The sequence below is a fragment of the Devosia beringensis genome (assembly GCF_014926585.1).
GTDB classification, from domain to species: Bacteria; Pseudomonadota; Alphaproteobacteria; order Rhizobiales; family Devosiaceae; genus Devosia; species Devosia beringensis.
Map to the genome: position 1 here is coordinate 3393625 of NZ_CP045422.1, position 230686 is coordinate 3624310.

Sequence of the window (230686 nt, forward strand, 5' to 3'; positions counted from 1 at the left end):
GCCGAAGCGGGCCAAGTTCTCGCTGGAAATGGTGCCCTGGCTGGTGACCGATACGGCCGAGAACTATCTCAAGCTGCTCAAGGCCATCGATCGCCCGCAGTTTGGCGCCCATATCGATGCGGTCAACATGGTGATCACCCCGCGCCTCTATTTCAATTCCGGGAGCATGATCCGCGAGGCGTTTGCGCTGCTCGGACCCTGGATCGTCTCCTGTCACGCCAAGGATATTGTCATGCAAGGCGGGCCCGGGACGATCTCGTTCCACTTTGACGAAGTGCCGCCCGGCGAGGGCAATCTCGACTATGGCGCCTATCTTGCCGAGATCGAAAAGCTGGGGCGCGACGTGCCCCTGATGCTCGAGCACTTCGGTGCGCCCGAATACCGCCGTGGCCTTGCCCATATCAAGGCAGTAGCCGGCGCGCCAGGCTAGCCGCATCCCATCATTTCCTTCCGATTTCGAGGTTTTTTCAAATGGCTATGACTGTTCTTTTCATCGGCGGCACCGGGCAGATTTCCTATCCCTGCGTCGCCGATGCCGTCGCGCAGGGGCATGATGTAAGCGTCTATAACCGTGGCAAGCGGCTGGACGCGCTGCCCAAGGGCGTGACCTCGATCACCGGCGAACTGGCGGGGCCCGAATATGCCGATCTGGCCAAGGCGAAATACGACGTGGTCTGCCAGTTCATCGCTTTCACGCCCGACCAGGTCGCGCGCGACATCGAGGTGTTTTCCGGCCATTGCGGCCAGTACATCTTCATCTCGTCCGCCTCGGTCTACGAAAAGCCGGCACGCCATTACGTGATCACGGAGGAGACGCCGGCGATCAACCCGTACTGGCGCTATAGCCAGGACAAGATTGCATGCGAAGAGCGGTTGACCGGTTCAGAAGGCCTGGCCTGGACGATCGTGCGGCCCAGCCACACGGTGCGGACCGGCCTGCCCATCATGATCGGCGACAGCGATATCATGGCGCGACGCATGCTCGAGGGTGAGCCCACCATCGTTGCCGGCGACGGCAATACGCCCTGGACCCTGACGCGGTCGGCCGATTTTGCCGTGCCCTTCGTCCGGCTGTTCGGCAAGGCGGCTGCGCTCAATGATACGTTCCACATCACCAATGACCGGGCCCATATCTGGGACGACATCCAGAAGGCCATTGCCCGGCTGCTGGGGGTCGAGGCCAAGATCGTGCATGTGCCCACCGATACCCTGGTGCGCTATAATCCCGAATGGGTCGGCCCGCTGCTTGGCGACAAGGCTTGGACGGCGATCTTTGACAATTCCAAGATCAAGCGGGTGGTCGGCGACTTTACCTGTGCCGAAGACCTCGACACCATCCTGGCCGAGCCCATCGTCCATCTCAAGCAGCGTCTGGCAGCCAACCGCCCGCCCAAGGGCGACGTCGACGCCTTGGTCGACCGCATCTGTGCGGCGCAGGCGGCCCTGGGATAGCACGACGATAATCGAATGGGCCGGTGTCCATTCGATTGCACTTTGTGTCAGCTTCCGGTTTGAGCCCGCATCCTTCGATGCGCTGGCAAGCCTCGACTGGACCCTGGACGAGGCGCAAGTGCTGCATGGCCGCATTCAGGCGGCGATGCGCGCCGAGGTCGAGCTGGTGTCCGGCATGGTTCCGGACAAGCTTGGAGCAGGCGCGGCGGTGCCGGCGCCACGCCGCTGATGCTACAGCGCCCGGGCCGGTCCGTCCGGGCGCAGCATCATGGCCTGGGCAGGGCACTGGCCAGGACATCCTCGGCTGAGGTCCAGTCCGTCTTGCCATAGCGGGCATTGTCGAGCGGCGTCAGCTTGCCGCGACCGCTGAGCATGTCGCGCATATACTGCATGCCCTGCCAGGCGGGGAAGGCATCGTCGCTTTTGGGCGTGAGGGCGCGGACCAGTGCGATGACCACGCCGAACAGGCCCAGGCCGCCCGGACGGAGCGGGGTATAGCGCTGCCCGGTCAACCGGGTCATGATCTCGGCGAGTTGCCGCGTGCTGACCGATGAGCCGGCAATGCGCGAAAACCGCGGCGCCTCGGCATCCAGAGCCACATCGGCGGCATAATCGGCGACGTCGTCCTTGGTAGTCAGGTCGAGTTTTTGATCGACATCACCCCAATGCATCACGCGCCGCTGCTTGTGCATGATGATCGGCGCCTGGCCAGTGATGAGATCGGAAAACATGCCGTTCAGCACCGACTGCGCCTTTATCGGCGCCGCATCAATCCGCGCCTGGAATTCCCGGCGCAGGTCCATGTTGCGGTTGTCGCCCGGGCGCGTCCTGGTGAAATCGAGCGAGAAGTCGGACGGCATGAAGCGCGGCACGCCGGCGGCAATGGCTGCGTCCAGCAGGCGGGTCTGCAGGTCGATCATTATCGGCGCAAGGCCGTTGAGGACGGAGACGACGATACCGGCGCCCTCGCAGGCCCTGGCCAGCGCCGCGGCGTCGTTGAAATCGACCGTGACCGGCGTCGCCCCGGTAGCCCGGACCATAGCCAGCTTGGCTTCGGAACTGCCGGCGCGCAGCAATGCCCGCACGGTCGCGCCGCGCGCGGTCAATGCCGTAGCGATACGGCTGCCCAGGTCGCCGCTTGCGCCTGCCAGGACGACGATTTGTCCGATCCCATTGATCACGATGGTAATTCCTCTGCCATTAACTGAACGACCTCGTTCAGTTGCAATCCGGCAGGCAGTAGCCTAAGCCTTGGGGCCATGCAAGGCGAAAGCAATACCAGGCGAAAGGCGCCCATCCCGGCCAGGGGACGCGGCGGCCGACCCAGCGCGGCGCAGGCCGGCGACGTGGATCGCCGCCTGCTCGACGCCGCCCAGCGTCTGTTCCTGGCGCAGGGATTCGACCTGACCAATTGCGAGCAGGTCGCTGCGGCAGCGGGGGCGGGCAAGGCCAGCCTTTATGCCCGTTATGCCAACAAGCAGGAACTGTTTGCCGCCGTGGTCCGGCGCAATGTCGATACCCTGGTGTCGCATGACGCTGATCCCGCACCGGCGGATATTGGCGTCCGCGAGAGGCTGCGCCTGGCGGGCAATCTCATCCTCGAGCATGCCTTGCGGGAGCAGGTCGTGGCGCTGATGCGGTTGGTGGTCAGCACGGCCACCCGGTTTCCCGACTTGGCCGGACTGACCAATTCCATCGGCCGCGAGCGGGGCGTGCAGATTGCCGCCGCTGCCCTTGCCGGCCGTGAGGCGGGCAGACCCGAAGCCATGGCGCGCGCCATGCCGGCGGCCGCCAAGTTCATCGATATGGCCTTTGTGCCGCTGCAGATGCAGGCCCTGCTGGGCGCTGACCTCGCCACGCTCCTGGTAGAGGCGCCCCAGGCCATCGATGAGGCCGTCGCGCTGCTGTCCGCTGGCGGCTGGCTGGCGGACTGGCACTAGTCTTGCCCGGGCGCTGCGCGCTCCACACATCGCGGTAGTGCCTTGGCGGCAAAGCATTGCGAGATCTCTGCAAGTCGCGCGTGCAGCTGAACTGTGCATCGAGCCCAATATGCGCGGATTCCTGCGGCCTCAGGAAAAATACCGGACTTGATCCAGAACAAGGATTGCCTGCCGCGCCTGGCTAGATTGTCGAGCAGCAGCAGGATCCTGGCGTCGATCATCGCCGGCTGGGCCTGTCCGCACAACAGGTCAGACGGGAGAAGAAAGTGATCAAGGACATCGTGGTTCATCTTACCGGATCGGCGGAAGACGAGGTTCGTCTTGCCTATGCCGAGGCCATCGGGGCGCGCTTCGACGCTCATCTGACCGGGCTTTACGCCCATATCCTGCCCGAGGTGATCGGCGGCGACGGCGTCGCCCTGATCGCCATGGAGCCGCTGATCGAGCAGTCCAATGAGCAGGCCGATGCGACGCTGGACCGCCTGGTGCAGCGGTTTGATCGCCTGACCATGCCCCATGAGGTGCGCCGGATCGATGCGTTTTCCGGTATGGCCGGCGATGCCCTGGCCATGGAGGCGCGGACGGCCGACCTGTTCGTCGCCACGCGTCCCTATGGCGATCCGGCCGATGCCGTGAACATGGAGGTTGCGGTCCTGTTCAGCTCCGGCCGGGCCTGCCTGTTCGTGCCGCCCAAGGCGCAGACACCCTATTCGTTCGGCACGGTTGTGCTGGCCTGGAACGGCAGCCGCGAGTCGGCCCGCGCGGTGGCCGAGGCTATGCCCTTCCTCAAGCTGGCCGGGCAGGTCATCGTCGTCATGGTAGGCGAAGGAGAGGCGACCGCATCTGGCGGCGATATTGCGCGCCACCTGAGCCGGCATGGCATTTCGGCCGTGATCGGCATGGCGGAAGCTGGACCGGACGACGCCGGCGAGGCGCTGCTGGCGGAAGTCCGCCGGGTGGGCGCCGGCCTGCTGGTGATGGGTGGCTATGGTCATTCGCGGCTGCGCGAATGGATCCTGGGCGGCACCACCCGCCATATCCTCGCCAATGCCGACGTGCCGGTGCTGATGGCGCGCTGAGGCGGCCCGAGGGGGCAGCTGCGGGGGTTCTCCGCCATGTTCACCAATAGGGAACGACAGCAGCCAGCAATCCGGCGGCGAGCGCCGCCAGGCTGGCGAGGGCGACCGGCAGGGCGATCCGCGCCCCGCCGGCGGCCAGCGTGAGCACGGCCTTGGACACGGTATTGACGGCCACGCCGACAAGCACGGCCCAGCCTGCGGTCGGCAAAGCCAGCGCGCCGCCGCCCAATCGGGCCATGGAAATGGTGAGGGCATCGGCATCAACGAGGCCGGAGAGGGCGGCAATGGCCACCACCCCGGCCGATCCGACCGCCTGCAGCAGATAGGCCGTGCCCAGCATGACGACGGCGATCAGGCCACCCATGCGCAAGGCCGTGGCAATGGCCAGAGGATTGTCGATGGACAGACTGGCCTGGCCGTCCTGGGTGCTCCGTGTGGTCAGCAGGCCTGCCGCCAGCAGTAGGACAGTCCCGGCGGCGGCGAGAGGGGGCGCGACGAGGCCAAACAGGGGTGGGTTCAGCAAGAGGGTCACGGCGGCGACCCGGGCCAGCATGACCGTACCGGCCAGCAGAATGCCGGCGCTGAGCAGCCGGGTCGGACTGTGCTCGGCTCGAGCCATCCGGGCCAGCGCCAGGGTAGTCGCGGTGGACGAGGCTAGGCCGCCGGCCAGGGCCGCCAGAACAATGCCGAGCCGGTCGCCGAACAGCCGCACGGCGACATAGCCGGCGAAAGATACGGTGGCGATCAGGATGGTCAGCAGCCAGACCTCGTGCGGATTGAGGGCGTTCCAGGGATCGATGGTGCGGTCGGGGAGCACGGGCAGCAGCAGGAAGGTCATTGCCAGCAGGGTGAGGACGGAGCTGATCTCCTTCCAGGTCAGGGCGGCAACCCAGCGATGCAGCTGTTCGCGCAAAGCCAGCAGCACGGTCATGGCCACGGCGCTGGCAATGGCGAGATTGATGTCGCCGAGGATGGCGAGGGCGCCCAGCAGGAAGGTCAGCAGGCCGGCAATCACCGAGGTGACGCTGAGATCCTGGTCGGCGGTGGCCTCCAGCCAGTGGAACGCCGTGAAGGCTGCAGCATAAGCGAGGAAGCTCATGCCCAGGAAAATGCCGCCCGCATCGAGCGATACCAGGCCGGCAACGCCGCCCAGCAGTCCGCTCAGCGCGAAGGTGCGGAAGCCGGCAGCGCGCTGATGATCCTCCTCGGTGCGCTTGCTCCAGCCGCGCTCGAGGCCGACAAGCAGGCCGATCGCCAAGGCGACGCCGAGGCGGCTGAACAGGGCGGTCTGTTCCAAGGGGCGGCCTAGTGCCGGACCGGCGGCGTGCCGGGCGGCCAGGTGGCGGCCGTCGGGCAGGTATCGGCCTGCAGCCGGCGCAATCGCGGCACGGGCAGGCCGCGGGCCTCGGCCTCGCGTCGGATGGCGAGCGGCATTTCCCGGCAATCGCAGTTGGCGGCGTGGTCGAGATGCCAGGCCAGGCGGTCGTCGAGGCTGGCATTGCGGCCCAGCTTGTGTGCGGCGTGCCATTCCCGGTTGATCATGCTGGTCTCCTCTTGCTGGCGCTGTCCGGCATGATGCCAGCAAATGCGGATGCTGCCCTTGATCGACGTCAATTCGGACGACCGCTACGGCCATAAGCTGCAGGGCCGCCAGGTCCAGCAATTCGACCTGGCTGACGCCCGGCAACCGGATCATGCCGGCCTCCTTGAGGATGCTGAGCGTGCACGAGACGGTCTCGATGGTCAGGCATAGATAGTCGGCGATGTCATGACGCTGCTTCGGCGGTCGATGGCGCTGCCCGCGCCGTGTCGATCATGCGGTCCAGCTGGAAGGCGGCCAGCCGTCCGGAGATGCTCACATGAGCGCAAGGGCCTTAACTGGCGAGGTCGACGCGTCCGAGGCTGCCGATTTCGGTCAATGTGCCCAAGAAACGCCCGCCGGGATCAAAGCCGAGGGACTTGACCGGCTGGCCATCCGCAACCCGCATCGGCAGCATGTCGCCGTCTTCGGCGCGACAAAGCTGCACCGATCCATCGCGGTAGCCGAGAGCGAGCATGGGCGCGCTGGGATGCCAGGCCAGGGCGGTGACCTGCATACCCCGTTCTCCCAGACTCATGGCCGATGTGCCCATGGGGCCGTCCCGACCGGCAAACGACCAGACGATGGCGCCATCGGCACCCGACGAGGTCAGCAGCCGTCCATCGGCCGACCAGGACAGCGATCGCGGCTTGGTGGGATAGCCGGACATGGCCATATTGGCGGCGTCCTTGATGCGCCAGCCATGGAGTGCGTTCTCGCTCATCACTGAAACGACGAACCGGCCATTGGGGTTGAAAGTTACCCCGATATGGGAGCCTTTCCAAGCCAGCAGCCGCGGGGCGCGTTTGGGATGGGTCACATCGATGAGGCTGACGCCACCGTAATGGGCGGCGGCAAGGCTGGTGCCCCTTGCATCAAAGGCCAGGCCCGCAGCGGTCGATGGCATCTGCTTGCTGTGGAGATCGTCCTGCTGCCACAGCAAGACCTCCTTGCCCACGCCAGCGGCGATCATTCCCGTGCGGCCCACAGCGACAGCATCGATCCAGCGTCCGGGACGGTGGAGCAATTGTTCGCTGCCTTCGGCTGTCGCGGCCATGACCCGGCCATCGTCACCGCCGGTAATGACCCGGCCAGTGGTCGGATCTGCTGCAAGGGCGAGGATGGCGCCTTGATGCAGCGCCGCGCTCAACAGCTCGCCACTCAAGACATCCGTGAAATGCAGCCGCCCGTCGCCACCTGATGCCACCAGCGTCTGGCCGAGCCAGACCAGCCCGGTGCCCGGTGCGCCAAGTTGCCATTCCGCCACCCGAGCGCGGATCGCGGGCTCGGGAACGGCGACATCAGCCCCGGCCATCATGCCTGGCACTGCCGGAAGCCGTCGCGCAGCAGCTGCTCGGGCAGGTCGCGACCGATGAAGACCAGGCGGCTCTGGCGCGGTTCATCTTGTTTCCAGGGGCGCTGGTAGTCGCCCTCAAGCAGCATGTGCACGCCCTTCACCACAAAGCGCTCCGGGTCATCCTTGAAGGCGATGATGCCCTTCATGCGCAGAATGTCGGTACCGAAGGTCTGCGTCACCTGGCGGATCCAGGTGGAGAAAGCCTTTTCGTTGAGCGGGACCTCGCTCACCAGCGAGACGCTGCCGATTTCCTCGTCATGGTCGTGGGCATGGTCTTCGGTCAGGAAGTTCGGCTCCACCTCGAGCACGTGCTGCAGATTGAAGGCGTCGCGCCCCAGGACAAGGTCGAGCGGCAGGTCGCAGCGCTCGGCATGTTCGATAGCGGCCAGCGGGTTGACCTTGCGGATGCGGGTGACGTTGCCCCCAACTTCTATCCAGCGTGAAGTAGACTCGGGCGGTTAGTTTGGTCGATCTGGCCGGGGTGAGCGACGGGGGCTGGCGCGGAGCTGGTCATTGAGCGGAGCGGCAGATCCCGTCGCGGGTTGAAGGTGTCGGCGTATTCGGCAGGCGTCATCCAACCCAGCCGCGAGTGCGGCCGGTGCAGATTGTAATCGGCGCGCCAAGACGCCACGGTGGCCCGGACGTGAGCAAGCGATGGGAACAGGGTCTCGTTGAGCATTTCGTCCCGCAGCCGGCCGTTAAAGCTCTCGATGAAGGCATTCTGGATCGGCTTGCCAGGGGCAATGTAGTGCCAGTCGATCCCCATCCGGTCAGCGAAGCCCAGGATGGCATTGGACGTGAACTCAGTCCCATTGTCGCTGACGATCATCTTGGGGCGTCCTCGAGTAGCCATCAGCGTCTCCAGCTCTCTGGCAACGCGCAGACCAGACAGCGAGGTGTCGGCAACCAAGGTCAGGCATTCGCGTGTGCAGTCATCGACCACTGTCAGCACCCGGAAGCGCCGACCGTCGGTCATCTGGTCGGAGACGAAGTCCAGGGACCAGCGTTCGTTGGGCGCCATTGGGATCAGCATCGGCGCCCTGGTGCCCATGGCACGCTTGCGGCCGCCTCGACGGCGCACCATCAGCTTCTCCTCGCGATAGATCCGGAACAGGCGCTTGTGATTGACCTGATACCCTTCCCGCCGCAGCAGGACGTGCAGCCGCCGATAGCCAAACCGTCGCCGCTCATGGGCAATGGCCTTCATCCGGTCGCGCAGCACGATGTCATCGGTTCGCAGCGCCTGGTAGCGCATCGTCATCCGGCAACATCCCAATACTCGGCACGCCCGCCGCTCGCTCATCCCATAGGCAGTCTGGAGATGGGCGACAGCATCCCGCTCGGCGGCGGGCGCTACCATTTTTTTCCAAGAAGATCTTTCAGCGCGGCATTATCGAGCATGCTGTCGGCCAGCAGCTTCTTGAGCCGGGCGTTCTCGTCCTCAAGCGCCTTCAGTCGTCGGGCCTCGCTGACGTCCATGCCGCCATACTTGGCCTTCCATTTGTAGATGCTGGCATTGCTGACGCCATGCTTGCGGCACAGGTCGGCAACTGGAACGCCGGCCTCCTGCTCCTTCAAGATCGCAATGATCTGCTCTTCGGTGAACCTGGTTCGCTTCATCTCTGGTCCTTCTGATGGGGCCAGAGCCTACTTCAAACTGGATTAGGCGCAGGGGGCAACGTCACGCCATATCCGACAGAAATGGCCGCTTCCACTTTGGCTCCCTCATTCGCTGCACGGTCGAGAGATACGATCAAAAGTCGACTGAATGGATGGGGACGGGCGGTGGCATGCTCGACAAGTTCACCAAAACGCCCTTCGGCCAGCAGGTGCTATCCAACTGCATAGGGGCGCACTTGACGGAGTTGTCTCCCAGGACAAAGCTCGTGGTCATGCTCGGGATGGGAGCAGGTGGAAACTATGTCGAGGAGTGTCGACGCGCATATGTAGCTTCGAGACCGCAAGCGACATGGCGCCAGATCAATGAGGTTGCCTATTCGGACGGGCGGCTGACAGTGGTTCACACCGAGCACTTCAAGTCTCAAGGGGCACTGCTGCCGAACTGGCTTTCAGGAGATGCTCATCCCAGGGGCAAGCTCGGGTTGATGGCACGCGAGGCCGTTAAGAACGCAGTTGGGACCTTGTTGTGACCCTGCTTTATGCCGCCACCTTCACCAAAGCGCTCGACCGGCTCACGGCCGCCGAACAGAAGCAGGTGAAGATCACCGCGTTCGACCTCGCACAGGATGAGAGCGGCAACGGCATGCAGTTGCATCGGGTGGAATCGGCCGCGGGGTTCTGGACTGCCCGCGTCAGCCAGGACATCCGCATCGTGCTGCACAAGGACCGCGAGCACACCCTGCTGGCCTGGGTGGGGCACCACGATGAAGCCTATCGCTGGGCCAAGCGGCGGAAGCTTGTGCCACACGAGCGCACCGGCGCCATGCAGCTGGTAGAAGTCGTCGAGCGGGTCGAGGAGCGGCCGGCGCCATTCGAAGCAACCGCCCAAGAAGTGCCGACACCGGTGGCCGTGGAACGGCCGTTCGCTGACCTCCCCGATGACGCGCTTCTCGATGTGGGTGTGCCACGCGAGTGGCTCGACGCCGTCCGAGATACAGATGTCGTCCGTGTGGACGATCTCTTTGCGTCCTTGCCCGACGAGGCGGCCGAAGCGCTGCTCAACTTCGCAACCGGGGGGCGCCTCTCCGATCATGTCGCCATAAAGGCTGCTCCGGGTACCGATCCCTTCACGCATCCAGATGCGCAGCGTCGCTTCCGTGCTGTCGAGGGGCTGGAAGAACTCAAGGCAGCGCTCGATGCGCCCTTTGCCCAATGGGCGGTGTTTCTCCATCCCGCGCAGCGGGCACCAGTGACCCGAGAGTGGAATGGGCCGGCCCGTGTCTCGGGCTCGGCTGGTACCGGCAAGACGATCGTGGGGCTGCATCGCGCCGTCCATCTGGCATCACGTCAATATGCCAGAGTGCTTCTCACCACCTTCTCAAAGACTTTGGCCAAGAGCCTTTCGGGGAAGGTCGAATTGATGACCGAGGCTTTGCCGGATGCACGTCAGCGCCTCTCGGTGCGTGCCATCGATCAGGCGGTGCATGAACTCTACACTGGCGCTTTCGGACAGCCGAACCTGGCAACGACTGCGCAGATCCGTGCGGCCATCAAGGCAGCAGCAGACACTGGACTGGGTGCTGGCCATTCGCCCGAATTCCTGTTCGAGGAATGGGAAGAGCTGGTCGACGCCTGGGGGCTGCATGACCTTGAATCCTATGCCCGGGTGCCCCGAATTGGGCGGCGAACACGCCTTGGACCGAAGCAGCGAGAAGGCGCCTGGGAAGTCTTCGCCTTCGTTCGCAAGCGTCTTGCGGAACGGAACGTGATGACGTCGGCAGACATCTATGGACGGCTGTCCGCGTGGGTCAATGCCGGTGGCCAACTGCCGTTCACCCACATCGTTGTTGATGAGGCCCAGGATCTGTCCGTTGCCCAAGCTCGATTTCTAGCAGCTGCGGGCAGGGCAGGTGGGCCGGACTCGCTCTTCTTCACTGGCGACCTGGGCCAACGCATCTTTCATCTGCCATTTTCCTGGGCCCGGCTAGGCCTCGACGTCCGAGGCCGGGCACAAGTGCTCAAGGTCTGCTATCGCACTTCGCACCAGATCCGCAGTACGGCCGATCGCTTGCTCGAGCCGGAGATTGTCGATCTCGATGGCAATCAAGAGAGCAGGCGCGGCACCGTATCAGTATTCGATGGGCCCGCGCCACTTGTGCGCTTGTTTCCCAACGAAGATGCGGAAACGGCCGGCGTGTCAGAGTGGCTACGTGCAAGACTCGATGAGGGGATGAATGATCAGGAGCTTGCGGTGCTCGTGCGCGGTCAGGAGCAGCTTGGCCGCGCCCGTGCTGCCTTGAAGACGGCTGGCGTCGATATCCCGGTCATCACCATGCACGACGCGAAAGGGCTAGAGTTTCGAGCGGTGGTCGTGATGGCACTGGATGACGACGTTCTGCCCGACCCTGAACGCCTTGCCGGAGTCGGAGATGTCGCCGACATTGCCGCCATCCAGGATACCGAACGCCACCTGCTCTATGTGGCGGCGACCCGCGCGCGTGATCGGCTGATGCTTTCAGGTGTAGTGCCGGGTTCCGAATTCCTTGATGACATCCGGTAGGACATTTGGGGCAGATCTGCTGCACAAGGTCAGATGCGGGCTATTGCTTCACGGCAGTCTTACTTCAACAGCTGAAGGGTAGGAACCAACCCGAGCTCCAATCCAAGCGGCCCCGCTGCCCGGTGCCAATCAACCGTGTTGTTGCCTTTATATGGTAGGCGTTCTAGCTGGCTCGTTTGCCCGCACGTTCAATGTTGAGGCTGTCCGTCCGTGGATGGAAGTGCTCCCTCCAATGATGGAAATTCTATGGGCGGCGTCACGACAGGCGCGCCTCCCAATGTACAGCAAGGGAGTGGTGGTGTCATTATACCCGCACTCTGAACACGAACCGGTCGCGGCCCTGTCCCAATCCAACCCAAAATGAGAAAGCCCCGGTTTCCCGGGGCTTTCGCCTTCAATCGAAAGTTGAGGCCAACTGACGTGAACATTGAGTGCGCACAAATCGGACTTTTGACCATCCTTGTGGGGCGCTCACACACACAAGCGCCCCGTCAGAGAGACGCATTGGCAGTCGTCGTCCCTCACCTGTAGCACTCCGAGCACGTCCCGATTTTGCCCAGTGCCCCCTGGTCGTCCCTAAACCTATTGAGGTGAGGCAAACTTTGCCTCACCTTTCGGCGTCTGTTGCCAGGAATCTGGTCAAACCTTGTGGGCAGCGACAACAATGAGCTGCAGCTCCCGCCCATGAGCACCCGGTTGTAGTTCCGCGAATGTCGCACTTTGGACAGGTGCCAATGCACACAATCGCCCTCGGCCGAACCCAAAGCAGCGACATCTACGGCATTTGGTCTGGAAGGTCCGAATTCAACACAGATAACCAAAAGGGACCTAAGCCTCTGAAATTGTGAAGGTGTATGTTGCAGACGGGCATGACTTTGGAAAATCCGTATCGCTCGCAACAGCACCGGCGTCCTAGTCTTCCTCGTCGTCCTCGACGTCGGTGAGATAGACCGAGACCTCGATATCGATGCCGAAGCCGGCAATGGCGGCGACGACATGGGCGGGCAGGCGGGTCGACATGGCTTCGCCATGCTCGGGATAATCAAAGGCCAGGTCGAGCACGGCCTTGCCGATGCGGCGATCGTCCAGCATGGCGGCAATGGCCGGGCCAGACCGTTCGGCCAGCTCGAGCAGCGCGCGCACCGGATTGGCCACTGGCACGTCGACCTGGGCGTAGAAACTGCCCTCGGCGTCTTCGGGTTCGAAGCGGCTGGTCAGCTGCTTGAGGGCGCCATCAAGTTCGAGCTGCAGCTTGTCGCTGTCGGTCAGCGGGCTCAGCACGCCCGCCTGCGGCAGCGGCCGCAGCGTCACGCCCGACAGGCGCAGGGCAATGGCGAAGGGCGCGAACTGGGTCATCAGGAACGTCCGGCAGTGGCCGCAAACAGAGCGATGGCGGCGGCGTTTGAAACATTGAGCGACTTGATCGGGCCGGGCATGTCGAGCTTGACCACTTCGTCGCAGAGCTCGCGAGTGCGCTGGCGCAGGCCCTTGCCCTCGGCGCCCATGACGATGGCCATGGGCTGGCTGTCGGTGCGCGGCTTGAGCTGCAGTTCTGATTCAGAATCAAAGCCGAGCACCAACATGCCGCGGCTCTTGAGCTTTTCGAGCGCGTCGCCCAGGTTGCGCACCTCGATCATCGGCACCAGGTCGAGCGCGCCGGAGGCCGATTTGGCCATCACGCCGGTCTCGCGCGGCGAGTGGCGGGCCGTGGTGATGACGGCATCAGCGCCAAAGGCGCAGGCAGTGCGCAGGATGGCGCCCACATTATGCGGGTCGGTGATGTGATCGAGCACCACCACCAGCTGCAGCGGATGGATGTCATCGAGCCCGAAGCGGGTCACCGGATCGACTTCAAGCGCAGCGCCCTGGTGCACGGCGTCGTCGCCGAGCAGCCGGTCGAGCTCCTTGGGCGTGGTTTCCTTGACCGGAACCTTGCCGATTTCGCCGGATTCCCTGAGGCGGTTCAGCGCATTGGGCGTCGCCAGCAGCACCTTCTTGATGCGGTTGGGATTGTCCAATGCGGCGCGCACGGTGTGCATGCCGTAAAGATAGACCGGACCCTCATCGGGATTGTAGCGCGCCTTGGGCGGAAATTTGTTGAAGCTCATGAGCTTTGCCTAGCGCCTTTGCGCGATGCCAGCAAGCGGCTCGCCCGCGCGGTGGCGGCGGGGGGGCAGCAATTGGCCATTCTGAGGGAAGGGCGGTTGGTGGAGGGGACTGGATTCGGTTTTAGTGATGAAAATGCCCATGATGCCTGCGTTCCTTGACTTTCTGACCCGAATATGGGCCTTTGGCTGTCCAACAAACTGTCCAACATTGAGGTTCCGCGCATGAGGCGCACGACCGAAGCGAAGCCGCATAAAAGAGCGGGGATATGGTACCTCGTCCGCCGCATCCCCGCAGAGTTCGCCCACCTCGATCGACGATCCTCCCCGCTTAAACTGTCCACCAATATTGCGGTAGCTGATGATCCCAAGGCCATCCGCGCCCGCCAGGTGGTGGCCCAGCTCAACCAGAACCTTGAGGCCTATTGGCGCGGCCTGCGCGATGGTCAGTCGGCCGAGGCCCGCATCCGCTTCGAGGCTGCCCAGAAGCGCGCCAAGGCGCTGGGGGTCAATTACCAGACCGTCGAGGAGCTCCACGCCGGCCACGCCATTGCCGACACCCTGGCCCGCGTCGAGCTGCTGCTCAACCGCCAGGCCATCGACAGCGAGAACGACGTCGCGGCCGTGCTGGGCGGCGAGGATAGGCCCAGACTGCGCGTGTCTGACCTGGTCGCCGAGTTTGAAACCATCCACTCGGCCAAGCTCACGGCGTTCTCTGAGGCGCAGCGCAAGCGGTGGCGCAGCCCCAAGCTCAAGGCCGCCACCAACTTCATCGAGGCGATCGACGACAAGTACCTCGAAGAGCTCACCCGCGCCGATGCCGTGACCTTCCGCGAATGGTGGCAGGTCAAGCTGGTCAGGGATCGCCTTGAGATAGGGACGGCCAACAAGGACTTTGGCCACATGAACAAGATGCACCGCGATATCGACATGGCGCACCAGCTGGGCCTGAAACCGGTATTCAGCCGGCTGCGCCTGGAAGGGGAGACGACGGGCAGCCGCGCGGCCTTCACGCCCGAGCAGGCGGTGGCCATCGTACTGTCGCCCGACCTGGACAGACTCAACGCCGAGGCCCGCGATATCCTGCTGATCGTCGCCGAGCTGGGCATGCGGCCGTCCGAGGTGTGCGGGCTGCTGGAGCAGAACATTCAATTGGCGGCGCCGATTCCGCTCGTGCAGATCCGGCCGGAGGGCAGGCAGCTCAAGAACCCGCAATCCGAGCGAGACTTGCCGCTGACAGGCAATGCCCTGGCGGCGCTGCAACGGCACCCGAAAGGCTTCCCCACATACCGAGACAAGGCCGATACGTTGTCCGCCACCTTGGCCAAGGCCCTAAAAAAGGCGAACCTTATTCAGAGCAAGCACCAGTCGCTATACAGCTTCCGGCACTCTTTTGAAGATCGGCTGATCGAGGAAGAAACCCCCGACAAGGTCATCGCCTCGATGATGGGGCATAAGTTCCAGCGCCCGAAATACGGCAAGGGCCCCAGCCTCGAGCTCAAGTTGCGATGGTTGCAAAGGGTGGAGCTGCCGCTCAGACCGAATGCAGACCTCACTCCCACATCTAGTGGGTGAGGATGCGCTGAGCAAAATAATCTCCAACGGCATGCTCGACATCACCGCCGATTCCAGGCGTGCGCCCCATTTCCAACCTGGGCGAGCTGACGACATCAATTGCCCACGAGATCAAGCAGCCGCTCTCGGCCATCCCGACCAATGCCCGGACCAGGCTGCGCTTGCTGGACAAGGCCGAACCCAATCTCGACAAGCTCGTGAAGCTGACCACCTGGATCGTCGAAAGCGCCCAGCGCGCCAGCGACATTATCGGTCCCATCCAGGACATGGCCGGCAAGCGGCCGTCGCAACACAGCCTGATCGGCCTCAATGCCATGATCCACGACGGCCCCGTCTTCCTGCGCCACGAATGCGCCGACAAGGGCGTCCGCGTCCAGCTCGAACCGGGTGCGGACTTGCCTTCCGTGCAGGCGATCGGGTGCAGCTGCAGCAGGTGGTGGTTAATCTGGCCGTCAATGCCATCCAGGCCATGTAAGTGGCTGGCGGAACGCGGCGCACGATCAATGTCAGCACCGCTTCCGGCGCCGAGGGCAGGGTCCAAGCTATCTGATCGGCGTTGAATCCGCCGCAGCGGCCACCTGATTATCCGTCTCCAGCAGCTTTAAGGTTCTGCCTCGCCAGGAAAGAGGTCCTCGCGGGGACGAAGGTGGCGTGAGATCGTAATGGCCGCGGCCCTGCCAGTTGGCAAGGACGCCCAAAAGATTGATTTACCCCGCCTTTCTTACCCCATCATGGGGCGGCCCAGCGCTGACCCATAAGAGGAGCGCGAGCCCCGCGTGGCACGACCTCATGCCAAGCAGCAAAGGCCGACTCTGTACGCACGCCGCTCGACGGCGCCCTTTTTGCGATCGGCAATGCCGCCTCGCTGCGGCAGATGACGCGGCGCGACCCTTGACACCAACCGCGATATAGAAACTGCCGTTCAAATATGCCCGACTAAACGTCGAAAAGGGGTTGGCAAGCCGCCTGGCCGCTTTCAATTGGCCTTCGGGGAAAGCGGACGTTGTTGGTCTGGCAAAGTCGGGCCGGTACGAGACTGGCCGCCTTCGGTGGTTTGCTGTTGACTGCGGCCGTTTAGCCACGGGAAGGACGATTGATTGGCTGGAGGCTGTGAGGTCCGTCGAGACAACGTCGTGGCGAACACTTCTTTAACTTGCTGAAAATTGGAGAGCGTTGAGCGCCGGCCCTTGGGTACGGAAGGAGGCCGCTAGGATCTGCGCGCATGTACCGCTAGAAGAATCCAGCGGTAACCAAGGCGAATGCGCAACTAAAATCAATCATAGCGCAGCTGAGCCAACATATCTGATAGGGTTGGTCCGAGGTACGGCGATGGCCATTTCAACGCGACCAAGATTCTTACCTGACCGGATGCTTCCCGCTTACGCCTATTTGCCGGGCAGCACTCAACCCCATCCGGTCCGAGATCCTAAGGGACATAGCTACGAGCAAGGCGAGTTACAGCCGGCGCAAGGCGTGGACACTGTCGCTCTTTTGTGGGGCATCGATCTTTTCAATCTTGGATATTATTGGGAGGCCCATGAGGCTTGGGAACCACTCTGGATAGCTACCAAGGGTGCCGTTTGGGATCGAACTCTCTACAAGGGCCTTATCATGCTGGCCGCAACGGGTGTAAAGATCCGTGAGCGAAAGTGGGTTCCCGCTATGCGGCATGCGGATAGGGCTGGCAAAGCCCTGCGTCTGTTGTCTTCCGGCAGGGGAGGTCGTTTAATCGACCAAATTGGGATTGCGCCACCCCATCTGGCGACCTTGGTGGAGGCGGCTGCGGCAGAGGCCTCGTTCCATAAGCCGATCAGCGACCGAAGTCGGCCGGAGTGCGTTTTTGCATTTTTCCTTGGCCAGAAATCTGGTGGCTAACCCATATTGTAGGTCAGCGGGCGCCTCCGTTGTGACACCCTGTAGCGAGGGAAAATTAGCAGACATCAGAGTCTGCTGGTTCCAACACGGCCGCACGTGCTCACTGCACCAGGGGCCGTCACTGATGCCAGCGCTCGCGCGCAAATCCCAGCAGTGCCCCCATTTGGTTCGCGCTTTCACTGAAACGGCGCCCCGGCATTCTTATTGTCTTCTTTGCGGAGGCTCAACGACGTTACTTAGCCAAGAATGTACCGGTGGGTCAGCCCAGAGGGAAACCGCCGATGAAATTCGATCCAATCACCCCCCAATCCACAGTCTGCCTTTTGCATGAGGATGGCAGTGCCACACTGCTCGATCCGTTGACTGCCAGTCTTGTGGTGGCCATCAAAGCCTGAACCGCGCCGGGAATTCCGGAGGCTGTTTGGTTTAAGTTATGCGGCCATGGCCGGTTGTTCCAGTGCTGCGTAGAAGTTTGCCTCAGCTTCTGCTGGCGGGATATTGCCAATGGGCTCGAGCAGCCGGCGGTGATTGAACCAGTCGACCCATTCGAGGGTGGCGAACTCGACGACTTCAATGCTTCGCCATGGGCCCCGCCGGTGGATTACCTCAGCCTTGTAGAGGCCGTTGATGCTTTCGGCCAAGGCGTTGTCATAGCTGTCCCCGACGCTGCCGACTGAGGGCTCGATGGCGGCTTCGGCCAGTCGCTCGGAGTAGCGGATACCGCCATCGACCTCGGCCTTCTTGAGCCACTCATTGAGCGTATGGGCCGAGCAGCCAATCTTGCCGGCAACCGACACCACTGCCGCCCAGCGGGATGGATATTCCCCGCCATGCTCCTGCACCATCCGCACCGCTCGGGTCCGGACCTCAACTGAAAACTTGTTCGTCGTCTTGCCGGTCATGCTCCATCCTACTCAGGGGTTGGAGCCTCCGGCAAACCCGGTGCGGTTCAGCCATGGACATTACGGCAACGTGACCATCATGTGTCCGCCGGGTACTGGACCGCCGTATCCGTCGCTTTGCGCGAACTGCTGGTCTTGCCCTACGACCATCAAGGGCTTTCTCCACTCGCAAAAAATCTTGCTACCATGCTCGACAGGCAAGGACCGGCGAACTTGCGTCCGTTTCGCAGATGGTTGCTCGATCAAGTAGAGCACCAGACCACGAACTTCTATCGCCGCAGCCTTGAACGCCGTATCGACGTGATCTTGGATAAACTCCGCAGCGTGGACTTTGAGTTTCGGAAGACCGCGCTACGTATTTTGGCCGAAGCCCGCTAACTTCTGCGGACGCTGTCTGGTGCTTCGGAGCTCGGCTGTCTTTTGGCGCAAACGGGATCCAGCAATGGACTCGCCTTCAGCTTGGCGTCAGGTTGGGCCACTAAAGCTTCGGCGGGCCGACAAATTGTGGATGATTTGTCTAGCATCCCAGAGGTCATGTTCCATGAACGACAAACAGACCGTCGGATATTCCAGGCTTCAGATCACATTGCATTGGCTGATCGCCGCGCTCGTCATCTTCCAGCTGATCTTCGGCGAGGGCATGACCAATGTGCGCGACGCGATCGAGGAAGGTGGAACATCGTCCAACATCGATTTTGTCGTCAGCATCGGCCACTACTGGTTAGGGATAGCGATCCTTGCTCTTGTTGTCGTCCGGCTTGGGCTGCGAATTACCCGAGGCGTCCAGCAACGGCCGGTTGCCACCCACACCTGGATGGACTGGGCCGCCAAGGTAGTGCACTTTGCATTCTGACTGATGCTATTCGCCATGCCCGTGCTAGGCTTGCTGACGATTTACGTCTCTGAATCGTTTGGCGATATTCACACGCTGGGCAAGCCGGTTTTCATCGTCCTTATCACCGTCCATGTGGTGGCAGCCCTGTTTCACCAGTTCGTCAAGCGAGACGGCACGCTGGGCCGGATGCTGGTCCTCGCCCGCACCGCGAACTCGTGATCGCGGAACGCCAAGACAATCTGTGTCGTTAGGCGCTGGCCAACTCAGGATACCTTAAGGATACCTCATGAACGCTCAAATTACCTTACCTGAAGCCCACCTGCTAGGGCTCGGGACTTATGTGCCGCCTTATGAACTTCGCCAAGACATGGTCAAAGTGGTGGCCAAGCGCGTGCTGGGCGAGCGCTATCCCGACTTCGAGCGCTTGACCAAATCCTTCGAAAACGCGGGCATCAACACTCGGTATTCGGCAGTGCCTTTCGAATGGTTCGAAAAACCACAGGATTGGCCAAGTCGCACTGACGCCTTTCTCTGCGGTGCGACCGATATGTTCATCGGGGCGGCGAGTAAGGCGCTGGCGGCCGCTGGTTGGGCGGCCGCGGAAGTTGATTGTATCGTCACGGTTACCTCGACGGGCATTGCCACGCCGACCCTTGATGCGCGCGCCATGATGGCCATGCCGTTCCGAGCTGATGTGCAAAGGGTTCCGGTGTTTGGTCTCGGCTGCGCTGGCGGCGTTTCCGGTTTGTCGATCGCGGCGCGGCTGGCCGCGGCGTCGCCGGGTAGCAAGGTGCTGTTTGTCTGTGTCGAAGCGTGCACGTTGTCGTTTCGCGATGACCGGCTGCAGAAGGCCGACATCATCGCCACCGTGCTATTTGGCGATGGCGCCGCAGCTGCGTGTCTCTGTACCGAGGGTGTCAGCTTGGGTCAGTTCGGCCGGGGTGAGGAACATACCTGGCCCAATACGCTCTCGATCATGGGGTGGGATGTCGACAAGGATGGTTTCGGCGTCGTGTTCGATCGCTCGATACCTGAGTTCGTCAAACAGAACTTCGCCGAAGCCGTAGCCAACGGCCTTAGTCGCATGGGACTGGAACAGGCCGATTTGAGCCGTATGGTCTGCCATCCGGGCGGCGCCAAGGTTGTCGACGCCATTGAGGGTGCACTGCATCTTGAGGAAGGTTTACTCGATCACGAACGTGGGATTTTGCTCGACTACGGCAATATGTCGGCACCGACAGTATTGTTCGTGCTGGAGCGGGTGCTGCGCGATGCGCCGTGTGGGCAAATGATGTTGGCAGCGCTGGGACCGGGGTTCACCGCCTCGCTGCTGCCCATACGTTTCCCCGCCTAATGGGACCGGCCTCAGTTCCAGCACTTATGTTCATCACCTTCGTGGTGCTGCAACGCCTGGGCGAGCTGGTGTTAGCGCGGCGCAATACAGCGGCGCTGTTGGCGCGAGGAGCTCGTGAGATCGGGGCAAACCACTATCCGTTGATGGTGGGTATGCACGCGACATTTTTGGCGGCAGTCGCGTGGTTTGGCTGGCAGGCACCGGTTGCGCTGCCTTGGTTGGCAGCTTATGCAGTGTTGCAGGGTTTGCGCGGCTGGATCCTGGCGAGTCTGGGGTCCCGGTGGACCACCCGTATCATTATCCTCGACGAGCCCCTCGTCGTGAGTGGGCCTTACCGATTTTTTTCACACCCTAATTACGTGCTTGTCGTGGCCGAACTGATTGTCGTCCCCATGGTTCTGGGACTTGTATGGGTGGCGCTCATTTTCACTGTACTCAACGCGGCGATGTTGGCACTGCGCATCTCAGTAGAGCAGCAGGGACTGGATCAAATAGCGGTCGGGCGGATTGATGATATCTCCCGGTTGGGCTGACCTGGGACAAAGATTATTGGGTAGGTCCGCTTTATAGAAAAGTCGTACGGCCGTGAACGGTGGCAATGGGGTCGGCCCATAAGGCTGCTGAACTGTTCGCCCTAGTCAATCCGATCAACCATGCGCGCACGCCCGAAGAGGTCGAACGCTACAAGGTAGAGCCGTATGTGGTTGCCGCCGACGTCTACTCGGTCACGCCGCATGTCGGGCGTGGCGGCTGGACCTGGTACACCGGGTCCGCAGGATGGATGTATCGGGCAGGTGTCGAGGGCATTCTGGGCATCCGCAAGGAGGGTGCCTTTCTCGTCGTCGCCCCCTGCATTCCGCTAGGTTGGCCCGGATTTGAGGCCACGGTGAAGATGGCATCAACCCACTATGCAATCCGCGTGCACACTTCGCTGGACGGACCGGACAGCATCTCGGGAGCTATCCTTGATGGCTCACACATCGAATCCGCTAACAGCAGGGTCCGTCTTCCCCTCGACGGTGGCAATCACCGCCTGTCCCTGAACCTCGCATAGTCATCCGGGAGTGGCGCTCGCACCGGCCTCGACCGGTCACGAACCCGCCCACTTCGTATCGCCGGCAAGCTGATGGACCTCCGGCACTGGGCCTCGACAAGAAGGCCCCGATCTCTTGGCCGGGGCTCTCGTGCATTTTGCGCCAGTTTGCACGACTAGCGCGGGAGCGAGTTCCAACTAGAGATGAAAATGGCGTCAGGAACTGTGTTTTGGCGCCCAATATTGACTCTGACTCAGTTTTGATGAAGTTGGCGAGCTGACTGGCGGCGTTTCCCATCATCCAGGATCCACAACATGCAAAGGCCGCTCCGCCTATCGTCTCTGGTTCCGCCAGGCTGCCGGTGAAGCGGCGCGGCGCGGCGGCCACCGTCACTCAGTCGTCTTGCCGTCGAAGTGCTCCGTGTCGGCCTCCGCCTCGGCCCGGGTGTGGTGGACAATGCCGTCCCGATGATTGGGCGGAGAATAGAGCGTATAGAGCTTGAGCGGAACATCGCCGGTATTGATGATGTTGTGTTTGGCCCCAGCCGGCACGACTACCGCGAAGCCCGCTGTGATCGCGGTCCGAACCCCATCGAGAACCGCCTCACCGCTGCCTTCCTCGACGCGAAAGAACTGGTCGAGTTTGTGGACCTCTGCCCCGATCTCCTCTTTGGGCTTCAACGACATGACGACGAGTTGGCAGTTTCTTGCCGTGTAGAGGACGCGTCGGAAATCGTCATTGTATACCGCGAGACGTTCGATGTTTTGTACAAAGCCTTTCATAGCGACTCCTCTTAGCTCACCGTTATGCCCTGCTCATCGACCTTGATCTCGGGGCTGGGTTTCTGTGTTTCCTGATTAAAGAATTTAGCGAGCGGAGGCCGCCACGACGACCGCCGCAAGCCCAATGACAAGATAGCGTGCGTTTCTGCTCATGCAGGGCGCCTACTTGCCCTTCAGAGTGTCTTTGAGTCCGCCGACCGCGTTTTGCAGCTTGCCCTCGGCCTTGTCGGCAGTGCCTTCAGCTTCAAGCTTGGCGTCGCCGATGACCTTGCCAATTACCTGCTTGACGGTGCCCTTGGCCTCCTTGACTGATCCTACAATCCGGTCCTTGTCTACCACTTGGTCCCTCCTGGGTATGTGTTGCCGATCTTCCTTAAACTGCACGATCAAACGACTGGGCCGCCTCTGCTTCTGCGGCGATTGGCGCAAGTGCACCGTGACCGAAGAAGTCCGCTGTTGCCGCGCCAGCCGAGGTCGCGGGCACTGCTTATTTGGCCAAGCTATGGCTAGCAGGCGCAATCGTCCGACGAATTGATCCAGAACAAATCCCGGCCGAGACATGCGTCGGTGGAGATCAGGGAGACAACGACTACCTGGGGGTTTAAAGACCATTTATCAGGTCGATACGAGAACCAGGGAAGGCAAAGGAATGCTGAGCCTTGTCGTCCAGCCATGGGGAGTTACCTCGCGATCGATTCTTCCGCCGAACTCCGCCTCGATCAAGCGTAACATAAGCGTAGTGCCGAAACCCCTTGGAGCAGAGTCACCGGTCTGCAATTGCAGCGCCTCCTCCCGCCAGCACAGCCCCAACCTTCCGTCAGCCTGACGCCAGTCCACAAAAATCCGGCCATCCATGTGCCGCAGCGCACCATATTTCAGGGCGTTCGTCGTCAGTTCGTGAAAGACCAGGGCAAGCACTTCCGAAGGACGTTGTCCCACCACAAGCTGGGGTCCGGACAGCGAAACCCGATCGTTCTCAGCATCCGTCCACATGAACGGCGCGAGGACGGCATGTAGAATATCCTTGATGGACAAGGCGCCGTGGATGGACCCGGCCTGCGGCGCCTTGAACGCCAAATCGATGACGGAGGACAGAGCGAGAATTCGCCCCCTGAGGCTCTCTTCCATCTCCTTGGGCGATTGGGCGCCACGGGCGCTGAGCGAGATCAGCGCGTTGACAGTCGCCATCAGATTTTTGACGCGGTGGCCCATCTCGTGCGCCACGACCTCCTGATGCGCCAGTTCCAGGCCAAGGGCCTTCTCATGAGCCTCCGACTCCTGGACCCGGAACTGGTCGGAGCGGTCGTACACCACCGCGAGGACGAACTGTGACCCCCCAGTGCGTATCGTGCGAAGACCTACTTCGATCGGGAAGACCGAGCCATCCTTGCGCTGCCCCCTAAGGGAACGCCCTGGTCCCATTGCGCGCATTTGGTCCGACCCCAATGCCTGGGACCGGACTGCGGCGTGACCGTCGCGCAGCCCGGCAGGGACCAGAATATCAACGCTCCTGCCGAGCAGGCCATCCGCCTCGTAGCAGAACTGGCGGCCCACTTCGGCGTTCACAGCCAGCATGACCCCTCGCGTATCGACGACAATGGCGCCGGCCGGGATGGTGTCTAGGACATCCTGAATCGAGAGGGTCATCCCCGCCAAGTCGGCGCTGGCTGCCACCCGGGTGTGAGCCCTACCAGTGATATCGTCCATATTTTAGCCCCACCGCTTGTACGTTGTCTGAAGCAGTCTATCTCCGCGGTCTCACGCAGTCTTGACCAAAATCAAACCTGCTGAATGGGCGCTCCCGGCCTGAATGGCCCCCCTATGGCGAGTGTGCAGCGACGGCCGCAAGCACCTTCACCGCCACTCAGCAGCCCGAGTCCTGCATCGCTCCTAGATCGGGCATGTCCCTCAACGTGTCGAGACCAGTGGCGCAGTTGTGGGCGGTTTGCGCTGTCGGACCCGTTGGTTCCACGTAGCGGCAGGTGCGCCAAGGCGGGGGCACGCAGGACTGTGGCCTCTTTGCTTATCGATGGGTTATTACATCAATATATGTACTTCGTCGGCGCCATATCGCTGCAATGTCTGACGCGCCTCTTTCACACACTACGCACCTTCGATGTCCAGAAAGGACCAAGAGAGACCCTAAGCCTCTGAGATGCATGAGCTTGCTCCAACCATTTCCTTTGAAATCCTCAGCATAGGAATTTGGGCGATCGGCGCGGAAATCGTCTGTCCAAATCCCATCTCAGCTCTATCGGGCGCTGCCCTGGTGTGCCCGGCTATACTCTCGATAACACTTCATTATCGACAGTTATAATCACTTCGTGGTCGCCAGAGCGTAACCGGCGGTGATGAGCTTCGGGTCCTTCTGTCCGGCATGGGGTGGACAGGGGACTGTCTGCTCTTGATACCAAACCGACAAAAGCCTCCGCTTGCGGCGGAGCATCAACTGCATTTGAAGCGCACCGCCATCGACGAAGAGTTCGGCGCCGATTGCATCGACCCGCTCAGATCAGGTGCGTAGAACGGTACGAACAGATCGCAGCTTCGGTGTTGACGTGGATCGCATAAAGGCTGGTGGTGGCGGTGATGAACAGATGGGTGTTCCGGGGCCCGCCAAAGGCCAGGTTGGAGACAACCTCGGGTACCAGAATTCTTCCCAACAACATGCCCTGTGGATTGAAACACTGGACGCTGTCTGCTGAGGACGTCCACAGATTGCCATGGAAATCGACACGGATACCGTCGGGCACGCCAGGTTCAATTGTGGCAAATACCCGTGAATTGGTCAGCGCGACGCCACCGACCACATCAAAGGCGCGGATCGTGGCGGGTGCTGTTCCATCCGTATGGGTGCCCGAATCTGCGACATAGAGAATGGATTCGTCGGGCGAAAAGGCCAGCCCATTAGGCTGCAAAAAATCACCAACAACGCTGGTCAGCGTGCCGGTTTCGACGTCGAGCCGGAAAACGTTGCGTGCTTCCTGCTCAGGGACGGAGCGATAGCCTTCGTAGTTGCCCATGATGCCGTAGGTCGGGTCGGTGAACCAAATGGCGCCATCGCTTTTGACGACAACGTCGTTGGGGGAATTGAGCCGCTTGCCCTCATAGTGGTCGGCCAACGTCTTGATCGATCCGTCTGTCTGGGTGCGAACGACCGTTCGGGTGCCATGCTGGCAACTGACCAGTCGCCCCTGGCGGTCCAGCGTGTTGCCATTGGTGAAATTGGAATTCCGGCGCAGCGCGGTCACAGCGCCGTCGGGTGTCCAGCGCAAGATGGACTGATTGGGAATGTCGGAAAAATATAGGCACTGGTGCGCTGGAACCCAGACCGGACCCTCAGTCCACATATGGCCGGACGACAATTGCTTGAGGCCCACGTTATGCTGGATGAGTGCATGGAACGCGGGGTGCCGTATGTCATACAACGGGGTCATGCCGAATAGATCCTCTTGCTGGCAAATATCACCACAGCGACGATAATGCCCCCGGTCAGAAGCAGCCTGATGCCGGCGCCCAGGCCAAGGCTATTGAGCATGGAGACCAACAGGAACATGAACAAAGCTGCGCCCCAGATGCCCGGGACATTGCTGTTTCCACCGGCAATCGAGCTGCCGCCGATAACGACCACCGCAATCGACATAAGCATGTATTCGGTACCCATGTTCAGATTGGCGCCGCCCGAAAAGCTCGCGAGCAGAAATCCGGCAAAGGCGGCAAGCGTTGCCGAGCCCACATAGACGCAGATGCGCACCAGATTGATCGGCACGGCGCTCAACTGGGCGGCACGCAAATTCTGGCCGACCGCCAGGATCCAGCGTCCGAAAATGGTGCGTTCCAGCACGAACCAAGCCAGCAGCGCAAGCACCACCACGACAATCGCCACATTGGGGATAGCCAGGGTGCTGCCGGTGGTGAAGTCAGCCAGAGGCTGAGGCGGCTTGATGCGCAGGCCTCGATTGGACCAAATGGCGATCGACTGGAAGATGAACGAAGACGACAGCGTGGCGATAATCGGCGGAATGCGCAGCGCCAGGATCAGGCCATAGTTGAAGATGCCGCAGGCCACGCCCACGGCCAGCGCGATCAGCAGGCCCGGCACTATGAGGCCGGTATCGGAATCCATGAATTTGAGCGAAAGCGTTGCGGCCAGTGTCATGCTTGCGGGAACCGACAGATCGACGTTGCCAGGCCCCAGCGTGATGACGAACATCTGTCCAACGCCAACAATGACGGAAAATGCCGCAAAGGTAAGAGCCGCGTTGAGCAGTGAGTACGAGCCCTGACCACCCGAAACGACCATCGTTCCACCGAATGCCAATGCGGCAGCGAGGAAGGACCAAATCCAGGGCGCTTGCCTCAATCGGGCAAACAGGTTTGGGCCAGCGGCCTGCGCGTGCGCTGTCATCACGCGGTCCTCCGATAGGAAATAAGCAAGCGGGCGGCTAGCACCAGGATCAGGATCGCGCCTTGGGCGCCAATTTGCCAATCCGGCGAGAGCCGCAGAAAGGACAGGAAACTTGCCGCCAGCGTCAGCGTGAGTGCGCCAATCACTGCGCCAATGGGGGACACGCGCCCCCCGGTAAATTCGCCTCCGCCCAGGATCACTCCGGCAATTGAGAGCAGTGTGTAGCGCAGGGCGATATTGGCATCGGCAGCCGTGGTCAGGCCCACCAGCGCCATGCCCGCCAGCACGCCGAATAGACCGGCCAAACCATAGGCGAGTGCCTTGAGCCCGATGATGGACCAGCCGGAACGATCCAGCGCCCGTTCATTGCCACCCACGCCCTGGAGCACAACACCGATCGAGGAGCGCTTGATAAAGAGGTGCATGACCAGCCCGATCACGATCGGGGCGAGGACCGCCAGGGGCACAAATATGGGTTTAAGACTCATCAAGTCGCGCACCCAGCCGGGCGCTGCGCCGCCGGGCGACGGCAGGATCAGCACCGCAAGACCGGACCACACGAAGGATGCCCCCAGGGTCACCACGATGGCCGGCAAACCGCGCGCGTGAATGATTGCGCCCATGGCAGCATAAGCCAGCACAGAGGCGGCGAGGACCGCATAGCCGAGCAAGGGCGTGTCATTGACAAGCGTGGCCGTGACGCAGGCGCAGAAGGTGACAAACGTGCCGATGGACAGGTCGATGTCGTTGACCATGATGATCAGCATCTGGGCAATAGTGGCCAGCGCCAACGGAATTGCCAGATTGAACAGCAGGTTGACCCCAAAATAACTCATGGCGCGCGGCTGCAGCCAGAAGACGGCGGCGAGCAAGACGCTGAGGGACACGACCGGCAGCAATGTCCGGATCTGGTCGCGAGTCATTCTGCGGCCTCCTGCATCTCAAAGGACGCGCGCAAGATGTTCTCCTCGCTGATTTGCGGTCCCGTCAACTCGGCCGAAATGGCGCTGTCGCGGAACACGAAAACGCGGTCGCATTCGAGGATTTCGTCGGTTTCTGTCGAATACCAAAGAAAGGTTCGGCCTGCCTCGGCTTCAGCTCGGATCATGCGATAGACTTCTTTTTTGGTGCCGACGTCGACACCGCGCATGGGGTCATCCATGATCACAATTAGCGCACTGGAAGCCAGCGCTTTGGCGAACAGTACTTTTTGCTGGTTTCCACCGGACAGCGACAGGATCGGATTGCCCAGATCGGGTGTTTTGATCTGAATTTTTTGCTTCCAGGTCGCGCCGAGTTCGCCTTCCTTGCGTCGATCAACCAGACCGCGACGGCCAAACTCGGCTAGTGTGGCGAGGCTGAGATTTTTCAGGATCGACCAGATCGGCATGATGCCATCACGGCCCCGGTCCCCGGCCACAAACACAACGTCGGGTTGCTGGCGGGCCCGCCATGTAGAGGTCTTGTCAAAATAGAACCGGGCCAGTGCCTCGGCTTGCCCGTGTCCCGCCAAACCCGCCAGACCAACAATTTCACCTTGACGCGCCGATAGTCCGTTCGGAAGGCGTAGCACGATATCGCCCGGCACACGCTCTGTGTGTGCTTCGGCAAAATTGCCGCCATCTGCTGCAACATGACCCATTGTATCGACCAGTGTCTGGCGCGTGAACGTGCCGGTCGGACGATCCTCGACAATTTGTCCGTCTTTCATGACGACGATGCGGTCTGCGACCTGAAAAATCTCGCCCATCATATGGGTGATAAAGATCACCGCCCCACCGGCAGCACAGAATTTGCGGACATGATCCAACAGCTGATGCGAAATACCAGCGTCAAGTGAGGACGTTGGCTCGTCCAAAATGACCAGACGTGGGGCAATGTCGCGCGCGGAAAAAGCGATAGCAATTTCCACCATTTGCCGCTCTGCAATGCTCAGATCGGCCACGACCGAGTCCGGCCCGATGCCGTGGCCGGGGAATACTTCGTCCAAAGCAGCCATAACGGCGACAAGGGCGGCCTTGCGCCAGCCCCAACGAGGCATGTTGCGAAAGGGAATGCGATAATTCTCGAGCACCGACAGGTTCGGGCACAACGATAATTCCTGGAACACACTGCGAATGCCGTTGGCTGCGGCCAGATCGGCATTGCGCCCTCCACCGTCTGCGGCGTGCGCACCATATTGGACCTGACCGGCTGTCGGCGTCAGTCGTCCATTGATGATATTGACGAAAGTTGATTTTCCGGCGCCGTTATGGCCGACGAGGCCGATACATTCACCGGCCCTGACGACCATTGACGCGCCTGCCAAAGCGCGGACAGGTCCAAAGGACTTGTCCACGCTCTGCAGGGAAACAACCAGCGTTGAGCCAACGCCAGAGGTATCAGTATTTGGGATCATGCCCTGGAGTTACCGAGCAGCTTCGATGACGGCGATGGAGTCGTCGAGCGAATACTCGACATTGGCAACTGAGCCTTCAGGCGTTGTTTCAAGCGCGGCATCCAGACCAGCCTGATCGATGGCAAGGAATGGAACCGTCAGGTCCTTCGGTACTTCCTGGCCATCCAGAATCTGCTGGGCAACCCAGAAGGCAAGGGTGCTGACGCCGGGTGCGATCGACAACGAGGTGGTCTCGTAGCCATTGGCTGCCTTCTGCTCAGCCCACCAGGCGAGCTCGTCCTGACGATTGCCCATGACGATGATCGGCATGGGGCGATCAGTGGCCGCAATAGCCTGTGCTGCGCCGTAGCCGTCGCCGCCCTGGGTCACGACAGCGACCAGTTCAGGCAAGCTCGGCAGGATGCCAGCAACGGCCTTCTGGGCAACGTCCTGGGCCCAATCGCCATTGACCGAACCAACAATGTTGAACTTGGTCTTGGCCACTTCTTCATGGATGCCGGCGCTGATTTCATCGTCAACGAACACGCCAGCAAGGCCGCGGATTTCGAGCAGGTTGCCGCCCTCGGGGAAGCGCGCTGCCAGGTAGCTCACCTGATCACGGCCCATCTGGCGGAAGTCCACGGCAATGCGCCAGGCGCAGGGCTCGGTGACGATGCCGTCAAAAGAAACGACAATGATGCCGGCGTCGCAGGCTTCCTTGATGGCGCCATTGAGCGAGGTGGGCGATGCCGCATTGACGACGATAGCGTCGTAGCCCTGCAGGATCATGTTCTGTATCTGGGCAGCCTGCTCGGTTGCCTGATTTTCGGCGGTAGTGAAAGCGTCTGCTGCTGCCACGACGCCGGTGCCCACGGCTGGCCCGGTGACCTTGTTCCAGCTTTCCAGCATTGCCTGACGCCAGCTATTGCCCGCGTAATTGTTGGACAGCGCAATGCGCTTGCCTGCGGTTTCAGCCAGTACTGGCGTTGCGGCGACAAGCGCCAGAACGGCAGCGGCCGAAAGAAACTTCACACGATAGGTCATTAGATGTCCTCCCTGGGTGCGACTGTGATCGCGTCTTTTTTGTAGATGCGCCTCCACGCGCTGTTCAAAAGTAAACCGTATTGCGCCCCGCTTCTACAGAGTATGAAGTGCAGAACAATTGCGGGAACCCGCAACGGATCAACACCGACCCGCAAGACGGCAGGTCGGTTAGGCGCTAGATTGGGGGGAGGGGACAAGGTGGCCGGTGTGGACAATTACGTCAAGATTTCTAACCATCTGGCGGGTGAGCTCGATATTCGTTCGGCTCTAAGGGCGGTGAGTGGCGAAATCGAGAAGATTATCGCTTACGATCATCTCGACGTTTGCCTGATCGACCAGGATGGGCTGTGGAACACCTCCTATGAGGTTGGTCTGCGCACCAGTTGGAGCAGTTCGCGCTCGCTGGTCGCGGCATCGCCGGTTCGCAGTATCTTGAACGGCGAAACCGACACCATGTTGACCGGGGATGCGCTTATCGACCCGCGCTATGTCTTTCCCGGCTCGGTCTCGGAGCCGATGGTCAAACACGGCCTGCGCAGCCGGATCAATGTGGCGATGAAGGTGTTTGGCCGCACCGCGGGCGCCTTGAATTTCTCGCTACGGCAGCCCGACCATTACAACGAGAGCCATGTTCCTACGGTGCAGAACCTGGCAGATATCCTGGCGCCCTACTTCTTTGCATTGCGCGCCAACGAGAATGCCAAAAAAGAAGCGGTTGAGCGCACCAAGATCGCGGCTCAGCAGGAAGGGCTGCGCTTGGGTGCTCTGCGTCTGACAGATGCGCTTGAACGCGAGCGCCAGCGGATCGGGATGGATTTGCACGATCAAACCCTGGCCGATCTGACGCGCATCTCGCGCGCACTGCGGCCCGGCCTGACCTTAGATGAAACCGCCCAATTGCAGGGCGAATTCCAGGGCTGCATCCAGCAGTTGCGGCGCATCATTGAAACGTCGGTGCCATCAATTCTCGAACTGTTCGGCTTTGAAGAGGCTGTCCGATCCCACTTCGAATCCGTGCGAGGTCCTGATCAGAAGACCACCCTGTCTTTCGTGGACAGCACTCATGGTAGCATGAGCGACCTAGGGGAAACCGAGCGCATAGCTTTGTTTCGCATTTGCCAGGAAGCCATCAATAACAGTCTCAAACATGCCGAGGCGTCCCAGCTCAATGTCACTATCGATGAAAGTGATGATAAACGCGTCCGCGTCCGCATCGCCGACAATGGCCAGTTTGACGATGCGGGCCGCACGCGTCAAAGCGGGCTGCAGCATATGCGCACCCGGGCCAAACTGATTGGCGCCAGCTTCAAGATCGAAAAATCATCGGGCTCTACTATTACCGTTCTCATGTCCCGCTCAAACCAAGAAGAAACAGTGCTTTGAGGATTTTGCTCGTCGAGGATGACAAGTTGCACCTGAGCTATCTCAAGGAGCAGGTCACGAGTACTTTTGACAGTGTGCGACAATTGGTCTGCGCTTCCACAGGCTCGGAGGCGGAGGCGTTGGCACGGTCGGAAAACATTAGCGCCATCGTGATGGATCTGCGGATGAAGGAGCGCAACGGGGTGGACGCAGCCCGCGTCATCTGGCGCGAACGTCCGCATACGCGCATTCTGTTCTGGTCCAACTATGCCGATGAAGCTTACCTCCGCGGCATCTCTCGCATCGTTCCCGATCAGTCGGCATATGGCTATGTGCTCAAGACGGCTTCACCAGAACGTCTGGCACTGGCCATGCGCGCTGTGCTTGGCGAAGGGCAAATCCTGATCGACCGCGAGGTGCATTCGCTCAATTCCTTCGGCCAACGCCGCAAGGATGCGCTGACTGAGGTGGAACTGGCGATTCTGAACGACATCGCACTGGGTCTGCCGGACAAGTTCGTGGCCCTGCGTCATGGGCTATCGCTCAGAACGGTTCAGAACCGGTTGATGGACCTTTACGACAAGCTCTCCCAACAGGACGATCTGTTCGATCGTCTCGGAACAGAACCGAACAAACGCAACCGTGCGGTGGCCACGGCGGTCAAACTGGGCTTCATCACCTCGGAAACTCTCGAGACAACAGAAAAAGACCTGGCAGCCTGGGCCGATCAAAGGACAATAGAGAACTCGTAATTTTTTGATTGCAGTTCGGATCTGACCAGCTTCGCCGATGGCCATGCTAGCGCTGTCGGCGAAGCGCCCCATATCGGCCGTTCAGAGCGTTTGCGACGGCCACCAGAGCGAACGTCAGGATATCTGGCTGCCGCGGCGATGAAGGCGGGATAGGCCCAGGCGCGGTTCGCCAGCACCGCCGCGACCAGCACTAGCTTTATCAGCCCGTGGATGAACAGCTACCAGGCCATGAAGGACTGGGCATCGGTGGTGAAGCCATCGTCCGCCCGGCGCAGAGCATTGGCGACCAGGTCGCGCGAATCCTCCAGCAGTTCGGCTGCAGTCAGTGTAGAGACGACCTGGAGGATAAGGTCATGGCTGAGAAGGCCAGTGCGAGGCCGCCAAGGACCTCAGCCAAGCTGTGCGCGCCTTTTAGCCAGAGGCTGGCCTGAAAGACGCGCCGGAGGTCGCTTTCGGACACATGCATCAGGTCTGCCTGCCCGGATCGTTTGCCGCTGCGAGTGGGCCGCCATTCTCATGCCGGAAGAACCAGGCCTTGGCGATCTCCGTGGCTACGACGTAACCGCCGACAATAGCTACCACTGCGGCCAGTTCCGTGGCCGACAGCGGGACGAAGCCGAAGAGCGCACTGACCCCGCCCAGGAACGGGATCGCGAAGGTGGCAGACGCGACTGCAAGGGTCGACCACAGCAGCAATCGGCTTGGACTGCTGTGGAAGGCCGGCTTGCGGGTGCGCAGGACCAGAACTACCCCGAGCTCGGTCAAGAGCGAGATCATGAACCACGAGGTCTGGAATACCGCCTGGCCCGCGTGGAAGATGTAGAGCAGCACGGCGAAGGTCAGCATGTCGAAGACCGAGCTGATCAGGCCGAAGACGATCATGAATCGCTGGATGTCCTTGACGCTCCAGCGCTGCGGGCTGGACAGTCGCTCGGGGTCCACAGTATCGCTGGCGATAGCCAGCGAGGGCAGGTCCGAGAGGAAGTTGTTGAGCAGGATCTGCTTGGCCACCAGCGGCAGGAAGGGCAAAAGCGGCGTGGCCAGTGCCATGCTGATCATGTTGCCGAAGTTGGCGCTGGTAGTGATCGAGATATATTTCAGCGTGTTGGCAAAGGTTCGCCTGCCGTCCTCGACACCCTGACGCAGCACGTCCAGATCGCGGCTGAGGAGGATGATGTCGGCGCTCTCGCGGGCAACGTCCACGGCTTCGGCGACCGAGATGCCGACATCAGCGGCATGCAGCGCGGGTGCATCGTTGATCCCGTCGCCCAAATAGCCGACCGAATGGCCAGTCTGCTGCAGGGCGCGGACAATGCGTTCCTTCTGCTGCGGGTCGATCTCGACGAAGAGGTCGGTTCGCGGCGCGAGGTTCCATAGCGCCTCGTCCTTCATCCCGGACAGTTCCTCGCCGGTCAGCATCGACGCGGCGTTCAGTCCGACCGCCTCGGCCATGTGTGCGGTGACATGGCGGTTGTCGCCGCTGATGACCTTGATGGCGATGCCGAGCCGGGCGAGATTGCCGATCGTATCCCGCGCTTCGGGCTTCGGCGGATCGAGGAATACGAGGAAGCCGCGGAACACCATGTCCCGCTCGTCGTCGTGGTCATAGTCGGGCTTGACGGCAACCCGGCGTGTGGCCAGCGCGAGGACGCGGAAACCCTCTTGGCCCTTTCCCTTGAACACCGTGTCAAGGTTCTCGCGCGCACCCTGGTCCAGCGGCACTTCAGCGCCCTCGCGCTCGAATGCAGTGCAACTATCCAGAACGGTTGAGAACGCACCCTTGGTGACGATCAGATGATTCCCGGGGTCGGCGCTGTCGGCGACCACGATGGTCAGCCGCCGACGCACGAAATCGTAGGGAATTTCGTCGATCTTGGTCAGCCCCGGGATCGTCAGTCCGGCCGATGCGCCGGCAGCTACGATGGCGGCATCGAGCGGGTTCCCGATCCCTGTCTCGAGCGCGGAATTGACATAGGCGAGCTGCTTAACCTCGTCTGACGGTCGGGCTTCCGCATCCAGCACCTCGCTCAGCACGATGGTGCCCTCGGTCAGCGTGCCGGTCTTGTCGGTGCACAGCACGGTCATGCTGCCGAGGTTCTCGATGGCATCCAGCCGCCGCACGATCACGCCGCGCCTGCTCATGGCCCGTGCGCCGGCGGAGAGTGTCACGCTGATGATCGCAGGAAGGAGTTCGGGCGACAGGCCCACCGCCAATGCCACGGCGAACAGCAACGACTCGATCACAGGGCGCGCCAGCAGCAGGTTCATCGTCAGGACGAACAGGACGATGACTACCATAACGCGGATCAGCAGATAGCCAAACTGACGGACCCCGCGTGCGAAGTCGGTTTCAGGCTGGCGCGCCTGCAGTCTCGCGGCAATGGCGCCGAACTCCGTCCGCCGCCCGGTCCTAACCACCATGACCTTCGCCGTGCCGCTGCGCACCGACGCGCCCAGGAATACGGCGTTAGTCCTTTCGGCAAGCGGGGCATCGGGGGCTACGACGCCCGGCCGCTTCTCGACCGGAAAGGACTCGCCCGTCATGCTGGCCTCGGACACGAGAAAATCCTGCGCCTCGAGGATGATGCCATCGGCGGGGATCAGGTTTCCCGCCGACAGAAGGATCACATCGCCAGGCACGAGCTGCATTACCGGCAGTACCTGTTCCTGACCATCGCGCAGCACGCGGGCCGTCAGCGCGAGGCGCTTCTTCAGTTCCTCGACCGCCGTCGAAGCCCGATATTCCTGATAGAAACTGAGCAGGGAGCTGCCCAGCACGATGGCCAGGATAATCCCGGAATCGACCCATTGCTGCAGCACCAGCGAGATTGCGGCGGCAAAGGCCAGGATCAGGACCAGCGGGCTTTCGAACTGGCGTAGCAGAAGCCGCAGCGCGCTCAGGCGCGGCGCATCCTGGACGCTGTTGGGGCCGACGGCTGCAAACTGCGAAGCCGCCCTTTCCGACGTGAGCCCCCCAAGTCCCGCACCCAGAGATGCCGCCAGGGCGGTAGGGTCCTCGTTCCAGTAGCTCGCGTCACGCGCTGTGTCTGCCATGGGCTGCCCCCAGCATCAGTGATGGGCCGCCGCTATGCGCAGACGCGATCATACCACGGTTCCGAACAGCGCACCGATTCCGGCGGTCAGCGCCATGGCAAGCGCGCCCCAAAAGGTCACGCGCAGCGTCGCCTTCATCACGTTCGCACCGCCCGTCCGGGCGCCGATCGCGCCGAGGAGCGAAAGAAACAGAAGAGAGGCGGCTGAGACTCCGACCACCAGAGCGGCGCGGGGCATCAGCATCAGCAGCACCATCGCCAGCGGCATCGCGGCGCCCACCGCGAAGGTCGCTGCCGAGGTGAGCGCCGCCTGGATGGGGCGTGCCGTCGTTACCTCGGAGATCCCGAGCTCGTCGCGCGCATGCGCCGCCAGCGCGTCCTTCGCCATCAGCTGATCGGCCACCTGATGCGCGAGATCGGGCGACACGCCACGGTCGATGTAGATACGCGCCAGCTCCTCGCGTTCGCAGTCGGGCTGGGTGGAGAGTTCAGCGCGCTTGCGTGCAAGATCGGCCTCTTCGCTGTCGGACTGCGAGCTGACAGAGACATACTGGCCGGCTGCCACGGACGTCGCGCCAGCCACAAGCCCGGCAACGCCGGCCACCAGCACCTCTGAGGTCGCGGCCGACGCCGCCGCAACGCGGACGATCAGACTTGCGGTTGAGACGATGCCATCATTCGCGCCCAGCACGGCTGCCCGCAGCCAGCCGATGCGTGAGACGAGATGGGATTCGGGATGCGAATGAAGGCGCGACATGGCAGATCCCGGGGATTGCTTTTCAATTCTACGTCTCGAGCTTCTACTTTGATAGTTTGAACAGCGGTGTTGGAAATGAGAAGGCGATCGCGGGACCGTATCTATCGGTCGGGGATGAACACTTAAAGCAACTTCTCACATATCCTACGGTTAAGTATTTCAAGCGCCTTGACCTGGATCAATAAGCCGCGGACCAGGGGGGGTGATAATACGTCTAGTCCAGTCAAGTGCCATTGAACACCTAATATCCTCGCGGAATTGATCAGGCACTTCGGCGATAGCCGCTTCTGGAGGAGTGGCGACCGACGCCGATACAAACCCTGGGTTTGGGAGAGAGAAAGCATGGCTATCACGGGTCTCGAAGGGGCGCCGAAGGCCGATAGCAGGTCATCCGGCAAGCTCGGATTGGTCTCGCTTGTCGCCCTCGTCGTAGGTTCAATGATTGGCGGCGGCGTTTTCAGCCTGCCGCAGAACATGGCCAAGGGTGCATCTCCGGGTGCCGTCGTCATCGGCTGGCTGATCACCGGCATCGGCATGCTGGCGCTGGCCTTCGTCTATCAGGGACTGTCGACCCGAAAGCCTGCGCTCGACGCCGGTCCCTATGCCTATGCTCGGGCCGGCTTCGGCGATTTCGTCGGCTTCAACAGTGCCTGGGGCTACTGGCTCAGCGCCTGGCTCGGCAACGTCTCGTATGTCGTGCTGATCTTCGGCGCCCTGAGCTATTTCTATCCGGCCTTCGGCGCCGAGGGGAACACGGTGCAGGCGATCATCGGCGCCTCGGTCGTTCTGTGGATCACCCATGCGCTGGTCCTTATGGGTATCCGGCAGGCCGCCATCATCAATGTCGTTACCACGATCGCGAAACTGCTACCTATCCTGCTGTTCATCCTGCTGGTGGCGTTGGCGTTCAACCCGCCGAAGATCAGCATTGATTTCTGGGGGACGCAGACACCCGACCTTGGCAGCATCATGGACCAGGTCAAAAGCACGATGCTTGTCACGCTCTGGGTCTTCATCGGGATCGAAGGCGCAAGCGTTGTCTCTGGCCGCGCCGCCAGACGGGAGGACATTGGTCGCGCCACGATCATCGGATTCGTCATCGCGCTCGGCGTCTATTTGTGCGTATCGTTGCTATCCTTCGGCGTCATGAACCAGGCTGAACTCGCCGGCCTGCCTTCGTCGGCGTCGATGGCCAACGTGCTGGAACAGGTCGTTGGTCCCTGGGGTTCGGTTCTCGTGCGGATCGGGCTTGTCATCTCGGTGGCTGGCGCGTTCCTGAGCTGGACTTTGTTTGCCGCCGAAATTCCGTATCGTGCAGCGAAGGAGGGCATGCTGCCGAAAATCTTTGCGGCCGAAAACGCGAACGGATCTCCCGCCGGGGCGCTTTGGATCACCAACATTTTCGTGCAGATTTCCCTCATCGTCACGCTTTTCTCGAACTCGACCTATCTTGCTCTGTTCTACATCGCCTCGACGGCGATCCTGGTGCCCTATGTCCTCTCCGGCGCTTATGCGCTCAAGCTTGCGCTGAGCGGCGAAGGCTACGGCGCGGGCGAGCGGCGTGGGCGCGACATGTTCGCCGGCGCGCTGGCCACGGTTTATGGCGCGTGGCTGATCTATGCCGCAGGGCCAAATTACCTGCTGATGTGCGCCATCCTCTATGCCATCGGGGTTCCGGTCTACTGGTTCGCCCGTTCCGCGAGGGGCGAAAAGGCCTTTTCCGGTATTGAGGCGGTGATCGGCATGGGGATCGTGATCGCTGCAGGCATCGCCGCCTACCTGATGTGGACCGGCGCCATCAGCGCGCTTTGACCCCCTTGAATTGAGGAACCCTGTGATGAAGGCGGAAATGAAACTCGGGGTCCATTCGGAGACCGGAAAGCTGCACCAGGTCATCGTCTGCCGCCCGGGCCTTGCCCATCGGCGCCTGACGCCGGCCAATTGTCAGGAATTGCTGTTCGACGATGTGTTCTGGGTCAAGCAGGCACAAAAGGACCATGACGTCTTTGCCGCAACCATGCGCGGCGAAGGCGTCGAGGTGCTGGATGTCAACGTGCTTCTGGCCGAGACATTGGAAACGGAGGAAGGCCGCGCCTACGTGCTGGACCACAGGATCAGCGCCGATCAGGTCGGCGTTGGTATGATCAGCGAATTGCGCGGCTGGATGGATGAGCTGCCGGGCGCCGACCTGGCCGAATACCTTCTGGGCGGACTGGCCGCAGACGATCTGCCATTCAGCCCTACTGGTCTGTTCGGCGGCTACCTCGGCCATCACGGTTTCATCCTGCCGCCTCTGCCGAATGCGCTGTTCACCCGCGACAACTCTGCCTGGATTTATGGTGGCGTTGTCGTGAACCCGATGTACTGGGCCGCACGCCGCCCGGAAACCTTACTGAACACGGCAATCTACCGGTTTCACCCTGCGTTCGCCGGCAAGGCCGAAATCCATTGGGGCGATCCGACCAAGGAGCACGGGCTGGCCACGCTCGAGGGCGGCGACATCATGCCGGTCGGCAACCGCACGGTTCTGGTCGGCATGGGCGAGCGGTCGTCGCCACAAGGCATCGGGCAGCTGGCACAAGCGCTTTTCGCCAAGGGTCTTGTGGACCGCGTTCTGGCCTTTCGCATCCCGAAATCGCGCGCAGCGATGCACCTCGACACCGTGTTCACGCTGTGCGGCGGGGATGTGGTGACGACCTTCAAGGAAGTTGCCGACGAACTGACTTGCTACGACATCCGTCCCGGCGAGGGAACGGCGCCGCTGGCGTTCCGCCTCGACCCGCGCCCGATCTTCGAAATCGTGGCCGAAGTTCTTGGCTACAAGAAACTGCAGATCGTGCCGACCGGCGGCAACACCCAGGAAGAGCGGGCCCGTGAGCAGTGGAATGACGGCAACAACGTGCTGGCACTGCGCCCCGGGGTCGTAGTCGGCTATGACCGTAACGACGATACCAATGCAGCTCTCAAGGCCGTCGGCGTCGAGGTGTTGGCAATTCCTGGTGCGGAGCTTGGGCGTGGCCGCGGTGGCGCACATTGCATGAGCTGCCCGACCATCCGCGACCCAATCTGACCAAAAGGAGCCGAGACAATGGCCTTTAACCTGAAAAACCGCAGCCTTCTGACGCTGCGCGATTATACTCCACGAGAGATCGGTTTCCTGATAAAGCTCGCGGCCGATCTCAAGACCGCAAAATATGCCGGCACCGAAGTTCCCAGGCTTCAGGGCAAGGATATAGCCTTGATCTTCGAAAAGGATTCGACCCGGACCCGCGTCGGCTTCGAGGTCGCCGCCTATGATCAGGGGGCTCGTGTCACCTATCTGGGACCAACTGGCAGCCACATCGGTCACAAGGAATCGGTCAAGGACACCGCCCGGGTTCTGGGGCGCATCTATGATGCGATCGAATATCGCGGATTTGCTCAGGAGATCGTCGAGCAACTGGCCAAGTATTCCGGTGTTCCAGTCTACAACGGATTGACCAAGGAATTCCACCCGACCCAAATCCTGGCCGATTTCCTTACCATGCAGGAGCATGTTGAAAAGCCGCTGCGCCAGGTTTCCTATGCCTTCATCGGAGACGCGGCAAATAACATGGGCGACAGCTTGCTGATCGGCGGCGCCAAGATGGGTATGGACGTGAGGCTTTGCGCGCCCAAGGCATGCTGGCCGTCAGCGGACATCAAGGAAGAGGCCCGGGCCATTGCCACTGAAACAGACGCACGGATCATGATCACCGACGACGTCGATGCCGCTGTGAAGGGTGTCGATTTCGTCTACACCGACGTCTGGGTCTCGATGGGGGAACCCCAAGAGAAATGGGCCGAGCGGATCGAGCTGCTGATGCCCTATCAGGTCAATGCGGCGCTGATGGCGAGAACCGGCAATCCGCGAACCCGCTTCATGCATTGCCTGCCCGCCTTCCACAACACTGAGACATCCGTGGGTGCCGACATCGAGGCTAAATTCGGCATCAGCGCGATGGAAGTGACCGATGACGTGTTCGAGAGCCCGGCCTCGATCGTCTTCGACCAGGCCGAGAACCGGCTGCATACGATCAAGGCGGTGCTTGTCGCCACGTTGGGTGCTTGAGGTGCTGGTGGTCGCCGCCCTTGGTGGAAACGCGTTGTTGAAACGCGGTGAGCCGCTGACGGCTGAGGCGCAGCGCGCCAATGTGAAACAGGCGGCCAAAGCGCTGGCCGCGATCGTACGGGCGGGACACCCTCTGGTCGTCACCCACGGCAACGGGCCGCAGGTCGGTCTTCTGGCACTGCAGGGTGCCTCCTACAAGCCAGACGAGGCCTATCCCCTCGACGTGTTGGGCGCCGAGACAGAGGGCATGATCGGCTACATGATCGAACAGGAACTCGAGAACGCGCTCGGCCATGACCGGCCGGTGGCGACCCTGCTGACGCAGATCATCGTGGATGGTCGCGATCCGGCCTTTGCAAAGCCGACGAAATTCGTGGGCCCTGTCTACGAGAGAGAAGAAGCCGAAACCCGGGCGAAGGCCGCGGGTTGGGCGATTGCCGCAGATGGCCCAAAGTGGCGGCGCGTCGTGGCCTCGCCCAGGCCGTTGGAAATCCCGGATCTGCGCGTTCTCAAGCTGTTGCTGGAACAAGGGGTGATCGTCATCTGCGCCGGCGGTGGCGGTATCCCTGTCGTCCGGCGCGGCGATGGCAGCCTGATCGGCATCGAGGCGGTCATCGACAAGGATGCAGCCAGCGCACTGCTTGCCCGGCAGCTTGGGGCCGATGCGCTCCTGCTTCTGACCGATGTCGATGGCGTCTATCGCGACTTCGGCACGGAACGCGCGGCGCGGATCGCCGAACTGACAGTGGTCGAAGCGCGTGCCTTCGATGCGCCCGCCGGTTCCATGGGGCCAAAGCTGCGCGCCGGATCTGATTTCGCCACGGCCGGCCGCTTCACCGGCATCGGTCGGCTGGAGGACGCCATCGCAATTCTGGACGGCCGCACCGGCACGCGCATCGTCACACCGGACGAGGCTCAGGAAGAACCTGGTGGGGCGCTCGTCTGACACATTCGGCGACTTTCCGGACGGCAAAGGGGGCAAGGTTCGGCATTCTCGTCAAATAGGTCTCCGCCAGTGATTTGCCCAAGGCGAATATGCTCCGGAACGAAGTGCATGGTGTTCACGACGCTGCCCGTCAGGCTCATCACAGGTTTGTTTCCATCCAGGAGAGGTCTGCAGTTTGACATTGTCCATTACGAAACCGCAGGGGTCAGCACCGTCACATCAAGGCCTCACCAAGGCCGAGGCCGAGGCCCGGCTTGCTGCCGAGGGCTACAACGAACTGCCGCGTGCGCGTCGTCGCACACCCTTTCGGATCGTGCTGGAGGTCCTGCGCGAACCGATGCTGGCGCTGCTGATCGTAGGGGGTGTGGTCTATCTGTTGCTTGGCAGCCTGGAAGAGGCGCTGGTTCTGCTGGCCTTCGCCTGCCTGTCGGTGGGTATCACCGTGGTGCAGGAGGCGCGGACCGAACGGGTGCTGGAGGCGCTGCGCGACCTGACCAGTCCGCGCGCACTGGTGATCCGGGGCGGCGATCGGCTGCGGATCGCCGGGCGCGAGGTGGCACGTGGCGACCTGATCGTGCTGTCCGAAGGCGACAGGGTGCCCGCCGACGCTGTGCTTCTGGAGGCAACGGGCCTTTCGGCCGATGAATCCCTCCTGACGGGCGAGGCCGTTCCTGTCCGCAAGCGGGTGGGAACGCCCGATCCCGACACCCGTCCGGGCGGTGAGGATCTGCCCGTGGTCTTCTCGGGCAGCCTTATCGTCGGCGGATCGGCCATCGCCGAGGTGACGGCGACCGGGCCCGCCAGCGAGATCGGCAAAATCGGCGCCTCGCTCGCCACGCTGGAAACCGAGACTCCGCATCTGCAGCGCCAGATGCGCAGGCTGGTCATCTGGTTCGCCGCGCTGGGGGGCGCGGTCAGCGTGGCGGTAGTGGTCCTCTATGGACTGTTGCGCGGCGGCTGGCTGGAGGGGGTTCTTGCGGGCATCGCCGTGGGCATGTCGATGCTGCCCGAGGAATTCCCGATGGTGCTGGCCGTCTTCATGGCGATGGGGGCGTGGCGGATCTCCAAGGTCAGAGTGCTGACGCGGCGTGCCTCGGCGATTGAGACGCTGGGCGCGGCCTCGGTGCTGTGCACCGACAAGACCGGCACCCTGACCGAGAACCGCATGACGATTGCCGAATTGCGCCTGTCCGACGGAACGCCGGCCACAATCGGCGAAACGGCCTTGCCAGAGGCCTTTCGCGAGCTTTCGGCAGCGGGGGTCTTGGCTTCGGCCCCCGAACCGTTTGACCCGATGGAGAAGGCGTTTCATGCGCTGGCCACAGCGGACCTGCGCGCCGGGGAAACCCTGCCCGGGGCGGGCCGGAGGCTGGTGCGCACCTATGGGCTGTCACCCGATCTGCTTGCCATGTCGCAGGTCTGGGCAACTGATGGCGCGGGCTGGCAGATCGCCGCCAAGGGCGCACCCGAGGCGATCGCCGACCTATGCGCGCTGGACACGGCCGCCCGCGCCACGGTTACTGCGCAGGTGAACGACATGGCGCAGGCGGGCCTGCGGGTGCTGGGGGTGGCCGATGCCGCGTTTTCCAGCGCCGGCCTGCCAGACAGCCAGCGCGCGTTCGCCTTTCGCTTTCTGGGCCTCGTCGGTCTCGCCGATCCTCTGCGCACCTCGGTGCCCGAGGCGGTGGCGCTGTGCCGCAGCGCAGGGATCCGGATCATCATGATCACCGGCGACTATCCGGCCACGGCGCAGGCCATCGCGGCGCTGGCAGGATTGCAGGGCGGCCGGGTGATCGCCGGGGCCGACCTTCAGGCGATGCCGGACGCTGATCTGGTTGCCGCTGTGCAGGATGTCAGCATCTTCGCCCGCATCATGCCGGAACAGAAGCTGCGCATCGTCAACGCGCTGAAGGCCTCGGGCGCCGTTGTGGCCATGACAGGCGACGGCGTGAACGACGCGCCGTCGCTCAAGGCGGCAGATATCGGCGTGGCGATGGGCGGGCGCGGGACTGATGTGGCGCGCGAGGCGGCCAGCATCGTGCTGCTGGATGACGATTTCGGCTCCATCGTCACCACCGTGCGATTGGGGCGGCGGATCTACGACAACCTGCGCAAGGCTATGAGTTTCATCCTGGCAGTGCATGTGCCGATCGCAGGGCTGGCACTGATGCCGCTTCTGTTCGGGATGCCGATCCTTTTCGGCCCTATGCACATCGCCTTTCTGGAAATGGTGATCGACCCGGTCTGTTCTCTGGTCTTCGAGGCCGAGACTGAGGAGGAAGGCGTGATGGACCGTCCGCCGCGCTCGCCTGCCGAGCCCCTGTTCTCTGTCCCCACCATCCTCTGGAGCCTGGTCCAGGGTGCGATGGTTCTAGCGGCGACCGCCACGATCTTCGCGCTTGCCCCCGGTTACGGGCTGGAGGCCGATCAGGTTCGCGGGCTGACCTTCGCTTCGCTGGTCTTTGGGATCGTTGCGCTGATCTTGGTGGACCGCTCGCTGTCGTCCTCCGTCATCACTGCAATCCGGCGGCCCAACCGGGCGCTGGCGGTTGTGCTTCCGATCGTCGCCGTCCTTCTGGCAGTCACCCTGTTCTGGCAGGCCGCCCGCGACCTGTTTGGTTTCGCGGCACTGGACCCGGTATTCCTGGCCGTTCCGGCGCTGGCCGGTCTGGCCGTACTGCTGGTGCTCGAGGCGCTCAAGCCGATCTGGCGGCGCACCGTCCGCGTTGGCGCAACATCGCAATAGCGAATCTGTGGATATCTGCGGAATAGATCCGGAGCTGCCATGGACTGCGGAATAGCCTGCTGCGAGCCGAACACCGGCCTTTGCCGAAGGTCTTGGCGGCACGGAAATCAACGTGAATCTCGCCAGGCGGGCAAGCTGCTATCTTGTAGGCTTGCGCACGGGCGTAGCGGCCGAGTACAGGAGCACCCTGACTTTTCGGGTCTTGCCGGACCCCGGGAACGCGATGGGGGCCAGCGTCTTGCGCGGCCGACCATCAACGAAGAGCTGCATTTCCCCATGCCCAAGCCTGTCCGGGTCCTCGATGACCACTTCGATGCTGCCGCTTTCGGTTCGGACCGTCGCAGTAAACCCGCCCCAGTCGCGCGGCAGGCAGGGAGCTATCGCCAGACGCCCCTTCTTGAGCTGCAGACCGAGGATCGCCTCGACGCCAAGCTGCCAGGTCCAGCCAGCGGCGCCCGTATACCAGGACCATCCACCAAGCCCGATATTTTGTCCCGGCCCATAGACATCGCCGGGCAACACGTAGGGCTCGCGCACGTAATGCCGAGCTCCGCTGTTACTTTGGGTGCGCCGGATGGGGTTGATGATGTCGAACACCTGCCAGGCCCCGTTGCCGTCACCCAGCCCGGCGAGTGCATGCCCAAACCACGCCGCCGAATGGGTATATTGTCCACCGTTCTCGCGGATGCCGGGCGGATAGGCCCGGATATAGCCGGGATCGCGCGGCGTCTGCTGGAAGGGCGGATCAAGCAGTTGCACAAGCCGCCTGTCCGGATGAACCAGCCGGGATCGGGCGGATGACATTGCTGTTCGCATCCGCTTCCGGGGTGCCACGCCCGCAATGACGGCCCAGGATTGCGCGATGGAGTCGATCTGGCATTCGTCGTTTTGATGCGAGCCCCACGGCTTGCCCTCATCGTCGAAGGCCCGGATGTACCACCTGCCGTCCCAGGCGCTGGTTTCAATTGCCGCCGCAAGACTTCCGGCATAGGCCCTCAGGGCAGCCGCATGTCGCTTGTCACCGTGCTTTTCCAGCAGCGGTGCGAAACGCTTGATTGTTGCGATCTGGAACCAGGCCAGCCAGACGCTTTCGCCACGCCCCTCATCGCCGACCCGGTCCATGCCATCGTTCCAGTCACCGGTGCCGATGAGCGGCAGTCCATGCAGGCCGGTGCTCATCATCCTGTTGAGTGCACGGGTGCAATGTTCGAGTAATGTCGCCGTAGCTCCGGCCTCGAATAGTGCATAGCGGTCCTGTTCTTGAGCCTTGAGTGGCTCCGCTTTGAGAAACGACACAGCATCGGCAAGGATCGAGTCGTCGCCTGTTGCCTCGACATAGCGGGCGGTGACATGGGCCAGCCAAATGAAGTCGTCCGAACAATGCGTGCGCACACCGCGTCCCGATGGTGGATGCCACCAGTGCAGGGCGTCCCCGTCTTCAAACTGATGCGCGGCGGCGAGGAGGATCTGCGCGCGGGCGCGTTCCGGTTCACTTGTCAGCACGGCCAGAACATCCTGAAGCTGGTCGCGATAGCCAAAGGCGCCGCCTGCCTGATAAAAGCCAGCGCGCGCCATCAACCGCGAGGCGATTGTCTGGTAGAGAAGCCAGCGGTTCACCATCAGATCGAATGCGGGATCGGGCGTCTTGACCTGCACGGCACTGAGCCGCTTCTTCCAGGACGCTTCCACCGAGGCGAGCGCTTGGACCGCCTGCGCCGGTTCGCGCCATTTCCTGACCAATCCGAGCGTCTCGGCGTGGCTCGCCCCCTGCCCGAGAACGAACGTCACTTCCTTGGTCGCGCCGGGTTCGATATCAAGATGCACCTGATAGGCAGCGCAAGTATCGCCGCCCGGCGCAAAGCTTCCGCCGAGATCCCAGTGCCGCAGAGCGGCTGGATTGACGACATTCCCCTCGCTGCCGAGAAAATCATAGCGACTGCCGGTGACGCTATGGGCTGGCAGGGTCGCCGTCAGAAATGCCACGCGCCCGGCGAATTCCGGGTTCCACCCGTTTTCAGCCAGGATGGCATGGCTTTCCGCGTCATATACGCAGCTCGTGAAGGGTTTGGCCCGGCTCGCCATCGCCCCCAGAAGCCATTCGGCGTAGTAAGTCGCCGTGATACGCCGGGCCGCGTCGGTGCGATTGATCAACTTCAGGGTGACAATCTTGACCGGGTCATCGGGGGGTACAAAAGCCCGCAAGGTCTGTTCAAGACCCCGGCTATTGCGCCGCCACTCCGTCAAACCCATCCCGTGCCGAACCTGACAGGCCTGCTCTGCACCCAAAGGCGCAGGCGTGGGCGTCCACACCGCGCCATCCTGCTCGTCGCGCAGATAGAGGACTTCACCAGGCGTTTCGCTGACCGGATCATTCGACCATGGCGTTAGCCGGTTTTCGCCGCTGTTGAGGGCCCAGGAGAAGCCGAGGCCGGCCTCGCTGACAATGGTGCCGAAGCCGTCATTGGCAATCACATTGCACCAGGGCGCGGGCGTTTTCTCGCCCGCCCCAAGATGAATGAGATAGTCGCCGTTCTTCGGATCAAAGCCGCCGATCCCGTTGTCGAATTGTAGACCATCGGGTCGGGAAAGCTCAGGCATTTCGTGATATGGGGTCGCGCCCGATGGCATGAACTGCGTCGGCACCGCACGCCGTTCCAGAACGCCATCGAGCTTAGTGGACAGCGAGGCGTCATCATCATTGAGGATAACAGTCGCAGCAGCCGTCAGACGCTGCAGGCTTTCAGGTGTCATTGCTGCGCTGCTGAGCAGATGGATGCCGCCCGCCGTCCCCAGACTGGCGTAGGCGCCGGTTTCGCGCAGAATTGCCAGTATTCGTTCACGCAGCGGCGCTTCATAGCCCGCCGGTTCGCTTCGTAGCACCACCAGATCGCAGCGCATGGCGCCGAGGAGCCAGAGGTTTTGTGCTTTGACAAGGAGTTCGAGCAGTTGGGAGGGTATCTCCTGGGCCATCCGCAACAGCAGGATCGGAAGATCGCCCGAAATGCCGAACTGCCAAAGATCGGGTTGCCGCGCATTGTTGGCGCCAATTCCAACGGGCGTCTCGCGGAAATTGGCGTGCGGCATCTGCAGCAGCGAAGCGAGCACCTGAAGTTCTGGCAGGCGTCCTGGTTCAATGCCGAGACGGTCGACCTGGCGTGCCGCCGCCCGGCCCGCATCACGCCTGATCGGTTCTAGACCCTGCAGCGCATGGCGCTGGGCGATTTCAAGCACTTCTCCGCGCGAGGTTCCCGCGACCGTGACGAATGCGAAGCGCCTGGTTTCACCCGGCTCAAGGGCGATCATTGTTTGCAGACTCATGATGGGATCGAGCGTGGACCCTACCGTTCCGCTCAATCCCTCGGCAAGCGCCGCTGGCCGGCGCTGATTGCCGAGACGGCCGATAAAGCGCGCCCGGTCGGTCTCGTGGTAGGTGACCGTGATCTCCGGATCGTCGGCTACCAGCGTGTGCAGCAGGACCGGAGGCTTCATTTCCGGCCGCCGCGGCCGGCGGGTAAACAGTAGGCCCTGCAGCGGCCCCAGATAATCGCTCTCTACGAACAGCTTGCTGAAAGCGGGATGGCGTTCGTCCTCGAGAGGCGGGGCCAGCACGACCTCCGCATAGCTGGTGAATTCGATCCGGCGCGGCCTGTTGCTCTCATTGGTCACCGAGATCTCGCGGATATCGCTGTCATCGGCCGGTGAAACGCAAACCTCCATGCGCACCGCAATACCGTTTGTGCGCTGGAAGAATTCGGCCATGTGCTGGTGAAAGATGACAGTCGAATCCGGACTTACCACGCCTGTGGGCAGCCGCCCCGGCGTCCACAGATCGCCGGTCTCGGCATCGCGTATATATATCCAGTACCCACAGCCGTCACTGGAGGCATCGGGTCGCCACCGCGTCAGACTGGTATCGCGCAGCATCATGCCGCCCGCTCCTGACTCCGATATCCACGAGGCCATCCGCCCGTTGCCCAGCATCTGCATCTGCGGCACCATGGCCTGGCGAGAGGGCACCCAGGATGGCAGCGCCTGGACGGCACGTTCCTTGCGCGCCGCGAGGCTTTCCTCATCAAGACGTCCCTTTTCCACCGGTGCGTCCCATGGCACGCGTTCTAGCAGCAATTGCTCGACTGTCTGCATCCGCCGCCCGGACAGCGCCCGGCGCACAAAAACGTCGTTGTCCAGCGCATTGGCGATCGCGGCCATGGTCATGCCGTGGTGATGAGCCATGTAGTTACGGACGAGGTTGAACGCTCTCCCCTCAGCGACCCGGCTCGGCGTGTAATCGATAGCGTCGTGAAAGCCATAGATGCCGACGGCGCCAAGGTCCTGCATATCCCGCATGTTGCGCACGGCTGCGCCAGGCCAGCAACACAAGGCCAGCGCACTCGCGTAGGGTGCGACAACCAAGTCCTCGGTCAGGCCGCGCCGCAAGCCGAGCCCCGGAACGCCAAATGCGCGATACTGGTAGTTGCCGTCAGAATCGGTCGCGGCGAAGGCCGATTCCGAAATACCCCAGGGCACACCGCGCTCTCGTGCATAGACACGCTGGAAATCAACCGCGGCCATCTCGCTTTCGCCCAACAGCGTGTCACGCTGACCGGGCAGGAAAATCGGCGGCATCAGATACTCGAACATCGAGCCGTTCCAGGACAACACCGCCGGGCGGTTCTTCAACCGCGTGACCGGCCGCCCGAGCGAGAACCAGTGTTCGATCGGCACGTCATGCTTGGCAATGGCGAAGAAACTCGCAATGCGCGCTTCGGTCGCCAGAAGATCATAGTGATTGGAATCGAGCTGGCCGGTGCTGACATTGTAGCCAATCCTGAACAGTCGCGCCTGGGCGTCATAGAGGAAGGTGAAATCCATCCCGTGGGCGGTTTCCTCACAGCGCGTAGCCAAGTCCAGCAAATCAGACCGCAAGGCCTGCTGTGCTCCGATGCCGCTCTCAATCGTCTCGCGCATCCGGTCTAGCCAGCCGCGCTGAACCGCACTCCAGTCTTGTGCCAAACCCGCCGTTTCAAGGATGTCGACAGCGCGGCTTTCGTATTCCCTAAGCGCGGCCATCTTCAAGGCGGGCGACAAGGTGCCGAACAGGTCGCCGGCAATCGTCTCCAGCCCTGCGGGCGCATCGGCGATGAGCGCAATCCAAGGCAACAGGCTTTGGGTTTCTCGCACCAGGGCCCGGACATGATGATGGGTGCGCTCAAGCCAGACATGGGCCTCGGTCAGATGCTTCTCGCTGGCATCGGAGGACGCCGAAACACACGCCGCAACCGCCCGATCAAGCGCTGGCAAATGGCTCTTGCTGATGGCGTCGAGCGACCTGTGCCAGTTCGCATCCCTACCCGTCGCTTGAGTCAGGGCGTCTTCAATCACCGCTTCGCATTGGTCCACCGCATCCTGCCCTGCTGCCGACAGCGACCGAACCGCCTCAAAAAGCATATCCAGAGTGCATTTCAGACCCTGCCAGATTGCCGCGTCGACTGCCGGCGCGTCGGCGGCCTCCAGGCAGCCCGTGCGCAGCGCAACCAGACTGACAGCCAGATTACCGCTGTCAACAGTCGAGACGTAGCGCGGCTCCAGTGATGCCAGGGTACGCGTGTCAAACCAGTTGAGAATGTGGCCACGATAGGACTCCAGCCGCTCGATGGCCGTGAATGCGTTGCGAATCCGCAGAACGAAATCGGTACTTCCGACAAAGCCGAAGTCGTGGGCAGCCTTAGCCGAAACGAGGAAAAGCCCGATATTGGTCGGGGACGTGCGGTGGGCAATTTTGATTTTTGGCGCTTCCTGGAAATTGTCAGGCGGCAACCAGTTATCCTCCGGTCCGGCAAAGGTCTCAAAGTAGAGCCAGGTTCGGCGCGCAATGTGTCGGAGGAATCTGCGATCATCGTCGTGCAATGTTTCCTGGCGCAAGACGCGTGGCTTGCTCAGCCACACTGCAATCTCGGGTGCCAGCAGCCAGAGTAGGAGAATAGGTGCCGCCGGCAGCAGGGACGAGGCCCTGTACAACGCCAGATCGACCCAAAGCAGCAGGGCGACCGCAGTCGATGGCCACATCATGCGCCAGGTATCGCGTCGCGTGTTGCAACTCTGGAGCAGGGAACTGGCATGGGCAGCCGAGCGCCATTCCAAGAAGTGCTTTCCGCTTGTGCCCAATCGCCACAGCGTGCGGAAGATCGCATCAAGCGAGAGCAGCGTATCGCTGACCAGAAACGCAATCGTCAGGAACCAGCGTCCAAACCGCTCGCCAAAACGGCTGGCGAGATCGCCGAAAAACACCAGCCGCGCGCTACCGAAAATTGCCGCTTGCAGCTCGCCCACCAGATGGGCGGCCGGCGCCAGGACTGCGAACGCCGTCCAAAGCCAAGCGCTGCCCGGCAGCAGCAGCCAGCCGCCAACGAAAAACAGCAGCAGCGCTGGCGCCACCAGGCTGCGGCGAAGATTGTCGATAATCTTCCAGCGGTCCAGGCTGGAGAGAACATTGGGAACCGATTGCCCATCCGCACTCGGCGCCTTGCGGCCAAGCCAAGGCAAGAGCTGCCAATCGCCGCGCGTCCAGCGATTCAGCCGGATCCCGTATTCGACATAGGTCGCGGGGAAATCCTCATAAAGGACGATATTGGTTGCCAACGCCGTACGCCCATAGAGACCCTCGAACAAGTCGTGACTAAGTACAGCATTTTCCGGTATCCGGCCTGCCAGACTCTGGTGAAAGGCAGCGACATCATAAATGCCCTTGCCGACGAATGTCCCGGTACCGAACAGGTCCTGATAGACGTCCGAAACCGCCCACGAATAGATGTCGATGGCCGTGTCGCCGGCATAAAGGCGGCAGAACAGCGAGACCGGGACATTGAGGGGCAGTATCTCGACCCGTGGCTGCACGATGGCGTATCCGGCGACGACCTTGCCCGTGTGCGGATCGATGACCGCCCGATTCAGTGGATGGGCCAGCGTACCAACCAGCTTAGCCGCCGAGCCCGGGGGCAAGGTCGTGTCGGCATCAAGCGTGATGACAAAGCGGGTGCCGCGCAGGCGGTGCAGCGCACCTTCATGGAAAGCAAAATTGTCGATGGGCCCACCAAGAAGGAAGGCGTTGAACTGTTCGAGCTTGCCGCGCTTTCTCTCCCACCCCATCCAGCAGCCCTCTGACGGGTTGAAGCGGCGCGCCCGATGCAGCAAGAAGAACGGGTCGCGGTCACCACCGCCATAGCGCGCGTTAAGGGCACGTATGGCGTCAATCATGGCCTTGTCGATGTCTTCGTCGTGCGGACCATGTTCGGCGGGCGCGTCAGCATAGTCCGAAAGCAGCACAAACCGCAGCATCGGATCGGGGTTCGACAGGTAGCGGATTTCCAGCCGCTCCATGATGCCGGCAATCTCGTCGGCTCGACTGACGATGACCGGCACCGCCACGCAGGTCAGGCTGTCCTGGGGTATGCCTTTGCGAAAATCCATCACCGGCAGCAGGCGCGGCCGCGTGGCCCGCGCGATGAGCCAATGCAGGATCGAGATACTGAGAACCGTCGCTGGCAGCAGCGACAAGAGCACGCCGCCGATTTGTGCGGGCAGCCCTGCACCTGTGCCGACAATATGCAGGACCGGCCATACCAGCGCCATGCCTACGAACGCCACCAGTGCGAGTGCATAGGTCTTGCCGACATGCCGCAAGGCAAAGCGGCGCAGCCGTTCCTGACCGCGAACGCTAAAACCCAGCTTGCGTTCCAGTACCTCACGACCGTCATCGATCAGCCAATACCCCACATGACGGGAGCGCTGCCGGTCGGGTGCCGCGCGCGCGAGCTCGAGGGCGATCTGAACAATCTCCAACTCACCGGTATCCGATCCGGAGCTTAGGATCTCGACCACATTGCGGTACCAGTCGCGCGTCTCGAAATCCATCCGGCCATAGACCCCGGCAGGGTCCGCATGCAACAGGGCCTCGGTCACGCTGGTTGTGTCGACGACATCGCGCCATTCGATCCCCTGCACCGCTATGATGGTGGTGATGGCCTGCGCAATGGAATTGACCGGATCCTGGCGTCGACTGTCGTCGACAAAACGGCTGTAGACGAGCGGCGGCGCAAGGGTCGGCTCGAGCGCTTCAAAGCCGCACGCCAGCATCTCCAGACTGGCCAGACGCAACATCGAGGGCAGCGCCCAGAGCTCAGCAGTCGTCAACGGTACGATTTGCTGAAAGGCGTCCAGGAAACTGACCAAGACCGACATGGTGACCTGGGACCGCGTTGCCAGTATCTCATGGGCGATTGCCAATATGCGGGGCTGGGCAGCTTTCCCATCGGCCATGACATGGAGCCGGCGATAGAAGTCGGCAGGCATGTCGCCACGGACCTCACGGATAGCCCGCGATACCTGATAGTCGTTGTCCAGCAGCCAGTCGGCGGCGCGCGCCTGCTCGGGTCCGGGTGTGGTGCAGAACCGCTTGACGCCTTCCAGCCAGCCCGGCAGCAGGTCGATCTTGTTCAGGACATCCAAGGCTATGGGCGGCGGGGGTCCAAACCTGCCTGACGTGGCCAAGACACGGGCACTCTCCGCCACCGGATCGTGCGGGGACTGTGGTTCCGCCGCTGTCATTGCGCCAACGTGCCTGGCCGGCGCGGGCCTTTCGAGCGTGCATCGGCAAAGGCATGTTTGTCACCAATGCCGCTGCCAATTCGGATCACCAGCGTCGGAACGCTGGAGCGCTTGACGAGAAAGCTTGCGACGTCACCGAACGGCACATCGGCAAAGCCACTATGTCCATGCGACGCCACGATGAGAAGATCAATCTCCTGCTCATCGATGGCCGCCACCAGCTTGCGGCGAACGTCCCCGCCGCTGAATACCATGCTGGTGGCCCGCAATCCGGTCGCGCGTATGCGTGCGCACAACTGATCAAGATAGCTACGGGCGACCCGTTCGTTGCGCTCATTGACCTGCGACCTCAGTTCACTGTCATTGGGCTCGCTCGGGCCCGCCCCGGTGAAGACCGGTTCGGGGATTGAATGCACCAGAACCAGCTCAGCGCCGTCCGACCGCGCGATCTTTTCGACCAGCGGCATGACGCGCTCTGATCGCCCCGAACAGTCGAGCGGCACCAGAATTCTGGAAAACTTCTGTTTGGGCGTGATGCCAACCGGCACCAGAAGCAGCGAATTTCTGCCGCCTTCCAGAACTTGGCGGGCCGTCTCACCCATGGCGGCATTTGCGCTTCCATGTCCCCGGCCCAGGACCGCGATGTCCTGCGGTCGGCTCGCCAGGATGTCGCAGATCTGCTCGGCGCTGCGCCCTTCGAGCACGTCGGTGGTGGGCGGCTCGTCGCCTATGGTGTGGTCTTGCGCAAGGCGCCCCATATGCACCTTGGCTTCGCGCAGCTTGAAGTCCCATTCGACCGGATCGATGGGCGCGCCATTTTCCGTCACGCCATGGGTTTCAATGACGTAAACGAAGGTCAGCTCGGCGCCCAAGGCCCGGGCGATGGCCTTGGCCGGCGGGATCAGTTCCGGCGTTTCATGAGCCAGATCAACGCACACCAATACTCCCGGCGCCACTTCGGATTTCTCCGAACCCGAGGTCCTTGGTCCAGTCCGCCCTGAGGAAGCGTCCTGCATGTTCCAGCCTCCTGGAAAACGTGGGAGCACGACGACTGCCGCGTCCCTTTCACACCCGACCGCAGGATATGCTCTGCCCAGTAATCATGGCCAGTTGTGGCGGCAGAAATTCGGCAGCCAACGAAATATTCGTTCTTGAACTACTCATAATCGGTAGCGGCGTTGGGTACATTGTCCTACATCAATTTTCATTCTGAGTGGTCGCTATCTCGATCGCCACAGAAAACCAGAACCTTCGCCTGGCCATGCCTCAAATCTTCCCGGCGCTCGGAATTCCCCCCTAGTCCTTGACTGTCTCTCCAGGATGTCCGCTTCGGGCCAATCCGAGACCTTGTGTAAATCAAGTTGGATGTCCGGTATTCGCTCCGCTTGTCTAGGAGCTGCCAGGCTGCCATCGTTCCGAGGCTGTGTGAAAAGTCCTGAATATGGTATGATCTTGCACTGCTTCGGAGGTGCCAGATGGGACGTTTCGTTGAAGTTGCTGACCGACAGCAGGCGAGTTTTCTGCCGGCCTGTCTTGAGGATTATGTGGCTGCGGATAATCCGGTCCGCATCATCGATGCCTTTGTCGATGAACTCGACCTGGCCGAACTCGGCTTCGCGCGCGTGCAGCCGGCAGCGACCGGCAGACCCGGTTACGCCCCGGGCACCATGCTCAAGCTCTACATCTATGGATACCTCCATCAGCTGACCTCGAGCCGGAAGCTGGAGCACGAGGCCGGTCGCAATATCGAGCTGATGTGGCTGACCGGCAAACTGGTTCCGAGTTCAAGACCATTGCCGATTTCCGCCATGACAATGCTGGTGCGATCCAGATCGCCTGCCAGCGCTTCGTTGCCATCTGCCGAGCCCTTGGCTTGGTCGGTGGCTGCATGGTCGCGATCGATGGCTCACGTCTGCGCGCGGTGAACACCCACGAGAAGAACTACACCAAGGGCAAGCTGGCGCGCCGGAAGGCCCATGTTGAGGAGAGCATTGCGCGCTATCTGGCCGAGCTCGAGCAAGCCGACGGTGCCGAGACCGGCCCGGCCACGCCGCGGATCGAGCACCTGACCGAACGACTGGCGTCACTGCGCGGCCGCCTTGGCGAACTTGAGGCGATCGGTCGACAGCTGGAAGCTTCCCCTGACGGGCAGATATCGCTCACCGATCCGGACGCCCGCGCCATGGCAACCGGCAGCGACCATCGCGGCGTCGTCGGCTATAATGTGCAGGCGGCCGTCGACACCAAGCACCATATTGTGGTGGCCAATGCGGTGACCAACCGGGGTCATGACCGCTCGCATCTGCTGGAGATGGCCAAGGCCGCCCAGGCCGAGATCGGTGCTGCGCAGATGATCGCCCTTGCCGATCGCGGATACTATGAGGGCGAGCAGATCCGCTCCTGCGTGCAAGCCGGCATCGTCCCCATGGTGCCCAAGCCCAACACCTCACCGGCCCAGGCGCGCGGCTTCTGGGGCAAGCCCGCGTTCGTTTATCAGCCTGAGAACGACGCCTATCGTTGCCCTGTCGGTGCGCAACTTCACAAGCGCCATACCACGGTTGAGGCTGGCAAGCTCATCAACGTCTATTACAACCAGAAGGCCTGCAGTGCCTGCCCATCGCACCCCCTCTGCACGGCCGGCAAGGAAAAGCGCATCCGACGATGGGAGCATGAGGCGGTGCTCGATGAGATGGAGCGTCGCTTCGAGGCCATGCCCGACGCAATGGCGGTCCGCCGTTGTACGGTCGAGCACGTCTTCGGCACCATCAAAGGATGGATGGGCGCCACCCACTTCCGAACGCGGCGCCTCAAGAACGTCGCCACCGAAGCCAGCCTGGCGATCCTGGCCTACAACATCAAGCGCGCCATTGCGGTCGCCGGCGTTGCCTCATGACGTGAGCCCTTAGATCTCCTCCAAAAATGAGTAGAGTCCGTCCATTAAAGGAGACGGACAATGAAGGCTTCGCGGTTCAGCGAGGAACAGATTATCGGCATGATCAAGGAGCAGGAGGCCGGGATGCCGACTGCCGATGTGTGCCGCAAGCATGGCGTGAGCAGCGCGACGTTTTACAAGTACAAGGCCAAGTTCGGCGGCATGGACGTCAGCGAGGCACGGCGGCTCAAGGTCCTGGAAGACGAGAACGCCCGGCTCAAGAAGCTGTTGGCCGAGGCGATGCTGGACAACGCCATGCTCAAGGATCTCAGCACAAAAAAATGGTAACGCCCGCCGTCAGGCGAGAAGCCGTGGCTTACCTCTGCGAGGCCTTCGCGGTGAGCCAGCGTCGGGCGTGTTCGGTGATCGGGGTTGATCGAACATCGGTGCGTCATGTGAGCACGCGATCCGATGATCAGGCCGTTCGGGCACGGCTGCGCGAACTGGCGGCCGTGCGCCGCCGGTTCGGCTATCGCCGGCTGCATGTGCTGTTGGATCGGGAGGGGATCATGCTCAACCACAAGAAGCTGCGTCGGATCTATGCCGAGGAACGGCTGCAGGTTCGCCGTCGCGGCGGCCGCAAAAGAGCCTTGGGTACACGGGCGCCCATGGTCCTGCCGTCAGGTCCGAACCAGCGTTGGTCCCTCGATTTTGTCAGCGATGCGCTGACCGATGGTCGACGCTTCCGCATCCTGTGCATTGTCGATGACTATACCAGGGAATGCCTCTGCCTGATCGCCGATACATCGCTGTCCGGGCTTCGGGTGGCGCGAGAACTGGATCTGCTCATGGTCCAGCGTGGCCGACCGCACACTGTGGTCAGTGACAACGGGACGGAACTGACCAGTATGGCAATCCTGCGCTGGAGCCAGGATCGGCGGATTGAATGGCACTACACCGCGCCCGGCAAGCCGACACAGAACGCGTTCGTGGAGAGCTTCAACGGCCGGCTGCGTGACGAACTGCTCAACGAGACCCTGTTCACCTCATTGGCACACGCCAGGTTCAACCTGGCGGCCTGGAAGGAGGACTACAACACAGTCAGACCACATGGCAGCCTTGGCAATCTGCCGCCGGCCATCTACGCAAAACTCAACGCTCCCGGCATGCAATGGGACGGAGCGCTTGAGCAACTGGGGAGCACCGCGCTCCCTCCCATTGCACCACCGAGCCCGAAAGGCTCAAACGACGAAAGGACTCTGCTCTCGGCTGGATGAAGTCGGGGGCTCACGTCACTCAACCCTCAAGGCGATAACCGGGTGAACGAAGCTGACGCGCGCCAATGCAAAACAACCTAAGCGATCAGCTTCGCCGAGTTCTCACACGGCCTCGGCCCCGTTTCGGTCGTTCAGGCTAACCTGACAATTCCCAGAAGCCGCTATTCGATTGCGTGGGAAAATGTCGCTTGGTGCCAATTGCGGTCATTTCAGTCTTGAGGAACGATCAAAACGTCTCATAGCGAGGTGGGCGGGTAGAATATGACCGAGTTCGAAGATCGCATTCGTACGATGACAGCGGCGCGTGACGGGGCTTACAGGTTGCCGCCGGGCGGCTCTAGTGCATAGAGCTTCTGTTCGTAGGTAAGCTCATCCCATCCCGGCAGTTTCCACGGCGGGATCATGCTGACACCGCCCCAGCCGTGAGGCTGAAACTGTCCAACAAACTGTCCAACAGTGCGGTGGGGGAAGTGCCCGGAAACGCTGGCCGCTGGGCCGGTGCGAAAGGGCGATGGTGGAGGGGACTGGATTCGAACCAGTGTACGCTAAGCGGTCAGATTTACAGTCTGATGGATTTAACCACTCTCCCACCCCTCCACTACAACGTCGCTTGGGTAGGATGACGCTGTGCCAAGGCACGTCGTCGGGGCGGTTTATGGTGGTCTGTGACAGGAGTGTCAACTCCCCATCGGCAAAGCGTGGCAAAAAACCGGTGGGCGTCTAAATGCTTAGCGCCGACGCTGGCGGCGTCGGCCGGTCGGGGGCAGTGATCAGGCCCCGGCTTGGGCCCAGTTCTGCCGGATAAACTGCGCGGATTCGGCGAACAGGGTTGGGTAATCGGGAAAGAGCGGGCGCCAGACGCGGGTGGCGGCCGCCAGTTCGGGCAGGCCGGCGCCGAATGCTTCCACGGTGACCCAGCCGTCAAAGCCGGTGCCGCGCACGGCCGAGAAGATGGCGGCAAAATCGATCTGGCCGCGGCCGGGAATGCCGCGATCGTTTTCCGAGACATGCAGCACGCCCAGATGCGGGCCGAGCGTGGCGATGGCACCGACCTGGCTGCGTTCCTCGATATGGGCGTGGAAGGTGTCGTACATGATGCGCAGGGCAGGGTGATCGACCAGGTCAAGGTAGGCCCGGGCCTGCGCCATGGTGTTGAGGAAATAGGTCTCGAAGCGGTTGAGGGGCTCAAGGCTGAGATAGATGCCGTTGGCGGCAGCGCGCTCGGCCAGGTCGTGATGCGCCTCCGCGCCGCGGCGCCATTCCTCCGGGGTTGGGCCCGCGCCGGTAAAGTGGCCGATCGGGGCATGGATCGGGCCGCCTAAGCCCTCGGCGCCCAGGGCAATGGCGCAATCGAGGGCCCAGTCGAGATGGGCGCGGCCGGCCAGCCGCTCGTCGGGGTCGGCGCTGACCGGGTTGGCGTGAACCGACGGGATCACCGAGGTGGTGGTGCGGCGCAGGCCGATACGGTCCAGCTCGCGGCCGAGCCAGCCATAGTGCTCGGGCCCGCCGCGCAGCACCGGCACCTCGACGCCATCATAGCCGAGATCCTTGAGCTGGCGCAGGGTGTCGAGATGGTCGGCCTCGATGAAGCCGCTGATGCACAACAGATTGATACCAAGCAGCACTGCACGCTCCGTTATCTGGCAATAGGTCCGGCACCCGTTGTCGGGGCTTGCAGGCGCGCCACGGTCGGGCTAATGGCTTGTCATCGGTCCTCGACCGGGCGGGTATAGCTCAGTGGTAGAGCAGCAGCCTTCCAAGCTGAATATGCGGGTTCGATTCCCGCTACCCGCTCCATTTCTCACCTTTTCACATTCGTCACCACATTGAAAAGGCTGATCGGGCCCGCGGATACACGCCGTCGCCCGTGGACACGGTTCAGGCGGTATCGCGGCGCTATTGGGGCTGTTTCGTGACATGCGATTGGCGCATCGCTGCGTCACCCCAGGCCACGTTGACCCCCTCATCCATGCATTCTCAAGTGCGCATTCGTCCCATCGCTTCGGATGATGGTTGTTCGGCGCGTGCCGGACAAATGCAATAGCCGCCGGGCCAGTTGGGCCTACCGGCCAGGTTACCGCCTGGAACAGGAGTCGCGCATTGCCAACTATTTTGTACCTCGTACACAACCTTGCCGATCCGGCCGTAGGGCGGCGCGTGGCCATGTTCCGGCAGGGCGGCGCCGCGGTCGAGATTGCCGGGTTCAGGCGGGGCGATGCGCCACCGCCGAGTTTGCCGCTCGACAAGATAGTGGAACTCGATATCACCCATGACGGCCGCATGCTGCAGCGCCTGGGCGCGACGCTAGCGGCCGCCTGGCGGGCCCCCAGCTGGGCAAAGTCCCTGCGGCGCCCGGACATCATCGTCGCCCGCAATCTGGAAATGCTCGGCGTGGCGCAGCGGTTGATGGGGCTGTGGGACGTGGCGCCGGTCCTGGTCTATGAGTGCCTCGACATCCACCGCCTGATGCTGCGGACCGACCGGATCGGCGGGGCCATGCGGGCTCTCGAGCAGCGGCTGATGCGCGATGTCGATCTGGTCATCACCAGTTCGCCGGCATTTGTGCGCAATTACTTCGCCATTCATGGCTCGCCGCCGGTGCACCTGGTGGAGAACAAGGTGTTTGCCCCCGATATGGTCGCCTTTGGCAGCAACCCCGCCCTGGCGGAGGGCTCTGACGTGCTGCGCGTCGGCTGGTTCGGGGCACTGCGCTGCAATCGCTCCCTGGCCGCGCTGGAAGACCTGACGCAGCGCCTCGAGGGGCGCGTCGCGGTCACGCTCGCCGGCCGCCCGGCGTTGACCGAATTTCCAGATTTCCACAACCGGGTGGATCAGGCGCGCCATATCACCTTCCAGGGTGCCTTTTCCTATCCCCAGGATCTGCCCAAGCTCTATTCGGCGGTGCACTTCGTCTGGGCAATCGACTTTTTCGAGGCGGGGCTCAATTCGAACTGGCTGCTGCCCAACCGCCTCTATGAGGGGTGCCTCAATGGCGCGATCCCGATCGCCCTGGCCGGCACCGAGACGGCGCGGTTCATCGAGCGGCTCGGCATAGGCGTCGTGCTCCCCGATATTGCCCCGGACACCCTCGTGGCCATGTTCGCTTCTATGACGCCTGCGCGCGTTCGGGAACTGGCGGCCGGCGTGGCCGCCCAGGAACGTCTTACCTTTCTCTGCGAGGCCCGCGAATGCACCGATCTGGTGCAGCGCCTCGCCACCCGCCGGTCCGACCGGCCTGCACTGGAGGCCGCCGCATGAGTGCCCGCACCCTGATCGTGGTTCCCACCCTCAATGAAGCGCGCCATATCGACGATCTGCTATCGGCATTGCTGGTTGAGGCCGAGGCGCTTGATGCCACGATCGTCGTCGCCGATGGCGGCAGCGCCGACGCCACGTGCACGATCGTCATGGAATGGGCCCAGCATAGTCCGCGCGTGCGCCTGCTGCACAATCCGCAGCGGATCCAGAGCGCGGCGATCAATCTGGTCGTGGCCGAATTCGGCGACACGGCCGACTATCTCATTCGCATCGATGCACACGGCGCCTATCCGCCCGACTATTGCCGCAAGCTGGTTGCCGAGGCCGTCGAGCTTGACGCTGCCTCGATCGTCGTACCGATGATCACCGTGGGCGTTGCCCCCTTCCAGCGTGCGGTGGCCACGGCACAGAATTCGGCCATTGGCACCGGCGGCTCGGCGCATCGCTCGGGCAAGGCGCGGGGCCCTGTCGATCATGGCCACCATGCGCTGATGCGGGTCGATGCCTTTCGCGGCGTGGGCGGCTATGATCAGACCTTCCGCTTCAACGAGGATGCCGAGCTCGACTATCGGTTGCGGCAGGCCGGCCACACCATCTGGCTCACCGACCGCACGGCCATGACCTATTATCCGCGGTCGACGGCGGCGGGGCTGTTCCGGCAGTATTTCGGCTATGGCGGGGGCAGGGCGCGCAATATCCTCAAGCACCGGGTAATGCCGCGTCTGCGGCAGCTGGCGCCGCTCGCCATCCTGCCGGTTGTGCTGCTGGCCGCCCTGTCGCTCTGGCATTGGGGCTTCCTGGTGCCGCTGGCGCTGTGGGGTATTGGCTGCATCGCGCTGGGCATACACGCGGCGCGCAAATACTATCCCGACTATGGCATGCCCATGGCGCTGTCGCCGCTGGTGGGCGTGGCGGCGATGATCATGCATCTGGCCTGGTCATCCGGCTTCTGGGCGCATGTGGCGCAGCGGCCGTTTCGTCGCGGGTCGGTGTGATCGCATGGCCAGCATAGACATCTGCATCTGCACCTTTCGCCGGCCGTTCCTGGCAGAAACGCTGCAATCGGTCGCGCGGTTGAGCGCCGGTGCGCACGATATTCGCGTGATCATTGCCGATAACGACCAGCAGCCATCCGCCCGCGACCTGGTCGAGGACTGGCGCGGGCGCCTGCCCTTCGCGGTGACCTATGTGCATGCGCCGGCGGCCAATATCTGCATTGCCCGCAACGCCTGCCTTAATCATGCCAGTGCCGATTTCGTCGCCTTTGTGGATGACGATGAAGTCGTTGCGCCCGGCTGGATCGAGGCGTTGGTGGGACAGGCCGAAGCGGGCCAGGCCGCAGCGGTGCTGGGTCCGGTTCGCGCCATCTATGCCCCGGACGCGCCGCGCTGGATGGTGGAAGGCGATTTTCATTCCACACTGCCGGTCTATGTCGATGGACAGATCCGGACGGGCTATACCTGCAATGTGCTTATCCGCTGGAGCCCGCCCTATAGCGCCTTGCGCTTCGATCTGGCGCTCGGTCAGTCCGGCGGCGAGGACACGGCATTCTTTTATCAGCTGACGGCGCTGGGCGGCACCATCGCCTATGCCCCTGGGGCTCGCGTCGAGGAACCCGTGCCGCCCGACCGGGCCAGCATGGCCTGGCTGGTGCGGCGGCGCCTGCGCTTCGGCCAGACGCATGGCATGCTGCAGACCGGCCCCCGTGCCAGGGCGCTCGCCATTGTGGGCGCCAAGCTTGCCTATTGCGGCGCCATGACCGCGCTGACGACATTTTCTCCCGTATTGCGGCGCCGTAACTGGCTGCGCGCGATGCTCCACCTGGGCGTAGCCGGCGGCATCCTGGGTGTGCGCCAGGCGGCCCATTACGGGCAACCGACGCAGCAACGACCCCCTTTTTGATTTTTCCAGCCACCATGGCGGAGTATGCGCATGCTTGAAAAGACCAGCTATCCGGAAACCCTGGCCCCGCAACAGGCCGATCTCAAGACGATCGACCTGGATCGCGTTGCTTCCCTGCTGCGGCGGCAGGCGCTGGTGCTGGGGCTGAGCGTCTTCGTGGTGCTGCTGCTGGCCGTGCTTTACCTGTCGCTGGCGCCGCGCAGCTATATGTCGGCCGGGCAGGTGCTGCTCGACCGCAACCTCGAACAGGCGGCCGGTGAGGGCGCGGTCCTGACCAACAGCGCCGACATGGAAGCGCAGGTGCTCAACCAGATCGAAGTGCTGCGCTCCAGTCGGGTCGCGACGGCGGTGGCCCAGTCGGAAAACCTGATGACCGATGAGGATTTTCTCAACCCACCCCCCTCGTTCTCCCAGCGGCTGCGTGGCCTCATTCCGTTCCTGCAGGGGCCGCAGACGGCCAAGCTCGATGCCAGCCTCGACGAGGTGGTGGGCACGTTGCGCGCCAATGTGCAGGTCGATCGCATGGGCCGCAGTTCAATCATCCGCGTGGGCTATGAAGCGGCGACGCCCGAGCTGGCGCAGCGCATCGCCCAGGCCTATGCCGACGCCCTGCTGCAGGATCAGCTCAATGCCGAGCTGGAAGCAACCGGCGCCGCCGCCGACTGGCTGCAGCAGCGCCTGGCCGAAATCGGCGACAGCCAGCGCAATGCCAGCCTTGCCATCGAGACCTATCGCCAGCAGACCGGCCTGTCCGTGGGGCAGGATCAGGAACTGACCACCCTGCGCATCGGTAGCCTCTCCAACCAGCTGGCCGAAGCACAGGCAGAAACCGCGCGGCTGCGCGCCCTGTCGGAAGAATTGCAGACCGTGGTGGCCGCCGGGCCGGAAGCGGCCGCCAACTATGTCTCGCTGCTGAGCGGGACGCAGGCAGACCCGGCCGAGATTGCCATATTGCGCACCCAGTCGGCCGGCCTGATCAGCCGGATTGCCGAAGTGCGCACCAACTTCGGCGAGGACCATCCGCAATTGTCGATCCTGGGCGCGGAAAAGCGCGCGCTCGACAGCCGGATCTATGCCCTGCTGCAAAATCTTGACGGGCAGTATCGCACTCAGTTGTCTATCGCCACCCAGCAGGAAGCCGGGCTGCGCAATGACATCGACTCCGAAGGCCAGAGTGCCGGCCTGATCAGCCAGGAACAGGTGCGGCTCAACGAGCTGCAGCAGCGCTCCGATGCCTTGCGCTCGCTCTACAACAGTTACCTGCTGCGCTACGAGGAATCGGTGCAGCGCCAGAGCTTCCCGATCCCCTCGATCCGCATCGTCACCGATGCGCTGCTGCCAGACCAGCCCGCGAGCCCGAGGACGGTCGTGATTCTGGCGGCGGCGCTGATTGTTGGCAGCTTCCTGGGCCTGATGCTGGGCACCATCAACGAGTTGCGCGAACGCGGCTTCCGCGTCGGCTCGCAGGTACAGCGCCATCTTCGCCTGCGCTTCCTGGGCTATGTGCCCAAGCTGCAGCTCAAGCCCGGCGCCACGCCGGGCGAACAGCTCAAGACCATTCGGACACTGGTGCGCGGGGCCGACGGCCAGCGGATCGGCCGCCGCTGGGGCGGGCCCTATATGGAAACCCTCAAGGCGACGCGCCTGTTGATGCAGCCCGTGGCCGAACGCGGCACTGCTGTGCTGGGCGTGCTCTCCGCCCTGCCGGGCGAGGGGAAATCGCTTTTCGTCGCATCCCTGGCCGAGATGCTGGCAGGCACAGGGTCGCGCGTGCTCATCGTCAGTGCCGACGAGAATACACTGCAGAGCCGAACGGCCGTGCCCGTCCGCATCATGCCCTCGCAGCGCGGCGATTGGCGCCAGGTGGCGGTGACCGACAATGACACAGGGATTGTGACGCTGGCGGCCTCGGCGCCGGAGGCGGGCGGCGGCGACCTGTCGGGGCCGGTGATGCAGAAGATTCTGGACGAGGCCCGTGGGCAGTTCGACTATGTGCTGCTCGACCTGCCAGCCCTGGGGCTGGTGATCGACGCCCTGTCCGTGCTGCCGCTGACTGATGGGGCCGTGCTGGTGGCGGAATGGGGGAAGACGCCGCGCCGGCTGCTCAACAGCCTGCTGGAGCGGGAGCCGGAACTGGGCGACTACATAGTCGGCGTGGTGCTCAACAAGGTCGATCTGGATGCCTTGCCCCGATTTACCGATGTGGGTGGGCTGGAGCGCTTCGCCCTCAATGCCGAACACAGACTGGAAGCGGCGCCCCGTTAGGGCGCCGCCGCGCGCCGTTTATTCAGCGGCGATCTTGAAGCCTTCCATCAGGGCGTCTTGCAGGCCCAGCTTGGAGAGAGCCGCCAGGAAACCCTCGCCGATGTCGTCGCGCCCCAGGGCGTAGGCGACATTTGCGGTGAGGAAGCCGATCTTGGAGCCGCAGTCGAATGACTGTCCCTCGTATTTGACGCCCATGAATTGCTGTTGCTGCATCAGGGTCTGCATGGCGTCGGTGAGCTGGATCTCCCCGCCGGCACCGCGCGGCTGGTCGGCCAGGAGCGTGAACACCTCCGGCTGCAGGATATAGCGGCCCGAGATGATCAGGTTGGAGGGCGCATCGGCGACGGCGGGCTTTTCCACCATGGCGTTGATGCGGAAACTCAGGTCGTCACCCTCGCCGCGTCCGACCACGCCATAGGAGGGGACTTCCGCCATGGGCACTTCCTCGACGGCCACCACATTGCCGCCGGTGACCTCATAGGTTTCCATCATCTGCTTGAGCACGCCGCGTGGCGCCTTGAACAGCATGTCCGGCAGCAGCAGGGCAAAGGGTTCATCGCCGACGATGTCGCGGGCACACCAGACCGCATGGCCAAGCCCGAGCGGCTCCTGCTGGCGGGTGAAGCTGGTGCGGCCGGCCGAGGGCAGGTCGCGCTGCAGCTCGCGCAGTATGCCGGTCTTGCCGCGGGCCTCGAGGTTGGCCTCGAGTTCGAACTGGCGGTCGAAATGATCCTCGATGACGCCCTTGTTGCGGCCCGTGACAAAGACGAAATGGGTGATTCCCGCCTCGCGTGCCTCATCGACCGCATATTGGATCAGCGGTCGATCCACGACGGTGAGCATTTCCTTGGGCATGGCCTTAGTGGCCGGCAAAAATCGGGTACCCAGTCCTGCGACTGGAAAAACAGCAGTTTTTACACGTTTTGGCAATTCGCTCTCCTAATTCGAGGGGTAATGAGCGGATTGGACCATGACGGGGCAAGTCGAGCCAGACGAAACGCCATTTGCACGTGCATGGCTATATTGCAGATATGCCGTTTATTCCGCTTGCCCAATTTCAAGGCAACTGTGTCCGGTTTGGCCGCATTTTTTACTGCGGCGACATATTTGATTTGGAGTTGATCGCCCTAGATTGAAGTGAAAACCGGGCCGTGCTGGCCGTGGCAAGTAGGGCGGTGGCGACGGCGCGCGGCGGCCGCGCTAGCCCGCCTTCAACGCAGACGTGATGCTTGAGCGCATTTCCATGCCATCGGCAGGGTTGTATTTACCGGCCAGTGGTATTGAGTGTGTCAATGCCGTGTCAGCCGCCGTAAAAGGGGATGCCGGGCCGCTACCGGCGCAAAGTCGGCGGCAGAGGAGGATTTCGTGGAGCCAAAGCGATCCGACGATGGTCATGTGCAGGAAGCGAGGCTTACCGAGCCCGCTTCAATGCAGGGGCGCGCGCCCTTTCCATGGCCCTGGGGTCTGGTCGCCATCGGCGTCATGGCCCTGGCCTGGGTCGGCATCTACCTCCTCTGGAATGGATTTGCCTTCCTGTTGAACTGGTAGTTTCCGTTTCTGTTTAGCGGGCAACCCGTTTTGCTTGCCGGCGCCGCAAGCGCAAGTCTAGCGGCGGCGATAGACTTGTCCGGCATAGCCGCCGCACGCCTTGCCACTTGCCGGCATGATCTGATTTGGTTCGCCCGCCCGGTTTGGGGTGAATTTGTGATCCTGCCCCGCATTGCAGCCATGCGCACCCGGCGTTGCCTCGCTTTTCTGATCATGTTTGCCTGAACTCGACGGCAATGCACAAACCCTGCTGGGGCGCGTTGCGGTCAATGCGGCGTACCCAGCTTACAGGGTCAATTCGATGTTTTGACGGGCTTGGAGCCCGCGTGGGCGCCTGCGCTTCCGCGATCCATGCCGCACGCCCAGAAGGGCAAAGCAGCGCCACCGTTCCCAAGGCTTCGAACTTAGCGAGAGAGAACGCCATGTCGACTATTGATTCATCCGACAGTCCCTCAAAATTGAGCGCCAAGTGTGGTCCGGGCAGCAAGCGGGCCTTCGACATCATGGTGGCTTCGGCTATTTTGCTGTTCGCCCTGCCCACCATGTTCTTCATCGCGGTCGTGATGTTTTCGACCGATCGCGGGCCGATCCTGTTTTCCCATGAGCGGATCGGCCGCAATGGCAAACGCTTCAAGTGCCTCAAGTTCCGGTCGATGATCGTGAACTCCCAGGAGGCGCTGCGCCAGCATCTGGAAGCCAAGCCGCAGGCCCGGGCCGAATGGGAAGCGACGCAGAAGCTGCGTGACGATCCCCGGATCACCCCGCTGGGCCGCTTCCTGCGCTCGACCAGCCTGGATGAACTGCCACAACTCATTAACGTCATCCGTGGTGAGATGAGCCTGGTCGGGCCGCGCCCGATCGTCCAGGACGAGGTGGTTCGCTATGCCGAGCAGATCGAGCACTACGCCGCTGTCCGTCCCGGCATTACCGGCCTCTGGCAGGTCAGCGGCCGCAGCGATGTCGATTACGACCAGCGTGTCGAGCTCGATACGCTCTATGTGCGGCAGCAGTCGTTCCTGGGCGACATGGTGATCCTGGTCAAGACCGTCAAGGTCGTCGTCATGCGCACCGGCAGCCGGTAAAGGAGACTTAAATGGTTCTGCTTTCACTTCGTCCCCGTGCCTTCCGCGCCCGCAATCCCGGCCGCGATGCAGAGACCGACGAGGCGCGCTTCGGCACGATCAGCAATGCCATTGCCATGGCACTGGCCGATGCCCGCCGCGAACGCGATGGCCTCAGCCAGCGCATGGATTTCTATTACGCCCAGGCGTCGACGCTGCTGGACAACGCAGCCGAGTACAGCAAGCGCGATCGTATCGACGAAGCCGCCATTGGCTCGGCCGAGAACAGCGCTGCCCGCGCCCGCCAGCGGGTGGCCCAGCTCGACAGCCAGATCCAGCGGCTGGAAGAGCTGCTGGCGCAGGTCGGGCAGGGCGGGGCCGCCGAGACCGCCGTGCCGAGCGGCGGCGTCGCCTGACGGTGAAGACGGCGCAGGCCGATAGCATGCACACCACAGGTTCGTCCGTCGGGCGCCGGCCGCGCATTTCCGTCATCATGGCCAATTTCGAGGGCGGCGATAAGATCGTGCCAGCCCTGCAATCGGTACTCGGGCAGACGATGGCCGACCTCGAAGTCATCGTCAGCGACGATGCCTCCGAGGACATCAGCCTTACCGTCATCTGCGCGATGATGGCAGCGGATCCGCGTATCCGCCTCAGCGCCAGCGATACCAATCGCGGCCCGGCCCATTGCCGCAACCGTGCGCTTGACCTGGCACGCGGCGAGTGGGTGGCCGTGGTGGATTCCGACGACATCATTCATCCCGAGCGCTTCGAGCGGCTGCTGGCGGCGGCGGCCCAGCACGAGGCCGACATCGTTGCCGACAATCTGCTGCTGTTCTTTGCCGATGGCAGCCCGCCCAGCCTGATGCTGGGCGCGGAGGCGGCAGGCAGTTTTGCAGTTTCGCCCCGGGATTGGGTGCTGGCCGGCCTTGAGGGCTCGCCGGCGCTTGGCTATCTCAAGCCGCTGATCAGGGCCGACCGGCTCGGAGCGCTGCGCTATGACGAGGGCCTGCGCATCGGCGAGGACTATGACTTCGTGCTGCGCCTGCTGCTGGCGGATGCGCGCATGGTGGTCGTGCGCGAACCCTTCTATCTCTATCGCCGGCATGCGGCGTCGATTTCCCATCGCCTGTCCGTGCCGGACATGCAGGCCATGGTGGAGCGGCAGGCGGCCCTGGCCACGGCCCAGCAACCCCTTTCGGCAGAGCTGTCGGCCGCCTTTGCCAAAAGGCTTTCGGCCCTGAGATCGGGGCTGTCCTATGAGCGGCTGGTCGCCAGCATCAAGCAAGGTCAGCCTGTGCTGGCGCTGCGCCTGCTGGCCGAGGAACCGGCTCATCTGGGGCGGCTGTGGCGCTCGTTTGTCGAGGGGCGTCGGCGCCCGACCGGCCCGGATGCCGCGGCGCCGCGGCCTGCGTCGATCGCCCTGGGCGGTCGCGGGGCGATCGACGCCGATCTGTTGGTGCCCGACTATGTGCCCACCCATGCGGTCGACTGGTCCGCCCATCGCCCAGCCTCGCCTTGGCTTGAACTGGCGGCGCATGCCGGCGGGCATTGCGTAGCGCTGGACCAGGCCGGCCACTATGCCGCCGGCTTCATCCCCGAGGCCAAGCTTGAACTACGCCCAGCCTTGCAGGCCGCGTCATGAGCGCCACCCCGATGCAGCTGACGATCAATCAAGCCTATCTTCTGACCTTTGGCGCCTTTGCCGCCCTGGTGCTCAATGCCATGTTCGGCTCGCTGGCGGCACTGGTGTTCATGGCCTGCGGCGGGCTGCTCATCGTCAGCAATGTCTCGGCCAGCATCGACAGCCTGCAGCGCTGGTGGTTCGTGCTGCTGCTGCCTGCCTATTGCCTGCTGACGGCGCTGTGGTCGCAATATCCGGCCAATTCGCTGCGCTACGGGCTGCAGCTGACCTTTACCCTGATGGTCGCCGTGGTGCTGACGGGACGCCTGTCGACCCGGTCGCTGATGCGGCTGATGTTCATCGTCTATGGCATTGGGGTAATCGCCAGTATCCTCTTCGGGCGGACGGGGTCGTTCGGCGCCTGGCTGGGCGTGTTCGGCAGCAAGAACGCTTTTGCGGCCCATATTGCGGTGTTTGCACTGATCGCGGTGGCCGTGGCTGCCGATGGCAAGTCACACTGGGGAATGCGGTTGCTGGGTGTGGCCGGAGCGGCGTCAGCGGCGCCCCTGCTGGTGCTGGCGCAATCGGCCGGGGCCAGCATGATGGTGGTGCCGTGCATCGGCATTGTCCTGCTGACCGTGCTGTCGGCGCGGTTGAGCGGCATGCAGCGGGTCTTCATGATCGCCGTGCTGCTCCTGGGCGCTGCCGCGCTGGCGCTGCTGATCGGCACAATGGGCGATGCGCTGCTCACCGATATTCTCGAAGGCTCGGGCAAGGATGCGACACTGACCGGTCGGACCGAGCTCTGGGCCACTGGGCTGGGCTATATCGCCGAAAGGCCGCTGCAGGGGTTGGGTTATCGCTCGTTCTGGGTAGCCGGCTTTGCCCCCGCCGAGGAGTTGTGGGCCATGTTCGATGTGCCCTCGGGCGCCGGGTTCAACTTCCACAACACCTACATTTCCAATGCGGTCGAGATCGGGCTGATCGGCCTGGGGCTGCAGGTCGCCATCATGTATGGCGGCGCGCTGCTGATGGCGATCTATGCCTTTGCCCGGCCCAATGCGCCCAATGCGCTGCTGCTGGCCCTGCAGACCCTGTTAATCCTGCGCAGTTTCATCGAGGTCGAGGTGTTCTTCGAATTCTCCATTCGCTCAATCATGGGCGTTGCCACACTGATCTATGCCCTTGCCGGGCTTGCCGCCTTGCGCCGCCCCTCTACGGGCGCCGCGCGGCCGCGTCTTTCCAAAGGAGTCCTGAGCCATGTCGTCCTTCCAGCCCGACCGCGTTCACTTCCGCACACCAACCTATAAGCGGCCCGAGGCGCTGCGGCGCGCGCTGCAGTCGATGATTGCCCAGACCGCACCGGACTGGGTCTGCGATGTCTATGATGACGATCCGGCCGAAGCGGGCCGGCAGGTGGTGGCTTCGCTGGACGATTCCCGCATTCGCTATACGCCCAACAAGCCGCAGCTGTTTGCCTCGCGCAATATCGACCACTGCTTTGGCGCTGATAATCCGCACGGGGCCGAGTTCTTCTGCGTGGTGGAGGATGATAATTCCATCCAACCCGATTTCTGCGCGGAAAACATCGCGCTGGCGCGGCGCGCCGGCGTCGAGATCGTGCTGCGCAATCAGGTGATCGAATATGCCAGCGGCACGCCGGATGCCCGGCTCGGCACCCAGGGCGTACTCGATGACCTGTTCACCGAGGGCACCTATGATGCCGAGGAATTCAGGCTGGCGCTGCTCGCCGGCATCGGGGTTTCCAATGGCGGGCTGTTCTGGTCGGTGCGGGCGCGCTCGATCCTGGAGATCGAATTTGCCTGCACCGCGACGCTGCAGGAATATCTGCGGACCTATTCGATCGTCGAACCGGTCTATGTGGCCATGACCCCCTTGGCGGTCTGGGCCGAAAATGCCGAGCAGACCACGCGCAATGCCGAGCTGCACGCCGGCTATCTGCGGCGTGAGCTCGATCTCAAGCGGGCGGTGCAGGCCCTGCGCCAGAAGGTCTGGGGCGAGACGAGCCAGGCGCAGCGGGCGACCTTCCTCACCAGCCCGCGCTATGCTGCGCCGGTCGAGGTGCGGGTCACCCATGTGGCCAAGGCCCTGATCGACCAGGGCCTGGAGGGGCATGTGTCCCGGCGCGAGGCGCTGCGCTTGCGCGCACGGGGGCTGATGATCCGCATGCTGGGACGGCTGACGCCGGAGTTTGACCGCTTTGTCGCCTCGCGCCAGCGGGGGCCTGTACAGCCGGCATGACCATTGCAATAGAATCGACTTCCGGGGAGCCGGCCAAAGGGCGTGACCATCTCACCAAGGGGCGCGCCTCTGCCGCGATCCGGGGCACGCTGTGGTCGCTGGTCAGCAGCTTCGTGCCCGGCGCCCTGGGCTTTCTGGTGTTTCTGGCCAGCTCGCGCGTGCTGTCGCCGACCGAATTCGGCATTGTCGCCTTTGCCGTCAGCATTGCCAGCGTGGGCGTTGCCCTGGCCCCGGCGGGCTTCCGCGAGGCGCTGATCCAGCGCGAAAAGATCAGTTCGGCTCATCTCGATACCGTGTTCTGGCTCTGCCTGGGGGCCGCGGTGGTCATCTATGCAGCCCTCTGCGTCGCCGGACCATTCATCGGCAGTGCGGCAGGGCAGCCGCTGCTGGCCCTGCTCATTCCGCTGGTGGCGGCGCGCGTCATTTTCGACATGGCCGCCGCCGTGCCCAATGCGCTGATCGTGCGCACCATGTCGTTCAAAATGCTGGCCCTGCGCACGACGGTGGCGTCAGTGGTGACGGCGCTGGTCTGCCTGGGGCTGCTCTGGGCCGGCTTCGGCCTCTGGGCGCTGGCGTTCTCGCAGCTGGCCGGCTCGATTGCCGCCTGTATCGGGGCCATGGTGGGCGCGCGCTGGCTGCCGGGACTGCGCTTCGACCGGAGTGCTTTGGCCGACCTGCGCGCATTTGGCCTGTTCTCCAATGGCAACCACTTCATCACCACGATCAATATCGACCAGTTGCTGATCGGCGCGCTGATGGGACCGACCTGGCTGGGCATCTACAGCTTTGCCCGCCGCATCTTCCAGATCCTGACCGACCTGCTTTCGGGCGCGCTGAACCTGGTGTCCTACTCGCTGCTGTCGTCGATGCAGCGGGAACCGGACAAGCTGCGCGAGGCCTATCTGCTGGGGACCTTCGCCTCATCGGTCGTGGCCTTCCCGGTCTTTGCCGGGCTGGCGCTGGTGGCCGGCGATCTCATTCCCTTCGCCTTTGGCGCCGCCTGGGTTCCGGCCGTGCCGGTGGTGCAGGCCTTCTGTGTATTGGGTCTGCTGACCGCGGTGGGCATCCTGCAGTCGTCGCTGATCCGCAGCCAGGGCAAAGCCAATCTGTGGTTCTACTATATCCTGGGCAAACAGGCTGTGACGGTGCTGTACATTTTCCTCTTTGCCAGCTGGGGCGTGGTGGCGCTGACTACCTCGCTGGTCATCCTCAATGTCCTGCTCTGGCTGCCGACGCTGCACATGGTGGTCAGCCTGCTGGGGATCTCGATCTGGACCTATCTGCGCTCGTTCGCGGTGCCGGTGGCGGCAACGCTGGTCATGGGCCTTTGCGGCTGGCTGGTGCAGCAGGAACTGGCCGCGGTAGAGCCGCTGCTGCGGCTGGCCATAACAATAGGCGCCGCAGCCTTGAGCTACGGCGCCATGATTGCGCTGCTGGGAAGATCGCGGATCGAAACCCTGCTCGGCTTCGTCCGCCGCCGGCGCGGCTAGGCGGCTGCCACCCGGCTGCGGACGAAACCATCCACCGCCGTCTGGGCGCGTTCGGTTACCTGCAGGATCATGGCGTCGCTGCTGAGCTGCGGCTCGAGGCGGGCCATCTGGTCGAGGTGGCGGGCGGCAATCGAGGTGAACGCCTTGTTGGGCAGGGCGGCCAGGGGTGAGGCGCTGAGGCGACCAACCTTGCCCAGGCTGCCGCCGCGGCCGGTCTTGCCGATATAGTATTCGAGCACGCTGCTGGGCTTGAGCGGGTTGAGGCGCACGTCGAGATCGAGCGCGCCGGCCCAGTCGAGCCACTTCTTGTGATGGCCGCCATAGATTGGTAGGGCGCCGATCCAGGGCGTGCGCAGGGCGTCGGCGACAATGGCGCCATGCATGGCTTCGGTGATGAGCAGACGTGCCCCCTGGATCTGGCTGAGGACCTTCTCCACGGGTTCGGTGGCATCGATCAGCGTGATGCCGGCCTGCCGGCAGGCCTCGGCCCAGTTGCCACGCTCCAGGCTCTCGTAATGCGGCATGAAGGCGACGCCGACGGACTTGTCGGGAGGCGGCAGGTCCATGGCGCGCAGCAGGATGGCGCTGTCGCAGATCGACAGGTCCGGAGCGATGCCCAGTGTCTTGGCGGTGTTGGGGCCGCGCACGAAGCGCATGTCCCAGCTGCCGTCATGCACGTCGGGCAGGCCCATATAGCCGGCATAGCCCGAGCCCATGACGAATTTGCGCGATTGGGCCGGCAGATGGTCGCCGATGATGGAGCCGATGCCGACGAACAGCTCGGTTTCGTCTTCGTCGAGGAAGCCCTTGGGCAGCAAAGCCGGCCAGACATGCAGGTTCAGCTCGTCGCCGAAATTGGGCACTTTGCCGCGAAAGAATACCAGTTTCATCGTTAGTCCCCTTGCTCCTGGCACAGGATGGAATCATCGAAGGCGCAGTCTTCGCCCAGCGGGGTGAAGGCGACCCAGTCCACGTCCAGCGCTATGGGCGCGGTGACGGGAGTGAAGGCGCCCATCCAGTCGGTCAGCGTGTCCGAGCCCCACAGGCTGAAGAAGATGCGCTGCGGATTTTTGGGAATGGTCTTGGGGTCGTCCATGGTGCGAACCAGTTCGCCATCGATGTAGAAGCGAATGCGGTCAGGCTCCCAGGTAAAGGCATAGGTGATGAAATCGGCGTCTGATGGGTGGGGCAGCGCGTGGGACTGGCCGCTGCCGACCTTGCCGTCGCCGCTCTTGCCGTTGACAAAGGTGGTGGTGTCGACCTGGCTGGTGTCGCGCAGCAGCACTTCGAAGTCGATCTCGTCATGCGGCTTGCTCTGCTGGGCCCCGATATAGCTGAAAAAGGCGGCGTTGAGCCCCGATCCGCCGGGCGTCTTCATGCGCGTCTCGAAGGTGCCATAGCCGAAGGCGGTGCGGGTCTGGATCTCGCCGCAGCGATATTGGCGATCGTTCTTGGGCACGGGCGCAAAGCCAACCTTGAGCATTCCATCCGTGGCGGTGGCCTGATCAGTCGACCAGATGCAGTTCTGGTGGGCGCCGTTGCTCCAGCCGTCCGAAACGTACCAGCGCTTGAGATCAAGCGAGTCGAAGTCGTCGTGAAAGGCGGTGCCTTGAGCCAGGGCGGGACCGGCCTGGAGCAGTGCGAGAGTGCCCAAAGCGTAAAACAGTCGTGGTGCGATCATGGTGTCAGCTCCAGTCGCGCGACCACAACGTCGCCCGCTTCGATTGAGGTATTAAGGTCGGCAGCGACTTCCTCGCCATTGCGGACGATGGTGTAGCTGATGGTGGGTGCCGCATCGCCCGGCACAGAGAGGCCGGTGAACAGCGCGGCCTCCTGCACCAGGCCTTCCTGGGTGGTGATCTTGAGCTGCAGGGCGGCGATCTGCCCGTCCACGGTCTGGCGCTCGAGCGACAGGTCGGACAGGTGCTGATCGGTCAGCTGGGCCTGTTCGCGCTCGGCCGCCGCAATGTCCTGCTGGGCCTGCATTGTGGTGGTCTGGGTATCGAGCAGGCGTGATTCCAGATCGGAGACGCTGGTCTGCAGCGACGCCACGCGCGAGGCCAAAGCCAGGCCGTCATCGGAGAGCGCGGTGACCTTTTCGAGCTGTTCGCGGGCCAGTACCAGTTGCGCCTCGGTGCCGGTCGCCTTCTGCCCGAAGGCGTCGATCTGCCGGTTCAGCAGGGTGATCTGATCGGCCAGCGAGCTTGATTGCGCCGCCGCCTGCCGCCGCTGCGCCGACAGGATGGCGGCTTCGGCAGCGAGCAGGGCGTTGAGGTCATCTGCCTCGGCAAGCTCGGGCGGCACTGCGATGGCGTCTTCCCCTGCCAGCTCGGCGTCGAGCCGGGCCCGGCGGACCAAGAGGCGACGATACTCGTCCTGTAGCACCTGCAGCGTGCCCGACGTGGTGAGCATTTCCCGCTCGGGGCGGGCCGCAGCGTCGGCGGTACGGCGTTCGCCGCCGGCCAGAGCGAGGGCCTTGACCACCGTCAGGTTGGGCGCGAACGGATATTCGCCGGGCGTGCCGACATCGCCGGTCACATAGATCGGGCCATAGGCAGAGACTTCAACGGTGACGGTGGGGGCCGTGCTCAGCCCCAGGGTCTGCTGCAGGGTGCTCCCCAGGCTGGCCGCCAGATCGGCGCTGCTCTTGCCGGTGCCCTCGACGGCGCCGAGCATGGGAAAGTTGACGGTGCCATCGGCGCCCACGACATAGTCGCCGCTCAGCGCCGTCCATTCCTCGAAGGTCGAGCTGCCGGCATTCCACTGCACCACCCTGATGGTCAGCGTATCGGAGACGCCCAACGTGTAGGGCGTGGCCGCCTGCACGGTGCCCAGCCAGGCCAGGCTGATGCAAAGGCCGATGGCGAGCCGCAGGGATGGTGGATTGTGGTGCGGGGCAGTGCTTGGCAAATACCCGTCCTCGCTGCTGATGGTGTGGACGAGGATTGTCCATAGCGATCGTGCTCGCAATGGGGCGAGGCTGGGGCGAAGCCTGCCTCGATTATCCGGATATCACTATAAGCATATGAAAATACTATGTTTTCGGCTTGGGATGGATAGTTGCCACCCCAGTCAGGGCTGGCATGCGCGGAGTGGACAGCCGGACTTCCAGCCGCGCCGCGCGGCTGGTGGCATTGCGGCGGACGACCATGCCGGCCGGGGCAAATCCGAGCGAGGCCAGGCGGCGACGCTGTTGTGGCGACAAAGCGGGCCAGACCAGCCGGCGCTCGGCGTCGGCGAGCGCGCCAAACTCCTGCTGGTGCACATTGCTGCGGGTCTGCACCCCGAAGATCTGCAGGTTGGTTTCCTCGCTGAGCTGCAGCAGGGCGGCAAACAGGCGGGCGGCCCGCTGCGGCGACAGCTGCAGATTGCGGTCGAAATAGACCGCGGCCTCTTCCAGCTCCGTATCCTGAAGCTGGGTCTGGACGTGGCGGATGATGTCCTGGCAGGTCTGCTGCTTGAGCCTGGCGGTCAGGCCATGGGCATAGGCCCGAGCTTCCTTGGGTCCCAGCGGCTGGCCGTCAATATCAGCGCTGATATTGTAGCGGCTGACGCAGCTCTCGCAGATCCAGTTCGCCTGGCTCTGCCGGGTTACCGCATAGGTCACGCGCAGCGCGCTGCGCCCGCAAAAACCGCAGGCGCTGCTGATGGTCACGTCGTCGCTCAGCTGCCACGTAAAACGCCATTCGCGGGTGTCCCCCACATGGTCAAGCAAGGTGTACCGGTTTTGAACCAAAGCGTATTCTCTTGGTGGTTGCGGGGGCGATTGCGAATGGCCGGCGCACCGAGCTGACATGCGTGTGGTCAACGCGGCATTTGAGCAAGGACCCTCATCCAGGCGGCTGATGCAATCGTGCCATCACCTAAGCGTGAATTCCGGCTACAGCATGGCGACGGGGGTGGGGACCAGTTGGCGGATCACGCCGTGTCGGTGGATCGGGTTGGCGGAATGCTGCTCCTGGCCTGACGCAGCCGGACAATCGGGCGTCGCGCGGTGCGCCAAGACCATGGAAAAATACCCAAAGCTTTGAACGATGCTTTGGCGCATAGTCTAGCCAGCGTCAAAAAGGGACTCGGCCATGACCACGACTGCACAAAGCCTCAATCTCAAGCGGAACAAGCTGAAGGCGTCCGCAAGTGAGGCCTCGACACTGGCCCATGCCGAGCGCGAACTTGCCGACCAGCAGCATCTGGTGGCGCACAATCTGGAACTCCTGGCAGAAGACCTCTCCGTCCAGGTCAGCGCCGTGGAAGCGGAAATAAAGGCCATCGAAACCAAATAGGCATGGTCAAATCGGGCGGCCGGTTCTCCCCGACCGCTCACACCGCCCGTGGGCGCGAACACGACGCCGATTCTCCCACGCATTCATTGCAGATCGGATTTGGAACGGCTCTCGAGGCCGGGCCATTGCATGCATGCTCCGTCTCACTACGCTCACCGGAGACAGGTGGCTGCAGCCAGGCAGGGGCATTTCGCCAGATGAAATGCCGCGACGCACCAGGTGCGCGGGGCGGGCGGAACTGGCAGTGTTTGGCAAAGTGCTGAATGCACTGGGAGGAGAATACAATGCTGAAGCAACAAAGACCCGTAACCGCCGCGGTCCTCGCAGCGATACTGGCAGTGTCGACGGGTGCGCCGACCCTCGCGCAGGATGCCTATCCCGTCGACACGGTGACCATGGTGGTGCCCTATGCAGCCGGCGGGGCCGGCGACATCGTGGGTCGCCTGGTGGCCGATGAACTCAGCCGCCGCCTGGGGGTGAACTTCGTCGTCGAGAATGTGGGCGGCGCCAGCGGCGCGATCGGTGCCGAACAGGTGTCGCGTGCGCCCGCTGACGGCAACACCCTGCTCCTGGCGGGCAATGCCATCTTCACCACGGCGCCGCATCTGGCCGATGTCGGTTTCGAGCCCTTCGAGGACTTTACAGCGATCGCCAATGTGAGCGAGGCGGTGCGCATGCTGGTGGCGTCCAAGTCGCTGCCGGTGACGACGATCGAAGAGTTCGTCGCCTATGGCAAGGAACATCCCGGCGAGATGAACTATGGCTCGGTCGGCGTCGGTTCAACGGGTCATGTGGCCACGGTGGACATGCTCAACGCCATGGGCATCGAGGCGACGCATATCCCGTACAAGGGGGCTTCGGAAGTCGTGCAGGCGGTGCTGGCCGGCGACATACAGTTCATGATGGACGCCGCCGCCGTGGCCCAGGCGCGGCAGGACGCGGTCACGGCTCTGGCCGTTCCCGGGAGCGAGCCCCTGGCCGAGTTCCCTGACGTTCCCGCGCTTGCCTCGGTCGGCTATGACAGTATCAGCGGCACGGGCTGGCAGATGGTCATGGGTCCGGCCGGCATGCCTGCTGAGGTCGTGAGCATGGTCGAGACCGCGCTCAAGGAAGCTAGCACAGACGCCGAATTTGTCGACAAACTGACCAAGGCCGGCGTGTCGCCGCGCTTCATGGCCAGTGGCGAGCTCGATGCCGCCCTGCGCTCCGACTATGAACGCTTTGACGAGTTGCTGACCGGGCTTGGCCTGGCAAAATAAACACGCCCAGTTTGACGGCCGGCAGCGCCAGTGTGACGCTGCCGGCCGTTGTTTGTCATGAAATGCAACGGCTTTGAGGTAGATGATGACTGGCCTGAGTTCCGAGCTTGCCGATTGGGCAATCGGCTTTTCGCTCGACGCCGCGCCGGCCGAGGTCATCCACAATACGCGGCTGCGCCTGCTCGACGTGGTGGGCGTCATGATCGCTTCGGACAGCCATCCCAGCGTCGGATCGGCGCGCCGCGCGGTCGCTGATGCCGATGCCGGCGGGCAGGGTGCGCACAGCCTGATGGATAAGCAGCAGACCGCGCCCGCCAGCGCCGCCTTCATCAATGGCGTGGCCGCGGCGGTGCTCGAATTCGACGACACGCATCTATCGACCAATATTCACGCCACCTGCGTCGTCGCTGCAGCCGCGCTGCCGATCGCCCAGGCTGGATCCATGTCGGGCCGGGCGCTGCTCGAGGCCGTGCTGGTGGGCTCGGAGATCGTCTGCCGGCTCGGCCAGGTCACGCCGGTGCGCATGCACGAGATGGGCTTTCACCCCACCAGCGTCTATGGCGTCTTTGCCACCGCCTATGCCGTAGCGCGGTTGCGCGGCTTGCCGCGCCAGCAGATGGCCGATGCCGTGGGCACGGCCGCCAGTCTCTCGTCGGGCTCGATTGCCTCCTTTGAGGACGGTACCTCGACAAAGACCATGCATGTCGGCTTTGCCGCTGCCGCTGCCGTGCGCGCCGTCGCCCTGGCAAAGCACGGCATCTCCGGCCCGGGCAAGGTTTTCGAGGGGCGTTTTGGCTGGTATCGCAGCCATGTGCAGGCGGCCGAGAGCTTCGATTTTGATGCGCTGACCCGGGAACTGGGCACGCGCTGGGAACTGCTCAACATTGCCCCCAAGCTCTATCCCTGCGCCTATACGCTGATGCCTTTCATTGCGGCGGCGCTGGCGCTGCGCGAACAGCACGGCATCGATCCGGCGAGGGTCAAAGAGATCCGCTGCGAGATCATGCCGCGCTCCTTCCGCACGGTGTGCGAACCGGTCGAGGACAAAAGGCGCCCCCGCACGTCCTGGCATGGCCGCATCAGCCTGCAGCATACCGTCGCCGAAGCGCTGGCCCTGGGGAGGTTCGACAAGTCTGCCTATGCGGAAGCGAGCCTGCGCCATCCCGTCATCAATGCGCTGGCCGACAAGGTCATCTACCTGTCCGATCCCATCGCCGCCGCCGATACCAGCCGCTCGCGCGGCGTGGTGACGGTCGAGATGATGGATGGGCGCATCCTTACCCACACTGTGGAGGACATGCTGGGCACGGCGCGCAATCCCGCCGGGGAAGCGGTCTATATCGAGAAGTTCCGCGCCAATGCCGACGGCGTGATCGCGGCCGGCCAGGCCGACCAGCTCATCGACGGCCTGCTACACATCGACCAGATCCCTGATGTCGAGACGCTGCTGGCGCCGCTGCGGCGCTAGACACGTCCAGGGCCGCCGGGCTCCCAAACAAAAGCGCCGCCACGATATCGTGGCGGCGTTCTTGTTTGTGGCTTGCGCGTCTGGCTAGTCCGTCGCCTCGGCTCGGCCGCGGCGAACGAAGGAGGTGGTGGTGGCCGCCAGCACGGCGACGCCAATGAGCACCAGCGTGAGGCTGATGGGCCGCTCGAGAAAGACCATCGGATCGCCGCGCGAAAGGGTCATGGCGCGACGGAAATTCTCCTCGAACATCGGGCCGAGGATAAAGCCCAGGATGAACAGGGCCGGGTTGCAGCCTGCTGCCTTGAGCAGGTAGCCAAGCACGCCGAAGAAGACGAGCGAGTAGATGTCGAAGGCCGACGAACTGAGCGTGAACACGCCGACACAGGCGAAAGCCAGCACGAAGACGTAGAGCCAGTGATAGGGGACCCGCAGCAGCCGGACCCAGAGGCCGATCAATGGCAGGTTGAGCACGACCAGCAAGAGGTTGCCGATCCACATCGAGACGATCAGGCCCCAGAAGAGCTGGGGATGGTCGCCCATCATGCGGGGGCCGGGCTGGACGCCGTGGATCATGAAGGCGCCCAGCATCAGCGCCATGGTAGGGCTGCCGGGGACGCCCAGCAGCAGGGTGGGAATGAAGGCGGTCTGGGAGGCGGCATTGTTGGCGGCCTCGGGGGCAGCAACGCCTTCGACGGCACCCTTGCCGAAGCGCTCCGGCTCTTTCGAAGCGCTTTTTTCCACCATATAGGCGGTGAAGGAACTCATGGCGAGGCCGGCGCCGGGCAGGACGCCGAGTAGCGCGCCGAGACCGGTGCCACGCAGCACGGCCGGCCAGGAGCGACGGAAGTCGTCGCGGGTCGGCCAGAGCCGGCCGATCTTGCTGGAGGATACGGCCTGGCCCTGCGGTTCGCCGATATTGCCGATGATCTCGGCCACGGCAAACAGACCCACTGCCAGGACGGCGAATTCAACGCCGTCGCGCAGCTCGGGTATGCCGAAGGTGAAGCGGAACAGGCCGGTCGAAACGTCGGACCCGGCGGTGCCAAAGACCATGCCGAGCAGGGCGACGCCGATGCCCTTGACCACGCCGCCGCGGGTCATGGCCGCCGTGCTGAGCAGTGCGACAAAGACCAGGGCGGCATACTCGGCAGCGCCGAACCGCATGGCGATGGCCGCCAGCGGCGGGCCGGCCAGGGCAATCATCAGCGTCCCCACCGTACCGGCAAAGAACGAGCCGAGCGCGGCCACCGCCAGCGCGGCGCCCGCACGGCCTTGTCGCGCCATCTGGTGGCCATCGATACAGGTCACCGCCGAAGAGGCTTCGCCGGGCAGGTTGACCAGGATGGAGGTGGTGGAGCCGCCATAAGCGGCGCCGTAAAAGATGCCGGCCAGCATGATGATCGAGGCTTCCGGCGTGAGGCCGAAGGTCAGCGGCAGCAGCAGCGAGATGGTGATGATGGGACCGACGCCGGGCAGCACGCCAATGGCTGTGCCCAGGGTAACGCCCATCAGGCAATAGAGCAGGTTGACCGGGGTAACGGCGACCTGCAGCCCCATGGCCAGCGAGGAAAAGAGGTCCATGCTCAAAATCTCCAGGCCACGAGGCGGAACGGGATGCCGAGGCCAAAGTAGAAGATGGCGACGATGAGGGTGGCGACGGCCACGAGCACAGCGAGCAGTTCAAGCTTGCGCCCGCCCGCATCGGCAAACCAGCTGATGCCCACCAGCGCGGCCAGCGCCGGCAGCAGGCCAAGCCGGTCGATCAGCAGGCCGAAGGCGAGAATGGCGCCCAGGATGAACAGCAGGGGCCGGGTTCCCCGGCGCGAGAAAGCCGAGACGAGCTGCTCTCCCGTCTGCCGCGCAGCGCGGGTCTGGACCAGCTGCACCACGCCCATGACACACAGGCCCGCCCCGACCAGCATGGGCATGGCGCCCGAGCCGAGGGCGGCCATTGTGCCAAAGCCATAGCCGTAGCCGATGGCAATGGCGAGGGCACCGAAGACAAGGAAGATCAAGGCAGCGAGAAGGTCGGCATGGATGGTCATGGCTCGGCAGTCCGGTTGGGTGATGATCGATTTCTGACGCTAGTCGGTCGCCGAGTCGACACCCAACCCTCGCGGTATGGGCGGCGCGGAACAAGGCCATTGACCGGCAGTTCCGGCAGGCGGAACGCTGGTGCATCCAGGCCATCGTTCCATCCAGCGAAAACGCGGTGACGGCCGGTTTGCGAGGAGGGCGCAAGCTGATAGCCCGGTAGTCAAACAAGGAGCGGTCAGTTTGCGTGTTGTTCAGATCACAAGGCCAGGGGGGCCGGAAGTCCTCGATATCGTCGACCGCCCCATGCCCGCGCCGGGCCCCGGCGAGGTGCTGCTGGAAGTCTATGCCGCCAGCGTCAACCGTCCCGATATCCAGCAACGGCGCGGGCTTTATCCGCCACCGCCCGGCGTGACCGATATTCCCGGGCTCGACGCTGCGGGACGGGTTGCCGCCCTTGGCGAGGGTGTCGAGTCGCTCAAGGTCGGCGACGCGGTCTGTGCCCTGAGCAATGGCGGCGCCTATGCGGATTTCGTGGTGGTGCCGGCGGTGCAATGCATGGCAGTTCCGGCGGGCCTCAGCTTCATCGAGGCGGCTTCGCTGCCGGAGGCCTTTTTCACGGCCTGGAACAATATCATCTGGCTGGGCCGGCTGGCCGAAGGCGAGACGCTGCTGATCCAGGGCGGCACGAGCGGCGTCGGCATGGCCGGCATGCAGATGGCCAAGCTGCTGCGCGGGGCCCGCGTCTTTGCCACGGCAGGAAGCGCGGAGAAGCGCGCGGCCTGCATGGATCTGGGCGCCGATGCCGTGTTCGACTATCGCGGCGACTGGGCCGAGGCCATCCGCCAGCATGCCGGCGCGCATAGCCTGGACGTGGTGCTGGACGCACAGGCGGGTCCCTATGTGCAGCAGCAGCTGGACCTGCTGGCCCCCGATGGCAGGCTGGTCTTTATTGCCAGCCACCAGGGCGCCACGGCCGAGGTCAATATTCGCGATCTGGTGCGGCGCCGGCTGACGCTGACCGGCTCGACGCTGCGGCCGCGACCTGCCGCCTATAAGGGCCGCATCGCCACGGCGCTGGTCGAGGCGGTCTGGCCCCTACTGGCGGATGGCAGCATGGTCACGCGCATCCACGCAGTGTTTCCGCTCGCCGCGGTGCGGCAGGCGCATGAGCTGCTCGACGCCAATGAACAGCTCGGCAAGGTGGTGCTGGCGGTCAATGCCGACCACGCCGGCGAGCGCCCCTAGGCGCTCAGGGGATCGAGCCGAATTCGCTGACGTCGACCGACATGTTGCGCGACAGCCGGCCGAGGTCATCAGAAATGGCCACGGCGGCCGATTGCAGGATAGGGGCGAAGCGCTGGCAGGCCTCCAGTTCGGAGGCAAAGGCGGACTTGAAATAGGTCAGGCCCAGGCTGGCCAGCACGCGCCCTTCCTGGCTGATGATCGGGACGGCAATGGTGTTGGAGTTGCGCGGCTCGACCATGGACGAACGCGTGGCGTAGCCGACCTTGCGGATATGGGCCAGCATGCGCCGGATCTCGTCGGGATGGTGGCTCAGCCCATCCTCGGGATCATCCGATTTGGCCAGCACGTCGAGGATGAGGTCGAATTCCTCGGTTTCGATGAAGGCGACATAGGCCAGGCCCAGGCCGCGGGTGAGCATCTGCAGACGCCGGTTGACCGTGCTGTGAAAGGGCGAGACCGGGCTGTCGGGCACGGTACTGAAGCGGACCACCATGCTGTCATAGTCGGGCAGGGCGATGGCGATGGGCCATTTGTGCTTGCGGGTAATGGCGAGGGCCCAGGCCCGCCCGGCTTCGACGACGAGCGGGCTCTTGTGATAGCCCGAGCTCAGCGAGGTGACCATGGCGCTGACCTGATAGCCGCCCTGGCGCGAGTCGTTTTCGACATAGCCGGCTTCCTCGAGCGTCTTGAGGATGCGGACCAGGGTGGGCTTGGGCAGCCCCGTGCGGGCATGCAGCTGCGCGATGGTATTGATCGGCTGCTGGTTCAATTCCAGCAGCACCGTCAAACCCCGTTCGATCGATCGAATTCCCACTGACACCCCTCCCTGAGCGACGGCGTACGTTTCGTAGCACGAAACAGGGCGGACTATAGGTTGAGGAGCGCCGCCGTCAACCACTATGCCGAACCGGTACAAGGCGGGAGACCACGATGGCGAGCAGTGAACAGAATCGGGAAGAGGCACGGCGCCTCATGGCAGGGGTCGACGAGGGCCTTGCAGCGAGCATCCTCAAGGGCGCGCTTGACCTGCATGTCCATTCCGGCCCCTCCACCATGCCGCGCCAGCTCGACCATATGCAGGCCGCCGAAGAGGCCATCGTCGCCGGCATGCGCGGCGTGCTGTTCAAGGATCACCACTATTCGGTGGCGCCGTTCATCCCGCTGATGGAGCGGCTGATCGACAAGCCCGACTTCTCGATGTTCAGCGGTCTCGTGCTCAACAATTCCACCGGGGGTCTGGACCCCTATGTGGTCGATGCCCAGCTCAAGATGGGCGCCAAGCTGATCTGGATGCCGACGGCGCAATCGGCCAATCACATCCGCAGCTCGCACCGCAAGTCGCGCCTGGTGTCCAATGTCGCGCTGATGAATTCGCCGGCGCTGACCGTGGTCGACGAGCTCGGCAATGTGCTCGATGTGGTCAAGCAGATCCTCGACCAGATCGCCGAGTTCGACGTCATCTTGTCGTCCGGGCACCTGCATGTCTGGGAAATCTGGAAGCTGTTCGACGAGGCGCGCAGCCGCGGCGTCAAGCGCCTGCTGATCAACCATCCGATGTATGGGCTGCACTTCACCTATGCCGACATTGCCGATTTCGCCAAGCTGGGCGTCATCGTCGAGCAGTCGGCGGCCATGTATGTCGACTCGCGCTTCAACGTCTATTCGCCCACCGAGCTCAAGGAACATATCGAGGCCGCCGGCGTCGCCAATTCCTCCATCGGCTCCGATCTCGGCCAGGTCGACAATCCGACCCCGGTCGAAGGCATGCGGCAGGCCATCAAGCTGTGCCTGGCGCTCGGCTTCAGCGAAGCCGATGTGCGCACCATGGTGGCCGACAACCCGGCCCGCCTGGTCGGCCTCACGCCCTGATTTTTTCGGGAGGAGCGCGTGAGTGCGCTCATCCCGCCCTTTTGCCAACTGACCAATAAGAAGGCCGGGATGCCATCAGCATCCCGGCCTCACTGCTTTCACAGCCGGCCGAAACCTCAGCTTTCCGGCATCGGATAGTCATCGGCATTGAGCACCCAGCCGGGCTTGGCCGAGAAATCCAGGCGCGGCGGCGCGAAGATGTCGACCAGCTGGTTGACGCCGGGACCCTCGGCCGTGGTGGTGTGGATCGAGGGCGGCGGGATGACGCAGACCGAGGGCGACTCGCAATAGAGGTGCTCGTCCTCGCGCCAGACATTCATATTGGTCGTCCATGGCCAGCGCAGGTGATGGGTGAAGGCGCCGCTGAGCGCCAGCGAGCACTGCTCGAAATCGTCGTGATGGTGCGGCGAGACATTGTCGCGCGCCCGCGGGCCATTTCTAGGCGTGAGGAAGTTGATCATGAAGGTAGTGCAGCGATAGATGCGGCCGAAGCGGGACGGGTCTTCCGGCACATCCAAGGTGTACCAGCGCAGCCTCAGGCCGCCGGCCGGTTCGGGCCAGGGCTGGAAGGGCGGCACATTGGGATGCGGCTGCCGGAAGGCGTCGGCGTTCGAGGCCGCCTCGGCCATGTCTGTTGATTTGGGCGTCAGCAGGCGGATGATCGTCCCCGATGTCAGCATGCGGATGCTGCTGTCGCCGGGCGGCACGAAAACCACGGAATAACCAGGCACGACCTCGGCCCCGGCAGCGGTGGTAACCTCCACCTGGGTCTCCGCGTCGGGAATGATCACGGCATATTCGTCGGGCTGGGCGCTGCGCACGAAACTGCCGCCGGCCACGGCCTTGCTATAGGCCAGGACGAAGTTCTGCCCGCGGGCAATCCAGGTCTCGCCGCCGGCGTCGCTGACCTGCGGCGCGGTGCCATAGAACAGGGCCAGCTGGGAGCCGAAGAAACTGGTATGCACCCAGCCGGCTTCGGGCTTGGCGCCGCTGCCGGCCAGGGTGGATCGGGGGTCGCTCGCAGTATACATGGTGTTCTTCCTTCGATGTCCTGTCGCGTGATGAAGTGCGCCGTCACGCCGGGAGCGGCGCCTGCTTTTTCAATCCGAGGATTTCGCGTGCCTCGCCGGGGGTGGCCATGGTGCCGCCCAGGTCGCGCACCATGCGCACGGCCTTTTCGACCAGCTCGGTATTGCTCCGGGCCAGCACGCCCTTTTCGAGGAAGATGTTGTCTTCCAGGCCGACCCGCACATGGCCGTCCAGCAGCCAGGCCTGGGCCAGCATGGGGAATTCAAAGCGGCCCACGCCGCAGCCGCCCCAGTTCGACCCGGCCGGCAGCAGGCTGCGCAGATAGGCGAGCGTTTCGGTCGTGGCGATGGCGCCATAGCGAATACCCAGCACGATCTGGCAAAATACCGGCGCTTCCAGCTTGCCCTGGCGCACCATGTCGTTGAGCAGCTGGATATCGCCGCTGTCGAAGGCCTCGATCTCGGGACGAACGCCGGCCGCCTGGATGCGCTCGGCCATGATCGACAGGTTATTCGGCGTGTTGATGACCACCGAGGTGCCCGAAAACATGGTGTTGAAGTCGAGGCTGCACAGCTCCGGTCGCAGGGCCTCGATATGGGTGACGCGGGGTTCGGGACGGATCAGCGTGGTACCGGGCGCGGCGACGCTGGGATTGTCTTCGCTGGGAATGAAGCGCTGCCCTGGCCCTGTCGTCAGGTTGATGACGACGTCCTCGTCGGCCGCGCGCAGGCGCTCGACCACTTCACGATAATGCTTGAGCTCCATGCTCGGTCGGCCATCGTCATGGCGCACATGCACATGGATGATCGCCGCGCCGGCACGGATCGCCTCGAGGCCGGCATTGGCGATCTGTTCGGGCGTCACGGGCAGGTAGGGGGTCTGGGCCAGCGTCGTGATATTGCCCGTCACCGCGCAGGTGAGGATAGTCGGATTGGCCACTTTGGGGTCCTTTGAACAGCACACTGGCACGTTAGGTCCCACTGCTGCGGCCTCAACGGCAATGCGTTTCGTCGGGCGTTTCGCTTGCAGAAACGGCCCCGCCGGCCATTTCGCACAGGGAAACGGTGGCCGTTCAAGGTCGGTCACTGGAGCTGTGGTGTGTAGAAGGAGCGGACAAGGAGATCACATGTCCGACCCGCGCCCGCATTTTTCCTCGTTCCGTCAACGCCTGCTCGACCGGCAGCGCTTGTTCGGCACTTTCGTCAAGCTGCCGACCACGCAGGTCATCGAAATGCTGGGCCAGATCGGTTATGATTTCATCATCATCGACCAGGAGCATGCGCCGCTCGACCGGGCCATGACCGACCTGATGATCTTTGCGGCGCGGGCGTCCAACCTGGCGCCTGTTGTCCGGCTTGCCGAATTTACCGAGGCCAATGTGCTGTCCGCCCTGGACTGCGGCGCCATGGGCATCATGGTGCCGCATGTGGCGTCCGTGGAGAAGGCAGCGGCCATCGTCCGCGCCGCGCATTATTCGCGCGGCAGCCGCGGCTTTGTCGGCCTGTCGCGTGCCAGCAACTGGGGCAGTGCCGGCCCGGTCCAGCATATGGCGCTGCAGGACAGCCAGATCGCGGTGATCCCGATGATCGAGGATCAGCACGCCATCGACCTGGCCGGCGATATTGCGCGCGTCGAGGGCATCGACGCCTTGTTTGTCGGCCGTGGCGATCTGACCGCGTCGTTCCGGGATGATCCCGAAGCGGCCAGCAAGGTCGGTGAGATTGCCCGACGCGTGGCGGCCGCCGCCAAAGACGCCGATACGCCGCTGATGATGCTGCCGACCAGCCGGGCCGACTTTGACTTCGTCGCTTCCATCGGCGCGTCGGCCATGGTGATTTCGAGTGATCACGGCTTCATCCGTTCGGCTGCGACGGCGGCGCTCAAGGATTATGGTGCCTGACGCGGCGGCGCGGGCAGGGGAGATTGCTATGCCATTGATCGAGATTCCACCGCTGGCGGTGCCGCGCACGGTGCTGGTCACCGGCGGCAGCAGCGGTATCGGCCGGGCGACGGCGGCGCGGCTTGCCGCCCTGGGGTCGATAGTCGTCATCGGCTACAATAGCCGGGCGACGCTGGCCGATGAGGTCGTTGCCGGCCTGGCGGGCAGCGGCCACCTGGCCCTGCGCATTGCCATGGGCGATGCCGAGACCATCACCGCCGCCGCCGCGACCATCGAGCAGCGGTTCGGCAGCCTCGACGCACTGGTCAATTCCGGTGGCTCCACCACCCCGGTCGCCGCTGGCGATCTCGATGCACTGAGCGACGCGATCTTCGACCAGACGGTAATGATCAATCTGCGCGGGCCATTCGCCGTGGTGCGCGCCTTCCGGGCCTTGCTCGAGCGCGGCAATGGCGCCGCCATCGTCAATGTCTCGTCCATTGCGGCGCGCACGGGCCTGGGCAGCAGCCTGGCCTATGTGGCGGCCAAGGCGGGTGTCGACGCCCTGACCATTGCGCTGGCCAAGGTGCTGGCGCCCAGGGTGCGGGTGTTTTCAGTGTCGCCAGCGGGGGTGGATACCGGCTTCGTGCCTGGCCGTACTCGCGAGCGGCTGGAAAAGACCGCCGAGCGGTTGCCGCTGGGCCATGTGACCACCCCCGATGACGTGGCCCGGGCCGTCGTGGCCTGCATCGTCAACCTCACCAGTTCGACGGGCATTGTCGTGCCGGTCGATGAGGGACGGCATCTGTGAACCGGGCATTCGCCTGACGGAACGCGCCGCCTCGCGCGTTGCGGCCGCGGGCGGATGATCTACTACTGAGGCAGTAATTGCCCGACGGGCACAAGGCAGGCCGGCATGGACAGGTTGAAATTCTATATTGACGGCCAGTGGGTCGATCCCGCCGTTCCAGCGACGCTTGGCGTGGTCAATCCGGCCACGGAAGAGAGCTTTGCCCGGATCAGTCTCGGCTCGGCGGCCGATGTCGACCGTGCCGCCGCGGCGGCCCGTCGCGCCTTTGCCTTCTATGCCGAGACCAGCGTCGCGCAGCGCCTGGACTGGCTGAACGGCATCATCGATGGCTTCCGGGCCCGGCTGCCGGCGCTGGCGCGCACCATGACGCTGGAAATGGGCTCGCCCATCACTTTTGCCACCGAGCGCCAGGCGACGGTTGCGCTGTTCCACTTCGAGGAAGCCGTGCGCGTCCTCACCGATTTTGCCTTCGAGGAGCCCATGGGCGCCGGCATCGTCCGCCACGAACCCATCGGCGTCTGCGGGCTGATCACGCCTTGGAACTGGCCGCTCAACCAGGTGGCCTCCAAGGTGGCGCCGGCCCTGGCGACCGGTTGCACCGTCGTGCTGAAACCCAGCGAGATGGCGCCGCTCAGCGCCATGATCCTGGCCGAGATCATCCATGATTCCGGCCTGCCGCCGGGTGTCTTCAACCTGGTCAATGGCGACGGACCGAGGGTTGGCGAGGCGATTGCCTCCCATCCCGAGGTGGACATGGTGTCCTTTACCGGCTCGACGGGCGCAGGCACCCGCGTGGCCATGCTGGCCGCCCCCACGGTCAAGCGCGTGGCGCAGGAACTGGGCGGGAAATCGGCCAATATCATCCTCGACGATGCTGACCTGCGCGCCTCGGTGATTGCCGGCGTGTATGCCTGCTACACCAATGCCGGCCAGAACTGCCAGTCGCCCACCCGCATGCTGGTGCATGTTTCGCAGCGCGAGGCGGCCTTTGACGCGGCGCAGGCGGCCGTGGCCAGCATCCGCCTGGGCGATCCGCTGCTGCCAGAAACCACGTTGGGGCCACTGGTCAGCCAGGGCCAGTTCGACAAGGTGCAAAGGCTCATCCAGGCAGGCCTCGACGAAGGCGCGACGCTGGTTGCCGGCGGCCTGGGCCGCCCGGCCGCGATGAACCACGGCTATTACGTCCATCCCACCGTGTTCGGCGATGTCACGCCGCAGATGACCATCGCGCGCGAGGAGATTTTTGGTCCCGTGCTGTCGATCCTCAATTACGAGACCGAGGACGAGGCCATCGACATCGCCAATGACACGCCCTTCGGTCTGGCCGGCTTTGTCCAGTCAGGTGACCCGGAGCGGGCGCTTAAGCTGGCCAGGCGGATCCGCGCCGGCCGGGTCTATCTCAACGGCGCGGCGTTCGACCGCAGCCTGCCCTTCGGTGGCTACAAGCAATCCGGCAATGGTCGGGAATTCGGTGTCTACGGCTTCCGGGAATATCTCGAGGTCAAAGCCGTGCTGGGCTATCCCGGATAGGCATACAAAGCTGGCGTTCGACCGGCAAAGAAGGCGTCAGCACAGGAGGAGTGCCCGTGAAACTAACTCAGGATGTCGTTCAGGGAGGCCTGTTCCTTGCCATTGGCCTGGTGGCCTTGCTGCTCGGACTGGACTATCCGCTCGGCACGCCGGGGCGGATGGGGCCGGGTTTTTTCCCGATCATCATCTCCGCTATGCTGTGCCTTACCGGGATCGGCATCCTGCTGCGCGCGCGGCTCGGCACGTCCGAGGTCATCTACATGACGCGGTGGCTGCCGCTTTTCATCGTCTCGGGCGCGATCATTGCCTTCGGTTTCCTGCTCGACAAGCTGGGCCTGCCCCTGGCCGTGCTGCTGCTCTGCATCGGGGCTGCTTCGGCCAGTATTCGCTTTCAGTTCGACTGGAAGGCCGTTGCCGGCGCCGCGGTGTTTTCGCTGATTTGCGGCATTTTGTTCGTCACCCTGCTTGGTTTGCCCATACCGCTGGTCGGTAGCTGGCTGCAGGCAATGGGCGCCCCCTGATAACTCCCGGAGTTCGACATGGATATCTTCAGCGGGCTGCTGCTCGGCCTCCAGACGGCCAGCACGCTCACCAATTTCACCTATTGCTTTGCCGGCGTGCTGCTGGGCACCGCCGTGGGCGTGCTCCCGGGACTGGGGCCGATCGCCACCATTTCCATGCTGCTGCCCTTCACGTTCGGCCTGCCCGTCGATACGGCGCTGATCATGCTGGCCGGCATTTTCTACGGCTCGCAATATGGCGGCTCGACCACGGCGATCCTGATGAACCTGCCCGGCGAGGCATCCTCAGTGGTGACCACGCTGGACGGCCATGCCATGGCCAAGCAGGGCAAGGCCGGCCGCGCCCTGGCTGCGGCGGCCATTGGCAGCTTCTTTGCCGGTACCGTCGGGACCCTGTTCATCGTCATTGCCGCGCCGCTGCTGGCGGGCATGGCGCTGAGCTTCGGACCCACCGAATATTTCTCGCTGATCGTGCTGGGCCTGGTCACCTCGATGGTGCTGACCTCAGGCTCGCTGCTGACCGGGTTCGGCATGGTGCTGCTCGGCATGCTGCTGGGCATGGTGGGGACCGACGTCAATTCGGGCGCCGCCCGCTATACCTTCGGCTCGCCTGACCTGATGGACGGGCTCAATTTCGTGGTCATTGCCACCGGCATTTTCGGCCTGGGGGATGTGCTGGCCAATCTCGAACACGAGAGCAGCCGCGCCGCCAGCATTGCCAAGGTCAGTTCGCTGTTTCCCACCCGCGAGGACTGGCGGCGGATGACCGGGCCGATCCTGCGCGGCACCGGCATTGGCGTGCTGCTGGGCGTGCTGCCCGGCGCCGGCCTGCTGCTGTCATCATTCTCGGCCTATGCGCTGGAAAAGAAGATCTCCAAACATCCCGAGGAATTCGGCAAGGGCGCCATCGAGGGCGTGGCCGCGCCCGAAGCAGCCAATAATGCGGCAGCGCAAACCGCCTTCATTCCCATGCTCACCCTGGGCCTGCCGGGCACCGCCACCATGGCGCTGATGATCGGCGCCCTGGTCGTGCAGGGCGTGCAGCCGGGCCCCAATATCCTGGTGGAACAGCCGGCGCTGTTCTGGGGCCTCGTGGTCTCGATGTGGATCGGCAACCTGCTGCTGCTCATCCTCAACCTGCCGCTGGTCGGGCTGTGGGCCAGGCTGATCTCGATACCCTACCGGTACCTGTTCCCGCTGATCTGCGTGTTCACGGCCATCGGCGTCTACAGCATCCGCAACAGCGCCTTTGACGTCTACCTGATGACCCTGTTCGGCGTGCTGGGCTATGTCTTCCGCAAGGCGGGTGCCGAGCCGGCGCCGCTGATCCTGGCGCTGATCCTGGGGCCGATGGCTGAGGAATATCTGCGGCGCGCGCTGCTGATCTCGCATGGCGATGCCAGCGTCTTCTTCACCAGCCCGGTCAGCGTGGGCACGCTGCTGATCGCGCTGGTGCTGCTGGTCTCGATCCTGCTGCCCGCCTTCCGTCGCGTGCGGGAGGAAGGCCTGACGGAAATTGATTGACCTGGTCAGGGTGGTGATTGCTTCAGCTTTCCAGCCGCTTGCCGGCACTATTGAGGACATGACATGAGCGCCATTGGCGAAAAACGCCTGCAGGACCATCTCGATCGCGAAAGCCTGTTCGACCTCGTGCGCCGGGAACGCTTTGCGCGCGACCAGCGCCGGTTCGACGTGATGGCGGCCTGCTTTCGCCGTGACGCCTATATCCGCACCAGCTGGTATGACGGAACCGGCGGGGACGCCTATGTCGCGGCCAGCCGCAAATGGATGAGCAATACCGGCAACAGCAAGCACTGGGTGTTTCCCGCCTTCGCCCAGATCCGCGGCGACCGGGCGACGGTGGAAAGCCCGGCCAAGATCTTCAACCGGGCCAAGCTGGACGGCGTCGAGATCGACTTTGAGGTGTTCTGCCGATTCTTCTCGCGGGCTGTGCGCGAGGACGGCGACTGGAAGCTGGCCAGTTTTCATGTCCTGTTCGAGCGAGACGTCATGGCCCCCGTTTTTGCCGGCGATTCCCTGCCGGTCGACCGGGCCCTGCTCGACAGCATGCGACCGTCCTACAAGTTCCTGACCTATATCCAGCGCAGCCGCGGTATTGCGGTGAACCAAGAGTTGCTGGGCGACGACCGGCCGGACGAGCTGGCCGCCTTTCATGCGGGCGAAGAGCGCTGGCTTGCCGGGGAAAACTAGGGGGACCTCGTTTCGAGGGATGAAACGCTCGGCGTCATGAATATGGATGGCGGACCGGGTGCGCTAAGTCTGATCACAGCGAAGCCCGGGCATTTGAAAACGGGCAAGCAGGAGGAAACACATGAAAAGACGTGAATTCATCGTCCTGGGTGGCACTGCGGGACTATTGGCCTCGACCGGGATGTCCTTTGGCCAGGACATCTGGCCGAGCAAGCCGGTTACGGTCATTTCGGCCTATCCGCCGGGCGGCACCAGCGACATCCTGGCGCGCCTCGTCGCCGATGTCCTGACCGCCGAGTTCAAGCAGAATTTCATCCTGGAAAACGTGGCCGGCGCTGCTGGCGCACTGGCCGGTGGCAAGCTCGCCCGCTCTGCGCCCGATGGCTATACCATCCTGGTCAGCGGTAGCGCGCCGCTGGCGGCCAACAAGGTGGTGCAGGCCAGCCTGGCCTATGATCCGGAAGCCGATTTCGAGGCGATCACCGTGCTGGCGGACAGCCCGGCTTTGCTGACGGCGAGCCTGGATGCGCCGGCCAACAATCTGCAGGAGATGATCGCCTATGCGAAGGCCAATCCGGGCCAGCTGAACATCGGCAATCCCGGCGCGGGCACCAAGGGGCATATCTGCGCGGCGATCATCGGCCAGACGGAGGGGATCGAGATCAACCACGTGCCCTATAAGGGCTCGCCGCCGCTGATGGCGGACCTGCTGGGTGGCCATATCGCGTTTTCGCTCGATGCGCCCGCCAACTACATTCCCCATATCAAGGCCGGCAAGCTCAAAGCCCTGGCCGTGACCTCCGCCACGCGCCTCGCCGAACTGCCAGACGTGCCCACCGTCGCCGAACAGGGCCTTGAGGGTTATGACCAGACATTGTGGTTTGGCATTGTCGGCCCCAAGGGCATGCCGGCCGAGATCGTCGGCAAGATCAACGACGCGCTCAAGGCTTGGAGCGTCTTGCCGGAATCGCAGGCCATGCTGACCTCATTCGGCGTCGCCGCCGTGCTTGAGGGTCCGGAGGCGATGCGGGAAACCGTGGCGCGCGAGATCGAAGCGATCCGGCCGCTGGTTGATGCCGGCCTGGTGCAGCCGACCTGACGAACGCACACCCTGCCTGCCGTTTCGCGACGGCAGGCACATTGCCTGCTGCCTTGGCTGATCGGGGCGCTCTAGGCCTGCCGACGGGTGCTGCCGCGGGCGCTCACCACGGGCGCAACGATGAAGTGTTCGGCCGTGGTGCGGCCAGCGATGCGTTCGAGCAAAAGCCGCACCGATTGCCGCCCGATTTCGCGGCCGGACTGGTCGATACTGGTCAGATCATTCTGGGTGAAGGCGCAGGGCCCGGAATTATCGTAGCCGATAACGCCGATATCCTCCGGTACCCGCAGCCCCAATGTCCGCACCGCGCTGAGCACTTCGAGGGCGTAATAGTCAGCCCAGCCAAAAATGGCGTCTGGTGGGTTGGGACTTTCGAGCAAAGCGCTCACGGTGGCCGTAACGTCTGCGAGGCTGTCGGCGGCCTGGGCAATGCGGATCATGTTGTCGGCGAAACCGGCTGCTCGCATCGCCCGGGTGAAGCCGACCTCGCGGCGCTGCGATACATCCGACCCGCCCAGGTCGATACGGCCGAGCGTGACCATTGCAGGGTGTCGGAAGCCCTGTGCCAGCAGATATTCCGCCGCCATGGCCCCACCGCGCTCGTCGTCATTATTGGCAGAATCGAAAGTGGTAGCCTCCGGTTCATGGTGGCCAATCACGACGATGGGCACCTCGCGGGCGATGGTCTGCACCACTTCGGATTTGAGGCGCTGTCCGATCATGATCAACCCATCGACCTGCCGGTCGATCAGAGCATGTACGATGGTCGTCTCGACCGAGGTCGAGCCGCGCCCGATACCAAAAAGCGGTACATATTGCGTTCCCTCCAGTCCGTCGTCGATGCCGTCGATCAGTTCGGGAAAGAACGGATTCTTGATGTCGGCCATCAGCACGCCGATGGTGTAGGTCTGGCCACGCATGCCGCGGGCCGCCGCGTTGGGGCGATAGTTGAGCACCGCGATCGAGGCCTCGACCTTGGCCCGTAGGGCGGCGCTGACGCCATAGGCATTGCGCAGCACCTTGGAGACCGCGGCAACCGATACGCCCGAATGTTCCGCCACGGTGCGAATGGTTACGCGCCCCGAGCGGGCTGTCGTCATGTCGCTGTTCTGGCTCACGAAATGTCCTGAAATTGCTGCCGGACGGGTCTAGTTCAGGCTGGTCGCCTGCGCAAGCTTGGCCGTCACAACCCTCCCCACAGACCGGCTTTACAAGTTTTGTGTATCGGTCTACGGATAACGTTATACGAAATGGCGCAAGCAGACGCCAGAGACTATCGGAGGCGTTTTCGTGGACAATTTGATGCCGCATGCCGGCGCAGCTCTGGCCTCTGCCATGACTTGGACCGCGCGCATGATTGCGCCCCTGGCGGACAAGGGCGTCGGGACCCCCGCAAGCTTCGTACAGCAGACCTTTGCCCTCGATGGCGTGTCGGGCAATGAAGTCCTCCATATCAGCGCGCTGGGACTCTATCGCTGCTTCATCAACGGCCGGCGTGTCGGCAATGACCTGCTGACGCCGGGCTGGACCAGCTATCACGAGCGGCTGTCCTATCAGAGCTATCCGGTAGGCCAATTGCTGAGCGCAGGGGAGAACACGATCCAGATCTGGCTGGCCGATGGCTGGCTGCGCTCGCCGCTGATGTGGGGCGGCCATCCGATCGTCAATACCTGGGGCAAGGACATCGCCGCCATCGCCGAGCTGCGCGCCGGTCCGGGCGCGGCGCCGGCGCTGCTGGTCACCGACGACAGCTGGGTGAGTGGCGAACTGCCGATCCGCAAGTCCGGCATCTATTTCGGCGAAATTTATGACGCCCGCATCGTGCCGACCGTCTCAGCCGGGACGCGGGTGCTCGAGCACGACGCCGGGGTGCTGATCCCGCATGAGACGACCCCGGTGCGCGAACTGGCGCCGCTGGTCCCCATCAAGAGCTGGACCGACGCCGAAGGCCGCACCATCCACGATTTCGGGCAGAATGTCGGCGGCTATGTTGCCTATGCCGTGCAAGGCGCGGCTGGCGCTACGGTGACTGTCGAGCATGCCGAGGTGCTCGACAAGGACGGCAATTTCTACAACGTCAATTTCCGCACTGCCGAAGCGATGACGCAGTACATAATGGCCGGCACCGGCATTGAGCATTATCGCCCGCACTTCACCTTCCAGGGCTATCGCTATGCGCGGGTGACGGTAGAGGGCGACGCCACGGTAACCGACGTGACCTCGGTGCCGATCAGTTCGGTCACCGAGCAGACGGCGAGCTTTACCTCCGCCAGCCCGCTGGTGGACCGGCTGGTGCTCAATACGCTGTGGAGCCAGCGCGGCAATTTCATCGAAGTGCCGACCGACTGTCCGCAGCGCGACGAGCGGCTGGGCTGGACCGGCGATGCGCAGGTCTTCGCCGGCACCGCCGCCTATCTGGGCGATGTGCACGGCTTTCTCACCAAGTGGATCCGCGACGTCATGGCAGACCAGCGCGACGATGGCGCGGTGCCCCATGTTGTGCCCGACCCGACGCGGCAGGATCCGACCCATTATGCGGGTTTCTATGGCTCCACCGGCTGGGGCGATGCCATTGCCATCGTGCCATGGCAGCTCTACCTGCATTATGGCGATACCGGCATCCTCAGCGAGGCACTGCCGGCGATGACCAAATGGGTCGATTTCGTCTGGTCGATCAGCGACGGCCCGATCGTCAATCCGCCCCGGGCCTGGGGTGCGCGCGGCTTTTCCTTCGGCGACTGGCTGCAGCCAAGCGGGCCCAGCGCCAAGCCATTGCCCACCATCAGCGACGAAGCCTCGGCGACGATCTACCTCTACATCACTTCCTCGCTCGTGGCCCGGATCGCCGGCATTGTCGGCGATGTGGCGACGGCGGAGCGGCTGGGCAGCATGGCCAGCCGGGTCAAGCGGGCCTTTGTCGAGGAGTTCATCACCCCGGCCGGTCGCGTCGGCAGCGACGACCAGACCTCCTACGCCCTGGCCTTCCTGCATGACCTCATCCCCGCCGACCGGCAGGATGCGGCCCGGCAGTATTTCCGCAATGCCATCGCCCGCTGCGACGGGCGGATCGGCACCGGCTTCATCGGCACGCCGGCGCTGCTGCCGGCGCTGGTCAAGATCGGCGAGATCGGCCTGGCGGCCGATGTCTTCCTGCAGGAAGAGGTTCCCGGCTGGCTCTACCAGGTCAAAATGGGCGCCACCACGATCTGGGAGCGCTGGGACGCCATCCAGCCGGACGGGACGATCTACAATCCGCAGATGAACTCGTACAACCACTATGCCTATGGCGCGGTGTGCCAGTGGCTGCTGGAGGGGGTTGCCGGGTTCCGGCCCGATGAGAACGAGCCGGGCTTTGCCAGCATCATCTTCGAGCCCACCGTCATTGGCGAACTGTCGCCGGTCAAGGCCAGCCATGCCAGTCCGCAGGGGCTGATCCGGGCCGAATGGACCGCCACCGGCGACAGCGTGCGCTACGAAGTCGAGGTGCCGTCAGGTTCGCACGGGCGGCTGCGGCTCAAGCCGGATTACCGCCAGGCCGGCGTCGATGGCGTGGCCTGGGATGGCGCCGGCGAGCGCGAGCTTGCCGCGGGCACCCATGTCATCACCTTCACCTATACACCGGTGCCGCGCGCTGCGCGGGATCACAACAGCATCAATGCGCGCACGCCCTGAGCAACAGGCGGCCGCAGCGAACAGCCCGCATGGTGCGGGCGCAATGGGAGAGAGACCAATGACCACGACGACCCGCAGGACCATGCTGGCCGGCTTCTCGGCTGGCTTGCTGGCGATGACAGCCCTGACCGGCGCCGCCTGGGCGCAGAGCATCAACCTCACCTACCTCATTCCCAGCGGCGCCGACGGCGTGGCCGTGGCCGAGGAACTGGTGAAGTCGTTCGAGGCTGCCAATCCCGACATCAATATCGACATCGAGACACGCCCCGGCGGCTCGGAAGGCGACAACCTGGTCAAGACGCGGCTGGCCACCAGCTCCATGACCGACATCTTCCGCTACAATTCCGGTTCGCTGTTCCAGGCCATCAATCCGCAGCAGTTCCTGGTCGATCTGAGCGCCGAGCCCTGGCAGGCCGATGTGCAGGATTCGTTCAAGCAGGTGGTGACGGCTCCGGACGGCACCGTGCGCGGGGCCCCGATGGGCGCGGCCATGGGCGGCGGCATCTATTACAGCAAGGCCATCTATGAACAGCTAGGTCTCTCCGTTCCCAAGACCTGGGACGAGTTCATGGCCAATAACGAAAAGGTCAAGGCTGCCGGCAAGGTCGCCGTGGCCCAGACCTATGGCGATACCTGGACCAGCCAGCTCTTCGTTTTGGGCGACTACTACAATGTCAGCGCCGCCGAGCCCGATTTCGCCGCCAATTATACCGCCGGCACGGCCAAGTTCGGCACCGATCCGGTGGCCATGCGCGGCTTTGAAAAGCTCCAGGCCGTGTTCGACGCCGGCTATCTCAATGAGGATTTCGGCGCCGCCAAATATGATGACGGCCTGCGCATGGTGGCCAATGGCGAAGCCGCCCACTATCCCATGCTGACCTTCGCCACCACCGCCATCGTCGCCTCTTATCCCGAGCTGATCGACAATGTCGGCTTCTTCGCCCAGCCCGGCGACGACGCGGCCAAGAATGGCCTGACGGTCTGGATGCCCGATGGGCTCTATATTCCGCAGACGACCTCCAATCTGGATGCCGCCAAGCGGTTCGTGGCCTTTGTGGCCAGCGTCGAGGGCTGCGAGGCCCAGACCCGGGCCGGCGGCGCTTCCGGGCCCTATCTGGTCAATGGCTGCACGCTCCCCGATGACGTGCCGCCGGCCGTGACCGACATGCTGCCCTACTTTGCCGAAGGCGGCCAGAACGGCCCGGCGCTGGAATTCCTCTCGCCCATCAAGGGTCCGGCGCTCGAGCAGATCACGGTCGAAGTCGGCTCCGGCATCCGCCCCGCTGCCGATGGCGCCGCGCTCTACGACGAGGACGTGCGCAAGCAGGCCCAGCAGCTTGGCCTCCCGGGCTGGTAGGCTCTTGCATATGAGGCGGCCCCGGGTGTCTGCTCGTGCCCGGGGCTGCCGACCTTGAGGAGGCGTTGATGGCCGTTATGACCCAGGCCGGCATGGCACAAGCCGCCGGCAAACCCAGAGCCGTGCAGCGTCGCTCACCCTATCCGGGCTGGTTCTTCATCCCGGCCGCGGTCATCTATGTCGTGCTGTTCCTGGTGCCGACCTTTGCCTCGCTCTATTTCAGCCTGACGCGGTGGACCCTGTTCAACTCCACCTTTATCGGGCTGGAGAACTTCGCCCAGTTCCTGCGCGAGCCCTTCCTGATCAAGGGGCTGATCAATACCGTGCTCTATGCCGCCATCACCTCGGCCCTCAAGGTGGTGCTGGGCCTGCTGCTGGCGGTGCTGCTTACCAGCCAGATCGCGGCGCGCGGCTATCTGCGCTCGGTGGTGTTCTTTCCCGTGCTCGTCTCGACCGTCGGCGTCGGCATCACCTTTACCGTGCTGATGCACCCCACCAATGGCATGATCAATGAGGGGCTGGCACTGCTGGGCATCAAGGGGCCGGGCTGGCTGGTCGATCCCAATCTGGCGCTGTTCTCGGTGGCGCTGGTGGATGTGTGGAAGGGGGTGGGCCTCGCCACCGTCATCTACATTGCCGGCATTGTCGCCATTCCCAAGGATTATTACGAGGCCGCCCGCATCGATGGTGCCACCAGGCTGCAGAACTTCTTCTACATCACCCTGCCGCTGAGCCGACCAGCCACCACCACCGTCATCATCCTCAGCTTCATCGGCGGCTTGCGCACCTTCGACCTGATCTGGGCGATGACGCGGGGCGGTCCGGGCTTTGCTTCCGATACGGTCGCCTCGGTGATCTACAAGCAGTACCAGTCGGGCTTCTACGGCCTCAGCACCGCCGGCAATGTCGTGCTGTTCATCCTGATCGCCGCGCTGGTCATTCCGCTGACCATGCTGCTCAACCGCAAGGAGGGGCATGAATGACCCTGATCCGCAATTACTGGCTGAGCGCGGTGGCGATCCTGGTGTCGATCCTCGTCTTCCTCGTGCCCTTCGCCTTCATCATCCTGATGACCTTCAAGGAGCAGCGGCAGGCGGCGCTGCTGGATTTTTCCTGGCCGATGGGCAATGCGCTCTGGGGCAATATCGTCGAGGTGGTGACCACGCGGAACTGGATGCTGGTGACGGCCTTCGTCAACTCCACCATCCTCACCGTGGTCAGCGTGACGCTGCTGGTGGTGTTCGGGGCCATGGTCGGCTTCGTGCTGCAGCGGCGCAAGACCCGGTTCAACGGGCTGATCGAGTTCCTGATCCTGGCCGGGCTGATGCTGCCGCCCGCCGTCGTACCCACCATCTGGCTGCTGCAGGGCATGGGCCTGTTCGGGCGCCTGCACGGGCTGATCCTGATCGAGGTCGCCTATGGGCTGCCCTTCACCATCCTGCTCTACCGGGCCTTCATCGCCACCATTCCGCGCGATCTGGACGAGGCGGCCATCATCGACGGAGCGCGGCCGTTCGACGTGTTCTTCCGCATCGTGCTGCCGCTGCTCTGGCCGGTGACGGTGACCAATATCGTGGTGCAGTCGGTGGCCATCTTCAACGATTTCACCAACCCGCTCTACTACTTGCCGGGCAATGCCAATGCGACGGTGCAACTGACGCTCTACAATTTCCAGAGCCAGTTCAGCACCTCCTACAATCTGCTGTTCACCAATATCGCGCTCATCACCATTCCACCGCTGCTGGTGTTCCTGTTCTTCAACCGGCAGATCGTGGCAGGCATGACCGCTGGCGCCGTCAAGGGATAAACATATGGCCGGACTGGAACTGAAATCGCTCTACAAGAGCTATGGCGCCGTCGAGGTCATCAAGGGCGTCGACCTCAGCGTTACCCATGGCGAGTTCGTAGTGTTTGTCGGTCCTTCGGGCTGCGGCAAGTCCACCCTGCTGCGCATGATTGCCGGGCTCGAGGACATCAGCGGCGGCGAGCTGTGGATCGGCGATACACTGTGCAATGACGTCGAACCACGCGACCGCGGCATCGCCATGGTATTCCAGAGCTACGCGCTCTATCCGCATATGACGGTCTACGACAATGTCGGCTTCGGGCTCAAACTGGCCAAGACCCCCAAGGATGTGCGCGACCGCAAGATCCGTGACGCCGCGCGCATCCTGCAGATGGAGCATCTGCTTGACCGCAAGCCCGGGCAATTGTCGGGCGGGCAGCGCCAGCGGGTGGCCATCGGCCGGGCCATTGTGCGCCAGCCCGAAGTCTTCCTCTTCGATGAACCGTTGAGCAATCTCGATGCCGCCCTGCGCGTCGACATGCGCATGGAGCTCTCGCGCCTGCACCAGGACCTCGGCGCCACGATGATCTATGTCACCCATGACCAGGTCGAGGCGATGACGCTGGCCGACAAGATCGTGGTGCTCAATGGCGGCGTGGTGCAGCAGGTCGGCACGCCCATCGAGCTCTACCAGCGCCCCGCCAATATCTTCGTGGCCGGCTTCATCGGCAGTCCGAAAATGAACTTCATCACCGTCAGCGTCGAGGCGCTGGGCGAGGGGAGCGTGATCATTGCCGGCCCCGACCTGGCGCCGATGACGATGGTGGGGAGCGGGGCAGGGCTCAAGCTGGGTGACACGCTGACGCTGGGCATTCGCCCCCACGCCCTGGTGGAGCAGCCGTCGGGTGCTGTGGCCGGGCGGGTGGCGCTGGTCGAGCGCCTCGGCAACGAGACGAATGTGAGCGTCGACCTGCCATCCGGGGTGCCCCTGCTTGCGGTGCTCGATGGCGATCGGCAACTCACCGTGGGTCAGCAGATCGCCTTCGCCTTCGCGCCGGAAAGCGTCGTGTTCTTTGATGGCGAGGGTCGGGCGACGCCTCTTTAGGGCGTGGTCGATGGCCTAAACCCGGGATTTTCCAGCCGCGCCTGAGCGGGAGCTGATTCTTCTGCGGGTGGGCAGCAGCGGGCCCTGAGAGCGGGCTGACCCTTTCTGGAGGCGCAGTCCGGGCGTCAGAACGGCTCCGGGACGCGCTGTTTCCTCAAAATATGCCAATAAGTGCTGCCCAAGCAGTTATTCTGCCGTGCAGGAATATACCCGCCGCGCCATTCTGCCTAAGCTGCCGCAATGGATGCGTGCGGAGACAGGTCGATGACCAAGGAGGCGCAGTCAGGATCGGGTGACGTCGCCGGCGTGGGTCGGCCTGGTGCGGCTGCCGGGTCGGCAGAGCTGACGGCCTGGCAGCTGACAGGGCTCACCCTTGCCCTCGCCATCGCCTATGGCGGCGTGGGGCTGCTGGGTCTGCAACTGGCCGTGCCCCCCGGCTATGCCACGCTGATCTGGCCGGCTTCCGGCATTGCGGTTGCCGCGTTGCTGATCTTTTCGCCCCGCCTGGCGCCGGGCGTGTTCCTCGGCTCCATGACCGTCAATGCCTATATTGGCGGGGTGCTGGACGGCGGCGACCTTGACGGTCGGGCGCTGGCCATGGCCGTGGCCATTGCCGGCGGCTCAACCCTGCAGGCCGTTGCCGGCGCCTGCGCCGCACGGCGTCTGTTCGGCATTCCCACCATCCTAAAGTCACCCCGAGAGGTTGCCCTGTTTGCCGCCATTGTCGGTCCGCTGGCCGGCCTGATCGCCGCCACGATCGGCACCGGCGCGCTTTTTGCCAGCGGCATCGTCACGCCAGATCAGGTTGCCAGCAACTGGCTGACCTGGTGGGTGGGGGACGTCATCGGCATCTGGGTCGTGCTGCCGCTGGCCCTGCTGGGTCCCTGGCGGCGCTGGGGATCGGGTTGGTCGCGCAACAATGCCGCCGGCCTGCGGGCCATGTCCATCGTGGCGCTGATGGTCCCGCTCGGATTGACCTTCTATGGCTGGAAATGGACCAGCATAGCTGCCTATGACCGGGGAGCGTCGGCCTTCGCCACCCTGGCCGATGAAAGCGAGCGGGCCCTGCTGCATCGGCTCAGTTCCTATGTGCAGGGGCTCGATGGCGCCGCTGGCCTGTTCCATGCGTCCACCCAGGTGTCGGCGGCCGATTGGCGGGCTTATGTGGAGGCCCTCGATATTGGCCGCACGCTGCCGGGCATCTATGGCATGGGGGTGATCGACGATGTGCCCCATAGCGAACTGGCAGCCTATACGGCGGGGCTGCGGGACCTGGGTATCGAGGAGTTTGCGGTGCACCCGTCCTTTGGTGCGCGCGCCCGCCACTTTGTCATCCGCTTTATCGAGCCGCAGGCCGCCAACCGACCGGCGCTGGGCCTGGATATCGCCTATGAAGCCAATCGCCGTGAAGCGGCGGAGCTGGCGCGTCTGACCGGGGAACCGACGATCACCAGGCGCATCTTCCTGGCGCATGACGAGCGCTTCCGGGCCGGCTTTTTGTTGCTTAAGCCGCTCTATGCCGAGGCTGCGCCGCTTTACACCGTCGAGCAGCGCCTGGCCGCCTTCACGGGCTGGGTTTATGCGCCCTTCGTCGGTTCACGCTTCATGGAAGGCCTGACGGCGAGCCAGGACACGACCCTCGACATCGCGGTCTATGACGGCGCTGTGGACGATGCGGACAAGCAGATATTTTCCAGTCGCAGCGCGGCCGACGCGGCGGGACACTCGACCTATACCATTACCCGGACCATAGCGGTGCTGGGTCAAAGCTGGACCGTGGTGTGGACCAGTACCGATCAGTTTGACGGCGCCATCAAGAACAATGAGGCGCTGTTCGTGCTGCTGGCGGGCCTGCTGGTCTCAGCCCTGTTTGCCGGCTTCCTGCTCAGCTATGCGCGTCGTGAACAGACCATCCAGCACCTGGTGGTGCGCAAGACCCGCGAGATTGCCGCCCGGGAACATGAGAACCGGGCGGTGGTCAATACCGCTGTGGTCGGCATCCTGCTGCTCGATGAACATGGCCGCGTCCTGTCGGCCAATGAGGCCGCGCTGGACATTTTTGGTGTCCAGCCGGAAGACGTGCCGCATATGTCGATCAAGGATCTGATCCAGGCCTCGCCGGGTCTGACGGGTGCCGAGATCCTGGGCGCCTTTCGATCCACCCGGTCGGCGCCGACCAAGCCGGTGTCCGGACGCCGTCACGGCGGCCAGCTGCTCGATCTGGAATTCCAGCTCAATCCCTGGATCACCGTAGAGGGCCAGCACCGCTATACCGCCATCGTGCGCGACGTGACGCGCCAGCGCCAGGTCGCCCGTGCGCTGGAAGAGGCCGAGCTGCGCTGGAGCAGCGCCTTGCGCGGCGCCCGGATCGGCGTGTTCGAGGTCAATCTGGTCAACGGCACCTCCATTGTCTCCGACACCTGGCGGGAAATGCTGGGTCTGGACGAAAACGGCGTGAGCGATCCACAGCAGGAATGGCGCGGGCGCGTGCATCCGCAGGATTTGCCGCTGGTCGATGCAGCAGACGCCGCCTGTATGGCGGGTCGGACGGCGCGGTCGGAAAGCGAATACCGTATTCGCCATGCCGATGGACACTGGATCTGGCTGCGATCGGAAGCATCGGTCACCCAGCGGGATGAGAATGGGCGGGCGCTGCGGCTGGTGGGCACTCAAACCAATATCACGGCGCTCAAGGAGGCCGAGGCGGCCCTGCGCTCCAGCGAGGAGCGGCTGCGCAGCGCCATCGAGAACGCGCCGATCGGCATGGCGCTGGTCGATCCATCCGGCGCCTGGATCGATGTCAACGAGGCCCTGCTGGCCTTCCTTGGCTATACGGTAGGCGAGTTCATGCAACTGCAGTTCCGGGAACTGAACCATCCCGACGATGCCGGGCTGGATGAAGACCTCATTACCCAGCTGGTCGCGGGCGAGATCTCGCACTACCAGCTGGAGAAGCGCTATCTGCACAAGGCCGGCCATGCCGTCTGGGGGCTGCTCAACGTGTCGGCGGCGCGCGGGGCCGATGGCGGGGTCGATTACTTCATCGCCCAGATTCAGGATATCCAGCATCGCAAGGAGATGGACCGCCTGACGAGCGAGTTCATTTCCAATGTCAGCCATGAACTGCGCACGCCGCTGACCTCGATCCGCGGATCGCTGGGCCTGGTCATGGGCGCCATGGCCAATGAAATCCCGGCCACCGTCCTGCGCCTGCTCGGCATTGCGCACAAGAACAGCGAGCGGCTGATCCTGCTGATCAATGATATTCTCGATCTCGAAAAGATGAACTCGCAGAAACTGCAGTTCGAGGTCGGCGCGCATCGCTTGCGCCCTGAGGTCATGCTGGCGATGGATATCAACCACGCCTATGCGGCCCAGTTCGATGTCGACCTGGTGCTGGACGCTACCGGCTATGATCCGGAATGCGCCTTTGACAGCGCGCGCCTGCAGCAGGTGCTGTCGAACCTGCTGTCGAATGCGGCAAAGTTCTCCCCGCCGGGCGGCACCGTGCATCTTGGCATCAGGCGGGTCGGCGCCATGGCCCGGGTGAGCATCGCCGATAGCGGTCCGGGCATCCCGGTCAGCTTTCGCAGCCGGATCTTCTCGGCCTTCTCGCAGGCCGACGCTTCGGCGACGCGCGAAACCGGGGGCACGGGGCTGGGGCTGCATATCTCCAAGCAGATGATGGAAAAGATGTCGGGCGATCTCGACTATTTCAGCATCGAGGGCCGGGGCAGCACGTTCTGGATCGATGTGCCGCTGACGGCGGCGACCGCTATGGCTGCGCCGGAGACAGCCGGTGCAAGGCCGTCGCAGCTGCCCCATGTGCTGCATGTCGAGGATGACGGTGACTTTCGCACCTTTATCGCCACGGCGCTGGAGGGGCAGGTTACCGTCGCCCATGCCGGGACGCTGAACGAGGCCCGCAGCGCGCTGAGAGCGAGGGCATTTGACCTCATCCTGCTCGATCTGAGTCTGGCCGACGGCAATGGCCTCGATCTGCTCGATGACGTGGCGGTGCACCATACCGGTCCGGTGATCGTGCTGACGGCGACCGAGAGCGTCGTCGCCGATGAACGCGTGAGCGCCGCGCTGGTCAAGTCGCGGACACCCGAATCCCGGATCGTTGAGGCTATCCTGGCGGCCGTGACGCTGCCGGCGCAGTCCGCCAGGCGGCGCGGCGCCAAGCGCTGAGACCGGTCAGGCCGGCCATCCCATCAACTCGTTGACCTGCCTGGCCAGCGACATGGGATCGAACGGCTTGGCAATGACGCCGGTAACATCGAGCGCCAGCAGCCGCGCCAGTTCGGAGGGTTGGGTGCGCGCGGTGACGAAGACGACCGGAATGGCAGCGGTCGCCGGGTCGTCCCGCAGCGCGGCACGGGTCATGGGCCCGTCCATTTCCGGCATCATGACATCGAGCAGTACGACATCGGGTTGCCAGTCGCGGGCGATCTGCAGGGCCAGGGCGCCACTGGCACATTCATGTACCTCAAAAGCCGGGTGCAGTTGCAGGCTCATGCCGGCCACGGTGCGGATGTCGGGTTCGTCATCAACATACAAGATGCGCATGAGCCATCCAGGTCCTGCAGCGCCGTCCGGCTGCTGCCAATAGGAACGTGATGCCAGAGCGGCAGGCGATTTGGAAGAATCAAATCATCGGCTTCAAGTGTTTGTTGTCGCTTCGCTATTGCGGAAGGGCGGGCACTCTTCCGCACCAGACAGCAGCGCCGGCCGTCGCGCCGCAGGCAGGCTCAGGCGAAATGGCTGCCCAGATAGTAGGGCCAGATGATCAGGCCAAACAGGCCCTGCATGAAGTCGAGATGCAGAAAGCCGATGCTGAACAGCCAGCCGGCGAACCAGCCGGCGCCGAGCGAGCTATGCTGGGTGATGTGAATGCGTTCCATGGGGTGGTCTCCTTGTACCACCCCATAGTGACGGCGCTGGCCAGCGCTGCATTGATCCCGGTCAACTGAGGCGCTGGTCGTCTGGCCCGGTCAGAGCCAGCCGGCGAGGACGCCGACGCCACCCAGGGCGATGACACCACCAGCGAGGCGGCTGATCAGGCGCGCATGCTGGCCGGCCAGTCGGACGAGGCCCATAGTGCCGGCAAGTCCTGCCAGATGCAGCAGGGCGGTCGCGGCCAGGAAGCCGGCGACATAGCCTAGCCCTTCCGTGGTGGCGGGCATTTCGGCGCCGTGGGCATGGCCGTGGAACACGGCAAAGACGCCGACCAGCGCCATCGCGGCAGCCAAGGGCAGGGGGCGACCTGCCATGGCGCCCAGGCCGATCGCGACGCTCGACAGGGCGATGCCCAGTTCCACCAGGGGCAGTTCGACCTGCATCAGGCCAAGCGCAAAGCCCAGCAGCATGACGCTCATGAAACTCAGGGGCAGCAGCCAGAGCGCGCGGCCGCCGAGCACGGCAGCGAGGACGCCCACAGCCAGCATGGCCAGCACGTGGTCCAGCCCGCCCAGCGGGTGCTCGAAACCGTGCAGGAAGCCCATGGTGTCACCGGCGCCGGTATGGGCCATGGCGAGGGTAGGGGAGAGTGCCACGATGGCGAGGGCGAGACGCATCGTTGTCCTTCCGGGATCAGCAGATCCCTGAATGAATGGTGTCGACACCCGCCGTGGCTTCTAACTCGCCCGACCTTTATTGGGCGAATGGCGATGTTTGTAAATGCCATGGTGTGGCCATCACGCAATGAACTAAGAGGTGACCCCAAGTGTTAGCAGTGTGCTAGCCAATTCTGACTAATGGTGAAGGCTTATCGAATGCTGCTGATGATCTTTTTTGCCCTGCTGCTCCTGCTGATCCTGGTATTTATGCCCGGCTATTATCTCACCGAGCAGGTGGGGCCGCACGCCCAGATGGGACCACGCGACGACCTGCCCGAACCCAGCCAGGCGCTGGGCCGGGCGCGCCGGGCGCTCGCCAATCTGCAGGAAACCCTGCCGATTTTCTTCGTGCTGGCGCTGCTGGCGATCATTTTTGGCGAAGAGGGCTGGCTGGCCCTGGCCGGCGCGGGGCTGTTTCTGCTCGGCCGGATCGGCCATGTGGTCTGCTATATGGGCGGGATATCCCCGTGGCGCTCGATCAGCTTTACCATTGGGCTGTTCGGCCTGCTGCTGATGGCGCTGCCTTTGCTGCCCCATATCTGGTCTTAGGTAGCCGAAGGGTCTTGCGAAACGGCGGCTTTGCCATTAGACACAGCCTCGCCTGAAGGGGTTTAGCTCAGTTGGTAGAGCATCGGTCTCCAAAACCGAGGGTCGTGGGTTCGAGTCCCCCAGCCCCTGCCAGGCACAATTACCAACAAAAACAAATAGTTAGCGCCGGCACGTGGTCGGCGTCTATTCTGCCGCGCTGGGCAGCTTGTCGGCATGACGCGCCTTGAGGCGGTTGAGCTGGTGGGCCGCATGGGCGAGCAGGGCGGTGCGCACCTGTGGGGCGTCGACTTGGCCGACATCGGCTTTCACCTTGAGATCAAGGGGATAGATCGTGACATTGCCCATGAAGTGCTCTTCGATCTGCACCCGGACAATACCGGTTACCCGCCCGACAACGGTCGGGTGCGGCCCGAAATAGCGCAGCTCACAGGCTGTGACGTCGAAAGAGGACTTCGCTACACCCACGGCACGCCTCCGTTCACCAGTTCGTTCCGCCGCAGACCTATTTAAATACTGCGGGACCGGCGAATCAAGAGCGAATCGGTGTGACGCTATCGTGTCGTTTATGGCCCGGTCGCCGGGGCGCCGGGAAAACTTGGAGGCGCCTGTTGCTTTTGACAGGGAGTTTCTCTAGATACCCACATTCGAGCCGTGCGGGATTCCTGCGCGGCCTTTGGTTTTGCACCAAAACACCAAAGAGTAGATTTGCCGATGGCCCGTACGAACCCAATCACGTTCCTGCAGCAAGTGCGGCAGGAAGTTTCCAAGGTCACCTGGCCCGGCCGGAACGAAGTGGTGATCTCCACGATCATGGTGATCGTGCTGGTGATCGCGGCGAGCCTGTTCTTTCTTGCAGCCGATCAAGTCATTTCGTGGCTGGTCGGACTGATGCTTTCGATCCGCTAGTCGGGTCACGGACCTATAACTACTAGGAGCGGCGACGCTTTATGGCCATGCGCTGGTATATCGTTCAAGCTTACTCGAACTTCGAGCGCAAGGTGGCGGAAGACATCCGCCAGAAGGTTGCGCAGAAAAAGCTAGAGCACCTGTTTGAAGACGTGATCGTGCCGACCGAAAAGGTCGTTGAGATCCGCCGTGGCCGCAAGGTCGACGCCGAACGCAAGTTCTTCCCGGGCTATGTGCTGGTGAAGATGGACATGACCGATGAGGCCTTCCATCTGATCAAGAACACGCCAAAGGTTACCGGTTTCCTCGGTTCGGACAACAAGCCGATGCCGATCTCGGAGAAGGAAGCCCAGGGCATTCTGCAGCAGGTGCAGGAAGGCGTGGAGCATCCCAAGCCCTCCATCTCGTTCGAAGTGGGCGAGAATGTGCGCGTGTCGGACGGTCCCTTCGCCAGCTTCAATGGCGTGGTGGAAGAAGTCGACGAAGAGCGCGCCCGCCTCAAGGTGGAAGTGTCGATCTTCGGCCGCCCCACCCCGGTGGAGCTGGAATACAGTCAGGTCGAGAAAGTCTGACCCGTCGTTGCGCGAGCACGACAACGAAATCAAGTCGCGTAAGCGACACGAATTTCTGGCGCGAGCCAGAATATGCCCGGCTCAGGCCGGGTGCAGAAACTGTGGCAGAGGATGGTGCACTGCCAGCACCAGTTCCACCTCAGACCACGGTGTCTAGCCGGCTTTAACTAGTTGGCGCCTAGGCCGCTTTTGGCCGTTGAATAGGAGACGGAATTGGCAAAGAAAATCGTTGGCTACGTCAAGCTTCAGGTGCCTGCGGGTTCCGCAACACCATCCCCGCCAATCGGCCCAGCACTGGGTCAGCGCGGTCTGAACATCATGGAATTCTGCAAGGCATTCAATGCCGCCACGCAGGAACTGGAAAAGGGTTCGCCCATTCCCGTCGTGATCACCGCCTATGCCGACAAGAGCTTCACTTTCGAGATGAAGTCTCCGCCGGTCAGCTTCTTCATCAAGAAGGCCGTCAACCTGAAGTCGGGCAGCAAGCTGCCAGGCAAGGAATCGGCCGGCACCATCACGCTGGCACAGCTGCGTGACATCGCCGAAAAGAAGATGAAGGATCTCAACGCCGACAATATCGATGCCGCGGTATCGATGATTGCAGGCTCTGCCCGTTCCATGGGCATTCAGGTCGAGGGCTGATAAATGGCTGGTAAGAATCTCACCAAGTCCCGCGAGGGCATTGATCGCAACAAGCTGTACAAGCTTGATGAAGCCGTCAAAATGGTCAAGTCGCGTGCGACCGCCAAGTTCGACGAGACGATCGAAGTCGCCATCAATCTGGGCGTTGATCCCCGCCACGCCGACCAGATGGTCCGCGGCGTTGTGACCCTGCCCAACGGCACCGGCAAGACGGTCCGCGTGGCCGTGTTCGCCAAGGATGCCAAGGCTGACGAAGCCCGCAAGGCTGGCGCCGACATCGTTGGCGCCGAAGACCTGATGGAAGCCATCATGGGCGGCAAGATCGATTTCGATCGCTGCATTGCCACCCCTGACATGATGCCGCTGGTCGGTCGTCTGGGCAAGATCCTGGGCCCACGCAACCTGATGCCAAACCCCAAGGTCGGCACGGTTACTCCCGATGTCGCCGGCGCCGTCAAGGCTGCCAAGGGCGGCGCTGTCGAGTTCCGCGTCGAAAAGGCCGGTATCCTGCATGCTGGCATTGGCAAGGTGTCGTTCTCGGACGAAGCCCTGCTGCAGAACATCAAGGCGTTCACCGACGCCGTGCTGAAGTCCAAGCCGGCTGGTGCCAAGGGCACCTATGTCAAGCGCGTTGCCGTGTCCTCGACCATGGGCCCGGGCGTGCATGTCGAAGTCGCTTCGGCGCTTTAATTTCCCAATTCCGGGCGGTTTCGACCGCCCGGTTTTTGTCGCTCCTCGGAGCGGCAACAAGTCCTGTCCGAGACTGCCGGTGCCAACCGATCTGGGTTGGCTTAATGTCGCAAGATGCCAGCATAGATGGGGTGACAACCGAAATTCCTGTCCGCAAGGGCAGGGTGGCGGTTCGAACCAGGCCAGTTGCCCTTTGGGCAGCACGGTTGACAGGCGTTTAACCGTTGCTCCTCTCCTCCCTCGGGAGATCGGAGGGCAGCAATTGGCAATGGCCCGGCTGACTTTTGCCGGGCTCAATGTGGAGACTAGCAGTGGAAAGAGCGGAAAAGCGTGAGCTTGTCGCATCGCTTCAGGCAGCCCTATCGGGCGCTGGATCGATCGTCCTTGCGCAGAACACCGGTCTGACCGTCGCCAACCTTGAATCGCTTCGTCGCGACATCAAGGGTGCAGGCGGCCAAGTCAAGATCGCGAAGAACCGTCTTGCCAAGCTTGCTCTTAAAGAAACCGACAATGCGGACATGTCGAGCCTCCTGGTAGGCCCGATCGTCATCGCTTATGCGGCCGACCCCATGACTGCGCCCAAGTTTGCGGCAAAGTTTGCTGAAAAGAACGCGAAATACGTCGTTCTTGGTGGCGCCATGGGCAAGACCGCGCTTGACGCGAATAACGTCAAGGCGCTGGCGACCATGCCCTCGCTGGATGAACTGCGCGCAACACTGGCCGGGATGCTCAAGCAGCCTGCCACGCGTATCGCGTCGGTCATCGTGGCACCAGCAAGCGGCATTGCCCGCGTGCTGGCCGCTCATGCGGAAAAGAGCAACGAAGCAGCGTAACCCCATCGGTCCTCGCAAGGGACCACTTTGGTTTGAACTGAACACCTAAAAAGAGAGATTTATCAAATGGCTGATCTCGCCAAGATCGTAGACGACCTGTCTGCCCTGACCGTTCTGGAAGCTTCGGAACTGTCGAAGATGCTGGAAGAGAAGTGGGGCGTTTCCGCCGCCGCTCCTGTTGCTGCTGCTGCCGCTGGCGGCGCTGCTGCTCCGGCTGCTGAAGAAAAGACCGAATTTGACGTGATCCTCGCCTCCTTCGGCGAAAACAAGATCAACGTCATCAAGGAAGTCCGCGCCATCACCGGTCTGGGCCTAGGCGAAGCTAAGGCTCTCGTCGAAGCTGCTCCCAAGGCTGTCAAGGAAGGCGTCAACAAGGCTGAAGCTGCCGAGATTCAGAAGAAGCTCGAAGCTGCCGGCGCCAAGGTCGAACTCAAGTAGTTCTATCTCTGCCCTTGAAATTTGCGAAGTGGCGCGTTATGTGCCACTTCGCTCCTTCGTCTCTACGAGATGATTCGCCGGACCGGTTGGATAGGTCCTTGGCGGCAATTTGCGGAATATATGAAGAATTTGATGTCTGAGGTGCGCTGACGTCCGTTAGACCTCCCGGCTGCTGGCCTGGAGGTATTTGGCGTTTTGCGCATTGATGCCGTTCCTTTGGCGTGGAATTGCACAATGAGACATCACCCAGCCTGAGTAATTTGAAGGGCACATATCCCGAGACCCGACGGCTGATAGTCGGATCTTTGGATATTTGCCTCCGAGACAATCGCACCAGAAACAGGAGCTTTCATGGCTACCACGTTCAACGGCCGCCGCAAGGTACGCAAGTCCTTCGGGTCCATTCGCGAAGTCACGGAGATGCCCAACCTGATCGAGGTCCAGAAGGCCTCCTATGATCAGTTCCTCCTCGTCGACGAGCCAAAAGCCGGCCGTCCCGATGAAGGGCTTCAGTCCGTGTTCCGTTCGGTCTTTCCGATCACCGACTTTTCGAACACTGCATCTCTCGAATTCGTGAAGTACGAGTTCGAGCAGCCCAAGTATGACATTGATGAGTGCCGTGCGCGCGACATCACGTTCGCTGCCCCGCTCAAGGTCACGCTGCGCCTGATCGTGTTTGAAGTGGACGAAGAGACCGGCGCCCGGTCCGTCAAGGACATCAAGGAGCAGGACGTCTATATGGGCGACATGCCCTTCATGACGAGCAACGGCACCTTCATCGTCAACGGCACCGAGCGCGTTATTGTCTCGCAGATGCACCGTTCGCCTGGCGTGTTCTTCGATCACGACAAGGGCAAGACCCATTCGTCGGGCAAGCTGCTGTTTGCCGGCCGCATCATTCCGTACCGCGGCAGCTGGCTCGATATCGAGTTCGACGCCAAGGACGTGGTGTTCGCGCGTATCGATCGTCGCCGCAAGATCCCTGTGACCAGCCTGCTCAAGGCGCTGGGCATGGATACCGAAGAGATCCTGTCGACCTATTACAATACCCTGACCTATACCAAGACGAAGTCGGGCTGGCAGAAGCCCTACGACGCCGAGAAGATGAAGAATGCCAAGCCGAGCCATGACCTGATCGACGCCAAGACCGGCGACGTCGTGCATGAAGCCGGCAAGAAGCTCTCGGCCCGCCAGGCCAAGAAGCTGGCTGATGACGGCCTGACGCACCTGCTGGCGGTCGATGAAGACCTCTATGGCATGTATGTCGCCGAGGACCTGATCAACATGCAGACCGGCGAGGTCTATATGGAGGCAGGCGACGAGCTCGACGAGAAGAACCTCGAAATGCTCGTTGGTCTCGGCTTTGACGAGCTGCCGATCCTCGACATCGATCACATCAGCATTGGCGGCTATATCCGCAACACGCTGGCCGTGGACAAGAACGAGTCGCGTGAAGACGCGCTGTTCGACATCTATCGCGTCATGCGCCCCGGTGAGCCACCAACCGTCGATACTGCAGAAGCCATGTTCCAGTCGCTGTTCTTTGACAGCGAGCGCTATGACCTGTCCGCCGTGGGCCGCGTCAAGATGAACATGCGCCTCGAGCTCGATGCGCCCGACACCATGCGCACCCTGCGCAAGGAAGACATTGTCGAAGTCGTCCGCACGCTGGTCGACCTGCGCGATGGTCGCGGCGAAATCGACGACATCGACAACCTGGGCAACCGTCGTGTCCGCTCCGTTGGCGAGCTGATGGAAAACTCCTATCGCCTTGGCCTGCTCCGCATGGAACGTGCCATCAAGGAGCGCATGAGCTCGGTCGAAATCGACACGGTCATGCCGCAGGACCTGATCAACGCCAAGCCGGCTGCTGCCGCTGTGCGTGAATTCTTTGGCTCGAGCCAGCTCAGCCAGTTCATGGATCAGACCAATCCGCTGTCGGAAATCACCCACAAGCGTCGCCTGTCGGCGCTTGGGCCTGGTGGTCTGACCCGCGAGCGTGCCGGCTTTGAAGTCCGTGACGTGCATCCGACCCATTACGGCCGCATCTGCCCGATCGAGACCCCAGAAGGTCCAAACATTGGTCTGATCAACTCGCTGTCGACCTTTGCCCGCGTCAACAAGTACGGTTTCATCGAGACCCCGTACCGCAAGATCGTCAACGGCAAGCTGACCGACGACGTGGTCTACCTCTCCGCCATGGAAGAGGCCAAGCACTACGTCGCCCAGGCCAACGTGACCTTCAACGACAAGCTTGAGCTCGAGCATGATCTGGTGGTGGCTCGCCACGCCGGTGACAACGGCCTGACGCCCAAGGAAAACGTCGATCTGATGGACGTTTCGCCCAAGCAGATGGTGTCGGTTGCCGCCTCGCTGATCCCGTTCCTTGAGAATGACGACGCTAACCGTGCTCTGATGGGCTCGAACATGCAGCGTCAGGCTGTGCCGCTGCTACGCGCCCATGCGCCGTTTGTCGGTACCGGCATGGAAGCCATCGTGGCCCGTGACTCGGGCGCCGCCATCGTGGCCAAGCGCAAGGGCATCGTTGATCAGGTGGACGCCACGCGTATCGTTATTCGGGCGACCGAAGAAACCGATGCGTCCAAGTCGGGCGTGGACATCTACAACCTGATGAAGTTCCAGCGTTCGAACCAGTCCACCTGCATCAACCAGCGTCCGCTGGTGGTAGTCGGTGACCACATCAACCAGGGCGACATCATCGCCGACGGTCCCTCGACCGAACTGGGCGATCTGGCGCTGGGCCGCAATGTGCTGGTCGCGTTCATGCCCTGGAATGGCTACAACTTCGAAGATTCGATCCTGCTCTCTGAAAAGATTGCCATGAACGACGTCTTCACCTCGATCCATATCGAGGAATATGAAGTCATGGCTCGCGACACCAAGCTTGGTCCTGAGGAAATCACCCGCGACATTCCGAACGTTTCGGAAGAAGCGCTGAAGAACCTCGACGAAGCCGGTATCGTGCACATTGGTGCCGAAGTCGCTCCTGGCGACATCCTGGTCGGCAAGATCACCCCCAAGGGTGAATCGCCGATGACCCCGGAAGAAAAGCTCCTCCGCGCCATCTTCGGCGAGAAGGCAAGCGACGTTCGTGACACCTCACTGCGCGTGCCGCCGGGCGATGCTGGTACTGTTGTTGAAGTGCGCGTGTTCAATCGCCACGGCATCGACAAGGACGAGCGCGCCATGGCCATCGAGCGCGAGGAAATCGAGCGTCTTGCCAAGGACCGTGACGACGAACAGTCGATCCTCGACCGTAACGTCTATGCGCGTCTCAAGGAGATGCTGTTCGGCAAGGCCGCCACGGCCGGTCCGAAGGGCTATGTCGTGGGCACCAAGCTCAATGACCAGATGTTTGAGGCTCAGCCTCGTTCGAAGTGGTGGCAGTTCGCGGTCGATGACGACAAGGTCATGACCGAGATGGAAGCCCTTCATGCGCAGTATGAAGAAAGCCGTCGTCTGCTCGAGCAGCGCTTCATCGACAAGGTGGACAAGCTGCAGCGCGGTGACGAGCTGCCTCCAGGCGTGATGAAAATGGTCAAGGTCTTCATCGCGACCAAGCGCAAGATCCAGCCAGGCGACAAAATGGCTGGCCGTCACGGAAACAAGGGCGTGGTTTCGCGCATCGTGCCGATCGAAGACATGCCCTATCTTGAAGACGGCACTTCGGTTGACATCGTGCTGAACCCGTTGGGCGTGCCATCGCGCATGAATGTGGGCCAGATTCTCGAGACGCATCTGGGCTGGGCCTGTGCCGGCATGGGTCGCAAGATCGATGAGATGGTTCGCGCCTATCATCGCAATGGCGACCTCAAGCCACTGCGCCTGGAAATCCAGGACCTGTTTGCCGGTGATGAATCCATCACCGATCTTGATGACGACGGCATGGTCCGTCTCGGCGAGCACCTCTCCAAGGGTGTCTCGATCGCGACCCCCGTGTTCGACGGCGCCAAGGAAGCCGACATCGTGGTTATGCTGGAGCGGGCAGGGCTGAAGGCCTCGGGTCAGTCGACCGTGTTTGACGGTCGTAGCGGCGAGCAGTTCGATCGTCAGGTGACGGTTGGCTATATCTACATGCTCAAGCTCGACCATCTGGTGGACAACAAGATCCACGCGCGTTCGATCGGTCCCTACTCGCTGGTCACCCAGCAGCCACTGGGCGGCAAGGCGCAGTTCGGCGGTCAGCGCTTCGGCGAGATGGAAGTGTGGGCTCTCGAAGCCTACGGCGCGGCGTATACGCTGCAGGAAATGCTTACCATCAAGTCGGACGACGTTGCCGGTCGTACCAAGGTCTACGAAGCCATCGTGCGTGGCGACGATACGTTCGAAGCGGGCATCCCCGAGAGCTTCAACGTTCTGGTCAAGGAAATCCGTTCGCTCGGTCTCAATGTCGAACTCGACATGCGCGAGATCGAAGACGGCTCCGAACAGGCCGAAGCGGAGCTCGCACCTCCTCAGGAAGCGGCGGAGTAATCCGGCACTTCCTACCCCCATTCATTTTCCGTTCGTGCCCGTGGTCAGTCCCGGGCATGGACGGATAGAGGAGAGAATTGATGAACCATCATTCCCACGTCATGGACCCGTTCAACCCGGCGGTTCCCGTGCAGACCTTCGATCAGATGAAGATCTCGATCGCCTCGCCAGAAAAGATCCTGAGCTGGTCCTATGGCGAGATCAAGAAGCCGGAAACCATCAACTATCGTACGTTCAAGCCTGAACGCGATGGCCTGTTCTGCGCGCGCATCTTTGGCCCCGTAAAGGACTATGAGTGCCTGTGCGGCAAGTACAAGCGCATGAAGTTCAAGGGCGTCATCTGTGAGAAGTGCGGCGTCGAAGTCACCCTGAGCCGCGTTCGTCGCGAGCGCATGGGTCACATCGAGCTGGCCGCGCCCGTCGCCCACATCTGGTTCCTGAAGTCCCTGCCGTCGCGTATCGCGCTGCTGCTCGATATGACGCTCAAGGACATCGAGCGCATCCTGTACTTCGAAAACTACGTCGTTCTCGATCCAGGCCTGACGCCCTTCACCCAGCACGAACTGCTGAATGAGGAGCAGTTCCTCGACGCCCAGGACGAATATGGTGCCGACAGCTTCACCGCCAAGATCGGCGCCGAAGCCATTCGCGACATCCTGCTGGCGCTCGATCTGGAAAAGATCGCGGCAAACCTGCGCGTGGAAATTGCCGAGTCGACCACTGAGCTCAAGCCAAAGAAGCTGGCCAAGCGCCTCAAGATCGTCGAGCAGTTTATTGTCTCCGGGAATAAGCCGGAGTGGATGATCATGACGATCATCCCGGTCATTCCGCCCGAGCTGCGCCCGCTGGTGCCGCTGGATGGCGGCCGCTTTGCCACGTCCGATCTGAACGATCTCTATCGTCGCGTGATCAACCGCAACAACCGCCTCAAGCGCCTGATCGAGCTGCGTGCCCCTGACATCATCATCCGCAACGAAAAGCGCATGCTGCAGGAAGCCGTTGACGCGCTGTTCGACAACGGTCGCCGTGGCCGCACCATTACCGGTGCCAACAAGCGTCCGCTCAAGTCGCTGTCCGACATGCTCAAGGGCAAGCAGGGCCGGTTCCGCCAGAACCTGCTCGGCAAGCGCGTCGACTATTCGGGTCGTTCGGTCATCACCGTGGGTCCGAACCTCAAGCTGCACCAGTGCGGCCTGCCCAAGAAGATGGCGCTCGAGCTGTTCAAGCCCTTCATCTATTCGCGCCTCGAAGCCAAGGGCTTCAGCTCGACGGTGAAGCAGGCCAAGAAGCTGGTCGAGAAGGAAAAGCCGGAAGTCTGGGATATCCTCGATGAGGTGATCCGCGAGCATCCGGTGCTGCTCAACCGCGCACCGACCCTGCATCGCCTTGGCATCCAGGCCTTCGAGCCCATCCTGATCGAAGGCAAGGCCATCCGTCTGCATCCGCTCGTCTGCTCGGCCTTCAACGCCGACTTCGACGGTGACCAGATGGCCGTGCACGTTCCGCTGTCGCTCGAAGCGCAGCTGGAAGCGCGCGTGCTGATGATGTCGACGAACAACATCCTGCACCCTGCCAATGGCCAGCCGATCATCGTGCCGAGCCAGGACATCGTGCTGGGTCTCTACTACCTCTCGTTGATGAACGAGAAGGAGCCCGGCGAAGGCATGGCATTCGGTTCCTATGCCGAGCTTGAGCATGCCATCGACAACAAGGTCGTCACCCTGCACACCAAGATCAAGGGCCGTGTCACGTCCTTTGACGCCGATGGCAAGCAGACCACCGAGATCGTGGAAACGACCCCGGGCCGCATGCTGATCGGGCAGATCCTGCCCAAGAGCGCCAAGGTGCCGTTCTCGACCGCCAACCAGCTGATGACCAAGAAGATGATCTCCAAGATGATCGACACGGTTTACCGTGGCTGCGGTCAGAAAGAGACCGTGATCTTCTGCGATCGCGTGATGCAGCTTGGCTTCAAGAATGCCTGCGATGCCGGCATTTCGTTCGGCAAGGACGACATGGTTATCCCTGCTTCCAAGTACACCATCGTGGAAGCCGCGCGTAAGCAGGTCGAAGAGTTCGAGCAGCAGTACAATGACGGCCTGATCACCCAGGGCGAGAAGTACAACAAGGTCGTCGACGCCTGGGCCAAGTGTGGCGACAAGGTTGCCGAAGAGATGATGGACGCGATCCGCACCGTGCAGATCGACGAGGAGACCGGTCGTCAGAAGCCGATCAACTCGGTCTACATGATGAGCCATTCGGGTGCCCGTGGTTCGCCGGCACAGATGAAGCAGCTGGCCGGCATGCGCGGCCTGATGGCCCGTCCTGACGGCTCGATCATCGAGACCCCGATCACGGCTAACTTCAAGGAAGGCCTCAACGTTCTCGAATACTTCAACTCCACCCACGGTGCCCGCAAGGGTCTGGCGGATACGGCGTTGAAGACCGCGAACTCGGGTTACCTGACGCGTCGTCTCGTCGACGTGGCGCAGGACGCGATCATCGTGTCGACCGATTGCGGCACCGAGCGTGGCCTGACCATGGAGCCCATCGTTGATGCGGGCCAGGTCGTGGCTTCGATCGGCCAGCGCGTGCTGGGCCGTACCGCTGCCGACGACATCTTCCATCCGCTGACCGGCGATCTGATCGCAGCCAAGGGTCATCTGCTGGAAGAAAAGGATGTCGACGTCATCGAAGAGGCACGTATCCAGTCGATCCGGATCCGTTCGCCCCTGACCTGCGACATGCGCCAGGGTACCTGCGCGGCCTGCTATGGCCGTGACCTTGCTCGCGGTACCCCCGTGAACATGGGTGAAGCTGTGGGCGTTATCGCCGCGCAGTCGATCGGTGAACCCGGCACCCAGCTGACCATGCGTACGTTCCACATTGGTGGCACGGCACAGGTGGTTGACTCCTCGTTCCTTGAATCAGGTGCTGAAGGCAAGATCGCCATCCGCAATCCCAACGTGGTCAAGGTCGAGGGCGACAAGCTGGTCGTCATGGCTCGTAACGTGTCGCTGGCCGTGCTCGATGCCGATGGCAAGGAGCGCGCGACGCACAAGGTGGCCTATGGCGCCAAGCTGCTGATCAAGGAAGGCGACATGGTTCGCCGTGGTCAGCGTCTGGCCGAATGGGACCCCTACACCCGTCCGATCCTGGCCGAAGTCGAAGGCGAAGTCGTGTTCGAGGATCTGCTCGACGGCACCTCGGTTGCGGAAAACACCGACGAGGCAACGGGCTTCACCAAGCGCGTCGTCATCGACTGGCGGACCAATCCGCGTGGCGAAGGGCTCAAGCCAGCCCTGGCCATTGCGCGCGATGGTGCCGTGCTCAAGGTGGAACGTGGTGGCGAAGCCCGTTACCTGCTCTCGGTTGATGCGGTCATTGCCGCTGAGCCGGGCGAGAAGGTATCGCCGGGTGACGTGCTGGCGCGTATTCCGCTCGAGTCAGCCAAGACCAAGGACATCACGGGTGGTCTGCCGCGCGTGGCCGAACTGTTCGAGGCTCGTCGTCCCAAGGATCACGCCATCATCGCCGAGATCGATGGCACGATCCGCTTCGGTCGCGACTACAAGAACAAGCGTCGCGTCATCATCGAGCCCCATGAAGAGGGCGGTGAGCCGGTCGAGTATCTGATCCCCAAGGGCAAGCCGTTCCATCTTCAGGAAGGCGATGCCATTGAAAAGGGTGAATATATCCTCGACGGCAACCCGGCGCCGCACGACATTCTGGCCATAAAGGGCGTGGAAGAGCTTGCTCGTTACCTCGTCAATGAAATCCAGGAAGTCTATCGTCTGCAGGGCGTGATGATCAACGACAAGCACATCGAGGTGATCGTTCGCCAGATGCTGCAGAAGGTCGAGATCGTCAATCCAGGTGACTCGGGCCTGCTCAAGGACGAGCAGCTCGACAAGCTCGACTTTGACGAGCTCAACGACGCGCTGGTTGCTGACGGCAAGAAGCCGGCAACGGCCAACCCCGTGCTGCTGGGTATTACCAAGGCGTCGCTGCAGACCCGTTCGTTCGTGTCGGCTGCCTCGTTCCAGGAAACCACCCGCGTGCTGACCGAAGCTGCCGTATCCGGCAAGGCCGATCTGCTCGAAGGCCTCAAGGAAAACGTGATCGTTGGTCGCCTGATCCCGGCCGGTACGGGTGCCGGCATCTCCTCGGCCAAGCTCATCGCTTCCAAGCGCGATGACCTGATCCTGGATGAACGCCGCCGCCAGGCTAACACGCCCAAGATTGCCGCGCCCGCTGCCGAATAGGCTGCAACGCGGATAGAAGATGAGGGAAGGGGGCCGAAAGGCTCCCTTTTCTTTTGGCACGACCGGTCAGATTGCGCCTTCCAGGCTCGGACCGATCTCGTCGAGAACGCATCGGGCTGGCCGCCAAGGGGCAGGGGGCCGTCGTCAGCAGCCGGAAGGTCTGGGCCGGACATCGGTCGCCCGTTGTACCATTACTGGACAGTTAATGCCGTTTGCGTGGACTGGGCGTGGACCCGCCAGCACTTCTTCCACACGCCGCCAGGTCGGATCGGGTATGCACCAAGACGACGCCAAAGCAAGGCGGTGCATGGCTGCGACGCGGATTTTCGCGAAAGAATCCTTGACGGCCGGGCGAGTCGGCTCTAAACAGCGCCTACCTAAGCGGTCGGTCGTGAATGTCATACCGGGTCCCTGCCATCCTGTGCGGGTATCCAGGACACTCAAACACACTGTCGGGTAACTAGACGAAGCAAATCCTTGTGCGCATGACTGCCCGCTTTTTGGGGGTGGTCCGCTGCAATTAAGGCGCCGCCGTTCCCCAGTCTGGGGTCGGATGAGCGCCGTTTTGGTTTGCTTAGGCTAGACCGCAATGAATTTTGGACGATGGAAAGAGCGAAATGCCCACCATTAATCAGCTGATCCGCAAGCCACGCGCCAGCAAGCCAAAGCGGAACAAGGTTCCGGCGATGGAAGCAAACCCGCAGAAGCGCGGCGTTTGTTCACGTGTCTATACGACCACTCCCAAGAAGCCAAACTCGGCTCTGCGCAAGGTTGCCAAGGTTCGCCTGACCAATTCGCGCGAAGTGATTTCGTACATTCCAGGTGAAGGTCACAACCTTCAGGAGCACTCGGTGGTCCTGATCCGTGGTGGCCGCGTTCGCGACCTTCCCGGCGTTCGCTATCACGTGCTCCGCGGCGTCCTCGACACGCAGAGCGTCAAGGACCGCAAGCAGCGCCGGTCCAAGTATGGCGCGAAGCGTCCGAAGTAAGGAGATAGATCTATGTCCCGTCGCCACCGCGCAGAAAAGCGTGACGTTATTCCGGACGCAAAGTTCGGCGATCTCGTCCTTACCAAGTTCATGAATTCGCTCATGAAGGACGGCAAGAAGTCGGCCGCCGAAAGCATCGTTTACGGTGCCTTCGACATCGTCGAAGCCAAGGTCAAGCAGAACCCCGTCGAGGTGTTCCACACGGCCCTGGAAAACATCCGTCCTTCGGTTGAAGTGCGTTCGCGCCGCGTTGGCGGTGCTACGTACCAGGTTCCTGTTGAAGTCCGTGCGGACCGTCAGCAGGCCTTGGCCATTCGTTGGCTGATCGACTCCGCTCGCAAGCGCGGCGAGAACACCATGCGTGAACGCCTGTCGGGCGAGCTCATGGATGCTCTCAATGGTCGTGGTCAGGCCGTCAAGAAGCGCGAAGATACGCACCGTATGGCTGACGCCAACCGTGCCTTCTCGCACTACCGCTGGTAGTAGGAGCGCCCCATGGCACGCGAATATCCAATCAATCTGTATCGTAACTTCGGCATCATGGCTCACATTGATGCTGGCAAGACGACCACGACCGAACGCATCCTGTACTATACCGGCAAGTCCCATAAGATCGGCGAAGTCCATGACGGCGCTGCCACCATGGACTGGATGGAGCAGGAGCAGGAACGCGGCATCACGATTACGTCGGCTGCCACGACCACGTTCTGGAAAGACCGTACCGGTACCCAGCACCGCTTCAACATCATCGACACCCCCGGCCACGTCGACTTCACCATTGAAGTCGAACGTTCGCTGCGCGTGCTCGACGGTGCCGTTGCCCTGCTGGACGCCAATGCCGGCGTCGAGCCCCAGACCGAGACGGTCTGGCGCCAGGCCGACAAGTACAGCGTTCCGCGCCTCGTCTTCGTCAATAAGATGGACAAGATCGGCGCCGATTTCTATCGCTGCGTCGAGATGATCGGCACGCGCCTCGGCGCCAAGGCCGTTCCTGTCCAGCTGCCGATCGGCGCTGAGAATGACTTCAAGGGCGTTGTCGATCTGATCGAGATGAATGCCCTGGTCTGGCGCAACGAAGAGCTGGGTGCCCAGTGGGACGTTGTCGAGATCCCGGACGACCTCAAGGAAGCTGCCGCCAAGTATCGCGAGCAGATGATCGAGGCCGCTGTCGAGATCGACGACGATGCCATGGAAGCCTTCCTCAACGGCGAAGTCCCGAACAACGAGACCATCCGTCGCCTGCTGCGTCGCGGCACGATCGATGCCAAGTTCTTCCTGATCTTCGCGGGCTCGGCCTTCAAGAACAAGGGCGTTCAGCCACTGCTGGACGGCGTTATCGATTACCTGCCGTCGCCAATGGACGTGCCGGCAATCCAGGGTATCGATGCCAAGACCGAACTGCCAATCGAGCGTCATGCTGACGACAGCGAGCCGCTGTCGATGCTGGCCTTCAAGATCGCCAACGACCCGCACATGGGTTCGCTGACGTTCTGCCGCATCTACTCGGGTCACGTCGAGCAGGGCGCCATGCTGGAAAACACGGTCAAGGAAAAGCGCGAACGCGTTGGCCGCATGTTCCAGATGCACGCCAATAGCCGTGAGCAGATCACGGAAGCTTTCGCTGGCGACATCGTCGCTATCGTGGGCCTCAAGGACACCACGACCGGCGACACGCTCTGTGCGCAGAATGCCCAGGTCATCCTGGAACGCATGATCTTCCCAGAGCCCGTGATCGACATCTCGGTGGAACCCAAGTCCAAGGCCGACCAGGAAAAGATGGGCCTCGCGCTCAATCGTTTGGCTGCTGAAGATCCAAGCTTCCGCGTCAAGACCGACGAAGAATCCGGCCAGACCATCATTTCGGGCATGGGCGAGCTTCACCTCGACATTCTCGTCGACCGTATGCGTCGCGAGTTCAAGGTCGAGGCCAATATCGGTCAGCCGCAGGTTGCCTATCGCGAGACCATCACGCGCGCTGCCGATGTGGACTATACCCACAAGAAGCAGTCGGGTGGTTCGGGTCAGTTTGCCCGCGTCAAGCTCTCGATCGAGCCAGGCGAAGTCGGCAAGGGCCTCGAATTCGTGAACGCCGTCGTCGGCGGTTCGGTCCCCCGGGAATATATTCCGGGCGTCGAAAAGGGCGTGAAGTCGGTTATGGGTTCCGGCCCACTGATCGGGTTCCCCATCGTTGACGTCAAGGTGACGTTGACCGAAGGCGCCTACCATGACGTCGACTCCTCGGTTCTCGCCTTTGAAATCGCTGGTCGTGCTGGCTTCAACGAAGCCATCCGCAAGGCGTCGCCAAAGATCCTCGAGCCGATCATGAAGGTTGAAGTTGTCACGCCAGACGATTACATGGGCGACGTTATCGGCGACCTCAATTCACGACGTGGTCAGATCCAGGGCACTGAAAGCCGTGGTGTTCTCCAGGTTGTGGATGCCTTCGTACCGCTCGCGAACATGTTTGGTTATGTGAACTCGCTGCGCTCCATGAGCCAGGGTCGTGCACAGTACTCGATGACGTTCGACCACTACGAGCAGGTGCCGCAGGCCGTCGCCGACGAAGTCCAGGCCAAATACGCCTAAACAATAAACTGAAACTCAAGGTTGGCCGCTGGGCTAACGAATACGGAGAGAAGCGATGGGCAAGGAAAAGTTTTCCCGCAATAAGCCTCACTGCAACATCGGCACCATTGGTCACGTTGACCATGGCAAGACCTCGCTGACAGCTGCGATCACCAAGATCCTGGCCGAGACCGGCGGCGCTGTGTTCAAGAACTACGCGGACATCGATGCTGCGCCTGAAGAGAAGGCACGCGGGATCACCATCAACACTGCTCACGTTGAGTATGAGACGGCTAACCGTCACTACGCTCACGTCGACTGCCCAGGCCACGCCGACTATGTGAAGAACATGATCACCGGCGCTGCCCAGATGGACGGCGCGATCCTGGTCGTGTCGGCTGCCGACGGCCCGATGCCCCAGACCCGTGAGCACATCCTGCTCGCCCGTCAGGTTGGCGTTCCCGCCCTGGTCGTGTTCCTGAACAAGTGCGACATGGTCGACGATCCCGAGCTGCTCGAGCTCGTCGAGCTCGAAGTTCGCGAACTGCTGTCGTCCTATGAGTATCCCGGCGATGACATCCCCGTCGTCAAGGGTTCGGCTCTGGCCGCTCTCGAAGACAGCGATCGCAAGCTTGGCCACGACGCCATTCTCGAACTGATGGCTGCCGTGGATAGCTATATCCCACAGCCAGAGCGTCCGATTGACCAGCCGTTCCTGCTCCCGATCGAAGACGTGTTCTCGATCTCGGGCCGCGGCACCGTGGTTACCGGTCGTGTCGAGCGTGGCATCGTCAAGGTTGGCGAAGAAGTCGAAATCGTCGGCATCAAGGCAACCCAGAAGACCACCGTTACCGGTGTCGAAATGTTCCGCAAGCTGCTCGATTCGGGCCAGGCTGGCGACAACGTTGGCGCCCTGATCCGTGGTATCGATCGTACTCAGGTTGAGCGCGGTCAGGTTCTGTGCAAGCCCGGCTCCGTGACCCCACACACCGACTTCGTTGCTGAGGCCTATATCCTCACCAAGGAAGAAGGCGGTCGTCACACCCCGTTCTTCGGCAACTATCGTCCGCAGTTCTACTTCCGTACCACGGACGTGACGGGCATCGTTACCCTGCCAGAAGGCACGGAAATGGTTATGCCAGGTGACAACATCAATATGAACGTTCAGCTGATCGTTCCGATCGCCATGGAAGAAAAGCTTCGCTTTGCTATCCGTGAAGGTGGCCGCACCGTCGGCGCCGGCGTGGTCGCGAAGATCCTGAAGTAAGCCTCATTGAGACATTCGCGGCGCGCGATTAATGCGCGCCGCGATCCATTTTCGTCAGGATTTACAAGATGAACGGTCAGAATATTCGCATTCGCCTCAAGGCGTTTGACCATCGCGTTCTCGACGCATCGACGCGTGAGATCGTCTCGACGGCCAAGCGGACAGGCGCGCAGGTTCGCGGTCCCATTCCGCTGCCGACGCGAATCGACAAGTTTACCGTGAACCGCTCGCCCCACATCGACAAGAAGTCGCGTGAGCAGTTCGAGATTCGGACACACAAGCGTCTTCTGGACATTGTGGACCCGACGCCTCAGACGGTTGATGCGCTGATGAAGCTCGATCTCGCCGCCGGCGTTGACGTCGAAATCAAGCTCTAAAACAAGAAGTTTCCGCGCCTACCAAATAACAGGGTCCTCTGAAACCATGACCCGGTACGGCGCCAAGAGAGAAGGTAATAACCGATGCGTTCTGGATTGATCGCACAGAAGCTGGGCATGACCCGCATTTTCGCTGAGGACGGCTCGCACGTTCCAGTGACCGTGCTGAGTCTGCAGAACTGCCAGGTGGTAGGCCAGCGGACGGCTGACAAGGACGGCTACGTCGCATTGCAGCTTGGCTCGGGCCAGGCCAAGGCGAAGAACACCAGCAAGGCCGAGCGCGGCATTTTCGCCGTCGCCAAGGTTGAGCCAAAGCGCCACGTCGCGGAATTCCGCGTCGACGAAGCCAACCTCATCGAGGTCGGCGCTACGTTGCAGGCAGACCATTTCGTCACGGGCCAGCTGGTGGACGTCACCGGTACCTCGATCGGTAAGGGTTTCGCCGGCGGCATGAAGCGCTGGAACTTCGGCGGCCTGCGTGCTTCGCATGGTGTGTCGGTTTCGCACCGTTCGATCGGTTCTACCGGTGGTCGTCAGGACCCGGGTAAGACCTTCAAGGGCAAGAAGATGCCGGGCCACATGGGCGATCGTCGCATCACCACGCAGAACGTCAAGGTCGTCAAGACCGATGTCGAGCGCGGTTTGATCATGATCCAGGGTTCGGTTCCAGGCTCCAAGGGCGCATGGATCATGATCAAGGACGCGGTGAAGAAGCCAGCCCCTCAGGGCGCTGCTTTCCCGGGCTCTTTCAAGGCCGCCGCTGAAGTTGCGGGGGAAGGTAACTAAATGGAACTCAAGGTCACAACCCTCGACGGCAAAGCTGCTGGCAATATCCAGCTTGCTGACGACGTCTTCGGTCTGGAAGTCCGCCAGGACATCCTGCACCGCATGGTTCGCTACCAGCAGCTCAAGGCAATGTCCGGCACGCACGATGTGAAAAATCGTTCGGAAGGTGTTCGCACGGGCAAGAAGTTCGGCAAGCAGAAGGGTGGCGGCGGTGCGCGTCACGGCGATCGCAAGGCTCCCCAGTTCCGTGGTGGTGGTCGTGCATTCGGTCCGACCCCGCGCAGCCATGCCATTGATCTTCCCAAGAAGGTCCGTGCACTGGCGCTCAAGCATGCCCTGTCGTCCAAGATCAAGTCTGGCTCGCTCATCATCGTCGATAGCGTTTCCCAGAAGGACAACAAGACGGCCGGTCTGCTGGCCACGTTCGGCAAGCTGGCCTGGACCAATGCGCTGATCATCGATGGTGCAGTTGTCGACCAGAACTTCGTTCTGGCCGCTCGCAACATCCCGCATATCGACGTGCTGCCAGTGCAGGGGATCAACGTTGTGTCGATCCTCAAGCGCGACAAGCTCGTCCTGACCAAGGCAGCGCTTGAAGCGCTGGAAGCGAGGTTCGCATGAACAAGCTCAGCGCTTACGACATCGTCCGGAACCCGGTCGTGACTGAAAAGTCGACCATGGCCTCCGAACATAACCAGGTCGTTTTCGACGTGGCGATTGATGCCAACAAGACCGATATCAAGGCTGCCGTCGAGCAGTTGTTCTCGGTCAAGGTCAAGGCAGTGAATACCCTGGTCCGCAAGGGCAAGGTGAAGCGCTTCCGTGGCAAGGTTGGCACGCGCAACGACGTCAAGAAGGCGATCGTTACCCTCGTCGACGGCCAGTCGATCGACATTTCGACCGGCCTCTAAGGGAAGAGACAGAAAAATGGCTCTTAAGACTTACAATCCTACGTCCCCCGGCCGCCGTCAGCTCGTGACGACCGACCGTTCGGAACTCTGGAAGGGCAAGCCGGTCAAGACTTTGACCGAAGGCCTCTCCAAGTCCGGTGGCCGTAACAATCGCGGTCGCATCACTGCCTTCCATCGTGGTGGCGGTCATAAGCGCACCTATCGCATGATCGATTTCAAGCGTGTCAAGTTCGACATGGTTGGTACGATCGAGCGCCTGGAATACGATCCCAACCGTACGGCTTGGATCGCTCTGGTGAAGTACGAAGACGGCGAACTCGCCTATATCGTTGCACCACAGCGTCTGGGTGCAGGCGACAAGGTGATCTCGTCGGCCGGTACGGTTGACGTCAAGCCAGGAAATGCGATGCCGCTCGAGAACATGCCGGTCGGTACGATCGTGCACAATATCGAGCTCAAGCCCCGCAAGGGTGGCCAGGTTGCCCGTTCGGCTGGTGCTTATGCCCAGTATGTCGGTCGTGACCAGGGTTGGGCGATCCTTCGCCTGAAGTCTGGCGAACAGCGCCGCGTGCACGGCACCTGCCTTGCAACCGTGGGTTCTGTTTCGAACCAGGATCACTCGAACACTTCGCTCGGCAAGGCCGGTCGTTCGCGTTGGCTCGGCCGCAAGCCGGTCAACCGCGGCGTGACCATGAACCCTGTTGATCACCCGCATGGTGGTGGTGAAGGCCGTACTTCAGGTGGCCGTCATCCGGTTACGCCTTGGGGTAAGCCCACCAAGGGCAAGAAGACCCGCAGCAACAAGGCCACGGACAAGTTCATTGTTCGCAGCCGTCACGTGAAGAAGGGCAGGTAAGCCATGACCCGTTCAATCTGGAAGGGGCCGTTTGTCGACGGCTACATGCTCAAGAAGGCCGAGAAGGCCCTCGCGTCTGGTCGCAACGATGTGATCAAGATCTGGAGCCGCCGTTCGACCATCCTGCCACAGTTCGTCGGCGTTACGTTCGGCGTTCACAATGGCCAGAAGCACGTTCCGGTCAACGTCACCGAAGACATGATCGGCCACAAGTTCGGCGAGTTTGCACCGACCCGTACCTATTACGGTCACGCTGCCGACAAGAAGGCCAAGAGGAAGTAAGATGGGCAAGCCAAAAACTGAGCGCGCTCTCAAGGACAACGAGGCTAAGGCTGTTCTGCGCATGCTGCGCATCAGCCCTCAGAAGCTGAACCTCGTCGCGCAGTTGATCCGTGGCAAGAAGGTCGAGAAGGCTCTTGCCGATCTCGAATTCAGCCACAAGCGCATCTCCGGCCAGGTCAAGAAGGTGCTGGAAAGCGCCATCGCGAACGCCGAGAACAACCATGGTCTCGATACCGACGCTCTCGTCGTTGCCGAAGCCTTTGTTGGTAATTCGCTGGTCATGAAGCGCTTCACCGCTCGCGGTCGTGGCCGGTCTTCGCAGATCCAGAAGCCATTCGCGCATCTGACGATCGTCGTCCGGCAAGTTGAGGAGGCCGCATAATGGGCCAGAAGATCAATCCAATCGGCTTCCGCCTGGGCATCAATCGCACCTGGGACAGTCGCTGGTACGCCAACAAGAGCGACTATGGTAACCTGCTTCAGGAAGATCTGAAGATCCGGACCATGCTGCTGGAAGACCTCAAGGCCGCTGCGGTGTCCAAGATCGTCATCGAGCGTCCGCATCGCAAGTGCCGCGTCTCCATTCACACTGCCCGTCCGGGCATAGTGATTGGCAAGAAGGGCGCCGACATCGACAAGATCCGCGCCAAGGTGAAGAAGTTCACCGACAGCGAAGTGCACATCAACATCGTTGAAGTGCGCAAGCCGGAAACCGACGCGACGCTGGTTGCCCAGGGCATTGCCCAGCAGCTGGAACGCCGCGTGGCCTTCCGTCGTGCCATGAAGCGTGCCGTGCAGACCTCGATCCGCATGGGCGCCGGTGGCATCCGCGTGAACGTGGGCGGCCGTCTCGGCGGCGCCGACATTGCGCGTACTGAATGGTACCGCGAAGGTCGCGTTCCGCTGCACACGCTGCGTGCCGACATCGACTACGGTACGGCTGAAGCCAAGACCACCTATGGCATCATCGGTATCAAGGTCTGGGTCTTCAAGGGCGAAGTCCTTGAGCATGATCCGTCCGCGCACGAACGTCGCGCTACCGAAGGCAATGACGGCGGTCAGCGTCAAGAACGCAGTGAACGTGGTCCCCGCCCTGATCGCGGTGACCGCGATCGCGAACGCGCATAAGAAGGTTAGTTCATTATGCTGCAACCTAAGAAGACGAAGTTCCGCAAGACCCACAAGGGTCGTATCCATGGCGTTGCCAAGGGCGGTACCGACCTGGCATTTGGCCAGTATGCCTTGAAGGCGACCGAGCCTGAGCGCGTTACCGCTCGCCAGATCGAAGCGGCTCGCCGCGCGATCACCCGCGAGATGAAGCGCCAGGGCAGGGTGTGGATCCGGATTTTCCCGGACGTGCCCGTCACCAAGAAGCCGACCGAAGTTCGTATGGGTAAGGGCAAGGGTTCTGTTGAATTCTGGGCCGCTCGCGTCAAGCCCGGTCGTATTGTATTCGAGATCGACGGCGTCCCCGAGGACGTCGCCAAGGAAGCTCTGCGCCTCGGCGCGATGAAGCTCCCGATCATGACGCGGGTCGTTACCCGCATTGCTGATTAAGGACGATGAGCATGAAAGCCAGTGATGTGCGGAGCAAGACCGCAGACGAACTGAAAGACCAGCTCGTCGGCCTGAAGAAAGAACAGTTCAACCTGCGTTTCCAGCGTGCTACCCAGCAGCTGGAAAAGCCGACCGAGGTCAAGAAGGTCCGCCGCGATATCGCGCGGATCAAGACGATCCTGGCCGAAAAGAACGCAGCGAAGTAAGGAGCCGCGACCATGCCAAAGCGCGTATTGCAGGGGACAGTTGTCTCCGACGCCAATGATAAGACGGTCGTGGTGCGCGTCGAGCGCCGTTTCACGCATCCGGTTATGAAGAAGACCGTGCGTCGGTCCAAGAAGTATCAGGCCCATGACGAGGCCAATCTGGCCAAGATCGGCCAGATCGTTCAGATCGAGGAATGTGCGCCGATTTCCAAGAACAAGCGCTGGACGCTTGTTGTTGGTTCGGTTCAGCAGGAAGGCGTGACGCCATGATCCAGATGCAGTCCAATCTCGACGTCGCCGACAATTCCGGCGCCAAGCGAGTCATGTGCATCAAGGTGCTTGGCGGTTCGCACCGCAAGTATGCTTCCGTTGGCGACATCATCGTCGTCTCGGTCAAGGATGCCATTCCGCGCGGTCGTGTGAAGAAGGGCCAGGTCATGAAGGCCGTGGTCGTTCGCACCGCGTTCGACATTCGCCGTCCCGATGGCACCGTGATCCGTTTCGACAAGAACGCCGCGGTTCTGATCAACAATCAGAAAGAGCCGATCGGCACTCGTATCTTCGGGCCGGTTCCGCGCGAGCTTCGCGCCAAGAACCACATGAAGATCATTTCGCTCGCACCTGAGGTGCTGTAATGGCTGCCAAGATCAAGAAGGGCGACAAGGTCGTCGTCCTGACTGGCAAGGACAAAGGCAAAACTGGCCAGGTCCTGTCGGTTATCCCGACCGAAACGAAGGCACTGGTCCAGGGTATTAACCTGGTCAAGCGCCACACCAAGCAGACCGCGTCGACCGATGCCGGCATCTTCACCAAGGAAGCGCCGATCCATCTGTCGAACCTCGCGATCGCCGACAAGGATGGCAAGCCCAGCCGCGTCGGTTTCCAGATCAAGGACGGCGTGAAGACGCGCGTCGCAAAATCGACCGGAGATTCGATCGATGGCTGAGACCGCTTATACGCCGCGCCTGCGGACCGAATATGACACCACGATCAAGGCCGCTCTGCTCGAGCAGTTCGGCTACAAGAACGTGATGCAATTGCCACGCCTGGACAAGATCGTTCTGAATATGGGTGTCGGCGAAGCCGTCAACGATACCAAGAAGGTCAAGTCGGCTGCTGCCGAGATGGAACGGATTTCTGGCCAAAAGCCGGTTATCACTTACGCTCGCAAGTCGATCGCCGGCTTCAAGGTTCGTGAAGAAATGCCGCTGGGCGTGAAGGTCACGCTGCGCAAGACTCGTATGTATGAGTTTCTTGATCGCCTGGTGAACATTGCACTGCCACGCGTACGTGACTTCCGCGGGCTGAACCCCAATTCGTTTGATGGCAATGGCAACTACGCACTGGGCATCAAAGAGCACATCATCTTCCCCGAAATCAACTATGATCAGATCGATCAGGTTTGGGGTATGGACATCGTGGTTGCCACGACGGCCAAGACCGATGACGAAGCGCGTGCGCTGCTCAAGGCATTCAACTTCCCATTCCGCACGTAAGCGGATAGGGAAGGGAAAAAGGATCAGGATATGGCAAAGACCAGCTCCATCGAAAAGAACGACAAGCGTCGTGCCCTCGTCAAGCAGTATGCTGCAAAGCGTGCTGCCCTGAAGGCTGCGACCAAGGATCAGACGATCGCACCGGATCAGCGTTTTGCGGCCCAGCTCAAGCTGGCCGAACTGCCGCGCAATTCGGCCAAGGTCCGCATCCGCAACCGTTGTGAAGTCTCGGGTCGTCCCCGCGGTTTCTATCGCAAACTCAAGCTGAGCCGTATTGCTCTGCGTCAGCTTGGCAACCTGGGTCTGATCCCGGGCCTCGTCAAGTCGAGCTGGTAAGGAGAACCGAAGATGAGCTTTTCCGATCCAATCGGCGACATGCTGACCCGTATCCGCAACGCCCAGATGCGTCGCAAGAATTCCGTTTCGACACCGGCATCGACCCTTCGCGGTCGCGTGCTGGATGTGCTCCAGTCCGAGGGTTTTATCCGCGGCTATTCGGAGACCAAGTTCGAGAACGGTGCAGCCGAATACGAAATCGAGCTGAAGTACTCGGATAACGAGTCCGTTATCCGCACGATCGAACGCGTTTCGCGTCCTGGCCGTCGCGTCTATGCGTCGGTCAAGAATATTCCGCAGGTTGCCAATGGTCTTGGTGTCTCGATCCTCTCCACCCCCAAGGGTGTGATGGCCGACCACGAAGCCAAGGCTGCCAATGTTGGTGGCGAGGTACTCTGCCGCGTCTTCTAAGAGACGCGGTAAGACGATTACTCAAAGGTAGAAGTTAGAATGTCACGTACTGGCAAACAACCGGTTGCACCGGTAAGCGGCGTTACGGTTACGATCGATGGTCGTACCGTCAGCGTCAAGGGTCCGAAGGGCGAGATGAGCATTGTGCTCATGGATGTCGTGAATGCCGAGAATGGCGCCGATGGCGTCGTGATTACTCCGGCCAATGACACGCGCTTCGCGCGCGCCGCCTGGGGCACTACCCGTGCACTGATCCAGAACATGGTCACCGGTGTTTCTGCCGGCTTCGAGAAGAAGCTGGCGATCCAGGGCGTGGGTTATCGCGCCGCACTGCAGGGCAAGGATGTGAAGCTGTCGCTTGGTTTCAGCCACGAAGTGATCTACGAAGCCCCCAAGGGAATCACGCTGGCTGTCCCGGTGCCGACGGAAATCGTCATCACCGGCATCGACAAGCAGGCTGTGGGCCAGGCGGCGGCTGAGATCCGCGCATGGCGCAAGCCAGAGCCCTACAAGGGCAAGGGCGTTCGCTATGCTGGCGAGTTCGTCTTCCGCAAAGAAGGCAAGAAGAAGTAAGGAGCGCCTGCAATGGCTATCAGTGCAAAAGGTGCGGACCGCCGCAAGGCTCGTGTCCGCAAGGCGCTCAAGGCTCGTGCCTTCGGTCGTCCCCGTCTCAGCGTTTTCCGCTCGGACAAGAATATCTACGCCCAGATCATCGACGATACGACAGGCCGTACGCTGGCTGCCGCATCGACGCTCGACAAGGACGTCAAGGCTTCGGTCAAGAACGGCGCTACCGCCGCTGCAGCTGCAACGATCGGCAAGCTGATCGCCGAGCGCGGTACCAAGGCCGGCATTGCCGACGTGATCTTTGATCGCGGCGCCTATATCTATCATGGCCGTGTGAAGGCCCTTGCAGACGCTGCCCGTGAGGGCGGCCTGCAGTTCTAGAACACGGCGAGGAAAGAGAATTATGAGAGACGTTCAAGAACGCGACAGCGAATTCGTCGATCGCCTGGTCCACATCAACCGTGTGGCTAAAGTGGTCAAGGGCGGCCGTCGTTTCGGCTTCGCAGCGCTCGTGGTGGTCGGTGACCAGAAGGGCCGCGTTGGCTTTGGTCACGGCAAGGCCCGCGAAGTGCCGGAAGCCATCCGCAAGGCAACCGAAGCTGCAAAGCGCACGATGATCCGCGTGCCGCTGCGCGATGCGCGTACGCTGCACCACGACGTGCAGGGTCGCCACGGCGCCGGCAAGGTCATCCTGCGTGCTGCCGAGCCCGGTACCGGCATCATTGCCGGCGGTCCGATGCGCGCTGTGTTCGAAACGCTTGGCATCAACGATATCGTTGCCAAGTCGCAGGGCACTGCCAATCCGTACAACATGGTGCGGGCTACCTTCGATGCGCTCAAGCGCGTCGACAGCCCACGCTCGGTTGCTTCCCGCCGTGGCCTCAAGGTTTCGGAACTGCAGGCTCGCCGCGGCGAGACCGCGGTCGAAGCTTGATAGGAGAATATCATGGCTGAGAAGAAGACCCTTATCGTCAAGCAGATCGGCTCCCCGATCCGTCGTGACAAAGTGCAGCGTGCGACCTTGATCGGTCTCGGGCTCAACAAGATGAACAAGCAGCGCGAGCTGCTCGACACGCCTGAAGTGCGCGGCATGATCAACAAGCTGCCGCACCTCGTCCGCGTCGTCGGCGAGTAAGAGAGAAGGTCTGACTGATGACCCAACTGAACGAACTGCGCGATAATCCCGGCGCCAACAAGCCCCGGATGCGTATTGGTCGCGGTATCGGCTCTGGCAAGGGCAAGACCGGCGGTCGTGGCGGCAAGGGCCAGACGGCGCGCTCCGGCGTTGCCATCAACGGCTTTGAAGGCGGCCAGATGCCCCTTCACATGCGTATGCCAAAGCGTGGCTTCAACTCTTTCAATCCTAAGGATTGGAATGAAGTCCGCATTGACCGCGTGCAGGCCTATATCGACTCCGGCAAGCTCGACATCACTGCGGTGATCGACGCTGACGCACTGATCGCTGCCCGCGTGATCCGGCGCGCCAAGGATGGCATCCGTCTCATCGGTTCGGCCGGCCTGACCTCCAAGAAGGTTACCTTCAAGGTGAACTACGCGACCAAGGGTGCTCTGGCTGCTGTTGAAGCTGCTGGCGGCAAGGTCGACGTAATTCCGGCCAAGGCGCCTTGGAAGAAGACTCCATACGCCGGTTAATCATCGGCATGGCGCACCCGGTCGAGCGGTCGGGTGCGCCTTTTTTTGGTTTGTTGCGTTAGGGACGGGCCTTGGTCTCGCTCCCAAAGCGTTCCGAGCGCACCTGGCCTTGAAGCCATAGGGAGCGATACATGGCGTCCGCAGCCGAACAGCTGGCACGTAATCTCAATTTCTCGACCTTTGCCAAGGCGAAAGCCCTGCAGCAGCGCATCTGGTTCACACTGGGGGCGCTGCTTGTCTATCGGCTGGGTACTTTCATTCCGCTGCCGGGCATTGATCCGGATGCTTTCGCCGCGACGTTCGCGCAGTCAGAGCAGGGCATCCTCGGCATGTTCAACATGTTCGCCGGTGGTGCCGTGGAGCGTATGGCGATCTTTGCGCTGAACCTTATTCCCTATATTACCGCGTCCATCGTGGTGCAGGTTGTGGCGACGGCGTCGCCGCGCCTCGAGGCCCTCAAGAAAGAGGGTGAATCGGGTCGTCGCAAGATGAACCAGTACACCCGCTACCTGGCCGTCGTGTTCTGCGCCGTGCAGGCCTATGGCGTTGCCGTCGGGCTTGAGGCCAGCCAGGGCGTCGTGCTCAATCCAGGCTGGTTCTTCCGCGTCTCGACCGTCATCACCCTGGTGGGTGGCACGATGTTCCTGATGTGGCTGGGCGAGCAGATTACCTCGCGCGGTGTCGGCAACGGCATTTCGCTGATCATCTTTGCCGGTATCGTGGCCAATCTGCCGCTGACCGTGGTGCAGACGCTCGAGCTGAGCCGGACCGGGGCTCTGCCCGGGATTGCCGCGTTCGGCATCCTGCTGCTGGCGCTCGTGGTGATTGCCGCCATCGTGTTCTTTGAACGTGCCCAGCGCCGGCTGCTGATCCAGTATCCAAAGCGCCAGGTCGGCAACAAGATGTTCCAGGGTGATACCTCTCATCTGCCGCTCAAGCTGAACACCGCCGGTGTTATCCCGGTGATTTTCGGCTCGTCGCTGCTGCTGCTGCCGGCGACCATTGCGTCGTTCGCGGCCCAGGGTGATGCCCCGCAGTGGCTGCAGGTGGTCACAGCCCTGCTGGGACGCGGTCAGCCGCTCTACCTGGCGCTGTTTGCCTTCTTCATCATCTTCTTCGCCTTCTTCTATACGGCGATCGTGTTCAATCCGACCGAGACGGCGGACAATCTCAAGCGCTCCGGCGGCTTCATCCCGGGCATCCGTCCGGGTGAGCGGACCGCCCAGCATATCGACTATGTGCTGACGCGCATTACTGTCGTGGGTGCGCTATACCTCACGGTGGTGGCATTGATCCCCGAGATCGTGCACAACCAGCTGGCAGTCAGCCAGTTTATCGGTGGCACGTCGCTGCTGATCATGGTGACGGTGACCCTCGATACGGTCAGCCAGATCCAGAGCCATCTGATCGCCCAGCAATATGAGGGGCTGGTCAAGAAGTCCCGTCTTGGAGGAGGCAAGCGTCGATGAGGTTGATTCTGCTTGGACCACCAGGCGCAGGGAAGGGGACGCAGGCCAAGATTCTGGTCGACGCCTACGGCATCCCCCAGCTGTCCACTGGTGACATCCTTCGCTCGGCTATTGCGGCCAAGACCCCCCTGGGGATCGAGGCCAAGGCGATCGTGGATCGTGGCGATCTGGTAAGCGATGCCATCGTCAACGGCATCGTGTCAGAGCGTCTTGACGCCGACGATTGCAAGCCGGGGTTCATCCTCGACGGCTTCCCGCGCACCATCGCGCAGGCGGAAGCCCTCGACAGGATGCTGCTCGACAAGGGCGCAAAGCTCGATGCGGTCATCGAGATCAAGGCCGATGCTGACGAACTGGTGCGCCGTGTTATACAGCGGGCCAAGGAATCAGGCGGAGCCAGGACTGACGACAACGAAGACGTGCTGCGCAAGCGGCTCGGTGTCTATCAGGACCAGACGGCGCCACTGGTTGCCTACTATTCCGACAAGGGTCTGATCAGGACCGTTGACGGCATGGCGCCGGTCGATGAAGTCACGGCCGCGATCAAGGCGTCGATTGATCACTAAAGTTTGGGCTTGACTTGGCGGTTGACTCCGCGGAATCGAGCCCTTAAAGAACCGCTTCAGTCTCATGGATTATTGGGCTGGATTCGGTTCTCCAGAATGTTGGGGGTCGGATTCCGGTCCCTTGTTGTTTAATGGCGCCAGCCGTGATGGTTCGCGCTGAATAAGGAGAGCAGACGTGGCTCGTATCGCTGGCGTCAATATCCCGACGAACAAGCGCGTTGTCATCGCGTTGCAGTATATCCATGGGATCGGCGAAAAGTTCGCCCTGGATATCTGCACCAAGGTTGGCATTCCGGTTGAGCGTCGTGTGAACGAACTTACCGACGCGGAAGTCATCCAGATCCGTGAAGCCATCGACCGCGACTATGTCGTGGAAGGTGATCTTCGTCGCAACGTTGCGATGAACATTAAGCGCCTGATGGATCTCGGCAACTATCGTGGCCTGCGCCACCGTCGCGGTCTTCCCGTGCGCGGTCAGCGGACCCACACCAATGCCCGCACCCGCAAGGGTCCGGCCAAGGCAATCGCCGGCAAGAAGAAGTAAGAACCCGTTCGATCGGGTTCTTCGATGTAGCTGCCGGGGCCATCTAGGGCTAACGGCAGCGCTGATATCGGATTAGAGGAATTACATGGCTAAGACTGAGACCACGCGCGTCAAGCGCAAGGAACGCAAGAACATCACCTCGGGCGTTGCCCACGTGAACGCTTCGTTCAACAACACCATGATCACCATCGCTGACATGCAGGGCAACACGATTTCGTGGTCCTCTTCGGGCGTCATGGGTTTCAAGGGTTCGCGCAAGTCGACCCCTTATGCAGCCCAGGTTGCCGCTGAAGACGCTGCCAAGAAGGCCCAGGAACACGGCATGAAGACCCTTGAGGTCGAAGTGCGTGGTCCCGGTTCAGGCCGTGAATCGGCGCTCCGCGCGCTGCAGGCTGCCGGCTTCAACGTCACCTCGATCCGTGACGTCACCTCGATCCCGCACAATGGCTGCCGCCCGCGCAAGCGGCGCCGCGTCTAATCTAGACCGTTTAGAGAGCTCCCGGCCGATTGAATGGGCCGGGAGTCTTATTGCGTTTGCGGCGGAGCGGCTCGGGCTGGAGCCGCGATTTTGAAAGGACATAACCGTGACGATCCAGAGGAACTGGCAAGAACTGATCAAGCCGACCAAGCTGGAGATTGTTTCGGGCAGCGACAACGCGCGCGTGGCCTCGGTAGTTGCCGAGCCGCTTGAGCGCGGTTACGGGCTTACCCTGGGTAACGCTCTTCGTCGTGTGCTGCTGTCGTCGCTTCAGGGCGCGGCAGTTACCGCAATCCAGATTGACGGCATCCTGCATGAATTCTCCTCGCTTCCGGGCGTGCGTGAAGACATTACCGACCTTGTGCTCAATGTGAAGGAAATCGCATTGAACATGGGCGGCGAGGGCCCAAAGCGCCTCGCTCTGTCCAAGCAGGGTCCGGGTGCCGTGACCGCCGGCGACATCAAGGTCACCGGCGACATTGAAGTGCTGAACCCCGAGCTGGTCATCTGCCATCTCGATGACGGCGCCGAAATCAATATCGAGTTTACCGTCGACACCGGCAAGGGTTATGTTGCCGCTGAAAAGAACCGTCCCGAAGATGCACCGATCGGCTATATTCCGGTCGATGCGCTGTTCTCGCCGGTTCGTCGCGTGAGCTACAAGGTCGATGCTACCCGTGCCGGCGAAAGCCTGGACAAGGACAAGCTGACCCTGCAGATCGAGACCAATGGCGCCGTGTCGCCGGAAGATGCACTGGCCTATGCCGCGCGCATCCTCCAGGACCAGCTGTCGGTATTCGTGAACTTCGAAGAGCCCAGCAAGGAAAAGGCCCAGGATTCGGTTCCTGAACTGGCTTTCAACCCGGCGCTGCTCAAGAAGGTCGACGAGCTCGAACTGTCGGTTCGTTCGGCCAATTGCCTGAAGAACGACAACATCGTCTATATCGGCGACCTGATCCAGAAGACAGAAGCCGAGATGCTGCGGACGCCCAATTTCGGCCGCAAGTCGCTCAACGAAATCAAGGAAGTCCTGGCACAGATGGGGCTTCATCTCGGAATGGACGTTGCCAACTGGCCACCCGAGAATATCGATGACCTCGCCAAGCGTTATGAAGATCATTATTGATCGCGCGCTGCCAAGCACTTTAGGAGACAACCATGCGCCACGGTAATTCAGGTCGCAAACTCAACCGGACTGCCAGCCACCGCAAGGCAATGTTCGCCAATATGTCGGCCGCGCTGATCAAGCACGAGCAGATCCTGACAACGCTTCCCAAGGCCAAGGACCTGCGTCCGATCGTCGAGAAGCTGATCACCCTGGGCAAGCGCGGCGATCTGCACGCGCGTCGCCAGGCCATCGCGCAGATGCGCGACGAGGGTCAGGTTGCCAAGCTCTTTGCCGTGCTTGGCCCGCGCTACAAGGAACGCCAGGGCGGCTATATCCGCATCATGAAGGCTGGCTTCCGCTACGGCGACAATGCCCCGCTGGCGATCATCGAGTTCGTCGATCGCGACGTCAATGCCAAGGGCCTCGACAGCGGCCCTGTGCAGGTCCGTGAGGACGACGAGTACGAAGCCGCATAAGCTTCTGTCTCGCATAGACTTTTCAAGGCGGCTGCGGTTCACTCCGTGGCCGTCTTTTGTTTGCATGGAGGCCTGACATGCGGACCGGCCAGATTTTGGTGACGGGTGCGAGCGGATTTGTCGGCAAGTGGACCGTGGTCGAACTGCTGCGCGCCGGCTTCACGGTGCGTGCCGCCATCCGCTCCGAGGACAAGGCCGAGGCAGTGCGCCAGGCGGTGACGGCCCAGTTGGGCGAGGACGTGCTGTACCGGCTCAGCTTCGTCAAACTCAACCTGCTGCTGGACAATGGCTGGCTGCGGGCGATGCTGCGCATCGACGCCATCATCCATGCCGCCGGCGTTGTCCTGGCGGGCGAGCCGGACAATCCCCAACGCATCATCGGGCCGGCCGTGGAGGGCACCGAGCGGGTACTCCGCTTTGCCACGCTGGCCGGGGTCAAGCGGATCGTCATGACGTCCTCGGTGGCCGCTGTAGCCTATGGCCATGGGCCGCTGGTGGGCGTGCGCGATTTTACTGCGGATGATTATACCAATCTGGATGCGATGCGGCGGCCGGGGGCGGCTGTCGTGGCGGCGACCAGGGCGGAGCGGGGTGCCTGGGCTTATGCCCGCCAGGAGGGGGTGGAGCTGACGACGGTCCATCCCGGACTTATCCTCGGGCTGGCGCTTGATGGCGATGTCAGTGCGTCGCTGCAGCTGATTGGCTGGCTGCTGGATGGGTCGCGCCCCAGGCTGCCCGGCAATGGCGTCTCGGTGGTCGATGTGCGCGATGTGGCTGCCCTGCTGGTGGCGGCTCTGCACAAGGAGGACAGCATCGGCCAGCGCTATCTGGCGGCGTCGGACTATGTCAGCTTCAGCCACATGGCCTTCATTCTGGCCGCAGCCTTTCCAGAGTGGCCCGTCAGCATGGATATCCTGCCCGATTGGCGCATCCGTCTGTCGGCGGCCTTTGGGGGGCCGCTGGGTGGCTATGTGCATGAGCTGGGCCACGAAAAGCACTATGACCGCGTCAAGGCCGAGGCCTTGCTGGGCGGCCGCCTGATCTCCAGCCGGGAGGCCATTGTCGCTGCGGCCGAGAGCCTGATCCGCTTCGGCAGGGTGACCCTGGCGGGAGCCGTCTAGCCGGGCTGGCCGGGACGCGGCAGCGACCAGGCCCGGTAGAGCTGGTCCAGTTCGCCCATCGAGCGGCAGCTGACTACGGGAAGGCCGCTGCTGGCCGCCATGCGCCGGTATTTGCTGGCGTCGCGCGTCTTCCAGATCCAGGCGATCATCGCCCATTTGACACTGTCCCGCCCTCCGTCCAGGCCGCCAACCCGGTTCGGCTGGAACAAGGTGCGGCGGAAGTAGCGGGCATAACGCCTGACAAAGTGGTCATCGATGACGATGACCCCGGTGGCACGGGCAAAGCGCTGCGGCATGATGGCAGAGTAATTGCCGTCCATTACCCATTCTTCCTGCAGAATGGCGGCATCATGCAGGGCATGGAATTCGGCGATATCGCGCGGCTGCCAGTCAGTGCCGGGCAGGTGGCTGAACTGGTCGAGATGGATGGGTGGGAGACCCAGCCTGACGCCGATGGCTTCGGCGAGCGTGGACTTGCCGGCATTGCTGGGGCCGGTGACCATGATACGGCGGCCGAGATCGGCCAAAGGCGGGATGGGGTGCATTTTCAGTTCCGATATGGGGGTGGATCGGGGTGGAAAAGGCCAGAGGGTAGAGACGAAAATCCCCGCCGAAGCGGGGATCAAGGCGTGTGGGATGAGCCGGATTATTCTGGCTGCTGGTCTTTGCCGGTATAGGCTTCCTCGACATAGAACTGGTCGCGGCGGTCAAAGCCGTTGAAGGGGGTCAACGAGGCCTGGGTATAGGCGCCCATCAGGCCGAACTCGATCCAGTCGTCCTCGTCAATATCGGCCGGCAGGGTGAAGACCTGGGGCAGCACGTCATAGCTGTCGCAGGTCGGGCCCCAGATGGTGAAGTCAGAGAATTCCTGATCATTGTCATGCACGCGGGCGCCGCGCCAGACGCGGACCGGCGGGGTGAAGTGCATGAACTTGACTTCCATCAGGCTGCCATAGGCGCCGTCATTGACATAGACCGACTGGCCGCCGCGCTGATGCTTGACGCGCAGCAGCAGCGAAGTGGACGAGGTCACCAGGGCGCGGCCGGGCTCGATGATCAGCTCGGGCTTGCGCTTGTCGCCGAAATGGTCGTTGACGGCGGTGCCGATGGTCTCGAAATAGTAGTCCATCGGCGGGGCTTCGCTGGTCGGGTAGGGGGCCGGATAGCCGCCGCCGATATTGAGGCGCTTGAGCTCGATGCCGGATTCCTCGACGATGCGGGCGGCCGCGGCGATGTGGCGCTCATAGGCGTAGGCGTCTTCGCACTGGCTGCCGACATGGAAGCAGAGGCTGGGCGTGTAGCCCATCTGCTCGACCATGGTGACGATCTCGGCGGCACCCTGTTCCATGACGCCGAACTTGATGCCGAAGTCATAGGACTTGAGGGCCTTGCCGGCCTTGAAGCGGGTGGTTACTTCCACGTCGCGCGAGGGCGAGACCACGGCAGCGAGCTGATCGAGCTGCTGGGGGTGATCGATGGTGAAGGAGCGGACGCCGAACTCTTCATAGGCGCGGGCGATCTCGCGCTTGTTCTTGATGGGGTTGTTGTAGTGCATCGCCGCGCCCGGTGCATTGTCACGCACCAGTTCCATCTCGGTATTGGAGGCCACGTCGAAGGCCTTCAAACCTTCGCGATGCAGCTGGGCGATGATGTGCGGGGAGGGGTTGCACTTCACCGCATAGGTCAGCAATCCGTCAAAGCCCTTGCGAAAGACCTTTGTCGCCTTGTGCAGCTCACGTTCAGAGAACAGGAAAGCCGGAAAATCGGGGGCTTCGGCCGCGATCAGGGCGGAGGTGTTCGGGTAAACGTGGTTCGGCTCGGTGGTCATGGACGACTGGCCTTTCAGGGCTGGGGAATGCGAGAAAATGAGCGCTGCATATAGGGCCGCATGCCCCCTCGCGCAAACGATTATTTGGGCGGCAAATGCGTCACTGGCGTGACGTCATTTTCGTGCCCGATTTCAGGCGCTTGCGTGGCGCCCAGACCAACCGGATCTGCCGGTTTGTCACTATGGCCGGAGGTTGAATTGATGTCGATGCGTAGGCTGCTGCTGTCGGGCGCCGCGATCATGGTTCTGGCAATCGGGGGAACACTCGCCTTTGCCCCCTGGAACGCGCCAGGCCTGGCACAGGTTGCAGTGGCGCCGACGGTGCCGAGCAGCGATGGTCAGATCAAGCTCAGCTTTGCCCCGGTGGTCAAGGCCGTCTCGCCCTCGGTGGTCAATGTCTATGCCACGCGCATCGAGCAACGGGCCGTCTCCCCCTTCGCCAATGATCCGTTCTTCTCCCGCTTCTTCGGTCAGCAGCAGTTCCAGAGCCGGCCGCGCGAGTCGCAGTCGCTGGGCTCGGGCGTCATCGTCGAGGCCGGCGGCGTGATCCTGACCAATCGCCATGTCATCGAGGGCGCCACCGATGTGCGCATCGCCTTGTCGGATGGCCGGGAATTTGCCGTCGACGTGATGATCGAGGACGCACAGACCGATCTGGCCGTGCTGCGGGTGCGCGAAGCCGGCGATGTCCGCTTTCCGGCCATTAACTTTGCCAATTCCGATAGCCTGGAGGTCGGCGACCTGGTGCTGGCCATCGGCAATCCGTTCGGCGTCGGCCAGACGGTGACCAGCGGCATCGTTTCGGCCTTGGCGCGGACCGGCGTCGAACAGTCCGATTACGAGTTCTTCATCCAGACCGATGCGGCGATCAATCCGGGCAATTCGGGCGGGGCGCTGGTTGATATGGACGGGCATCTGGTGGGCATCAATACCGCCATCTATTCGCAGAGTGGCTGCTCGGTCGGCATCGGCTTTGCCATTCCGGCCAATATGGCCCGGCTGGTCGCCGAGGCCGGCGTCAATGGCGGCGACATCATCCGCCCCTGGTTCGGGGCCAAGCTGCAGGCGGTCAATGCAGACATTGCCGCAAGCCTGGGCATGGCGGCGCCGCATGGGGCGCTGATCACCGAGGTGGCGCCCGACGGGCCGGCGGCGCGGGCGGGCTTTGCCTCGGGCGATGTGATCGTCAGCGTTGACGGCACGGCGGTGAACGATCCGAGCAGCTTCAATTTCCGGCTGGCCACCAAGCCGATCGGGGAGGTGGCCGCGCTGGAGCGGTTGCGCGGCGGGGTGACCGAGCCGGTTGGCTTCACCGTCGAGGCGGCGCCGGTGCTCGATGACAGCCAAAGAGCTTCGATAACAGGCAATTCGAGGTTTGGGGGCACCAGCGTCGCGCAGGTCAACCCGGCCCTCGCCGAGGCCAAGGGTATGCCCTATGACGCCCAAGGCGTGATCATCACGGCGGTCGAGCCGGGTTCGCCGGCCGAGCAGATGGGCCTGCAAGTGGACGATGTCATCCTCTCGCTCAACGAGGTGCTGATGGAGAGCGCAAAGGCCTTTGCCGATACCGCATCGCAGCGGGTGCGGACCTGGCAGATCATCCTGCAGCGCGATGGCCGGATCACGCGCAGTATCGTCAGCGGCTAGTTACGGGTTACAGCCCGGCAAAGCCGGGCTGTTTGCATGCAGGCCTATGCCGGCGCGTGGCAGACCGCTTCGATATTGTTGCCGTCCGGGTCGCGGACGAAAGCGGCATAGTAGGTGGCGTGATAATGCGGCCGCAGCCCCGGTGGGCCATTGTCGGTGCCGCCGGCGGCCATGGCGGCCTGATAGAAGGCGTCGACCTGGGCATGAGTCTGGGCGGAAAAGGCGAAGTGGGCGGGCGGTCGCTGCGCCTCGCCCTCGGTGATCCAGAAGGCGGGGCTGGCCTGGCCAAAGCCGCCGACCTTGACGCCGCCGGTATGCTCGGGCGGGATCTGCACGAGAAAGCGGGAACCCAGCGGCACCAGGGCCTGTTCATAGAAGGTCCTGGCCTGGTCAAAATCGGTTACGCTGATGCCGGAATGGTCTATCATGGTTGTGTCCCTCGACTGATGGTGCGCCGCTGATAGGGCCTGCCTGCTGACAGGGCGCGTCAGCAGGCGCTCGACTTTCCCCGGCATGTGCTTTGGGCGCCCGCCGCTACTGAAATGATATTCTGGCATGGCCGACCTCTTTGCAGCCGATCCCGAAAGCGTCGTTGAGAACGACAGTGCCCGTCCGCTGGCCGACCAGTTGCGGCCGCGCTCGCTCGATCAGGTGATCGGCCAGGGCCATCTCTTGGGACCCAATGGCACGCTGCGCCGCATGATCGCCTCCGGCCGGCTGGGTTCGCTGATCCTGTGGGGACCGCCCGGCACGGGCAAGACCACGGTGGCGCGGCTGCTGGCCGATCAGATCGGCTATCGCTTCGAGCAGATCTCGGCGGTGTTTTCCGGCGTGGCCGACCTCAAGAAAGTGTTCGAGAAGGCGCGATTTGAGCGGCTGAGCGGGCACAAGACCCTGCTCTTCGTCGACGAAATCCACCGCTTCAATCGCGCCCAGCAGGACGGCTTCCTGCCGGTGATGGAAGACGGCACGGTGGTGCTGGTCGGCGCCACCACCGAAAACCCGTCCTTTGAACTCAATGCGGCTTTGCTGTCGCGCAGTCAGGTGCTGCGTTTTGAATCCCTATCTCCGGAGGACCTGGAGGCCCTGGTGGCGCGTGCCGAGGCGCTGACGGGGGCGACGCTGCCGCTGGAGCCCGAGGCGCGGCAGACCCTGCTGACGCTGGCCGATGGCGACGGGCGGGCGCTGCTGGGCCTTGTGGAGGAGGTTCTGGCCTCGACCCGGCAGGACGAAATGCTCGACACGGCGGGCCTGCTCACCGTGGTGCAGCGGCGGGCGCCGATCTATGACAAGGCGCAGGACGGCCACTACAATCTGATCTCGGCGCTGCACAAGACCATTCGCGGCTCTGATCCCGATGCGGCGCTCTACTATTTCGCGCGCATGCTCGATGCCGGCGAGGATCCGCTGTTCCTGGCGCGGCGGCTGATCCGCATGGCCGTGGAAGACATTGGCCTGGCCGATCCGCTGGCTTTGCCGCAGGCCGTGGCGGCGCGTGACGCCTTCCAGATGCTGGGCTCACCCGAGGGCGAGCTGGCATTGGCCCAGACCGTGGTCTATCTGGCCCTCGCGCCCAAATCGAACGCCGTCTATACCGCCTTCAAGGCGGCCAGCAGCGTGGCCAAATCCACCGGCTCGCCCATGCCGCCCATGGTCATTCTCAATGCTCCGACCAAGCTGATGAAGGGGAGCGGCTATGGCGAGGGTTATATCTATGACCACGACACGCCCGAGGGTTTTTCCGGTCAGGAATATTTCCCCGAAGCCATTGGCCGGCAGACATTTTACGAGCCGGTAGAACGCGGCGCCGAGCGGGACTATCGCAAGCGGCTGGACTATTTCGAGCGCCTGCGGGCAAGCAAGAAGGGCGAGGCGTGATGTATCCATTCCTTCTTGTCGGCGCCGGCGGCGCTATCGGCGCCATGTCGCGCTATGGCATGGGGTCACTCGTTGGCCGGCTCTGGCCAATGTCTTTCCCGCTTGCCACCCTGCTGGTCAATATCATCGGCTCGATGCTGATGGGCGTGCTGATCGGCCTGTTGGCGCGCTTCATGCCGCCGCAACAGGCCGAGTTGCGCCTGTTCGTGGCCGTCGGCGTGCTGGGCGGTTTCACGACATTTTCGTCGTTTTCGCTCGATACCATCGTGCTGATCGAGCGCGGTGCGCTGCTGCAGGCGGGCTTATATGTGCTGATGTCGGTTGTGCTCTGCCTCATTGGGCTTTATCTCGGGCTTTTGATGACCCGAGGCGTGGCATGAGTGGCGTACAACAGCGGCAGGTAGAGGGCGACGAAGACGGGATGCGTCTCGATCGCTGGTTTGCCCACCATTTCCCCCAGCTCGGCTTTGGTCGGCTGCAGAAACTGATCCGCAATGGCGAGGTCAAGGTCGACAAGGCCAAGGTCACGACCAGCACGCGGCTGTCTCCCGGTCAGGTGGTGCGCATTCCACCGATCGATGATCCGGGCGTAGTCAAGCCCGTCACCGTCAATGATGACGATGCCCAGTTCATCCGCGACATGATCATGTACGAGGATGACGATATCTATGTGCTCAACAAGCCGCATGGCCTGGCGGTGCAGGGCGGCACGGGGATGAAGCGGCATCTGGACGGCATGCTCAAGAGCCTGCCCAACAAGAAGGGCGAGCCACCGCGCCTGGTGCACCGGCTCGACCGCGATACGTCGGGCTGCCTGATCGTGGCCAAGACCAAGCAGGCCGCCAGCCATTTCGGCGAGGTGTTCCGCTCGCGCTCGGCCCGCAAGATCTACTGGGCTATCGTGGCCGGCAATCCGCATCCGCAGCAGGGCGAGATTTCCTGCTTCCTCGCGCGGCAATCGACCGACGACGGCGAGCAGATGGCCGTGGTCAAGAATGGCACGCCGGGCGCGCAGCACTCGATGAGCTATTATTCGACCACCGATACGGCCAGCCGGCGCTTTGCCTGGGTGACACTCAAGCCCGTCACCGGCCGCACGCATCAGCTGCGCGTGCATATGGCGCAGCTGGGCACGCCGATCATCGGGGATCCACGCTATTTCAATATCGAGAACTGGCAGGGCGCGCCGGGGCTGAGCTATGGCCTGCACCTGCATGCCCGCCGCATTGCCATTCCGCTGCGCAATGGCGAGCGGCTCGATGTGTCGGCGCCGCTGCCGCCGCATATGCGGCACAGCTTTGAAACGCTGGGCTTTGATCCTGACCGCTACGATTCCAGCGGGGACCCCGAGGACGGCATATGATCCTTGTCATGTTCGACATGGACGGCACGCTGCTCGATACCGAGGCTCTGATCACCGAGCATATGGCGTCGACGTTTCGGACCATTGGCCTGGTCGAGCCGACGCCAGAGCGGTCGCGCCGGGTGATCGGCCTATCTCTCCCCGTCGCCATGGCGAAGCTGGCCGAGACGGACGACAGAGTGCTCATCGATGGCCTCGTCGAGGCCTATCGCACGCATTACCGCGCCTCGGTGCTGGCTGACCAGGGTCGTGAGGGCCTGTTTCCGGGCGCAATCGAGGCGCTGCAGCAGCTCAATGCCCGTGACGATGCCGTGTTGGGCATTGCCACCGGCAAGGGCCTCAATGGCGTCCATCGCCTGCTGGCGCTGCACGGTGTGTCGAACTATTTCACCACGCTGCAGACACCCGACCACAATCCGAGCAAGCCGCATCCGGGCATGCTGGAAACTGCCATGCGCGAGACCGGCATCGGGCCGGAGCAGACGGTGATGATCGGCGACACCACCTTCGATATCGAGATGGGCGTGGCGGCCGGCTGCAAGACCATCGGCGTCACCTGGGGCTATCACGAACCGCGCGAGCTGATCGCAGTGGGGGCCAGCACCATGATCGATCGCTTTGACCAACTGGACGGCGCCATCCGTCAACTCGTGAAGTGAAGCCATGCGCGACCAGCTCGACGATATCCAGAAGCACCTCAATGACGGCTACGGAAGGGCGCAGCACCTCAACAAGGTCGAGCTACCCAAGCGGTTCTACAAGGACGTCGCCGTGGCCCCCGTCGACGGTGGCTTCGGGCTGACGCTGGACGGCAGGCCGGTCAAGACGCCGGGGCTCAAGATCCCCGTCGTGGTGCCGGTGGCGCCGATTGCCACGGCCATGGCTGGCGAATGGGCGGCGCAGGGCGAGTTCATCAATCCAGGCACCATGCCCATGGTACGGCTGATCAATTCGGGGGTCGAAAGCGGCGAGACGATCATCCCCGCCTTCCGGGCCGAAATCGTCAAGTTTGCCGCCGGTGACCTGTTGCTCTACCGGGCCGACAGTCCGCAGCCGTTGGTGGCAGCGCAGGAGGCACACTGGGACGGGGCGCTGGTGCGGCTTGCCCGCCATTTCGGCGTCAGCTTCCAGCCCACCTTTGCCATCCAGCACCAGCCGCAGCCGCAGGCGACGCTGGACCGGCTGGCCGAAGTGCTGGAGGGGGAGCAGTTGCTGACGCTGACCGCCATGGTGTCGATGACCGGGCTGACCGGTTCGGGGCTGCTGACCCTGGGCTTCTGGCACAAATTGCTGGATGCCGACGCGGTCTGGGCGGCGGCGCATGTGGACGAGGATTTCCAGATCAGCCAATGGGGCGAAGACGAGGAAGCCGTGGCGCGGCGGGCGATGCGCCGGGTCGAGTTCGATACGGCCGTCGCCGTGCTTGAAGCGATGCGCGCCTAAGCCAGATTCTGGCCGGTGGCCATGACCCAGGCCACGGTGTCCGGAGCGATTTCGGCCAGCGGTACGGTGACGAAGTCGCGCTCATGGGCATGCGGGTGGGGCAGAGTCAGGCGCGGGGATTTCAGCACCAGCCGATCATAGGCGATGATGTCGATATCGATCAGGCGCGGGCCCCAGACCTCCTTGCGGACGCGGCCCATGGCCAGCTCAATGCCCAAGAGAACATCAAGCAGATCAATGGGTTCGAGGCTGGTTTCAACCGTGATCGCCATATTGGCGAAGTCGGGCTGATCGGTCTTGCCCCAGGGGGCCGTGGTCAGCACGGATGACTGCGCGGTGACGGTGATAGCGGGATGATCGGCAATCGCCTGTACCGCCTGGGCGAGCTGGGCACGCGGATCGCCGATATTGGCGCCGAGACTGAGCCAGGCGGTCGCCATTATGCTGGCTTCCGCTGGCGATGCAGTTCGATGGCAGCCTCGCCACGCACCATGGCAATGGGTGCCTCGGGCTTGCGCAGGCGGATGGTGATCCAGCTGACGCCTGGAAAGGCAGCGAACAAGTCATTGACGATATTGCCGGCCACGGCCTCGAGCAGTTTCATGCGGCGGGTTTCGAAGGCGGCTTTGACCACATCATAGATATCGGCATAGGAAATGCTGTCGCCCAGACGGTCGCTGGCGGCGGCGGCCGCCAGATCGGTGCCCAGTTCGAGATCGATGAAGAATCGCTGGCCGAGCTTCTCCTCCTCGGCGAAGACGCCGTGATAGCCGTAAAAGCCCAGATCTTTCAGGATGATACGGTCGCCCGTATAGGCATCGGCCATTGTTTTACCCCAGCGCTGCAGGCGGACCATACAGCGTCGCTTCGGCGACGCGAAGGGCGTCGCGATTGGCCCTGACGTCATGCACACGAAAGATGTGCCCGCCCTGGACGTAGCCCAGCACGCTGGTGGCTACTGTGCCGGCGAGACGGTCCTCCACGGGGGCATCGAGCAGCTTGCCGATCATGGACTTGCGCGAGGCGCCGACCACGATCGGCATGGACCCAAGAGGATTGCCTGATGACATACAGGCGGCGCGCAGGTTCTGCAGGATGAAGTAATTCTCGGCCAGGGTCTTGCCGAAGCCGAAGCCGGGATCAAGGATCAGCTGGCCGGGATCAATGCCGGCCTGGCGGGCCTTGTCGATGGTCGTGGCAAAATAGCGCTGCATGGCGTCGAGCAGGGGCACGCCGGGGTCGCGTGCCTTGTCCCAGTGCATGGCGATGACGGGCACGCCGTAGAGCGCTGCGACCTCGGCCATTTCGGGCGCGCCCTGCAGGCCATGCACGTCATTGATGATGCAGGCGCCGGCCTGAATGGCCTGGTCGGCGACCAGCGGCTTGAAGGTGTCGATGGAGATGGGCGCGGCGATCCCTTCGGCGATCAGCGCGTCGATAACCGGCAGGACCCGATCAAGTTCTTCCTGCACATGCACCGGCTCGGCGCCGGGCCGCGTGCTTTCGCCACCGATATCGATGATGTCGGCGCCTTCTTCCAGCATCTGGCGGGCATGGGCGAGGGCGTGTTCGACCAGATTGTGCCGCCCGCCATCGGAAAAGCTGTCCGGCGTGACGTTGAGAATGCCCATGACCAGGGCGGTCCGTCCGAGTTGGAGCGGGGAGCGACCGGGCAGGGTGATCGTATGGCTACTATGCATCAGAACGGCCAGACCAGCATCAGCATGGGCACGGCCACGATCACCACGATGATCGAGAGCGGCAGGCCCAGTCGCCAGTAATCGCCGAACTTGTAGCCGCCCGGACCCATGACCAGCGTGTTGCACTGGTGCCCGATGGGGGTGAGGAAGTCGCAACCGGCGCCGATGGCCACAGCCAGCAGAAAGGCCTCCGGCTGGTAGCCCAGATCGGTAGCGAAGGTGGCGGCGATCGGCGCCATGACCAGCACGGTGGCGGCATTGTTGAGGAAGGGGGTCACGGCCATGGCCGCAACCATGATCAAAGCCAGGGCGCCCCAACCTGGCAGGACGCTGGCGGTGGCGGACAACCAGTTGGCAATAACGTCGGTGCCGCCGGTGCTCTGTAGGCTATCGGCCACCGGGATCAGGCAGGCCAGCATGATCAGGATGGGCGCGTCGAGCTGGGAATAGACGTCGCGCAGCGGTACGGCGCGGCTGAGCACCATGGCCACGGCGGCGGCGAAGAAGGCCGGGGCAACCGGCACGAAGCCGAGCGCCGTGGCGCCCATGGCCACGGCCAGGATGGCCAGCGGCAGCAGGCCATTGCGGATGCTGCCCAGGCGCAGGCCGCGCTCGACCAGCGGCAGGCAATCCCATTCGCGCAGCAGTTCGGGCAGGCGGTTGATATGGCCCTGGATGAGGATCACGTCGCCGTTCTGGAAGCGGATCTGGCCGAGCCGCTCGGTGAAGCGTTCGTCGCGGCGGCTCACGGCCAGCAGGTTGATGCCGGTGCGGTCGAACAGGGTCAGTTCCTGCGCGGTGGCGCCGATCAGGCCCGAGCTTTCGCCGATCACGGCCTCGATGACGCCAAAATCGGCAGCGTCCTTGGTGGCCTCGCCGCGGCGCTCGGAAAACACCATGCCGGACTGGTTGACCATCTTGTCGAGGGCATCGGGCTCGCCGGCAATCAGCAGGATGTCGCCAGCCCGCAGCTTGGCATCAGGCAATGGCGTGCGGGTGCGGCCGCCGGTACCCATGATGCGGGTCACCATGCCCCGGCCGTCGGCCAGCGCCTGGATTTCGCCGATGGTGCGGCCGATGGCGGAGGAGTCCTCGGTGACGCGCGCTTCGGTGGTGTAGTTCTTGATGTCGACAGCGCTGTCCATGCCCTGGGACTCGCGCTTGCGTTCGGGCAGCAGCTTGTAGAACAGGGCCAGGAAGATCAGGCCCACTACGGTCAGGGCCAGGCCGACCGGGGTATAGTCGAACATGGTGAAGGCGTTGCCGGTCAGCTCCATGCGCACGCGCGAGACGATGATATTGGGCGAGGTGCCGATCTGGGTCATCAAGCCGCCCAGCAGCGAGGCAAAGGCCATCGGCATCAGGAACAGCGAGGGCGACACGCCTGAGCGGCGCGCCATCTGGAAGGCGATAGGCATCATGATGGCCAAAGCGCCGATATTCTTGATGAAGGCGCTGAGCACGGCGACCACAACGACCAGCAGAATCAGCTGACCACGCGGGCCTGTCAGGTTGGGCGCAAAGCGGCGCACCGCTACTTCCATGATGCCCGAGCGCGATACGGCGGCGCTGACCACCAGGGCACTGCCGACGATGATGACGATGTCATCGGCAAAGCCGGTAAAGGCCTCGCCGGGGGCGACAACGCCCAAAGCCAGCCCGGCCAGCAGGGCACAAACGGCGACCACGTCATAGCGCCAGCGGCCCCAGATGAAGGCCACCATCATCGCGCCAATCAACAGGAAGGCCAGAATTTGCGGAAGGGTCATGAAGTTCCTGTCAGACAGTCAAACGGCTCCCAACACACCTCAGAGCCGGTCCGGAGACAAGGGACAAAATCGACATGCCTGCTTATAAAGACGGGAACCGAATGCAATTTCGAGGGAAGAATCGACATGCAGGACAGAAGGCTTTTCACCACTCTGGGACCGCTGCGCCGCGACCAGCTCGGCATGATCCTGCCGCATGAGCACGTCTTCGTCGATCTGCGCACGCCCGACCAGCCCGGCTATGGGCAGGCCGAGGCCAAAGACGTGGTGGCGCTGATGGCGCCGCAGATCGAGGCGATCAAGGCGCAGGGCATCACCGCGCTAGTGGAATGCTCCACCGGCGGGGTGGGGCTGCGGGTCGATCTGGACCTCGCCGTGTCACAAGCCACCGGCTTTCCCATTGTGGTGCCGACGGGCAATTATCGCGAACCGTGGATTCCCGACTGGGTGCGCGCAGCCAGCGAGTCCGAACTCGAGGCGCATATGCTGGCGGAACTGACGACGGGCGTCGGGGACACCGGCGTGATCGCGGCCTGGATCAAGGTCAGCGCCGGCGATGACGGCATTACCCCCCTTGAGGCGAAAATCCTGCGGGCAGCGGCCCGGGCGGCCAAGGAATGCAATGCGGTGATCGGCTCGCACACGATCAAGGGTCGCGTGGTGATGGACCAGCTCGATATCATCGAGGAAGCCGGCTACACGGCCAGAAGGTTCATTTCCATCCACACGCAGGCAGAGCCCGATTTCGCCCTGCACCAGGCGGTGGCGGCACGCGGTGCCTGGATCGAATATGATCATGTCGGGCGCGAACCGGATGACGAGGTCGTGGCCCTGATTCTCAAGGCGCTGGAAGCAGGGCTCGGCAACCAGTTGCTGCTCAGCCACGATCTGGGCTGGTATGATCCGGCCCAGCCCGGCGGCGGGACGCCTCGGCCCTATACCCATCTGGTCGATAGCGTGCTGCCCAAGCTGCGGGCCGCGGGCGTGGACGAAGCGATGATCGTGCAGTTGACCGAGACCAACCCGTTCGAGGCCTTTGCGCGATAGATTTCCTCCACCTGACCTCCCCCTGAGCAACCGTGTTTGCGGTCAAGCTGTGTTGGTGTGCCAGGGGGTGTTGTTGGCAAGGACGGCATTGGCTGTCGTGATGAGTTTGCGCATGGCGGCGACGATGGCGAGCTTTCCCGGTTTGCCCTGGGCGCGCAGCCTTTTGTAGAAGTCGCGGATGGGCGGGTTAGCACGGATGGCCGACAGGGTGGCCATATAGAGAGCGCAGCGCACCGAGAGGCGTCCGCCGGCGATATGGGCCTGGCCGCGCATCTCACCACTATCGCGGTTGAAGGGGGCGACTCCGGCCAAGGCGGCCGCCTGCTTGTTGCCGATGCCGCCCAGCTCGGGCATTTCGGCCAGCAGCACGGCGGCCGTAGTCTGGCCGATGCCGGGGATGGTGGTGAGTAGTTCGGCCCGGCGCCGTAGCGTCGCATCGCTATCGATCTGGCGGGTAATGGCCCGATCCATCTCGCCGATCTGGCTGCTCAAGAAGCCTATATGAGCATCGATGCTGGCTTGCGCCAGCGCAGCTTCAGGGTGCTCGCGACGCTGCTTTTCCATGGCCAGCATATCCACCATCTGGCGGCGCCGGCGCACCAGATCGGCCATTTCCACGGCATTTGGATCGTAGAGGGGGGTCGGGATCTGGGTGCATCAGGTGAGCGAAGCGCAGGATCGCCGCGGCGTCAATCGCATCGGTCTTGGCCAGCAGCCCGTCGGCCCGAGCCAGATCGCGCACCCGGCGCGGGTTAATCGTGCTCAGCGCGATGCCATGCTGGCTGAGCGAGCGGGCCATCAGCCGCGTATAGCTGCCGGTGGCCTCACAGACCAGATGGGGCCGGGTCAGGCTGGAGATCTTTTGCACCAACCGAGCCATGCCAGCCGGATTATTGGACACGCGCAACCTGCTCGAGCCGGTGATGGCCAGATCCAGGTGCTTCTTGGAGACGTCGACACCAACATAGTCTGGGGAAAAAATCATGATCGCTCTGCCTTGTATGCGGGCATGTCGCCCAACCAACCGTTCGAGACAGTCAAGATGGGCCGGACGCGTCTGCTCAGGGGCGAGCTTGCTGGCTCTTGGGGGACACACGCTATCCAGCCCGGGAGCCCGGTAAACCCAAAGCTCCCAGGCCGATCATCGCCAATCACGGCCTCCAAGCAAACATACAAAGGGGGAGGGACCGTGTGGTGGGTGTGGCGTGTTCGTGCCAAATACGCGATCTGTTCCTCCCCCTTCAGGGGGAGGCTAGGTGGGGGTAGCATCACCCCGCAAACGCCGCCCGATATTCCCGTGGCGTGGTGCCCTTTAATGCCTTGAACTGGCGGTTGAAATTGGCCAGCGAGTCATAGCCGACTTCGCCGGCGATCTGGCCGATCGGCATGGCGCCCGAGGAGAGCAGGGCACAGGCGCGACCAACGCGCAGGCGGATCAGGTACTGGCTGACCGTCTGCCTGGTGTGGCGCCGGAAGGTGCGGTGCAGGCCCGACGGGCTGAGCGCGGCAATATCGGCGAGGTCGGCCAGGCTGATCGGCTCGGCAAAGTGCTGGTGAATATGGGTAAGCACGCGGTCGATGCGGCCGCGATTGGCGGCGGCCAAAGCCAGTTCGGGCGCGGTGGCCGATAAAGGCGTGGCCTCACGATCCTCCGCAAGAAGGGTCAGCAGCCGGATCAGACCGATAAAGCGCTCCACCGCCGGCTGGGTGAACAGCGTCTCTATCAGCGGGCGCACGCCGGCGGACATGGCGGGAGAAAACTGCAGGCCGGTGGAAGCCCGGGCCAGCAGGGCAGCAACCGGGCGCAGTTCGGCATTGGCGGTCAGCCGCTCGGCCCAGTCGGGCAGAAACCACATGACCAGCGCGGTATGGGGCTGGCCGGGATCGGCGCGTGCCAGCGAATGCCAGGTGTGCGGCAGATAGGGCCCGATCAGCACCAGGTCGCCATGATCATAACGGCCGATATGGTCGCCGATGAAGCGCTGACCCTGCGAGTTCAGCGTCAGTGTCAGCTCGAATTCGGGATGGTGGTGCCACTGGAAGGGAATGCCATCGTCCAGCCGGCGGTTGAGCGTGGCCCAGGAGGCGCCGTCATCGGCAGTGAGATGTTCGAGATAGGGCTTCATGTGGCGGCACGGGCCTCTGTTGCGCCAGAATAGTATCAATCATTGCCAGCCAGGGGCAAGCGCCGCGCGGCGGTCCGACATAGCCTGATCCCACAAGCAAGCCCGAAGGGGGCAGGACAATGGGAGACCGAGATGCAGCCAGCAACCAAGCGCGACAGCCACCCCACCACGCAGGTGGTGACCACCCCGCTCAAGGACATCGTCAAGACGCTGCCGTTGCGGGTGCTGAGCCCGGCCGACTGGGAGCACTGGCAGACGCGCGGCTATGTGATTGTGCGCAATGCGGTGCCGCCGGAAAATGTGGAGCGGCTCAAGGCCTTATTGTGGGAATTTGAAGAAAAGAATCCGGCTGATCCAGCCACCTGGTACACGCCGCAGCGGCGCGACCACATCATGAAGGAGCTCAATGGCACCGGCATGGTGGAGATCTACAACCACCAGTATCTCTGGGATAACCGGATGACGCCGCGGGTCTATGATGCCTTTGTCGACATCTGGGACATGGAGGAGCTGTGGACCAGCATCGACCGGGCCAATCTCAACGTGCCCAAGCAGGTCAAGGGCAACCCCAATGGCTTCATTCACTGGGACAGCGATACGTCCCTGGATCCCTTGCCCATTGGCGTGCAGGGCGTGCTGAGCCTCGTCAAGCAGGATGGCGATGTCGGCGGCTTCCAGTGCATTCCCGAGCTGTTCTACAATTTCGACGACTGGGTGAAGACCCAGCCGGCCGACCGCGATCCCATGCACCCCGACACGACGGGACTCTCTATCACCAATATCGAGATGGAGCCGGGCGACCTGATGATCTTCAATACGCTGCTGGCGCATGGCGTGCGGCCCAACCATTCGGACGGGCGGGTGCGCATGGCGCAGTATATCTCGATGTTCCCGGCCGATGAGGGCAATCAAGCGGAACGGGCCGAGCGCATCCGGCTGTGGCACGAACTGGACCATCCACAGCGCGACGCCTTTCCCGGCGATCCGCGCGACTGGGAAAAGAAGAATGCCAGGACCGCCGAACTGACCGACCTGGGCGAGAGGCTGCTCGGGCTTAAGAGCTGGCACTGAGCCGGCTTGGTCAGCCGCGCAGGAGAGGCGGGGCCGGGGTGCTTCGCCTCTTGTCTGGCTGCCGTGAAGGCCTGCCGGGGGCCGGACACTTTATCGCCTTGGACGGGCCGTCTGCTGACAGCATATGACGCGCTGCGTGGCCAGAAGGGCTCCAGAAATAAATGGAGCCCATTATGCAATTCGCCTCTGTTCGCCTGGTGACCAATGATATCGACCGGTTGATCGTCTTTTACAGCATGCTCACGGGCTGGAAGGCTAACAGGCTGGCCCCCGACTTTGCCGAATTCCGCGGCGAAGGCATCGCCCTTGCCATCAGTTCGGAGCGGCTTGTGACCCAGTACAACGCGGGTGCGGCGGTGGCCGCGGCCAATCGCTCGGCGATGATTGAGTTTGAGGTCGACGATGTCGATGGCGTGCTCGCGGGCCTTGGCGAAGACGGGCTCGATATCGCCATGGCTCCGGCCGACATGCCCTGGGGCAATCGGTCGATGCTGCTGCGCGATCCCGATGGCAATGTGATCAATATCTTTGCCCGCAAGCGTGGCTAGCGCTGAGCCGGCCGATTCACCTGCAACAGACAAAAGAGGCGCCGCCCGTGGGCTGCGCCTCATGATTTGAGTCCGGAAATGCCGGCAAGTGCCTGAAAACGAATCTAGTTCAGGTTGGCAATCGGGGTGGCGAACAGGTCGTATTCGTCGCTGTCGGTGACCAGCACGTCGAGCATGTCGCCCGGCTTGATGCCTGTGGCATTGGCGATGATGACCTGGCCGTCGATCTCGGGCGCGTCCCATTTGGAGCGGGCAATGGCCTTGTTACTCTCGGGCTGGACGTCGTCCACCAGCACCTGGATGGTGCGGCCGACCTTCTTGGCGAGCTGGCCGGTGGAGACGTTCTGCGCCACTTCCATCAGGCGCTCGAAGCGGTCCTGCATGACGTCGTCGGGGACGATGCCTTCGAGTTCATTGGCCGGAGCGCCGGTGACGGGCTCATATTTGAAGCAGCCGGCGCGGTCGATCTCGGCTTCCTCGATGAAATCGAGCAGCATTTCGAAATCGTCCTCGGTCTCGCCGGGGAAGCCGACGATGAAGTTGGAGCGCACGGTGAGGTCGGGCACCTGTTCGCGCCATTTCAGAATGCGATTGAGCGTCTTGTCCTGGTGGGCGGGACGGCGCATGGCCTTGAGCACGCTGGGCGAGGCATGCTGGAAGGGAATGTCGAGATAGGGCAGGACGAGGCCTTCGGCCATCAGTTCCATGACCTGATCGACATGCGGATAGGGATAGACATAGTGCAGGCGCACCCAGGCGCCGAGCTGTCCGAGTTCCTTGGCCAGGTCATAGAACTTGGCCTTGACCGGGCGGCCGCGATAATTGCTCTCGGCATATTTGATGTCGACGCCATAGGCGCTGGTATCCTGGCTGATCACCAGCAGTTCCTTGACGCCATTGCGCACCAGGCCCTCGGCCTCACCCAGAATGCCGGCGGCGGGGCGGCTGGCCAGGTCGCCACGGATCTGCGGGATGATGCAGAAGGAGCAGCGATTGTTGCAGCCCTCGGAAATCTTGAGATAGGCATAGTGGCGCGGCGTCAGCTTGAGGCCCTGTTCGGGCACCAGGTCGAGGAAGCGGTTGGGCACCGGCGGCAGGTGCTCGTGCACCGCATTGACCACGTTCTCGTATTGATGCGGGCCGGAAATGGCCAGCACCGAAGGGTGGGTCTTGCGGATCAGCTCTTCTTCGACGCCGAGGCACCCGGTGACGATGACGCGGCCGTTTTCGCTCAGGGCTTCGCCGATGGCTTCGAGCGATTCCTGTTTGGCGCTGTCGAGGAAGCCGCAGGTATTGACCAGCACGATATCGGCGCCGGCATAGTCGCGGCTGAACGAGTAGCCCTGCGCGCGCAGGGTGGACATGATGCGTTCGCTATCGACGAGGGCCTTGGGGCAGCCGAGGCTGACGAGGCCGATTTTAGGCGCTTGGCTCATGAGAGCTTGATATTCCGATGGAAAGGATTGCGCGCGTCATACAGAGAATTTGATGGTTACGCAATGTGACTGTCCCCCGGCGGGTGCGGGGCTGATGTGCGCGGACGGGCAGGGTGATTGGTGCCGATCGTCGAACGATGCGTCGCTCATTGTTTCGTTTGCTGCGAGTCGGACACATGGCTATGGCTGTCGGCGCTGCGCCTGCGCGGCACAGTTCATCCTAAGGAAAACCAATGTTCGATCGTCTCTCCGCCTACGCGCCGCAGGCCCTCGCCGTGCTGCGCATCGTCACCGCCCTCCTGTTCATCGCCCATGGCACGCAGAAGCTGTTCGGTTTTCCCGTCGCGGCTGCCGGCCCGACAGAGGGCCTTATGCTGATCGGTGGCCTGCTTGAGGTGATCGGCGGCCTGGCCGTGCTGGTCGGCTTCTTCACCCGCCCCGTGTCCTTCGTGCTGGGCGGCATGATGGCCGTGGCCTATTTCATGTTCCATTTCCCCGCCAGCATGTTCCCGCAGGCCAATGGCGGCGACGCAGCGATCCTGTTCTGCTTTGTCTTCCTGTACCTGGTATTTGCCGGCCCGGGCGCTTGGAGCGTCAACAAGAAGTAAGCTTGAACTCAAAAATCAAGAAGGCCGCCCAGACCTTTGTCCGGGCGGCCTTTTTTGTACGTTAACGTACCTATCAGGGCTTGGTCGGCGGGGTGCGCTTGGCGGTGCGGCGCGGCTTGAAGGTCTCGCCCGGCTTGGTGGCGGGTGCGCGGGGGGCTTCGGCGGCGGGCGCGGTGGCCGGTGTCGCTGGCGTGGATGGGGTTGGTGCCCTGGACGGGGCGACATAGGGCGCCGGGTCGGTGGCCGGGGTGATATATTCGTCGGCCTCGGCATAGTCGGTCTCGTCGCCATGCTCGGCCAGGTCGCGGATGGCGTCGCGGACCTCGTCGATCAGCGAGGAGGAGTAGCGCGCCCGGTTGACCGTGTCGCCGCTGCCTTCATGGGTCTTGAACCAGACCAGCAGCGCCTCGCAGGCAATGCGCAGGCCGATCAGCGAGAGCAGGCCGAAGACGATGATTTCCAGAATCCCCCACAGGCCGGTGCCGAAGCCGTAGCCGAAGGTGAGGAACAGGTGGCTGACCGCCCAAAGCAGAATGCCGGCCAGGCCCAAGGCATAAAGGATGGGCACCAGCTTGGGCGAGAGAATGGCATCGAGCCGGAACAGGGTCTGGCGGGTGAACAGGCGCTTGAGGTCGTCCAGCGTCATGACGGGCTCCTAGGAAATGGCTTTAAACGGCGGTGATTCGATTGTTACGCAACTTGGTCCTGCAAGCCAGCCCCGACAAGGCCCTGCTCGGAGGCGGCCACGGTCGGGCCGAAACGCGCCTCGAAGGCCTGGCGCAGCACGGAATCGACCTCGGGCAGGGAGACCAGCTGGCCGAGATCCTCAAAGCTGGTGACGCCGCCATCGGTAATGCCGCAGGGGACGATGCCGCTGTAATGATCGAGGTCAGGCGACACATTGAGGGAGATGCCGTGGAAGGTGACCCATTTGGAGACGCGCACGCCGATGGCGGCGATCTTGTCTTCGGCCAGCACGCCCTTGTCGGGGCGCTTGACCCAGACGCCGATGCGCGGCGCCGGCTTGCTCTCGGCCACGATATTGAAGGCAGCCAGGGTATCGACCACCCAGTCCTCGAGCCCCTGGACGAGGCAGCGGATGTCGCGGCCGCGCCGGGTCAGGTCGAGCATGACATAGGCCACGCGCTGGCCGGGGCCATGATAGGTGTATTGCCCGCCGCGGCCGGCATCGAAGACGTCAAAGCGGGGCGACAGCAGGTCTTCGGATTTTGCCGAGGTGCCAGCGGTATAAAGCGGGGGGTGCTCAAGCAGCCAGACGGCTTCCTCGGCCTCGCCAGCGGCGATGGCAGCGGCGCGCGCCTGCATGGCGGCAAGCGCCACCGGATAGGGGACCGGGTCGGCCGAGATCACCCATTGCACCGGCCGATCATCAGTTCGTGCCAATTTGCTACGCATTTGGCAGGTGTCGTTACGCTTTGTTAACGCTTCCATAACCATGGGTGTCCGAGGATAGTCTTCACATCAGATGCAGCGGCCCGCGACGGCGGCGCCAGGACGGATCACACATATATGGGCACCTTAGACAATATTGAAGTGGACATCACTGTCGAACTGGGCGCCACCAGCATGCCGATCCACCATCTGCTGCGCATGGGCCGTGGCGCGGTGATCGAACTGGATGCCGGGGAGAACGATCCGCTCTCCATCTATGCCAATGGCACGCTGATCGCGCATGGCGAAGTCAGCGTCGAGGACGGCCACCTGCGCGTGCAGATCATCGGCAAGACCTCGCGCCACCGCTAGAGCCTTATGCGGTTTGAGAGATTCAAACCGCTGGCTTCGGGCCCCTGTCGCGCCAGGGGCGTCGCGCAAAGCCGGTTGCCGCTTTTCCATCCGTGGCGGCAGGCTCTCCACAGGCAAATGCGATTGGCCATTTAAGCGCTTGAGGTTGGGAGGAACCTTTGCTACATCCCCAATCGCTTCGACACCTTTTGGCGCCGGAGCTTCTACCAGAATGTGCGGTCGTGGCGGAATTGGTAGACGCGCAGCGTTGAGGTCGCTGTGCCCGAAAGGGCGTGGAAGTTCGAGTCTTCTCGACCGCACCATCATCTCCAGGGATGATATGAAAAATGGGCTGCCCCTCGGGGCGGCCCTTTTTGTTTTCGGAGTGCAAAGGCGGGGCGCTCGTCGGCGATAATTGCCGGCATTTTGCGCTGTCGACCAATGGCTCCGGAGGAGGGCGAGCGGGCTGCCGCATGCGTTTCCTGGTGCATCGTCAAGTGCTGCCGTCATAGCCCTCCAGTTACCCCTAACAATTCTCTCCAACCCCGCTGAAATCCCGCTCGCGCCGCTGGCGGAGCGGGGCGTGATTGGCTACAGCTTTGGGGCCCCGCAATGCCGGACCGAAGGGCCTAGTCTTGAGCACAGATTCCGACACCAATCCCGATCCCGAAAACGGCATTGATCCCAATGCCTTCCGCGACGACGATGACCGCATCAGTCCGCTCTGGCTGGAGCGGTTGCGGGCGTTTCTGAGCGCGCGAAGGGCCGACGATATTGCCCTGGTCATGGCTGAGCTGCATGCGGCTGATATCGGGGATGTGCTGGAATCGCTCGACGCTTCCGAACGGGTCGAGCTGGTGCAGCTGCTGGGCGACCGCTTCGACTATTCGGCGCTGACCGAGGTCGATGAATCGGTGCGCATGCAGCTGATGGAAGAGCTGCCCAATGCGGAAATCGCCCGCGGCGTGGCCGGCCTCGACAACGATGACGCGGTTACCCTGCTTGAGGACATGGAGCAGGTCGACCGCGACGAGGTGTTGGCGAAGCTCCCCACCTTCGAGCGGCTGAGCCTCAAACGCAGTCTCGACTTCCCCGAGGATTCGGCCGGGCGGCGGATGCTCACCGACTTTATCGCCATCCCGCCGTTCTGGACGGTGGGGCAGACCATCGACTATCTGCGGCGCGAGCGCGAGCTGCCAGACGAATTCTACCAGCTCTATGTGGTCGACGCGGCCTACCAGGTGCTGGGCACCATTGCGCTGGACAAGTTCATCCGGGCGCCGCGCACCACCCCGATAGAAGCGCTGATGAACACCAATCTGGTGCTGGTCGACGCCAATGAGGACCAGGAAGAGGCGGCGCGCGACTTCGAGCGCTACGATCTGATCGAAGTGGGCGTGGTCGACGAAAGCAATCGCCTGGTCGGCGTGCTGACCATCGACGACATGGTCGACGTTATCCACGAAGAGGCCGACGAGGACATCAAGCTGCTGGCCGGCGTGGGCGACGAGGATATTTCCGACAGCACGGTGGATACGGCGCGCAGCCGCGTGCCCTGGCTGGTGATCAACCTGTTCTCGGCGGTTTGCGTGTCGCTGGTCATCGGGCTGTTCGACGCCACCATCGAGCAGATGGTGGCGCTGGCCGTGCTGATGCCGATCGTGGCCTCGATGGGCGGCAATGCCGGCACCCAGACGATGACGGTCACCGTGCGGGCGCTGTCGATGCGCGAGCTGGACGGGCGCCGCCTGCGCCGGCTGATCCGGCGTGAAATGGTGGTCGGGCTGATCAATGGCGTGATCTTTGCCATACTGATCGGGCTGGTGACCTGGCTGCGCTTTAACAACCTCGAACTGGGCGTGGTGATCGCGGCGGCGATGATCATCAATATGGCCGTGGCCGGCACGGCCGGTATCCTGATTCCGCTGACACTGGACAAGTTCAAGGCCGACCCGGCGATCGCCTCGGCGGTGTTCGTGACCACGATCACCGATGTGGTGGGGTTCTTCGCCTTTCTGGGGATTGCCGGGCTGTGGTTCGGGCTGTTCTAGGGCATGGCCGAGCCGGGCAAGATCATTTTCGTGCACGGCGCGTCGAGCAGTGGCAAGTCGACGATTGCGCGGGGTATCCAGGCGCGGATCGAACTGCCGTTCTGGCATATTTCCATCGACCATCTGCGCGATGCCGGTGTGTTGCCGACGGCCCGTTTCAAGAGCGGGGAATTTGACTGGAAGGCGGCGCGCAAGCCGTTCTTCGACGGATTCCACCAGTCGCTGGCGGCCTATGCTGGGGCGGGCAACAACCTGGTGCTGGAGCACATTCTCGATACTCCCGGCTGGCTGGACGAGCTGGTGGCGCTGTTTTCGCGCTTTGATGTGTTCTTTGTCGGGGTGCATTGCCCACTGCCGCTGCTGATCGAGCGCGAACAGGCGCGCGGTGACCGGCCGATCGGCAGTGCCGAACAGGATTTCCGCACCATCCATGCTGGCAAGAGTTACGATTTCGAGGTGCAGACCGACGCGGACGCCGATGAGAATGTCGCGCGGGTGATTGCGGCCTGGAATGCCAGGACGGGGGAGTCAGTGTTCAGGCGGTTGGCGCAGGGGCAGCGGGTGGTGCGTGGATAGGGTTTAGCTGAGGCTGCATTATGCCGCCGCTCAAGCTGGGCTATCGTGGCCTTCTTGTATGGAATCGCTATCCCTCAACGATTTGCCCTTTGGGCCGGCCGCTGCCATTCGAGCTGCCACTCGAGCGTAGCTCTCATGGCCTCCTCAGCTAAAATCGCGCCACTGGCGCGATTTTGCCTTTGGCACGCTTCGGAGTGTGACAACTTCGCCGCTTGCAAAGGATTTATGACAGGGTTAACGCTTTGATACCGGGAGTGTGGCGGAACGTTCCGCCGGCTTCCGGAGCAGTGAACGGCTGACAAGGAGCGATATATGCGTAGTCAACCGAGGGCCACTATGTGGCGTGCAGCAAGCTGGACAATGGTTTGCCTGCTCTCGATGGGATTGGTTTTCTCCGTGGTTGCTGGCGTTTAGGCGCTAGAGTTTTTCACTCACAAAATTTATGAACGGGCGCCCGAGCCACTCGGGCGCCCGTTGCTTTTGCCGGAAGGGTGTCGATGATCCACATGATCAAGCTGTGCGTGGGGGTGTCGAGCTTTGAGGAGCTCGAAAGCTACCGCAACGAGCGTGCGCATTGGTGGGGCGTCGACTATGGCGAGGACGTGCATGTGCACCGCACCCGCATGATGCCCAAGCGCGCCGCCGAGATGGAGGGCCTTGCCTCGATCTACTGGGTGATTGCCGGGCAGGTGACCTGCCGGCAGCCCATCCTGCGGCTGGCGCCCTATGAAGACGGCGAGGGCAAGAACTATTGCGACATCATCCTCGCCCCCGAGCTGATTCGGACGATTCCCTATCCCAAGCGACCGTTCCAGGGCTGGCGCTATCTTACGCCGGCCGATGCGCCGCCCGATCTGGGGGCCAATGAAAATGCCGGTTCGCTTGAACTTGCGGCGGACCTTGCCAAATTGGGACTGATCTAGCTGTTGGCAGGCGCCAATCTTAAGGGGCTATTAACCATAGCGGCCTCTGTTAGCGGTGTGCGGCAGGCGCATTGATTTGGGGGCGGCAATGGCGCGAAGCGGTGCGCATGTCATCGTGGTGGGCAATGAAAAGGGCGGTTCGGGGAAATCCACGACCGCCTTTCACCTGGCCATCTATCTGCTGCATGCCGGCTATCGCGTGGCCAGCGTGGATGTGGACAGCCGCCAGCAGACGCTGACCCATTATCTGCGCAACCGGCGCGCCTATGCGCAGGAGCGGGGGCTGACCCTGCCCAATCCGCAGCATTTCCATCTGCCATCGGCTTGGGGCGACTCGGTGCGCGAGAACGACAGGGCCGAGTTCGACGTGTTTCGGCGGGCCATTGGCGAGGTGGAGAACCGCGCCGATTTCGTCATCATCGATACGCCCGGCTTCGACACCAACCTGACCCGGCTGGCGCATTCGCTGGCCGATACGCTGGTGACCCCGGTCAATGACAGCCTGATCGACCTCAACGTTCTGGCCCGGGTGGATGCCCAGAGCGGCCAGCCGATCGAGACCAGCCATTATGCCAAGCTGGTGCAGCGGGCGCGTTCGGAGCGCCTGTCGGTGACCGGCGAGAGCGTCGACTGGGTTCTGGTGCGCAACCGCATTTCCATGCTGGGCTCGCGCAATGCGCGCCAGGTGCAGGTGACGCTGGACGCCATTGCCACGCGCTTTGGCTGCCGGGTGGCTGACGGCATTGCCGAGCGGGTGATCTTCCGCTCGCTGTTTGCCAGCGGGCTGACGGTGTTTGATCCGCTGGACGGCGACATGGGGGCCGAAGGCTCGAGCGTGTCGCATCTGGCGGCGCGGCAGGAATATCGGAACCTCGTGGCGGCGCTCAACCTGCCCATCACCCAGACCAGCGGGCAGGCCGCGGCCGAGGCGCTGCGGCTCTCCGCCTGAGGCGAAATTAAGCGTTTAACTACTATTGACCATGCCAAAGCTTGCCAGCCCGGCGGGAAAGCCGGACAATTGCGCCCAGAGATCGGGAGTAGGCAATGGCCGGACATGGCGTACATGTCATTGTAATCGGGAATGAAAAGGGCGGGTCGGGGAAATCCACCACGGCCTTTCACCTGGCCATCCAGCTGCTCTACGAGGGCTACAAGGTGGCCACGATCGATGTCGACAGCCGGCAGCAGACGCTGACCCACTATGTGCGCAACCGCCGGGAATGGGCGCATAATCGCGGCCTCAAGGTCCCCCATACCACCCATTTCCACCTGCCGGTGTCGCGCGGGGATTCGCTCAAGGCCAATCACCGCATCGAGTTCGACCTGTTCCGGCAGGCCGTGGGGGAGGTCGAGCATGACGCCGATTTCCTCATCATCGACACGCCCGGCTTCGACACCAACCTGACGCGGCTGGCGCATTCGCTGGCCGATACGCTGGTGACGCCGGTCAATGACAGCCTGATCGATCTCAATGTGATGGCGCAGATGGACCCGGTGACGGGCGAGCCGCGCGAGATGAGCCATTATGCCCGGCTGGTGCAGCGCGCCCGCTCGGAGCGGCTGGCCGTGGACGGGCGGACCTTTGACTGGGTGCTGGTGCGCAACCGCATCTCCATGCTGTCCTCGCGCAATATGCGGCAGGTGCAGACCATGCTGGAGCGCATCGCCCTGCGGCTGGGCTGCCGGGTGGCGGACGGCATTGCCGAGCGCGTCATCTTCCGGTCGCTGTTTGCCAGCGGGCTGACAGTGTTTGATCCGCTCGACGAGGACATGCTGGGCGGGCTGCCGTCGGCGTCGCATCTGAGCGCGCGGCATGAATATCGCAACCTGGTGGAGGCGCTGCACCTGCTGCGCAGCGCGCGGTCGCAGGCCCGCCTGGCGCTGGCCACGACCCTCTCCCCGCAGGCGGCAGCCGAGCAGCGCTTCGTGCATATGCTGAACAGCGAAATCTGAGGCTAGTGTCAGGCGGGCTCAGCGCTCGCCGAGATCAAGCTTGATGGCGCGGGCGCCGCCGGGGGCGAAGACGTCGATATCGACGGTAACCGGCTCCTGCACCATGCGGCGGGTGCGGGCAGACAAAGCGAGGACCACGCCGAGCAGATCGCCGACGCTGCGCTTGCGCGGCAGCAGGCGCCCGGCAATGCCGGCCAGCACGCGGTTGCGCGCGGCCATGTCCTCGTTGAGCAGACTCGAGCGGCCGACAAAATTGGCCAGCTCGGTCAGGGCAGTACGTTCGCTCATTGGGCTACTCCAAACACAGGCGCCAATTTGCTTCCCCTCATGGCCGGCGGCTCATCGGCCCCGGCTCGTCTTGTCAGTCTCGTTCCGGTTCAGCTCTGCATGGCCAGGCAGGCCAGGTCCTGCTGCTTGAGCTGGTTGCACATGGCGGTGGCGTCGTCGCGGCCGCCAAAGCCGACAAAGCGGGCGCGGTAGAACACGCTGCCGTTCTTTTCGAAGCGCTCCACATAGGAGCGGAAATCATTGAGGCCGCCGGCCTTGCCGGCTGCGTCGGCCAGCATGGCACGGGCGCTGTCTTCCGACGGTCCGGCGCCGATCTGCACAACCCAGCCGCCCGGCGTGGCGCTGACATCGGCAACCGGCACGCTGCCCGAGGTCAAAAGGTCGACCGGCTGGCCGGCTGCTGGCGCACCGGTATTGGCGGGTGGCACATAGCCCAGTGGCGCCGATGGCGGTGTCTGGCCGAGCGCGCTGGGCGGCGCGCCCAGATTATAGGTATCGCTGAGCCAGGCGCCGATGACGTCCTGGGTGGGCACCGGTGGCTGCGGGGTCTGTGAGGGTGCACCCAGCGTATTGGCGGCCTGCAGGGCCGGCTGCAGGCCGAGATCGGCCGGCATGGGCTGGGGCAGGGGCGCCGTGGTGGCGACAGCCAGCTGCGGGGCGACCTGGGCCTGCGGCTGGGCGCCATTGGCGGCCACCAGCTGTGCCAGGCGGAAGCCGGGCATGGGCATGGGCATGACAAAGACCGGACCGGCCGATGGCGACTGAGCCACGGCGACCTGGGTGGAGCCCTGGCTGCCCGGCATGGGGATCATGGCGGTGCGCAGATAATCGCCGCTGCGGCCCTTGGGCAGGTAGGAGGCGACCAGCTGACGGACTTTTTCGTCACGCGAGGCCGAGGAATTGAAGCCGAAGGCGACGACCACGATATGGCGGCCATCCTTGCGGGCGGCGGTCAGCAGGTTGGAACCGGCCGCGTTGATATAGCCGGTCTTGATGCCGTCGACGGCGCCCATATAGCCGAGCACGCGGTTGTGGTTGCCATAGGTGGACTTGCCGTAGCTGAAGCTCTTGGTCTGGAAGAACTCATAATAGCTGGGGAAGTGCTGGTAGATGGCGATGCCCAGGATGGCCTGGTCGCGCACCGTGGTCAGCTGGCCGCCATCGGGCAGGCCCGAGGCATTGCGATAGGTGGTGTTGCGCATGCCCAAGGCGCGGGCCGTGGCCGTCATGCGCTGGGCGAAATTGCTCTCGGAGCCCGAGATATGTTCGGCGATGACGCGGGCCATGTCATTGGCCGACAGGGTCACCAGCGACTTGATGGCATCTTCCACCGTGATAGTGGCGCCGGAGCGCAGGCCCAGTTTGGTGGGCACAGCCGCAGCGGCATGAGCCGAGACGGTCATCTTGGTGGAGAGCTTGAGATTGCCCGCACTCAGTTCCTGGAACAGGACATAGAGCGTCATCACCTTGGCGACCGAGGCGGGGTAGCGCCGGCTATCGGCGGCCTCCTCATAGAGCACGCTGCCGGATTTGGCATCGACGACGATGCCGGCATATTTGCGGAGGTTTTCGATGGCCTGGGCCGGTGCCGCCACGTGGGCGCTGACCGCCAAGGCGAGCAGCACTGCAACAAGGGCGCGGGTCAGCGCAATGCGCCATGGGGATTTCGCCTGGGAAGCCACCCGGTACTCCAACTCTTACTCTCGGGCACAAAAATGCCCGTACGCAACGACAACAACGCTTACTCAAGGACGTCCCGGGTGAGCCCCACGCGCCCAGACCGTCCAACAAGTCTTCAGTTCTACGCCCGGCGTGTTACGAATCCGTAAAATGCCATCGATTTGTGTGACTGTGGAGAAAGTCCAGGCGCCCGAGCTGGAGGTCGCGGTCCGGCGGTCGTCCCGGACTGCGCCAGCCGGGGCTCACCGTGGCGGCACACAATGGGATCCGCGCCGGCCTCGCCTGCGTATAAGCCTTTGAAGAGGGGGGCTTTTGTGCCGCTCACAAATTCGGGATGGATGGGGCCTTAACACAGCGCGGATTTTGCCTACATAATGGCTCCCACCAGCTGCTTCGTTTTCCTCACGACAGATGATTTTTGCCATGACCTTGAATAGACGTCCCGCCACGACCGATGAGGTGCCGACCGCCAGCGGTCAGGTGCCTGGCCCCACCATGGCGGGGCCCAAGAGTGAGGATCCGGGCAAGGGTGATACCGATGCCGGGACCATCACCAAGACCCGGCCCAAGACCAAGCGCCCGAGCCTTTATCGGGTGCTGCTGCTCAATGACGATTACACGCCGATGGAATTCGTCATTCTCGTTCTGCAGGACGTCTTCAACAAATCGCGTGAAGACGCCATGCAGATCATGCTGCACGTTCACCAAAAGGGGGTCGGTGAGTGCGGCGTATATCCATACGAGGTGGCCGAGACCAAGGTCACCCGCGTCATGGATACGGCACGCAAGAACCAGCATCCGCTGCAATGCGTGATGGAAAAGCAATAGGAACATCATATGCCCTCATTCTCCCGCGGACTTGAAAAGGCTCTGCATCAGGCAATGAACCTGGCGCGCGAGCGAAACCATGAGTTCGCCACGCTCGAACACCTCTTGCTGGCCCTGACCGACGACCGTGAAACGATCGCCGTTCTGACCGGCTGCGATGTCGATGTCGACGCGCTCAAGAGCGATCTCGAGGACTTCATCAATGAAGAACTCGACAGCCTGATCGTCCCCAATGGCCAGGATGCGCGGCCGACCGCCGCGTTCCAGCGCGTTATCCAGCGCGCCGTCATCCATGTGCAGTCGTCCGGTCGCGAAGAGGTTACCGGTGCCAATGTGCTGGTGGCGATCTTTGCCGAACGCGAAAGCCATGCCGCCTATTTCCTCGAACAGCAGGACATGAGCCGGCTGGACGCGGTCAATTTCATCAGCCACGGCATTACCAAGTCGGGCCCGAGCGAAGAGCGCAAGGTGCATGGCGCCGAAGATGGCGAGAACCATGCCGAAGGCGGCGCCGAGGCCAAGAAGAGCTCGGCTCTGGCCGATTTTGCGGTCAACCTCAACGAGAAGGCCCGTGCCGGCAAGATCGACCCGCTGATCGGGCGCGATGCCGAACTGCGCCGCACCATCCAGGTGCTGTGCCGGCGCTCGAAGAACAACCCGCTCTATGTCGGCGATGCCGGCGTGGGCAAGACCGCCATTGCCGAGGGCCTGGCCCGCAAGATCATCGAGGGCGACGTGCCCGAGGTGCTGCGCGAAGCCGTGATCTATTCGCTCGACATGGGCTCTCTCCTGGCCGGCACGCGCTATCGCGGCGACTTCGAGGAACGTCTCAAGGCGGTGATGAAGGAGCTCGAGAAGATGCCGAATTCGGTGCTCTTCATCGACGAGATCCACACCATGATCGGGGCCGGCGCGACCTCGGGCGGGGCGCTCGACGCGTCCAACCTGCTCAAGCCCGCGCTCGCGAGTGGTGCGATCCGCTGCATCGGCTCGACCACCTACAAGGAATACCGCCAGTTCTTCGAGAAGGACCGGGCCCTGGTCCGGCGCTTCCAGAAGATCGACGTCAATGAGCCCACGATCCCGGACGCCATCGAGATCGTCAAAGGCCTGCGCCCCTATTTCGAAGAGTTCCACAAGATCAAGTATACCGACGAGGCCCTCAAGGCCGCAGTCGAGCTCAGCGCGCGCTATATCAATGACCGCAAGCTGCCCGACAAGGCGATCGACGTGCTCGACGAGACGGGTGCCGGCCAGATGCTGCTGACCCCGGACAAGCGCAAGAAGATCATCGATGTCGAGGACATCGAGGCGACCATTGCCACCATTGCCCGCATTCCCCCCAAATCGGTCTCCAAGTCCGATGCGGAAATGCTGGGCAGCCTTGAGACCAATCTCAAGACCGTGGTGTTCGGCCAGGATGCAGCGATCACGGCTCTGTCCTCGGCGATCAAGCTGGCCCGTGCCGGCCTGCGCGAACCGGAAAAGCCGATCGGGTCGTACCTGTTCACCGGGCCGACCGGCGTGGGCAAGACCGAGGCGGCCAAGCAGCTTGCCGACACCCTGGGCGTGGAGCTTCTGCGCTTCGACATGTCGGAATACATGGAGCGCCACACCGTCAGCCGTCTGATCGGCGCCCCGCCGGGCTATGTCGGCTTCGATCAGGGCGGCCTGCTGACCGATGGCGTCGATCAGAACCCGCATTGCGTGGTGCTGCTGGACGAAATCGAGAAGGCCCATCCCGACCTCTACAACATCCTGTTGCAGGTGATGGACCATGGCAAGCTGACCGATCACACCGGCAAGTCGGTGGATTTCCGCAATGTCATCCTGATCATGACGTCCAATGTGGGCGCCATGGAGCTGGCCAAGAGCCCGATCGGCTTTGGGCGCAAGCGCGAGCAGGGCGACGACGAAGAGGCGATCAACCGCCTGTTCAGCCCGGAATTCCGCAACCGGCTGGATGCGATTATCTCGTTTGCGCCGCTGCCCCGTGAAGTGGTCCGTCGCGTGGTCGAGAAGTTCGTGCTGCAGCTGGAAGGCCAGCTGGCCGAGCGCAATGTCACCATCGTGCTGCAGCCCGCTGCCGCCGACTGGCTGGCCGAACGCGGCTATGATGAACGCATGGGCGCGCGGCCACTTGGCCGGGTGATCCAGGAATACATCAAGAAGCCGCTGGCTGAAGAGGTGCTGTTCGGCGAACTGGTCAATGGCGGCACGGTCACCGTGGCCGTGGTCGGCGAAGGCAAGGATGCCAAGCTCGAGCTGATCGCGGCGCCGCCGCGGGCCGCCAAGCCCAAGGCCCTGCCCAAGCCGAAAAAGCCCAAGGCCACCGTCGACAAGGACTGATGTCCTCAGTCCAATCAGAAAAAGGCCCGGAGCGATCCGGGCCTTTTTGTTTGCGGGACTTCGGGGAGACCCGAGCGCGGTCAGCCGGGCTCGATCAAAAAGTTCGGTTGGGGCTACGAACTCAAGATTTCAACAGCCGAGGCTGTCAGGCTGAAGCTGAAGCCGATGGGCGCGTAGGTCAGCTCGACGCTGTTGGCGACGCCGGTGATGCCGCCGCGCAGCAGCCTTGTGCCAAATCCCAAGGATGACGGCTCACTCACGGGCGGTCCGCCGGCCTCCCTCCAGGTTAGGTTGAAAACCGATCTGCCGTCGACCATGGTCGTGGTCGACTGGATTTCCAACCGTCCCTCCGGCACCGAGAGTGCGCCATATTTGACGGCATTGGTGGCGAGTTCGTGCAAGATAAGCGCCAGCGACAGAGCCGCTTTCGGCGCGAGTTCGATATCGGTGCCGACAATGGAAATCTGACGCTCGTTGGTGCGGCCATAAGGCTCCATTGCCGTCTCGATCAGCTTGAGCACCGAGGCGCGTTCGCCTTTTCCCCGCAGCAGCAGATCGTGGGCGCTGGCCAGCGCGACCAGCCGATCATTGATCAACTGTCGGGCTGCGCGAATGTCAGGCGCGCCGCGCAGGGTCTGATTGACGATCGCCTGCACGACGGCCATCTGGTTCTTGATGCGATGCCCCATTTCCTCGGTGAGCAGCGCCTGCATCTTCTCGACATTGTGTCGCTCGGTGGCGTCGACGACCTCCACAAAAATGGCGTCGACCTGGCCATCGGCGTTGCGCATCGGCTGATAGACGAAGTCCATCACCCGTTCGGTGCTGGTACCGGTCTCGGGATCGAGTACGGTAATGGGGACGCCCGAGCCGACGAACGGCTCGCCGGTCGAATACACCCGATCGAGCAGGTCAGCGAAACCTTGCTCCAACAGGTCTGGCATGACCTCGGCAACGGGTTGACCCACGAAGTCCTTTTTCGCCACCAGGCGCTGATACGCCGAGTTGGCCACGTCGAATATGTAGGTGGGCCCGCGCAACACGGCGATCGCGCTGGGCGCCTGCTCGAACATCTCGGTCAGGCGCTGCGCGTCAGCTTGCCGGGCCTTTGCTTCAGCAACCTTCGCGGTGATCTCCAGTGCGGTGCAGAACATGCCCGCAATATGATCGTCGTGGTCGTGGACAGGCGTGTAACCGAACGAAAAATGCGTCTCGACCTGCTGACCGTGTCGGGTCATCAGGAACTCGATGTCATCCATGTAAGTCGGGATCCCGGCATAGGCGGCATCCATTATCGGACCAACAGCCGCGATAATGTCGGCCCAAACCGCCGAGAAGGGCTTTCCGAGCGCCCATGGGTCCTTGTTGGCGCACATCGGCGCGTAGCCGTCGTTATACAGCATGATGCGCTCGGGGCCCCAGGCGATGAACATCGGCTGCCCGGACATGAGCATCACCTGCACCAGGGTCCTCAGGCTACCCGGCCAGTTGTCTGGCGGACCCAGGGGTGTCGCGGACCAGTCCATTGCCCGTATGCGCTGGCCCATCTCGCCGCCGCCGGCCAGAAATTTCAGCGAAGGCACTGGCAATGATGACATCGGAGTCCTTTGGATGGCGTCAAAGACAGCCGTATAGCCATAGGCTTAGACCGAATGGCATGATGAAGATAGCGGGCGGTGTGCTGCCGGTAAACAGTCTCAGCGCGTGCCGGAGGTCCTTGGGAACAACAGACGGGTGCCGTACGCGGCGCCCAAACCGGCTTCTCGTTCAGCCCGGTGTCCTGCCGGGCAGCCGACGATTGGGGCGACCGCTTGCTCGCAAAGCGCGCGTTTGCGTAAGCGTTTTCTATGCAGGCCAGCCATTCGCCGGCGCGGCTTGCGCTGCGGGGCGGCTTTGCCTAACTCTCGCAGGCCGAAATGAAGTCGCCGGTTGGTATCCCGGTCCTGCCCTGTGCAGGCATTCGTCGCAGGTTCTGCGTCCCACGGCACCAATCCCTGTTGAGGGGACTTGGTGCTGACGTGGAATGGTCTCCGTCAGCCGAACCTTGATGGAGCCTTCATGTCCAAGAAAACCCAGATCACCCTTTCCCTCTTTATCACCTTTTTCATGGCGCTCATCATGAGCGGCGTGATGGGGTTCATCAATGCCGGGCCCGGTTTTGTGGCCCATTGGCCGGTATCGTTCATTACCGCCTGGCCGATCGCCTTCGTGGTCAGCCAGCTGGTCAACCCGCTGGCCTTCAAGCTGGCTTTCCTCGTGGCGCCACCGCGCCGGGCGTAACGCCAAGGTTGCGGGTATTTGCCGCGCCTACGACCACAGGCCCGGAGCGATCCGGGCCTTTCGTGTGTGCGGCGTGAGCATCCTTTGGGTCAGGTGCGCGGACTGTTGGGCCGCGTGTCCCAGTGCTCAGTTTTGCGCTGTGTGGAAGGTGAGCGCGTAGCCATCGGGGTCGCTGGCCACAAAAAACCTGCCGAACGGGCCGTCATTGACCGGGCTCAGTATCGTGCCGCCGCGCTCGATGATCTGATCGTGAAAGGCGTCGGCATCTTTGCAGGCGATCCACAGCACCATGCCGGTGCCGAGCGGGCCGCTTGCGGGCAGGGGCCGCAGCGGTTCGCGCAGCGCCAGCGCAATCGGCGTGGTGGTGAAGACGACGGCGCCGGGCGGATTACGCTCCTGTGCCGCGAAGCCGAAGACGTCCTTGTAGAAAGCGACGGAGGCCGCCTGATCGCGCACCTGCAAGGCGATAAAGGATGGTCCGATTGGCATTGTCATAGTCTTCTCTCCGGTCTATTATCAGGTTCCTTATATAAATATCAGGCTCCTGATATGTCAATGCGCAAAATGACCCCGTCGAGCGGGGAGGCCTGGATCGGCTACAGTTTGAAAATCACCCAGCATCGACTGCGCCAGCGGCTGGAAGCGGAACTGGCGGGGACAGGCGTCTCCGCAGCGCAGAATGCCGTTCTGCTGGCCATAGGCGACAACCCGCAGATCTCGAACGCCTCGCTGGCGCGCGCGGCCTTTGTCACGCCGCAGTCCATGCAGGGCATGCTCGTTACCCTTGAGCGGGATGGGTTCATCCTGCGCACGCCACATCCCGAGCATGGCCGCATCATCATGACGGAGCTGACGGAAAAGGGGAAAGCCGCCGCCGAGGCCGGCGCGATGGCGTCGGAGACGGTGGAGCGGCAGATGCTGGCCGGGCTGACAAAGGACGAGGCAAAACTGCTCGGAGAGCTGCTGCAACGCTGCGCCGAGGCGCTTGAGGGGACAGACAAATGACCTTCTGGATGGGTGTCGCATCGGCTCAACATGCTCGCGCCGGACGCGACGGCGGCTTTGCCCAACTCGGGCATGGCAGGCACATTGCGGTACAATCCCTCAAAAAGGGCGACTGGATTGTCTATTACTGCCCGCGTGAGGGCACAAGCGATGGCGCGGCGGTGCAGGCGTTCCTCACCATCGGCCAGGTCACATCGAGTGCGCCCTATCGCGCCGCGCAGGCGATGGATTTCAATCCGTTTCGCGTCGATGTCGATTATCTTGCGTCCGCTCAGCCCGCGCCGATCAGACCGCTTCTGGGCCAACTCCGCTTGACCCGCGACCACGGCGCCCATTGGGGCATCGCCATGCGCGGGACGAAGCGGCAGCTTGAGGAAGACGACATGCGACTGATCGTTGAGGCGATGGGTGTTCACACGGCATTCGAGAAAGCTCTGGGGTAAGCCGTTTTGGCGGTGGCAGCTTTGGGGATGAGGCTGTGTGAAAACTCGATCTTCCAAAATGTTGTTAGAAAGCTATTCCGCGCGGGTGTCTCTCAGGCCGAATTCCCGAGGACTTCACCCTAAATTCCTACTCGCGAATGGCTAAAGAGGGCTGTAGGTGACAGATCCTCTGCTCAGGGCGGAATCGTTTTCTACTCGCTGATTTTCTCGCCGAGTTTTCCCACAGCCTCGGGATATTGGCAGGCCTTTTTTGACGGCCGGAATTGGGTCGCTTGCCGACGGCTCCTTGTGCGTGGTTTGCGAACCGGCAGCGCTCAACAAGCCGAGGCGGCTGAGGTCGATGCTAGTCTTTCCACGCCTGCTCCGACACCGAGTAGAGGAAAGTCGCAGACCAGGTCAGCACCATGAAGCCTCCAAGCGATTGCATCATATTGATCATCCGGATTGAGCCGGTGGTTTCTATCTGGGTGTAGCCAAGCGTCGCAAAATTGGTGCCGGAGAAGTAGATCAGCCCATCCCAGCTCTCATCAAAGCTCCCGGCAAGATCGCCGAAGGCACCCCAAACAAGCAGGCCCTTATACGCGACGGCGAAAGCCAGAATTTCGAGCGTGTGCAGGGCCAGCAGACCGAGAAACGTCACGAGGATCGCAGCAGCGGGCTCATGTTTCGAACTTGGCTTGAGCGCTCTGACAGCCAATAGGCCGTAGTGATGCCCAATGCCGAGTAAGGCGACGAGCAGAAAACCCACCAATAACGCCATCTGGTCTCCTTTCGCCCGGGCCCCGCAACGCGCACAGAACGTGAGCATCCGGCCGCTGCAATGCCGGCCACAGCTTCAGCCGCGCCTTGATTCTGGAACGTCTGGCGTGAGGCCGCGTTCCGAAATATGGCGCGACGGTGACCGCCGCGCTGTTCCCGCATCGGCAATTGATTGGATAGGTCTGTGGAAAGTCTTGCACGGCGGCTGGGGCTCAGAACCGATCCCGTCATCTTTTTCGTCTCGGCAGGGTGCACTTTGCTGTTCGTGCTGCTGCTGGTTGTCTTCCCAGAGCCCATCGCTGAGGCCTTTGCCGTGGGACGCAGGTGGATCGTCACCAATCTGGGGTGGTTTTTCATCCTTGGCGTCAATGTCTGGCTGGGGTTTTTGATCTGGGCCGCTCTGAGCAAGCATGGCCATATCAAGCTCGGGCGCCGCGACAGCACGCCGGATTACTCAAATCTCTCCTGGTTCGCCATGCTGTTCGCCGGCGGTATCGGAACAGTATTGATGTTCTGGGGCGTTGCCGAGCCGATCAGCCACTTTGCCGATCCGCCCTTGCCCGGCGTCGTGCCCTATTCCGAGCAGGCAGCCCGCGACGCCGTTTCAATCGCGCTTTATCATCTCGCCTTGCACACCTGGACGATCTTTACCCTGCCAGGGCTGGCCTTCGGCTATTTCATCCACCGCTATGATTTGCCCGTCCGGGTGAGTTCGGTGTTCTATCCCTTACTCAAGGAAGGCATCCACGGTCCGATTGGCAAGGCGATCGACATCGTCGCCATCCTGGGCACGCTGTTCGGGGTTGCCGTTTCGCTAGGGCTGGGGTCATCCCAGATAGCCGCGGGTCTGTCCGCGCTGTTCGGCGTCGACGACAGTGTGCTGCTGACCGTCGGCATCCTGGCGGTGCTGACCGGGGTAGCGGTAGTCTCGATTGTCGCCGGCCTCGACAAGGGCGTGAAGTTTCTGTCCAACCTCAATATCGGCCTGGCTGTCGCCTTGATGGTGTTCGTGCTGGTGACCGGATCGACGCTGTTCCTGTTCCGCGGCACTGTCGAAACCATCGGCCTCTACCTGTCCAACCTGCCGCGCCTGGCCTTCTGGAACGACATGCTCGCCAACATCAACCCTACCAATGAGCCTTGGGGCTGGCAGGGGGACTGGACGGTGTTTTACTGGGCCTGGACCGTGACCTGGTCGCCGTTTATCGGCCTGTTTGTCGCCCGCATCTCCAAGGGCAGGACCATCCGCGAATTCGTGGCAGGCGTGCTGCTGGCGCCATCGCTGTTCACGCTGATCTGGTTTGCCATCTTCGGGTGGCAGGCCTTGCAGATCGATGGCATCGGCCTGGCGATCCGGGAGCAGATGGGGCCGCAAGCGGGTGAAATCAGCCGCGCTGTTGCCGAGTCCGTGCCCCTGGCGATGTTTGCCTTCTTCGAGCATTTCCCCTTCGCTCCCTTCATTCAGGGACTGGCTGTGGTGGTGGTAGCGATATTTTTCGCCACCTCATCGGACTCCGCATCGCTGGTGGTCGATATGCTCTGCACCGGGTCGGACGAACCCGGTCCGGTGCGTCAGCGCGTGTTTTGGGGGGTGATGGAGGGGCTGGTCGCCGCAATGTTGATCATTCTGGCCGGCGACCTGGGCCTGGTGGCGCTGCAGCAGGTGATTACCGTCGTCGGGCTGCCGGTCTTCTGCCTTGTCTTCATGATGATCCCGTCACTGATCATGGGCTTCAATGTCGAGAACATTGATAGCGTCACCGTTGGCAAGCGACCGCGCCTGGATGAATTCGGATGATCGACCAGCCGGGGTATTTTTTCCGTCAGGCCATGACCTTGGCCGGGCGGCGGGCGATGAAGGCGATGAGAAAGCCGAGATAGATGGCGCCGGGGACCAGCAGGGCGTTCAGACCCAGGCCGGCATAGCCGAGGCCGCCGAGCAGGCCGCCCAGCAGCAATGAAAACCAGACCAGCAGATGCTGGGCCCAGCGCCAGGGTGGGGCGAGGCCACGCAGCGCCCGGGCGAGGTCCTGGCCGGCGGCAAACAGCGTGCCGGTGACGAAGGTGGTGCCCAGCCGCACCGAGCCGGTCGAGGGCAGGATGGCGTTCTGCGCGCCGGCACCGGCGGCCAGGAACAGCATGAACTGGCGCGGCGGGCTGCCCAGAGCGGCGCCGATGAGCGTGGCGAGGAAGCTCAGCACCACCAAAGCCGTCACCAGGCTCGAGCCCCAGCGCGGCCCCGCCAGCAGCCCCAAAAGCGAGCCGACCAGGCTGCCGACAAAGAACAGGCTCACCAGCGACCCCGTAAGCAGAGCCACCGACCAGGTGCCCAGCGCCAGTGCATCGCCGAGCTGGGTCGTATTGCCGCTGACAAAGGAGGTGAAGTGGCCGCCCAGCTCGATGAAGCTGACCACGTCGGCAAAGCCGGCCGAGGCGGTGAGCAGCAGGCCCAGGCTGAGATGGGGCGTCGGTGTCATGGTGGTGAGTCTCGGGCGGGATCGCCGTACCAGACTGAGCTTTGGCGCGGCCGGCGGCAAGGGGTGGCGCGCCAGCGCAAATATTAACAGTCCGCTAACCAGTCGCCGGCAATCCCCGCTGTTCCCGTCCTACACACTCGACAAGAACAAAGCTGGAACATATAAGAACATTATAGCAACACGGGAGATGCAGATGCTTACCTTCATCAAGGACTTCGCCGCCTTCGTTACGCTGGGCGCCTTCACCATCGGCGCGCTGACCTGGATGGATGTCGTCACCCGACTCGTGTGATCCTGACGCTATTGCAGCTGCAGCTTGTGCCGGCATGCGCGTCCAGTGCGTCACCGGAAAAGCGCAAGCGGGCTGACTTGTGGATTGCCGCGTCGGGACGGGTTGATCGCGCTCCCGCGGCAGTCATAAAGGATGTCATGACAGGTCCCGGTTTTATCCATCTTCACGTCCATTCCGCCTATTCCCTGCTTGAGGGCGCGCTGCAGCTTGAGACCATCCTCAAGCTGGCCGATGCGGATGCGCAGCCGGCGCTGGGCATTGCCGATACGGGCAATCTGTTCGGCGCGCTGGAATTTTCCGAAAAAGCCAGCAAGAAGGGCATCCAGCCGCTGGTCGGGGTGGAACTGGCCATCGACTTTGCCGCCGGCGAAGAGCGCATCAGCGAGCGCGGCCATGTCGCCTGGGCGGGCAAATCCAGCGTGGTGCTGATCGCCCAGACCGAGACCGGGTTCGGCAATCTGTCCCGGCTGGTGTCGAAATCCTATATCGAGGGCGATGGCGGCACGGCGCGGGCCCAGCTCGACTGGCTGAGCCGCGAGCAGCTCGAGGGCCTGATCTGCCTGAGCGGCGGGCCCGAGGGCGCGGTGGACATGGCCTTTGCCCAGGGGCAGGACGGCAATGCCATTCGTCGCCTCGACCGGCTCGCCGAGCTGTTCGGCGATCGCTTCTATATCGAGCTGCAGCGGCATGGCCGGGTGCAGGAGGCCGCCGTCGAGCCGCGGCTGGTGGACTATGCCTATCGCAAGGGCATTCCGCTGGTGGCCACCAATGAGCCCTTCTTCAAATCGGCCAAGGAATTCGAGGCGCATGATGCGCTGCTGGCGATTGCCGGCGGCACCGTGCTGGCCCAGACCGAGCGGCGCAAGCTCAACGACCAGTATTATTTCAAGACCCGCGCTGAAATGGCGGCGCTGTTCTCCGACCTGCCCGAGGCGCTGGACTCCAGCGTCGAGATCGCCCGGCGCGTTTCCTACCGTCCGCTGACGCGCAAGCCGATCCTGCCCAAATTCGCCGCCGCGCCCGATCTCAGCGAAGAGGATGCGGTGGCGGCCGAGGCCGATGCCTTGCGGGCCATGGCGGAGGAGGGGCTGCGCAACCGGCTCGCCAATCCCGGGCCGGCGCCGGGCAAGACCGAGCAAGAATATTGGGAGCGGCTGGAATTCGAGCTGGGCATCATCCAGTCCATGCAGTTTCCCGGCTATTTCCTCATCGTCGCCGATTTCATCCGCTGGTCCAAGGCGCAGGGCATTCCGGTAGGCCCCGGCCGTGGCTCGGGCGCCGGCTCGCTGGTGGCCTATGCCACCACCATTACCGACCTCGACCCCTTGGCTTACAACCTTTTGTTCGAGCGCTTTCTCAATCCCGAACGCGTCTCGATGCCCGACTTTGACATCGACTTCTGCCAGGACCGGCGCGAAGAGGTGATCCGCTATGTGCAGCGGAAATACGGCACCGAGCAGGTGAGCCAGATCATCACCTTCGGTACGCTGCAGGCGCGCGCCGTGCTGCGCGACGTCGGTCGCGTGCTGCAGATGCCCTACGGCCAGGTGGACCGCATCTGCAAGATGGTGCCGGCCAATCCGGCCGATCCCTGGTCGATCGAACGCACGATGAAGGAAGTGCCCGAATTCAAGGCCATGGCCGATGAGGATGAGACGGTGGCCGACCTGGTCGCCATTGCCAAAAATCTCGAGGGCCTGTTCCGCCACGCTTCCACGCACGCTGCCGGCATCATCATCGGCGACCGACCGCTGCATGACCTGGCGCCGCTCTATCGCGATCCGCGCTCGGACATGCCGGTCTGCCAGTACAACATGAAGTGGAGCGAGGCGGCGGGCCTGGTCAAGTTCGACTTCCTCGGCCTCAAGACGCTGACCACGGTGCAATATGCCGTCAATATGGTGAACCTCGATGGCGGCAGCTTCCGCATCGAGGATATCCCGATCGACGACAAGCCGACCTACGACCTCTATGCCCGGGGCGACACGTTCGGCGTGTTCCAGGTCGAGGGCGCCGGCATGCGTCGGGCGCTGCTCGACATGAAGCCGGACCGGTTCGAGGACATCATCGCCATCGTGGCGCTCTATCGGCCGGGTCCGATGGACAATATCCCGATGTTCTGCGACCGCAAGCACGGGCGCGAGGATGTGGAATATCCCCACGAGGACCTCTCCAAGGTGCTCGACGAGACCTATGGCATTATCGTCTACCAGGAGCAGGTGATGCAGATCGCCCAGCTCCTCAGCGGCTATTCGCTGGGCGAAGCCGACATGCTGCGCCGCGCCATGGGCAAGAAGATCAAGTCGGAGATGGATGCGCAGCGCGAGCGCTTCCGCGAGGGCGCCATCCGGCACGGGCTCAAGCTGGGCCAGGCCGACACCATCTTTGACCTCTTGGCCAAGTTCGCCAATTACGGCTTCAACAAGAGCCATGCGGCGACCTATGCGCTCGTCTCCTATCAGACGGCCTATCTCAAGGCGCATTACCCGCATGAATTCCTGGCCGCGTCGATGACGCTGGATATGGGCAATACCGACAAGCTGGCGGAATTCCGCAGCGAGGCCAAGCGCAACAAGATCGCGCTGGTGCCGCCCTGCGTCAACGGCTCGCAGGTGGTGTTCTCTGTCAAGGACAAGCAGATCCTCTACGGTCTCTGCGCCGTCAAGGGCGTCGGCCGGCAGGTGGCCGAGCATATCGTCGAGGTGCGTGGCGATACCCCGTTCAAGGATCTGGGCGACTTTGCCCGTCGCGTCGATCCGCGCGTGCTCTCCAAGCGGACGCTCGAAACGCTGGCCAATGCCGGGGCTTTCGACGCCATCGTGCCGCGGCGCGAAGTGGCCTTTGCGGCCATCGAGGCGGTGATGGGCATGGCCCAGTCGCTGACCGCCGAGCGCAATGAGGGGCAGTGGAACATGTTCGACGCTGGGGAACCGGAAACCGTGCGGTTACCGGAAGGCGTGCCGGGCTGGTCGACGACGGAGCGGGCCGATCGCGAGCTATCCGCCTTCGGCTTTCACCTCTCGGCCCATCCGCTCGACGCCTATTCCGACATGTTCGACAAGCTGCGGGTGCAGCGCTGGGCTGATTTCGAGCGCGCCGTCAAGGATGGCGCCTCGGCCGGGCGGCTGGCCGGCACGATCAGCGGCAGGCAGGATCGGCGCACCCGCAAGGGCACGCCGATGATGATCCTGACGCTATCCGACCAGACGGGGAGCTTTGAGGTCATCGCCTTTTCCGAGCAGATCAGCCAGTTCGGGCCGATCCTGTCGCCGGGCAAGTCGGTGATCCTGCAGGTGGGCGCCGACGAGCGCGCCGAGGGCGTGAGTCTCCGGCTGCTCTCGGCCGAGCCGATCGACGGCATCGAGGACAAGATCGACCGGCGCCTGACGGTGTTTGCCGCCAGCGCCTCGCCCCTTGGCTCGATCAACGCCCAGCTCAAAAGGGGCGGCGAGGGCAAGGTGAACTTCGTCGTCATCCGTGACGGCGGGGCACGGGAGTATGAAATCGAACTGCCTGGGGCCTATCGGCTGACGGCCGAAGTCGCCGGCGGCATCAAGGCGCTCGAAGGCGTGACGGATGTACGGTTTCACTGAGAGCGTTGCGCCAGTCCAAAGCCGTCCCGCTGAATAATCCTATGCAGCCGGCGCCGCTTAGGCTTACGCTGCGTGGGACAAATATCGGAGCGGGAGAGCGGTTTTGGACCACAAGCGACTGGGTAACAGCGGCCTCAAGGTCTCGCGCCTCTGCCTTGGCTGCATGACCTATGGGGCGCCCGACCAGGGCAATCATCCCTGGACCCTGCCCGAGGCGGAGAGCCGTCCCTTCATCCGCCAGGCGCTGGATCTCGGCATCACCTTTTTCGACACCGCCAATGTCTATTCGGATGGCAGTTCCGAGGAAATCCTGGGCCGCGCCTTCAAGGATTTCGTGCGTCGCGAGGACATCGTCCTTGCCACCAAGGTCAATGGCGCCACCCGCCGCACCGATGCCAATGCCACCGGCCTGTCCCGTCGCGCCATCCTGCGCGAAATCGACGCCTCGCTCGACCGCCTGCAGACCGACTATGTCGACCTCTACCAGATCCACCGCTGGGACGATGACACGCCCATCGAAGAGACCATGGAGGCGCTGCACGACGTCGTCCGCTCCGGCAGAGCCAGCTATATCGGCGCCTCGTCCATGTCCGCCTGGCAATTCTCCAAGGCCCAGTATGTCGCCCGGCTGAACGGCTGGACGCCCTTTGTCTCCATGCAGAACCAGCTCAGCCTGCTCTACCGCGAGGAGGAGCGCGAAATGCTGCCGCTCTGCGCCGACCAAGGCGTTGGCATCATCCCCTGGAGCCCACAGGGCAGGGGCCTGCTCACCCGCCCCTGGGGCCAGGCCACCGGCCGCTCCGGCACCGACAATGTCATTCCCAAGGTCTATGGCGACACCGCCGAGATGGACCGCGGCATTGTCGATGCCGTTCAGGCCGTCGCCCAGCGCCACGGCGTTGCCATGTCCCAGGTCGCTCTGGCTTGGGTCCTGCAAAACCCGCTGGTCACCGCGCCGATCATCGGCGCCTCCAAGCCGGGGCATCTGGCCGATGCGGTGGCTGCGCTGGACCTCAAGCTCAGCGTGGAAGACATCGCTGAACTGGAAGGGGCCTATCGGCCAAGGGCTGTGGTGATCTAGGGGGCCGGCTTCGAGACCATCGCAGAAACAGGGGTAACGCTTCGCCTTCGCCGAAAGCAGACGTGGCGCGCTCTCCTTTGGCTATGTCGTTTGGGCCGTATTGATTTCGAGATGACGAGCAGACAGGGCTGCAGCCAGGGCGAGGATCGCTGAGGCCAGCATCACCATTAGCAGGCCAGACTGGGCATTCTCTTGCGTCAAGACGGCACCTGCGATCGCTGCCATAATAGAAGCGCCGGCGACGGTGATCGGGCCGGCGAGACCGGCGGCGCTTCCCGTCTGCGTTGCGCGCACCGAAATTGCCGCAGCATTGGCAATAGGCTGCGTAAGGCCGTTCGATACCCCGACGAACAGGCATGGCCCGAACAATGCCATCACATGATCGACGCCGGCAAAGTACAGCAAGATGCCGAACAAGAGCCCACCACAGGCCACAAGCCTGCCTGCGATCAGCAGGGTGGCCTGCGGGAGATTGCCGGCGAGTCGCCCGGCCAGAAAACTGCCGAGCACGAAGCCGCCTGTGATCGAGCCCATGTAGAGACCCAGAACTGCTGGCGATAGATCGAAGGTTGAAGCGGCCAGGGGAGCGCCAGCCAGGAAGGCATAGAAGGCGCCGACCGAGAAGGCCATGCACAGGCAATAGGCCAGGAAGCGTTTGGAGCCGAGCAGTTCGGGATAGGCTTTGTACTGCTCCAGCATCGTCATGGATCGCGACGTGTTCGTCTCGCGCAGGTCGGTCCAACACAATGCCAGGACCGCGATGCCAAAAAGCGCCAGAACGTAGAAGCTGGCCCTCCAGCCAAATACCTGATCAAGCAGCCCGCCTGCCGTGGGGCCGAGCATGGGTGCAATTGCCCACGCCATGGCCAGATAGCCGAACCGGCTCGCGGCCTGTTCTCGATTGGTCGTGTCACGGATCACCGCGAGCGACACCGCGTAGGTTGGCGCGATCACAGCCTGCACCATCCGGCAGGCCAGGAAGGTCCAGGCATCCGGCGCCAGGGCGCAACCGACTGTCGCAACGATAAATATCGCCAGCGCCCAGAGGATTACGGGCCGGCGACCAAAACGGTCCGAGAGCGGGCCCACAACGAGCTGAAGGCATGCTGACACAATGGCATAGGCCGCCAGCGAAAGGCCGATCAGTCCATAATCTACGCCAAATTCGGCGGCCATCTGGGGGAGGGATGGAAGGAAGAAGTTGATCGGCAGGATAGCAAGTGCCGAGAGAAAAACCAACGTGGAGAGGCGAGGAGAAGCTGATGGACCTGGCATGATCAAAGCCAATTGTTGGGGTGGGAAACGGGGCAATAAAAAAGCCCCTTTGGGGGCTGATTTTTTCGCGCATGGGTGCTTTCGCCTGGCAGCTATGCTGCCGTGCCCATGCGCGCGCCTACTACGACCATGCCGTTTTCGATCATCATGCGCCAATTGTTACGGCGCGGCGGAATATCCGTCAACTCGACGTCTGGGCGGCAACGATCAGACTATCGCCGCCATGAGCCGCCCGTCCGCAATCCATCTGTGGACGCCCCGTAAGACGCAAGCGGTTTTTGAAGGATTGCACGTAGTCGGATGCTGCCATCTGTCCGGCCTCTGATGCAGCACCAGAGGCTGCGGGCCCGTATGGGAGTTCGCGGACCGGATCCATATCACCCACGGCGTGCTCTCGGCACAGTGGATTGCCCTGGTTTTCCGACCCCGTCTCGCCGACTGTTGTGCCATACCTTCCTTCGACCGACTACGTCTCCGACGACCTCTGGCCCGCCTTGGCTTACGCCGCAGCTGCGACCGGAGCTTTGTATTCCTCTTGTTTGATGAGCAGCGCCCAGACGATGCGCGCCGTCTTGTTGGCCAGTGCGACCGTGACCAGCATGCGCGGCTTGCGAGCCATCATCTGCTCAAGCCATGAGCCTGCGGGCGCACCTCGCTTGCTCGCTTGCAAGACCACCGCACTGGAGCCAATGATGAGAAGCCGCCGCAAGGTTCGCTCACCCATTTTGGTGATCGAGCCCAGCTTTTGCTTGCCACCGGTTGAGAGCTGACGTGGCGCCAGACCCAACCAGGCGGCGAAGTCTCGACCTTTGCTGAACGTCTCGGCTGGCGGAGCAAGGGCTACAATCGCCGTAGCGGTGATGGGACCCACGCCCGGTATTGTCATCAGTCGCCGGGCGACCACATCCTCGCGGGCTCGCCGTGCGATCTCCTTGTCCAGCTCGCCTATCTTGGCGTTCAGTTGATCGAGCAGATCGAGCATCGTGCGGAACATGGGCTTGGCTGTGTCTGGAAGCGACGAGCCCATCTCGCCATCGAGCATGTCGGCCAACACCGCTATATGTGACGGACCCTTTGGCGCGACCCAGCCATACTCGGTGAGGTGGCCGCGGATCGCATTGATCAACTGGGTGCGCTGCCGCACCAGAAGGTCGCGGGTTCTAAACACCAAAGCTGATGCCTGCTGTTCCTCGCTCTTGATCGCCACGAACCGCATGCTGGGACGCTGCGCTGCCTCGCAGATGGCTTCGGCATCGACCGCGTCGTTCTTGTTCCGCTTTACGAAGGGCTTCACATAGGCTGGCGGGATAAGCTTGACCTTGTGACCCAACAGCGTGAGTTCGCGCGCCCAATGGTGCGCACCGCCGCACGCCTCCAACGCCACTAGGGACTGTGGCTGCCGAGCGAAGAACTCCAGCAACTTCGTGCGGCTGATCTTGCGGCTAAACAGAGCTCGACCGCTTGAATCTGCACCGTGCGCATGGAAAACGTTCTTCGCGATATCCAGACCGATTGTGGTAACTTCCAACATGGGCGCCTCCTCAAGTGGTGTGTTGAACGACTCCACTTTGGCACATCGATGCCGCCGGGGGGCGTCCACCCCATCACCCCAAAGTGACGATCAAACCCCGATCCGCCCCGGCGTCTCCGGCCGTGGCAACTCATCCCGAAATTCTCGGCAGACCAGGTGCTCCTCGCCCAAGCCTGTCGAAAAATCCCTCAGCCGCTCGTCGCCATGGTGCCGGCTGCTGACACATCTCGTCAGCCTGCTGGCGCAGAGCTATATTCAGCAATTGCCCGCAAGCAGGACGCGCGGGTGCCGGAACGAGGCCGAAAGATGAAGCCGTTTAACCAAATCCTGGCCAACAACCTCGTGGCCAATATCACCAATTTCACGGTCTGGTTCGCCATCACGTTCTGGACGTTTCTGGAGACAAGGTCGGTCTTCGCCACCGGCATGATCGCCGGGGTCTATCTGGTGTTCACCGCGGGTTTCGGCTTCTGGTTCGGCTCGATCGTCGATCACAATGCGAAAAAGACCGCCATGCTGGGCTCGAGCGTGGTCTCGGCGCTGTTCTATGGGGCAAGCCTGGTCGTCCTGCTGCTCGAGCCGGAGGGCGCCTTTGCCGATCCCTATGGCCCCTATCTCTGGGGCTTCGTGCTGCTGGTGATGCTGGGGGTGATTGCCGGCAATATCCGCTCCATTGCCCTGACCACCCTGGTGACGATCCTGGTGCCGGAAGGGGAGCGTGACAAGGCCAATGGCCTGGTGGGCATGGTCACGGGCATCGGTTTTCTCACCACTTCGGTGATATCGGGGTTTCTGGTGGCCTATACCGGCATGCTGGGCGTGATCAGCTTGGCTATTGCCGCCACGGCGCTGGTCCTGCTGCACCTTGCCCTGGTGCGTGTGGACGAGGGGCGCGTAGCGCCGAGCGCCGATGACCCGGCCGAGCCCAGGCGCGTCGACATTGCCGGCACGATACGCGTCATCGCCGCCGTGCCGGGGCTGTTTGCGCTGATCTTTTTTGCCTGCTTCAACAATTTCCTCGGTGGCGTCTTCATGGCGCTGCTTGACGCCTATGGTCTCTCGCTGGTCAGCGTCGAGGTTTGGGGCCTGATGTTCGGCGCGCTGTCCACGGCCTTCATCCTGAGCGGGATCATCATCTCCCGCACCGGGCTGGGCAAAAATCCGTTGCGCACGCTGCTGCTGGTCAACCTCATCACCTGGTCGGCTTGCTGCGTGTTCACCATCCAATCCTCGATCTGGCTGCTGGCCGCCGGCTGTTTCATCTGGATGCTGCTGGCGCCCTATGCCGAGGCGGCCGAACATACGACGCTGCAGAAGGTGGTGCCGCTGGAGCGGCAGGGAAGGGTATTCGGCTTTGCCCAATCGGTGGAGCAATCCGCCTCGCCGCTGACGGCCTTCCTGATCGGGCCGCTGACCCAGTTCGTGGTGATCCCGTTCATGACCGACGGGGCCGGGGCGCAATCGATCGGGGACTGGTTCGGCACCGGGCCCGACCGGGGGATCGCGCTGGTCTTCACCCTGGCCGGGGTCGTCGGCGTGCTGGTGACGGTGCTCGCCTTCAATTCGCGCCCCTATCGCGACCTGTCGCGCGCCTATGCGGCGGGCAATGACGATGACGATGCGGATGGCGGCGCTGCGGTCGCGAGTCCCGCCTGAACCGTCAGCGCGCGGTTACCGGCGCCGCGTCGGCGGCACATTATGGGCCTTATCCGGGCCGGGCAGGGCGCCGGGCTCTTGCCCTTTTCGGCCGCTTCGCCTATATCGCGCTTGCGTTCGACCGTGTGTCGGCGCGATTTCACACACGAGGCAGGCGTTTTGGGGAACCGAAATGCCATCCGGTGGCGGGTAACCGCCGCAAGGCCTCGTGGCGGCATCAACCGGTAAACAGGAGCAGCCCCAATGGCACTGCCCGATTTTTCTATGCGTCAATTGCTTGAAGCTGGCGTTCACTTTGGTCACCAGAAGCACCGCTGGAACCCCAAGATGGAACGCTACATTTTCGGCGTTCGCAACGACATCCACATTCTCGACCTGAGCCAGACGGTTCCCGTGCTGAGCCGCGCCCTGCAGCTCGTCAGCGACACCGTCGCCGATGGCGGCCGCGTGCTGTTCGTTGGCACCAAGCGCCAGGCCGCTCCCCTGGTCGCCGAGGCTGCCAAGCAGTCGGCCCAGTATTTCGTCAATTCGCGCTGGCTCGGCGGCACGCTGACCAACTGGCAGACGATTTCCAAGTCGATCGCCCGTCTGCGTGAACTCGAAGCCATGGGCGATGACGAACTCGCGCTGCGCACCAAGAAGGAACGCCTGATGATGAGCCGCGAACAGGAACGCCTCGAGCGCGACCTGGGCGGCATCAAGGACATGGGTAACCTGCCATCGCTGCTGTTCGTGATCGACACGAACAAGGAAGCCAATGCGATCAAGGAAGCCCGTCGCCTGGGCATTCCGGTCATCGCCATTGTCGATACCAATTGCGATCCCGATACCGTCGACTACGCCATTCCCGGCAATGACGACGCCTCGCGCGCCCTTGAGCTCTATACCTCGCTGATCTCGCGTGCGGCGATCGACGGCATCGGCCGTTCGTCCTCGGCGCTGGGTGCCGATGCCGGTGCCCGTGAGCAGGCTCCGGTTGAAGACCTGCCGGTCGAAGCCCCGGCCGCCGAAGAAGCGCCAGTCGCGCAGCCCACCATCAACTAAGTTCGCGTCACGCGGATTTTGTCCTGATTTTGAACGATGCGGCCCCTGCAATGGGGCCGCCAAGAGGTGAACCCATGGAAATCACTGCAGGAATGGTCAAGCAGCTCCGCGACGCAACTGGCGTCGGGATGATGGACTGCAAGAAGGCCCTGGCCGAGACCAATGGCGAGATGGAAGCGGCGATCGACTGGCTGCGCACGCGCGGCCTCGCCAAGGCCGCCAAGAAGGCCGACCGCGTCGCTGCCGAAGGCCTGGTTGGCATTGCCAGCAAGGGCACCACGGCTGCCGTTGTCGAAGTGAACTCGGAAACCGATTTCGTTGCCCGCAACGAGCAGTTCCAGACCATTGTTGGCACCATTGCCACGCTGGCGCTTGAGGCCAAGGGCGATGTCGCCGCGCTGGGCGAAATGGCCTATCCGGGCACAAGCAATACGGTTTCGGTCGAACTGGGCGAAGCCATCGCCAAGATCGGCGAGAACATGAACCTGCGCCGCACCGAGCTGGTCTCGGTCAGCGACGGTGTCGTGGAAAGCTATGTCCATAACGCGGTCAAGACCGGCCTTGGCAAGATCGGCATTCTGGTCGCGCTGGAATCGACCGGTGACAAGGCTGCCCTGTCGGCTCTCGGCAAGCAGCTGGCCATGCACATTGCGGCCACCAACCCGCTGTCGATCGATCCTGAAGACCTCGACCAGACCGTGGTGGCCCGCGAGCGCGCCATCATTCTCGAGCAGGTCAAGGAATCGGGCAAGTCGGCAGAGATCGCCGAAAAGATGGTCGACGGCCGGATGCGCAAGTATTTCGAGGACGTGACCCTTCTGGCCCAGACCTTCGTGATCGATGGCGAGACCAAGGTCCGCGATGCGATCAAGAATGCCGAAAAGACCGTCGGCGCGCCGATCAAGCTGACCCGCTTCGTGCGCTTTGCGCTCGGCGAGGGCATTGAAAAGGTCGAGACCGACTTTGCGGCTGAAGTCGCTGCTACCGCCGGCGTCAAGAAGTAAACTTGCCGCCGATCCCTGCGGGTGGGCCCATGGGCCCGCTCGCTGTTCTCCCGGCTCGCCTTGATTTGGCCCGGGATCGAGCACAAAACCCTGCCTGAGTTTGTTTTGCCCGGTGCGGCGCTTTCTTTTGAAGGCGCTTTTGCCTTAGTGTCTGCCGGGCCGCCGGATTCGGTGCCTCGCGCTGTTTTCCGTAAGGGGTTCGTCGATGGTGCCTGCCTATAAACGCATTTTGCTCAAGGTATCGGGTGAGGTGCTGGCCGGTGACCAGTCGTTCGGCATCGAGCCGGAATTCCTGCAATCGGTCGCCAAGCAGATCGCCGATGCCGCCAAGAACGGCACGCAGATCGCCATCGTCATCGGCGCCGGCAATATCTTTCGCGGCATGGCCGTGGCCGCCAATGGCACGGACCGCGTCACCGCCGACCTGATGGGCATGCTGGGCACGGTGATCAATTCGCTGGCCCTGAGCAATGCCATCAGCCGGCAGGGCGTCAAATCCAAGGTATTTTCCGCGCTCACCATGCCGTCGGTCGCCGACAGCTTCACCGCCCGCGCCGCCAAGGCAGCGCTGGACGAGGGCTTTGTGGTGGTCTGCGCCGGGGGCACCGGCAACCCGTTTTTCACCACCGACACGGCCGCAGCGCTCAAGGCGATCGAGCTCGAATGCGACGTGCTGCTCAAGGGCACCAAGGTGGACGGCGTCTATTCGGCCGACCCCAAGAAGGATCCGACTGCGACCCGCTACGAGACCGTCAGCTATGACGAAGTGATCGGGCAGAACCTCAAGGTCATGGATACTGCCGCATTCGCGCTTGCCCGCGACAATGGCTTGCCGATAATCGTATACGCGCTTGACGACGACGCTGGCCTTGCCGGTGTGCTGGCGGGCACTGCCCGCTCCACCCGCGTGGGCTAGACGCGCCAGACTGGAAGGACGACACAATGGCCTACGACCTCACTGACATCAAAACCCGCATGCAGAAGTCCATCACCTCTCTCAAGGACGAGCTGGCGGGCCTGCGCACGGGACGCGCCAGCGCGAGCCTGCTCGAACCCGTGACCGTGGAGGCCTATGGCTCGCGCACGCCGCTCAACCAGGTGGCGACGGTGACGGTGCCCGAGGCGCGCATGCTCAGCGTCCAGGTCTGGGACCGCAGCCTCGCCAATGCCGTGGAAAAGGCCATTCGCGACAGCGGGCTGGGCCTCAATCCCATGGGCGAGGGGCAGATCATCCGCGTGCCGCTGCCCGAGCTCAATGAAGAGCGCCGCCGCGACCTGACCAAGGTCGCGCACAATTATGCCGAAGCCGCCCGCGTGGCGGTGCGCCATATCCGCCGTGACGGCATGGACGCGCTCAAGAAGGCGGAAAAGGACGGCGACATGGCCCAGGACGATGCGCGCGCGCAGTCCGACCTGGTGCAGAAGGCTACCGATGCCGCCGTGACCGAGATCGACCACGTCGTGGCGGCCAAAGAAGCCGAAATCATGCAGGTTTAAGCCGAACCGGCTGCGCCGGGAGGGCGTAGATGTCGATTGATCCAGCCATCGCCGCCGACCCCGCGCAACGTGCAGCTCTGCGCGTGCCGACGCATCTGGGCGTCATCATGGATGGCAATGGACGCTGGGCCACGGCGCGGGGCAAGCGCCGCACCGAGGGGCATATCGAGGGCGTCAAGGCGCTCCGCAGCATGGTCGAGCTGTGCATCACCTATGGGGTGAAATACCTCACCGTGTTCAGCTTCTCGTCGGAGAACTGGTCACGCCCGCGCGAAGAAGTCGCGTTCATCTTCAACCTGCTGCGCCGCTTTGTTGCGTCCGATCTGCAGCGGTTGATCCGCAACAATGTCAAGGTGCGCATCATCGGCACGCGGGTGGGCCTCGAGCCTTCGCTGGTGCGGCTGATCGATGATGTCGAGGCCAAAACGGCGGACAATACCGGGCTGGTGCTGGTGGTGGCGTTCAACTATGGCGCCAAGGCGGAAATCGTCGACGCCACCCGCTGGATTGCCCGCGAGGTTGCAGCCGGGCGGCTGGCGCCTGACGACATTGATGAGGCCACCGTGGAGGCGGCGCTCTATACGGCAGGCCTGCCTGACCCCGACCTGATCCTGCGCACCAGCGGCGAGCAGCGCATTTCCAATTTCCTGCTCTGGCAGGCGGCCTATGCCGAGTTCGTCTTTGTCGACGAGCACTGGCCCGATTTCAACGAGGCCAGCTTTGTGCGGGTGCTCGAGACCTATGCGCAGCGCGAGCGGCGCTTCGGCGGGACAGGGGCGGCACAATCTTGAGTGAACCCGGCAATCGCGTGCCTGAGCCGTCCGGGGAGCGCCGCCGCCTGTGGTCCGACCTGGGGCCGCGCCTGATGTCGGCCTCGGTGCTGATCGCCCTGACCGCTGCCGCCCTTCTGGTGGGCAGCTATTTCTTTGCTGCCGTGGTGGGGGCGGTGTTTGCCGGCGCCTATCGCGAATGGGAGACCATGGTGTCGCGTGCGCCGTTGACCAGCACCGGCATGGTGCTGATTGGCCTTGTTGCGCTGTCGGGCCTGGTATTCCCGCTCTGGGGCGCCTGGAGCAGTGTTGCGGTGATCGCGATCGCCTGTGTCATCGCGCTGGTCGCCCGCGGCGAGGGCATGTGGTGGCGCGTGCTGGGCCTGAGCCTTTATGGCGCCATCATCATTGCGGCCTTGGCCATGCGGGGCGACAGCTTTGCCGGGGTCTGGGCCGGGGTCTATCTGGGCACCGTGGTGTGGATGACCGATTCGGCCGCTTTCTTTGCCGGCAGGCAGATCGGCGGCGAAAAGCTGGCGCCCGATATTTCGCCGGGCAAGACCTGGTCTGGCGCGCTGGGCGGGCTGGCGCTGGGGACGGGGGCCGGGCTGGTGGTCTGGGTGCTCGTGACGGATTCGCCGTGGTGGATCGGTCTCCTCCTCTCGGCCGTCATCAGCGTGCTGGGACAGCTGGGCGATCTCAGCGAAAGCGCGGTCAAGCGGCATTTCCGCGTCAAGGACAGCGGCGACATCATTCCGGGCCATGGCGGCTTGATGGATCGGCTCGACAGCCTCACATTCGGCGTCTTGCTGGTGCTGCTGATTGGCTGGCTGCATGCAGACTTCGGGTCGGTCGCCCAGGGACTGCTCTACTGGTAGGCTGGCGACAAAGCTGACCGCACAAGGAAGACAATGTTCGAAATTTTCGCCTGGCCCTTCGCGAACCTTTACTGGCTGCTGACCTATGTGGTGCCGTTCCTGGCGGTGCTGACGGTGATCGTCTTCGTGCACGAGATGGGGCACTACCTGGTGGCGCGCTGGAACGGCATTGCCATCCAGACCTTTTCCATCGGCTTTGGCCGCGAAGTGTTCGGCTGGAAGGACAAGGCGGGGACGCGCTGGCGGCTGTCGGCGGTGCCGCTGGGCGGCTATGTGCGCTTTGTCGGCGACATGGATGCGGCCAGCACGCCGGACAACGAAGCCATCGCCAATGCCGATCCCGAGCTGGCACCCAGGCTGTTTGCCAACAAGAACGTCTGGCAGCGCATCGCGGTCGTCGCGGCCGGGCCGGCAGCCAATGTCATCCTGACCTTCGTCATTCTCTACGCCCTGCTGCTGGGCTATGGGCGCTACACCATTCCGCCCGTGGTCGGCGAGGTCATTGCCGGTTCACCGGCCCAAGCGGCCGGCATAGCGCCTGGCGACGTCATCGTTTCGGTAGACGGCTATGTCGTGCGTGGCTTTGAGGATTTCCAGCGCATGGTGGCCACCAGCCCCGAGCGCGACGTGACGGTTGTGCTCGAACGGGGCGGGGCGACCGAGACGCTGGTGGTGCTGCCCGAGGCCACCGAGGTGGAAGACCGCTTCGGCAATATGCAGCGGATCGGCCGAATCGGGGTGAGCAGGGACGTCGAGCAGACCGATGTGACGCTCTATCGGCCCGGTCCGATCGAGGCGATCGGCATGACGACCGAGGAAATCCGCTTCATCGTGCAGCGCACCGGCGCCTTTCTGGGCGACTTCTTTGTCGGCCGCGGCGATGTCGAACAGCTGGGCGGACCAATCAAGGTGGCCAAGGTTTCCGGCGAAGTGGCGACTCTGGGGATTATCGCACTCATAAATTTGACGGCGCTGCTCTCGCTAAATATCGGGATATTCAATCTTTTGCCTGTACCCATGCTCGACGGCGGCCACCTCATGTATTATCTGGTTGAAGCTGTGAGAGGGCGTCCGCTCAGCATGAAAGTTCAGGAGATCGGCTTCCGCATCGGATTTGCCCTTGTCTTGAGTTTGATGGTGTTTACGCTCTTTAATGATACGCTCTTTGCGCATCTCGGGATCCTTCGTTAACCCCAGGTTAACCTTGGTTTGTAAGGTGTTGCAGGAATACAAGAGCACCAAGCTTTTGCTAACCCCGACGAGGCTTACGCCTTGCCGTTGGTTAAAAAGGCGGTAAAACGGTGTAATGGAATTGGCTTGGGGGAGCGCTATGCATGGCGATTCTTTGGGCATGGTCGCAGAAGGCAATATTAATATGATCCACCCCACCAAGTTGATGCGCGGCGCGTTCCTGGCGCTGGCGATACTGGGCTCAGCTTCGCTCGCAGGTCCCGGCATCCCACTTGTTGGTGTTGCGACGGCCCAGGCCCAAGAGCAGCTGGTTGGCTCGGTTCTGTTCGAGGGCAATCGGCGCTTCACCGACAAGCAGTTGCTGGGCATGGTTGATGTGTCGGCCTCCGGCATCTTCACCCAGAGCCGCCTGGCTTCCGACATCGAGAGCATCCGCCAGGCCTATGATGGCGAGGGCTTCCTTTCCGTATCGGTGACGTCGCGGACCGAGGCTCTGCCTGATGGCCGTGTCCGCGTTGTCTTCGTGGTCAACGAAGGCAATCGCGCGGGTATCGCAGCGATCAACTTCACGGGTAACAATTCACTGTCGGCCGGCAACCTCAAGGGTGCCATGCTGACCAAGGAAACCGGCATCCTGAGCTGGCTGCTCAAGGATGACGGCTATGACGAGCGCAAGCTTGCTGTCGATCGCGAGCGCGTCCGCCTGTACTACGCCAATCGCGGTTATCCTGATGCGCAGGTGACCTCGGTCGGCGAGTATGATGCGGCCCGCAATGCCTACTTCGTCAACTTCACCATCAGTGAAGGCCAGAAGTACGAATTCTCCGACGTCGGCATCGAGACCAGCATTGCCGGTCTCAATACCGATGTGCTCAAGGGCACCGTTCAGACCGGCAAGGGTAGCCGCTATTCGGTCGATGATCTGCAGTCGACAATCGAGGACATGTCCTACGAAGCGACGACGCAGGGCTATTCCTTCGCCGACGTCCGGGCCCGCCTGGATCGTGATGTTGCCAACGGTACCTTCAAGGTCACCTATCTGGTCGATGAAGGCCCACGGGTCTATGTCGAGCGGGTCAACATTACCGGCAATACCAAGACACGTGACTTTGTCATCCGTCGTGAACTGGAGTTCGCTGAAGGCGACCCCTTCAATCGTGCACTGGTGGTTCGTGGCCGCAACAATATCGACGAACTGGGCTTCTTCTCCGCCGTTAGCGTGACGACGGCAGCTGGCTCGGCTCCCGACAAGGTTGTGATCAACGTTGCCGTGACCGAAGACTCGACAGGCGAATATGGTGCGACGGCTGGTTACTCGACCTCCGACGGCATCCTGGGCGAACTGTCGCTGACGGAACGGAACTTCCTGGGTCGTGGCCAGTATCTGCGGGCTGCCGTGGGTGCATCGCAGGCCGGTCGCACCTTTGACTTCTCGTTCACCGAGCCCCGCTTCATGGGTCTCAAGGTGTCGGCTGGCGTGGATGCCTATCATCGCATCAGCGAAGAGACGACGACTACGTTCTATGGTTCGCAGGCTACCGGCGGTCAGTTCCGCCTTGGCATCCCGCTGACCTCCGACCTGTCGGCCACGGTGTTTGCCGGCGGTGAGCACAAGGTCATCAAGGACAATGCCGACAATCCGGCATACCGTTCGTCGCTGGTGGTTGACGGTCAGGAATTCAACAAGGCATTTGTTGGCTATACCCTGACCTGGAATGGCGTCGATGACGTTAAGAAGCCAACCGAGGGTCTCTATGCGACCTTCACCCAGCAGTATATCGGCTGGGATCACAACCTGATCAAATCGGAAGCCCGTGCCCGTTATTTCGTGCCCGTGCTGGAAGATGCCGGTCTGGTGGCGAGCCTGAAGGGTCAGGCTGGCGTGATCAACGACATGAGCGGCAATGGCGTGCATGCGGTTGAGGCGTTCAATCCTGGTACCTCGCTGATCCGTGGCTTTGAAGGCCGTGGTCTCGGGCCGCGCCTGAATAGCGGCGAATATCTCGGCGCCACCATGTATGCTGGCATCTCGGCCGAGGTGAGCTTCCCGATCCCGGCCCTGCCGGAAAGCTACGGGCTGAGCGGTGCGCTCTGGGCCGATGCGGCCTGGGTTGACGGTCTGCCGCGTACCGGCACCGGCGCTGCGGCTAACACGGGTGTCAATGGCGCCAGCCAGGACACGCCATGGCGGACGTCGATCGGCGCCTCGCTGATCTGGGATAGCCCGTTTGGCCCGCTGCGTGGTGACGTTGCTCACGTGCTGAGCAAGTCTTCCGCTGATCGTACGCAGGTCTTCCAGCTGTCGCTGCAGACTCTGCTCTAGCCAAAAACGGCGTAAAACAGTTCATTGAGCCGCGGGGCGGTAGCGCCGCGGCTCAATGCTTTTAAGTGACATCATGGTCGATATTCGTTTCCATCGCTTCGCGGGCCCCGCCACAGTGGGCACCATCCTGACCGCGCTTGGGCGCGGCGACCTGCTGGCGGGCCTCACCGATCCCGACTTCGCTATAGCCGGTGTCACCGATCTGGACACGGCCGGACCTGGTGATCTCGTACTGGCGGCTCATGCCAGCTACGCCGAAGCATTGCGGGCAACGGCGGCGGGGCTGGTGATCGTGCTACCGGCGCTGCTGGAGTCCGTGCCGGAAGGCAGCCTGGCGCTGGTCAGCGACAAGCCGCATCACCTGTTTGCAGATTTTCTCGACTACCTCTATCCCGCCAGCACGCGCAGCGTGATGGCTGGCGGGCGAGACGACCTGGGCGAGCCTGTGCTCGAAGAAGGCGTGATCATCGGGGCCAATGTCGTGCTCGGGCAGGGCGTGGAAGTCGGCCGCGGCACCATTATCGGCGCCAATAGCGTGATCGGGGCCGGGGTGACCATCGGCCGGAACACCACGATTGCCGCCAATTGCACCATTGATTGTGCCCATATCGGCAATGACGTGGTGATCCATTCGGGCACCCGCATCGGCACCGAGGGCTTTGGCTGGCTCGATTTCGGCATTTCCAACCGCAAGCTGCCGCAGTTGGGCCGCGTGCTGATCCAGAATAAGGTCGAGATCGGCGCCAATTCGACGGTTGATCGCGGCGCCCTGGGCGACACGATGATCGGCGAAGGCACTAAGATCGACAACCTCGTGCAAATCGGCCACAACTGCCGGATCGGCCGCAATTGCCTGATCGCGGCGATGAGCGGCCTGTCGGGTTCGACGGTGCTCGGTGACGGCGTATTGATGGGCGGCGGGGTTGGCACGTCCGGCCATCTGAGCATCGGCGCCGGTTCGGTGGTGCACGGGCGGGCTGCGGTGACCAAGGACTGGCCGGAAGGCTCCAAACTGGCGGGCGCTCCCGCTCAGGATATCGGCGATTTCTGGCGAGAACTTGCCACCATGCGTAAACTATCCAAAGGGGTAAAGCGGGGATGACCGAGAGCACCGAGCTCAATGCGATGAGCATTGCCGAGATCCTCATCAGCCTGCCGCATCGCTACCCGTTCCTGATGATCGACAAGATCATCCGGATCGACGGCGACACATCGGCGGTCGGGGTGAAGAATGTCACCTTCAACGAGCCCATCTTTCAGGGGCATTTCCCCGGCAATCCGATTTTCCCCGGCGTGCTGATCATCGAGGGCATGGCCCAGACGGCCGGCGCCATTGTGATCAAGCATGATTCCGGCACGGGCAAGAAAAACATCGTGCTGATGCTGGGCGTCGACAAGGCCAAGTTCCGCAAGCCGGCGGGACCGGGCGACGTCATCGAATTCCATATCGCCAAGATTCAGCGCCGGCGCAATGTCGGCCGCTACAAGGCGGAAGCCAAGGTTGACGGCGTTGTCATCGCGGAAGCTGAAATCACCGCGATGATCGTCGAGGCAAGTTCGTGAGCACGGCATCGGTGCATCCGACGTCGATCGTCAGCGCCGGGGCCCAGCTGGGCGCGGGCGTCAAGATCGGCCCGTTCTGCATCGTGGGCGAGCATGTGGTGCTGGGCGACAATGTCGAGTTGGTGTCGCATGCCACGATTGACGGCCACACGACGGTGGGCGCGGGCACGCGCATCTTCCCCTTCGCCTCGATTGGCCTCGAGCCGCAGGACCTCAAATATCACGGCGAGGCGTCGCGCCTCGAAATCGGCACCAATTGCATTATCCGCGAGTCGGTGACGATCAACCCGGGGACCGAGGGCGGCGGCATGCTGACCCGGATCGGCAATGACTGCCTGCTGATGGCCTGCGCGCATGTGGCCCATGATTCGATCATCGGCAACAAGGTGATCATGGCCAATTATGTCGGTATCGCCGGCCACTGCCAGATCGGTGACAATGTCATCTTCGGTGGCAGCAGCGTGGTGCACCAGTTTACCCGCGTCGGGGCGCATGCCTTTGTCGGCGCGCATTCGATGATCGATGGCGACCTCATTCCCTTCGGCATGGCCGTGGGCAATCGGGCGGCGCTGACCGGGCTCAACCTGGTCGGCCTGAAGCGGCGCAAGTTCGATCGTGAGGCGATCCACCGCCTGCGCGCCGCCTATCGGCAGATCTTTTCCAATGAGGGCACGCTGCGCGAGCGGGTCGAGGATGCCGCCGATCTGTTCAAGGATGATGCGCTGGTGCAGGAGGTTGTCGCCTTCATCATGGCCGCGTCCGACCGGCCGATCCTGACCCCGCGCAACGGCCCAGCCGCTGAGTGATGGCCAAGATGGCGGGCCGGCTGACGATCTTTGCCGGCACCGGTGCGCTGGTGCCGCATGTGGTCGAGGCGGCCCTGGCGGCGGGCTACAAGGTGCAGGTGCTGACCCTGGCGCCGCGCGAGGCTATTGCCGGCGTCAAGATGGGCAGCGTCGATCTCGATAATCCGCTGGGCATCATCTGGTCGCTCAAGGTGTTTCGCACCAGCCATATCATCATGGCAGGCGGCATTGACCTGCCCGACAAGGCACGGGCCGGGCTGATCCGCTTTGCCAATGGCAATGCGGCGCCGGGCGAGGGCGTGGCCGAGACGCCGATCGGCGACGCCGCGCTGGCAGCATTGGCCAAGGTGCTCAAGAAGATGGCCGGGGCCGACCTCGTGGGCGTGCACGAGCTGTCGCCCGATCTGCTGGCCGGCGAGGGCGTCCTTGCCGGACCTGGTTTTGACGATGCCCCCGCCGCCGCCTTTGCGCTTGAAACGGCGCGGGCCATCGGGGCGCTCGATATCGGGCAGGCGGCGGTCGTCTCGGGGCGGCGGATCATTGCCGTCGAAGATATCGGTGGCACCGATGCGCTGATCGACCGGGTGGGGGCGCTGCGGGCGCGGGGTTCGACCGGCACCGGGTCGGCGCCGCTGATCCTGGCCAAGGCAAGGCAGCCGCAGCAATCGGGCTTTGTCGATCTGCCTTCGATCGGGCCGCAAACCGTCGAGCGCTGCGCCGCTGCCGGGATTGCGGTAATTGCCGTCGAGGCCGGGCAGAGCCTGGTGCTGCAGCGGGCAGCCCTGGTGGAAGCCGCGGCAAGGCTTGGCATTTCCGTCATCGGCATGAGGCTTGACCATGACTAGCCCGCTCAAGCTCTTCATCCTGGCCGGCGAGCCCTCGGGCGACCGGATTGCGGCAGACCTCGTGGCGCGGCTGCGGCAGCGCGTGACCCTGAGCCTTAGCGGCGTGGGTGGCGACGAGCTGGCCGCCCAAGGCCTGGCCTCGCTCTATCCGATGGGCGATCTGTCGGTCATGGGCATCAGCGATGTGCTCAAGCGCCTGCCGCTGCTGCTGTGGCGGGTGGAGCAGACGGCAAGGGCCATCCGCGCCGGGCGGCCCGATATTGTGGTCCTGGTGGACGCGCAGGATTTTTCCAAGCTGGTCGCCAAGCGCCTCAAGGGGCTGGGCCATGTGGGACCGGTCATTCTCTATGGCGCGCCAACCGTCTGGGCGCGGGCGCCCGAGCGGGCCGCCAAGCTCACGCCGCTGTTTGACGAGGTGTTGGCGGTGCTGCCCTTCGAGCCGGCCGTGATGGCAAAGCTGAACGGGCCGCCGACCTCCTATGTCGGCCATCCGGCACTGGCCGAGGTGCTGGAACGCATGGCGCCGGTCGAGCGCGGCCCCTTGATCCTCTTGCCCGGCAGCCGGGATGGCGAGCTGCGGCGGCATCTGCCGCTGTTCAGAGAAGTCGTCGCCGCGCTGGCAGACCATCCAGCCATCAATGGCGTCGTCATTCCCACCTTGCCGGCTTTGGCCGAGCGCATCGAGGCCACGGTTGCGGACTGGCCGGTAAAGGTCAGCGTGGTGTCGGCGCGGGCCGATCGGCGGGCACTCTATGGCAAGGCCGTAGTGGCCCTGTCGGTGGCGGGCACGGCGACGCTGGAGCTGGCTTTAGCGCGGCTACCCATGGTGGTCAGCTATGTGATGGACAGCCATCAGGCGCGGGTGTTCGACAAGATCGGGCGGCCGGTGGTGTCACTGCCCAATATCATCCTGGGCCGACCCCAGGTCACCGAACTGGTGCAATCGCAGCCCGACGCCAAGGCCATGGTAGCCAGCCTGCTCGACCTGCTCGATAACAAAAAAGCCCGCCAGGACCAGATTGCGGCCTTTGGCGAGCTTGCGCAGTTGATGGAGAGCGGCACGGCAGATGCGCCGCGCCAGGACCCGGCTGACCGGGTCCTGAGCCACTGGACGGGCGTTTAGCGCGCGTCGAGTGCCTTGTAGTCGCGGGCCGGGGCGCCATTGTAGAGCTGGCGCGGGCGACCGATCTTCTTCTGCGGATCGCCGATCATTTCCTTCCACTGGGAAATCCAGCCGACGGTCCGGGCCACCGAGAACAGCACGGTGAACATCGAGGTCGGGAAGCCGATCGCCTCGAGGATGATGCCCGAGTAGAAATCCACGTTCGGATAGAGCTTGCGCTCGATGAAGTAAGGGTCTTCGAGCGCGATCTTTTCGAGCTCCTGGGCCACCTGCAGCGTCGGGTTGTTGTGCACGCCGAGCAGGTCGAGGACCTCCTTGGCGGTCTTCTGCATCACCGTGGCGCGCGGATCGAAGTTCTTGTAGACGCGATGGCCAAAGCCCATGAGCTTGAACGGGTCGCTCTTGTCCTTGGCCCGGGCGATGAACTCGGGAATGCGATCAACGGTGCCGATCTGCTTGAGCATGTTGAGCGCCGCTTCATTGGCGCCGCCATGGGCAGGGCCCCAGAGGCAGGCCACGCCGGCCGCGATGCAGGCGAAGGGATTGGCATCGGACGAGCCGGCCAGACGGACGGTCGAGGTCGAGGCGTTCTGCTCGTGATCGGCATGCAGGGTGAAGATCAGGTCCATCGCCTTGGCAATGGTGGGGTTCACCTGGAAGGGCTCGGCCGGAACCGAGAAGCACATATGCAGGAAGTTCGACGCGTAATCGAGATCGTTGCGCGGATAGACGAAGGGCTGGCCGACCGAATATTTATAGGCCATGGCCGCGATGGTGGGCATCTTGGCGATCATGCGGATCGAGGCGATCTCGCGCTGCTGCGGATCGGTGATGTCGGTGGAGTCATGGTAGAAGGCGGCCATGGCGCCGACAACGCCGGTCATGATGGCCATCGGATGCGCATCGCGGCGGAAGCCGCGATAGAAGTAATGCATCTGCTCGTGCACCATGGTGTGGCGCGTGACCAGCTCGTCGAACTCGGCGAGTTCCTTCTTGCCGGGCAGTTCGCCATAGAGCAGCAGGTAGCAGACTTCGATATAGGAGCTGTTTTCCGACAGCTGGTCGATCGGGTAGCCGCGATAGAGCAATTCGCCCTTGTCGCCATCAATATAGGTGATGGCGCTGTCGCAGGCTGCGGTCGAGGTAAATCCGGGATCGTAAGTGAACAGCCCGGTCTTGGCATAGAGGGTGCGAATGTCGATCACATCCGGGCCAACGGTGCCAGATAGAACGGGAAATTCGTGGGTGATGTCCCCGATGACGAGTTTGGCGACTTTATCGGTCATTTAGCTCTCCTCGAAGGCCCCGGAACCCCGGTTGGAAGGGGATTTCGGCAGGGTCGGGGCCGTGTATGTGGCAGTCACATATATACTCGGACAGGTATCAGCTTTTACCGGCCCGAGGCAACTGATGGGTAAGCAAGGCTTACCCTGCGAATAGCACTAGACAGCGGCGATCTGGTCCTCAAGGCGGGCCATGGATTCATCGCGGCCGATGAGTACCATGACTTCAAAAATGCCGGGCGACACGGTGCGTCCGGTGAGGGCGGCCCGCAGGGGCTGGGCGAGCTTGCCCAGCTTGAGGCCCTTGGCTTCGGCCAGCACGCGCATGGCCGCGTCGATGGCCGGCACCGACCAGTCATTGAGACCGCGCAGCACCTCGGCCATGTCGGCCAGCACGGCACGGGAATCGGCAGTCAGCAGCGCCGACGCCGCCGCATCAATAGCCAGCGGGCGTGACGCATAGATGAACTGGGCCAGATCGATCAGCTCGAGAACGGTCTTGGCACGCGGCTGCAGCTCGGGCAGGGCGCTGAGGACCGTGGCCTTGTTGGCGGAAAGCCCCTCGACATCGATGTGGCGCTGCACTTCGGCAGCGGTCGCCAGCATGACGTCGTAGAGGTAATCCGGCTTGGCCTCGCGGATATAGTGGCCGTTGATGTTCTCGAGCTTGACGAAGTCGAAGCGCGCCGCGCCCTTGTTGAGGGCGTCGAGGCTGAACCACTCGACCATCTGGTCGGTGGAGAAGAATTCGTCGTCGCCATGGCTCCAGCCGAGGCGGGCCAGGTAATTGCGCAGGGCCTCGGGCAGGTAGCCGAGCTGGCGATAGGCCTCGACGCCCAGGGCGCCGTGGCGTTTCGAGAGCTTGGCGCCATCGGGGCCGTGGATCAGCGGGATGTGGGCCATTTCCGGCACCGGCCAGCCCATGGCATTGTAGATGATGATCTGACGGGCGGCATTGGTCAGGTGATCGTCGCCGCGGATGATGTGGGTGACGCCCATGTCATGGTCGTCGACGACCACCGCATGCATATAGGTGGGGGTGCCATCCGAGCGCATGATGATGAAATCGTCGAGGTTTTCGGCCTTGAATACCACCTTGCCCTGGACATGGTCATTGACGACGATGTCGCCGCTGAGCGGCGCCTTGATGCGGATCACCGGATCGACGCCAGCAGGGGCTTCGCTGGGGTCGCGATCGCGCCAATAGCCATTGTAGCGCGGCGGCTTGCCGGCGGCGCGGGCCTCTTCGCGCATCTGGTCGAGCTCAGCGGGCGAGCTGTAGCAGTAATAGGCATGGCCCAGGGCCACCAGCTCGCGGGCGATCTCGGCGTGGCGCGGGGCGCGGGCAAACTGGCTGATCGGCTCGCCATCCCAGTCGAGACCAAGCCATTTGAGGCCATCGATGAGCGCCACCACGGCCGCTTCGGTCGAGCGTTCGCGGTCGGTATCCTCGATGCGCAGCAGCATCTTGCCGCCCTGGTTCTTGGCAAAAGCCCAGCTGAACAGGGCGGTACGGGCACCGCCGATATGCAGGTAACCGGTGGGCGAGGGGGCGAAACGGGTGACGACCTGGGACATGAGACCGGACTGCTTGGAGAGATTGAAAGGGCTGTGTAGCATAGAGGGGCACGAGTGCAAGGGCGGGGGCAGAGCCGGTGCAACAGGGCGAAATTCTGGATCGACACAGCGAGGCGGTCGCAGTCCCGACAGCGCCGTCGCCTGTCGCCGTGCTACCGCCGCTGGCGCGCCGACCGGCGAGCGGACCGGGCCTGCGCCAGACGGTCGCTACTGCCATCGCCACCGATATCGCGGCGCGCCGGCTGTTCGTGCTGCTGCCCTTCGCCATGATTGCCGGTCTGATCGTCTATGCGGGCCTGCCAGCCGAGCCGGAGGCCTGGGCACTGGCGGGCGTAGGGCTTTTGCTGGCGGCAGTGCTGGTCCTGCTGCGGCAATCGGCGCACCTGCCGGTGGCGGGGCTGCTGATGGCCTTCTGGGCCGGGTTTGGCCTGCTGCCGCTGCATGGGCACTGGTTCGGCACGCCCATGCTGGTCTATCCGGCCTATGGGACCTTCGAGGGCCGGGTCGACGAGATCGTGTCGGCAACCGAGAGTGATCGGCGCATCATCGTTTCTGGCCTGACACCGATTGGCGATACGCGGGCCGTGCCGATGGCGCGGGCCCGGCTGGTAGTGCCGCCCCAGCCGGTGCTGGCGCCGGGCGATACGATCCGGGGCCAGGTGCGCTTTGCACCGGTACCGGGGCCGGTGCTGCCGGGCAGCTTTGATGGCCAGTTCCACGCCTTCTTCGCCGGCGTCGGCGCCTATGGCATCGTCACCAGCGATTTTGCCAAGATCGGGGAGGGCTCGGGGCTGGATGGCACCCGCGGCATCGAGCAGTTGCGCATGGCCATTGGTGGCCGGATCGAGGCGCAGCTCGATGGCGCGGCGGCGGCCATTGGCCGGGCCATGGTTGTGGGCGACCAGAGCGCCATCAGCGACGAGACGCGGGAGGTGATGGCGCAGTCCGGACTGGCCCACATCTATTCGATCTCCGGCCTGCACCTCTCCATCGTCGCGGGGGGCGTGTTCTGGCTGCTGCGCTGGCTGCTGGCAGCCATTCCGGCCCTGGCCAATCGCTTGCCGGTCAAGCGGGTCGCCGCCGTGGCAGGGTTATTGGCCGCCGCGGGATACATGTTGCTGGCCGGCGGGGCGGCCAATGTGCCGGCCCTGCGCTCGGCGATCATGCTCGGGCTGATCTTCGGCGCCGTGCTGGCAGGGCGGCGGGCGCTGACCATGCGCAATGTGGCGCTGGCGGCTTTGGCCATCGTGGTCATCGATCCGGCCAGCGTGTTCCGGGCCAGCTTCCAGCTGTCCTTCGCCGCCGTGGTGGCGCTGATCGGCATCTATGAACTGCCGCGGGCTATGCCGGTGGCTGACCGCGCCTGGCCCGCCCGGCTGGGCGGGGCGGTGTGGACCACGGCGGTGACCAGTCTCATCGCCGGTACGGCAACGCTGCTGTTTTCGGCCTATCACTTCCAGCAGACCGCGCCGCTGGGGGTGATCGGCAATGTGCTGGTGCTGCCTCTGGTGAGCCTCGTCATCATGCCGTTCGGCGTGCTTTCCGTGCTGACCATGCCGCTGGGCCTGGAGGCGCCGTTCGTGGCGATCATGGGGTGGGGCATTGACCGGATGGTAGATGGCGCCACCCTTGTCGCCGGTTGGATCGCTGGCCTGACCGGTAACCCTTTGCTGACCCATTGGGCGCTGCTAATCGGGCTCGTGGCGCTGGCTTGGTTCGCTTTTTTCAGCACGCGCTGGCGCCTGCTCGGGCCGGCCTTGGCCGTGCCGCTGGTGCTGCTGTTCGGCTTTGACCAGCGGCCGGACGTGCTGATCGCCGATACGACCCAGGCCGTGGCGGTGCGCGCTGACACGGGCATGGGGCTGGTGACCGGCCGTACCGGCAGCTTTGCCGTCGATGTCTGGAGCGAACACTATCAGGAGGAGATTGCCGAGACTTTTTCCGACATGCGCTGCGACGGCCTGGGCTGTATCGCGCGGAGGCCGGATTTTTCCATCGCCGTGGTCAAGAATGCCGCCGCCTTTGCCGAAGACTGCGGCAGCCATGACCTCGTGATCACGCGGCTAAGGGCGCCGCAGACATGCACCGTCAGTCAGGTGATCGACAGCGATGATCTGGCTGCCGGCGGCGTGCACTGGCTGAAATGGGACGAGACGGCGGCGCGGTTCGATATCCGCACCGCCATTGTAAACCTCAACCGGCCGTGGCGAGTCGCGCTATGGTGACGCCGGCGGCGGGCAGGTCGGCCGAGCCCAGCACATAGCCGGTCTCGTCGCTGGCCGGGGTCAGCGTCGCGGCACTGGCGTTGTAATTCACGTAGATGCGCAGGCCGTCGCGGGTGCGGCAGCGGATGCCGGCGGGCAGCGACAGGGTCGGCAGGTCGGCCTCGGCGATCAGGTAGTCGACGACGCGGTGGACCAGTGCCTTGGAGCCACTGCCGCCCAGGTAAAACAGCTTGCCCTGGTTGACCAGCACCGGCCAGCCGTCGCCATCCTCGATGACGACATTGGCCTTGGTCTCGATGCGCTCGCGCCAGTGATGGATAGCCCCGCTGCCCTTGACCTCGACTTCAATGCTCGGATCAAGCGTCTCGACGCGGATGACCTTGAGGTCGAGCAGATTGCTCGGCAGGTCAGGCGCCAGGCGGGTGGGAATGGAGAAGTTTTCCGTCTTGGAGCCCGAGCGGGGGCCGATCAGGAGGTGGCCGTCAAACTCGGCAATGGCGCTGCGCAGGGCGTCGTTCCAGGCAAACAGCGCCGGGATGGCGACAATGGCATAGCCGGCAAAGCTGGTGGTGCTGGGCGGCAGGATATCGACATCGAGGCCATGGCGGCGGAAGGCGGCGTAGAGCGCCCGGACATGGGCAGCGTGGCTGAAGCCCTGGGCTTGCGCCTGGACTTCCCAGGCCCATTCGCTCTGATAATCAAAGACCAGGGCGACGCGGCCCTTGGTGGCGGGGCCGGTAATGCCGACCGTCTTGAGTTCCTCGGCGACCTGGCTGGCCTCGTGATAAGCGGGCGCGGGCTCGCTGTCCGGTCGCAACAGGCCGGCATGCATCTGCTCCTGGGCAAAGGGGGCCTGGCGCCAGCGGAAATAGGAGACCACCTCGGCGCCATGGGCAAAGGCTTCCCAGGCCCAGAGACGCGCCATGCCGGGCAGGGGATCGGGATTGAACTTGGCCCAGTTCACCGGGCCGGGCTGCTGCTCCATGATCCACCAGCGGCCATGGCCGACACTGCGATAGAGGTCATGGTGGAAGGCGGCATTGTCCGGCTCGCCCTGGCGCATATATTGCCGCTTGACCTCTTCGGGCTCGGTGCTGACGGCCAGGTGGCCCAGCGGATAGCTGTCCCAGCTGGCAATATCGAGCGTTTCGGCCAGGTCGTAATGGTCGAAATCGGTGGTCCGGCTCATGAAATTGTGGATTACCGGCAGGTCGGGGCGCTTGGCCTTGAGGATGTCGAACTGCACCTTGTTGAAGGCGGCGACCTGGTCGGAGGCATAGCGACGGAAGTCGAGATCATGGGCCGGGGCCGGCTCGCAGACCAGGAGGTTGGGCAGCTCGACCTGATCGAAGCGGTTATATTCCATCGACCAGAAGACACTGCCCCAGGCGGCGTTGAGCGCGTCCACCGTACCGTATTTGGCGGCCAGCCAATGCTGGAAACCGGCTTTGGCGGCAGGCGAATAGGAATAGGTAGTGCCGTGGCAGCCATATTCATTGTCGGTCTGCCAGCCGGCGAGCGCCGGGTGATCGCCAATGGCTTCGGCCAAGAGGCGGGTGATGCGGCCGGCCTCCTCGCGATAGCCGAGATGGGAGAAATCGTAATGCCGGCGCGAGCCAAAACCCTTCTGCCGGCCCTGGGCATCGACGGCGAGCATGTCGGGATGCCGGTCGACCATCCAGCGCGGCGGCGTGGCGGTGGGCGTGCCGAAGATCACCTTGAGGCCGTGCTTGCCCAGCACGTCCATGGCGCGGATCAGCCAGTCAAAGTGCAGATCGCCCGGGGTCGGCTCGAAGCGGGACCAGGCGAATTCGCCGATCCGCACATAGGCAATGCCCACTTCGGCCATGCGCGCGGCATCGCTTTCCCAGACGTCTTCGGACCAGTGTTCGGGATAGTAGCAGACGCCCAGGGTCGGGTTGATCATGGCAGCAATCTCAGAGTTGGATGGGGGTTTCGGCCTGGCCGGCCACGTCGATATCGATGGCGAAGAGGCCGCCGGCAACTTTTTCGGCGGCCAGTTGCTCGGCACTCAGATTCTTGGCGGCGGTGGTGATGAAGAGCGTCTTGAGGTCGGGGCCGCCAAAGGCAGGGCAGGTGACCTGGCTGACGGGGACTTCGATGATGCGGTCGATCGAGCCGTCCGGCGCGTGGCGAACGACGCAGGAGCCGCCCCATTTGGCGTTCCACAGATAGCCTTCGCTGTCGACCACGGCGCCATCGGGATAGCCGCGGCCATCCGAGACATCGGCAAACAGGGTCCACTCGCCGATCGGTAGGCCGGTGGCCGGATCGGTGGCCACCTGCATGATCTTCTTGGTCGGCGTGTCGGCCCAGTAGGCAATGGTGCCGTCGGGCGAGAAGCAGGTGGCATTGGGAATGGCAATGCCGGATTTGAGCGTGGTCAGCGTGCCGGCGCGATAGTGGTAGACGGCGCCGATCGCGGCGTCGTCGCCGCTCTTGTCCATGGTGCCAATCCAGAAGGCGCCCGAGGGATGCACGCGGCTGTCATTGGTGCGGGTCGCGCCATTGCTGGCCTCGATGCCGACGATCGGGGCAATGCCGCCGGTGGCCAGTTCAAAGCCCTTGAGACCGGTCTCGGTGGCCAGGACCAGGGTATCGTCATCGACGATGGCGGCCGCGGCGACGATTTCGTTGAACAGCCACTGATTGGTGATCTCGCCGGCGGCGGTCACCGAGAACAGCGTCTCGTTGTTGATATCGAAAAAGAACAGTTCCTGCCGGCCGGGATGCCAGAGTGGGCCTTCGCCCAGGGAACACTGGCTGTCGAGGATGAGCTTGGCGGTCTGGGTCATGCCGGGGCTCCCGCATCATAGGCGGCGACCGCGGCGACGGCGCGTTCGCCGATCTGGGCGGCATCCATGCCGGGCTTGTAGAGATAGGAGCCCAGGCCAAAGCCGGTGCAGCCGGCGGCAAAGTAGTCAGTGAAATTGTCGGGGGCGGCGCCACCCACGGCGTAAAGCGGGATTTCGGGCGGCAGCACGGCCTTCATGGCCTTTATGCCCTTGGGGCCAAGCACTTCGGCGGGGAAGAATTTGAGCCCCGTGGCGCCGGCCTTGATGGCGCGGAAGGCATCGGTGGGGGTGAAGACGCCGGGGAAGGACAGCATCTGCAGGCGGATGGTTTCCTCGATCACCTGCTTGTTGGTGTCGGGCGAGACGACGAAGGTGCCGCCGGCTTCCGAAACCGCCCAGACCTGCTTCTTGCTCAGCACGGTGCCGGCGCCGATGGTGGCCGCGTCGCCCAGGGCATTGGAGGCCATGGCAATGCTGATCAGGGCGTCGGGCGAATTGAGCGGCACCTCGATCATGGTGATGCCGGCGTCGATCAGCGCCTGGCAGGCGGGGATGATTTCGCTGGGGGTGATGCCGCGCAGGATGGCGATGAGGTGACGGTGTTCCATAATAGGCTCCTAAGCGGCGTAGCTGCGCGCGGCCTTGAGGCCGGCCAGGACAATAGCGGTCGAATCGTGGGGCACCCCGGTGGCGCCGATCATGGCGAGCACCTGGGCATAGAGGGCGCAGAGGGCGCTGGCGCCGATCAAGGGCACAGCCGCCTGGCCGATCAGATGACGGTTGCCGCCGATCTCGGTGCCGATCAGCAGGCCGGAGAGATAGCCGGCGCACCAATCGGGCTGGCGGTCGGAGAGCAGGGCGCCGGCGCGGACCTGAAACAGGGTGCCGAGCAGCTTGTCGGGGTGGTCGAGCCCGGCCTGGGCGCCCAGGGCAAAGCCCTCGGCCCGGCCCGGGCCGTCGAGGTCGCCGGTCAGGGAATGGCGCAGCACGGAATGGGTGCGGAGCACTTCATAGAGCTCGCCGGTCATGGCGGTGGAGAACCGTTCGATGCGCGAGCCGGCGAGCTCAGCCCATTTGGAATGGGTGCCGGGCATGCAGACCATGCCGGAAAAGCCGGGCTGGGTGGCGGCAAGGCCGAGCAGCTGGGTCTCTTCGCCGCGCATGACATTGTCGGCGCCGGCCTTCTGGCAGACGCCGGGCAGAATGGAAGGGGCCAGGCGCCCGTCGGGCATGTCCGGCCGCACGGCGCTGGCCAGCAGGGCGCGCAGGTCGGTGGGGGCGACCAGATAGGGGGCTTCGAGCCAGCCCTGGCGGGCGCCAGCCATGCCGCAGATCAGCACGTCAAGCGGGCCGCTGCGCGCGCCCTTGACGTCCTCGAGCAGCCCGTTCAGCGCGGCTGGGAACTGGTCGCGGGTCAGTCGACCCATGCCCCTGTCAGAGTGACGCTCCAGCGCCACGCTGCCATCGGCGGCGATGCCCCAGGCACGCAGGTTGGAGGTGCCCCAGTCGACGGCCACCCAGTCTACGATATCGGTCACGAAAAGCTCCCCGTCGGCCAATTTTGGCGCGACCCTAATGGCTGAATGTGGTTTCAGCCAGACCGAATTTCGCTGTCCGGTCCCAGTTGAGCATGCCTGAACCGGTGCCATGCCGTCTCATCGCCGGGTAAGGCCGGATGCGCGTTCCGACAGATTTTGTGCGCTATGATTCCGGCATGGCGCAAAAGTATGATTTTTCTATCGAAAGCCATTCACAGCGCCGCCAGCCATGTTAGAACGATGCAAACCTGCGGCCTTGTTCGCGCCGCCGGCAGCAGCAAGGAAAGTTCAAAATGACGGCAGGTAACGGCGGTTCAGCGCCCACCAAACTGCGCTCGCGCGCCTGGTTCGACAATCCAGAGAACCCGGACATGACGGCGCTCTATCTCGAGCGCTACATGAATTTCGGCGTGTCGCGCGAAGAGCTGCAGTCAGGCAAGCCGATCATCGGTATCGCCCAGACCGGTTCGGACCTCAGCCCCTGCAACCGCCATCATATCGTGCTGGCCGAGCGCGTGCGCGAAGGCATCCGTGAAGCGGGCGGCATTGCCATCGAGTTTCCCGTGCACCCGATCCAGGAAACCGGCAAGCGCCCGACGGCCGGGCTTGACCGGAACCTGGCCTATCTCGGGCTTGTCGAAGTGCTTTATGGCTATCCGCTCGACGGCGTGGTGCTGACCATTGGCTGCGACAAGACCACCCCGGCCATGCTGATGGGCGCGGCGACCGTCAATATTCCGGCCATCGCATTGTCGGTCGGCCCGATGCTGAACGGCTGGCACAAGGGCGAGCGCACCGGTTCGGGCACCATTGTGTGGAAGGCGCGCCAGATGATGGCGGCCGGCGAGATCGACTATGCCCAGTTCATCGAACTGGTGGCGTCCTCGGCGCCCTCGACCGGCTATTGCAACACCATGGGCACGGCCTCGACCATGAACTCGCTGGCCGAGTCGCTGGGCATGCAGCTGCCCGGCTCGGCGGCAATTCCGGCGCCCTATCGCGATCGCCAGGAAATGGCCTATCGCACCGGCAAGCGCATCGTCGACATGGTGCATGAGGACCTCAAGCCCTCCGACATCCTGACCAAGGATAACTTCATCAATACCATCGTGGTCAATTCCGCCATTGGCGGCTCGACCAATGCGCCGATCCATATCCAGGCCATTGCCAAGCATATCGGCGTCGAACTCGAACTGCAGGATTTCCAGACCTATGGCCACAAGGTGCCGCTGCTGGTGAACCTGCAGCCGGCCGGCGAATATCTGGGCGAAGACTATTACCATGCCGGCGGCGTGCCGGCGGTGGTCAACGAGCTGATGAGCCAGGGCCTGATCCGCGAGAACGCGCCCACCGTCAACGGCAAGACCATTGGCGAGAACTGCCGCAATACCACGATCCAGGACGACAAGGTCATCCGCCACTTCGACAACCCGCTCAAGACCGAGGCCGGGTTCCTGGTGCTGCGCGGCAACATGTTCGACAATGCCATCATGAAGACATCAGTGATCTCGACCGAGTTCCGCGATCGCTACCTCAACAATCCGGCCAGCCCGGGCGCGTTCGAGGGCAAGGCGGTGGTGTTTGACGGGCCGGAGGATTATCACCACCGGATCGACGATCCCGCGCTCGAGATCGACGAAAACACGTTGCTGTTCATGCGTGGCGCCGGCCCGATCGGCTATCCCGGTGCAGCAGAAGTGGTCAACATGCGGCCACCGAACTACCTGATCAAGAAGGGCATCACGGCTTTGGCCTGTATCGGCGATGGCCGCCAGTCGGGCACGTCGGGTTCGCCCTCGATCCTCAATGCCTCGCCGGAAGCAGCAGCCGGTGGCAACCTTGCCATCCTGCGCACGGGCGACCGCGTGCGGATCGATCTCAATATCGGCCAGGCCAATATCCTGATCTCGGACGAGGAGATCGCGACGCGCCGGGCAGACCTGGAAACCATGGGTGGCTACAAGTTCCCCAAGAGCCAGACCCCGTGGCAGGAAATCCAGCGCGGCATTGTGGGCCAGCTGGGCGAGGGCGCCATCCTGCGCCCGGCCGAGAAGTATCAGCGGATTGCCCAGACCAACGGCATTCCCCGCGACAACCACTAGCTCGCCGCATTCAGCTCAGAAAGGCCCGCCACCCGGCGGGCCTTTTTTTGTTGAGCGGCTGTCGAAGTCGGCGGCCGATTCTCGTCGTCTCAGGCAGTAGGGTCTGGACCGCAAGCCTGAGCAGGGCGGCGGGGCAACAGGGGAGAACAGGATGCTGCTCAAGGACAAGACGGCCATTGTCTATGGCGGTAGCGGCGCGGTGGGTGGTGCGGTGGCCAGAGCCTATGCGCGCGAGGGCGCCCATGTGGTGCTGGCGGCGCGCCAGCGGCAACCGTTGGAGCGCGTGGCGGATGCCATCAGGGAGCTTGGCGGCAGCGCCGAGGTGACGGTCGTGGACGCGCGTGATCCGGACTCGATCCGCCAGCATCTGGCCGAGGTTTCCGGCCGGGTCGGGCCGGTCAAGATCATGTTCAACGGCATATTCTGGGGTGATGTGCAGGGCAGTCACATGGTGGCAATGGGCTATGATTCCGTCATGACGCCGATCCTGGGGGGCATGACCACCTGGTTCCATACTGGAACCATTCTGGCGCGCCACATGGCCGACAATGGCGGCGGGGTGATCGTGGGGATCACCGCCAATGTGGGGCGGATGACCAGCGCCAATGTCGGTGGCTTCGGGATCGCCTGCGCTGCCGTGGAGAACTTCCTGCGTCAGCTGGGGCAGGAAACCGGTCAGCAAGGCGTCCGCGTGTGCTGGGTTCGCTCGCCGGGATCGCCGGACGCCCCCGGGGTGCGCGACGTCTGGATGCAGCATGCCGAGGCCGTCGGCAAGTCATTCGAGCAACTGGCGCAGGAGTGGGGCAGCGGCGTCCCTCTGGGTCGTGTTACCGCCCTGGCGCAGGTGGCCGACGCGGTGACGCTGCTCTCGAGCGATCTGGCGGCCGGCATGACGGCGACATTCGCCAATGCCACCGGCGGGGCCCTGATCGACTAGGCGACGCCATCCGTCCTGAGGGAGCGCCATAAGCAAGGAGGAACAGATGCAGACTGAACCTATCATCGTCACCCGGCCGGAACAGGCCTTTGCCGCCATGGTATTGCGGCTCAGCCAGCCGGAAATTGCGGCTGTGGCCCCACCGCTGATCGACGACGTCATCGCCTGGGTAAAGGCGCAGGGCGGCCGGACTTCCGGTCCGCCCTTCTTCAACTATGTGAACTTCTACCCCGACGGCACCATGGACATGCAGGCCGGCATGCCGACCACGAGCCTGCTCAAGCCGGCGGGGAGGGTACAGACCGGCTTGCTGCCGGGCGGCCGGTTTGCCTCGTTGACTGCAACCATGCCCTATCATGAACTGCACGCGGCCAATATGGCGCTGCATGAATGGACGGTGGCCAGGGGCCTGCGGCTGGACGGTGTCGAGGCGGGCAATGGCTTTGTCGGCGCCAATCGCCTCGAAATCTACCACAAGGATCCCGGGGAAGACCCCTCCGGCCATCCCGTTACCGAGATTGCCTTCAGGCTGGCGCCCTAGCGTCGATCGCGTGCCAGTTGCCGTTGAGCCGAAGCGCCTGGGCCAGGCGTTCTTCATAGTCGGCGCGCGGAATCTCCACGCCGCCCAGCGAGGCCAGATGATCGGTGAGGAACTGGGTGTCGAGCAGGACGAAGCCGCCAGCGCGGAGGCGGTCGACCAGGTGCGCCATGGCCATCTTGCTGGCATTGGTGCGGCGATGGAACATGGATTCGCCAAAGAAGGCGCCGCCAATGGCCAGGCCATAGAGCCCGCCGACGAGGTCGGCGCCGTCCCAGACCTCCACGGTATGGGCAATGCCGCGGGCGAAGAGTTCGCCATAGACGGCGCGAATGGTGCGGTTGATCCAGGTCGTGTCGCGATCGGCGCCCACCGTGGCGCAGGCCTCAATGACGGCGGGGAAATCACTATCGACCTTGACTACAAAGCCGGACTTGCGGATCGCCTTGCGCAGGCTGGTCGAGAGGCGGAAGCCATCGAGCGGGATGATGCCGCGCTGTTCGGGGCTGACCCAGAACAGGTTTTCGTCTTCGGCATCCTCGGACATCGGGAAAATGCCGGCCTGATAGGCCCTCACGATCAGTTCGGGGGTGATCTCGAGGTCGAAGGGATCCTGCCGTCGGGCCATGGTGTAAACCTTGCATGCTAAAGCAAAGGGGCGCAGAGCGCCCCTTTGGTGGATCAAGACTTGTTCTCAGCCAGGTATTTTTCCAGCCAGTGGATGTCATAGTTGCCCGAGAGAATTTCGGGTTCCTTGATCAGGCGCTGGAACAGCGGCAGCGTGGTCTTGATGCCGTCGATGACGAATTCGTCGATGGCGCGGCGCAGGCGCTGCAGGCACTCGTCGCGGGTGCGGCCATAGACAATCAGCTTGCCGATCAGCGAGTCGTAATAGGGCGGGATCTTGTAGCCCTGGTAGACCGCCGAATCGACGCGGATGCCGACGCCGCCGGCCGGATGGTAGAAGGTGATGGTGCCGGGCGATGGTGCGAAGGTCTGCGGGTCTTCCGCATTGATGCGCACTTCGATGGCGTGGCCGGTAAAGGTCACGTCGCTCTGGGCCATCGAGAGCTTTTCGCCCGAGGCGACGCGGATCTGCTCATAGACGATGTCGATGCCGGTAATGCGCTCGGTGACCGGGTGCTCGACCTGCAGGCGGGTGTTCATCTCAATGAAGTAGAACTTGCCCTCTTCGTAGAGGAATTCCACCGTGCCGGCGCCAGAGTAAGACAGCTTGCGCATGGCCACGGCGCAGATCTCGCCGATGCGGTCACGTTCTTCGGGGGTGATGGTAGGGCCACCGGCCTCTTCCCAGACCTTCTGGTTGCGGCGCTGCAGCGAGCAGTCGCGGACGCCCAGATGCACCGCATTGCCCTGACCGTCGCCCAGTACCTGGACTTCGATATGGCGCGGCTTGCCGAGGTATTTTTCCATATAGACGGCGCCATTGCCGAACGCCGCCTGGGCCTCGGCGCGGGCTGTCGACCAGGCGACCAGCACGTCTTCCTCGGAGGTGGCCAGCTTCATGCCGCGGCCACCGCCACCGGCGGTTGCCTTGATCAGCACGGGATAGCCGATCTCCTTGGCGATCTTGACGGCATCCTTTTCGGTATCGACCGAACCGGCCGAGCCGGGGACGACAGGAATGCCCAGCTCGACGGCGGTCTTCTTGGCCGTGATCTTGTCGCCCATGATGTCGATATGGTGCGAGGAGGGACCGATGAAGGTCACCTTGTGCTCGGTCAGGATCTTGGCGAAGCGGGCATTCTCGGACAAAAAGCCATAGCCGGGATGCACGGCGTCGGCACCGGTGATCTCGATGGCGGCCATGATCGAGGGAATGTTGAGATAGCTATCCTTGGCGGCCGGCGGCCCGATGCAGACGCTCTCGTCGGCGAGCCGCACATGCATGGCATTGGCGTCGGCCGTGGAGTGCACCGCCACGGTCTGGATGCCGAGCTCCTTGCAGGCGCGCAGGATGCGCAGAGCGATTTCGCCGCGATTGGCGATCAGGACCTTCTGGAACATGGGGTTCCCCTTACTCGATGACGACGAGAGGCTCGCCGTATTCCACCGGCTGGGCATCCTGGACCAGGATGCGCGTCACGGTGCCCGAGCGATGTGCGGGGATCTGATTCATGGTCTTCATGGCTTCGATGATCAGCAGGGTCTGGCCCTCGGTGACCTTGGCGCCGACTTCGATGAAGGCAGCCTTGCCCGGCTCGGGCGAGCGATAGGCGGTGCCTACCATGGGAGAGGTCAGCGTGCCGGGATTGGACGCCAGGTCTTCGGCAGCGGCAGGCGCTGCCGCCGGAACCGAGCCAGCCGGCGCGATCGAGGTCGGTGCCGCCTGCTGGGGCGCCGGCATATAATGCTGGGGCGCGGCGTAGGTCACAGCCTCATTGGGATAGGAGCGGGTGACGCGGACCCGGAAGTCCTCCTGCTCGATTTCGATCTCGGCGAGATCTTCCTTGTTGAGCAGCTCGGCGATGGCACGGATCAGATCCTGATCCACTTGCGATGACTTGGTCATTCTTGTCGGTCTCCCGCGCGGTACGCGTTGATCGTTAATTGAGTTTTTCGGCGAGCGCCATGAGCGCCATTCTATACCCGGTGACGCCGAAGCCGCAAATGACACCGAAGGCGACCGCCGACACATAGGAGTGGTGCCGGAAGGCTTCGCGCTGGTGGATATTGCTCAGATGCACCTCGGCAACGGGCAGGCCCACTGCCTTGAGGGCGTCATGGATGGCGACCGAGGTGTGGGAATAGGCGGCCGGATTGATGAGAATCGCATCGGCTGTGGTGCGGGCCTCCTGGATCCAGGTGACCAGCTCGCCTTCGTGATTGGACTGGCGAAAGTCGATTTCCAGGCCCAGCTCGGCGCCGGTCTGCTCGCACAGCGTCTCGACATCCTTGAGCGTATTCGCGCCATAGATGTCCGGCTCGCGGGTCCCGAGCAGGTTGAGGTTCGGGCCGTTGAGGACGAGAACGCGCTTTGCCATGATTTTTGCCTTGTGCACCGGGTCTTCGACGTCAAGCAAGCGCGGTTACACGAATTGCACTGAAAAGGCAAAGCACGGGTGAAATTTCACCCGTCAGCCTTCGCACTGCGTCTGGCCGCAGGCGCGCATATTGGCGATGCGCGTCCGCAGTTCGTTGATGCCGATGGCGCCGGGGATGATCTCGTTGCCGATGATATAGGTGGGGGTGCCGGTGATGTTGAGCGCCTTGGCGATCTCGTAGGAGGTCTGGATGGTCTCGGCGACGGCGGCCGAGCCCATGTCGAGCTCGAGATTGACCTGGCTCAGCCCCAGATCGGCGGCGGCGGCGAGGGCAACGTCCTTGTCGACCTTGCCGCGGCTGCTGAACAGCGCCTCGTGGAAGCTCCAGTAATCGACGTCGGAATCACCCACCAGCACGGCGACGCGGGCGGCATCGATGGATTCGTTGGAGAGGATGGGGAATTCCTTGAAGACCACGCGCAGGTTGGGATCTTCGGCCAGCAACGCGGCCATGTCGGGCAGGGCGGCGCGGCAATAGCCGCAATTGTAGTCGAAGAATTCCACCAGGGTGACGTCGCCATCGGGATTGCCGACCACGATCTGCCGCGGATCGTTGAAGATGGCGTCCTGCATGGACGCGATGGCGGCGGTGGACTGCTCCCGCTCTTCCTCGCGCAGGGTGGAATCAAGCGCCACCGACATGCGCTGCAGGATCTTGGGATCGCTCATCAGGAAGGACTCGATGAGCGGGTTGATGGTTTCGGGCGCGATGGTCGCCACGTCCTGGGCGGGTGCAGTGGCCGGAGCGGCCGCAATGCGCTGGGCGTCATAGGCAGTAATGGCCTCGTCGATCAGGGCCTGCACGGCCACCGTGTCGGTTTGCGCGGCGGGCTTGACCAGGGTGGCATAGCCCAGGGCGCCGGCGAGAATGCCCGCAAGGGCGACGAGAACGACGGTGACGCGTGACATGGAAAAAGTGGACTCCGGTCCTGAGCAAGGCCTGCCTTCTAGCAGAGGCGCCAGCAGATTAGCAGGGGGCAGTAAACACGACGGGCACATCCCCATCAATTGTTGTTGAGAGGCAGGGCGGTACGGGTTAGGCCGGGAGGGCACCCTAGCAAACGCGAGTGACCATGACCGATAGTTCTGCCGATGGCCTGATGCCCTTCCAGGCCATGGAAATCCTCAAGCGCGCCAAGGTTCTCGAAGCGAGCGGACGCAGCATCTGCCATCTGGAGCTGGGCGAGCCCGGCGCGCCGCCGGCCCCGCGGGTCATCGAGGCCGTGCGGCAGGCGCTCCCCAATGCCCAGGGCTACACCAATGCCAAGGGCCTGGACGGGCTGCGGGACGGGCTGGTGGGCTATTACCAGGACCAGCACGGGGTGCGCGTGGATGCCGATGCCATCATCTGCACCATGGGGTCGTCGGCCGGCTTCATCCTGGCCTTTCATGCCGCTTTCCGGCCAGGGGCGCGCATCGCCATTACCCGGCCGGGCTATCCGGCCTATGTCAACACGCTGCTCGGCCTCGGCTTCGGGGTGGTGGAAATCCCGGTCAGCATGGGCAATGACTGGCAGCTGACTGGCGCCGACATTGCCGCCGCCCATGCCCGCGAGCCATTCGAGGGACTGCTGTTTGCCAGCCCGGCCAATCCGACGGGCGCGGCTGTCGATCGGGCGGGCCTGGCCGATATCGTGGCCACCTGCGCGCGGCTGGGCGTGACGCTGATCTCGGACGAAATCTACCATGGTCTGGACTATCGGGGCCCTTCGATCAGCGCGCTGGAGCTGACCAAAGACGCCATCGTCATCAACAGCTTCTCGAAGTATTACTGCATGACCGGCTGGCGCATCGGCTGGATGGTGCTGCCCGAGCATCTGGTGCGGCGGGCGGAAATCCTGCAGCAGAACCTGTTCATCTCGGCGCCGACCCTGAGCCAGATCGCGGCGACTGTGGCGCTGGGCGAGCGCGACTATGCCGAAGAGCAGAAGGCGGGATACGCAACCAGCCGGTTACGGCTCGATGCCGGGCTGCGCGAACTGGGTTTTGACGTCGGCGGCCCGTCGGACGGGGCGTTCTACGCCTATGTCGGGATTTCCAGGTTCTCCAATGATGCCATGGCTTTTTGCAGCCGCATGCTGGAGGAGGCCGGAGTGGCGATGACGCCGGGGGTGGATTTCGACCGGGTAGACGGGGCCGGTTTTGTTCGGCTCTCCTATGCCGGGAGCGCGGCGACCATCGATCTGGCGCTGGAGCGGATGAGCGGATTGTTGCGTTAGCAGAGGGTTAGCGCCCCCGCTTGCATCGGCATGTCGGCCTAAACAATCATTCATTGCCGCCATGATAGGGTGATGACTGCAGGAAGGGGAGGTCCGACCATGCACACACATCCGCCAGATCCTGACATCCTGGCCCATTGCGTTGCCCTCGTCGTGGCCAATAACCAGCCCGATACCGAGGCGCTGATGCGGCTAGCCCACAAGCTGCGCTTCGGCGATATCGCGGCCTGGTCGCCGACGCTGGGGCATGCGCCTTTCTCACACCGACTGGTGTTCTTCCTGGTGCATTTCGACTTCGGCGATGCCGACAGGCTGGCGCTGCTGAAAAACCTGCGCCATTCCGGCTCGGTGAGCCTGTGCTACGCGCCGGTCGTCATGTTCCTGCGCGACGCATCGGAGGAGCAGGTCCGCGCCTGCGTGGAAATGGGGTTTGACGAGGTGATCAACGTGCCCGCCGAAGGCAAGGGCATGGCGACGCGGCTGGCCGGCCAGATCGGGCGCGAGCATCTCTATGTCGAGACGCGCAACTATCTGGGGCCGGATCGGCACCGGCTGGATCACCGCGCTGACAAGCCGGCGCAGCGCCAGGCCGAGGAACCCCATGCCAGGCTGATCATCCGCCGCACGGTGGAGGAGGGCGTCCATATCGTCCGCCGCGAGGGCGTGCCCAAGGGGCATTAGGGACCGGAAACAAAAAAGGCGGCCCGAGGGGCCGCCTTCTGATTGTTTAGCCGAGGCCGAGGCGGCGCTGCCACCAGCCGGCCTTCTTCTTGCCCGCGGGCTCGTCGGTCGGCTCTTCTTCGGCCTTGGGGGCACTGGAGGAGACCACGACGCCTTCGGCGGGCAGATCCTTCTTGACGCGGCGCGGCTTGGGCGCCTCGACGTCAACTTCAGCCTCGGCAGCAGCGGCGGGAGCCGCTACGGCAGGAGCAGGTTCGACTTCAGGGGCGGCTTCGACGACGCTGGCCGCCGGTGCGGCAGCTTCGGCTTCAGCCTTGGGCTTGCGGGCCCGTGGCTTGCGCTTGGGCTTGTCGTCAGCAGCGGCCTCGGCCGGTGCATCCACCTGCACCTGTTCGTCAACTGCCGCAACCGCGACGGCCGCGATCTCGGCAGGCGATGTCACGACGGCGCCGGCTGCCGGCTTGCGGCGGCGGGTGCGCTTGGGCTTGTCGGACGCGGCTTCCTCGGCAGGGGCCTCGGCCAGCTCGTCCTGCACCAGCAGGGCATCGGCGACGGCATCGACCGTTGCGGGGGTCGGGGCGCCTGCCGCTGCGTCGGCGGATGGCTCGTTGCCCTCTTCGCCCTCGCGACGGTTGCGGCGACCACCGCGGCGACCGCGACGGCGACGGCGGCGGGGCTCGCCATCGGCGCCATCGGCCTCGGTCTGCACGCCGTTCTCGTCAGCGTCTTCGGCGTCGCCTTCGACGTCAGCATCGGTGCCAGCCTGGGCATCGTCAGCCGGTGCCTGGGCAGCGCGCTGCTGGGGCGGCCGCTGGCCACCTTCATCACCGCGTTCGGCACCACCGCGACGGCGACGACGACGACGACGCGTGCGGCCTTCGCCATCGGCGGCTTCGCCATTTGGCGCAGCCTTTTCCTCGGCCTCTTCGTCTTCGATCTCGACTTCGTCCTCGATCTCGTCATCGGCATCATCGTCGATGGTGGCGCTGTCGACACGGACATGCTCGACGGCGCGCTGTTCGACATAGGTGGTGACGCGGACTTCACCCTTTTCGATGGCGAACTGGTGCCCGGTCATCTTGCTGTCGGCGGTGATGGTGATCGAGAGCGCGTTGCGAATCTCGAGCGCCGTCAGCGTCTCGCGCTTGAAGTTGAGGATGTAGAGCGCGACCTCGACAGGCACGCGCACATTGATCGACTGGCCATGGCGGCGCAGCACGTGATCCTCGATATTGCGCATGATCATCAGCGCCAGCGACTCGACGGAGCGCACGAGGCCGGTGCCATCGCACATCGGGCACTTGTGGGTGGAGCTTTCAACGACGCCGAAGCGGATGCGCTGGCGGCTCATTTCCATCAGGCCGAAATGGCTGATGCGGCCGACCTGGATGCGGGCGCGATCGTCCTTGAGGCAATCCTTGAGCTTGCGCTCGACGGCCCGGTTGGAGCGGTTTTCCATCATATCGATGAAATCGATGACGATCAGGCCGGCCAGGTCGCGCAGGCGCAGCTGGCGAGCCACTTCATCGGCGGCTTCCAGATTGGTCTGGAGCGCGGTGTCCTCGATATTGTGCTCCTTGGTGGAGCGGCCCGAGTTCACGTCGATCGAGACCAGCGCCTCGGTCGGGTTGATGACGATATAGCCGCCCGAAGGCAGGGTCACCGTGGGTGAGAACATGGAGTCGAGCTGGGCTTCGATGCCATATTTGGAGAACAGCGGCTGATCATCCTTGTAGAGCTGCACGTTCTTGGCGTGGCTCGGCATGATCATGCGCATGAAGTCCTTGGCCTCGGCGAAGGCAGCGTCGCCGGCCACGAAAACCTCGTCGATCTCCTTGTTGTAGAGATCGCGGATGGTCCGCTTGATCAGCGAGCCTTCCTCATAGACCAGGCACGGTGCCTGGCTCTTGAGCGTGAGCGAACGCACGCTCTCCCACAGGCGCATCAGATATTCGAAGTCGCGCTTGACCTCGGCCTTGGTGCGCGAGGCACCGGCCGTGCGCAGGATGACGCCCATGCCCTGGGGCACTTCGAGATCGGAGGTGATCTCCTTGAGGCGCTTGCGGTCGGCTGCGTTGGTAATCTTGCGCGAAATGCCGCCGCCACGGGCGGTATTGGGCATCAGCACGGAATAGCGGCCGGCCAGCGAGAGATAGGTCGTCAGGGCAGCGCCCTTGTTGCCGCGCTCTTCCTTGACCACCTGCACCAGCATGACCTGGCGGCGCTTGATGACTTCCTGGATCTTGTAGTGCTTGCGCGACTGGCTCTGGCGGCGCCGCTCGGGCACTTCCTCGAGCGCATCGGCGCCACCGATCGATTCGACGGGCTCGGAATTGGCCGGGGCCTGTTCGATATGGCTGTCGTCGTCGCTGTCCTGGGGATCAGCGTCGGCCTCGACATCGCTCACGCCTTCGGGCAGCGAGACATGGTCCTCGGCGTCCTCGGCATGCTCTTCTTCTTCGTCGCGCAGCAGCGCTTCGCGATCGGCAACCGGGATCTGGTAATAGTCGGGGTGGATTTCGCTGAAGGCGAGGAAGCCGTGGCGATTGCCGCCATATTCAACGAAAGCGGCCTGCAGGGACGGCTCAACGCGCGTCACCTTGGCGAGGTAGATATTGCCCCGCAACTGCTGGCGCTGGGCGGACTCGAAATCGAATTCCTCGATCCTGTTACCCGCTGTGACGACAATCCGTGTTTCTTCCGGGTGGATGGCATCCACCAGCATTCTCTTGGTAGCCATAATGAACTCCGCGCCTTCGCGCGCCGACAAGAGGGCGCCGGAGAACCGGTATCCTTCTGGTAGCGCAGTGCGAGGCGAATGGTTTGGGGGTGGGTGCGCGCAGAAGCTCTGCCTTGAGCGCGCCGATGTGATTGGTCATGGCCGAAAGTTGCAGCGTGGCAAAGCGGCAATCGTCTTGTTCGATCGCGTCGCGTATTGTCCGCCTGCGGGCCATCTGACCTCTTCCTATTGGGCTGCCTGCATCCGAGGATTGGCGAGCAGCCGTCCGGCCCGAATGGGACCGAAATTCGTAAAAAGCGCAAGAATTGCCGCTTCTAAACCAGAGCAGGGAGGTCTCTTCGATCCCATTTCCGGTCGCTTTCCGTGCCGCCGTAGAGAGCCTGAGGCTGCAAAAACCGGCGTCGGGAAAGCTTGCGCTTCGCCTTAAGCGTGTAGGGATGTCGCGGCCAATTGGCAACAGGAAACTCCAAGGCCCTGCGGTCACGACAAATTTGGCGGGCATTTGCGGCTCCATGTTGGCCCGACCGGCAAATCATCGCATAAGAGCCGGCAGTGCCGCAGAATCGCCCGACCGGGATGCGATGGGCGGCGCCTTGCGATCCAGGGGCCGGCCAGCACGTGTTCAAAGCCATTCACACTTTCCTGTTACCGCTGCTGGTCTGCCTGGCCCTGTTCTCGGCTGGGAGCACGGCGCAGGAAACGGCCGCCGCCGCGGCAGCGATGGCGGGACTGCCCAATGTCATGGGCGTACGAGTGACCGCGACGCCGGACCGCGCGCGGCTGGTCATCGACCTGGCGGACAAGACTGAATTCGCGCTGGTGTCGCTGAGCGGGCCCGACCGACTGGCTATCGATGTGCGCGCCGCCACCTTCACCGTGCCCGAGCCGGTTGTGGAAGTGACCGAGGCGGGCGTGATCTCCCAGTATGAGGTGCAGCAGGCGGGACCGGACCGGGTGCGCACCATCCTGACCCTGTCGGCGCCTGCCCAGGTGCAGCAGGCCTATGTGCTGGCCCCCTTTGAGGACCAGCCAGCACGGCTCATCGTCGATATCATCGCCGCCACGCCCGCGGAATTTGCCGCCAATGTGGCCAAGGATGCCGTGGCGTCGGTCACGCCGGCGCCGGCGGTGGACAGCTCGACCCCGGCCGGCGGTTCCGAACTGCCCATCGCCACGCGACCGCTGGTGGTGATCGATCCGGGACATGGCGGCATTGACAGCGGCGCCGAAGCGCCTGGCGGCATCAAGGAGAAGGACATCGTCCTGGCCTTCGCCCTCAAGCTGCAGCAATTGCTGGTTGATTCCGGGCGTTTCGACGTGGCGCTGACGCGCGAGGATGACACCTATCTGCGGCTCGAAGAGCGGGTGGCGCTGGCCCGGGCCAACAAGGCCGACATCTTCATCTCCATTCACGCCGACAGCTTCCAGCAGCCGGAAATCCGCGGCGCCAGCGTCTATACGCGCGACGAGAACGCCACCGACGTGCTCGACAAGGTGCTGGCGGACAAGGAGAACCGCACCGACGTCATTGCCGGCTTTGCCATGCCGCAAATGGCGCCCGAAGTGGTCGATATCCTGCTCGACCTGATGCGCCGCGAGATGCGGCACCAGTCCTACACGCTGGCGCAGTCGATCGTGCATCAGCTCGAGGCCAGCGTCGAATTGCGGCGCTTCCCGGTGCGGCAGGCCGACTTCTTTGTGCTGCAGGCGCCCGATGTGCCATCGGTGCTGGTCGAGCTGGGCTTTCTGTCCAATACCGACGACATGGCCAATCTGCTGCAGGGCGAGTGGCAGGGGCGCACCGCCGAGGCGCTGGCGCGCGGCATATCGAGCTATTTCGACGGCATGGTGGCGCCGGAGTGATGTGACAAATCGGTCACGAGCGATGCCAAGCGGTCGGAACGGGCTGCGGCATCGGGCTTGTGATCCACTTTGGGCCGCGTCTCTGCTATGATTCTGCCAACGACAGCGATGCGCCGCCGGCAGTATCGCATTGACCATCTGGCATGCCCGATCCGCTCGGACATGTCGCGGAGAGATTGACTAGATGCTGCGCTTGATCGGCTGGTTGTTCGGCCTTGGGATATTTCTGGCCTTTCTCGCTCTGGGCGCGGGCGCCATCTATCTGACCACCGTGTCGGCGGAACTGCCGGACTATACGGTGCTCAAGGATTACCAGCCGCCGGTGACAACGCGCGTGCATGCCGCCGATGGTACGCTGCTGGCCGAGTTTGCGCGCGAAAGGCGGCTGTTCCAGCCGATCGAAACCGTGCCGCCGCTGGTGATCAATGCTTTCCTCTCGGCCGAGGACAAGGACTTCTACAATCACGGCGGCATTGCCATTGATGGCGTGTTCCGCGCGGTGCGCGACAATGTGATGGCCCGGCTCGATGGCAACACCGCCATTCAGGGCGGCGGCTCCTCCATCACCCAGCAGGTGGCCAAGAATTTCCTCCTTACCGCCGACCAGACCTGGGACCGCAAGATCCAGGAAGCGCTGCTGGCGCTGCGGATAGAATCGACGTTTTCCAAGGACCGCATCCTCGAGCTCTATCTCAACGAGATCTTTCTCGGCCTGAACTCCTATGGCGTGGCCGCGGCGGCGCTGAACTATTTCGACAAGGCGCTCTATCAGCTCACCCTGAGCGAGGCGGCCTATATCGCCGCGCTGCCCAAGGGGCCGAACAATTACCATCCCTTCCGGCGCCCCCAGGCCGCCATCGAGCGCCGCAACTGGGTGATCGATCGCATGGTCGAGAATGGCTATGCCACGCTCGAAGAAGGGGCGCTGGCCAAGGACGAGCCGCTCAATGTCAGCCCGCGTGCGGGCGGCAGCCAGCTCTATTCGGCCGAATATTTCACCGAGGAAGTGCGGCGCGACCTGGCCAAGCTCTATGGCGAGGACCAGCTCTATGGCGGCGGCCTGTCGGTGCGCACGACGCTGGAGCCCAAGCTGCAGACCTATGCGCGGCAGGCGCTGATGGATGGGCTAATCGCCTATGACCAGAGCCGGGGCTTCCGCGAGCCGGTGGCCAGCATCGCGCTGGGCGCCGACTGGGGCGCCGATGTCAGCAAGATCATACCCCTGAGCGATGTGCCGGAATGGCAGCTGGCGGTGGTGCTGGAGCTGGGCGACAACTCGGCCCGCATCGGCCTGCGGCCCGACGGCATTGCCGATGGCGGGACCTCGGACGAGCGCCTCGAGGGCACGCTGGCCGGGGCCGATATCAAGTGGGTTTCCAAGCGGGTAGAGAGCTTTCTCAAGGTTGGTGATGTGGTCTATGTCTCGCCGGTGGCCGGCAAGACCGGGTCCTATACGCTGCAGCAGGTGCCCGAAATCGAGGGCGCGCTGGTGGCGATGGATCCGCGCACCGGCCGCGTGCTGGCCATGGTGGGCGGGTTCTCCTATGCGCTGAGCGAGTTCAACCGGGCGACCCAGGCACTGCGCCAGCCCGGCTCGTCGTTCAAGCCCATCGTCTATGCGGCGGCGCTGGACAATGGCTATACGCCGGCCTCGGTGGTGCTCGATGCCCCGGTGGAAATCCGCAATAGCGACGGCTCGATCTGGCGGCCGGAGAACTATGCGCAGGAATTCTACGGGCCACAGACGCTGCGGCGCGGCATCGAGCGCAGCCGCAACGTCATGACCGTCCGGCTGGCGCGCGACATCGGCATGCCGCTGGTGGCCGAATATGCCAAGATGTTCGGCGTCTATGACAGCATGCAGCCGGTGCTGGCCATGGCGCTGGGGGCGGGCGAGACCACCGACATGCGGATGACGGCAGCCTATTCCACCATTGCCAATGGCGGGCGCAAGATCGTGCCGACCCTGATCGACCGGGTGCAGGACCGCTATGGCGTCACCGTCTACAAGCACGACCAGCGCCTGTGCCAGGACTGCCAGGCCGATGAATGGCGCGGGCAGGGTGAACCGCTGATCGTGGACAATCGCGAGCAGGTGCTCGATCCCATGACCGCCTACCAGATCACCTCGATGATGGAAGGCGTGGTGCAGCGCGGCACCGGCACCGCCGCCAAGGTGCTCGGCCGGCCGGTGGCCGGCAAGACCGGCACCACCAATGACTACAAGGATGCCTGGTTTGTCGGCTTCACGCCCGAGCTGGCCGTGGGCGTCTATGTCGGCTACGACCAGCCGCGCTCGATGGGCAGTTCGGTCACCGGTGGCAGCTTTGCCACGCCGATCTTCACCGAGTTCATGGCCAAGGCGCTCGAAGGCAAGCCGGCCACCCCGTTCAACGTGCCAGCTGGCATGAGCACGGCGTGGATCAATCCCAATTCGGGCGTTTCCGCGTTTGATGGCGAAGCGGCGGTGGAGGAATCCTTCAAGCCGGGCACCGGACCCAACCTGATGACCTCGGTGATCGGGCTGGACGCCAATACGCTGGACGCCATCCAGCGCCAGCAGCAGATGCAGCAGCAATATCAGGGCGGCATTACCCAGCCGAGCGGCAATGGCCAATATCTCGATCCCAATCTGGGGCGCGGCGGGCTGTTCTAGATGAGCGGCTTCGTGCTCTATCCAGATCCGCTGCTGCAGCAGGCGGCCGTATCGCGCCCGGTGGACGCTGCCCTCCGTGATGCCGGGATGGCCCTGCGCGAAGCTGCTGCCGGCGTCGAGGCCTATGGCCTGGCTGCGGCCCATATCGGCCGCGTCGAACCGGTGGCGGTGGTCAGCGTGGCGCCGGCGGGCATGGCGCGGGACTATCGCCTGCTGTTCAATCCCGTGGTGCTGGCGACTTCCAGCGAAAAGGCATTCGGCCCCGAGGGCTCGGTGTCCATGCCGGCCATCGAGGTGCCGATCGAGCGGGCCATCTGGGTCGAGATCGGATTTGACGCCGAAGACGGTACGGCGCAGCGGCTTCGGCTCGAGGGTTTTGCCGCCCGCGTGGCCCAGCACGAGATCGAACAGGTCAACGGAATATTCTTCCTCAGCCGGCTCTCCCGGCTCAAGCGGGATACGGCGATCCGCAAGTATCTCAAGAGCCAGCGGGCCGGCTGACCGGCCCGCCGCGTCTCAGCTCGGCAGGTTCTGCGGCACAAACACCAGGAATGGCGTCTGGGGTGCCTCGCCGGGCGGTGCGTAGGGCGGGGCCGGATCGCCGGGGTCGCCGAGCGATACGATATACTGGTGCAAGGACCGCATTTCGCCTTCGGTGAAATAATGCACATTGAACCAAGGCATGGGCGGTCTGGTTTCCAGTTTCTTGAGATAGTCCACCCATTGGTCTTCCGTATGGGCTGCCGCGGTCAGGCGCAGGTTGGCCGCGTAGGTCGTGCCCCAGGGGCCCTGATAGCCCACGGGGGTGCCCTTGAGGGCAGTGGCCGGATCAATGGTGCCCCCGGTCTCCGCGAAACCGACCGAATGGCAATCGTGGCATCCCCCGATACGGGAAATGCGTTCTCCCTCAGCAATAGAAACAACAGTATCCTGGGCCTGTGCATTTGCCGTCAACAGCAGACCAGCTAAAATAATAGTCTTGCGAAACATCCTTTCCTCCGGTGCGTCAGTCACCGTGCTCATAATGACTTGCATCGGATTTGCTGGCAAGGGAGCGGTTGATCCTGCCAGCGTCGTCCGCTACATGGGGCCAGAGCTTGCCGGGTGGCGTTTCGGGCTGGAGCGGAGATCTGCCTCCCGTCTGCAACGCGGCCCCTTTTAGGAATAGACAATGCGTACGGAAATCGAAAAGACCGTCGCCGGAATCGAGCAGGTTTTGACCCTGCTGAGGAGGCATCTTTGACTGGGATACTGCAGAACTCCGCCTCGACGCGCTGACGGCGCAAACTGAATCCCCCGATTTCTGGAATGATCCGGAAAAGGCCCGCACCACCATGCGCGAGCGCGACGAGCTCGACGTGGCGGTCAAATCCGTGCGCGAGCTCGAAGCGGGCATCCGCGACAATGTCGAACTGATCGAGATGGGCGAAGCCGAAGGCGACGCCGAGATCGTCAAGGATGCCGAGGACGCGCTGCTCGAGCTGCGGCAGGTGGCCAAGCGCCGCCAGATCGAGACGCTGCTCTCGGGCGAAGTCGATGCCAACGATGCCTATGTGGAAATCCACTCGGGCGCCGGCGGCACCGAAAGCCAGGATTGGGCCAACATGCTGCTGCGCATGTATACCCGCTGGGCCGAGCGCCGGAAGATGAAGGTCGAAGTGCTCGAAATGCACGACGGCGAAGAGGCCGGTATCAAGTCGGCCACCATCAAGGTGTCCGGCCACAATGCCTATGGCTGGCTCAAGACCGAAAGCGGCGTGCATCGCCTGGTGCGCATCAGCCCCTACGATTCGGCGGCGCGACGGCATACGAGCTTTTCGAGCTGCTGGGTTTACCCTGTCGTGGACGATTCCATCGACATCGAAATCCGCGAAGCCGACCTCAAGGTCGATACCTATCGCGCCTCGGGTGCCGGCGGACAGCACGTCAACACCACCGACTCGGCGATCCGCATCACCCACGTGCCCTCCGGTATTATCGTCGCCTGCCAGCAGGAGCGCAGCCAGCACAAGAACCGGGCCACGGCCATGGCGATGCTGAAGTCGCGGCTCTACGAGGCCGAGCTGCAGAAGCGTGAAGAAGAAGCCAATGCGCAGGCGGCCAGCAAGACCGATATCGGCTGGGGCCACCAGATCCGCTCTTACGTGCTGCAGCCCTATCAGATGGTCAAGGATCTGCGCACGAGCGTCGAAAGCGGCCAGCCGGCTTTGGTGCTGGATGGCGACCTGGACGCGTTCATGGAAGCGGCCCTGGCGCAGCGCGTTGGCGTCGCCACCGATGTGAGCAGCGACTAGGGTGGTATCAGCCGTTTAGCTTCGCTCCCGCAAAGCCTGGCCGGCCTTGACCCAGGTCAAGGCGGTCGCTGGCACTGCATGGCATCTGTGTGGGGGCAAGGGATGACCTTGCCCCCACACAGGAGAGAGCAGTGGCCAATATGATGAAGGCGGCGGTCGTCCGCGAATTCGGCAAGCCCTTGTCAATCGAGATGGTGCCGGTGCCGGTGCCCGGGCCCGGCGAAGTGCTGGTCAAGGTCGTGGCTTGCGGGGTGTGCCATACCGATCTGCACGCGGCCGATGGCGACTGGCCGGTCAAGCCGACCCTTCCATTCATTCCCGGACATGAAGTGGCCGGCACCGTGGTGGCGCTCGGCGATGGCGTCAGCAATGTCAAAATCGGTGATGCGGTCGGCGTGGCGTGGCTGCACGATGCCTGCCAGTCCTGCGAATATTGCGAGACCGGCTGGGAAACGCTGTGCGAGCACCAGCACAATACCGGCTATGGCGTGGATGGCGGCTTTGCCGAATATGTTATCGCCTCGGCGGCCTTTGTCGCCCGCCTGCCGGCCGATGTCGATTTCGCGCAGATCGCACCCATCCTGTGCGCCGGCGTGACGACCTATAAGGGACTGCTGGAGACTGAAGTGCGCGCCGGGGAATGGGTCGCGATTTTCGGTATTGGCGGGCTGGGTCACGTCGCGGTGCAATATGCGGTGGCCATGGGCGTACATGTGGTTGCCATCGACATCGCGCCCGAAAAGCTGGCGCTGGCCACGGCCTCGGGTGCCGAGCTGGCGGTCGATGCGCGGGACGCCGATGCCGTGCAACGCATTCTGGACGCCACGGGCGGTGGCGCGCATGGCGTGCTGGTGACGGCGGTATCACCGCCGGCCTTTTCCCAGGCACTCAAAGTGGTGCGTCGCAAGGGCACGGTGGCCCTGGTGGGACTGCCCCCGGGCGAGTTCCCGACGCCGATTTTCGATGTGGTGCTGAAGCGGCTGACCGTGCGCGGATCGATCGTGGGGACGCGGCGCGATCTTGACGAGGCCATCAGCTTTGCCAACGAGGGCAAGGTGCATGCCGAGATCACCAGGGTGCCGCTCGAGCAGATCAATAAGGTGTTTGCCGATCTCAAGGCTGGCCGGGTCGATGGCCGCATGGTCATCGACTTTACCGACCATTCCGGCGAGGTGGCCTGACCCACAATGGTGGCGGCCAGCGGTCACACAGGGTGATCGCTGGCTGCGTCTTCTAGCTCAGCAGGGCGCGCAGCCGCGTGCCGGCATCGAGGAAAGCCTTGGGGTTGATGGCGCTGTCGCCCTTGCGCACTTCAAAATGCAGATGCGGGCCGGTGGAGCGGCCGGTGGAGCCGACCTTGGCGATGGGCGTGCCGGTATGCACGCGCTGGCCCTCATGGCTGAGAAAACCCGAGAGATGGCCATAGCGGGTGACGAGGCCGTCGTCATGGGTGACCTCGACCATCTGGCCATAGCCTGAACTGGTGCCGACAAAGGTGACCGTACCAGCGCCGGCGCTGAGCACCGTCGTGCCGGTGACGGCGGCAAAGTCGAGCCCGGCGTGAAAGGCACGGCTGCCGGTGAAGGGATCGGTGCGGTTGCCGAAGCCGGAACTGCGGCGGAAATTGCCGCTTATCGGCATGTGCACCGGCGCGCCGTCTATGCTGTCGCGCGCCGCCTTGTAGCGCAGCAGCGCGTCCATGACCGCATTGGCATCGTCGACCATGGGCGCCGTATCGCCGCCCTCAAGGGCCGGCAGCAGCGGCCCGCCGACGCCATCTTCCGCGTCCGGCATTTCCACGGCAATGCCCAGATCGGCCAGTTCCCCGACAATGCTGTCGGTGCGGGCGATGGCGGTGGCGGCGATCGAGGTCATGGCGAACTGAGTTTCGTCCATCATCCGGGTCACGGCGGCGGCGGTA

At 63.1% G+C, this 230686-nt stretch carries 210 protein-coding genes, 4 tRNA genes and 5 pseudogenes (2 of these 219 running past the window's edge); 146 read left to right on the plus strand and 73 right to left on the minus strand.

Annotated features, from left to right (window positions below; genetic code table 11):
* The 3 genes in view from GDR53_RS16540 to GDR53_RS16550 are tightly spaced (at most 41 nt apart) and all read left to right on the plus strand, a layout consistent with a single transcriptional unit that may run on beyond the window.
* A protein-coding gene (locus GDR53_RS16540) for a sugar phosphate isomerase/epimerase family protein (protein ID WP_193335540.1) crosses the window boundary here: on the plus strand, window positions 1-430 show its end. The gene continues 437 nt to the left of window position 1, outside the view; the window shows 430 of its 867 coding nt (coding positions 438-867); its start codon lies beyond the left edge, outside the window; it ends in the stop codon at window positions 428-430.
* 41 nt (window positions 431-471) lie between these two features.
* On the plus strand, window positions 472-1452 hold the full coding sequence (locus GDR53_RS16545) for an SDR family oxidoreductase (protein WP_193335541.1): 981 nt from the start codon (window positions 472-474) through the stop codon (window positions 1450-1452).
* Complete coding sequence (locus GDR53_RS16550; protein ID WP_193335542.1) at window positions 1427-1681, plus strand: hypothetical protein; 255 nt, start codon at window positions 1427-1429, stop codon at window positions 1679-1681. The genes GDR53_RS16545 and GDR53_RS16550 overlap by 26 nt, the downstream gene beginning before the upstream one ends.
* A gap of 37 nt (window positions 1682-1718) precedes the next feature.
* Here GDR53_RS16550 and GDR53_RS16555 read toward each other — a convergent pair whose 3' ends face one another.
* On the minus strand, window positions 1719-2633 hold the full coding sequence (locus GDR53_RS16555; protein ID WP_232846651.1) for an NmrA family NAD(P)-binding protein: 915 nt from the start codon (window positions 2631-2633) through the stop codon (window positions 1719-1721).
* Between the two features lie 78 nt (window positions 2634-2711).
* Between GDR53_RS16555 and GDR53_RS16560 the strand changes: the two genes are divergently transcribed.
* A complete protein-coding gene (locus GDR53_RS16560) occupies window positions 2712-3392 on the plus strand; it encodes a TetR/AcrR family transcriptional regulator (RefSeq protein ID WP_193335543.1) in 681 nt (226 codons plus the stop codon).
* A 266-nt stretch (window positions 3393-3658) separates the two neighbouring features.
* Window positions 3659-4471, plus strand: coding sequence for a universal stress protein (locus GDR53_RS16565; RefSeq protein ID WP_193335544.1), 813 nt, complete (start codon window positions 3659-3661; stop codon window positions 4469-4471).
* A 40-nt stretch (window positions 4472-4511) separates the two neighbouring features.
* Here the strand turns inward: GDR53_RS16565 and GDR53_RS16570 are convergent, their stop codons facing one another.
* From GDR53_RS16570 to GDR53_RS16595, 6 genes and pseudogenes are all read right to left on the minus strand, one after another.
* Entirely contained in the window at window positions 4512-5768 is a 1257-nt protein-coding gene (locus GDR53_RS16570) for an MgtC/SapB family protein (protein ID WP_193335545.1), read from the minus strand.
* A gap of 8 nt (window positions 5769-5776) precedes the next feature.
* Complete coding sequence (locus GDR53_RS16575) at window positions 5777-6013, minus strand: hypothetical protein (RefSeq protein WP_193335546.1); 237 nt, start codon at window positions 6011-6013, stop codon at window positions 5777-5779.
* A gap of 157 nt (window positions 6014-6170) precedes the next feature.
* Window positions 6171-6236: pseudogene (locus GDR53_RS19945) on the minus strand (hypothetical protein); the annotation flags it as partial.
* A gap of 109 nt (window positions 6237-6345) precedes the next feature.
* Entirely contained in the window at window positions 6346-7368 is a 1023-nt protein-coding gene (locus GDR53_RS16585; RefSeq protein ID WP_193335547.1) for a WD40 repeat domain-containing protein, read from the minus strand.
* Window positions 7365-7706 (minus strand): GTP-binding protein, encoded by a 342-nt coding sequence (locus GDR53_RS16590; protein WP_232846653.1) that lies wholly within the window; start codon window positions 7704-7706, stop codon window positions 7365-7367. Before GDR53_RS16590 ends, GDR53_RS16585 begins: the two co-directional genes overlap by 4 nt.
* Before the next feature lie 131 nt (window positions 7707-7837).
* Window positions 7838-9027 (minus strand): IS3 family transposase gene (locus tag GDR53_RS16595; RefSeq protein WP_193335458.1). Its coding sequence is split into 2 segments (ribosomal slippage): window positions 7838-8769 and window positions 8769-9027, totalling 1191 coding nucleotides; the frame shifts between segments, so codons are not numbered across the junction.
* 170 nt (window positions 9028-9197) lie between these two features.
* Here GDR53_RS16595 and GDR53_RS16600 point away from each other — a divergent pair.
* Together GDR53_RS16600 and GDR53_RS16605 are read left to right on the plus strand one after the other, a co-directional pair.
* Window positions 9198-9557, plus strand: a complete 360-nt coding sequence (locus GDR53_RS16600; protein WP_193335548.1) for a hypothetical protein — start codon at window positions 9198-9200, stop codon at window positions 9555-9557.
* On the plus strand, window positions 9554-11587 hold the full coding sequence (locus GDR53_RS16605) for a 3'-5' exonuclease (protein ID WP_193335549.1): 2034 nt from the start codon (window positions 9554-9556) through the stop codon (window positions 11585-11587). Before GDR53_RS16600 ends, GDR53_RS16605 begins: the two co-directional genes overlap by 4 nt.
* Window positions 11588-12499: 912 nt before the next feature.
* On the opposite strand, the gene GDR53_RS16610 is transcribed toward GDR53_RS16605, so the two are convergent.
* Both GDR53_RS16610 and rlmB read right to left on the minus strand, forming a co-directional pair.
* Window positions 12500-12943: a hypothetical protein gene (locus GDR53_RS16610; RefSeq protein WP_193335550.1), complete on the minus strand. Its 444-nt coding sequence runs from the start codon at window positions 12941-12943 to the stop codon at window positions 12500-12502.
* Window positions 12943-13695 (minus strand): 23S rRNA (guanosine(2251)-2'-O)-methyltransferase RlmB, encoded by a 753-nt coding sequence (gene rlmB / locus GDR53_RS16615; RefSeq protein WP_193335551.1) that lies wholly within the window; start codon window positions 13693-13695, stop codon window positions 12943-12945. The genes GDR53_RS16610 and rlmB overlap by 1 nt, the downstream gene beginning before the upstream one ends.
* Before the next feature lie 222 nt (window positions 13696-13917).
* Here rlmB and GDR53_RS16620 point away from each other — a divergent pair, with 222 nt between their 5' ends.
* The 3 genes from GDR53_RS16620 (at window position 13918) to GDR53_RS16630 (ending at window position 17142) form a co-directional block, all read left to right on the plus strand.
* Window positions 13918-15267: a site-specific integrase gene (locus GDR53_RS16620; RefSeq protein WP_193335552.1), complete on the plus strand. Its 1350-nt coding sequence runs from the start codon at window positions 13918-13920 to the stop codon at window positions 15265-15267.
* 59 nt (window positions 15268-15326) lie between these two features.
* The gene (locus GDR53_RS16625) at window positions 15327-15827 is read left to right on the plus strand and encodes a histidine kinase dimerization/phospho-acceptor domain-containing protein (RefSeq protein ID WP_193335553.1); all 501 of its coding nucleotides are present in this window, start codon (window positions 15327-15329) and stop codon (window positions 15825-15827) included.
* Between the two features lie 769 nt (window positions 15828-16596).
* Entirely contained in the window at window positions 16597-17142 is a 546-nt protein-coding gene (locus GDR53_RS16630) for a DUF309 domain-containing protein (protein ID WP_232846654.1), read from the plus strand.
* A 431-nt stretch (window positions 17143-17573) separates the two neighbouring features.
* Here GDR53_RS16630 and GDR53_RS19820 read toward each other — a convergent pair.
* Window positions 17574-17861: pseudogene (locus tag GDR53_RS19820) on the minus strand (integrase core domain-containing protein); the annotation flags it as partial.
* Window positions 17862-18161: 300 nt separating this feature from the next.
* Here GDR53_RS19820 and GDR53_RS16640 point away from each other — a divergent pair.
* From GDR53_RS16640 to GDR53_RS16660, 5 genes and pseudogenes are all read left to right on the plus strand, one after another.
* On the plus strand, window positions 18162-18422 hold the full coding sequence (locus tag GDR53_RS16640; RefSeq protein ID WP_193335555.1) for a hypothetical protein: 261 nt from the start codon (window positions 18162-18164) through the stop codon (window positions 18420-18422).
* A 163-nt stretch (window positions 18423-18585) separates the two neighbouring features.
* A pseudogene (locus tag GDR53_RS16645) lies at window positions 18586-19098 on the plus strand (cytochrome b).
* Between the two features lie 67 nt (window positions 19099-19165).
* Window positions 19166-20233, plus strand: a complete 1068-nt coding sequence (locus GDR53_RS16650; protein WP_193335556.1) for a type III polyketide synthase — start codon at window positions 19166-19168, stop codon at window positions 20231-20233.
* Window positions 20234-20259: 26 nt separating this feature from the next.
* Window positions 20260-20766, plus strand: a complete 507-nt coding sequence (locus GDR53_RS16655) for an isoprenylcysteine carboxyl methyltransferase family protein (protein WP_232846655.1) — start codon at window positions 20260-20262, stop codon at window positions 20764-20766.
* Between the two features lie 65 nt (window positions 20767-20831).
* Entirely contained in the window at window positions 20832-21287 is a 456-nt protein-coding gene (locus tag GDR53_RS16660) for a GH36-type glycosyl hydrolase domain-containing protein (RefSeq protein WP_193335558.1), read from the plus strand.
* 369 nt (window positions 21288-21656) lie between these two features.
* Here the strand turns inward: GDR53_RS16660 and GDR53_RS16665 are convergent, their stop codons facing one another.
* The 8 genes from GDR53_RS16665 to GDR53_RS16700 form a co-directional block, all read right to left on the minus strand.
* Entirely contained in the window at window positions 21657-22049 is a 393-nt protein-coding gene (locus GDR53_RS16665; RefSeq protein ID WP_193335559.1) for a cupin domain-containing protein, read from the minus strand.
* Between the two features lie 162 nt (window positions 22050-22211).
* On the minus strand, window positions 22212-22388 hold the full coding sequence (locus tag GDR53_RS19825; protein WP_232846656.1) for a CsbD family protein: 177 nt from the start codon (window positions 22386-22388) through the stop codon (window positions 22212-22214).
* A 276-nt stretch (window positions 22389-22664) separates the two neighbouring features.
* Window positions 22665-23756 carry a sensor histidine kinase gene (locus tag GDR53_RS16675; protein WP_193335560.1) on the minus strand — a complete coding sequence of 364 codons (1092 nt, stop codon included), beginning with the start codon at window positions 23754-23756 and terminating at the stop codon, window positions 22665-22667.
* A gap of 800 nt (window positions 23757-24556) precedes the next feature.
* On the minus strand, window positions 24557-25486 hold the full coding sequence (locus GDR53_RS16680; RefSeq protein WP_193335561.1) for an SMP-30/gluconolactonase/LRE family protein: 930 nt from the start codon (window positions 25484-25486) through the stop codon (window positions 24557-24559).
* The gene (locus GDR53_RS16685; RefSeq protein ID WP_193338146.1) at window positions 25483-26457 is read right to left on the minus strand and encodes an ABC transporter permease; all 975 of its coding nucleotides are present in this window, start codon (window positions 26455-26457) and stop codon (window positions 25483-25485) included. The genes GDR53_RS16680 and GDR53_RS16685 overlap by 4 nt, the downstream gene beginning before the upstream one ends.
* Window positions 26457-27380 carry an ABC transporter permease gene (locus GDR53_RS16690; RefSeq protein ID WP_193335562.1) on the minus strand — a complete coding sequence of 308 codons (924 nt, stop codon included), beginning with the start codon at window positions 27378-27380 and terminating at the stop codon, window positions 26457-26459. Before GDR53_RS16690 ends, GDR53_RS16685 begins: the two co-directional genes overlap by 1 nt.
* Window positions 27377-28855: a sugar ABC transporter ATP-binding protein gene (locus GDR53_RS16695; protein ID WP_193335563.1), complete on the minus strand. Its 1479-nt coding sequence runs from the start codon at window positions 28853-28855 to the stop codon at window positions 27377-27379. The genes GDR53_RS16690 and GDR53_RS16695 overlap by 4 nt, the downstream gene beginning before the upstream one ends.
* Before the next feature lie 9 nt (window positions 28856-28864).
* Window positions 28865-29878, minus strand: a complete 1014-nt coding sequence (locus tag GDR53_RS16700) for an ABC transporter substrate-binding protein (protein WP_193335564.1) — start codon at window positions 29876-29878, stop codon at window positions 28865-28867.
* A 207-nt stretch (window positions 29879-30085) separates the two neighbouring features.
* On the opposite strand from GDR53_RS16700, the gene GDR53_RS16705 reads away from it, so the two are divergent.
* Window positions 30086-31261, plus strand: coding sequence for a sensor histidine kinase (locus GDR53_RS16705; protein ID WP_210321352.1), 1176 nt, complete (start codon window positions 30086-30088; stop codon window positions 31259-31261).
* Window positions 31258-31992 carry a response regulator transcription factor gene (locus GDR53_RS16710; protein WP_193335566.1) on the plus strand — a complete coding sequence of 245 codons (735 nt, stop codon included), beginning with the start codon at window positions 31258-31260 and terminating at the stop codon, window positions 31990-31992. Before GDR53_RS16705 ends, GDR53_RS16710 begins: the two co-directional genes overlap by 4 nt.
* Window positions 31993-32457: 465 nt before the next feature.
* Here the strand turns inward: GDR53_RS16710 and mgtA are convergent, their stop codons facing one another.
* Together mgtA and GDR53_RS16720 are read right to left on the minus strand one after the other, a co-directional pair.
* On the minus strand, window positions 32458-35046 hold the full coding sequence (mgtA, locus tag GDR53_RS16715) for a magnesium-translocating P-type ATPase (RefSeq protein ID WP_193335567.1): 2589 nt from the start codon (window positions 35044-35046) through the stop codon (window positions 32458-32460).
* 48 nt (window positions 35047-35094) lie between these two features.
* A complete protein-coding gene (locus tag GDR53_RS16720; RefSeq protein WP_193335568.1) occupies window positions 35095-35802 on the minus strand; it encodes a VIT1/CCC1 transporter family protein in 708 nt (235 codons plus the stop codon).
* 342 nt (window positions 35803-36144) lie between these two features.
* On the opposite strand from GDR53_RS16720, the gene arcD reads away from it, so the two are divergent.
* From arcD to GDR53_RS16745, 5 genes are all read left to right on the plus strand, one after another.
* A complete protein-coding gene (gene arcD, locus GDR53_RS16725) occupies window positions 36145-37614 on the plus strand; it encodes an arginine-ornithine antiporter (protein ID WP_193335569.1) in 1470 nt (489 codons plus the stop codon).
* A gap of 25 nt (window positions 37615-37639) precedes the next feature.
* Window positions 37640-38872 (plus strand): arginine deiminase, encoded by a 1233-nt coding sequence (locus GDR53_RS16730; RefSeq protein ID WP_193335570.1) that lies wholly within the window; start codon window positions 37640-37642, stop codon window positions 38870-38872.
* Window positions 38873-38890: 18 nt separating this feature from the next.
* Window positions 38891-39892 carry an ornithine carbamoyltransferase gene (locus tag GDR53_RS16735; RefSeq protein WP_193335571.1) on the plus strand — a complete coding sequence of 334 codons (1002 nt, stop codon included), beginning with the start codon at window positions 38891-38893 and terminating at the stop codon, window positions 39890-39892.
* A gap of 1 nt (window position 39893) precedes the next feature.
* Window positions 39894-40838 (plus strand): carbamate kinase, encoded by a 945-nt coding sequence (gene arcC, locus GDR53_RS16740; RefSeq protein WP_193335572.1) that lies wholly within the window; start codon window positions 39894-39896, stop codon window positions 40836-40838.
* Between the two features lie 181 nt (window positions 40839-41019).
* A complete protein-coding gene (locus GDR53_RS16745) occupies window positions 41020-43584 on the plus strand; it encodes a cation-translocating P-type ATPase (protein ID WP_408639807.1) in 2565 nt (854 codons plus the stop codon).
* A 138-nt stretch (window positions 43585-43722) separates the two neighbouring features.
* Here GDR53_RS16745 and GDR53_RS16750 read toward each other — a convergent pair whose 3' ends face one another.
* Window positions 43723-52089 carry a GH36-type glycosyl hydrolase domain-containing protein gene (locus GDR53_RS16750; RefSeq protein WP_193335573.1) on the minus strand — a complete coding sequence of 2789 codons (8367 nt, stop codon included), beginning with the start codon at window positions 52087-52089 and terminating at the stop codon, window positions 43723-43725.
* A 95-nt stretch (window positions 52090-52184) separates the two neighbouring features.
* Entirely contained in the window at window positions 52185-53204 is a 1020-nt protein-coding gene (locus GDR53_RS16755; protein WP_193335574.1) for a universal stress protein, read from the minus strand.
* A gap of 459 nt (window positions 53205-53663) precedes the next feature.
* Between GDR53_RS16755 and GDR53_RS16760 the strand changes: the two are divergent.
* Window positions 53664-55081, plus strand: a pseudogene (locus GDR53_RS16760) (IS1182 family transposase).
* A 60-nt stretch (window positions 55082-55141) separates the two neighbouring features.
* A protein-coding gene (locus GDR53_RS16765) for an IS3 family transposase (protein WP_193335575.1) occupies window positions 55142-56337 on the plus strand; the annotation gives its coding sequence in 2 pieces (ribosomal slippage) (window positions 55142-55391 and window positions 55391-56337; 1197 coding nt in all).
* 512 nt (window positions 56338-56849) lie between these two features.
* Here GDR53_RS16765 and GDR53_RS16770 read toward each other — a convergent pair.
* Both GDR53_RS16770 and GDR53_RS16775 read right to left on the minus strand, forming a co-directional pair.
* Window positions 56850-56934, minus strand: a tRNA-Tyr gene (locus GDR53_RS16770).
* A gap of 173 nt (window positions 56935-57107) precedes the next feature.
* On the minus strand, window positions 57108-57962 hold the full coding sequence (locus tag GDR53_RS16775) for a sugar phosphate isomerase/epimerase family protein (protein WP_193335576.1): 855 nt from the start codon (window positions 57960-57962) through the stop codon (window positions 57108-57110).
* A 98-nt stretch (window positions 57963-58060) separates the two neighbouring features.
* Here GDR53_RS16775 and GDR53_RS16780 point away from each other — a divergent pair.
* The 5 genes from GDR53_RS16780 to GDR53_RS16800 all read left to right on the plus strand — a co-directional run bounded on the left by GDR53_RS16780 (window position 58061) and on the right by GDR53_RS16800 (window position 63762).
* A tRNA-Gly gene (locus GDR53_RS16780) sits at window positions 58061-58134 on the plus strand.
* Between the two features lie 303 nt (window positions 58135-58437).
* Window positions 58438-59595: a glycosyltransferase gene (locus GDR53_RS16785; RefSeq protein ID WP_193335577.1), complete on the plus strand. Its 1158-nt coding sequence runs from the start codon at window positions 58438-58440 to the stop codon at window positions 59593-59595.
* Window positions 59592-60590 (plus strand): glycosyltransferase family 2 protein, encoded by a 999-nt coding sequence (locus tag GDR53_RS16790; protein ID WP_193335578.1) that lies wholly within the window; start codon window positions 59592-59594, stop codon window positions 60588-60590. The genes GDR53_RS16785 and GDR53_RS16790 overlap by 4 nt, the downstream gene beginning before the upstream one ends.
* 4 nt (window positions 60591-60594) lie before the next feature.
* Window positions 60595-61497 carry a glycosyltransferase gene (locus GDR53_RS16795; protein ID WP_193335579.1) on the plus strand — a complete coding sequence of 301 codons (903 nt, stop codon included), beginning with the start codon at window positions 60595-60597 and terminating at the stop codon, window positions 61495-61497.
* Window positions 61498-61527: 30 nt separating this feature from the next.
* Window positions 61528-63762, plus strand: a complete 2235-nt coding sequence (locus GDR53_RS16800; RefSeq protein WP_193335580.1) for a Wzz/FepE/Etk N-terminal domain-containing protein — start codon at window positions 61528-61530, stop codon at window positions 63760-63762.
* A gap of 18 nt (window positions 63763-63780) precedes the next feature.
* On the opposite strand, the gene galU is transcribed toward GDR53_RS16800, so the two are convergent.
* On the minus strand, window positions 63781-64692 hold the full coding sequence (gene galU, locus GDR53_RS16805; RefSeq protein WP_193335581.1) for a UTP--glucose-1-phosphate uridylyltransferase GalU: 912 nt from the start codon (window positions 64690-64692) through the stop codon (window positions 63781-63783).
* Between the two features lie 435 nt (window positions 64693-65127).
* Here galU and GDR53_RS16810 point away from each other — a divergent pair, with 435 nt between their 5' ends.
* From GDR53_RS16810 to GDR53_RS16840, 7 genes are all read left to right on the plus strand, one after another.
* Window positions 65128-65310, plus strand: a complete 183-nt coding sequence (locus GDR53_RS16810) for a hypothetical protein (protein WP_193335582.1) — start codon at window positions 65128-65130, stop codon at window positions 65308-65310.
* Window positions 65311-65732: 422 nt separating this feature from the next.
* On the plus strand, window positions 65733-66392 hold the full coding sequence (locus GDR53_RS16815; protein WP_193335583.1) for a sugar transferase: 660 nt from the start codon (window positions 65733-65735) through the stop codon (window positions 66390-66392).
* 11 nt (window positions 66393-66403) lie between these two features.
* Window positions 66404-66787 (plus strand): hypothetical protein, encoded by a 384-nt coding sequence (locus GDR53_RS16820; protein ID WP_193335584.1) that lies wholly within the window; start codon window positions 66404-66406, stop codon window positions 66785-66787.
* A 26-nt stretch (window positions 66788-66813) separates the two neighbouring features.
* On the plus strand, window positions 66814-68016 hold the full coding sequence (locus GDR53_RS16825) for a glycosyltransferase family 2 protein (protein WP_193335585.1): 1203 nt from the start codon (window positions 66814-66816) through the stop codon (window positions 68014-68016).
* Complete coding sequence (locus GDR53_RS16830) at window positions 68013-69305, plus strand: O-antigen ligase family protein (protein WP_193335586.1); 1293 nt, start codon at window positions 68013-68015, stop codon at window positions 69303-69305. The genes GDR53_RS16825 and GDR53_RS16830 overlap by 4 nt, the downstream gene beginning before the upstream one ends.
* Window positions 69256-70257, plus strand: coding sequence for a glycosyltransferase family 2 protein (locus GDR53_RS16835; RefSeq protein WP_193335587.1), 1002 nt, complete (start codon window positions 69256-69258; stop codon window positions 70255-70257). Before GDR53_RS16830 ends, GDR53_RS16835 begins: the two co-directional genes overlap by 50 nt.
* Window positions 70254-71747 carry a lipopolysaccharide biosynthesis protein gene (locus GDR53_RS16840; protein WP_193335588.1) on the plus strand — a complete coding sequence of 498 codons (1494 nt, stop codon included), beginning with the start codon at window positions 70254-70256 and terminating at the stop codon, window positions 71745-71747. The genes GDR53_RS16835 and GDR53_RS16840 overlap by 4 nt, the downstream gene beginning before the upstream one ends.
* On the opposite strand, the gene GDR53_RS16845 is transcribed toward GDR53_RS16840, so the two are convergent.
* The 4 genes from GDR53_RS16845 to GDR53_RS16860 all read right to left on the minus strand — a co-directional run bounded on the left by GDR53_RS16845 (window position 71744) and on the right by GDR53_RS16860 (window position 75402).
* Window positions 71744-72637 (minus strand): polysaccharide pyruvyl transferase family protein, encoded by an 894-nt coding sequence (locus tag GDR53_RS16845; RefSeq protein ID WP_193335589.1) that lies wholly within the window; start codon window positions 72635-72637, stop codon window positions 71744-71746. The two genes, GDR53_RS16840 and GDR53_RS16845, sit on opposite strands and share 4 nt — an antisense overlap.
* 2 nt (window positions 72638-72639) lie before the next feature.
* Window positions 72640-73428: a family 16 glycosylhydrolase gene (locus tag GDR53_RS16850; protein ID WP_193335590.1), complete on the minus strand. Its 789-nt coding sequence runs from the start codon at window positions 73426-73428 to the stop codon at window positions 72640-72642.
* The gene (locus GDR53_RS16855; RefSeq protein ID WP_193335591.1) at window positions 73425-74657 is read right to left on the minus strand and encodes a polysaccharide biosynthesis/export family protein; all 1233 of its coding nucleotides are present in this window, start codon (window positions 74655-74657) and stop codon (window positions 73425-73427) included. The genes GDR53_RS16850 and GDR53_RS16855 overlap by 4 nt, the downstream gene beginning before the upstream one ends.
* A gap of 124 nt (window positions 74658-74781) precedes the next feature.
* Complete coding sequence (locus GDR53_RS16860) at window positions 74782-75402, minus strand: hypothetical protein (RefSeq protein ID WP_193335592.1); 621 nt, start codon at window positions 75400-75402, stop codon at window positions 74782-74784.
* 424 nt (window positions 75403-75826) lie between these two features.
* Between GDR53_RS16860 and GDR53_RS16865 the strand changes: the two genes are divergently transcribed.
* The 3 genes from GDR53_RS16865 to GDR53_RS16875 all read left to right on the plus strand — a co-directional run bounded on the left by GDR53_RS16865 (window position 75827) and on the right by GDR53_RS16875 (window position 78757).
* Window positions 75827-76030, plus strand: a complete 204-nt coding sequence (locus tag GDR53_RS16865) for a hypothetical protein (protein WP_193335593.1) — start codon at window positions 75827-75829, stop codon at window positions 76028-76030.
* A gap of 284 nt (window positions 76031-76314) precedes the next feature.
* On the plus strand, window positions 76315-77289 hold the full coding sequence (locus tag GDR53_RS16870) for a Bug family tripartite tricarboxylate transporter substrate binding protein (RefSeq protein ID WP_193335594.1): 975 nt from the start codon (window positions 76315-76317) through the stop codon (window positions 77287-77289).
* A gap of 85 nt (window positions 77290-77374) precedes the next feature.
* Entirely contained in the window at window positions 77375-78757 is a 1383-nt protein-coding gene (locus GDR53_RS16875) for an MmgE/PrpD family protein (protein WP_210321353.1), read from the plus strand.
* A gap of 84 nt (window positions 78758-78841) precedes the next feature.
* On the opposite strand, the gene GDR53_RS16880 is transcribed toward GDR53_RS16875, so the two are convergent.
* Window positions 78842-80338, minus strand: a complete 1497-nt coding sequence (locus GDR53_RS16880) for a tripartite tricarboxylate transporter permease (RefSeq protein WP_193335596.1) — start codon at window positions 80336-80338, stop codon at window positions 78842-78844.
* Window positions 80339-80340: 2 nt separating this feature from the next.
* A complete protein-coding gene (locus GDR53_RS16885; protein ID WP_193335597.1) occupies window positions 80341-80802 on the minus strand; it encodes a tripartite tricarboxylate transporter TctB family protein in 462 nt (153 codons plus the stop codon).
* 232 nt (window positions 80803-81034) lie between these two features.
* On the opposite strand from GDR53_RS16885, the gene GDR53_RS16890 reads away from it, so the two are divergent.
* Window positions 81035-82039 (plus strand): NAD(P)H-quinone oxidoreductase, encoded by a 1005-nt coding sequence (locus GDR53_RS16890; protein ID WP_193335598.1) that lies wholly within the window; start codon window positions 81035-81037, stop codon window positions 82037-82039.
* A gap of 4 nt (window positions 82040-82043) precedes the next feature.
* On the opposite strand, the gene GDR53_RS16895 is transcribed toward GDR53_RS16890, so the two are convergent.
* The gene (locus tag GDR53_RS16895; RefSeq protein ID WP_193335599.1) at window positions 82044-82853 is read right to left on the minus strand and encodes a DNA-binding transcriptional regulator; all 810 of its coding nucleotides are present in this window, start codon (window positions 82851-82853) and stop codon (window positions 82044-82046) included.
* Window positions 82854-82969: 116 nt separating this feature from the next.
* Here GDR53_RS16895 and GDR53_RS16900 point away from each other — a divergent pair, with 116 nt between their 5' ends.
* A complete protein-coding gene (locus tag GDR53_RS16900; RefSeq protein ID WP_193335600.1) occupies window positions 82970-83908 on the plus strand; it encodes a DUF6282 family protein in 939 nt (312 codons plus the stop codon).
* Between the two features lie 116 nt (window positions 83909-84024).
* Here the strand turns inward: GDR53_RS16900 and GDR53_RS16905 are convergent, their stop codons facing one another.
* Window positions 84025-84939 (minus strand): cupin domain-containing protein, encoded by a 915-nt coding sequence (locus GDR53_RS16905; protein ID WP_193335601.1) that lies wholly within the window; start codon window positions 84937-84939, stop codon window positions 84025-84027.
* 43 nt (window positions 84940-84982) lie between these two features.
* Window positions 84983-85876, minus strand: a complete 894-nt coding sequence (locus GDR53_RS16910; protein ID WP_193335602.1) for a BKACE family enzyme — start codon at window positions 85874-85876, stop codon at window positions 84983-84985.
* 187 nt (window positions 85877-86063) lie between these two features.
* Here GDR53_RS16910 and GDR53_RS16915 point away from each other — a divergent pair, with 187 nt between their 5' ends.
* The 7 genes from GDR53_RS16915 to GDR53_RS16945 all read left to right on the plus strand — a co-directional run bounded on the left by GDR53_RS16915 (window position 86064) and on the right by GDR53_RS16945 (window position 92988).
* Entirely contained in the window at window positions 86064-86837 is a 774-nt protein-coding gene (locus tag GDR53_RS16915; protein WP_193335603.1) for an HpcH/HpaI aldolase family protein, read from the plus strand.
* A 28-nt stretch (window positions 86838-86865) separates the two neighbouring features.
* Window positions 86866-87627 carry an SDR family NAD(P)-dependent oxidoreductase gene (locus GDR53_RS16920; RefSeq protein WP_232846658.1) on the plus strand — a complete coding sequence of 254 codons (762 nt, stop codon included), beginning with the start codon at window positions 86866-86868 and terminating at the stop codon, window positions 87625-87627.
* Window positions 87628-87732: 105 nt separating this feature from the next.
* A complete protein-coding gene (locus GDR53_RS16925; RefSeq protein WP_193335604.1) occupies window positions 87733-89157 on the plus strand; it encodes an aldehyde dehydrogenase family protein in 1425 nt (474 codons plus the stop codon).
* 56 nt (window positions 89158-89213) lie between these two features.
* Entirely contained in the window at window positions 89214-89678 is a 465-nt protein-coding gene (locus GDR53_RS16930) for a tripartite tricarboxylate transporter TctB family protein (protein ID WP_193335605.1), read from the plus strand.
* Between the two features lie 18 nt (window positions 89679-89696).
* Complete coding sequence (locus GDR53_RS16935) at window positions 89697-91202, plus strand: tripartite tricarboxylate transporter permease (protein ID WP_193335606.1); 1506 nt, start codon at window positions 89697-89699, stop codon at window positions 91200-91202.
* A 63-nt stretch (window positions 91203-91265) separates the two neighbouring features.
* Window positions 91266-91889, plus strand: a complete 624-nt coding sequence (locus GDR53_RS16940) for a nuclear transport factor 2 family protein (protein ID WP_193335607.1) — start codon at window positions 91266-91268, stop codon at window positions 91887-91889.
* Window positions 91890-92010: 121 nt separating this feature from the next.
* Window positions 92011-92988: a Bug family tripartite tricarboxylate transporter substrate binding protein gene (locus GDR53_RS16945; protein ID WP_193335608.1), complete on the plus strand. Its 978-nt coding sequence runs from the start codon at window positions 92011-92013 to the stop codon at window positions 92986-92988.
* Between the two features lie 71 nt (window positions 92989-93059).
* On the opposite strand, the gene GDR53_RS16950 is transcribed toward GDR53_RS16945, so the two are convergent.
* Window positions 93060-94106, minus strand: a complete 1047-nt coding sequence (locus GDR53_RS16950) for a LacI family DNA-binding transcriptional regulator (RefSeq protein ID WP_193335609.1) — start codon at window positions 94104-94106, stop codon at window positions 93060-93062.
* A gap of 235 nt (window positions 94107-94341) precedes the next feature.
* On the opposite strand from GDR53_RS16950, the gene GDR53_RS16955 reads away from it, so the two are divergent.
* The 6 genes from GDR53_RS16955 to GDR53_RS16980 all read left to right on the plus strand — a co-directional run bounded on the left by GDR53_RS16955 (window position 94342) and on the right by GDR53_RS16980 (window position 105102).
* Entirely contained in the window at window positions 94342-96660 is a 2319-nt protein-coding gene (locus GDR53_RS16955) for an alpha-L-rhamnosidase (RefSeq protein ID WP_232846659.1), read from the plus strand.
* Between the two features lie 58 nt (window positions 96661-96718).
* On the plus strand, window positions 96719-98017 hold the full coding sequence (locus GDR53_RS16960) for an ABC transporter substrate-binding protein (protein WP_193335610.1): 1299 nt from the start codon (window positions 96719-96721) through the stop codon (window positions 98015-98017).
* Between the two features lie 77 nt (window positions 98018-98094).
* A complete protein-coding gene (locus tag GDR53_RS16965) occupies window positions 98095-99000 on the plus strand; it encodes a carbohydrate ABC transporter permease (protein WP_232846841.1) in 906 nt (301 codons plus the stop codon).
* The gene (locus GDR53_RS16970) at window positions 98997-99824 is read left to right on the plus strand and encodes a carbohydrate ABC transporter permease (RefSeq protein WP_193335611.1); all 828 of its coding nucleotides are present in this window, start codon (window positions 98997-98999) and stop codon (window positions 99822-99824) included. The genes GDR53_RS16965 and GDR53_RS16970 overlap by 4 nt, the downstream gene beginning before the upstream one ends.
* Window positions 99825-99828: 4 nt before the next feature.
* Window positions 99829-100908, plus strand: coding sequence for an ABC transporter ATP-binding protein (locus GDR53_RS16975; RefSeq protein WP_193335612.1), 1080 nt, complete (start codon window positions 99829-99831; stop codon window positions 100906-100908).
* Between the two features lie 264 nt (window positions 100909-101172).
* Complete coding sequence (locus tag GDR53_RS16980) at window positions 101173-105102, plus strand: CHASE domain-containing protein (protein ID WP_193335613.1); 3930 nt, start codon at window positions 101173-101175, stop codon at window positions 105100-105102.
* A 6-nt stretch (window positions 105103-105108) separates the two neighbouring features.
* Here GDR53_RS16980 and GDR53_RS16985 read toward each other — a convergent pair whose 3' ends face one another.
* The 3 genes from GDR53_RS16985 to GDR53_RS16995 form a co-directional block, all read right to left on the minus strand.
* On the minus strand, window positions 105109-105480 hold the full coding sequence (locus GDR53_RS16985; RefSeq protein ID WP_193335614.1) for a response regulator: 372 nt from the start codon (window positions 105478-105480) through the stop codon (window positions 105109-105111).
* 182 nt (window positions 105481-105662) lie between these two features.
* The gene (locus GDR53_RS16990; protein ID WP_193335615.1) at window positions 105663-105815 is read right to left on the minus strand and encodes a hypothetical protein; all 153 of its coding nucleotides are present in this window, start codon (window positions 105813-105815) and stop codon (window positions 105663-105665) included.
* A gap of 90 nt (window positions 105816-105905) precedes the next feature.
* The gene (locus tag GDR53_RS16995) at window positions 105906-106487 is read right to left on the minus strand and encodes a HupE/UreJ family protein (RefSeq protein ID WP_193335616.1); all 582 of its coding nucleotides are present in this window, start codon (window positions 106485-106487) and stop codon (window positions 105906-105908) included.
* A 198-nt stretch (window positions 106488-106685) separates the two neighbouring features.
* Here GDR53_RS16995 and GDR53_RS17000 point away from each other — a divergent pair, with 198 nt between their 5' ends.
* Both GDR53_RS17000 and GDR53_RS17005 read left to right on the plus strand, forming a co-directional pair.
* Window positions 106686-107078, plus strand: coding sequence for an MAPEG family protein (locus GDR53_RS17000; protein WP_193335617.1), 393 nt, complete (start codon window positions 106686-106688; stop codon window positions 107076-107078).
* 56 nt (window positions 107079-107134) lie between these two features.
* A tRNA-Trp gene (locus GDR53_RS17005) sits at window positions 107135-107210 on the plus strand.
* 51 nt (window positions 107211-107261) lie between these two features.
* Here the strand turns inward: GDR53_RS17005 and GDR53_RS17010 are convergent.
* Window positions 107262-107543 carry a hypothetical protein gene (locus tag GDR53_RS17010; RefSeq protein ID WP_193335618.1) on the minus strand — a complete coding sequence of 94 codons (282 nt, stop codon included), beginning with the start codon at window positions 107541-107543 and terminating at the stop codon, window positions 107262-107264.
* 246 nt (window positions 107544-107789) lie between these two features.
* Between GDR53_RS17010 and secE the strand changes: the two genes are divergently transcribed.
* The 40 genes from secE to GDR53_RS17210 all read left to right on the plus strand — a co-directional run bounded on the left by secE (window position 107790) and on the right by GDR53_RS17210 (window position 139939).
* Entirely contained in the window at window positions 107790-107984 is a 195-nt protein-coding gene (secE, locus tag GDR53_RS17015) for a preprotein translocase subunit SecE (protein ID WP_193335619.1), read from the plus strand.
* Between the two features lie 41 nt (window positions 107985-108025).
* Window positions 108026-108556: a transcription termination/antitermination protein NusG gene (nusG, locus tag GDR53_RS17020; RefSeq protein ID WP_193335620.1), complete on the plus strand. Its 531-nt coding sequence runs from the start codon at window positions 108026-108028 to the stop codon at window positions 108554-108556.
* A 213-nt stretch (window positions 108557-108769) separates the two neighbouring features.
* On the plus strand, window positions 108770-109198 hold the full coding sequence (gene rplK, locus GDR53_RS17025; protein WP_193335621.1) for a 50S ribosomal protein L11: 429 nt from the start codon (window positions 108770-108772) through the stop codon (window positions 109196-109198).
* Window positions 109199-109201: 3 nt separating this feature from the next.
* On the plus strand, window positions 109202-109888 hold the full coding sequence (gene rplA, locus GDR53_RS17030) for a 50S ribosomal protein L1 (protein ID WP_193335622.1): 687 nt from the start codon (window positions 109202-109204) through the stop codon (window positions 109886-109888).
* Between the two features lie 311 nt (window positions 109889-110199).
* Complete coding sequence (gene rplJ, locus GDR53_RS17035; protein ID WP_193335623.1) at window positions 110200-110721, plus strand: 50S ribosomal protein L10; 522 nt, start codon at window positions 110200-110202, stop codon at window positions 110719-110721.
* Between the two features lie 66 nt (window positions 110722-110787).
* Window positions 110788-111159 (plus strand): 50S ribosomal protein L7/L12, encoded by a 372-nt coding sequence (gene rplL / locus GDR53_RS17040; RefSeq protein ID WP_193335624.1) that lies wholly within the window; start codon window positions 110788-110790, stop codon window positions 111157-111159.
* Window positions 111160-111510: 351 nt separating this feature from the next.
* Window positions 111511-115653: a DNA-directed RNA polymerase subunit beta gene (rpoB, locus tag GDR53_RS17045; protein WP_193335625.1), complete on the plus strand. Its 4143-nt coding sequence runs from the start codon at window positions 111511-111513 to the stop codon at window positions 115651-115653.
* 80 nt (window positions 115654-115733) lie between these two features.
* Window positions 115734-119918 (plus strand): DNA-directed RNA polymerase subunit beta', encoded by a 4185-nt coding sequence (rpoC, locus tag GDR53_RS17050; RefSeq protein WP_193335626.1) that lies wholly within the window; start codon window positions 115734-115736, stop codon window positions 119916-119918.
* Between the two features lie 617 nt (window positions 119919-120535).
* Complete coding sequence (gene rpsL / locus GDR53_RS17055) at window positions 120536-120907, plus strand: 30S ribosomal protein S12 (protein ID WP_046136734.1); 372 nt, start codon at window positions 120536-120538, stop codon at window positions 120905-120907.
* A 12-nt stretch (window positions 120908-120919) separates the two neighbouring features.
* A complete protein-coding gene (gene rpsG, locus GDR53_RS17060; protein ID WP_193335627.1) occupies window positions 120920-121390 on the plus strand; it encodes a 30S ribosomal protein S7 in 471 nt (156 codons plus the stop codon).
* A gap of 12 nt (window positions 121391-121402) precedes the next feature.
* Window positions 121403-123493 carry an elongation factor G gene (fusA, locus tag GDR53_RS17065; protein ID WP_193335628.1) on the plus strand — a complete coding sequence of 697 codons (2091 nt, stop codon included), beginning with the start codon at window positions 121403-121405 and terminating at the stop codon, window positions 123491-123493.
* A 55-nt stretch (window positions 123494-123548) separates the two neighbouring features.
* Window positions 123549-124739: an elongation factor Tu gene (gene tuf, locus GDR53_RS17070; protein WP_193335629.1), complete on the plus strand. Its 1191-nt coding sequence runs from the start codon at window positions 123549-123551 to the stop codon at window positions 124737-124739.
* 68 nt (window positions 124740-124807) lie between these two features.
* Window positions 124808-125116, plus strand: coding sequence for a 30S ribosomal protein S10 (gene rpsJ, locus GDR53_RS17075; protein ID WP_056232628.1), 309 nt, complete (start codon window positions 124808-124810; stop codon window positions 125114-125116).
* Window positions 125117-125200: 84 nt separating this feature from the next.
* Window positions 125201-125902 (plus strand): 50S ribosomal protein L3, encoded by a 702-nt coding sequence (rplC, locus tag GDR53_RS17080; protein WP_193335630.1) that lies wholly within the window; start codon window positions 125201-125203, stop codon window positions 125900-125902.
* Window positions 125903-126523 carry a 50S ribosomal protein L4 gene (rplD, locus tag GDR53_RS17085; RefSeq protein ID WP_193335631.1) on the plus strand — a complete coding sequence of 207 codons (621 nt, stop codon included), beginning with the start codon at window positions 125903-125905 and terminating at the stop codon, window positions 126521-126523.
* Window positions 126520-126813 (plus strand): 50S ribosomal protein L23, encoded by a 294-nt coding sequence (locus tag GDR53_RS17090; protein ID WP_193335632.1) that lies wholly within the window; start codon window positions 126520-126522, stop codon window positions 126811-126813. The genes rplD and GDR53_RS17090 overlap by 4 nt, the downstream gene beginning before the upstream one ends.
* A gap of 16 nt (window positions 126814-126829) precedes the next feature.
* Window positions 126830-127669, plus strand: coding sequence for a 50S ribosomal protein L2 (rplB, locus tag GDR53_RS17095; RefSeq protein WP_193335633.1), 840 nt, complete (start codon window positions 126830-126832; stop codon window positions 127667-127669).
* Window positions 127670-127672: 3 nt separating this feature from the next.
* Complete coding sequence (gene rpsS, locus GDR53_RS17100) at window positions 127673-127951, plus strand: 30S ribosomal protein S19 (protein WP_193335634.1); 279 nt, start codon at window positions 127673-127675, stop codon at window positions 127949-127951.
* A 1-nt stretch (window position 127952) separates the two neighbouring features.
* A complete protein-coding gene (rplV, locus tag GDR53_RS17105) occupies window positions 127953-128333 on the plus strand; it encodes a 50S ribosomal protein L22 (protein WP_193335635.1) in 381 nt (126 codons plus the stop codon).
* Window positions 128333-129079 (plus strand): 30S ribosomal protein S3, encoded by a 747-nt coding sequence (rpsC, locus tag GDR53_RS17110; RefSeq protein ID WP_193335636.1) that lies wholly within the window; start codon window positions 128333-128335, stop codon window positions 129077-129079. The genes rplV and rpsC overlap by 1 nt, the downstream gene beginning before the upstream one ends.
* Window positions 129080-129094: 15 nt before the next feature.
* Window positions 129095-129508: a 50S ribosomal protein L16 gene (rplP, locus tag GDR53_RS17115; protein WP_193335637.1), complete on the plus strand. Its 414-nt coding sequence runs from the start codon at window positions 129095-129097 to the stop codon at window positions 129506-129508.
* A gap of 11 nt (window positions 129509-129519) precedes the next feature.
* The gene (rpmC, locus tag GDR53_RS17120) at window positions 129520-129714 is read left to right on the plus strand and encodes a 50S ribosomal protein L29 (RefSeq protein WP_108459098.1); all 195 of its coding nucleotides are present in this window, start codon (window positions 129520-129522) and stop codon (window positions 129712-129714) included.
* A gap of 12 nt (window positions 129715-129726) precedes the next feature.
* Entirely contained in the window at window positions 129727-129984 is a 258-nt protein-coding gene (gene rpsQ / locus GDR53_RS17125; protein WP_193335638.1) for a 30S ribosomal protein S17, read from the plus strand.
* A complete protein-coding gene (gene rplN, locus GDR53_RS17130; RefSeq protein ID WP_046138380.1) occupies window positions 129981-130349 on the plus strand; it encodes a 50S ribosomal protein L14 in 369 nt (122 codons plus the stop codon). The genes rpsQ and rplN overlap by 4 nt, the downstream gene beginning before the upstream one ends.
* Window positions 130349-130660 (plus strand): 50S ribosomal protein L24, encoded by a 312-nt coding sequence (gene rplX / locus GDR53_RS17135; RefSeq protein WP_193335639.1) that lies wholly within the window; start codon window positions 130349-130351, stop codon window positions 130658-130660. Before rplN ends, rplX begins: the two co-directional genes overlap by 1 nt.
* Window positions 130653-131210: a 50S ribosomal protein L5 gene (gene rplE / locus GDR53_RS17140; RefSeq protein ID WP_193335640.1), complete on the plus strand. Its 558-nt coding sequence runs from the start codon at window positions 130653-130655 to the stop codon at window positions 131208-131210. The genes rplX and rplE overlap by 8 nt, the downstream gene beginning before the upstream one ends.
* A 30-nt stretch (window positions 131211-131240) precedes the next feature.
* On the plus strand, window positions 131241-131546 hold the full coding sequence (rpsN, locus tag GDR53_RS17145) for a 30S ribosomal protein S14 (protein WP_193335641.1): 306 nt from the start codon (window positions 131241-131243) through the stop codon (window positions 131544-131546).
* A 12-nt stretch (window positions 131547-131558) separates the two neighbouring features.
* A complete protein-coding gene (gene rpsH / locus GDR53_RS17150) occupies window positions 131559-131957 on the plus strand; it encodes a 30S ribosomal protein S8 (protein WP_193335642.1) in 399 nt (132 codons plus the stop codon).
* A 39-nt stretch (window positions 131958-131996) separates the two neighbouring features.
* Window positions 131997-132530 carry a 50S ribosomal protein L6 gene (gene rplF / locus GDR53_RS17155; protein WP_193335643.1) on the plus strand — a complete coding sequence of 178 codons (534 nt, stop codon included), beginning with the start codon at window positions 131997-131999 and terminating at the stop codon, window positions 132528-132530.
* Between the two features lie 12 nt (window positions 132531-132542).
* Window positions 132543-132905, plus strand: a complete 363-nt coding sequence (gene rplR / locus GDR53_RS17160) for a 50S ribosomal protein L18 (RefSeq protein ID WP_193335644.1) — start codon at window positions 132543-132545, stop codon at window positions 132903-132905.
* Between the two features lie 22 nt (window positions 132906-132927).
* Entirely contained in the window at window positions 132928-133458 is a 531-nt protein-coding gene (rpsE, locus tag GDR53_RS17165) for a 30S ribosomal protein S5 (protein WP_193335645.1), read from the plus strand.
* Window positions 133459-133470: 12 nt separating this feature from the next.
* Complete coding sequence (gene rpmD / locus GDR53_RS17170) at window positions 133471-133659, plus strand: 50S ribosomal protein L30 (protein ID WP_193335646.1); 189 nt, start codon at window positions 133471-133473, stop codon at window positions 133657-133659.
* Between the two features lie 17 nt (window positions 133660-133676).
* Window positions 133677-134177 carry a 50S ribosomal protein L15 gene (gene rplO, locus GDR53_RS17175; protein WP_193335647.1) on the plus strand — a complete coding sequence of 167 codons (501 nt, stop codon included), beginning with the start codon at window positions 133677-133679 and terminating at the stop codon, window positions 134175-134177.
* Between the two features lie 131 nt (window positions 134178-134308).
* Window positions 134309-135646, plus strand: a complete 1338-nt coding sequence (secY, locus tag GDR53_RS17180; protein WP_193335648.1) for a preprotein translocase subunit SecY — start codon at window positions 134309-134311, stop codon at window positions 135644-135646.
* The gene (locus GDR53_RS17185; protein ID WP_193335649.1) at window positions 135643-136212 is read left to right on the plus strand and encodes an adenylate kinase; all 570 of its coding nucleotides are present in this window, start codon (window positions 135643-135645) and stop codon (window positions 136210-136212) included. Before secY ends, GDR53_RS17185 begins: the two co-directional genes overlap by 4 nt.
* A 175-nt stretch (window positions 136213-136387) precedes the next feature.
* Window positions 136388-136756, plus strand: coding sequence for a 30S ribosomal protein S13 (rpsM, locus tag GDR53_RS17190; protein WP_193335650.1), 369 nt, complete (start codon window positions 136388-136390; stop codon window positions 136754-136756).
* 85 nt (window positions 136757-136841) lie between these two features.
* A complete protein-coding gene (gene rpsK, locus GDR53_RS17195; protein ID WP_035102656.1) occupies window positions 136842-137234 on the plus strand; it encodes a 30S ribosomal protein S11 in 393 nt (130 codons plus the stop codon).
* A gap of 100 nt (window positions 137235-137334) precedes the next feature.
* On the plus strand, window positions 137335-138360 hold the full coding sequence (locus GDR53_RS17200) for a DNA-directed RNA polymerase subunit alpha (RefSeq protein ID WP_232846842.1): 1026 nt from the start codon (window positions 137335-137337) through the stop codon (window positions 138358-138360).
* A gap of 32 nt (window positions 138361-138392) precedes the next feature.
* Window positions 138393-138818 (plus strand): 50S ribosomal protein L17, encoded by a 426-nt coding sequence (gene rplQ / locus GDR53_RS17205; RefSeq protein WP_193335652.1) that lies wholly within the window; start codon window positions 138393-138395, stop codon window positions 138816-138818.
* Between the two features lie 77 nt (window positions 138819-138895).
* Window positions 138896-139939: an NAD-dependent epimerase/dehydratase family protein gene (locus GDR53_RS17210; protein ID WP_193335653.1), complete on the plus strand. Its 1044-nt coding sequence runs from the start codon at window positions 138896-138898 to the stop codon at window positions 139937-139939.
* On the opposite strand, the gene GDR53_RS17215 is transcribed toward GDR53_RS17210, so the two are convergent.
* The gene (locus tag GDR53_RS17215; RefSeq protein WP_193335654.1) at window positions 139936-140484 is read right to left on the minus strand and encodes a P-loop NTPase family protein; all 549 of its coding nucleotides are present in this window, start codon (window positions 140482-140484) and stop codon (window positions 139936-139938) included. The genes GDR53_RS17210 and GDR53_RS17215 overlap by 4 nt on opposite strands.
* Window positions 140485-140585: 101 nt before the next feature.
* Window positions 140586-141767 (minus strand): type III PLP-dependent enzyme domain-containing protein, encoded by a 1182-nt coding sequence (locus tag GDR53_RS17220; RefSeq protein ID WP_193335655.1) that lies wholly within the window; start codon window positions 141765-141767, stop codon window positions 140586-140588.
* A gap of 201 nt (window positions 141768-141968) precedes the next feature.
* On the opposite strand from GDR53_RS17220, the gene GDR53_RS17225 reads away from it, so the two are divergent.
* Window positions 141969-143414: a Do family serine endopeptidase gene (locus GDR53_RS17225; protein WP_193335656.1), complete on the plus strand. Its 1446-nt coding sequence runs from the start codon at window positions 141969-141971 to the stop codon at window positions 143412-143414.
* A gap of 44 nt (window positions 143415-143458) precedes the next feature.
* Here GDR53_RS17225 and GDR53_RS17230 read toward each other — a convergent pair whose 3' ends face one another.
* Window positions 143459-143842 carry a VOC family protein gene (locus GDR53_RS17230; RefSeq protein WP_193335657.1) on the minus strand — a complete coding sequence of 128 codons (384 nt, stop codon included), beginning with the start codon at window positions 143840-143842 and terminating at the stop codon, window positions 143459-143461.
* A gap of 127 nt (window positions 143843-143969) precedes the next feature.
* Between GDR53_RS17230 and GDR53_RS17235 the strand changes: the two genes are divergently transcribed.
* Genes GDR53_RS17235 through GDR53_RS17255 form a run of 5 tightly spaced genes read left to right on the plus strand, consistent with a single transcriptional unit; the run spans window position 143970 to window position 148098 of the window.
* The gene (locus GDR53_RS17235) at window positions 143970-145292 is read left to right on the plus strand and encodes a replication-associated recombination protein A (protein ID WP_193335658.1); all 1323 of its coding nucleotides are present in this window, start codon (window positions 143970-143972) and stop codon (window positions 145290-145292) included.
* A complete protein-coding gene (gene crcB / locus GDR53_RS17240) occupies window positions 145292-145672 on the plus strand; it encodes a fluoride efflux transporter CrcB (protein WP_193338151.1) in 381 nt (126 codons plus the stop codon). Before GDR53_RS17235 ends, crcB begins: the two co-directional genes overlap by 1 nt.
* Window positions 145669-146655, plus strand: a complete 987-nt coding sequence (locus GDR53_RS17245) for an RluA family pseudouridine synthase (protein WP_193335659.1) — start codon at window positions 145669-145671, stop codon at window positions 146653-146655. Before crcB ends, GDR53_RS17245 begins: the two co-directional genes overlap by 4 nt.
* Window positions 146652-147314, plus strand: a complete 663-nt coding sequence (locus tag GDR53_RS17250; RefSeq protein ID WP_193335660.1) for an HAD-IA family hydrolase — start codon at window positions 146652-146654, stop codon at window positions 147312-147314. Before GDR53_RS17245 ends, GDR53_RS17250 begins: the two co-directional genes overlap by 4 nt.
* Window positions 147315-147318: 4 nt before the next feature.
* On the plus strand, window positions 147319-148098 hold the full coding sequence (locus GDR53_RS17255; RefSeq protein ID WP_193335661.1) for an ATP12 family chaperone protein: 780 nt from the start codon (window positions 147319-147321) through the stop codon (window positions 148096-148098).
* Here the strand turns inward: GDR53_RS17255 and folK are convergent.
* From folK to GDR53_RS17275, 4 genes are read right to left on the minus strand one after another with little or no spacing between them, the layout of a single operon-like run.
* Window positions 148095-148538, minus strand: a complete 444-nt coding sequence (gene folK, locus GDR53_RS17260; protein ID WP_193335662.1) for a 2-amino-4-hydroxy-6-hydroxymethyldihydropteridine diphosphokinase — start codon at window positions 148536-148538, stop codon at window positions 148095-148097. The two genes, GDR53_RS17255 and folK, sit on opposite strands and share 4 nt — an antisense overlap.
* Window positions 148538-148924 carry a dihydroneopterin aldolase gene (gene folB / locus GDR53_RS17265; RefSeq protein WP_193335663.1) on the minus strand — a complete coding sequence of 129 codons (387 nt, stop codon included), beginning with the start codon at window positions 148922-148924 and terminating at the stop codon, window positions 148538-148540. The genes folK and folB overlap by 1 nt, the downstream gene beginning before the upstream one ends.
* A gap of 4 nt (window positions 148925-148928) precedes the next feature.
* Window positions 148929-149798, minus strand: a complete 870-nt coding sequence (gene folP / locus GDR53_RS17270) for a dihydropteroate synthase (protein WP_210321354.1) — start codon at window positions 149796-149798, stop codon at window positions 148929-148931.
* Window positions 149798-151567, minus strand: a complete 1770-nt coding sequence (locus tag GDR53_RS17275; RefSeq protein WP_193335664.1) for an SLC13 family permease — start codon at window positions 151565-151567, stop codon at window positions 149798-149800. Before GDR53_RS17275 ends, folP begins: the two co-directional genes overlap by 1 nt.
* A gap of 126 nt (window positions 151568-151693) precedes the next feature.
* Here GDR53_RS17275 and GDR53_RS17280 point away from each other — a divergent pair, with 126 nt between their 5' ends.
* Window positions 151694-152614 (plus strand): phosphotriesterase family protein, encoded by a 921-nt coding sequence (locus tag GDR53_RS17280; RefSeq protein WP_232846660.1) that lies wholly within the window; start codon window positions 151694-151696, stop codon window positions 152612-152614.
* Window positions 152615-152656: 42 nt separating this feature from the next.
* On the opposite strand, the pseudogene GDR53_RS19955 reads toward GDR53_RS17280, so the two are convergent.
* Together GDR53_RS19955 and GDR53_RS17290 are read right to left on the minus strand one after the other, a co-directional pair.
* Window positions 152657-153599, minus strand: a pseudogene (locus tag GDR53_RS19955) (IS110 family RNA-guided transposase).
* A gap of 283 nt (window positions 153600-153882) precedes the next feature.
* A complete protein-coding gene (locus tag GDR53_RS17290; protein WP_193335665.1) occupies window positions 153883-154740 on the minus strand; it encodes a helix-turn-helix domain-containing protein in 858 nt (285 codons plus the stop codon).
* Window positions 154741-154872: 132 nt separating this feature from the next.
* Here GDR53_RS17290 and GDR53_RS17295 point away from each other — a divergent pair, with 132 nt between their 5' ends.
* Window positions 154873-155811 (plus strand): phytanoyl-CoA dioxygenase family protein, encoded by a 939-nt coding sequence (locus tag GDR53_RS17295; RefSeq protein WP_193335666.1) that lies wholly within the window; start codon window positions 154873-154875, stop codon window positions 155809-155811.
* Window positions 155812-155984: 173 nt separating this feature from the next.
* Window positions 155985-156359, plus strand: coding sequence for a VOC family protein (locus tag GDR53_RS17300; protein ID WP_193335667.1), 375 nt, complete (start codon window positions 155985-155987; stop codon window positions 156357-156359).
* Window positions 156360-156463: 104 nt separating this feature from the next.
* Here the strand turns inward: GDR53_RS17300 and rimO are convergent, their stop codons facing one another.
* Window positions 156464-157795: a 30S ribosomal protein S12 methylthiotransferase RimO gene (gene rimO / locus GDR53_RS17305; RefSeq protein WP_193335668.1), complete on the minus strand. Its 1332-nt coding sequence runs from the start codon at window positions 157793-157795 to the stop codon at window positions 156464-156466.
* A gap of 233 nt (window positions 157796-158028) precedes the next feature.
* Here rimO and GDR53_RS17310 point away from each other — a divergent pair, with 233 nt between their 5' ends.
* Entirely contained in the window at window positions 158029-158403 is a 375-nt protein-coding gene (locus GDR53_RS17310; protein ID WP_193335669.1) for a DoxX family protein, read from the plus strand.
* 73 nt (window positions 158404-158476) lie between these two features.
* On the opposite strand, the gene GDR53_RS19690 is transcribed toward GDR53_RS17310, so the two are convergent.
* Both GDR53_RS19690 and lipB read right to left on the minus strand, forming a co-directional pair.
* The gene (locus GDR53_RS19690) at window positions 158477-159049 is read right to left on the minus strand and encodes a DUF4282 domain-containing protein (RefSeq protein WP_210321355.1); all 573 of its coding nucleotides are present in this window, start codon (window positions 159047-159049) and stop codon (window positions 158477-158479) included.
* Between the two features lie 44 nt (window positions 159050-159093).
* Complete coding sequence (gene lipB / locus GDR53_RS17320) at window positions 159094-159861, minus strand: lipoyl(octanoyl) transferase LipB (protein ID WP_193335670.1); 768 nt, start codon at window positions 159859-159861, stop codon at window positions 159094-159096.
* Between the two features lie 72 nt (window positions 159862-159933).
* On the opposite strand from lipB, the gene GDR53_RS17325 reads away from it, so the two are divergent.
* The 7 genes from GDR53_RS17325 (at window position 159934) to GDR53_RS17355 (ending at window position 165649) form a co-directional block, all read left to right on the plus strand.
* Complete coding sequence (locus tag GDR53_RS17325; RefSeq protein ID WP_193335671.1) at window positions 159934-160167, plus strand: FliM/FliN family flagellar motor switch protein; 234 nt, start codon at window positions 159934-159936, stop codon at window positions 160165-160167.
* Between the two features lie 215 nt (window positions 160168-160382).
* Window positions 160383-160469: transfer RNA gene (locus GDR53_RS17330), tRNA-Leu, on the plus strand.
* A gap of 312 nt (window positions 160470-160781) precedes the next feature.
* Window positions 160782-162197, plus strand: a complete 1416-nt coding sequence (gene mgtE, locus GDR53_RS17335; RefSeq protein WP_232846663.1) for a magnesium transporter — start codon at window positions 160782-160784, stop codon at window positions 162195-162197.
* Between the two features lie 3 nt (window positions 162198-162200).
* A complete protein-coding gene (locus GDR53_RS17340) occupies window positions 162201-162773 on the plus strand; it encodes a chloramphenicol phosphotransferase CPT family protein (protein ID WP_193335672.1) in 573 nt (190 codons plus the stop codon).
* Between the two features lie 497 nt (window positions 162774-163270).
* Complete coding sequence (locus GDR53_RS17345; protein ID WP_232846664.1) at window positions 163271-163696, plus strand: DUF1489 family protein; 426 nt, start codon at window positions 163271-163273, stop codon at window positions 163694-163696.
* Window positions 163697-163784: 88 nt separating this feature from the next.
* On the plus strand, window positions 163785-164645 hold the full coding sequence (locus tag GDR53_RS17350; RefSeq protein WP_193335673.1) for a division plane positioning ATPase MipZ: 861 nt from the start codon (window positions 163785-163787) through the stop codon (window positions 164643-164645).
* 95 nt (window positions 164646-164740) lie between these two features.
* Window positions 164741-165649: a division plane positioning ATPase MipZ gene (locus GDR53_RS17355; RefSeq protein ID WP_193335674.1), complete on the plus strand. Its 909-nt coding sequence runs from the start codon at window positions 164741-164743 to the stop codon at window positions 165647-165649.
* An 18-nt stretch (window positions 165650-165667) separates the two neighbouring features.
* On the opposite strand, the gene GDR53_RS17360 is transcribed toward GDR53_RS17355, so the two are convergent.
* Together GDR53_RS17360 and GDR53_RS17365 are read right to left on the minus strand one after the other, a co-directional pair.
* Window positions 165668-165937: a hypothetical protein gene (locus GDR53_RS17360; protein WP_193335675.1), complete on the minus strand. Its 270-nt coding sequence runs from the start codon at window positions 165935-165937 to the stop codon at window positions 165668-165670.
* An 89-nt stretch (window positions 165938-166026) separates the two neighbouring features.
* Window positions 166027-167619, minus strand: coding sequence for an SPOR domain-containing protein (locus GDR53_RS17365; protein WP_193335676.1), 1593 nt, complete (start codon window positions 167617-167619; stop codon window positions 166027-166029).
* Window positions 167620-168112: 493 nt separating this feature from the next.
* Between GDR53_RS17365 and clpS the strand changes: the two genes are divergently transcribed.
* Window positions 168113-168445 (plus strand): ATP-dependent Clp protease adapter ClpS, encoded by a 333-nt coding sequence (clpS, locus tag GDR53_RS17370; RefSeq protein ID WP_193338156.1) that lies wholly within the window; start codon window positions 168113-168115, stop codon window positions 168443-168445.
* Window positions 168446-168454: 9 nt separating this feature from the next.
* Complete coding sequence (clpA, locus tag GDR53_RS17375) at window positions 168455-170794, plus strand: ATP-dependent Clp protease ATP-binding subunit ClpA (protein ID WP_193335677.1); 2340 nt, start codon at window positions 168455-168457, stop codon at window positions 170792-170794.
* A gap of 113 nt (window positions 170795-170907) precedes the next feature.
* On the opposite strand, the gene GDR53_RS17380 is transcribed toward clpA, so the two are convergent.
* Complete coding sequence (locus GDR53_RS17380) at window positions 170908-172392, minus strand: sensor histidine kinase (protein WP_193335678.1); 1485 nt, start codon at window positions 172390-172392, stop codon at window positions 170908-170910.
* A gap of 460 nt (window positions 172393-172852) precedes the next feature.
* Here GDR53_RS17380 and GDR53_RS17385 point away from each other — a divergent pair, with 460 nt between their 5' ends.
* Window positions 172853-173074, plus strand: coding sequence for a DUF2798 domain-containing protein (locus tag GDR53_RS17385; RefSeq protein WP_193335679.1), 222 nt, complete (start codon window positions 172853-172855; stop codon window positions 173072-173074).
* Window positions 173075-173200: 126 nt separating this feature from the next.
* On the opposite strand, the gene GDR53_RS17390 is transcribed toward GDR53_RS17385, so the two are convergent.
* The gene (locus GDR53_RS17390; RefSeq protein ID WP_193335680.1) at window positions 173201-173569 is read right to left on the minus strand and encodes a VOC family protein; all 369 of its coding nucleotides are present in this window, start codon (window positions 173567-173569) and stop codon (window positions 173201-173203) included.
* Window positions 173570-173629: 60 nt separating this feature from the next.
* Here GDR53_RS17390 and GDR53_RS17395 point away from each other — a divergent pair, with 60 nt between their 5' ends.
* A complete protein-coding gene (locus tag GDR53_RS17395) occupies window positions 173630-174079 on the plus strand; it encodes a MarR family winged helix-turn-helix transcriptional regulator (RefSeq protein ID WP_210321356.1) in 450 nt (149 codons plus the stop codon).
* Window positions 174076-174522, plus strand: a complete 447-nt coding sequence (locus GDR53_RS17400; RefSeq protein WP_193335682.1) for an EVE domain-containing protein — start codon at window positions 174076-174078, stop codon at window positions 174520-174522. The genes GDR53_RS17395 and GDR53_RS17400 overlap by 4 nt, the downstream gene beginning before the upstream one ends.
* A gap of 343 nt (window positions 174523-174865) precedes the next feature.
* On the opposite strand, the gene GDR53_RS17405 is transcribed toward GDR53_RS17400, so the two are convergent.
* The gene (locus GDR53_RS17405; protein WP_193335683.1) at window positions 174866-175282 is read right to left on the minus strand and encodes a hypothetical protein; all 417 of its coding nucleotides are present in this window, start codon (window positions 175280-175282) and stop codon (window positions 174866-174868) included.
* A gap of 183 nt (window positions 175283-175465) precedes the next feature.
* Between GDR53_RS17405 and GDR53_RS17410 the strand changes: the two genes are divergently transcribed.
* Window positions 175466-177079, plus strand: coding sequence for a BCCT family transporter (locus GDR53_RS17410; RefSeq protein ID WP_193335684.1), 1614 nt, complete (start codon window positions 175466-175468; stop codon window positions 177077-177079).
* 25 nt (window positions 177080-177104) lie between these two features.
* Here the strand turns inward: GDR53_RS17410 and GDR53_RS17415 are convergent, their stop codons facing one another.
* Window positions 177105-177758 carry a YoaK family protein gene (locus GDR53_RS17415; protein ID WP_193335685.1) on the minus strand — a complete coding sequence of 218 codons (654 nt, stop codon included), beginning with the start codon at window positions 177756-177758 and terminating at the stop codon, window positions 177105-177107.
* A gap of 429 nt (window positions 177759-178187) precedes the next feature.
* Between GDR53_RS17415 and dnaE the strand changes: the two genes are divergently transcribed.
* Both dnaE and GDR53_RS17425 read left to right on the plus strand, forming a co-directional pair.
* Window positions 178188-181643 (plus strand): DNA polymerase III subunit alpha, encoded by a 3456-nt coding sequence (gene dnaE, locus GDR53_RS17420; protein ID WP_193335686.1) that lies wholly within the window; start codon window positions 178188-178190, stop codon window positions 181641-181643.
* Between the two features lie 163 nt (window positions 181644-181806).
* Window positions 181807-182724, plus strand: coding sequence for an aldo/keto reductase (locus tag GDR53_RS17425; protein WP_408639808.1), 918 nt, complete (start codon window positions 181807-181809; stop codon window positions 182722-182724).
* Between the two features lie 81 nt (window positions 182725-182805).
* On the opposite strand, the gene GDR53_RS17430 is transcribed toward GDR53_RS17425, so the two are convergent.
* The gene (locus tag GDR53_RS17430) at window positions 182806-183999 is read right to left on the minus strand and encodes a multidrug effflux MFS transporter (RefSeq protein ID WP_193335688.1); all 1194 of its coding nucleotides are present in this window, start codon (window positions 183997-183999) and stop codon (window positions 182806-182808) included.
* Window positions 184000-184498: 499 nt separating this feature from the next.
* Window positions 184499-185530: an IS110 family RNA-guided transposase gene (locus GDR53_RS17435; protein WP_193335689.1), complete on the minus strand. Its 1032-nt coding sequence runs from the start codon at window positions 185528-185530 to the stop codon at window positions 184499-184501.
* 306 nt (window positions 185531-185836) lie between these two features.
* Between GDR53_RS17435 and GDR53_RS17440 the strand changes: the two genes are divergently transcribed.
* The 14 genes from GDR53_RS17440 (at window position 185837) to GDR53_RS17505 (ending at window position 200230) form a co-directional block, all read left to right on the plus strand.
* Window positions 185837-187186 (plus strand): MFS transporter, encoded by a 1350-nt coding sequence (locus GDR53_RS17440; RefSeq protein WP_193335690.1) that lies wholly within the window; start codon window positions 185837-185839, stop codon window positions 187184-187186.
* A gap of 243 nt (window positions 187187-187429) precedes the next feature.
* Window positions 187430-188230, plus strand: a complete 801-nt coding sequence (gene rpsB / locus GDR53_RS17445; protein WP_193335691.1) for a 30S ribosomal protein S2 — start codon at window positions 187430-187432, stop codon at window positions 188228-188230.
* A gap of 74 nt (window positions 188231-188304) precedes the next feature.
* Window positions 188305-189234 (plus strand): translation elongation factor Ts, encoded by a 930-nt coding sequence (gene tsf, locus GDR53_RS17450; protein WP_193335692.1) that lies wholly within the window; start codon window positions 188305-188307, stop codon window positions 189232-189234.
* Between the two features lie 205 nt (window positions 189235-189439).
* Entirely contained in the window at window positions 189440-190150 is a 711-nt protein-coding gene (gene pyrH / locus GDR53_RS17455) for a UMP kinase (protein WP_193335693.1), read from the plus strand.
* A gap of 26 nt (window positions 190151-190176) precedes the next feature.
* Window positions 190177-190731 (plus strand): ribosome recycling factor, encoded by a 555-nt coding sequence (gene frr / locus GDR53_RS17460; RefSeq protein WP_193335694.1) that lies wholly within the window; start codon window positions 190177-190179, stop codon window positions 190729-190731.
* A gap of 29 nt (window positions 190732-190760) precedes the next feature.
* Complete coding sequence (locus GDR53_RS17465) at window positions 190761-191522, plus strand: isoprenyl transferase (RefSeq protein WP_193335695.1); 762 nt, start codon at window positions 190761-190763, stop codon at window positions 191520-191522.
* On the plus strand, window positions 191519-192379 hold the full coding sequence (locus GDR53_RS17470) for a phosphatidate cytidylyltransferase (RefSeq protein WP_193335696.1): 861 nt from the start codon (window positions 191519-191521) through the stop codon (window positions 192377-192379). Before GDR53_RS17465 ends, GDR53_RS17470 begins: the two co-directional genes overlap by 4 nt.
* Before the next feature lie 33 nt (window positions 192380-192412).
* Complete coding sequence (gene rseP / locus GDR53_RS17475; RefSeq protein WP_193335697.1) at window positions 192413-193570, plus strand: RIP metalloprotease RseP; 1158 nt, start codon at window positions 192413-192415, stop codon at window positions 193568-193570.
* Window positions 193571-193754: 184 nt separating this feature from the next.
* On the plus strand, window positions 193755-195893 hold the full coding sequence (gene bamA / locus GDR53_RS17480; RefSeq protein ID WP_193335698.1) for an outer membrane protein assembly factor BamA: 2139 nt from the start codon (window positions 193755-193757) through the stop codon (window positions 195891-195893).
* A 73-nt stretch (window positions 195894-195966) separates the two neighbouring features.
* The gene (gene lpxD, locus GDR53_RS17485; protein WP_193335699.1) at window positions 195967-196995 is read left to right on the plus strand and encodes a UDP-3-O-(3-hydroxymyristoyl)glucosamine N-acyltransferase; all 1029 of its coding nucleotides are present in this window, start codon (window positions 195967-195969) and stop codon (window positions 196993-196995) included.
* Window positions 196992-197456, plus strand: a complete 465-nt coding sequence (fabZ, locus tag GDR53_RS17490) for a 3-hydroxyacyl-ACP dehydratase FabZ (RefSeq protein ID WP_193335700.1) — start codon at window positions 196992-196994, stop codon at window positions 197454-197456. The genes lpxD and fabZ overlap by 4 nt, the downstream gene beginning before the upstream one ends.
* Entirely contained in the window at window positions 197453-198262 is an 810-nt protein-coding gene (gene lpxA, locus GDR53_RS17495; protein ID WP_193335701.1) for an acyl-ACP--UDP-N-acetylglucosamine O-acyltransferase, read from the plus strand. The genes fabZ and lpxA overlap by 4 nt, the downstream gene beginning before the upstream one ends.
* Complete coding sequence (gene lpxI / locus GDR53_RS17500; protein ID WP_193335702.1) at window positions 198262-199107, plus strand: UDP-2,3-diacylglucosamine diphosphatase LpxI domain-containing protein; 846 nt, start codon at window positions 198262-198264, stop codon at window positions 199105-199107. Before lpxA ends, lpxI begins: the two co-directional genes overlap by 1 nt.
* Window positions 199100-200230, plus strand: a complete 1131-nt coding sequence (locus GDR53_RS17505; protein ID WP_193335703.1) for a lipid-A-disaccharide synthase — start codon at window positions 199100-199102, stop codon at window positions 200228-200230. The genes lpxI and GDR53_RS17505 overlap by 8 nt, the downstream gene beginning before the upstream one ends.
* Here GDR53_RS17505 and gltA read toward each other — a convergent pair.
* Window positions 200227-201516, minus strand: coding sequence for a citrate synthase (gene gltA / locus GDR53_RS17510; RefSeq protein WP_193335704.1), 1290 nt, complete (start codon window positions 201514-201516; stop codon window positions 200227-200229). The two genes, GDR53_RS17505 and gltA, sit on opposite strands and share 4 nt — an antisense overlap.
* Before the next feature lie 156 nt (window positions 201517-201672).
* A complete protein-coding gene (gene gltX / locus GDR53_RS17515) occupies window positions 201673-203091 on the minus strand; it encodes a glutamate--tRNA ligase (protein WP_408639771.1) in 1419 nt (472 codons plus the stop codon).
* A gap of 77 nt (window positions 203092-203168) precedes the next feature.
* Here gltX and GDR53_RS17520 point away from each other — a divergent pair, with 77 nt between their 5' ends.
* Window positions 203169-205316 carry a ComEC/Rec2 family competence protein gene (locus GDR53_RS17520; protein WP_193335706.1) on the plus strand — a complete coding sequence of 716 codons (2148 nt, stop codon included), beginning with the start codon at window positions 203169-203171 and terminating at the stop codon, window positions 205314-205316.
* Here GDR53_RS17520 and GDR53_RS17525 read toward each other — a convergent pair.
* The 4 genes from GDR53_RS17525 to GDR53_RS17540 are packed head-to-tail and all read right to left on the minus strand — an operon-like array spanning window position 205285 to window position 209670.
* Window positions 205285-207243 carry a beta-galactosidase gene (locus GDR53_RS17525; RefSeq protein ID WP_193335707.1) on the minus strand — a complete coding sequence of 653 codons (1959 nt, stop codon included), beginning with the start codon at window positions 207241-207243 and terminating at the stop codon, window positions 205285-205287. The two genes, GDR53_RS17520 and GDR53_RS17525, sit on opposite strands and share 32 nt — an antisense overlap.
* A gap of 10 nt (window positions 207244-207253) precedes the next feature.
* Window positions 207254-208132: an SMP-30/gluconolactonase/LRE family protein gene (locus GDR53_RS17530; protein WP_193335708.1), complete on the minus strand. Its 879-nt coding sequence runs from the start codon at window positions 208130-208132 to the stop codon at window positions 207254-207256.
* On the minus strand, window positions 208129-208740 hold the full coding sequence (locus GDR53_RS17535) for a 2-dehydro-3-deoxy-6-phosphogalactonate aldolase (RefSeq protein ID WP_193335709.1): 612 nt from the start codon (window positions 208738-208740) through the stop codon (window positions 208129-208131). Before GDR53_RS17535 ends, GDR53_RS17530 begins: the two co-directional genes overlap by 4 nt.
* A 9-nt stretch (window positions 208741-208749) precedes the next feature.
* On the minus strand, window positions 208750-209670 hold the full coding sequence (locus GDR53_RS17540) for a 2-dehydro-3-deoxygalactonokinase (RefSeq protein WP_193335710.1): 921 nt from the start codon (window positions 209668-209670) through the stop codon (window positions 208750-208752).
* A 293-nt stretch (window positions 209671-209963) separates the two neighbouring features.
* Between GDR53_RS17540 and GDR53_RS17545 the strand changes: the two genes are divergently transcribed.
* The 3 genes from GDR53_RS17545 to GDR53_RS17555 all read left to right on the plus strand — a co-directional run bounded on the left by GDR53_RS17545 (window position 209964) and on the right by GDR53_RS17555 (window position 213250).
* Window positions 209964-211772, plus strand: coding sequence for an IlvD/Edd family dehydratase (locus GDR53_RS17545; protein ID WP_193335711.1), 1809 nt, complete (start codon window positions 209964-209966; stop codon window positions 211770-211772).
* A gap of 151 nt (window positions 211773-211923) precedes the next feature.
* Window positions 211924-212709, plus strand: coding sequence for an SDR family NAD(P)-dependent oxidoreductase (locus GDR53_RS17550; protein WP_193335712.1), 786 nt, complete (start codon window positions 211924-211926; stop codon window positions 212707-212709).
* A 46-nt stretch (window positions 212710-212755) separates the two neighbouring features.
* Window positions 212756-213250, plus strand: coding sequence for a GyrI-like domain-containing protein (locus GDR53_RS17555; RefSeq protein WP_193335713.1), 495 nt, complete (start codon window positions 212756-212758; stop codon window positions 213248-213250).
* Here the strand turns inward: GDR53_RS17555 and aat are convergent.
* The 5 genes from aat to GDR53_RS17580 form a co-directional block, all read right to left on the minus strand.
* Window positions 213234-213875 (minus strand): leucyl/phenylalanyl-tRNA--protein transferase, encoded by a 642-nt coding sequence (gene aat / locus GDR53_RS17560; RefSeq protein ID WP_193335714.1) that lies wholly within the window; start codon window positions 213873-213875, stop codon window positions 213234-213236. The genes GDR53_RS17555 and aat overlap by 17 nt on opposite strands.
* Window positions 213876-213928: 53 nt before the next feature.
* The gene (gene accC, locus GDR53_RS17565; protein WP_193335715.1) at window positions 213929-215275 is read right to left on the minus strand and encodes an acetyl-CoA carboxylase biotin carboxylase subunit; all 1347 of its coding nucleotides are present in this window, start codon (window positions 215273-215275) and stop codon (window positions 213929-213931) included.
* A gap of 10 nt (window positions 215276-215285) precedes the next feature.
* Window positions 215286-215780: an acetyl-CoA carboxylase biotin carboxyl carrier protein gene (accB, locus tag GDR53_RS17570; protein WP_193335716.1), complete on the minus strand. Its 495-nt coding sequence runs from the start codon at window positions 215778-215780 to the stop codon at window positions 215286-215288.
* Window positions 215781-215814: 34 nt separating this feature from the next.
* Entirely contained in the window at window positions 215815-216252 is a 438-nt protein-coding gene (gene aroQ / locus GDR53_RS17575) for a type II 3-dehydroquinate dehydratase (RefSeq protein WP_193335717.1), read from the minus strand.
* A 93-nt stretch (window positions 216253-216345) separates the two neighbouring features.
* Window positions 216346-217221 (minus strand): DsbA family protein, encoded by an 876-nt coding sequence (locus GDR53_RS17580; protein WP_193335718.1) that lies wholly within the window; start codon window positions 217219-217221, stop codon window positions 216346-216348.
* A gap of 164 nt (window positions 217222-217385) precedes the next feature.
* Here GDR53_RS17580 and GDR53_RS17585 point away from each other — a divergent pair, with 164 nt between their 5' ends.
* Together GDR53_RS17585 and GDR53_RS17590 are read left to right on the plus strand one after the other, a co-directional pair.
* Window positions 217386-218531, plus strand: coding sequence for a pyridoxal phosphate-dependent aminotransferase (locus tag GDR53_RS17585; protein ID WP_193335719.1), 1146 nt, complete (start codon window positions 217386-217388; stop codon window positions 218529-218531).
* Between the two features lie 99 nt (window positions 218532-218630).
* On the plus strand, window positions 218631-219212 hold the full coding sequence (locus GDR53_RS17590; RefSeq protein ID WP_193335720.1) for a hypothetical protein: 582 nt from the start codon (window positions 218631-218633) through the stop codon (window positions 219210-219212).
* A 46-nt stretch (window positions 219213-219258) separates the two neighbouring features.
* On the opposite strand, the gene GDR53_RS17595 is transcribed toward GDR53_RS17590, so the two are convergent.
* On the minus strand, window positions 219259-221952 hold the full coding sequence (locus GDR53_RS17595) for an Rne/Rng family ribonuclease (RefSeq protein WP_193335721.1): 2694 nt from the start codon (window positions 221950-221952) through the stop codon (window positions 219259-219261).
* 618 nt (window positions 221953-222570) lie between these two features.
* On the opposite strand from GDR53_RS17595, the gene GDR53_RS17600 reads away from it, so the two are divergent.
* From GDR53_RS17600 to GDR53_RS17610, 3 genes are all read left to right on the plus strand, one after another.
* Window positions 222571-223815: an N-acetylmuramoyl-L-alanine amidase gene (locus tag GDR53_RS17600; RefSeq protein WP_193335722.1), complete on the plus strand. Its 1245-nt coding sequence runs from the start codon at window positions 222571-222573 to the stop codon at window positions 223813-223815.
* A 184-nt stretch (window positions 223816-223999) separates the two neighbouring features.
* Window positions 224000-226471 carry a penicillin-binding protein 1A gene (locus GDR53_RS17605; protein ID WP_193335723.1) on the plus strand — a complete coding sequence of 824 codons (2472 nt, stop codon included), beginning with the start codon at window positions 224000-224002 and terminating at the stop codon, window positions 226469-226471.
* Complete coding sequence (locus tag GDR53_RS17610) at window positions 226472-226972, plus strand: peptide deformylase (protein WP_193335724.1); 501 nt, start codon at window positions 226472-226474, stop codon at window positions 226970-226972.
* Between the two features lie 15 nt (window positions 226973-226987).
* On the opposite strand, the gene GDR53_RS17615 is transcribed toward GDR53_RS17610, so the two are convergent.
* Entirely contained in the window at window positions 226988-227461 is a 474-nt protein-coding gene (locus tag GDR53_RS17615) for a cytochrome C (RefSeq protein ID WP_193335725.1), read from the minus strand.
* A 181-nt stretch (window positions 227462-227642) separates the two neighbouring features.
* Between GDR53_RS17615 and prfB the strand changes: the two genes are divergently transcribed.
* Window positions 227643-228765 (plus strand): peptide chain release factor 2 gene (prfB, locus tag GDR53_RS17620; RefSeq protein WP_193335726.1). Its coding sequence is split into 2 segments (ribosomal slippage): window positions 227643-227711 and window positions 227713-228765, totalling 1122 coding nucleotides; the frame shifts between segments, so codons are not numbered across the junction.
* Window positions 228766-228905: 140 nt separating this feature from the next.
* Window positions 228906-229946, plus strand: coding sequence for an alcohol dehydrogenase AdhP (gene adhP / locus GDR53_RS17625; protein WP_232846844.1), 1041 nt, complete (start codon window positions 228906-228908; stop codon window positions 229944-229946).
* Between the two features lie 52 nt (window positions 229947-229998).
* On the opposite strand, the gene GDR53_RS17630 is transcribed toward adhP, so the two are convergent.
* Window positions 229999-230686 carry the 3' portion of a M23 family metallopeptidase gene (locus tag GDR53_RS17630; RefSeq protein WP_193335727.1) on the minus strand. 473 nt of this gene lie beyond the right edge of the window, so the window shows 688 of its 1161 coding nt (coding positions 474-1161); its start codon lies off the right edge, out of view — the gene reads right to left on this strand; it ends in the stop codon at window positions 229999-230001.

Coding starts and splice junctions, on each gene's coding strand:
- GDR53_RS16545 (WP_193335541.1), top strand. CDS start 472: ATGGCTATGACTGTTCTTTTCATCGGCGGCACCGGGCAGATTTCCTAT.
- GDR53_RS16560 (WP_193335543.1), top strand. CDS start 2,712: ATGCAAGGCGAAAGCAATACCAGGCGAAAGGCGCCCATCCCGGCCAGG.
- GDR53_RS16575 (WP_193335546.1), bottom strand. CDS start 6,013: ATGATCAACCGGGAATGGCACGCCGCACACAAGCTGGGCCGCAATGCC.
- GDR53_RS16585 (WP_193335547.1), bottom strand. CDS start 7,368: ATGATGGCCGGGGCTGATGTCGCCGTTCCCGAGCCCGCGATCCGCGCT.
- GDR53_RS16600 (WP_193335548.1), top strand. CDS start 9,198: ATGCTCGACAAGTTCACCAAAACGCCCTTCGGCCAGCAGGTGCTATCC.
- GDR53_RS16610 (WP_193335550.1), bottom strand. CDS start 12,943: ATGACCCAGTTCGCGCCCTTCGCCATTGCCCTGCGCCTGTCGGGCGTG.
- rlmB (WP_193335551.1), bottom strand. CDS start 13,695: ATGAGCTTCAACAAATTTCCGCCCAAGGCGCGCTACAATCCCGATGAG.
- GDR53_RS16620 (WP_193335552.1), top strand. CDS start 13,918: ATGAGGCGCACGACCGAAGCGAAGCCGCATAAAAGAGCGGGGATATGG.
- GDR53_RS16630 (WP_232846654.1), top strand. CDS start 16,597: ATGGCCATTTCAACGCGACCAAGATTCTTACCTGACCGGATGCTTCCC.
- GDR53_RS16650 (WP_193335556.1), top strand. CDS start 19,166: ATGAACGCTCAAATTACCTTACCTGAAGCCCACCTGCTAGGGCTCGGG.
- GDR53_RS16655 (WP_232846655.1), top strand. CDS start 20,260: ATGTTCATCACCTTCGTGGTGCTGCAACGCCTGGGCGAGCTGGTGTTA.
- GDR53_RS16660 (WP_193335558.1), top strand. CDS start 20,832: ATGGGGTCGGCCCATAAGGCTGCTGAACTGTTCGCCCTAGTCAATCCG.
- GDR53_RS16665 (WP_193335559.1), bottom strand. CDS start 22,049: ATGAAAGGCTTTGTACAAAACATCGAACGTCTCGCGGTATACAATGAC.
- GDR53_RS16675 (WP_193335560.1), bottom strand. CDS start 23,756: ATGGACGATATCACTGGTAGGGCTCACACCCGGGTGGCAGCCAGCGCC.
- GDR53_RS16680 (WP_193335561.1), bottom strand. CDS start 25,486: ATGACCCCGTTGTATGACATACGGCACCCCGCGTTCCATGCACTCATC.
- GDR53_RS16685 (WP_193338146.1), bottom strand. CDS start 26,457: ATGACAGCGCACGCGCAGGCCGCTGGCCCAAACCTGTTTGCCCGATTG.
- GDR53_RS16690 (WP_193335562.1), bottom strand. CDS start 27,380: ATGACTCGCGACCAGATCCGGACATTGCTGCCGGTCGTGTCCCTCAGC.
- GDR53_RS16695 (WP_193335563.1), bottom strand. CDS start 28,855: ATGATCCCAAATACTGATACCTCTGGCGTTGGCTCAACGCTGGTTGTT.
- GDR53_RS16700 (WP_193335564.1), bottom strand. CDS start 29,878: ATGACCTATCGTGTGAAGTTTCTTTCGGCCGCTGCCGTTCTGGCGCTT.
- mgtA (WP_193335567.1), bottom strand. CDS start 35,046: ATGGCAGACACAGCGCGTGACGCGAGCTACTGGAACGAGGACCCTACC.
- GDR53_RS16720 (WP_193335568.1), bottom strand. CDS start 35,802: ATGTCGCGCCTTCATTCGCATCCCGAATCCCATCTCGTCTCACGCATC.
- arcD (WP_193335569.1), top strand. CDS start 36,145: ATGGCTATCACGGGTCTCGAAGGGGCGCCGAAGGCCGATAGCAGGTCA.
- GDR53_RS16730 (WP_193335570.1), top strand. CDS start 37,640: ATGAAGGCGGAAATGAAACTCGGGGTCCATTCGGAGACCGGAAAGCTG.
- GDR53_RS16735 (WP_193335571.1), top strand. CDS start 38,891: ATGGCCTTTAACCTGAAAAACCGCAGCCTTCTGACGCTGCGCGATTAT.
- GDR53_RS16755 (WP_193335574.1), bottom strand. CDS start 53,204: ATGCAGGACGCTTCCTCAGGGCGGACTGGACCAAGGACCTCGGGTTCG.
- GDR53_RS16790 (WP_193335578.1), top strand. CDS start 59,592: ATGAGTGCCCGCACCCTGATCGTGGTTCCCACCCTCAATGAAGCGCGC.
- GDR53_RS16795 (WP_193335579.1), top strand. CDS start 60,595: ATGGCCAGCATAGACATCTGCATCTGCACCTTTCGCCGGCCGTTCCTG.
- GDR53_RS16800 (WP_193335580.1), top strand. CDS start 61,528: ATGCTTGAAAAGACCAGCTATCCGGAAACCCTGGCCCCGCAACAGGCC.
- GDR53_RS16815 (WP_193335583.1), top strand. CDS start 65,733: ATGTCGACTATTGATTCATCCGACAGTCCCTCAAAATTGAGCGCCAAG.
- GDR53_RS16820 (WP_193335584.1), top strand. CDS start 66,404: ATGGTTCTGCTTTCACTTCGTCCCCGTGCCTTCCGCGCCCGCAATCCC.
- GDR53_RS16825 (WP_193335585.1), top strand. CDS start 66,814: ATGCACACCACAGGTTCGTCCGTCGGGCGCCGGCCGCGCATTTCCGTC.
- GDR53_RS16830 (WP_193335586.1), top strand. CDS start 68,013: ATGAGCGCCACCCCGATGCAGCTGACGATCAATCAAGCCTATCTTCTG.
- GDR53_RS16835 (WP_193335587.1), top strand. CDS start 69,256: ATGTCGTCCTTCCAGCCCGACCGCGTTCACTTCCGCACACCAACCTAT.
- GDR53_RS16840 (WP_193335588.1), top strand. CDS start 70,254: ATGACCATTGCAATAGAATCGACTTCCGGGGAGCCGGCCAAAGGGCGT.
- GDR53_RS16845 (WP_193335589.1), bottom strand. CDS start 72,637: ATGAAACTGGTATTCTTTCGCGGCAAAGTGCCCAATTTCGGCGACGAG.
- GDR53_RS16850 (WP_193335590.1), bottom strand. CDS start 73,428: ATGATCGCACCACGACTGTTTTACGCTTTGGGCACTCTCGCACTGCTC.
- GDR53_RS16865 (WP_193335593.1), top strand. CDS start 75,827: ATGACCACGACTGCACAAAGCCTCAATCTCAAGCGGAACAAGCTGAAG.
- GDR53_RS16870 (WP_193335594.1), top strand. CDS start 76,315: ATGCTGAAGCAACAAAGACCCGTAACCGCCGCGGTCCTCGCAGCGATA.
- GDR53_RS16875 (WP_210321353.1), top strand. CDS start 77,375: ATGACTGGCCTGAGTTCCGAGCTTGCCGATTGGGCAATCGGCTTTTCG.
- GDR53_RS16880 (WP_193335596.1), bottom strand. CDS start 80,338: ATGGACCTCTTTTCCTCGCTGGCCATGGGGCTGCAGGTCGCCGTTACC.
- GDR53_RS16885 (WP_193335597.1), bottom strand. CDS start 80,802: ATGACCATCCATGCCGACCTTCTCGCTGCCTTGATCTTCCTTGTCTTC.
- GDR53_RS16900 (WP_193335600.1), top strand. CDS start 82,970: ATGGCGAGCAGTGAACAGAATCGGGAAGAGGCACGGCGCCTCATGGCA.
- GDR53_RS16905 (WP_193335601.1), bottom strand. CDS start 84,939: ATGTATACTGCGAGCGACCCCCGATCCACCCTGGCCGGCAGCGGCGCC.
- GDR53_RS16915 (WP_193335603.1), top strand. CDS start 86,064: ATGTCCGACCCGCGCCCGCATTTTTCCTCGTTCCGTCAACGCCTGCTC.
- GDR53_RS16920 (WP_232846658.1), top strand. CDS start 86,866: ATGCCATTGATCGAGATTCCACCGCTGGCGGTGCCGCGCACGGTGCTG.
- GDR53_RS16925 (WP_193335604.1), top strand. CDS start 87,733: ATGGACAGGTTGAAATTCTATATTGACGGCCAGTGGGTCGATCCCGCC.
- GDR53_RS16935 (WP_193335606.1), top strand. CDS start 89,697: ATGGATATCTTCAGCGGGCTGCTGCTCGGCCTCCAGACGGCCAGCACG.
- GDR53_RS16940 (WP_193335607.1), top strand. CDS start 91,266: ATGAGCGCCATTGGCGAAAAACGCCTGCAGGACCATCTCGATCGCGAA.
- GDR53_RS16945 (WP_193335608.1), top strand. CDS start 92,011: ATGAAAAGACGTGAATTCATCGTCCTGGGTGGCACTGCGGGACTATTG.
- GDR53_RS16955 (WP_232846659.1), top strand. CDS start 94,342: ATGATTGCGCCCCTGGCGGACAAGGGCGTCGGGACCCCCGCAAGCTTC.
- GDR53_RS16960 (WP_193335610.1), top strand. CDS start 96,719: ATGACCACGACGACCCGCAGGACCATGCTGGCCGGCTTCTCGGCTGGC.
- GDR53_RS16965 (WP_232846841.1), top strand. CDS start 98,095: ATGACCCAGGCCGGCATGGCACAAGCCGCCGGCAAACCCAGAGCCGTG.
- GDR53_RS16970 (WP_193335611.1), top strand. CDS start 98,997: ATGACCCTGATCCGCAATTACTGGCTGAGCGCGGTGGCGATCCTGGTG.
- GDR53_RS16975 (WP_193335612.1), top strand. CDS start 99,829: ATGGCCGGACTGGAACTGAAATCGCTCTACAAGAGCTATGGCGCCGTC.
- GDR53_RS16980 (WP_193335613.1), top strand. CDS start 101,173: ATGACCAAGGAGGCGCAGTCAGGATCGGGTGACGTCGCCGGCGTGGGT.
- GDR53_RS16985 (WP_193335614.1), bottom strand. CDS start 105,480: ATGCGCATCTTGTATGTTGATGACGAACCCGACATCCGCACCGTGGCC.
- GDR53_RS16990 (WP_193335615.1), bottom strand. CDS start 105,815: ATGGAACGCATTCACATCACCCAGCATAGCTCGCTCGGCGCCGGCTGG.
- GDR53_RS16995 (WP_193335616.1), bottom strand. CDS start 106,487: ATGCGTCTCGCCCTCGCCATCGTGGCACTCTCCCCTACCCTCGCCATG.
- GDR53_RS17000 (WP_193335617.1), top strand. CDS start 106,686: ATGCTGCTGATGATCTTTTTTGCCCTGCTGCTCCTGCTGATCCTGGTA.
- secE (WP_193335619.1), top strand. CDS start 107,790: ATGGCCCGTACGAACCCAATCACGTTCCTGCAGCAAGTGCGGCAGGAA.
- nusG (WP_193335620.1), top strand. CDS start 108,026: ATGGCCATGCGCTGGTATATCGTTCAAGCTTACTCGAACTTCGAGCGC.
- rplA (WP_193335622.1), top strand. CDS start 109,202: ATGGCTGGTAAGAATCTCACCAAGTCCCGCGAGGGCATTGATCGCAAC.
- rplL (WP_193335624.1), top strand. CDS start 110,788: ATGGCTGATCTCGCCAAGATCGTAGACGACCTGTCTGCCCTGACCGTT.
- rpoB (WP_193335625.1), top strand. CDS start 111,511: ATGGCTACCACGTTCAACGGCCGCCGCAAGGTACGCAAGTCCTTCGGG.
- rpoC (WP_193335626.1), top strand. CDS start 115,734: ATGAACCATCATTCCCACGTCATGGACCCGTTCAACCCGGCGGTTCCC.
- rpsL (WP_046136734.1), top strand. CDS start 120,536: ATGCCCACCATTAATCAGCTGATCCGCAAGCCACGCGCCAGCAAGCCA.
- rpsG (WP_193335627.1), top strand. CDS start 120,920: ATGTCCCGTCGCCACCGCGCAGAAAAGCGTGACGTTATTCCGGACGCA.
- fusA (WP_193335628.1), top strand. CDS start 121,403: ATGGCACGCGAATATCCAATCAATCTGTATCGTAACTTCGGCATCATG.
- tuf (WP_193335629.1), top strand. CDS start 123,549: ATGGGCAAGGAAAAGTTTTCCCGCAATAAGCCTCACTGCAACATCGGC.
- rpsJ (WP_056232628.1), top strand. CDS start 124,808: ATGAACGGTCAGAATATTCGCATTCGCCTCAAGGCGTTTGACCATCGC.
- rplC (WP_193335630.1), top strand. CDS start 125,201: ATGCGTTCTGGATTGATCGCACAGAAGCTGGGCATGACCCGCATTTTC.
- rplD (WP_193335631.1), top strand. CDS start 125,903: ATGGAACTCAAGGTCACAACCCTCGACGGCAAAGCTGCTGGCAATATC.
- GDR53_RS17090 (WP_193335632.1), top strand. CDS start 126,520: ATGAACAAGCTCAGCGCTTACGACATCGTCCGGAACCCGGTCGTGACT.
- rplB (WP_193335633.1), top strand. CDS start 126,830: ATGGCTCTTAAGACTTACAATCCTACGTCCCCCGGCCGCCGTCAGCTC.
- rpsS (WP_193335634.1), top strand. CDS start 127,673: ATGACCCGTTCAATCTGGAAGGGGCCGTTTGTCGACGGCTACATGCTC.
- rplV (WP_193335635.1), top strand. CDS start 127,953: ATGGGCAAGCCAAAAACTGAGCGCGCTCTCAAGGACAACGAGGCTAAG.
- rpsC (WP_193335636.1), top strand. CDS start 128,333: ATGGGCCAGAAGATCAATCCAATCGGCTTCCGCCTGGGCATCAATCGC.
- rplP (WP_193335637.1), top strand. CDS start 129,095: ATGCTGCAACCTAAGAAGACGAAGTTCCGCAAGACCCACAAGGGTCGT.
- rpmC (WP_108459098.1), top strand. CDS start 129,520: ATGAAAGCCAGTGATGTGCGGAGCAAGACCGCAGACGAACTGAAAGAC.
- rpsQ (WP_193335638.1), top strand. CDS start 129,727: ATGCCAAAGCGCGTATTGCAGGGGACAGTTGTCTCCGACGCCAATGAT.
- rplN (WP_046138380.1), top strand. CDS start 129,981: ATGATCCAGATGCAGTCCAATCTCGACGTCGCCGACAATTCCGGCGCC.
- rplX (WP_193335639.1), top strand. CDS start 130,349: ATGGCTGCCAAGATCAAGAAGGGCGACAAGGTCGTCGTCCTGACTGGC.
- rplE (WP_193335640.1), top strand. CDS start 130,653: ATGGCTGAGACCGCTTATACGCCGCGCCTGCGGACCGAATATGACACC.
- rpsN (WP_193335641.1), top strand. CDS start 131,241: ATGGCAAAGACCAGCTCCATCGAAAAGAACGACAAGCGTCGTGCCCTC.
- rpsH (WP_193335642.1), top strand. CDS start 131,559: ATGAGCTTTTCCGATCCAATCGGCGACATGCTGACCCGTATCCGCAAC.
- rplF (WP_193335643.1), top strand. CDS start 131,997: ATGTCACGTACTGGCAAACAACCGGTTGCACCGGTAAGCGGCGTTACG.
- rplR (WP_193335644.1), top strand. CDS start 132,543: ATGGCTATCAGTGCAAAAGGTGCGGACCGCCGCAAGGCTCGTGTCCGC.
- rpsE (WP_193335645.1), top strand. CDS start 132,928: ATGAGAGACGTTCAAGAACGCGACAGCGAATTCGTCGATCGCCTGGTC.
- rpmD (WP_193335646.1), top strand. CDS start 133,471: ATGGCTGAGAAGAAGACCCTTATCGTCAAGCAGATCGGCTCCCCGATC.
- rplO (WP_193335647.1), top strand. CDS start 133,677: ATGACCCAACTGAACGAACTGCGCGATAATCCCGGCGCCAACAAGCCC.
- secY (WP_193335648.1), top strand. CDS start 134,309: ATGGCGTCCGCAGCCGAACAGCTGGCACGTAATCTCAATTTCTCGACC.
- GDR53_RS17185 (WP_193335649.1), top strand. CDS start 135,643: ATGAGGTTGATTCTGCTTGGACCACCAGGCGCAGGGAAGGGGACGCAG.
- rpsK (WP_035102656.1), top strand. CDS start 136,842: ATGGCTAAGACTGAGACCACGCGCGTCAAGCGCAAGGAACGCAAGAAC.
- rplQ (WP_193335652.1), top strand. CDS start 138,393: ATGCGCCACGGTAATTCAGGTCGCAAACTCAACCGGACTGCCAGCCAC.
- GDR53_RS17210 (WP_193335653.1), top strand. CDS start 138,896: ATGCGGACCGGCCAGATTTTGGTGACGGGTGCGAGCGGATTTGTCGGC.
- GDR53_RS17215 (WP_193335654.1), bottom strand. CDS start 140,484: ATGCACCCCATCCCGCCTTTGGCCGATCTCGGCCGCCGTATCATGGTC.
- GDR53_RS17220 (WP_193335655.1), bottom strand. CDS start 141,767: ATGACCACCGAGCCGAACCACGTTTACCCGAACACCTCCGCCCTGATC.
- GDR53_RS17225 (WP_193335656.1), top strand. CDS start 141,969: ATGTCGATGCGTAGGCTGCTGCTGTCGGGCGCCGCGATCATGGTTCTG.
- GDR53_RS17230 (WP_193335657.1), bottom strand. CDS start 143,842: ATGATAGACCATTCCGGCATCAGCGTAACCGATTTTGACCAGGCCAGG.
- GDR53_RS17235 (WP_193335658.1), top strand. CDS start 143,970: ATGGCCGACCTCTTTGCAGCCGATCCCGAAAGCGTCGTTGAGAACGAC.
- crcB (WP_193338151.1), top strand. CDS start 145,292: ATGTATCCATTCCTTCTTGTCGGCGCCGGCGGCGCTATCGGCGCCATG.
- GDR53_RS17245 (WP_193335659.1), top strand. CDS start 145,669: ATGAGTGGCGTACAACAGCGGCAGGTAGAGGGCGACGAAGACGGGATG.
- GDR53_RS17250 (WP_193335660.1), top strand. CDS start 146,652: ATGATCCTTGTCATGTTCGACATGGACGGCACGCTGCTCGATACCGAG.
- GDR53_RS17255 (WP_193335661.1), top strand. CDS start 147,319: ATGCGCGACCAGCTCGACGATATCCAGAAGCACCTCAATGACGGCTAC.
- folK (WP_193335662.1), bottom strand. CDS start 148,538: ATGGCGACCGCCTGGCTCAGTCTCGGCGCCAATATCGGCGATCCGCGT.
- folB (WP_193335663.1), bottom strand. CDS start 148,924: ATGGCCGATGCCTATACGGGCGACCGTATCATCCTGAAAGATCTGGGC.
- folP (WP_210321354.1), bottom strand. CDS start 149,798: ATGCATAGTAGCCATACGATCACCCTGCCCGGTCGCTCCCCGCTCCAA.
- GDR53_RS17275 (WP_193335664.1), bottom strand. CDS start 151,567: ATGACCCTTCCGCAAATTCTGGCCTTCCTGTTGATTGGCGCGATGATG.
- GDR53_RS17280 (WP_232846660.1), top strand. CDS start 151,694: ATGCAGGACAGAAGGCTTTTCACCACTCTGGGACCGCTGCGCCGCGAC.
- GDR53_RS17290 (WP_193335665.1), bottom strand. CDS start 154,740: ATGAAGCCCTATCTCGAACATCTCACTGCCGATGACGGCGCCTCCTGG.
- GDR53_RS17295 (WP_193335666.1), top strand. CDS start 154,873: ATGCAGCCAGCAACCAAGCGCGACAGCCACCCCACCACGCAGGTGGTG.
- GDR53_RS17300 (WP_193335667.1), top strand. CDS start 155,985: ATGCAATTCGCCTCTGTTCGCCTGGTGACCAATGATATCGACCGGTTG.
- rimO (WP_193335668.1), bottom strand. CDS start 157,795: ATGAGCCAAGCGCCTAAAATCGGCCTCGTCAGCCTCGGCTGCCCCAAG.
- GDR53_RS17310 (WP_193335669.1), top strand. CDS start 158,029: ATGTTCGATCGTCTCTCCGCCTACGCGCCGCAGGCCCTCGCCGTGCTG.
- GDR53_RS19690 (WP_210321355.1), bottom strand. CDS start 159,049: ATGACGCTGGACGACCTCAAGCGCCTGTTCACCCGCCAGACCCTGTTC.
- lipB (WP_193335670.1), bottom strand. CDS start 159,861: ATGGTTATGGAAGCGTTAACAAAGCGTAACGACACCTGCCAAATGCGT.
- GDR53_RS17325 (WP_193335671.1), top strand. CDS start 159,934: ATGGGCACCTTAGACAATATTGAAGTGGACATCACTGTCGAACTGGGC.
- GDR53_RS17340 (WP_193335672.1), top strand. CDS start 162,201: ATGGCCGAGCCGGGCAAGATCATTTTCGTGCACGGCGCGTCGAGCAGT.
- GDR53_RS17345 (WP_232846664.1), top strand. CDS start 163,271: ATGATCCACATGATCAAGCTGTGCGTGGGGGTGTCGAGCTTTGAGGAG.
- GDR53_RS17350 (WP_193335673.1), top strand. CDS start 163,785: ATGGCGCGAAGCGGTGCGCATGTCATCGTGGTGGGCAATGAAAAGGGC.
- GDR53_RS17355 (WP_193335674.1), top strand. CDS start 164,741: ATGGCCGGACATGGCGTACATGTCATTGTAATCGGGAATGAAAAGGGC.
- GDR53_RS17360 (WP_193335675.1), bottom strand. CDS start 165,937: ATGAGCGAACGTACTGCCCTGACCGAGCTGGCCAATTTTGTCGGCCGC.
- clpS (WP_193338156.1), top strand. CDS start 168,113: ATGGCGGGGCCCAAGAGTGAGGATCCGGGCAAGGGTGATACCGATGCC.
- clpA (WP_193335677.1), top strand. CDS start 168,455: ATGCCCTCATTCTCCCGCGGACTTGAAAAGGCTCTGCATCAGGCAATG.
- GDR53_RS17380 (WP_193335678.1), bottom strand. CDS start 172,392: ATGTCATCATTGCCAGTGCCTTCGCTGAAATTTCTGGCCGGCGGCGGC.
- GDR53_RS17385 (WP_193335679.1), top strand. CDS start 172,853: ATGTCCAAGAAAACCCAGATCACCCTTTCCCTCTTTATCACCTTTTTC.
- GDR53_RS17390 (WP_193335680.1), bottom strand. CDS start 173,569: ATGACAATGCCAATCGGACCATCCTTTATCGCCTTGCAGGTGCGCGAT.
- GDR53_RS17395 (WP_210321356.1), top strand. CDS start 173,630: ATGCGCAAAATGACCCCGTCGAGCGGGGAGGCCTGGATCGGCTACAGT.
- GDR53_RS17400 (WP_193335682.1), top strand. CDS start 174,076: ATGACCTTCTGGATGGGTGTCGCATCGGCTCAACATGCTCGCGCCGGA.
- GDR53_RS17405 (WP_193335683.1), bottom strand. CDS start 175,282: ATGGCGTTATTGGTGGGTTTTCTGCTCGTCGCCTTACTCGGCATTGGG.
- GDR53_RS17415 (WP_193335685.1), bottom strand. CDS start 177,758: ATGACACCGACGCCCCATCTCAGCCTGGGCCTGCTGCTCACCGCCTCG.
- dnaE (WP_193335686.1), top strand. CDS start 178,188: ATGACAGGTCCCGGTTTTATCCATCTTCACGTCCATTCCGCCTATTCC.
- GDR53_RS17425 (WP_408639808.1), top strand. CDS start 181,807: ATGACCTATGGGGCGCCCGACCAGGGCAATCATCCCTGGACCCTGCCC.
- GDR53_RS17430 (WP_193335688.1), bottom strand. CDS start 183,999: ATGCCAGGTCCATCAGCTTCTCCTCGCCTCTCCACGTTGGTTTTTCTC.
- GDR53_RS17435 (WP_193335689.1), bottom strand. CDS start 185,530: ATGTTGGAAGTTACCACAATCGGTCTGGATATCGCGAAGAACGTTTTC.
- GDR53_RS17440 (WP_193335690.1), top strand. CDS start 185,837: ATGAAGCCGTTTAACCAAATCCTGGCCAACAACCTCGTGGCCAATATC.
- rpsB (WP_193335691.1), top strand. CDS start 187,430: ATGGCACTGCCCGATTTTTCTATGCGTCAATTGCTTGAAGCTGGCGTT.
- tsf (WP_193335692.1), top strand. CDS start 188,305: ATGGAAATCACTGCAGGAATGGTCAAGCAGCTCCGCGACGCAACTGGC.
- pyrH (WP_193335693.1), top strand. CDS start 189,440: ATGGTGCCTGCCTATAAACGCATTTTGCTCAAGGTATCGGGTGAGGTG.
- frr (WP_193335694.1), top strand. CDS start 190,177: ATGGCCTACGACCTCACTGACATCAAAACCCGCATGCAGAAGTCCATC.
- GDR53_RS17465 (WP_193335695.1), top strand. CDS start 190,761: ATGTCGATTGATCCAGCCATCGCCGCCGACCCCGCGCAACGTGCAGCT.
- rseP (WP_193335697.1), top strand. CDS start 192,413: ATGTTCGAAATTTTCGCCTGGCCCTTCGCGAACCTTTACTGGCTGCTG.
- bamA (WP_193335698.1), top strand. CDS start 193,755: ATGATCCACCCCACCAAGTTGATGCGCGGCGCGTTCCTGGCGCTGGCG.
- lpxD (WP_193335699.1), top strand. CDS start 195,967: ATGGTCGATATTCGTTTCCATCGCTTCGCGGGCCCCGCCACAGTGGGC.
- fabZ (WP_193335700.1), top strand. CDS start 196,992: ATGACCGAGAGCACCGAGCTCAATGCGATGAGCATTGCCGAGATCCTC.
- lpxI (WP_193335702.1), top strand. CDS start 198,262: ATGGCCAAGATGGCGGGCCGGCTGACGATCTTTGCCGGCACCGGTGCG.
- GDR53_RS17505 (WP_193335703.1), top strand. CDS start 199,100: ATGACTAGCCCGCTCAAGCTCTTCATCCTGGCCGGCGAGCCCTCGGGC.
- gltA (WP_193335704.1), bottom strand. CDS start 201,516: ATGACCGATAAAGTCGCCAAACTCGTCATCGGGGACATCACCCACGAA.
- gltX (WP_408639771.1), bottom strand. CDS start 203,091: ATGTCCCAGGTCGTCACCCGTTTCGCCCCCTCGCCCACCGGTTACCTG.
- GDR53_RS17525 (WP_193335707.1), bottom strand. CDS start 207,243: ATGATCAACCCGACCCTGGGCGTCTGCTACTATCCCGAACACTGGTCC.
- GDR53_RS17530 (WP_193335708.1), bottom strand. CDS start 208,132: ATGACCCAGACCGCCAAGCTCATCCTCGACAGCCAGTGTTCCCTGGGC.
- GDR53_RS17535 (WP_193335709.1), bottom strand. CDS start 208,740: ATGGAACACCGTCACCTCATCGCCATCCTGCGCGGCATCACCCCCAGC.
- GDR53_RS17545 (WP_193335711.1), top strand. CDS start 209,964: ATGACGGCAGGTAACGGCGGTTCAGCGCCCACCAAACTGCGCTCGCGC.
- GDR53_RS17550 (WP_193335712.1), top strand. CDS start 211,924: ATGCTGCTCAAGGACAAGACGGCCATTGTCTATGGCGGTAGCGGCGCG.
- GDR53_RS17555 (WP_193335713.1), top strand. CDS start 212,756: ATGCAGACTGAACCTATCATCGTCACCCGGCCGGAACAGGCCTTTGCC.
- aat (WP_193335714.1), bottom strand. CDS start 213,875: ATGGCCCGACGGCAGGATCCCTTCGACCTCGAGATCACCCCCGAACTG.
- accC (WP_193335715.1), bottom strand. CDS start 215,275: ATGTTCCAGAAGGTCCTGATCGCCAATCGCGGCGAAATCGCTCTGCGC.
- accB (WP_193335716.1), bottom strand. CDS start 215,780: ATGACCAAGTCATCGCAAGTGGATCAGGATCTGATCCGTGCCATCGCC.
- aroQ (WP_193335717.1), bottom strand. CDS start 216,252: ATGGCAAAGCGCGTTCTCGTCCTCAACGGCCCGAACCTCAACCTGCTC.
- GDR53_RS17580 (WP_193335718.1), bottom strand. CDS start 217,221: ATGTCACGCGTCACCGTCGTTCTCGTCGCCCTTGCGGGCATTCTCGCC.
- GDR53_RS17585 (WP_193335719.1), top strand. CDS start 217,386: ATGACCGATAGTTCTGCCGATGGCCTGATGCCCTTCCAGGCCATGGAA.
- GDR53_RS17590 (WP_193335720.1), top strand. CDS start 218,631: ATGCACACACATCCGCCAGATCCTGACATCCTGGCCCATTGCGTTGCC.
- GDR53_RS17595 (WP_193335721.1), bottom strand. CDS start 221,952: ATGGCTACCAAGAGAATGCTGGTGGATGCCATCCACCCGGAAGAAACA.
- GDR53_RS17605 (WP_193335723.1), top strand. CDS start 224,000: ATGCTGCGCTTGATCGGCTGGTTGTTCGGCCTTGGGATATTTCTGGCC.
- GDR53_RS17610 (WP_193335724.1), top strand. CDS start 226,472: ATGAGCGGCTTCGTGCTCTATCCAGATCCGCTGCTGCAGCAGGCGGCC.
- GDR53_RS17615 (WP_193335725.1), bottom strand. CDS start 227,461: ATGTTTCGCAAGACTATTATTTTAGCTGGTCTGCTGTTGACGGCAAAT.
- adhP (WP_232846844.1), top strand. CDS start 228,906: ATGATGAAGGCGGCGGTCGTCCGCGAATTCGGCAAGCCCTTGTCAATC.